We start from the raw sequence: 230,686 nt of genomic DNA on the forward strand, positions 1-230,686 counted from the left end.
CTTTTAATCGATCAGGCGGATTCGGACCTGGATCTGGACCGGGATCTGGCCCTGGACGCGGCGGAGCTGTGCCGATCGTACGCGCTAAGAATCAAGCGGGAACACTCAAACGCATCTGGATGTATTTGAACCGCCAGCGGTTCGGGTTAATCATTGTGTATGTATTTACAGTGTTGAATGCAATCCTTTCGTTGATCGGGCCTTATCTAATCGGTAAAGCGATTGATACTGCCGTAATTCCTCACGATTATCAGGGTCTTATTCGCTTTTGTCTACTCCTAATAGGTATTTATGGTCTAAGCAGTGTGGTTGCTTGGGTGCAAGCCTATGTTATGACATCCGTCTCACAGAATACCGTGTTTGAGCTGCGTCGTGATCTGTTCAGCAAATATCAACAGCTACCGATTAAGTTTTTTGACACGCAAGCTAACGGAGAACTAATGAGCCGGGCAACCAACGACATAGAGAGCGTATCCAGTACACTTAATCAGAGTGTGACCCAGTTATTAAACAGTTTGATCACCCTAAGCGGTTCACTAGTGATCATGTTAATGATGAACGTTCCGTTGACCGTAGTTTCACTGATAACGATCCCTCTTGTGTTATTGTCCAGCCGTAAAATCATAGGTTTAAGTCGAACTTATTTTAAAAATCAGCAACGCCATCTAGGTGAGTTGGGTGGATTTATCGAAGAAACCATCAGCGGACAAAAAGTAGTCAAACAATACAGCAGGGAAGAGACAGAAGTGAAACGGTTCCGCAAAATCAGCGGAGAGTTGAATAAAGTCGGCATTAAGGCACAAATTGTTTCCGGATTAGTGGGACCGGTTATGAACATGATTAATAACCTTGGATTTGCGATCATTGCCGGGGTGGGTGGCTGGATGGCTTTTCATAATATGGCTACGGTTGGCGTAATCGTTAGCTTCCTTACGTATTCCAAACAGTTCGGACGACCGATCTCCGATCTTGCTAACCAGTACAATCTAATTCAGTCGGCAATTGCTGGTGCGGAGCGTGTGTTTGAAGTTATGGATATGCCATCTGAATACGGTGACGGTGATGAACAAAGTGACGATCTGCCAAGGTTAAAAGGGAACGTTATTTTCAAAGACGTTTCATTTGCTTACAAGCCGGATTCACCGATTCTGAGCGGGGTTACGTTTGAAGCAAAACCCGGAGAGAAAATTGCGCTTGTTGGCCCAACGGGAGCTGGAAAAACGACCATTGTCAACTTGCTGATCAGATTCTATGATTTGAGCGGCGGCTCCATATTCATTGATGGCCGCGATATTGGAGAGCTGGATAAAAATGCACTTCGTAGTCAATTGGGAATGGTATTGCAAGACGCGCATGTATTCTCGGGAACGATTCGGGAAAATATTCGCTTTGGACGTCTTGATGCGACAGACCAAGAGGTAGAGGAAGCGGCAAGATTGGCCAATGCAGATGCCTTTATCAATAGACTGCCGCATGGATATGAGACTATTCTCCATGCGGAAGGCAGTAATTTGAGCCACGGCCAGCGTCAGCTTTTAACGATTGCCCGCGCCATTCTAGCTGATCCAGCTATTTTGATCCTAGATGAGGCAACCAGCAGTGTGGATACACGTACGGAAATGCATATTCAACAGGCGATGGAAAAGCTAATGAAGGGACGAACAAGCTTTGTGATCGCCCATAGGCTTAGTACCATCCAGGATGCTGATCGTATACTCGTTATTCAGGGTGGCGGAATTGCCGAGCAAGGCAGTCATAAAGAGCTTCTTGCGCTGCAAGGTGTTTATTACGAGCTGTACAATACCCAGTTCAAACGAGCGATTTAAAAGAATCTTTACTTGAACCGATAACATTTGTAAGTAGATGCTTTTATCGGACTCCTCTGACCTTAAAGGCGAGATTTTCTGATTTTCAGAATGTTAAAGGACCCCACTGCAGCTATTGGCGTGAAAAACACCAAATATAAGTCACTTTCTAAGGAATAACATCCTTGAGGTCCGAAGCCCTGCTTCAAGAGCTGAAAACTACCAAATAACGTCATCTGGGACCGAAGTCCTTAAAAAGATGTGTAATCTATCGGCGTAATTAATGCCCGATAAAAAAGAGCGGCGATTCACCTATTATAGGAGAATCGCCGCTTTTTTTTTATAAATTCCTCTCTAATAACGTTCCGAGTTGTTCAGCCAAGACTTGATAGGTCACAGGTCTTTCATTCTTGAACCACCATTCCACTACCCCTGCATAAGCCGATGCAACAAAACTAATAATAACCTCTTCATGTAACCCTTCGTTTATGCCTTCGGTGGTAGTTACTTCATGTCTAAACTCATCGAGAAGAAAGCTTAAGAAACGATTTCGGAAATAAGGAGCACCTTTACTCGCTAGCATCATAGAGAAGAAAGAATAATTTTTATCGAAGTATTCCGTCCAGGTCAACGTTGCCTCGATAAAATCCAATTCAGACGCCGATTCACAAAGTGTTCTTAGGACCTCTATATGTTCTTCGATAAGTTTATCTAACAAATCATATTTATCCAGATAATGAAGGTAGATCGTTCCCCGGCTTACATTTGCTGTGTCGGAGAGATCCTGTATGGTAATGTCGTCAAAATTTTTCTCAGACATTAGTTCAATAACAGCCTTTTTAAGCGCATCTTGAGTTTTGAATTTCAGAAGGAAGTCACAATAGAACAGAGGATCATATTATTGAAGTACTCAATTATTCTCAATCGATGAATTGATGCTGGAGGGTGGGGGCATTTTAAACGGGTCTTTCCTGAATGAAGATTTAATTGATGAGTTGAGCCTGGTTATAGTTCCCATCGCAGATGGTGCCTCTAATTCTGTGACCTTATTTGAAATGGATGCATCTATGAAACAACAGCCCCCAGCAAATTTTAGCTTGAAGAGTGTAGAAAAACTTGCGGATGATGGGCTATGGTTGAAGTATGTAACACGGCGTGATTAAATCTATGTTTCTTAAAAAGCGCAAAGCAAAATATGCTTTGCGCTTTTTGAATTCGAGAAAGTAGTAAGCAATCTTCTCATTCCAAGCCTGCCAGATGCATCGTTTGTTTCAGACGATCTACGTTCACATAGATGTCCTCCAGTCCTGGAAAACGAATCGCAGGATCGGGAACACCTTGCCCGTACACCATATAATATTCGAGATTATTATGGTTGCTGATCATCCAATAGGTTGGAACAACGTGCTGGGCATGGAAAATTTCAATGACCTGTGTTCCAGGCTGGCAAAAAGCCAGATTAGCGAGTCCAGCACCATGTGGACCTACGATTACTTTCGCTGAGGCGAATAATTGGATTTGCTGGGCAACCGTCCAGTCCTCTAGACAAATCGGTACGATATTAAAATTCTCAAGGCAGCGGATGACATCATCTTCATTAACCAACCGTCTTGAGCTTGCTTTTTTTCGTGAGATATAAAAACGTTCTGGAGTGACTAGTGTTGTTTCTCTATGCGGCAACAAAAATCTTCGCAGTGTATCCGTGGTCCAAGGAGGATAATGTGAATTCATCATTAAGGAAGGGACAAGTAGCCGGTCAGCCTGAACATATACTTCTGAATTCGTCCGGATCACCAATGACTCGGATATCCCAAGCATGGTCCACGTTTGTTCCACAAAGGGTCCATACGGATTTGGATTCATGATAATAGTGGAATAAGTGATTCCGCTCGATTGAAGCATCGCTAATCTAGGAAGCACATCATACATCCAATGAAAATAGTTATGGGCTCCGCAAAAGGTTAACACCGCCGCGGTCCCGGCAAAATATTGAAGCTGCGGACCGTTCCACCGGTGAAACACTGGGTGCTCATCTGCTTCAAGCATCCTATATTGCTTGGCATCATATTCTTGGGAAAGATCAAAGATCAATTTCCCTTCTGGTGTTAGAACGGCACCAGATTCTCCCCATACCTTCCCTCTGGAAATGGTGGCAACGTATCCGCCAAAGGGCTTTAAACAATAAGGTGTTAGTGCTAGAGCAATACTCGTTTCAATGCTTTTAGGCGCTCTGAACTCAGCCGCCCGTCCGAAGTCAAAAGGAACGACATTCCCAGCTTCCTTTGTACTGTTTTCGTTGTGGGAAGTAAAGTCCCAGATGCTTTGGTAATATCCTTGGGGTGGTACCCCTTGTGCAGAAAATAACATCATGTCACCTCATATTCCCAAGTAGAAGCGCAGAAACCTTATTAAGCTATTTTATGAAATGAAGAATCTTCGGACACAGACTTACACGGAAAGAGGCGGATGAACAAGATTTGATTCAAATGCTGTTATTACTTGATTAATAGGCTTGACATGGACCAGGATTGAATATAAATTCAGTTTATTCAAACGCCGTTTAAATCATCGATTAGGTGCAATGTACTGCCGGAAGTGTTAACTATTCCCCAGTTCCTTTTCATCGGTATGCGTTGGAGCTGTTTTATGAATTAATATGTACCCCTTTAAGATAGGGCATTAAGATATTACAATTTAATTGGAAAGTGTGGATTCGAGATAAATGAAATATACAAAACTTGGAAAAACGGGGCTGGACGTATCCCAACTGTGTTTAGGTTGTATGAGCTTTGGCGTTGCCGAACGTTGGATCCATCAATGGGTGCTTGATGAGAAGCAGAGCCGTGTTATCATAAAAAAAGCGCTTGACCTGGGTATTAATTTTTTTGATACAGCGAATGTATACTCCGATGGAACAAGTGAAGAAATCGTTGGACGAGCGCTTAAGGATTATGCCAATCGAGACGAGATTGTTTTAGCAACTAAGGTCTTTAACCGTATGCATGAAGGTCCGAACGGAGCAGGATTATCCCGGAAAGCAATTATGAGTGAGATTGATAAGAGTCTCAAGAGATTGGGAACAGATTATGTAGATCTATATCAGATTCATCGCTGGGATTATCACACACCTATAGAAGAAACGATGGAAGCTCTTCATGATGTAGTGAAGGCTGGTAAGGCAAGATACATAGGTGCCTCAGCAATGTATGCTTGGCAGTTTCAAAAAGCGTTATATGTAGCGGAGAAAAACGGTTGGACCCGATTTGTATCTATGCAAAATCATCTCAATCTTATCTATCGTGAGGAAGAACGAGAGATGTTGCCGCTTTGTAAGGAAGAGAATATTGGTGTTATTCCCTATAGTCCCCTTGCATCAGGAAGACTTACGCGAGACTGGGCGGTATCAACTCATCGTTCAGAAACTGATCAGATTCAAAAATCTAAATATGATGGAACTGCCGATACCGATCAATTAGTCGTGGAGCGAGTTGCGACAATCGCCGACAAACACGGTGTTCAACGGATTCATATCGCTCTTGCTTGGTTGCTTCAAAAAGAACCAGTTACAGCACCTATCATCGGGGCTACAAAAACATCGCATCTCGAAGATGCAGTAAGTGCGTTATCCATTACTTTAACCTCTGAAGAAATTGCGTTTTTAGAGGAGCCTTATGTACCACATTCCATCGTTGGTTTTAATTAATAAATAATCAATGGGGGAGGATAATCCCGTAGAGCCGAAGTCAGCGTTGTTTACCAACGTTTAACTGTATTTCGTACAGCTATATTCCTTCAAATCACTCAGCTCGGGGATATAAGTGTACTTCGTACATCTATTTCCTTGATTTTCTACCCATTAGGTAGGTTTGGTTGTTTTTAGTTGTATAAAGTGCAGTTAAAGTATGAAGGTTCTTTCTGCGTACGGAATAAGTGTATAGAATGCAGTTATTTTCCAGATTCGATTAAGACGTAGAGCTAGAAGAATGCGGAGAGGAACTTCCGATCGCTTCAAGTCCAAGGTTTGCTATAAGCGATTAGCGACCATTAGTCTGTTTATATTCACTTGCCCATAATCTGATCAGGTAATGCGTATTAATTCAAAAACACCAGGGAGTAATTTTCCAATAATAGGAGAATCGCTGCCTGGTGTTCTTTTTTTACCCTCAAAGCTTGTTCCTATAGACCTTGGGTGACATCCCATAGATTTTAGTGAATTGGCGAGTAAAATAATTACTATCACTAAACCCGCATTCATGTGAGATTTGGGTGATACTGAGATTAGAATGCTTTAATAACCCGCAAGCCCGTTCCAGACGTAAACGATGAAGATAAGCGATCGGGGTTGTCTGATAGTAGGAGCGAAAGATCCGGTTTAAGTGTCTGACTGATATGTCCGAATGTTTGGCGATCTGATCCAGTGTTAACGGCTCAAGATAACGATCTTCCATATATGAGAGTGCATTCGCCAAATGCATCAGATGGTTCCCCTGAATCCCTTTTTCCTGTGGGTCATAATGTCTGGACAAATAGACGACCAGTTCCATAAACTTGGAGCCCAGCATGGTCTGATAACCCTGTAGCTTGTTGTGATATTCTTCAATCATACCCGCAATGAGAAAAGAGACATACTCCAGGTTAGGAATCGGCAAGCTGAGTTTGCTTGTGTAGGAATGTTTATGACGATACAGGGGTTCCAACACAAATAAGGCTTGAAAGCCGTTGGATGTCCGCAAATCCGCTCCGGCCGTCGATAGCAATTCAGGCTGAAACATAACATTGCAGATCTTGAAATCCTGAGGATCTTTAAAAGCATGCGGGGTCGAACCATTAATTACAAACACATTTCCCTTTTTGATAAAAGACTCCTCAGTATTAACAATATGTGTAGCTGTGCCACTCAATACAATTACGAGCTCTGAAAAGTCCGCATGTCTATGTAGATCGGTGTCTTCGTCGTGATAGCCGTATTGAATGAAAAATGGAAATTGACGATCAGATGTAAACCATTTTAAATAAAATTCACTCAACTCGTTACCCTCCAAAAGCTTGTCTAGATGAATGTCTATATCATGCTATTTTAGGACCGAATAATCAAGGCTTTCTATCCAGTTGAAGCAGTATAATCCTTGACATAGGTTTCAGTGATTAAGATAGAGAAGGAGAATACTACATGAAATATAACAATCCGATTATCCCGGGGTTTTATCCAGATCCAAGCATTTGCAGAGTAGACGAGGATTATTATCTGGTAAACAGTTCATTTGCCTATTCTCCGGGAATACCCATTTGGCACAGCAAGGATTTGGTGCATTGGAAGCAGCTTGGGTACTGTTTGACTCGTGAGAATCAGCTTCAATTTGATGAATCCGTGGTGTCCGGAGGTGTTTGGGCGCCGACTCTTCGTTATTATAACGGTCGTTTTTATATGGTTACGACAAATCAGGATAGCGGAGGTCATTTCTACGTTTGGGCGGATGACCCGGCAGGCGAATGGTCGAATCCACTTTATGTGGATCAAGAAGGCATTGATCCCTCCTTGTTTTTTGACGATGGAAAGGTTTATTTCACAAGCACAGGCTCCGAGCAAGGGATGGGGATCTACCAATGTGAGATTGATATTGAAACGGGTCAAAAGCTTAGCGATACACGCTTGATCTGGACTGGCAGCGGAGGGAAATTCCCTGAGGGTCCACATCTTTACAAAATAAACGATTACTACTATTTGATGTGTGCGGAAGGTGGGACAGAATATGGACATATGGAGACTATTGCAAGAAGTAGATCGCCATATGGGCCTTATGAATCGTCTCCTCACAATCCCATTTTGACACATCGAAGTTCAGATTACCCCATTCAAGCTACAGGGCATGCCGATTTAGTTGAAGCACAGGATGGTAGCTGGTGGGCGGTATTTCTGGGGATTCGACCAGTAGGTTATCCTTACCATCATCATCTTGGCAGAGAGACATATTTGGCTCCTGTTCAGTGGACGGAGGAGGGGTGGCCAATGATTGGTGATAACGGAGTGGTTGGTTTAGAAATGGAAGCTGACCTGCCTTCACCAATGCCGTGGGAAGAAGAGCCTGAAACCGACGATTTTGATCAATCTGACCTAAGAATGAGCTGGAATTTCATACGTAATGCTAATAAGGTGGATTGGTCATTGCAGGAACGGGGAGGGTGGCTAGCTTTACGTGGATCAGATGTGAGATTAAATGAGAAGGGTACGCCTGCTTTTATTGGCTGTAGACAGCGGCATTTGAATTGTGAAATTACCACCAAAATGGAATTTAGCCCTCTTGAGGGTGACGAAGCTGGTCTTGTAGTTTTTATGGATCAGAAGTATCACTACGCAATTGGACTAACGCAGATGGAAGGTGAAAATGTTATTACGCTGCGCAGACAGGTAGGGAGCATTAGTGATGTGGCATATTCTTCGGCTTTCGAAGGAACAGGGGTAGAATTGAGAATCCAGGTATTACCTGAAAAATATATATTTTACTATCGAGGTGTGGATCAAATATGGCATCTGCTTGGCGAAGCCGAGACACACTTGATATCTACTGAAGTCGCAGGCGGATTTACTGGAGTATTCTTCGGCATGTATAACTACTCTCCTTATGGAACAACTGCTTATTATGATTGGTTTAGCTATCAAAAGAAATAAAAGGCGGTCGGCTACGTGATCGTCAGAAAAAGCAGTGTTAGCTTGTGAAAAATACAAAGCAGCGATTCTCCAAGTATGGATGAATCGCTGCTTTGTGGTTTTTGGTTGTTGGATTTAGTTGTTTATTGGTTGTTGTTGATGTTGTTTTTTGGTTGTTGTTGTTGTTGTTGTTGTTGTTTGGATATCGTTGTTTTTTTGTCGTCGTTGGTTGTCTGCCTCAGCTTGTATTTATCAACCTCTTAGGCTTAAGGACTCAGAGGACGTTATTTGCGTATTTATCACTTTTTAAGCATAGTTTCGGACCCCAATGCAGCTATTACTTCGAAATAGATTCTTATTGAGTGTTTTTTGAGCCAATAGCGGCTATGCGGTCCTTTAGCATCCCAAATGTGAGATAATACTGCGTTTAAGGTCCCCTGGGTCCGATAGTGATCAGCAGATAGGATAAACCTGATAGGATAAACCTGATAGGACCAGCCCGATAGAATCAGCGTGTGCGCAAAGGTTACCCATACAAGTTGGTGTTAAGCTGATAGTTCCATATTGTGAATGAAGAACACGTTCGCTTTTATCCAATGAGCATATCTTCCTTCAAACGCTTGATGTCTGCTCTAGGGGGTGAACCAAACATCCGAGAATATTCGCGGCTGAATTGTGATGCACTTTCATAGCCAACACGGAACGCGACATCCGCTGCATCCGCTGATTCAGATAATAAAAGGCGGCGAGCTTCCTGTAAGCGCAGATGCTTTTGAAACTGAATAGGACTCATGGCAGTTACCTCTTTGAAGTGTCTATGGAACGAAGAAATACTCATATTGGCTGTTTCAGCAAGCTCTTCAATCCGCAAAGGTTTATCACAGTTCTCGATAATCTGTTCGATGGCCTCCCGAATGCGGTAGGTGCTGCTACCTTCCATCGCAATTTGAGCGAGTGTAACTCCATAGGGTCCCTGCAGAAGCCGGTATAGAATTTCATCAGTATAAATCGGAGCCAAAAACGGAATGTCCTTGGGATCATCCAGCAAACGTACCAATCTTAGGATCGCATCCAATAGTGATAACTCTATCTGCCCGACATACATAGCTCGCTTAGCATTTTCTTTCGGAGCGAGTTTAAATTCGGAATCATTTAGTACTTTCAAAATCTGACTCTGCGTGAATTCTAGCTTAAAGCTTAAATAGGGTGCGTTGGGAGAAGCTTTTATAATCTGACCGATAACGGGTAAATTCATTGATGATATTAGATAATTTGCGGGACCATACTCAAAACGCTCCTTGGCCAATAAGATCTCCTTTGTTCCCTGCGCAATGAAACATAAAGAAGGTTTGTATACTCTGTATACTGGCTCGGTCACATTGGAGTTACGAATCACAAACAATGAGGGGATAGCGGTCTCATATACTCCATCCTGGCTCGAATGATGTTCAATCAATCTGGCGAGTTCTTCTTTCCGCTCTAGTAATTCTTTAGACATGTGCTCCTCCTAATGTTTTGTTCTTATTCAATTATAAAGTAAAAACATCTTTTGTGTTAGTGATAGTGAGAGGAATAGGCAATCATTTAAGATAATTGAGATAACGGCGTTCACTTCATTTATCGCATAATTAGAACTAAGAAAGGGGTTTTGAAATTGAGCAATGTTTTGATCATAGGAGCTAATGGCGGAATTGCACGACATGCGATTGATTTGTTTTTGAACGAAACCGATGCCCGCTTAACACTTTATCTCCGTAACTCGGACAGATTAAGCCATATAACATCCAGCCGTGCTCGAGTAGTTGAAGGAGATGTGTTGGATAGTGAGCAATTAAAAGAAGCGATGATCGGGCAAGATGTTGTTTATGCTAATCTGGCAGGTAATTTGGAGAAAATGTCTAAGACTATCGTTGAAGCAATGAACACCACTGGTCTTAAACGTTTGATTTTTATCAGCTCAATGGGCATTTACGATGAAGTTCCAGGAGAGAAGTACAGCAGTATATTGGATCCATATCGTAAATCTGCAGAAATTATTGAAGCTTCAAATCTTAACTATACAATTCTGAGACCTGGATGGTTTACCTATAAAGACGAGATAGACTACGAAATAACTCAGAAAGGTGAACCTTTTAAAGGGAGAGAAGTGTCGCGAAAAAGTGTGGCTGCATTAGTTGTTAAATTGGCCGAGTCACCAGATATGGAAATTCGCCGCAGTTTAGGAGTAAACAAACCCAAAATCTAAAGGAGACACAAACTAATGGAATATACAAAACTTGGTCGTACTGGTTTGGATGTATCTAGAATTTGTCTTGGTTGTATGAGTTACGGAGTACCTGAACGTGGAATGGCTCCGTGGTCGCTAAATGAGGAGCAGAGCAGACCCTTTATTAAAAGAGCACTGGAGCTTGGCATCAACTTCTTTGATACGGCTAATGTATACTCTGACGGAACAAGCGAAGAAATTGTCGGACGTGCCTTAAAAGAATTCGCTCGCCGCGATGAGGTAGTCATTGCTACAAAGGTGTTTTTCCGGATGCATCAGGGACCAAATGGAGCAGGACTTTCACGCAAAGCGATTATGACCGAAATAGACAACAGTCTAAAACGGCTGGGCACAGATTATGTGGACCTATACCAGATCCATCGTTGGGATAATGACACTCCTATCGAAGAGACCATGGAGGCCCTTCATGACGTAGTAAAGGCAGGTAAAGTTAGATATATTGGAGCGTCCTCTATGTATGCTTGGCAGTTCTTGCAGGCACAGCATGTTGCTGAGCGTAACGGTTGGACTAAATTTGTCTCTATGCAAAATTACTTGAATCTACTCTACAGGGAAGAAGAACGGGAAATGTTGCCTCTTTGCCGGGAAGAAGGAATCGGTGTGATCCCATGGAGTCCGCTTGCTAAAGGTCGACTAACCCGTGATTGGAATGAACAAACAGCTCGTTCAGAGATAGACGAAGTCGGAAAGGCATTTTATGCAAAAATGGCTGAGGCTGACCGCAAGGTTGTTGAGGTAGTTGCCGAAATTGCGGCAAAGCGCGGGATTCCACGTGCCCAAGTAGCGCTTGCTTGGGTTCTGCAAAAAGAGCAAGTAACATCGCCTATCATTGGTGCAACCAAAGCAAATCATCTGGAGGACGCCGTTGCAGCGGTATCAGTGAAGCTGGAGCCAAGTGAAATAGCGAGTCTGGAAGAGCCTTATGTGCCACACCCAGTTATAGGAAATCTAAGCTAGATAAAAAGCGTGATACCCTTGGGGATCGCGCCTTTTTTTTACCTAAGCTAAACTTTCATCTACCATTTAGTGCCTTTAGAAACTTGTCTTTAGTTTGGCTTAATCGTTGCTCAGCACCATGCGGGTGCAAGGGTTTGCATAAATAGGTGAATAAGAAAACACATTCCAATCGATAAAAATGACATGTTAATTCTTCTTAAGCCAAGGTAATATGTATCCGATATGTGAGAGTGAATATAGAAAAGGAGATGAACTCTTTATTATTAATTCCACATTGAAGCATACGCACATGAATACTGAAATTGGCCAACCAGCCATCCTCAATCCAAGTCAGGTGTACCCGACGGTTTCCTTCACACCGTGTGTTAACGGAAGGGTTGCCTGTGAATTGATTTTTGATAGAACGAAACTGGTGACTGAGTTGCCTGAGACTCCTATGGTTAAAGACTCGTTAATGGAATGGACACCGTTAGGCACGGCTGATCTACTGGGTACTTATGAACTGCGAATGACCCTCAAGCAGGACGGAAAAGCTCCTCAGTATGACTCATATTATTTTACCGTGCTGGATCCAAAGAGCATCCCCGCGGGACAGAGCACAATCGCTTTCCTTGGTAACGATGGAATGATGATGTATATCGGTGATTATCGAGGTAATCGGATCTTGGACTTTTCTAATGCGGGTTATAGGGGTGGTGGTGTTGAGATCCCGAATATTCCCGTTAAGTCGACCGTTCTACCCTTGGACGGAGACGCGACGGACCGTATTCAGGTGGCAATTGACCAGTTGGCTATGCTCCCGCTCGATAAGAACGGATTCCGCGGGGCAGTCCTTTTGAAAAAAGGCAGATATGAAGTCGGAGGCACGTTGTTCATTAAAGCAAGCGGGATCGTCCTTCGCGGTGAAGGTCAGGACAAAGAGGGCACTATTCTCTATGGTACCGGAGCGAAACTGCGAAATCTAATTGAAATTGGTGAAAATGCAGATCTTATGCTGGACAGCAACTCGAAGCAGATGATTTCAGATTTGTATGTGCCCTCAGGCTCGCGTTCTTTCCATGTAGAAGACGGGGGTGCTTACAATGTAGGCGATCAGATCATAGTCCGCAGAATAGGTAATAAAAACTGGATTCACGAAATTGGTATGGATAACATCTATAAGCGCCCGGGTGGAACCGTAACCCAATGGTCACCGTTCAATCTGGATTTTGACCGAGTCATCACTGCTATTGTAGGTAATACGATTACGGTCGATGCCCCATTGGCGAATGCTATCGAACGTCAGTGGGGCGGCGGAGAGATCTATAAATATACAGACCATGCCCGCATTCAGCAGGTGGGGGTAGAGAAAATGAGGGTAGAGTCCGATTTTGACCCAAGCATTATAGATATTAAGATGGATAACGATACAACAGATCCTTATTATGCGGACGAAAAACATGCTGAACGTTTCGTCGTGTTCAACAGTGTGAAGAATGGCTGGGTTCGAGAGGTGAGAGGTTACCATTTGTCCTATTCTCTCGTTCAAATGAAGCGTTATTCCAAATGGGTTACGGTTCAGGACTGTCAAATGTACGATATGATCAGTGTGGTTACTGGGGGTCGCCGTTATGTCATACATCAGATGGGCCAGCTAAATCTCGCTCAACGTATTTATACAGAGACGGCGCGGCATGCGTTCACCGTCGATAGCTGGGTACCGGGGCCGAATGTATTTCTGGATGGAGAAGCTGTTGAAAATTATAACACCAGTGAACCTCATCATCGCTGGTCAGTCGGAGGCCTGTTCGATAATATCAAAGCTCCCATCTCTATTCGGGATAGGGCGTGGTTAGGCAGCGGACATGGCTGGGCAGGTGCGAATTATGTGACTTGGAATACACAAGGAGAGCTCACTTTACAGCGGCCACCAACCGCTCAAAACTACGCCATTGGCCATGTTGGTAGCAAGATACCCGGACTGCTTCCTAACGATTATGATTCCCGGCCCCGTGAAGATGGATATTGGTGCAGTTGCGGTCAACATGTCGTCATTAATAGTCTCTACAAGCAGCAGCTGACGGAACGTTTAGGTCGAAATGCGCTCAATAATATAAAAAAATAATTTACAGTAGGGTGCGGAATTTTCCGCATCCTTTTTAGTTTGGATCATAAAAAAACACAACCCCTAACAATCTATGCCATGGAGAGACATCAGGATCAAGAGTAGCATAGGAAGTGGAGTTACTGACGAATGATATGAACTGAAAATAGGAAAGGCCAGGTGAACAAGAGTTGAGTGAAAGAAGACGAGCGAAACAAGAGGTAGCATTACCGGCAACCAAGCAGGAATCAGAACGTCTTCGATTATGGTATACAAGCCCGGCGTCAAATTGGAATGAGGCTCTTCCCATAGGAAATGGGCGCCTCGGGGCAATGGTGTCCGGTATGATCGGCCAAGATAAAATCCAGCTTAACGAAGATTCAATTTGGTACGGCGGCCCTGGACGTGCAGCTAATCCTGCAGCTCAGCCATATTTAACAGAGATTCGGCAAATGCTGAAAGACGGCAGGCAGGCGGAGGCAGAACATTTGGCACGAATGGCTATGACTGCTTCACCAAAATATGAGCAGCCGTACCAGCCACTTGGAGATTTGATTTTAAAGTTTCTGGATTCCAGTGAGGTTATAGAAAAATACGAGCGGGAGCTCGACTTGGAGCAAGCGGTCGTTACGGTATCGTACCGTTGTGGCGGGGTTCGCTATTACAGGCAATATTTTATAAGTGAACCGGACGGTGTATTGCTAGTCCGATTGACAGCTGACAGACTTGGCAAGATCACGTTGGCTGCGAATCTTATGCGTCGTCCGTTCGATACCGGCTGTAGCACTGGTCCTGCAAACACAGTTTTAATGAATGGGGAATGCGGAGCGGATGGCGTTCGCTTTTGCACAGCACTAAGGGCAGTTCAACAAGGGGGCCGCCAGAGGCTCATCGGGGATTACATCTCTATTGAGGGGGCAGACTCCGTCACCCTTATGCTGGCAGCGCAGAGTACCTTCCGTGTAGATCAACCTGAAAAAGCCTGTCTAGAGCAATTGGATCAAGCTACGGCTCAGTCTTTTGCAACTCTAATAAAGCAGCATAAGGAGGAATACAAGTCCCGGTTTGCTCGATTTTCAATCGATTTAACTAAGGATGGAGACCCGTACGCTGAGCTTCCTACCGATAAGAGATTACAGCGTTTACAGCAAGCAAAAGATGAAAGAAGCAATCCCAATGAGTCTGGTGATCCGGGACTAGTTGCACTATATGTACAGTATGGGCGCTACTTACTGCTTTCCAGTTCTCGACCAGGTACGTTGCCTGCTAATCTGCAAGGCATATGGAATGATAGCTTTACCCCGCCATGGGAATCAAAATATACAATTAATATTAACCTCCAGATGAATTACTGGCCTGCCGAAGTCCTAAATATGGCTGAATGCCATGAACCGCTGTTTGATCTGATCGAACGGATGCAGTTGAACGGTCAAGAAACGGCAAAAGAAATGTATGGCTGTCGCGGTTTTGTTGCTCATCATAACACTAACTTATGGGCGGAAACCCGACCAGAAGGCATCCTAATTACCTGCACGGTCTGGCCAATGGGTGCTGCTTGGTTATGCCTTCATTTGTGGGAACACTACCGGTTTGGACTGAACCTTTCTTTTCTCAAGGAAAGGGCCTATCCAGTGATGAAGGAAGCAGCGATTTTTCTGCTTGATTACATGGTAGAGGAAGGTGGCTTACGAATTACTGGGCCTTCTGTCTCCCCGGAAAACCGCTTCCTACTTTCGGACGGAAGCAACGGCAGCCTCTGTATGGGACCATCCATGGATTTGCAAATCGCATATACATTGCTATCCGCCTGTTCAGAAGCGGCATTAATTATCGGAGAAGAAGATACAATGTTTCTCTCTGAACTACATGAGACGCTTGAACACATTCCACAGCCGAGTGTGGGCAGTCATGGACAGATTAAGGAATGGCTGTTTGACTACGAAGAGCAAGACGCAGGTCACCGGCATATTTCTCAGTTGTTCGCATTACATCCGGGGGAACAGATTGACATGAGGCACACCCCTGAGCTTGCCGCAGCAGCCCGGCGAACGCTTGAACGCCGCCTTGACGGAGGTGGAGGTCATACCGGCTGGAGCAGGGCATGGATCGTCAATTTTTATGCCCGTCTCGGTATGGGTGCGGAAGCCTATGAGCATTTAATTAAACTGTTAACCTCCTCCACGTATTCGAATCTTTTAGACTGCCATCCACCCTTTCAAATAGACGGAAACTTTGGTGGAGCAGCTGGGGTAGCAGAAATGCTGCTGCAATCCCAACGAGGAGAACTTCGACTATTACCTGCCCTTCCTAAGGAGTGGTCTTCAGGCAGCATAAGGGGGATGAGAGCAAGAGGTGGTTTTACCGTTGATCTTTCTTGGAGCCAAGGAAAGCTTGATGAAGCGACGGTTCACTCTACGGTTACCGCTGAATATCGAATTTGGTCTGCCGTTCCGCTCGATCTGCCAGAACAATTTCTTATTAGCAATGGTCAGGGCTTCGAATATACTTTTTCTTCGGTTGCAGGGAAGTCCCGCAAGATTCGTGCACAATAGTCAATCGTAATAAAACACAGGCAAGCCGAAAAATCTCCATTTTGAAGACCTGGATATTGGATTAACATTAGCCATACAACAAAATCCAAACTGCAACCAAAGGAGCGATATTTATGCCACAACAAGTGCCAGCCGCATTGCCAGCGAGCAGGCCAGATCTTTCCCCATTCCAAAGACGAATGACCAATTTGCGCAAATATAAAGCGCTGTATCTCATTTCACTTCCGGGCATTATTTTTTTTATCGTATTTAAATACTTACCCTTGGCGGGATCCATCATGGCCTTTCAAAACTACAACATATTCAAAGGTTTTACAGGCAGTCCGTGGGTTGGCCTTGATCAGTTCCGGCGGATGTTCACCTATCCAGAGTTTTTGAGAATTCTTGAAAATACTATCCTGATCGGCCTATATGATATGGTCTTTGCGTTTCCGGTTCCCATAATATTCGCCCTCCTTCTTAATGAAGTGAGAAAAGCTTTCTATAAACGGATTTTGCAGACCGTCGTTTATTTGCCCCATTTTCTCTCATGGGTCATTATTGGGGGGATTATGATTGGCATTTTGTCCCCAACGACAGGTATCGTGAACCAGATCTTAAATACTTTTGGGCTCGACTCCGTTTATTTTCTGGGCGAGGACTCGTATATTCGTACCATCCTGGTTGGAACAGGCATATGGAAAGACAGTGGATGGGGAACTATTGTTTATTTAGCCGCACTCGCTGCTGTGAATCCTGAGCTGTACGAAGCGGCTCGGATTGACGGAGCAAATCGTTGGAAACAAACCTTATCTATAACGATCCCGACGATCTTGCCCACTATCATGATTATGTTCCTGCTTCATATCGGTAACTTCCTTGATTTTGGCTTTGAGCGAGTGTTTGTATTTATCAATTCGCTTAATGAGACCAATGGAGATATTCTCGATACTTATATATACCGAGTGGGTCTTATTGATCAGCAATACAGCTATACAACAGCTATAGGCCTCTTTAAATCGGTCGTCGGACTGTTGCTAGTCATGATCGGGAATACGCTTAGTAAAAAAGCATCAGGGGATGGACTTTACTAGAAAGGAGTCGAAGAGTAAATGAAAAATAAAGGTCGCCTATTTGACGTTTTCAACTATATATTTCTGATGCTGGTCGGGTGCTTGATGGTCTTCCCTCTGCTGCATGTGCTCGCCAAATCATTTAGCAGCACTCATGCCATTAATGCAGGCGAGGTTAAGCTATTCCCTGTAGATTGGACGCTTATGAATTATCAAGTTATTCTTGGGGATACCTCCATCTGGAGAGCTTTCATGGTAAGTATATTTATTACAGTTGTCGGAACGCTTATTAATCTGATTTTAACTGCATCACTGGCCTATCCTTTATCCAGATCCGAATATTCGATGCGCAAAGGAGTTCTGATTTTAATCCTAATTACGATGATATTTCACGCTCCGCTCATACCGAACTATATGGTCATCAAAAACTTGCACTTGATCGACTCTTTATGGGTATTAATCATCCCATCGGCCATCAGTGCATATAACCTGTTCATCATGCGTTCTTTTTTCTCAGCCCTGCCTACTGAGCTGATAGACAGCGCGCGAATGGATGGAGCGGGAGAGCTGCGCACGATGTGGAGCGTCATCCTTCCTTTGTCCAAACCAGTTATGGCAACTATGGGCTTGTTTTACGCGGTATCCCATTGGAATTCTTATTCATCGGCGTTGTATTTTATCAATACACGAGCGCTTTATCCACTTCAGCTGCGGCTTCGGGAAATCGTACTGAGTAACGACCTTGGGCAAGCGGGCAGCTTATTAGAAAACGTAAATGAAGTATCTCCGGCAGGTGTGCAAATGGCAGTTATTGTCGTCTCCGTCATACCGATTATTATCGTGTATCCGTTTCTGCAAAAGTATTTTATCAAAGGGATGTTAATCGGATCTATTAAGTCTTAAATTAATCAGCTTGCATCATCCTTTAAAAGAAACAGCCATCTGCTTATCAAAATATGGTAAGATATAATCCAAACTCAAAAATGGAAGCGTTGCCAATAATCGCAACTTCAAATCAATTTCATACCACAAGACAACTGATTCTGATTCCATTCCGGAAGGGATTTGATACAAGTGCGAGTATTGATTGTAGAAGATGAGCCTGTCATTCAAAAAGGATTGGTGAAGATGGTCCAGCGTTATCCGGTCTCATTCACCGCGATTTATACAGCCGACGACGGCGAAGCAGCCTTAGAAACTATCCAAAAGCTAGAACCGCATTTAGTGCTGACAGATTTGCGCATGAAGCGGATGGATGGCCTTGATTTATGTGAACGAATTCACCGTGATTACAGTCATGTCCAGGTGGCAGTCATTTCCGGGTACAATGACTTTCAATATGCACAACGAGCAATGGCCTATGGCGTTAAACGGTATTTACTGAAGCCGGTTCTCCAGCAGGATGTGCATGATATCCTGAGAGAACTGATATCCGGCATGACAGGCAGCATTATTCCTGTTCATAAATACGTGGATTGGGCCGAACAGCTGGAACAACACATCTGGCTGCTGCAACGTGATGAGACAAACCGTCTGCTTGATGAAAGAGAAACATCGGGTTTATTTGAAGGATTGAACGTCTTTAGCATGGATGCAGTGCTGAATGATTGTCTGCAAATGATCGTAGATCGCTTGGAACGCCGAGGCTGGAAGCCTCCGTCCCGGTGCTGTGGAGATGTGAAAGCCGCCAATACGAAAAAAGAAACGATGTTAGCATTTGTCGCGATAATAAACGGTATACTTGCGGAGCTGCAGCTTACTCGCAAAGGCAACTATAAGGACCCGGTTGAAGAAGCAAAAGCTTTCATTGATAAACATCTGGCTGAGGATGTATCGTTAGAAGAAGTAGCCAAACGGGTGGGACTTGCCCGCACCTACTTCAGCGCATTATTCAAAAAAATGACGGGGGAAACCTTCGTACACTATCGGATCCGGAGACGAATGGAGGAAGCGCGCAGACTTCTTGCCGTACCCACCATGACAATCAGTGACATCTCGATTCATGTAGGTTACGAGGATTATCCTCATTTTACGAAGACATTTAAAAATCTCGTGGGTGTATCACCTTCGGAATACCGTGCTTCGTTTGGCATTGAATAATGAGAGCAACCCTCAGCCGGAAGCTGCTATTTTATTTTACCATTGTCATCTTACTTTCCCTGTCAGCGCTGGGGATTTCCTTTTACAGCATTTCTGCCAAGCAATTGCAGTCAAGCACTGAAAACCAAATGATTCAGATCGTAAATAATGCAGTTCATCATACCAATCTCTATATTTCATCCTATCAACGGTCGACCGTGGCGCTACTAACGGATTTGAGAGTTAAAAGATATATTGATCTATCAGCAGACCGTGAGGAATATGAAAATTACCGCTACACGACCGATATACGCGATGCTATTGTTGAACCTGTATGGATTCGCAATCCCGAGATTGAAGCCCTATATATTATCGGGTATTCCGGGAATGCGCTTTATTATTATAATGGCGGTTCAGCGCCATCTTTTACACAGGAAGACACCGCTAGACAGATCCGGTATTTCAAAGAACATACAGATGTCAGTGGACAGTTGAATGTAATCAATTACAGTATCCGTGGGGATCAAACGCCGATGTTGACCTTAATCCGCAGCATTCGCGGTCTTCAGTCACCAGAGATGAAAGGATTTGTAGGCATCGAAGTCAAAGCGGAGGAGCTCTCTACGTTATGGAAAGGAATCGATCTTGGTCCCGAAAGCTATTTTTTTATTGTAGATGGCGAAGGCAGGATTCAATATCATAACGATCAAAACAAAGTAGGGACGTTGATTCCCGATAGTCTTGGCAAGCAAATTGAGCAAGCAGGAGAGGCGATGTTCCGCAGCTCGGCAGAGGGCGTGGAAAAATCTTATATCAGCCGTAATGCGGAATATTCCGGTTGGCATCTGGTTGTATCCATCCCAGACACTCAGCTGCAAAAGCCGCTAATTACCATCCGGAATTATATTATTGTTGTCGCGATTTTGACATTTATGATAGCGCTGTTTCTGGCAAGCCGATTTGGTAAGTCCGTTACTACACCCATCCGTATACTGATGAAAGGAATGAGCCAGACCGAAAAAGGAAATTGGGAATTAATCTCCCTTCCGAAAAGCCAGGATGAGGTCACTGGGCTTATCGTTCGTTACAATCTGATGGTAACCCGCCTGTCAGAGCTTGTGGACACCGTGTATCAGTCAGAACTGAAGAACAAGGAAATGGAAGCTGAGCGGCAGAAGGCCGAATTCCAATCCTTACAGCTGCAGATCAACCCTCATTTTTTATACAATACGCTCGAAACGGTGGTCTGCTATGCAGTAATTCAGGATTCAGATGAAATATCAGAAATTGTCGGAGCCCTGTCCTACATGCTGCATTATTCGGTGCGCACCAATCTTGAAGAGATAACCGTAGCAAATGAGCTGAAGCATGTCATCCATTATATGGTCATTATCAATCACCGGATCGGAAGGCCGTTTGAAATCGATGTGCGGATAAAGCCTGAAATGCTTCTGCGCAAAATGGTTCGCTTGACCTTACAGCCACTTGTGGAAAATGTGTTCCAGCACGCCTTTCGTTATGGTGTTGAAGATTATCACACGATTACGATTGATGCTGGAGAGGATGGCGATATCTTCTGGGTCAGCATTACGGATAATGGCAGCGGGATGACCCCGGAGCGGCTTGAAGAACTTCGCCTCAAACTGAGTGAAAATCGACTCGCCGATGTGGAGGAAGGGAAAGGAAGCCCAGGCGGCATCGGTGTGCAAAATGTTCATCGCCGGATTCAGCTTGTCTTCGGAGAAGAATTCGGAGTTGACGTAGAAAGCAGTCCAGAATGCGGAACACGCATGATCATGAAAATGCCGATTTCCGGAAGGAAGGAACAGCAAGTGCTTAACGCATAGGCGCTTCTCGCCGAAGAGAACGAGGATCAAAAAGCTGTCCTGAGGTCCGAGCCGCGGACTTTTGGGATGGCCTTTTTTTATAACGACAACCGATCACAAAAAAACACATCCCACAATAATCCACCCCATGGGAGTGCTGATGATACAGCTTTATGATGGGTACAGGTAAACCAAATACCTTTTTATACTAATAAGGGGGATTATCCAGATGAAAAAATGGGTTAGTCTGATCCTATCCACGGCGCTTGTCTCAAGTCTCGTCGCAGGATGCGGAAGCAATGAAACATCGGACGGTAACGTCGATGCAGCAGGCGAATCAAAACCGCTTAAATTTAGTATTTCGTTAAACACAAGCGGAAACGCTTACACGGAAAGTTCTAAAGACATTAATACCGATAAGTGGGTCAAGGAGTTAGAGAAACGGGCGAATGTCGATTTAGACATTAAGTTAATTCCTTTGAAGGACTTTGATTCCAAAATGGCTGTTATGTTTGCCGGCGGTGATATCCCGGATGTGGTTCAAAATGTCGGAGGGGCTACGGATAAATCGATGGCTGGGTCGGTTCAGGCTGGTGTTTTTATGCCGCTGGATGATCTGCTGAAGGAGAATGCGCCCAACCTGATGAAGGTTGTCCCGCAGGAAGCATGGGATGAAGTCAGCTACGATGGAAAAATATATGGCATTCCGACTTGGCTCAGCAATCCGTCTCGACGTGCCACTTTTATCCGAACTGATTTATTGGAGAAAACAGGCCTTCCGGTACCTGTGACGATTGAGGATTTCTTGAATGTGCTGCGCGCTTTTAAGAAACTCGGTGTGAGCGCTCCTTATCAGATGCGTGAGAACTTCAAGTATGCTGATATCGCATTTGGTGCATATGACGCGCTTGGCTATCAGTTTACAGAGGATAATGGAGAGATCGTACCCAAATTTTATAATTCCGAGAATATGGAAAAAGCACTGAACGTATACAAGACGATGTATGACGAAGGCCTCATTCAGAAGGATTTTGCGACAATTCAAACGGCACAGTATGGTGAAAATATTGCTGCAGGCAATGCAGGGATTTGGACAGCTAATGCGCAGAATCTCCTGGATTTCCGGACCCAGATCGCCGCGTCCAATCCGGGAGTGAAAGTGGATATTATCTCGTCGCCAACCGGTGACCATGGACAAAAAGGATACGGTTTGTATAGTTCGGTCAATACCTCACTGTATATCAACAATAAGGTCAGTAAAGAAAAGGCTGCCCGGATTGTCCAAATGTTTGAATGGATGCAGACCCCGGAAGCCAGTAATTTCTATAGCTTTGGGATTGAAGGCGAGAATTACACGGTAAAAGACGGAAAAGTTGATTATAAGCTGCCAGAGAACAAGGCTGCCCAAGATGAAGAGAAATTCCGCACACAGCTGCGCTGGGTAGGGGACGGAACAATCAACCGCGAACGAACTGAGCTGCTTACGGGTGGTAAAGATGTTTTGAAAGCATTGGATGAAACTCTGAGTAAAGAAGGCTTAGGGGGCATCGGATTTGTACCTGATCTGGAGTCTTTCAGCAAGTTCCCTGATCTTGCCTCCAAACGTCCCGATCAGGCACCAAAACTGATCATAGACCATATGGTCAAAATGATTTATGGCAAAGAACCGATTAGCGATTTCCCAAAAGTCATCGAGGAATATAAGCAAAAGGGCGGCGAAGAAATCTTAAAAGAAGCAACAGAACGCTACAAAAATAATGAGGGAATCCTTAATCAGCAAAGCCGGAAATAGATAGATTCTCAGGAAGCCTCTTCATTCGAAGGGCTTCCTGCCAGTTAGGAGGGAGAACAATGAGTCAAACTGCTCTGTGTGATGAAATCATGCGTCTGCCTGTAATCGATACACATACCCATCTCGTCGGCGATAAGCTAAACGCGGCTGACTTCTGGGAAATAGCCGATTATTTCTGGTTGAACCAAGAGCTTCAGTCAGCAGGATATCCGGCGGATGCGGACCAACTTTCGAAAGAGATGCGGACTGACTCTTTTGTTAGAGCTTACCACGCTTCCCGTAATACGATGATGAATCGTGCTTTTACAGCAATCATGAAAGATTTGTACGGTATCTCCATCACTGATTCAGAGTCGGTGTTCAAAGCGGATATAACGGTTAAACAGAAAAGTAACGATCCCGGCTGGGCGCAAAACGTAGCTGACCGTCTGCATGTGCAGCGGTTTATTGTAAACCGTCCGGAGCATGCCAACTTTGCACACATGAGAGAAAATGCTCTACTGATTCCTCGAATTGACTCCTGGCTGCCTGGGCTGGCAAAGAATATTGCAGATGCCTCTGATCCCAGCCGGGAAGCGGCTTATACTCAAGCGAAAAAGTTTATTAGCGAGCAGTTGCACTCATATCAGACGATGGGCTGTCCGGGAATCATGACTACGTTGCCAGCCTTTGAAGCCAATGCTCATGATGTTTACAATCTTAGCAGCGTAACTGAACCGGATGAAATCATGATGCTGCTCCTTCATCATATCTGTTCGGAACTGCAAGTAAGAGGAATGTTCTTGCAGCTGTTTCTCGGCGTCGAACGCAGATGGTGTAATACATCGGCTGCGCCAGTTAACGATCCGCTACGGATTGTTAAACTGTATGGTTTGTTTGAACGGTATTCCATTCCGTTTGAGCTGGTGGTGGCTTCAGAATTAAATAACCTGGATATTGTGCAGGCTGCATGGAATTTCCCTAACGTTCATGTAGGTGGGATGTGGTGGTATAACTTCAGACCCAGTACCTATTTGCAGAGCATGCAGTATCGGTTGGAGGCACTCGCCCCGCTCAAGTGTTCGCTCATTGTCTCGGATGCGCGCTGTATCGAATGGACATATGGCAAGCTGCTGATCGTTAAAAAAATACTTGCGCGATTTTTAGAAAGTCAAATAGCGGAAGGCTGGATCAGCCGGGAGGAGGCGCTGTACATTGCGGCGGAATGGCTACATGGGAGTGCTGCTAAACGTTATGGACTAACAGATGTAAAGCAATAAGCCGTGGAGGGAGAATATGACTTTTTCATTGATGGACCGAATGTTGCCTGCTCCTTTGAACGGAGGGTTCCGCATGGAGGATTGGTGGGTGTGGTGTGGATCAGCTGTGCATGGCGAGGATGGGCGTTTTCATTTATTTGCATCCCGTTGGCCGAAGTGGCTGCCGATGCATCCGGGATGGTTACTTCGCTCAGAAATTGTCCGCGCATCTGCCGATAACGCGGAAGGACCCTATACGTACCAAGAAACCGTACTACCCGCAAGGGGAGCGGAATACTGGGACGGACGAAGCACCCATAATCCGCATATCCTTCGTTATGGTGATAAGTATCTGTTGTATTATATGGGTTCCACTCATCCATTCGCTGAGCCGCAGCCTAATGAAACAGTGGAATTTGACGACTATCGGGTGATTGCCGCTCGTGCCAACAAACGTGTTGGCTTAGCTATAGCCGACAGTGTATTCGGACCATGGATAAGGATGGACGCACCTATTCTGCCTACACGTCCGGGCAGGTTCGACAGTTTCCTCACATCCAATCCGGCTCCTTGTATCCGCGAAGATGGCTCCTTGCTATTGGTATATAAAGCCCGCAAATATGAGGGCAATTCCTATGGACAGATGACGCTTGGCATTGCCGGTTCACCTAAGGACGAAGGGCCATATAGAGTAATTAACAACGCACCGCTGTTTCCAGCAGAGCGGTCTCATATTGAAGATCCATTTATCTGGCGGTCCGCGAACGGGTACCAAATGATCGCCAAGGATATGGATGGCCGGATATGTGGAGAAAAGCACGGTGGGATATTTGCATCATCTACGGATGGAACCGACTGGCAGCTGGCTGATTCAACGCAATCGTATTCCCGACGGGTACTCTGGGAGGACGGCACAGAGCAGTGGATGGGCAGCTTTGAACGTCCGTTCCTATTATTTCAGGAAGGGGTTCCTACCCATTTATTCGCTGCAGTAGCAGATGGACCGGGAGGGTTCCGAAATGCGAAGCACACTTGGAATATGGTCATTCCACTACGGACAACGTTTTAAAAAATTGAATTTCATAAATATCATCAGTGTTAACAGGAGGAACTGAAATGGGTGAAGTAATACCAACTCAACAAACTCGCGAACTGCTAATTTCGGAGTCTACTCTGGAATGGGCGGATGGCGCATGGCAACAAATTGTAAATAAAGTGGAAAAGACTAGTAAGCGAATTGGTGTTAGTTTTCCGCATGCCTCCGTGAGCGGAGTATACGATAACATGCGTCCATCGTGGTGGACAGCAGGGTTCTGGCCGGGTATTATGTGGCAGATTGCCGCAGAAGGTAATCATCCGGCGCTGCAAGAAATCGCCGAGCAAATTGAAGAGAAATTGGATGAACCTCTTTATTCCCTTACCGTACATCATGATGCTGGTTTTATATGGACACTCTCAGCTTTGGCCAATTACCGAGTGACTGGTAATGAACGCTCCAAGCAGCGCGGGTTGATGGCTGCTGCTCAACTGGCCAGCCGCTTTAACCTGAAAGGGTCATTTATCAGAGCCTGGCATGACACGGAGAAGATAAACCGGGCGGGATGGTCCATCATTGATACTGTAATGAATCTGCCCTTACTATACTGGGCATCGGAAGTTACAGAGGATCCGCGTTTCCGGCATATCGCCGCTGCGCATGCGGAAACGGTAGTTGAGCATTTTTTACGTCCGGATGGATCAAGTTATCATATTCTGGAGTTCAACCCGGAATCAGGCGAAAAAATCGGCGCTATGGCCGGCCAAGGTTATGCGGAAGAATCCGCTTGGGCACGGGGCAGCGCATGGATGATTTACGGTCTTACTTTGTCTTTTCACTATACCGGAGAGAATAAGTTTCTAACGGGAGCTAAAAGAGCTGCGCACTTCTTCTTAGCTAATCTTCCGGAGGATCATGTACCTCACTGGGATTTCAGGGCACCTGATGCAGGCGAAAAGCCGCGTGATACCTCTGCTGGTGCATGTGCGGCATGTGGCTTGATTGAGCTGGCAAAGATCGTACCACAGGCGGAAGCCTCTTTTTACCTGCGAGCCGCAGAACAAATCGTTCGCTCACTTTATGAGAATTATGGGACTTGGGACATTCCGGAAGAGGAGGGTTTGATTCTTTCTGGAACATCCAATCTTCCAGGGGGTGTGCACATTGATACGCCACTGATCTATGGCGATTATTTCTTCGTCGAGGCTGTATCTAAACTCCGCGGAGCCGTTCTTCAGTTATGGTAAGGAACGGAAAAACAACAGAAAACCTTCTCGATGATCCGTATAGTATACAGTCGGTCGAAACTCCGATAGATAACGAGCAGGCTCGGCGTATGGAATGGTGGCAGGAAGCCAGGCTCGGCTTGTTTATTCACTGGGGCCCTTATGCCCTGCCTGCGGGTGAATGGAAGGGAAAAGAAATACAAGCTTCTTACAGTGAGCATATTATGCTACGCGCGAAGATCCCAGTGGCTGAATATGAGGAAATGGCCGCAGCGTTCAATCCATCAGCTTTTGATGCAATGAAGTGGGTACGGACTGCCAAGCGTGCTGGCCTAAAATATATCATCTTTACAGCTAAACATCACGACGGCTTCGCGATGTATGACTCAAGTGTATCCGAATATTCGATCGTCAAGCACACCTCATTGGGCCGTGATCCCCTTCGGGAACTAATGGAGGCATGTCGTGCGGAAAAAATGGTACTCGGAATTTACTACTCTCATGCGATGGATTGGCATGATCCAGACTCTCAAGGGAATACCTGGGATTATCCACTGAATATCGGCGCTTACGATGACGTTCAAACGTGGATAAATGATACCGATAAACGCACACGCTTTGAACGATATTTGCACAGCAAATCAATCCCTCAAGTCCGTGAGCTGCTGACGGACTACGGCAAAGTTGGTTTAATTTGGTTTGATTGCGGAGGCAAACTGACCCGTGAGCAAGGAGAAGCGTTTTTGGCGGCGGTTCATGCAATTCAGCCAGAATGTTTGGTCAATAGCAGAGTATGGAAAGCACCACTTGGAGATTATTCAAATACATCTGATAATCAACTTACGACTCGTAACCTTGGTAAGTACTGGGAGAATATTATTACGTTAAACGACTCATGGGGGTATAAGAGATCCGATCACCATTGGAAATCCCCTGTAACTATCATCCGCCAGATCATCGATGTTGTAAGTAAAAATGGAAATCTGGTAATCAATATCGGCCCAACAGCAACAGGGGAATGGGATCCGGTATCCGAATCCATTTTGCTTGATGTAGGAGATTGGTTAAATACCAATGGGGATAGCATTTACGGTGCTGGAGAATCGCCCACAGCCAAACCGTCATGGGGCAGATGCACTCTGAAAGGAAACACATTATATCTGCATGTTTTCGATCTTAAGAAGAGAAATAAGCTAATCGTCCCCGGTCTGAAGACCGCTGTTCAAAAGGTATTTGCTTTAGATGGAGGGGAGGAGCTGATTTTCACAAAGCTATCTGAGCAGGATCTGGAAGTCGAACTCCCCAGCTTACCGAACTTTGCCGAAAATTCTAACAACATGCCGCTGGTCATCGCAATTGTCTGTGCAGAACCTGTAGAAGGTAATCCAATCCGATTATTGGAATTTGGAGAAGATACCTTACAAGAATTAGGGGTATTTGAAAGTGAGATCGTTGGTCCAACCCTCCGTTACGATACAGGAAAAAAAGACCATGATAATCTGTTGGACTGGAAGGATAGAGAGGATACCGCAATTTGGCATGTCCGGACATTAGGTCCGGTAAGATTTCAGGTTAGTATCGAATATCGCAGCGAAGAAGGAGAGAATGGTGGTGGCGGAGTCTACCTCATCAAGGCAGCGGATCAAATTTTACAAGCTAAAGTTCATTCTACTGATGGGGTGAGTAATTTTCAAAGCTTTCAAGTAGGTGAGCTGTATTTCCCCACGGCAGGAGAATATACGATTCAATTGCAGGCAGAGCGTATTACAGGGGGGTATTTGATGCAGCCTAGATGTTTAAAACTACTGCAACTATGAGATTTTTATATTGAAATAATGCAAAAGAACTCAAATCACTTGGGTTCTTTTTTTTTGTTGATTTAAGGAATGTTGTTGACATATTGCCCTCGGGTAAATATATTGTATATAAGAATAAAAGTTTACCTAGGGAAACAAATTGGATCAAAGGAATCATTGTTTCTATTGGGAAATAAATTAACAGGATGAACAGAACAGTGCTACATATGAACTTAACAGAGATAAGGAGTTTTTTTATGATTGAAATCAGAAACCTAAACGTAGATTATTTCGGTAATTCTGCACTAGAAAATGTAAATATTGATATCCCCTTTGGGTATACAATCGGAATTATCGGACCAAATGGTGCGGGAAAATCTACATTCATCAAGTCATTGTTAGAGGTGATAAAGAAGAGAACAGGATCAGTTATGGTGGAAGGAAAAGATATTTCTGAGTACAAACGGAAGATCGCATATGTGCCGCAAAAGAATGACATTGATCTTTCTTTTCCAATCACGGTAAGGGATACAGTGCTGACTGGAACTTACCCAAATTTGCGAATCTTCCAGCGTCCCGGAAAAACAGAGCGGCAAAGAGTCGAGGAATGTATGGCGATGGTGGATATAAGTGATCTTGCGAATAAACAAATCAGCAATCTGTCCGGGGGACAACTCCAAAGAGTTTTTATCGCCAGGGCGCTTGCACAACAAGCAAATGTATTTTTTTTAGATGAACCTTTTGTAGGCATAGATTTAGTCAGTGAGAAAATCATTGTAAAGCTGCTAAAACAACTTCGCGAAGAAGGAAAAACCATACTCATCGTTCATCACGATTTGCATGAGGTCGAAGAATATTTTGACAAAGTCATCATTCTCAATAAGAAATTAATTGCTTTTGGTGACGTTAAAGACACCTTTACGCCAGAGAATATCCTCAGCGCCTATGGTGCCTCCTTAGGTAATCTGGTGATCAAAGGGATGGGGGTGACAGATCATGATTGATTATTTCTCAGGAGTATTAAACATTCCGATATATGCACTTAACGCGGGATTATCTGCTATCATTCTTGGAATTGTATCAGGGGTTTTAGGAAGCTTTATTGTACTTAGAAAGATGTCATTAATGGGAGATGCGTTATCACATGCGGTGTTACCCGGGGTGGCATTATCTTATATCTTAGGCATCAACATTCTTCTTGGAGCTTCACTATTTGGACTATTAGCAGCGGTTCTCATTCAATTTATTACAAGTCGCAGCAATATTAAAAGTGACACCTCTATCGGCATTATTCTCAGCTCATTTTTTGCGCTAGGTATCGTCCTAATTACTTTTGCCAAAAGCGGGCTTGATCTAACTCACATTCTGTTTGGTAATATTCTGGCCGTCCCACAGTCGGAGTTAATGCAATCCTTTATTATTATGATTGTTGTTATTGCCATCATTTCATTGCTGTATAAAGAGCTTTTAATGAGTTCGTTTGATCCGGTTGTTTCCAAAGCCTATGGGTTAAAAACAGGGTTCTATCATTATTTATTGATGATGCTCCTATCTGTGGTTACCGTATCTTCGTTATCTCAAGTAGGAATTGTGCTTGTGATTGCAATGCTGGTTATTCCGGCTGCTACATCCTATCTCTGGACGAATAAGCTGTTCCACATGATTATCCTGGCTTCTACAATTGGCGCTGTATCAGGGATTATAGGTGTAATTGTAAGCTTTAAATTCAATTTACCTACAAGTGCCACGATTGTTCTGGCCGGCGTAAGCATGTTCGGAATTTCATTTATAATCTCACCCAAAAATAATTTTTTCAGGAAAGGGTTGAAACAAGGATGAAGACCATAAAAATACTCTCTTTGACAATGTTTATCGTACTTCTTACCGCATGCTCAAAGATTAGTGAAGGAGATGCAGACCATGATAAGCTGCAGATTGTTGCAACATACTCCATTATCGCTGATATGACCGAAAACATTGTAGGGGAGAAAGCTGAAGTTTACAGTATGGTACCCATCGGAACAGATCCGCATATGTACGATCCATTACCCAAGGATACAAGTAAGGTTTCTAGCGCAGATTTAGTGTTTTATAACGGTTTGAACCTAGAAACAGGTAAGGGGTGGTTTCAAGATCTTCTAGATGTGACTAATAAAAAGGATGTTACTTTTGCAGTCTCAGATGAAGTATCTCCAATGTACCTAACAGAAAAAGGAAAAGAAACACAGGTAGATCCTCATGCCTGGCTGGATATTCAGAATTCAATAAAATATGTAGATATCATCACAAAACGTGTAATCGAAAAGGATCCCGACAACAAAGAATTTTATCTTAATAATCAATCGGAATATGTTAAGAAACTGAATGAATTGGATCAATATGCAAAAGAAGCAGTCGAAAAAATTCCACAAGAGAAACGTATCCTTGTTACCAGCGAAGGAGCATTCAAATATTTTTCCAAAGCTTACGGATTTGAATCAGCTTTTATCTGGGAGATCAATACGGATAGTCAAGGAACGCCTGAACAAATGAAAAACATAATTAAGATCATTGATGAAAATCAAGTGCCTGCATTATTTCTGGAAACTAGCGTAAATCCAAAAACAATGGAAACCATCGCAAATGAAACGGGAGTACCGATACACTCTAAGATTTTCACCGATTCTTTAGCTAAGAAGGGCGAAGAGGGCGACACATACATTAAGATGATCAAATGGAATATTGATAAAGTTATAGAAGGTTTATCTCAATCCTAAATGCCTGGCTCCAAGCTTATATCAACCGACAGAAGGTTCAGTTTACAGCTGATTCCTATGTCGGTTTTTTATTGAATAAAATCTATATTCGAGCCTCGAAATATTACGTTTACGCCTTGGGATAACCTGCTACAGGAAATATCTTCTTGTCTACTTTTCAAAAAAATCTTGGTAAGGTAGAGGCTAACACTTAATAAGAGGTGAAGAGTTGTCATGATTAAGAAACACTGTTTGTTCTGTGATGAGATTGTTTCCATTGAACCAGAAGGCGATAACGATAGATATATAGGCTGTTCTTGTTCACCAGGCGGGTTTTATAGTCTACGTAGAGACAGCTACGAACCCATTAATTCGCTCCCGCATCAAAAGAAACGCGACATGCTTCATGTAGTATCTGCTTACATACGTGAGCTGACTGATTGTGATGAAAAGATCACTATATCTGCTGATGATTTAGAGTCCATTGTAAATTCACCAAAAATACCTGTCAGCATTGAAGATAAAGGAAACCGTCTACTGCAATATTTATATAGACATTCTGAAGGCCCGGGGGAAGCGGTTGTCATTCAACCCCTCTCTAGCAGCTATAACTTGACGTATTCTCCCAATCTGCAAGAGCTGGTATACATCATAGACAAGTTGATAAGTGATCAGCTTCTGATCAGGGAAGGCATGACCTTTAAGCTTACTGAAACCGGCTGGAATGAAGCTGCGGAAAGCGCTGGAGGTAAAAAACTAAAACCTTGTCTCGTGCTCGTGTCGGATGAAGAAAATTTGTCTACAACATGGTTGGAGAAGTTATTGCCCAAAATAGAGCAGTGTGGTTTCCTGCCGCGCTTATTAACACATACGAAAACTCAAAACGGCGAAAAATACGAGTTGGATCAAATCGCAGAAAGCAAACTGATTATCGCAGATTTAACGGGGCAATCCCCAGAGGTGTATTTTTCAGCGGGATATGCACTTGGTTTAAACATACCCGTATTATGGACCGTAAACAGTATTGAGGCGGATAAACTTTTTGTACAGCTTAAGGATATTCGTCCTATTGTGTGGGATTCAGCGGAAGAGCTAGCAATTATACTGCAGCAGAAGTTGAGTTAACCCGCAAATTTCTTGTCATGACTCGTCAAACGAAGCTGGAATTTAAACAGGTGTCTTCTTAAATGAGGACGCCTGTTTCGTATGTTACTGTAAGAACACTATCAAATTTTCTTAGGAAGTGATATTGTAACCGATATAAAAAAATGAGCAAATGTATGTAAATGTATGCTTCAGTTAATATTAGCTCATATTCATACTCTGGATAAGAAAGAGGGATACAATTGTTTTCAAAACGGCAAAAAGAAATACTTTTATACTTAATTAATTCTAATCAACCTGTCACAGCTGCATGGATTTCTAAGGAACTGAATGTTAGCGATCGAACGATCCGTAATGATTTGAAAGAGTTACAAAATATATCCGCCATAGTAGGACTAAAAATAGAGTTAATTCGTGGGAAGGGCTTCGTTGTAAGAGTCTTCGATAAAGATATATTTTCCCAAAAATTAAATGAGTTAACTAATGATAAAATCAATCCTTCTACAGTAGACTTTTCTGAACAAGATAATAGGGTTCTTTATTTGTTGAGTCGGTTTTTATTAGAAAATAAGTATATCAAGTTAGCCACTATTGAAGATGAGATGTTTGTATCTAAATCGACAATCCAAAACGATCTAAAAGAAGTGCGTAAGATACTGGAAAAATACAACCTGAATTTAGTTAATCGGCCTCATTATGGCCTGTTTATAGAGGGCGATGAATTTAAGAAACGAATATGTTTGTCTAATTTTTTATACAAAAGAGAAGAAAACTCCGATCCAACTTTCGATAACTTTACTTTGTTTGACAAAGAGGTATACACGAAAATCAAAGAAATAATCATCGGCAAAGTAAATAAATACAAAATTGAGATTTCAGATATTTCCTTGGAAAACCTCGCTATTCACTTAATAATAGCTTGTAAACGTATCGAAGAGGGATTTTTAATCGAACAACCGTCGGTAAATCTTATGGAAGAGTATCCTTTTGAAAAAATTGTTGCCCATGAAATTGTTAAAGACATAGAAGATTTCACGGATCTGCTCTTTTCCGATTCAGAGATTAATTATATTATCATCCATTTGGTTGGAACAAAATTGCTGCCGAAAGAAAATCTAACGGAGTACAGTAAGTTCGATGAAGTGGACTCCATTGTCAGCTGTATTTTGAAAAGTTTACAAACTGAGTTGAATTGGGATTTTGGCCATGACCATGAATTTATTCAAGCCCTGACCCTTCACATTAGGCCTGCGATGAATAGATTAAGATACAACATGAATTTTAGAAATCCTCTGTTAAATGATATTAAGACGAGTTTTCCAGCCGCATTCGAAGGAGCACTTATTGCGAGTAAATGTATTAATTACTATTTGGATTTAGAAGTTGGAGAACATGAAGTTGCTTACATTGCTTTGCACATTGGGGTTGCTTTAGAAAGAATGAAAAATAAAAACAAAAAAATAAAACGAGTTATTCTTGTATGTGCGTCTGGTGTTGGAAGTGCCAAATTACTTTATTACCGATTGATCAATTCATTTGAGAATCTATTGCAGATTGTAGACACAATTAGTTTTTACAAATTAGCAGAAACGGACCTATCCTCGATTGATTTTATTATCAGTACAGTTCCGATCAATGAAGATATAGGTATTCCCGTCTATGTTGTAAATACCTTTCTAGAAGCTAAAGACCTCAAAAGAATCAAGGACGTCTTACTGTCTTCAGAACAGGTGGCAGAAACTCATTCTTACCTTGACGCATCTAGAGTATTCGTGAAAAAAGAATTTACCACAAAGGAAAGTGTGATTCATTTTTTAAGCAATGAGCTAACAAAACAAGGACTTGTACCAGAGCATTATGAATCCTTAGTAGTTGAAAGAGAGTCCTATGCACCCACTAGTTTTGGAAATCTTGTCGCTGTTCCACATCCTTCACTTCCTGTTACCTCGGAAACCTTTTGGACAATCTGTACGTTAAAACGTCCTATTCGATGGAATGATAAGCAAATGGTGCAATTAATTTGTTTATTAAACATTAAAGAAGGAAACAATGTCGACCTAGATAAAATGTATAAAAAGCTAGGATCATTGATAGAGGATAAAGAGATTGTTGTGCAGATCCTTGCTAAGGACTCTGTGGAAGAAATTATACAATTACTAAACTAGAGTGAGTGAGAAATTAGGTACTGCCTTACTATTTGCAATGTAACCGTTTCCTGTTGATTTGGAAAAAGGTTAGCTTAAAAAGAAAGCGATTTAAGTTTACACTAAAGGTGTTCAATAAATGATAATTTTAGGGGGAAGTCAATATGAATACAATTATGTTAGTGTGTTCAGCAGGAATGAGTACAAGCCTTTTAGTAACAAAAATGCAGAAGGTTGTTGAAGAAAAAGGGTTGGATGTCGATGTTTTTGCTAAATCAGCATCTGAAATTGATATTACTTTGCAAGAGAAAAAGGTTGATGTCTTATTGTTAGGACCTCAGGTGAAATATATGAAAAAGCAATTAGAAACAAGATTAGCAGATAAAAACATTCCTATAGAAGCTATTGATATGTTGAATTACGGAATGATGAACGGTGAAAAAGTACTTGAACAAGCCTTGCAATTAATTGAAAGTAAATAGAGATAAGAGAGGAGTAGAGAGAAATGGTAGATGAAGTGAAAGAGGAATACTATACTGTGGCTTTTAACATTATCAGTAATGTAGGCGCAGCTAAAAGCTTAGTAATGGAGGCGCTTTACGCAGCCAAAGAGGGAGAATTTAAAGAGGCACAAGAAAAATTAGAAGAATCAAAGCAATTTTTTAGAGAAGGTCATAAAATGCATAAATCATTAATCAAAAGAGAAGCAAATGGCGAACAGCTTCAATTCTCACTGATCCTTATGCATGCTGAAGACCAACTAATGAGTGTAGAGACCATTTCTTTACTTGTTACGGAAATCATTGAACTTTATAAGCTTTCAAAATAGGATCAAAAAGAAGTGGCATCGCAATAAGAAAATACTTCTTCGGGAGCGTGCAAGAAACTATGGATAAAATAACGAAATTTTTAGAAGATAAGGTAATGCCAGTTGCAGGTAAAATCTCTGGTCAGCGGCATTTACAAGCGCTTCGCGATGCAATGGTTTTAACTATCCCGTTTATTATTATCGGTTCCATTTTTTTAATCTTAGCAAACCTGCCAATTCCAGCCTATTTAGATTTCTTGGTCGCCCATCCAAATATCAAAACAGCTTTACTATATCCGTACAATGGTACATTTAACCTTGTCGCATTAGTTGCAACATTTGCCGTGGGATATAGACTAGCAGAGAGCTATAAAGTGGATCCGCTTTCTTCAGGGGCTGTGGCATTATGTTCATATTTTGTAGTCACTCCATCAACTTCTTTCACAGTAGATGATGTTGTCACAAAAGCAATGAACGTGAATTATTTTTCGAGTCAAGGTTTATTTGTAGGATTGTTAACCGCAATCTTCGCAACAGAAATATATCGCAGAATCGTACAAAAAAATATAGTTATTAAAATGCCGGATGGTGTGCCGCCAACAGTTGCTAAATCCTTTACAGCGATTATTCCTGGTTTCTTTGTTATCGTGAGTGTCTGGGGAGTTCGCCTACTTGTTGAGAACTTTACTGGTTTTGATAACGTGCATACCATTGTTGCCAAGCTTCTTCAACAACCATTAACCACTGTTGGAACAAGCTTAGCGGGAACAATTGTTGTGTTCTTGTTAATCAACTTATTATGGGCAATCGGATTACATGGTTCCACCATTGTAGGTTCTGTCATGTTGCCTATCTGGTTGCAATTGACCTCAGAAAATGCTGCAGCCTACGCAGCGGGTTCACCCGTCCATAATATTGTTACAGCAGAATTCAGATATCTTATCTTTATCGGTGGATCTGGTGCAACTCTAGGACTAACGATTGCTATGTTATTCTTTGCGAAGAGCAAACAGCTGAAACAAATGGGTCGACTGACGATTGGACCAGGACTATTTAATATCAATGAGCCGTTAATCTTTGGGATGCCTATCGTATTAAACCCAATGATGTTAATCCCATTTCTTATAACACCGATTGTTACTGTTTTGATAACCTATCTCTCCATGGATTTTGGATTAGTAGCGTTGCCAATAGGTGTACTGCCACCGGGAACAATGCCATTAATTATCGGCGGATATTTGATGACAGGTAGTATCTCGGGAATGATCTTACAAATTGTACTGTTTGCAGTAGCGTTTATTATTTACTATCCGTTCTTTAGAATAATGGATAATCAAAAATATAAAGAAGAACAAGATGCCCTTATCCAACAGGTTTAATCCGTAGCATATGTTTTATTTAACAACAAGGAGGGTTTACACATGTTTGAATTGAAAACGACATTTCCAGAAAACTTTTTATGGGGAGGAGCAGCAGCTGCCAATCAACTAGAAGGAGCAAGTAATGTTGGCGGTAAAGGGCTTTCTCTAGCAGATGTATATATTTTTGACGAAAACACCCCTAAAAAAAACTGGTCTGACCAGTGGCACCTCATGACTCATAAACAAATAGAAGAAGCACAAGATCCCGCAAGTGAAAAGTATTATCCCAAAAGACATGGGGTGGATTTTTATCACCACTATAAAGAAGATATTGCTTTATTGGCCGAAATGGGTTTTAAAGCCTTCCGTATGTCCATTGCTTGGACTCGTATTTTTCCAAATGGGGATGAATTAATCCCTAATGAAGAAGGTCTTGCATTTTATGATCGTGTGTTTGATGAATTGAACAAATATGGAATTGAGCCTATTGTTACTTTATCCCATTATGAAATGCCACTTCATCTAACAACTAAGTATGGAGGTTGGGTGAACCGGAAAGTTATAGATTTCTTTGTTCGCTATGCAACCACTGTAGCTGAAAGATACAAGCATAAAGTGAAATATTGGATGACTTTTAATGAAATTAACTGTGTAGTACACCACCAATATGTAAGTTTAGGGGTTATCGAAGAAAATCACCCGAATATTGAACAAGCAATGTTTCAAGGAGCGCATCATCAATTTGTCGCAAGTGCACTTGCAACCAAAGCGTGTAAAGAAAGTAATCCTCAAGCAATGGTTGGATGTATGGTTAGTTATCAACTTCTTGTTCCTTATAGCTGTGATCCTGACGACGTTCAAGCCACAGTTGATAAACAACGTACCTCTTTATTCTTTACTGATGTTCAAGCGAGAGGTTACTATCCGGCTTATACCGCTCGAATGTTTGCAGAAAAAAATATAGTTTTGAAAACAGAGCCCGAGGATGAACAAATCATGAAAGACTATCCAGTGGATTATGTATCCTTTAGCTACTATATGTCTGGTGCAGTCAGTGCACATCCAGAAAAGATAGAAGGCGCAGAAGGGAATTTGCTTACAGGCGGAGTGAAAAATCCTTATTTACCATCGAGTGATTGGGGTTGGCAGATTGATCCTAAGGGTTTACGAACTGCAATAAACCAATTGTATGACCTCTATCAAAAGCCGGTACTTGTTGCAGAGAATGGCCTAGGTGCCTTAGACGTATTACAAGAAGGCGATGTTATAGAGGATGATTACCGAATTGATTATTTAAAAGAACATATTAAGCAAATAAAAGAAGCCATTGCAGATGGTGTAGATGTAATGGGCTACACAAGCTGGGGTTGCATAGATATGGTGAGTGCAGGAACAAATCAAATGTCCAAACGTTATGGTTACATTTATGTGGACCAAGATGATATGGGCAGAGGTACAAAACGTCGTATAAAGAAAAAATCATTTTATTGGTACAAAAATGTTATCGCTACTAATGGAGAACAATTAGATTAATTATTAAATCGTACAACGAAATGATTTATCTGGAGGCATTATCAAAAGCAGTCCTATGCTGGACTCGCTTTTGGTAATGCTTTTTTTACTGAATTGTTGACATGTGACCATTTGGTGTCTTATAATCAATTAGACACCAAATGGTGTCCTATTAATTAATAATGATGGATACTAGGTGACATTACAGGAAATATTACGGAAAAGGTGGGGGTGGTTGTGAGCGACAATAGTCAAGTGAGAGATGTTTATGACGCTGTTGCGGATCCAACAAGACGAAAACTTCTTCAAATTCTGGCTGATGTTGATGAATTACCTCTGTATGAGATAACGATTCATTTTGAAATGGGTCGTACAGCCGTTTCGAAGCATTTAAATATACTTAAAGATGCTGGTCTCGTAATTGCTCGAAAGGTTGGCAGAGAGACGAGGTATCGGTTGAATGCCAATCCATTGAAAGAAATTCAAGATTGGGTATCTTTTTATGAAGGATTCTGGAAACAAAGAATTGATAAATTAAAACTTATATTGGAGGAATAACTATGAAACCAGATGTATCATTAGATTTTCAATTTACAAGTTCGATCGAGAAGGTATGGAATGCTTTAACGGATTCGGATACGCTTGCGAAATGGATCTGGAGTAATGATTTTAAACCCGTCGTTGGTCATAAATTTCAATTCCGTGCTGAGCCAAATGAATGGTGGGATGGAATTGTAGATAGCGAAGTACTCGTCGTGGATGAGCCGCATACGTTATCTTATACTTGGAATAGTGCGGGAGAAAGTACAACTGTTACTTGGACTTTGAGTCAAGATTCAGAGGGGAAGGTTAATCTCCATTTAGATCAATCAGGATTTAGTGAAGAGACGAAAGCCCGCCAAGGAGCCATCGAAGGTGCTAAATATGCTTGGACAAATATGGGTGGTCAGCTCGAAAAGGTATTAGCAGAATTATAATTTCAAGAATAGGGCGCTTTTCTGGAACAAGGAAAGTGCCCTTTTTAATGGAATAAATCATGGCAATACTAGATGAAGAGAATGGAGATGAGATGAGCTTACTATGAAAATAAATCAATTAATTGCGAACAATATTAACAGATTAGAAACGGTACTGCCAGTTGATGAGTCGTTAGGAATTGCTGGTTTGTCTGGATCTGGTAAAACAACTTTTTGTCAAACGATTGGGGAAGAATCAAAAAAACGTCTCGTTTCCTTACTGCCAAAAGCTGAATACCAGTATTTATTCCCCAATATTATGGAGACTAATTTCAGTGCGATCAAAATGGAAGCAATGCCACTTGTTCTTTTTCTTGGTAGATCATCCATATCTTCAAATCCTCGGTCAACCATTGGAACACATACAGGTGTGTTTACTGAAATCCGTGTCACTCTTGCTGAGCAATATAATCTCTCTCCAGAGGTTTTTTCATTTAATAATGAATTGGGTTGGTGTCCTGATTGTAAGGGTCGTGGAACTACAAAAAATGTCGAGTGTAAAAAGTGTCAGGGGAAACGCTATAATCAAGCAGCTGAACAATATAAAATTGAATTATTGGATCAAGCAAAGAGTATTTCTGATCTAAACGACTTAAGTATAGAGACCATTTTATCACAGGCAGATATTCTAAAAATAAGTGAAGGTAAACAACAAATTCTGAAAAATATAATCAATATGAATATTGGTTATTTAACATTAAATCGTATTATGGGTACATTATCAGGCGGAGAATTAACACGACTTTACTTGGCAGAATTCATGGCAACAAGTGAAAATACCGTGATTATCATTGATGAAATCTCCGTGGGTCTCGATCACCAAACCCTATTGAAGATTTTAGCGGAGATTAAACAGTTGGGATATAAAAATCAAATTTGGCTCATTGACCATTCTGACACCGTGCTGGACACAGCGGATAAACACTTGTTCTTTGGACCTGGCAGTGGCAAATATGGCGGGAAAATTGTTGAAGAATCACCACGTCCTGAGCCCATCAATAGAGAACTAAATCAGGCAGCACCTGCAGAATATTATCAATTTCATGATCTTTATTGTCGTAATATTCAAATGGCCCAAATTCAGATTCCTCAAAATAGACTGGTAACTTTTACAGGTGAGTCCGGATGTGGTAAATCTACACTGGTTAATGAATGTATGGTCAAAGATTTTCTAAAGCGTTATTCCAAAGATAAGCTGGTGATCGTAGGGCAAGATCGAAATCAGTCGATTACCAGTCGCTCGACCGTTGCCACTTTTCTTGATATTAAAAGGAAACTCACAAAGTACAGTGAGGATATTGATGATATTTTTGAGCGCTCGATTGAAGATATTATTGTTGAACTGCCAAATGAGGACATTGCTCATAAAAGACTAAGCTTATTGATCAAGCTTGGACTTGGTTATTTGACGTTGGAGCGAAAAACACAGTCCTTATCCACGGGTGAATTTCAATGTGTCCATTTAGTTTCTGAGCTGTTTGCGGGCTCAAGAAATCCACATACACTTTTTATTTTTGACGAGCCTTCCAAAGGTTTATCACAAAATATTTTAAATCAATTCATTGACAGCATTAGGGACATTCTGCAGGATGAATCTGTCTCCATAATCATGATTGAACATAATTCTTATATGTTAGAGAACTCTGATTTTATCGTTGATTTTGGCAAAAGACAGCTTGCACCTGTGGAGCATCTTGATGTTCTCAGTCATGATGATTATTATCGTCAACAAAATCCTGCTGATAGTTTGGCACCTGCGCACATTTCTTCAACACTCCAGCTACAAAATGGAATTGACTATTTAAAAGAAAGTCAGATCCCCTATTTTAAAAATGCAGAGAACATCTATAAAGGTGGCATCTTAAAAAGCTTATCCTCCATGGCTCGCCTGATTTATGGTGAATATGAATCGGATACGATTGCGCCTGTCATCGCCATTGATCTGGAACGACACTTGTATAGTCAGTTTACTTTCCTTTATGAAATGGGTGGCTTGATCAACCATATTGTGGCAGCGCATCCCACTAATAAAGATACAAAAAGCTTTGATTTCTATCAATCAGACAATCATTGTCCAAGCTGTAAGGGCCGCCGTGTGATTGAAGAATTTGACTTTGATATTGTTCTTCAGGACAAGAACGTACCCTTTTGGGACGGTTCATTACATCCAGATGCGATGGAGATTCTGAAATTCTATCAATTACCAAAAATAAAATTCATCTTTGATGAGTTAAAGAATGAGCTCGGACAGGATATTAGCAAAAGTTATAATGAGATGACAGAAGCTGAAAAACACACCTTTTTATACGGGTATTGGGAAAAGTCCTTCTATGATAAAGCAGCTAAAGCCTCGAGAACTTGGGATGGCTTTAATACCATTATCGGGAACTATATGGTTATCTCGAAATCGATTATTAAAGAGCATATTAAAGCATCCAAAAAAATGATTACCTGTCCAATTTGTCAAGGAACGGTATTAAATCATCATAAAAAGCTTAAATACGGCGACACTGATATTCGTGAGATTATTGGGATGCCCCTTGATCAAGTTATTAGTACTGTTGGCGAATTACAGGTACTAGAAAAAATGAAAGCCATCGTGGGCGGCGATATGGTTTTGACAGAAGAGGTCTCTCTATTACCTAGGGAAACACAAGTCGCTCTAAAAATGCTTGAACTAGAGTTAGGAAGTTTTGCGCAATATGAAATGGTGTTACAAAATGCCCTGCCATTCTGGGACAGCATTAGCGGCAGTATCGAAACCATCAGCATGAAAAACCGGATTACGATCTGTGATTTTGCCAATATCCACGAAACAAGAGAAAATATCATAGATAAGTATTTCACTAATGGAAAATATAAAAAGCTGACTTATGTCTATGAAGCGTTTGGTTACAAAAAAATCGTCACCTTAATTAATAAGGTTAAAGCAAGCCATCCCTGTCCATTCTGTAAAGGAAAAAAAGTTATCTCGGAAGATGGACTTCATGATGGTGTATATAAATTAACTATTCCCTGTGTGAGTTGTTATGCGAGTGGAATCAATGATGAAGGACGTAAGGAAGTCGTTGAAGGTATAGATGTTCAAACTTGGCTAACGGGTAAAGTAAGTGACGTTATTTCTGAAAGCTTAAATATTGAAGCTGTTGCTGATATTCCAATTTTCAATCGTATTCGTGAGTTGAATAAACAAGAGATGATGGCAGTTTACCAATTTCTTGAGCAATAAAGTTTAGTTTTCTTAAAAAGACGATATAGAAAAGAAACGCATCGAGTCTATAGACTCGATGCGTTTTTTTATAATTGATTATAAAGCTCACCATCAACAGGTTCTAACCATTCTGTTTCTCCGGGTGAAATGGCTAAGTGGACAAACCAACTGTCTTTTGTAGCACCATGCCAATGTTTTACGTTCGCTGGAATATTCACAACATCCCCGCTTTGGAGGAATTGAGCGGGTTTGCCTTCTTCTTGATACCAACCCTCACCACCGGTAACTAATAATACTTGTCCGATTTTATGGAAGTGCCAGTTATTGCGAGCTCCCGGGGCAAAGGTTACGTTCCCAATAGGCGCATTCAAAGGTGTCGCATCAGTATAAATCATCTGCAAGTATGCATCACCTATAAAATTAGCTTCAACCTTTTGTCCGAGTGGAAAGATAGTACTGTTGCTTAGTTGCTCATTAGCCATAATAAAAACCTCTTTCGTTTAATTTTTATAAATTTCTTTAGCAATATTAAATGCCGACCATGCTTTAGGCCACCCTACATAAAACGAAAGGTGCGTGATGATTTCCGCTACTTCATCTTTTGTGACTCCGTTTGCCTTTGCTTTATGCAGATGTGGAGTTAATTGTTCAAAGTTTCCTCCTGATATTAATGCTGAAACTGTAATCATGCTGCGGTCACGTGCAGATAATTCTTTCTCTCTTGACCACACTTCACCGAATAAGATATCATCGTTCAGTTCAGCAAATTTCGGAGCGAATTCTCCTAACAAGTCTCGTCCTGCTGTTTGTTTTTCAGCCATATAAGAACATCCCTTTCATCGATTATTAACTGCTTCAAAATGAAGTATAGACCTTAAAGTACACTTTAAGGCAAGCCATAAAAATGGATTCATACTCCGACATTTGGTTTTTTATTAATTTAAGTATATCCTTTGAATAGAAACAAAATTAGAAATGGAGGTGGGGATCATGCCTTATTCCATTGGAGAATTTGCAGAAATCGTCGGTGTTAACAAGAGCACACTCAGATATTATGAATTGGAAGGCTTACTTACTCCACATCGAAGTGACAATAATTTACGTGAATATACAGATCAGGATATAGGTTGGGTTCAATTTTTGCTTCATTTAAAAGATTCAGGAATGACGATGGCAGAATTGAAGCAATATACCGAGTGGCGGGCTATGGGGGACGAGACAATTCCTGAACGGAAAAATTTACTTGAACAGCGTAAGCAACAAGTGGAACAAGAAATTAAGGCATTGCAACAAAACTTGGATATACTGAACCGTAAAATTGTATTTTATAATGATCAACTAACGGGGAATAAATACGAATTCGTCCTTTATCACAATGAAAAGATACCACATCAAGAAGAAAAAGTAGATTCCTAACAAGTTAAGAGGCAGATGAACAACTTTTGATTATCAAAGGTTGTTCATCTGCCTCTTCTAATTTCAAAACTTGAAATCGAAGATGAGAGTCTATTTGTGTAATCATATTGCATGATCCGGTCGAGATATTACATTCTCATTTATCCGTTTATTAATTATATTGAAGCTGTATTCGTTTAAAAAAACCAGAGTAAAGGAGAAATTACTTTTGAGAAGAGAACTGAGGAAGGTTTTGTCTTTTTTGTTGGTTTTAGTGACAGTGGTTGGCACAGGGATTAGCTTTGACGGCAATATTGTAAACGCTTTCGGTCCTAATGTCTTATATGTACCACCAGCAGATTCACCATCCTATGGGGCTTTATCACCTAGGGCAATCCAGCTTAAATATAGTGGCATCAACAATAATAAAATGTATGCTACATTTGAACAAACCTCTAATACCACCCCTGTTTTCCCTATTTATGAAAGCGTTGACAATGGTGTCACTTGGAATCAGGTTGGAGAAGTGGAGGATACTCAAAACGGTTGGGGAATGTTAAATTGCCCTGAATTGTTTGAACTCCCCCAATCTATAGGTAACATGCCTGCAGGTACTATGCTTCTTGCAGGAAATTCTGTGCCAAGCAACAAAGCAGCTACCAAGTTGGAATTATATAAAAGCAATGATTTAGGTAGAATATGGACATATGTAAGCACCATTGCTGAAGGTGGACGAAACGATATTGGTTACGATCCCATTTGGGAGCCTTTCTTTTTGGTTCACAACAACAAACTCATTGTTTATTATTCAGATGAACGTGATCCTGCCCATGCCCAGAAGTTAGTTCATCAGACTACGTTGGAGGGTACGAACTGGGGACCTGTGGTAGTTGATGTGGCATTTGCAGACAGTAAATTACGTCCAGGAATGCCTACAATCGCTAAGCTGGGCAATGGTAATTACGCAATGACCTATGAGATGGTCGGATACCCGGGCGTGCCCAATTATTTGAAAATTTCAGCAGATCCTGAGAGCTGGAATCTAACTGAAGTAGGATCTCTTGTAGGGTACGGAGGAAGTCCCTATATTTCTGCTTTGGGAGATGGGAGACTCGTATTAAACGTTGCAGGAAAAAAAGAAGTGCTGATCAACTCTTCTAGAGTGGATGCATCCGGAAGCTGGGTTCCATATAATCCGCCCGTAGATGCAGGGTATAACCGCCAACTACTGCCGCTTAGCAATGGCCGCTTATTTATCCCTCAAGCCGGATTTTTTAGTGGGAAAAACACGGTGAAATATGGCGATATGTCCGTAGGTTACTACAAATTAATTAATGTGAAGAGTGGGAAGGCTTTAGGTGTATTGGAAGGTGGAACTGCGAATGGCAATCCGCTCGTCCAATGGAGCAGCGGGACTAATTCTTTGGATCAATATTGGCTCATTTCCACAGCGGAAAGTGGTTATGCTCCTAACGGTTACAAATCCATTGTGAATGCAAAGAGTGGAAAGGTCGCCGGAATATTAGAAGGATCAACAACAGAAGGAGCTAAAGCCGTATTATGGACTGAAAACCATTCCGATGACCAGCAGTGGACTTTACAAGCCTCTGGTAACTACTACAAGATTGTTAACCGTAACAGTGGTCAGACGTTAGGTATAGCGCAGGGTTCTACTGAAGAGGGTACCCAAGTTATACAGCAGACTGATGCAGGCAGCACTGATCAGCTGTGGGAGTTAGTTCCAGATGAAGGACATATTATGGTGGACAGTTATCGATTAGTTAATGAGAACAGTGGTAAAGTGTTGGGTATCTATCAAGGTTCGATGGCGGATGGAGGGAAGGCGGTTCAGTGGACCAGCGGAATTTCTTCCCATGACCAAAATTGGTTTGTAGTCAGCACAGCTGATGGCTATACGAAGCTGGTCAATACTAATAGTCGTAAAAACCTGGGCATTTTAGGAGGTTCATTAGCTAACGGTGCTCAAAGTGTACAATGGAATGATAACGGATCGAATGACCAGCAGTGGACTTTGGAGTCCTCAGGTGATTTTTACAATATTATTAATCGTAATAGTGGAAAAGCTCTGGCAGTAGATCAGGGTTCGACGACAGAGGGAGCAAATATTATTCAAACAAATAATACAGGTTCTGCTGGCCAGCACTGGAAACTAGTCTCGAATAGATAATTTATGTAACCAAAAGTCATCGACCTTAAATTAAGGGGGATGACTTTTTGTCGATATAAGCTTTGAATGACTAAATCGTCACCTTCAGTGTCACGGGAATGTCACTTTGGAGAGATATACTATTTCCATCGACATATGGAGGGAATTGTGAAGTTATTATGGGAGTGAAATTACGAAAGATTCTTATTATAGGAACTATTTTGTATACACTGTTGATCTTATATTTTTTGTTTTTTGCTTTCAATAGAGTAGAGCATGCAACAAGCCAGTATGAATATACGTTTATGTTGATTCCAGAAAGTGTTCCGCTTCTTTTTCCTGATCTCTTTGACCTATCCTTTTCTTGGGTTTATGACTTTGGGAACATCGCTGCTTTTATTCCTTTTGGCGTATTATTCCCTTTGCTGTATCGTACACATTTTAAGAAGTTTATTTGTTTGTTTATCTTAACAATTTTTATGCTGGAAAGTCTTCAAGCTTTAACTTTTTTGGGTTCCTTTGATGTAGCCGATGTCATCTCCAATACGTTAGGGGCAATGATCGGATTTTGTGCATATAAGATTGGATTTTCCCCGGAAATCACCAGGAGATCACTTTTTACTTCGGCATTATCTGTTGTTGTGCTATTGGTTGGAATCATGGGAATCTCTGAGATCATTGATTTAACTCTGAAGAAAAGTGAAAGACCTGTGCAGGGATTACAAACGTTGGAAAAGCTTACGGGAAGCATGCCTATCACGCATAATCTTCCCAGTTTCACTATCGCAGGTGAAAATATAATACCAAAAATGAATTTGTACAGCAGTGAAGGTGAAGAAATTAAAAAATACACCTATACTTTGGGTGATAAAAAAGAGGTATGGTTATATTTCAGCTTTGGATTCCCGCAAAATGAAAATTCTAGCAGTGAACTAATGATTATAGCTGATGGTAACATGATCCTTCAATCCAGTGAACAATATAGTTCCCAAGCTGAACTCAACAATACGGCATTAGTTACCGTAAAAGAAATAACCTTTATCCTTAAAGGGAATGTGAAGTTATGGGATGTAGGATTTAGTGAAATGAAGCATTGGTGGGAATGAGAAACTAACCCTTCGTTAATTTTATTAACGGAGGGTTTCTTTTGCTGATCGCCTCATATACATATTCCGATATACAGCCGGGGTGAGGTTCTCGTATTTTTTGAAGGTTTTAATGAAATAGCCCGTGTCGCAAAAGCCCAAATCATCACTGACTTGATTGATCGGGGAATCCGTGGATTCCAGCAGTTGCTTAGCCCATTCAATCTTGAGTCTGGCAATGAAGATGGAGAAATTCTCTCCAGTTTCTTTAGTGAAAATACGGCTGAAATAACTGGGGCTGATATGACAAAGCTTAGCCATCTCTTTGAGGCTGAAATTCTCATTTTTGTGAGCATAAATGTAATTAAAAGCAGGCTGAAGCACAGAATTTACTGAGACGAACTTTTGTACACCATTCTTTAATTTGGTCTCGATCAAGGCCCCGGATAACTCCTGCTGTATGGATTGGATTTTTCGATACGTACGGTCTGACTCGTCCATTGCTTCAGCAGAAGCGGGTTCTTCTATATTGGTGGTCAGAACCTTTTTGTACAAATCCACAGTAGTATGCTTTTGAATGGCTTCCTCCACGATATAGGTACTTAACTGCAGCAGCAGCTCAACACACTTTGTTACTTCATCGTAGGATAAAACAGGCAGTGCCTGGTAATCCTCTTTGAGTGCTTTAAATTTCATGTTCGTCTCCACATTCGGAGGGCGAGAGACAATTTGCTCCAGTTGTGGCACGTCAGGTTCACGAAGCTTGAGCTGTCCGGCCATAATTGCACCTAGATAATGATTATCTATAATGATCGGAATCGCGATATCTATAATATTGAAATGACATAAATAAATAAACGGTTTGTTCTGGCGAACCGCTTCAATCCCAGCGCGGGCATCACATTTTTGACAATATTGAGAGAGATGGGAGTCCTGGCGCACACCTTGACAGAATGGCTGGCAATAGCTGTGCTTGGTCACGGGAACACCCTTGTAATCAACAGTAAGAATAGCCATTTTGGTTACAAGAGATAAGGAATCCTGGAGCTTTTCCCATTTCTTCAAATCAATAATTTCTTCTAGATTGAACCGGGATTTTGACATCACAAAATTCTCCTATGTAAGTTATAGAATCTTAATGAACATTATACAGAATAATTCAACACAATGACATGAAAGTTCGATTTTTCACGATTATGACAAAAAAATACGATAAGAAAACGCTTTAATAAGCTTTTATTGTTTCATGTTTCTTAAATTAGAGCAATCTATAATGATAACTATAAACAACTGAGGAGGAACGAAAAATGAGAAGAGCATTTATCAGTCCGACGAAATATGTACAAGGTGAGAATGAATTATTGAACTTAGGTTACTTCGTAAAAACATTTGGTGATTCTGCTTTGTTAATTGCCCATCCAGATGATGTAACACGTGTGAAAGACAAACTGGAGTCAACTAAACAGAAATTTAATATAACTCTTGTTGAAAGCGGCTTCCACGGGGAATGCTCAAGACAAGAAGTCGCCAGATTACAAGCGCTAGCCAAAGAACATCAATGTTCATGTACGATTGGCTTGGGTGGAGGTAAGGCGATTGATACGGCAAAATGTGTAGCTGAAGGAGAAGCGCTGATTATCGTTCCAACGATAGCAGCAACTGATGCTCCGACAAGCCACTCAGCGGTGCTCTATACTCCGGAAGGTGAATTCGATGATTATGCTTATTTCAAGCAAAGCCCGAGTGTAGTCATGATTGATACAACAGTTATTGCCAATGCACCTACAAGATTTCTTGTGGCAGGTATGGGAGATGCACTTTCAACCTATTTTGAAGCAAGAGCTACTGCAAATTCTTACTCCAATGTGAATGCAGGTTTACCTTGCGGAGTTCGTGAAGGGGTTTGCGGTGAAGCTAAAGGAACAGTAACAGCGTTGGGACTTGCGAAGCTCTGCTATGAGACATTGCTTGAGAATGGATTCAAGGCGAAGCAAGCTTGCGATCTGAATATCGTAACCCCAGCTTTGGAGAATATAATTGAGACGAATATTCTTTTATCGGGTCTTGGGTTTGAAAGTGGTGGTTTGGCAGCGATTCATGCGATTCATAATGGGTTAACTGCTTTGGAAGGAACTCATCATTATTATCATGGTGAAAAGGTTGCCTTCAGCACGATTGCTCAATTGGTTCTTGAAAATGCAGACCGGACTGAATTAAAAGAAGTGTTGGACTTCTGTCTTTCGATTGGCCTCCCAGTATGCTTAGCGGATATTGGTGTTGAGCATGTAACCTATGAGGAACTGCTTGAGGTTGCTAAAAAAGCTTGCATTGCTGAGGAATCTATCCATTCGATGCCGTTCCCAATTACGGAGGATGCGGTTGCATCAGCAATTATGGCAGCCGATCAATTAGGCCGTCAATATAAATCAAGTAAGGAGCTTTAAGATGAAAAAAATAATAAACAAGCCGGAGACTCTGGTTAGGGAAATGTGTAACGGGCTTGTCTTGGCGCATCCCGAGCTGGATTTCGATCCTAAATTCAAAGTGATTTCTAAGAAAGAGATCAATCAAAGTAAAGTTACCCTGATCAGTGGTGGCGGAAGCGGACATGAGCCGGCTCATGCCGGGTTTGTAGGAACCGGGATGCTGGATGCAGCTGTATGCGGTGATGTGTTTGCTTCTCCATCCCAAATTCAGGTTTATCAAGCGATTCGCCGCACAGCAAGCACCAAAGGTTCGCTGCTTATTATCAAGAATTATAGCGGTGACATCATGAACTTTAAAAATGCGGCCCATCTAGCAACTGAAGACGGTATCGAAGTGGATTATGTCAAAGTAGACGACGATATTGCCGTTGAAGACAGCCTTTATACAGTAGGGAGAAGAGGCGTAGCCGGAACAGTGCTTGTTCATAAGGTAGCCGGAGCAGCAGCAGAAGCTGGATTGTCCTTAGCGGAAGTGAAAGAAGCGGCGCAACATGCAATTGATCATGTGCGCAGCATAGGCTTCGCCTATACCTCTTGTACCGTGCCTGCCAAAGGTACTCCGACATTTCATATTGAAGAGAACGAGATGGAATACGGGGTTGGCATCCATGGAGAACCTGGAATACGCAGGGAGAAAATTGTACCCGCAGATGAATTAGCACAGCGAATGGTTACCTCTTTGCTAGACAACTTCCAAATGAATGATCAGAAGCAGGAGGAAGTAGCCGTATTAATTAATGGTTTTGGCGGCACCCCGCTGCAAGAGTTATATTTGCTGAACAATTCTGTCATCCGCGAATTAACCGCTAAGAATAAGCAAGTGTTTAAAGTGTTTGTTGGTAACTACATGACCAGCATTGACATGGCAGGTGCATCGGTGACGATAATGAAGCTGGATGAGACACTGAAGAAATGGTTATCTGCGCCTTGTGATACACCAGCCTTGTCGATTAAAGGCCCTTTTGAGCCTGTGAACTATACTGAAGTAATCCAAGAAGAGAAAGCAGACAGCAATGTATCCTTTAAGAATAATACGGATGCTGCTGCAGCGGTGATTAAGAACAATCGGTTTACTTTGCAAAATATCGTCTATCTGCTCGATCAAATGAGCCAGGTTATTATCGAGAATGAAGTTCCGTTCTGTGAGCTTGACTCCCACGCTGGAGACGGCGATTTCGGGATGAGTGTAGCTAAGGGCTTTAAACAGCTGAAAGTCGAGTGGGAAGATATTTTAGCTCATCATCTCACTAATATCGGTGAGTTCCTTGACGCCTGCTCCATGGTCATTATGGAATATTGCGGCGGAGCATCCGGACCGATCTGGGGATCAGGGTTCCGCGCAGCGAGTAAAAATGTTCAGCAGAAGGAAGAGCTGACCATTCAGGAGTTTGCTGATATGATGCAGGCTGTTGTCAAAGGGATTCAAGATACGGGTGAAAGATCTTTTGGCAGAGGGGCTGTCGTCGGAGACAAGACATTGATTGATGCGCTTGTACCGTTTGCAGATGCCTGGACCCAAAGTGCAGAACAAGGCGACGATATCAAAGTGGCGGCAAATAAAGCAGCGGAAGCAGCTGTCCAAGGTTCTAAAAATACTATAGAAATCGTTGCCCGTATGGGAAGAGCCGGCACAGTGGGGGAACGCAGCATCGGTTATCCAGATGCGGGTGCTCATGCGCTTGGGGTTATTTTCACAGAGCTGGCAAAAGCAATGAAATAAGAACTACACATAAACCTGAATCCGAGGGATATCTACTCATGGGGTCTACTAATGAATTTTTCGGATTCAGGTTATTTTTTTTGCCCATTTTGTGTTACACATTTGATACTTTTTTGGGGGGGAGACCAGATGAAAAAGTTTCTGTCTACGAGATTAGCATTGAAATTTTTATGTGTCGCTTTATCCATGGTTTTGATCAGCTGTGTGGGAGCTTCTTTCTTGCAAACAGATTACGGCAAGGTCCAGATTAGTAAGTTTAAGATTCCGTCCGATAATGGTACTTGGATAGAGGGAAACCTGTTCAGACCTGTCTCAGCAAATGCAGAGCATAAAGTTCCACTCGTCATTACTAGTCACGGTTTTTTAAATAATAAAGAGATGCAGGATAGTACCGCAATCGAACTTTCCCGTCGGGGAATTGCTGTGATTGCAATGGATTTCTTATGGCATGGAGGCTCGAGCTCTCCTGATATGCCATTTTTCCCAACGATAATGTCAGAGAATAATGGTATGATTCCTCTAGTGGAATATGCATCATCCAGTCTTGATTATGTAGACTCTACAAAAATCGGCATAAGTGGTCATTCTATGGGTGGAATGATTACCTGGAGTACACTCCAGTATTATGGCCAACTTTATTTGGCGGAGCTCGAAGCGGCGAAAGATCCCTCTTCGGAAGAGGGCGCAGTTATTACGGTAAGTGAACAAGCCAAGGCTGATGCTTTGAATAAAGTTGCATCCGCTTTCATTGTTTCTCAGGTCGAACAGTCTACCGATGAGACTTTTCAAAACATCCATGCCAATGTAGGCATCAATGTAGGCAAATATGATGAAGGCGGCTCCGGATTTGCGAGAGGGAATGCCGATCTTTCTGGCGATGCCCCAGAATCACTAGCTGCTATAAATTCAGTAATGCCGGAGAATCAAAAGATAAACGCTGTGGAAATCGGCAAATATTACGGTAATGCAGCTGATCAAACCTTGCGCGTCGTGTACAATCCAGCGGAGATCCACCCTTGGCAACACTTTTCGGTGGCGAGCACTGGTTATTTAGCAGACTTTTTTACGAAAGCGTTTCAAATCAATAATCCGTTATCTTCCGGCAACCAATTATGGTTATGGAAAGAGATCTTTAACTTTATCGGCTTGTTAGGATCCTTTTTATTTATTGTCCCCTTTGCGGTATTGCTCCTCAAGCTTCCTTGTTTCAATAGTCTAATTCAACCTACTCCTGCCAAGTTACCGGATCCTAAGACCAGAAAAAGCAAATTTCTTTTTTGGGGTTCTTGGATAATGAGCTGGGTAATTTCGGCAATATCATACCTTCCGATCAGTCGCTGGAGTATTATAGCTGGACAGAATATCCTTCAGCCTCGTAGTTTATTTCCACAAACCGCCATGAACTTTATTTTAATCTGGGCAATCTTTAACGGCCTTGTGGGTCTATTGTTATTCTGGTTAACCACTCGTTTATCAGGAAAAAATTATAATGAGCACTCTGAAAGCTGGGGAATAAAAACAAATTTGAAAGAACTGCTGAAGACTTTTGCACTTGCTGTATGTATATTCACTGGATTCTATGCTTTGGTTGCATTTGCAGATTATTTCTTTCAGACAGACTTCCGCTTATGGGTACTGGCAATTAAAGTATTCACTCCGAATCAATTATTAATTGGCTTACGTTATATGCTTTTCTTCTTTATATTTTATGTTGCACAGTCAATTGCCGTGAACTCTACCACCCCAGTTGAAGGGCAGAAAGAATGGAGGGATCTGCTCATTAGCGGGACAGGCGGTGTGCTTGGAATTCTAGTGCTCATTGGGGTACAATACGGAACGTTATTTTCAACAGGCGTAACTTTTTGGCAAAATCAAGATTGGCTCAGAATACTAGTCCTTTTCCCTCTCGTTTTCCAGCTTTTTATTGCAGCTTATATTTCGCGTTACCTCTTTAAGTGCACAGGAAAAATATGGCTGGGAGCCATGGTGAATTGTATGATTATTGTGATGATGGGCGCAGCCAATACATTTACATTTTGAGAGATGCTTTAATCTATTCTTCTACGAAGAATATGCCTACGGCGTAAGAGGTTTAGATAGAAAAAACGTACTGCATTAGCTGCAGTACGTTTTTAATTTAAATAACAAATTCAACGATGTATTGTTGGCAAATGAGTTCATATCCCAGCGATTGATATAGAGAAATGGCTCCTACATTCTCCTCAAAAACATTCAAATATACGTTAGCTGAAATGGCATGTCCTTGGCGTGTTAGCTCTGCACAGACTTTTTTACCATAACCATTTCTTCTCCAGGCCACATCTGTTCCGATATTTCCTAGTTCAACGTAATCCTCACTATATATATGGTATCCTCCTACAGCAATCAGCTCGTCTTGTGCCATCACACCATAGAACGGATTCTGTAATTCTTCTTTTGAAAAAGCCATGGTTTGCAGCTCGTTCATCTTTGCTTCAATTCGCTGGAAATGAGCAGGCCCTAAGTGCATAACATGTTTGTCTGCTGTTGGTAGAACATCTTCATGAATATGTTTCATTAGAAGTAATTTTTGGGGAGGGCTGTAGAACTCAAGCTGAGAAGCAAAGACCTGCAGCTCTTCTTCGTTAATAATAAAGCTACCCACCGCATGGTTATGTAGATGTAATTCATCTTTCATGAACGCCAACATTGAACTGAGACAAAAGGATTGCTGAACTGGATATACAGAAAAAGCATTAAACGGAAGGCCACTTAAAAAGGCTAATACTCCAAGCAACTCGCCCTGGTCAGAATACTGACCGTAATGCACTGTGTTTTGTCTGCGAAAAGTAAGGTATGAATAATATAAAAAATGCTGTTCCTTATTAATCGAGCTTAATATAACATCTAACTCTGCTGCTGTTAATTTTCTAAACATATACGACCTGCCTCCATTAACAATTGCTGTTGCTATTTCCTCTTGCCGAATTTGCACAACCTTTTCTAATATATCATAAATCAGAACTTTAATTGCTTTATTGCTGGGTTGAGCCAAGTATGATACTATTGTCCCCTTAGAAACATAAAATGAGATATGAAGGTTTTCTTGAAAGGATGATATATATTAAGGCAATCTTAGTTCGGTACTTCGGAAATCCGCAAGATCGAACCGCCATGTTCAACGCTGCTTCCTTAGTCATCGATGCTTTTATTGGTATAGGCAAGTTAATTCTTGGGTTATATCTATTGTCCGGATGGTTCATCACAAATGCACTTTATTATCTGATCCTGTGTATAGCCAAAGGACAGGTGCTTCATAAATATACATTAGCTAAAAAAGTCAGTTCAGCACAGCAAAGGTATTCCATGGAGCTTTATGTTTATAAGCGTGGCGGTGTTTTTCTTTGTCTTCTAGGGGTTTCATATCTGTTGGTCTGCCTGCGGATTTATCTAGTCGGAGACGCTTTGGTTTATGAAGGTTACATTGTATATCTGGTAGCACTGATCGCTTTTACAAAACTTGGTTTTGCCATTCATGGAAATATTGTTAACCGTCATCTCAAAAATCCCATTATATCAACATTAAAAATGATTAGCTTTACTGATGCCTTAGTCTCCATTGTTGTCACTCAAATGGCTGTGCTTACAATGAAAGGCTCACCTCAGGCATTAAACGCCAGCGCGTTGTTTGGCATGGGATGTAGTGTTTTATTTTGTCTGGGGGGGATCTGGATGATGCTCCGTAAGACAAAGGCTCCAATGAAGGAAGTAGAATTAATTAATAATTAGATGATATCATAACTTCCCCTTATCCCTTAGGATGAGGGGTTATTTGTATTTTTATGTCATATTATCAGCGTTGAATGCCGAAGCTTATAGAAAATTATATTTTTATGCAACCTAAACACTTCTTTTCCTACTTTATAAGTGAATGCTTAATCAAATCGAACGGAAGTGATGGAGTGGAAGATAGTGAAATCATACAATTGTATTTTGCACGTAATGAAAGGGCAGTAGAAGAAACATCGAAAAAATATAGAAATTATTGTACTCGGATCGCTCATAACATTTTGTCTAATGCTGAAGATTCGGAAGAATGTGTTAACGATACCTTTCTTGGTGCATGGGAAGCAATACCGCCGAAGTCTCCTGCAAAGCTGTCCTCTTTTCTGGGGAGAATCACACGAAATATTGCTTTGAACAAATACGATTATTACATGGCTAAAAAACGGAATAAAAAATTCGATACGATTCTTAATGAATTAAACGATTGTTTATCCTCTTCAGACAACGTTGAAACCCAATACGAGGAAGCACAAATAGCCGAATCTATAAGCAAATTTCTACACAACATTAAGGAAGATCAGCGGAATGTTTTTTTGAGGCGTTACTGGTATTCTGATTCTTTGGCCGATATTGCCGCACGCTTCTCAATCAGTGAAAGTAAAACCAAATCAATTCTTTTCAGAACACGCAAAAAACTCCAAATATATCTTCAGAAAGAGGGTTATTTCCTTTGAATAATAAAGAGCTCTTCAAAACAATCGGTTACATAGACGAAAATCTGATAGAAAAAGCCAACTCCGCGAGACGCACTAATAAAAAAGCTTATGTAAAGTGGGGCTCACTCGCAGCTTGTGCTGCATTGGTGTTAGGTGTGGCCGTTTATAAATTTCCGCAGACTCCGTTGCCTAATTCACCACAAATATCACAGCAGACACCAGTCTCGTCTCCCACAGGGGTTCGCAAAATTCTGAATTACAATGGATACCGTTATGCATTCGTAGCAGATGGCGCTCAGTTTAAGTTCACAGGTATGGAGCCTGACAAATCGCTTGGTGCATTAGAGTTTGATCTCAACCAAGAGCCCGGAAAGAATGACGGGGATAAGAATGCGGAAAAAGATTATGCCGCTACGTTCGCTATGGGTGGAAAGCTGTATGAAATCCCAACATACCCATCCCATTTTCGTATTGCAGTTAAGGATGAGCAATATTATTATCTAGCTGAAATTGTGGCGAAGGTAGACGATTCTGCAATGAGCGCGAAGGAGTATCTAGATCTGGCTAATCTGAAGGAGCATGCAAAAGATATCTATATTCTGAATCATGTGGGGAATGACGTGCAAAAGACTATCACTGATCATCCTATTGTTGAGTCCATTATCGAAGGTTTGTACAGCGCAAAAAAAACAGAGCTAAGCATTAAGGAATATGAAGCTCTTGCAGCGGCGCAATCCCAAGGAAAATCATATCAATTACAGTTCAACCTCAAAGACGGGACTTATATCGCCATGTATATCATTCCCGAATTAAAGGTGGTGTCTATGGGTGATGCTTATTATTATTTGCCTGATGCCTTTTTTGATCAAACCAGCGACCTCTTTTCAGGGCTGACACAAGAAGTGCTACCGCTTTACTGAGAAGGCGGAGATAAGAGATCCTTAAAAACTGTACATTGCAGGTTATCTAATATCTCGCATATAATGATCTAAATGATAATCGTTATCATTTAATAGAAGAGAAAAGGTGATCTGCTCATGATAAAACATAATATTGGGATTACGGAGTGCAGCTTACCTGCTGAGTGTATAACAGAATGACAAGTTCATCTATTCATAACATCTATAACGGGTATTTCGATGCTTTGTTTGAGGCTCCGTCTATGAGGGGCACTACAGAGAGGAAACATTTTGCACAATCCAGTACCCAAGGATACGTCGATAGAGTGATCACACCCTCCGGGATCGAAATTGTTGATAGTGATTACCGTTTTGCTGATGATCGCCTAGTTCGGGTTCAATCCGAAGCGGCGATGATTGAGTTAAGCTTTTGTCTGCAGGGAAGCGGGGAAGTTCATGTAACAGATACCAGCCATGAGTTAATGCCCGATAGTTGTTCATTGCAGTTCATGCAGGATTTCCAAGCGGAATTTCACTATCGCAGTGCTGAACCTATCCGTTTATTGTCCATAGGTGTACCGGTTACACTATTCGATTCATGGATGGCGGATCAAGGCTCTTCACATGCTCGCAGCTTATCCGGGCTGTTAGATTCACGTGCTTTTCGAATGTTCCGTATGCCTATTCTTCCAGAAACCACCCGATTATTGGTGCAATTGAGAGACTGTCCATATCATACCTCCATGCGCCGGTTGTACGTAGAGGGGAAGGCATTAGAACTCCTATCTGTATATTTTGACGCATTTCTTTTTGAGCAGAAACATACTAAACGGAGTTTGCATTTATCACGTAGTGACCGAGAAAACATTCGGAAAGCCAGGGATATCATCCTTGACCACATGGCAAACCCACCTTCGCTAATCGAATTGTCCAAGCTGGCAGGCATTAACGAATACAAATTAAAAGTTGGATTTAAGGAAGAGTACGGAACAACTGTATTTGCATATTTACGGAACAAACGTTTAGAAAAAGCATGGGAAATCATAAGTACCGGGGAAATTAGTGTCAGCCAAACGGCGACGATGGTAGGTTACAACAACTTTAGTCATTTTGCCGAAGCTTTTCGGAAGCAGTATGGAATTAATCCTTCAGAAGTAATTAAAAAACGATAAAAATTAAATAAATATCCGCCAAACCGTTATTCAATCCCTCTGCCGGTAGTTCTATCCTATTAGCAGAGTGTATGATCGGACTTGCTAGAAGTGAGAATGATTATCAATAGATTGGAGAGGGTTGGAAAAAATGTTCAGTTTAAAACGAATCTCTTTTGTCGGAATCGCCTTAATCATGATGGTGATGCTGTACGGGTGTGGGAATTCAGGTCAGGAGGCTAAGGTAGAAAATTCTCAACCTGTGGTAAATTCAGAACCCGTCGCTACTAATTCGACCGAAACACGTACCCTCAAGGATGCTAAAGGAGATGTTGTAATACCGGTGAATCCGGTTAGAATTGCCGATGTATCCGGCTCAACGGAAGAACTTCTGGTGCTTGGATATAAACCTGTTATTACTGGGAATACGGATATGGCTAATTCATTAGAAATCACTCCTATTCTCAAAAAAGAACTGCCTGATGTAACTCCCGCTGGATGGTTTCAGACGGAAGTCAACTTAGAAGCGATCATTGCAGCAAGCCCTGATTTGATACTGGCAGGACCTACCCAAGAAAAAATCTATGATCAACTAAATATGATTGCTCCAACAGTGAGGGTGCCTTATGGCTTTAACGCTTTTAGAGAGCGATTTGCATTTGTTGCGGAGGTACTTGATAAGAAAGCGGAAATGGAAACGTGGTTGAAGGTCTATGATCAACGTGCTCTACTACTACATGATCAAATCACTGAGATAACCAAGGAAGAGACGTTTGCGGTAATCGAAGCTACAGAGAAAGAAATACGCATCTATTCCCGCACAGGTATTGCGGATATGATTTTTAATGATCTAGGATTACCCCTCGCGCCAGGTACACCGGAGCCAGATCCATGGGGAGGGAAAGTGACAAGTCTAGAAGCACTGTCTACCTTTAATCCAGACCATATCATTTTATTATCCGATAATGACCAGAATGTTCTTGACCAAAGCAAGGTCTGGAGTAATCTGAAAGCTGCAAAATCGAATAATATATATCGCATGACAAGCAGACAAAATTATAATGAGGCTTTCTTTGCTTTAGGAAAAGAAGCATTGTTGGAGCAAATAGCCGAACAAATCAAGGAACATATCAAACAGTAAAGGATAATTTAATCTTTTCTCGAATATTCTCTGAGTTGCAATGAGTATTATTTGAAGGGATGATTAAATTGAAGCAAGGGATATTAGTTTTTCTAAATGGAACTTCAAGTTCCGGAAAGACCTCCATATCGACTGAACTGATAAAACAGAAAGAGATTCCTTTTTATCATTTATCAATTGATGATTTTTTTAATAATTACAATGATTTTATTAATAATAAATTTCCAGATGAACCTCCAAGAGAAATAGATCATCAAGTCGTTTCCCAAATATTAGATGATTCCATATTCTCAGTGTACCGCTCGACAATTAAATTGTTAATAGAAATGGGTTTTAATGTAATAGTAGATACCGTAATCGACAATGATAAGAGGTTTAATGTGTTTCTTGATCAATTTTTCGATCAGCCTACGTTATTTATAGGTGTAATATGCTCGAAAGAAGAACTCATAAGAAGAGAGCAAACAAGAGGAGATAGAAAGATTGGACTAGCAGCTTCACAGTTTAGCAAAGTATATTGCTTTGATGAATATGACCTCGAAGTAAATACGGAAGAGATGAATTCAATAGAATGTGCCGCAAAGATATTAAGTTTTATTAAGTCCAATAAGGAATACTCGGTATTTAAGAAATTAAGTAAAAGAAATGTTAGTGTTTCCTAGATGGCGTATCCAGATAACACCATATTCAAGCGGGTCAAAAAAGAGAGGATCCTTTATAATAATGAGAATTATTCTCAATATTATAAAACTTGAACGGAGAGCGGTAGCAATGACTGGAATAGATTATCATCACAATTTCAATCTTTTTTTCGATGGGCTTGAGCTGCCGCGGCAGAATAGAGATCGTACAGAGCACATGGCACTACATTCGCAAAGGGGAGAAGGGTTCGTTCGTCGATTCGTCCCACGCTTTGATATCAATGTGGTGGTATCCGATTTTACCTTTCGCCAGGATTACAGCATGCCTTTGGTAACCAAAACAGCAATGGTTGAACTTAATTATTGTTTACAAGGGAAAAGAGAAGTCTCTGTAGATGGTGTCCAGTATGAGTTTGTTCCGGGAAGCTGTACGCTACAACTCATGAATGAAGTTGGCTCTCAATTTGAGTTTCAGGGGAATGAATCTTATCTTATGTTAGGCATAGGTATTCCTGTTTCGACTTTTCATCACTTCATGGAAGAAGGCGGGGGTGGGAGATCCGCTGATTTTGACCGCATTCTTGGCCAAGCGTCTTTTCGTGTATTCCAGGAAACGATGCAGCCGTCTACTGCTATCGTGCTTGAGCGAATGCTGGCAGCTCTTCAAAACCGCAGCACCAAAAATCTGGAGATCGAATGTAGTACATTAGAGCTTTTGTCGTTGGGCTTTCAATCGATTCTAACAGAGGGTACTTCTGGGACAACAAAGCTATCGAAAAGCGACATGACAAAAATTAGTGAAGCCCGGGACATCATGTTGCAACGGATGATAGATCCGCCAAGCCTGTTGGAGCTCTCCCGATTGATTGGAATGAATGATAACAAATTAAAATCAGGCTTTAAAGAAATGTTCGGAACAACTGTATTTGGCTATTTGCGGGATATAAGGCTGGAGAAGGCTCTACACCTATTGCAGCAAGGTAATTTGAACGTTAATGAGACATCCTGTGCTGTAGGTTATTCCAACTCAAGTCACTTCTCAGAGGTGTTTCGGGAGAAATACGGGATCAATCCCGGCAAGCTTGTGAAACAGTTTGCTTCTTCTGTACTGTTGACTTCAAAACACGAATCGAACCTTTAAAGAATACGGAGATGACAGTTGCAAATAACCCACCAGTCACGACTGGTGGGTTATTACATTTACATATGAAGAGAAACGCAAAATCCCTCAGAATTTATTCTATCTCTCGACTACTGTTTCTCCTTCAATTAACACAGGTTGATAATAAGTATTGTTGGGAAGATCCTTTTTTCCTTGTAATTTTTTAATGACCCAATCCGCTGCATCACGGCCCATAGTTTCTTGGGGATGTGTTAAAGTGGTCAGTTTGATGTTTGCATTTTGGGCAATATAGGAGTTGTCCTGGCCAATAATTGATAATTCCTCTGGTATAGAAATGTCTAGCTGTCTGCAAGCATTGACCACTTCCAGACCAACCTCGTCGTTGTAGCAGACAATCGCAGAGAGGGTATCTCTATTTTTATTTAGGAAATCCTTCAAGTTCGTAGCTAAGGTTTGTTTGGTCTCGGTGTTGAACGAAAATATTTGCTCTGGATAAAACCGCAATTTAGCTTCTTCGAGGGCTTTGATATAACCCTTCATTCGATATTTGCCTTGTAAATCATCCATTTTTGCGATAAGTCCAATTTGAGAGTGGCCTTTGGAGATCAATTCTTTTGTTGCCAGATAACTGGACTGCACATCGTCAAGACAAAGGAAGGGGAGCTCTATTTCCTCATAAAAAGCATTAATCATAATGAGTGGAATATCTTGCTCCTTAAACGACAGATAATACGCAATATTGGGATTATACAGATTACTTTTCGTAGGTTCAATAATTAAACCATCTACGCCGTAGGACAACATCATTTCGAGAGCTTTTTTTTCTTGCGCAACATCGTTATTGGTACTAGCCAATAGTAGTGAATAGTTATCCTCATTCATTCGGCTTTCAATCCCCCGGATAATAGAAGGGAAGATATAGTCAGAGATATAGGTCGTAATTACACCGATCGTCTTCTTATGGGAACTCCCGCCGGTCTTTGTGCGATATTGGTTGCTGACATACGTGCCAGAACCTTTTTCGCTGCGGAGGAATCCTTCGTTGGATAGCTCTAAAATGGCTTTTCTAACAGTCTGTCTGCTAACCTCGTACAAGGACTGCAAGGCAGACTCCGTAGGAATTTGTTCGCCTACATTGTAATCTCCTGAAAGGATCTTGCTTTTTATATCCTCTATAATCACTTGATACTTTGGTTTCATGTAATTCCTCTTTCCATACTTGTTCGCTTTATAATTCGTACATTTCGTTAAGTTGTATGTACAAATTATAGCATGACTACGAATTAAATATAAAGGGGCTCTTTTTTTATGAAAAATGTAAATATTTCGTACCTTTAGATCATCATAAACAAACTAAGACCGGAGTTAAATTATTATCTTCTCCATATTTGTATGTATATATAACTATTTTATTGACAAATGTACGTACAAAAATTTATACTAAAGCTGTCAATTAAGAAAGCGAATTCTTTTATATTAAAAAAGCGCTGTCAGAGAGGTGACCAACGTGATATCGAATCGATTAAGCATCGAAGAAGCAATCAATAAGGGAGAAACTTCGCTAGGGATTGAATTTGGATCCACGCGTATTAAAGCAGTACTTATTGATCATAGTTTTCAAACGATCGCTTCTGGAAGTTATGAATGGGAAAATCAGTTGAAAGACGGCTTTTGGACGTACAGCCTAGAAGATATTATCAAAGGTCTACAAGATGCTTATCGTGAGATGAAGCAAGAAGTTCAACAAAATTACGGAATCACCCTCCAAACCGTTGGTTCAATCGGGTTTTCTGCAATGATGCATGGATATATGGCTTTTGACGACCAGGATCAATTGCTCGTTCCGTTCCGGACTTGGCGTAATGCAACAACGGGTAAGGCAGCCAAAGAACTGACAGATGTATTTAAATTCAATATTCCTGAACGTTGGAGTATTGCTCATCTTTATCAGGCGATCTTAAACAAAGAAGAACATGTGCCGCAGATTCGGTTTGTTACAACGTTAGCAGGATACATTCATTGGTTATTGACCGGCAACAAAGCACTTGGTGTTGGAGATGCTTCAGGTATGTTCCCGATTGATGAATCCATAGGAAATTATAATGAATCTATGATACAACAGTTTGATGAGCTTATTGCTGGCAAAGGTTATTCGCTGAAGACCAGCAACCTTCTTCCTAAGGTGTATGTTGCCGGTGAGCAAGCGGGTCTATTAACCGAAGCAGGAGCCAAAATTCTGGATCCATCATTGCAATTACAAGCTGGGATTCCGCTTAGTCCTCCAGAAGGGGATGCAGGAACCGGTATGGTTGCTACCAATAGTGTAAGAAAACGTACCGGGAATGTCTCCGTAGGAACCTCTGTTTTTGCCATGATCGTATTGGAAAAAGAGCTTTCCAAGGTTTATCCGGAAATCGATATGGTGACTACGCCAGACGGAAGTCCAGTAGGTATGGTTCATGCTAATAACTGTTCAAGTGACCTTAACGCCTGGCTCGGATTATTCCGTGAGTTCTATGAAGCGATGGGGCAAAAGGTCGAAGCTGACAAATTGTACAGCGTACTGCTGAATAAAGCTTTGGAAGCAGACCCAGATGCCGGTGGATTGCTCAGTTACGGTTATTTCTCGGGTGAGAACATTACGGGGTTAGAAGAAGGTCGTCCGTTATTTGTACGTTCGCCTGAGAGCAAATTTAATCTGGCTAACTTTATGCGTACACATTTGTTCAGCGCCTTTGGTGCTTTGAAAATTGGAATGGACATTTTGACGAAAGAAGAGAATGTAGCTATTGATAGTATTTTAGGACACGGCGGTATATTTAAGACTCCGGTTGTTGGCCAAAGAATGATGGCAGCTTCACTGAATGTTCCTGTTTCCGTAATGTCGACAGCTGGAGAAGGCGGCGCATGGGGAATGGCTATTCTTGCCTCCTACATGATGAACAAAAATCAGGAAGAAAGCTTGGAAGACTTCCTCGATCAAAAAGTGTTCAAAGATGTAAAGGGAGAAGAAATTCATCCCGATGCAACCGATATTAAAGGTTTTGAAACCTTTATCGAACGTTATAAAAAAGGTCTGGCGATTGAGCAATCCGCTGTTGATAATTTAGTCTGAAAATGGAGGGACCAAGATGTTAGAACAACTTAAAGAAGAGGTTTTTCAAGCCAATCTGGAATTGCCGAAACATGGACTAATCAAGTATACATGGGGAAATGTGAGTGCAATTGATCGCGAAAGTGGATTATTCGTAATCAAACCTAGTGGTGTAGATTATGAAACAATGAAAGCCAGCGATATGGTAGTTGTTGATCTGGATGGCAATGTGGTTGAAGGGGAGATGAGACCTTCCTCCGATACACCTACTCACGCAGTACTTTATAAACATTACTCCGAAATTGGCGGAATCGTGCATACACATTCCACTTGGGCGACTATCTGGGCACAAGCAGGACTTGACGTTCCTGTAATGGGAACTACGCACGCTGATACATTCTATGGCTCCATTCCTTGTGCGCGTTTCTTGACGCAAGAGGAAATCGATCGGGGTTACGAAGCGGAAACAGGTAATGTAATCATCGAAACCTTTGAACAACGCGGGATAGATATTATGGCGGTTCCCGGTGTTTTGCTTAAAGGCCACGGACCCTTTACTTGGGGGAAAAATGCAAAATCGGCTGTAATGAACAGCGTAGTGTTGGATGAAGTATCGAAAATGAATTTATTTGCTAGAGAGTTGAACCATTTTGCGGAAGAATTGCCACAACGTATTCTAGATAAACATTACTTGCGCAAACATGGGAAAGACGCTTATTACGGTCAAAAATAATCAAACCACAAAATGATGAAAAGAGGATGAATATGTCAACAGCAGTAGCAAAAGAATTTTGGTTTGTCGTAGGTTCGCAACATCTTTATGGGGAAGAAGCATTGGCTGAAGTTAAAGCGCACGCACAAACGATGACAGATGCTTTGAATAAAAGCGGAGTTTTGCCTTACCCACTAGTATTGCAGGATTTGGCTGTCAGCGCAGATAAAATCACCAACATTATGAAAGAAGTTAACTACCGTGACGAAGTTGCAGGTGTCATCACTTGGATGCATACTTTCTCACCTGCAAAAATGTGGATCCGCGGAACAAAAATGCTGCAAAAACCTTTGCTTCATCTAGCTACGCAATATAATGAAAGTATTCCATGGGCAACAATTGATATGGACTTCATGAACTTAAACCAAGCAGCTCATGGTGACCGTGAATATGGTTTTATTAACGCCCGTTTGAACAAACAAAACAAAGTGGTTGTAGGCTATTGGGAACGCCCTGAAGTTCAAAAGCAAATTGCAGAATGGATGGACGTAGCCGTTGCTTATAACGAAAGCTTCAATATCAAAGTTGCTCGTTTTGGTGACAACATGCGTAACGTGGGTGTAACTGAAGGAGATAAAGTTGAAGCCCAAATTCAATTTGGCTGGACGGTTGACTACTTTGGTATTGGTGACCTGGTTCAAGTCATTAATGAAGTTAAAGAAGAGGAAATCGATGGTTTGTTTGCTGAATATGCAGAGCTGTATGAATTCGACTATGGCACTAACAGCAAAGAAGCTTGGGAAGCTAGCGTAAGAGTTCAAGCAAGCTATGAAATTGCTATCAAACGTTTCCTTGATCAAGGTGGCTACAATGCCTTCACCTCAAACTTCGAAGATTTACATGGAATGAAACAACTTCCAGGACTTGCTGTTCAACGTTTGATGGCACAAGGATATGGTTTTGCTGGAGAAGGAGACTGGAAGACTGCAGCTCTCGACCGCTTGCTTAAAGTGATGAGCCATAACCAATCGACTGGCTTTATGGAAGATTACACTTATGAATTGACAGTTGGACAAGAATCTATTCTTCAATCCCATATGCTTGAAGTAGATCCAACTTTGGCAAGCAACAAACCAAAAATCATCGTGTCTCCACTAGGTATTGGTGGTAAAGACGATCCAGCCCGTTTAGTATTTGACGGCAAAGCAGGAGACGGTGTAGTGGTTTCCATGGCTGACTTCGGTACGCATTACAAACTTTTGATTAATGAAGTGACTGCTTTTGAACCAACTGTTCCAGCTCCAAACCTTCCAGTAGCTCGTGTGCTTTGGAATGTTAAACCAAACTTCCAAGACGGAGTTAAAGCTTGGATCGAAAATGGTGGCGGTCACCACACCGTTGTTTCATTAACTCTTACAACAGACCAAATTATTGCTTACGCAAAACTTGTGAACTTGGAATATGTAGTTATTAAATAATAGCAAAGCTTTATTACGATTAATAGGACTCCATTCCTCGGCTTTTTGAGGAATGGAGTCCTATTGTTTTGTTCGATTTACTTCAATAAATGCGATAGTTTCCACTTAGGGCCAGTAAACTAAAGAAGTACAGACAGTTATCATAATAACGACGTTGTCCAGTTCGCAAAGGTGTATCCCAAAACAAACGGACAAAATGCTCTGCCTCCGGGCCATCAGAAGCAAGCGAAGCCATAGCGTTGGTCGCCAAAAGGCCTACCGGATGCAGCGCCGGTTCGTCGAATGCCTGTCCCTCAATGGTATACCTCCGGTAATTGGAAACTTCGATATTCCTAAAAAAAGCTTGAATCCGGTTACATTGATCGACCTGCCAGCTGTCCTTTTGGAACCATGCCCAGTCCAGACCGATATTAGCCGCAACCCGGTAAGCATCACTGAAAAAATGACTGAAATCACCATGAGGCTGGGGTTCTGCCGGGGTGCCGTTAAAATTAGCATATTCGGGAGCGAGACCAGTTATAGGATTACATGTAGTGTGTAGATATGAGCGGCTGGCTTCCGCCGCTTCTCTCCAAAACATGTGGTCACCTGCATCAGCCCACAAAGCGAACAAATCATAGAAATGGGGGAGATGGTAAGATGGATCACTGAAGGTGGATTCCGGTACGAATTTAATCAGTTTCGTTTCCGCGTCCCACATTGAGTCACCAGCGCCTGTTTCAGTTTTATGTACACAAGCACGCAATATTATTCGAGCCTGCTCGGAATAATTATAAGGTGCCGGACCGTTCCCCCAACGTTTTGAGGCAAAAAACAAAGCCATGGCGAAAAACTCTTCCCCGTCCGGTGCGGGTCCTTGAGAAATTCTTGTACCGTCAGGCTTGCAGTGCCAAGCAAAGTAATCGGCATAACGGCCTTCTTTGTGCTGCATAAACGTCTTAGAGAAGTTCCATAAACGATCAAACTCATCTTTTTTATTCATTTGAACAGCCATCATCATCCCGTAGGACATTCCTTCAGACCTAACATCCAGATTACCTGTATCCAGAATATAGCTTTTATCCTCGTCCAGCGGATAGTAGATTCGTACGTTCGGATCTCCGTAAAACAAATCACTCCAAGTTTCTTCGAGTTTAGCGTTGATTTCATCTTCAGAAAAGCCGAGCTCTTTAAATAAATTGCGATATTTCCCCGTATAAAAAGCACCTTGTTGTGTTATTGGCATGATATTTCCCCTCCTGTGCACTACGCATGCACTCCATTTCAATAAAAACTAAGGATGGATGGTTTGAATGGTGCAATCATCGTTGTATTTCAGCTCCGTATATTTTACAGAACGCTTGTTGTCAGCACCACCAGATAAAGAACTATCATGATAAAATAAATACCATTTCTCTTTAAACTGAACAATAGAATGGTGTGTTGTCCAGCCCAGGACGGGTGTAAGTATTTTTCCTTGATATACAAAAGGCCCAAGCGGATCTTTACTGATAGCGTATACAATATTATGGGTAGTACCCGTGGAATAAGAAAGATAATAATAACCGTTATATTTATGAACCCATGGACCTTCAAAATATCTTCTCTCTTCATCTCCAGCAAGAATCGGATTTCCGTTCGTATCGACGATGGATATTTCTCTAGGCGCACCTTCAAAGCTCAGCATGTCCTCGCTCAGCTCCGCTACGATAGGTCCTAGAGCAGGTGCCGTTTTAGCCGGTCCCTCTGCATCCGCAACAAATGAGCCGGTTTGCCATTTTTCAAGTTGACCGCCCCAAAGACCCCCAAAGTATATATATGATTTGCCATCATCATCAACGAAAACAGCGGGATCAATGCTATAACTGCCGGGAATGTAGTTCGGTTCAGGTGTAAAGGGTCCGGAAGGTGACGCTGAGGTTGCAACCCCAATTCGGAAAATATCGTCATGGTCTCGGGCTGGGAAAAACAAATAGTAGGTATTGTTTTTGTATGCTGCATCCGGAGCCCACATTTGCTGTTTAGCCCATGGGACATCCTTCACATGAAGCACTTCACCGTGGTCGATACAAGGGGAGCCATCTCCATCAATAGACAGAACATGGTAATCCTCCATATTATATTGGTCACCGTTGTCATTAGAGATCATATCGTGATCCAGGTCATGAGAGGGATAAATATAAATCTTGCCTTCAAATACATGAGCAGAAGGGTCCGCAGTATAAATATGAGTTACGAGAGGTTCATTGGGTTGCACTGGCTTTGTCAAGTCATTTCCTCCTATAAAGTTAATCGCTTACAAAGTTAATGGTATAAGAACTTTAGGACTCTGTATATATAGCAACTATAGTTTATACCCCACAAAGTTTAGATGTTGCTTTCTTGACCTTGCAGATCCTTTTCCATTTATGCTGCCTCACAATATTTTCTCTAGATAATCTGGTACAATAGAAATCTCCAAACTTTGACCTTACAAATACGATGAGGTGAGATTAACATAAGGGAATATAAATCATAATTTTACACAAGAATGAATATTAGAGCGAAAGACACCAAGTATTCTACATTATATTTTTAAAAAGATGAGGTCAGCTTAATGCAAAAAATTCAAAATTCCAGAATCTACTTTATAGGTATACATGTGCTTTTATTAATCTTATTGTTCACCTCTTTGTATGCTTATTCCCCCTGGATTCGCATTAAAGTAAAGGAAATTATCATGCCTGCGGATAAAGTATATACCATCGCTCACCGTGGTGCTTCAGGATATGCTCCTGAGAATACAATACCTGCATTCGAGCTAGCCATTGATATGAAGACCGATTATATCGAGTTAGACATTCAGTTAACAAAAGATCATGTTCCTGTTGTTATTCACGATGGGACCGTAAACCGTACCACGAATGCTAAAGGGTATGTAAAGGATTTTACTTTAGAGCAGATCTCAAAATTAGACGCGGGTTCATGGTTTAATGAACAATATCCCATGTTCGCTAGAGATAAATATGTAGATTTACGTATTCCGACACTAAAAGAGGTATTTGAAAGGTTCGGAAAAGAAGTGGACTATATGATTGAGATTAAAGATCCCACGTCGAATTCGAACATCGAGGCATTGTTAAACGAAGAAATCTTAAATTATGATCTGTCGGCTCATGTTGCTATTCATTCATTTAGTGAAGCGAGTTTGCGTAGATTCCATTCCATAAATCCAGCAGTCCCTCTTTATCAAATTGTATGGTATGATTTCCCTGTTTATAAAATATCAGAATCCTATGTGAATAGATTAAAAACTTATGCGGTAGGCATAAGTCCTAACTTTCAAAAAATAAATGCGGCATATGTCGCGCAGGCAAAAAATTCAGGGCTAAAGGTGTTTCCATATACTGTGAATTATCAAGTGAATATGGATAAAGCCGTAATTTGGGGTGTAGATGGTGTACATACAAATTTCCCTGACCGCTTTAGCGAAGTAATTAAGAATAATAAAAAGTAAGGGATGTGAAATCACCCTTTTCTGGACATAAATAAAGCTGTCGAGACTTTCTCGACAGCCTAAGAACCTTTATCCAAAGGTTCTTTTTTTACGGAAAATCAATTATTTTTGTTTCTTCTTTCTAATGAAGTCTTTTCTCGTGAAATTGTAGATGAAGCTCCCGTACTTGTTCTGCAAGATCGGGTACAGGGCCATCTACGAACGTTTCGTAAATAACCTCCTGAATACTTAAATTACGGACGGGTGATGCTGCAATTCCCATATCATTTAACCACGCCGATAATTGCTTCGAGGAACTGGCATATACAATTCGTCCTAAATGAACCCACCCGTGTGCCGCTGCACACATAGGGCAATGTTCTCCGGAGGTATACACTGTTGCCTGCTTACGTTCTTCCAGTGTCATATTCTGAGCTGCCCAGCGGGCTAAAGCGAATTCGGGATGCTGAGTATGGTCACCGCTACCTACATGGTTGCGGTCTTCCGCCAGCACTTCGCCACTTGCTGATACAAGGACGGAACCAAAGGGTTCGTCCCCAGCTTCTAGTGCAATTTGGGCAAGTTCAATACAACGCTTAAGATGTTTGATATCCGTGTCGTTTATCATGATGGTAGAACCTCCTGAATTTTAATTTATAGATAAGTTTCATGAATAGTAGGCCTGAGCTTGTTTGTTCACCACATTCTTCTATGTTAGCATGTAAAGTATTCGATGAAAAATATATCATGCATATCAAGCTAGGGAGGATATATAAAAATGAAGCACCCATTTATATTGAACGCCGTATGGAACGGTGGCCGTAACAGTGACGGAACTATTGAAGCTGGACAGCTTAAGACTCGAATTTCCATTCCGAAGGAAATGGGAGGACCCGGAGTAGGAACGAATCCGGATGAGATGCTTTTGGGAGCAGCAGCAACCTGTTATCTCATTACACTTGCAGCATTGCTGGAGCGGGCAGGGCTTACGACTTCAGAGCTGACGTTAACCTCAGAGGCGACGGTCGATGTAACGAATAACATTTTTACATATGAAGCCATCAAACATTCACCCCTAATCACCCTTACCAAAGATGCGTCACAGGACGATATCGATAAAACCATCCGAATTGCCCATAAAGCAGAAGGCTCCTGCATGATCTCCAGAGCCGTTGCAGGAAATGTAGAAATCACGACAGAGCCAACGGTGCTGACTGCAAGCCTATAAAATTGAGTCCTAGGTAATCAGAGAGGAGATGTTAACTTTGAACGTTGAGTTATATAAGGATTTGATCAAGGATGAGCGCGGAAATTACTACGTGGCTGTACAAAAAGAGGGCAACGAGCTGACTTTGGTAAACGCAATGCTAGAGCGGTCTTACCAAGAGCTGTGGGAATTTAATGAAGCTTTCAAAAAGAAGTACGCAGAATACGAGCATCAGTTCATCGGCAAAATGATTATGGACAAGCTGCGGCACGATGTTGTTTTTGCCTCCAAAGAAGACGGCCATGGCCGAATGTATGATCTGGCCGCGGTTGCAGTTGATTACAAGCTTATTTTTATCGATATGATCGAATTTTACCGAAACCCTCGAGTAGGACTTAACCATGACAACAACATCCATTAAGCTTAGTGTATTAGATCTCGTACCTGTTTTTAATACGGTGGATGCTAGTACCGCATTGGGACAAGCAGTGAAGCTGGCTCAGACAGCAGAAAGACTGGGATATACTCGTTATTGGGTTGCTGAACATCATGATATGCCAGGATTAGCATGTACCTCTACGGAGGTGCTTTTATCGCATATTGGAGCGAAAACAGCACACATTCGCCTTGGCTCAGGCGCTTTATTGCTGCCACATTATAAGCCGCTAAAGGTGGTGGAAGCATTTCATTTGTTGGCCAGTTTGTACCCGGGACGCATCGACCTTGGATTAGGCAGAGCTCCCGGCGGTACTGCTGAAGTAAGTTTAGCACTGAGTGGCAATTTTCTCGAAAATGTTTGGAAAATGCCAGAACTCCTTAAAGGAGTCACTGAATTATTGCAGGGTAACTATTCCTATGAAGGACGTTCAATAACCGCCCGTCCGGTCCCTCCCGTATCTCCAGAGCTATGGCTGCTGGGTACAAACAAGAAAAGCGCGGCATATGCTGCCGAGTTTGGAGCAGGTTATGTGTTCGGCCAGTTCATGAGCGATGTAGCAGGGGAGGAGGTTTTGCAGGCTTACCGTGAAACCTTTACTCCTTCTTCACTTTCTCCTGAACCGCAGGCCATGGTTGCTGTTGGCGTCATTTGCGCCGAGACTGAGGATGAGGCAGAGCGATTGGTCTCATCTGGTACGACATTATTCCAACAAGAAGGTTCTGCCGAAGCGAAGTCTGAGCCCTTGGAACGCAAGCTGCTGGTAGGTACTCCGGAAAGTGTTAAAGGTAAGTTGGAACGGTTATCTCTTTTGTATGGAGTTAATGAATTCATTATCGTTACCATGATTCCAGATTATGAGAAACGGTTACATTCGTTCGAACTGCTTGCCCAAGCGTGCTGGAGTTCTTAATAAAGGAGGTCCATATGTATGAAGTCTCATACCTCTGATCAAATTAAAATCCCACCAGGATTTTGGGCTGGATTAAGTCAATTAGGAATAACTGCACAAGATGTAGCCAGCAAAGCAAATCTTCCACTTAGCCAGATCACAGAGTCAGAAGTCACCACCGCCCAATATTTCACAGTCTGGCAGGCATATTCCGATCTCATTGGGGATACAGCCGAAGGAATCATTAAGCTTGCAACCGTCTTTGAAACTACACAATATCCGCCTACGGTCTTAGCAACATACCATGCTAAGGACTATCGCGATGCTCTTAAGCGAATGGTACGATACAAACAAATGTGCCCTCCTGAAAGCTTGCGTTTTACCGAAGAAGGCGAGCTATGTACAATCGAATTGGAATGGCAGCATCCCGGGCATTTTGGTCCACCGCTGCTACTAGTCCTCACTTTGGCATTTCTTCTAGAGCTTGGGCGGCGAGGCACAGGTCTACCTTTGACAGCACAGCTTGTCGAGTTTTCACAGCCTATAGGAAATGTAAAGATTCTTGAAGCTTATTTCGGCTGCCGAATTCAGATAGGTGCTCAATATAATCGTTTGACGTTGCGTCGAAATGATTTGGATCGGCCTTTTATCTCGTACAACGAAGAGCTGCTGGAGATTCTGACTCCCGTTTTGGACCGGACGCTTGCTGAACAGAAGGGCACTCGCTCTATAACTGAGAGGGTCAAATGGATCATGAAACGCAGCTTCAGCGGAGGACGCCCTGACATTCAAGCTGTTGCGAAGGCATTAAGTATGAGTGACCGTACGTTGCAACGCAGGCTTACTGAAGAAAACACAAGCTTCAAGCAATTGCTGACACAAGCTAGACATGAGCAAGCACGAGAGTATCTGGCAGATCCATCGCTTGATATTAAAGAAGTGGCTTTCTTGATTGGATATGAAGACCAGAACTCGTTCTACCGTGCCTTCCGTCTTTGGGAAGGTGATACTCCTTCAAATTGGCGTACTGAACATTTAGGTTTAAACTCGGTACCCTCTTCATAAAGACAGTATTTTCAGAGATTTATCATTGGCGTGTTAAACAAGAACTTTGGCGCAATCCGCTAGTTACTGAACAACCCCGGTACGATAATATAATCCTAGCCGGCACACAGGACTGTTCTTAAAATGACAACTACTCAGCACGCCGTGATAAAAGGAGAAATGTAATATGGATATGGGATTAAATAATAAAACAGCTTTAATTACAGGATCAACAAAAGGTATTGGCAAAGCAATCGCCTTTGAACTTGCTAAAGAAGGAGTTAATGTACTAATTAATGGACGGAATTATGATCAGGTAGAACAAACTGTAAATGAAATAAAGTCAAATTTCCCGGCTACCTCTCCACAAAATGCTACAGCGGATATTGTGAATATTGAACAAAGAGAAGCCTTATTCAAAAAATACCCTAATATAGATATTTTAGTTAATAATATGGGTATCTATGAAATTATGAAATATGAGGACGTTGACGACGAAATATTCGAAAATTACTTCCGTACTAATGTCCTTGCTGCGAATGGATTAACAAAATTCTATTTACCTAAAATGTTACAAAAAGATTATGGCCGCATTCTCTTTATTGCTAGTGAAGAAGCCATTATGCCTTCAGGCCAAATGCCTCAATATGCAATGACCAAATCAATGTTATTATCATTGTCAAAAAGCTTATCTAAGTTAACGATAGGAACTGAAGTTACAGTCAATACAATCATGCCAGGACCAACACTTTCTGAAAATGTGCATCAAATTATCGATGGGATATACTCCAATGAAGATATGACTTTTTCAGAAAAAGAAAGAAAATTCATGACTACAAATCTTCCTCAATCTGAAATACAACGATTTATTAAACCTTTTGAAATAGGCAGACTAGCAGCATTTGTATGCAGTCCTTATGCCTCTGCATTTAAAGGTTCTCCAATTCGCATGGATGGGGGAATGGTGCCGACTATTTTTTAAGCTTACTCTAAAAGGATATAGATAACGATACAAAAAAGCCACTCCTTATGGAGCGGCTTTTTTGCTTGAAAAGTTATCACTGTCCTCTGGTACAACAAAGGATACCAAGGTGCCTTCTCCAGGCTTACTCTGGATCGAGAGACCTTGACCATATAATTGACTTAACCTCCTATGGGTGTTGGCCAGCCCGATGCCACCTTTGCCTTCCATCATTGGCTTCAGCAGTAAAGAGAGGGTCCCGGAATCCATACCTTGCCCATTATCCTCCACCTCAATCTTTACAGCGTTGTGCAGACGGATAATACGTATTTGAACAGTTCCACCCTGTTGGCGCTTAAGTATACCGTGCTTAACAGCATTTTCTACCAACGGTTGGATGGATAGAGGAGGAATTAGGATGTCAATATTCGGATCTACCTTCCAGACAACAGATATCCTTTCTGCAAATCGAGTCTGTTCAATATACAGATAAGATTCTACCAATTCCAGTTCATGGGAGAGGTTCACGAGCTCTCCGATATTTAAAAAGTCAAAACTGATTCTTAAGAAAGAAGTAAACGCGCCAATGAGCTCCTGCATTTTTTTAGTATCCAAATCACTGAGTGCGGCAATAGAGTTCAACGTATTGAATAAAAAATGCGGTTGTATCTGTGCTTGTAGATAGGCTGCTTCTATCCGCACCCGTTCATTGAAGGATAGCTTCATCGCAGTTAAAGCCCGAATACGGTATTTAAGCTCCACTGCATCTACAGGTTTTGTGACATAATCATTGGCACCGGACAAAAATCCAGTATAAATATCCTCAGGCTGACTACGGGCAGTAAGCAGTAGAATCGGAAGCTCATATAAGGAGTAACGAGTACGAACCTTCTGTGTTAATTCGTATCCCGACATCTGTGGCATCATAACATCGCCAATAAGTAAGTCCCAGTTCCTTTTATCCAACAATTCCAATGCTTCATGGGCTGAGTTCACGGTAGTTATGATATAAGGTTCGGTTTCAAGAATACCCTTTAGTACATTCAGATTGACAGGATCATCATCTACCACCAGAATATTTACCTTAAACTCTGTAAAAAGCGGCGGAATCCTTTCAGAGTGATTACTTGGCTGATGTTCGGAAATTCCCCACTCAGCCATCTGTCTATGAATCTCATCTGCCATATACGAAACTGTAGGTTCCGTCTGTCTTATTATCTGTTCGCTGTAAGAATCGGCAAGAGAGAGTGTGAAACTAAAAGTTGAACCTTTACCAAGCTCTGATTGAATGCTTAGGCTGCTTCCATGCAGTTCTACCAGCTGCCGGCATATGCTTAATCCCAGCCCAATTCCACGCCCGTCATTTATTCCGTGAGGTCCTTGCTCATAGGGTAGAAATATCCGTGCCATAGTCTCTTCAGTCATGCCTACTCCGGTATCTGTCACATAGATAAGAACCTGTCCGTCCTGTTCCTCAGCCTTAACAGTTACAAGTCCTGCTTCGGTGTATTTGAGCGCGTTGTGCACCAGATTTAATAAGACCTGCACCAGTCTTTTCTCGTCCGCAAGAACTGGCGGCATAGCTTCTGGGATATCCATAGATAGCTGGACTGGCTTACCTTCAATCATATATTGAAGCATACTAATCACACCGGGAACTACCGATTGAACCGAAATAGGTTCCTGTTGTAAAATAACACGATGCTCCTGAAGACGGACCACATCCAGTAGATCACCAAGCATATGAGACATACGGCGGCTGATTGTAATCAGCAGTTCCATATCTTGACGGCTACTTTCGTAAAGTCTGTCCTTTTCTTTTGTGACAATATTTTGCGCGATATTCATGATTCCGTGAAGCGGTGTACGCAGCTCATGTGAGGTATTAGCGAGAAACTGGTCCTTAAGTTTGTCTGCTTTTTTCAGCTGCTCATTTAGTTCCATGTTCTCTTTAGCATTTTGAAAATACTTTTTAAACCAATAAGCTGAGAAGCCCACGATGGCTGCGATAATATCCAAAGGATAATAGACAATTGAATAGTGTCCGTTACTATCCCACAAATTCCATAACAAATTAGAAACGATCGCCGCACCTGATAACAGCAGAAAAACAACATCTTTATCATCTTGCTTTTTGAACAATAAGCGCCCTAAGCTATAGAGCAACCAAATAAAGGGAATATACTGGAACACTTGAATGATTCCCAAATGAATGGATGTGCTGACTAAATAAGCAGGGGCAATAAATAAAAACAAGGTATAAAGGAAAAGACACCATGTGTAAGCACGTAACCACTTGTTGACTTTGGCACCTGAGGTGAATTTCCTGAAAACAAGCAGAATAAAAAGGTTTTGCCATAAGAAGGCGATCAAACGGATTTTTAAGGACCAAGTATAATTAATCGGCAGTAATGAAAGCACTAAGTTGTCATTTCGAGCTAAAAGGATTACAGCTACAGATAAGGTCATTAACCCTACAAGAAACAAAGCACGTTCTTTAGGATTAAATAAGTACAGAATACAGGCATAAAGCCCATGCAGTAGTAAGATAATTGCTGTAAGCATTTGAAATCCGACAGTGTAAAAGTATGTCCGGTCAATGAGTTCCTGAGAGCCAAAGAAAATAGGGCCTTTTATACCGCCCTTATAGGGGTGATCAAAGTTAGCTACGTGAATAAATACATCTATCACTGTGGTGTTTTTTGAAAAATAAGCTGCTGTATATGAGGTGGTTTTGGGTACATATGTATCGGCATCAAGAGCTATTACCCCATTATTGAGAATAGGAGTGCCGTTAATCTCCACACGGGAAGCGGAATAAATTTGTTTGATCCAGAAAGAGACAGGTTGCTGAAGCGGGTCTACCAAAATTCGCAAACGATACGTACCATAACCGTACGAAGAAGGGTCATTCGTTCCTATCGCGTGGCTCCAGTCTCCGGGAACTTGAAGCGGGAGGGAAGGTTCTGGTAAAGTTGAAATATCCTTGGACGTTACGAATTGCGAAGGATAGAAGCTCCATTCACCATCCAGCCTGAATAAGTTAGCCTGCTCCAGATCCTGGCCGCGTAAATCCAGTACACCATTGTTAATCACAGGTACAGTGTTGGAAACCTTAAATATACTCAACCAAATGCAGCGTAGGCCAAAGAGAATGCTTATAAAAAGTAGAATGATAGCTAATTTGTTTAGAATAGTTTTATTTTTCATGAGAACATTATAGCAAATAATTCTAATCTAGAATCTAAAATGAAGATTATTTACATAAGAAGGAGAAGTAATGAGCAACGGACACCGCGTTGGGCTAGGAGGAATGATCTCCACATGGAAGAAGCATGATGTAACTCCTTGAACATTTGCGTACTCGAACACATGGATACTTAAATACTTGATTAGTGCTTTGCAGTTGGGCGTCTGTATTACCGAATGTGCGACTATGCTGCTTGTTTGGCGTCTGTGATACCGGATGTGCGACTATGCTGCTTGTTGTGCGTATTGTATTCCCACACGCTATCTTCACCATGAGCGATCGGACTCAGATGCAGCTATTCGGCTGAATTTTGACTTTTAAGAAGTGTTTCGGACCCCAGAGGCGTTATTTGTTCCAAACATGCGTGATATGAGGGCTTTTCGAGCCAATAGCGACTATAGAGTCCGATAGGTTCTCAAATGAGCCGAATTATGGTTAATAGCGACTATAGGGTCCGATAGACTTCACTCCTGCTTCTAATGCCATTTGTTATATGCTTGGCTTCTCGTTTATTATGAATGTGATTTTGAATACCCCGTTAGTACTAACCTTCGGTGTAATGACTGGAGGTTAACGGTGGATTCTCCTTAATCCTAAAGGGTATATTATTAGAAAATTCAATGCAGACAGGAATGTAGATACGATGATTAAAGGTTTCGGAGGAATATTCTGGAGGACTAAGAATCTTGAAGCTACAAAAAAATGGTACAGTGAGGTGTTGAAGCTTGACATTGAGAATTGGAATGGGACTGTGATAAAACCTCAAGTGGGAAATGAGACTATTTTTTCTTTCTTTACCGAGGATGACAGTTATTTTCCAATAGAACAACAAGTGATGTTGAATTTCCAAGTGCATGATCTAAACGAGACGATTAAGCATTTTGAACAGATTGGTGTACCTCTTGCAAAGAAAATAGAGATTAGTGAATTTGGAAAGTTTATTTGGATTGAAGATCCAGAAGGTCGACTGATCGAGCTTTGGGAGAAGTAAGGAGTTGCAGATTATTGCTATTGAGCTAACAGGTGCGTTTTTTTATAAAAGCTCAGTTCAATATCTAATTGTAAATGAATTAGGGAATAAAGTTGAATCAAATCCGTGGGGAATATTTCTTCAAAGCTTTAAGCTCCCAGGAAGAACTTTAACTTCTATCATCTGAGGTGCGGCGCTTGCGCTTCATCCACAGCTAACGAAATACTATTGTCAACCCAAATAGGGAGCATACCGTCGAGGTGTACTCCCTATTTCATTGAAGGAATTGGAAAATTAGTGCAACATTTCACCTATAACTTATGTCAATAAAGAAGTTATGTAATAAAATCATAAGAGCAGGTGGTAAATTGAAACTTCGTTTAATCACGTTAATATGTTTATTCACTTTCGCATTCTTTATTGCAAATGGACAAGATGCTAAAGCTTTATCCTGTGTCGAGTTAGGAAGTCCCCAAGAAGCCCTAGAGGTCTACGGTGGAGCAATTTACGGTGAAGTAAAACAAATAAAGGTCGATTTGAAACAAGAAGGATTTACGGGGCCAAAAGAGAAAATCAGATATATATTAGTGGATGTTGAACGAAGTTGGAAAACTGAAGTTGACTCTCAAATTATTGTGGGAACAGACTACACTTGGGGTTTTGATTTTAAGGAAGGTAATAAATACTTAATATACATTAGTGAAGTGGATGGCGAATCAAGCAGTAGTCCATGCAGTTCAACAATTGAGATGAATAACCTTAACCAAGCAACAGAACTATTCGGTGAAGGACTTCGACCCAAACAGCAAGTACACCTAGAATACAAGATGTGGTTAATGTTTGAGCAGGATATTGATTTGTATTTTGTAATTGCAATAGGACTAGTAGTGATTTCGGTCATTTACCTGAGAGCAAGAAGGAAAAAGGGCTAAGTGTAATTTTATTGCACTAATGGTTAGGATAGTTCAATAAAATTAAGAATAAGATAGCTGAACTAATTACTATTCATTCATAACATGTGAGGTGCGAGTTGAACTTAGTAGAAACAATCATAAAAAGATTTAACCTTAATGTATTAAGTATAGATAATGTTCCTGAGTCCTTTAGTTCACAAGTATACAAGCTGAATCTTACTAATGGAGAAACGCTGTATGCGAAGATCCCTTATAACAGGGATAAACTATATCGCGAATATCGTATGCTTGAACTGTTGAGGGAGGTATTACCGGTTCCAAAGGTGTTAGACTTCTGGAGTGGGGATGACTTAATTTCCGGTGCATTACTTTTATCTGAGATTAAAGGTATACCATGTACAGGTGCTATTGACGATGAATTAGCATTTCAAATTGGAGTACTTCACGCAAAGCTGCATGAAGTTAAAATGCCGGGATATGGTGTGGAAGGATTAGACGGTTTTCAATTTTTTAATCAGAACAATTGGAGACTTTATATAAGAAATAGCTTTGAAAAATTTATAGAACCTTGCAAGGAAGTCCTTGAGAGAGGACTTTTCGAAAAATGTATTAATTACTTTGAGGGTGCTTTCTCAGTTTTACCTCCTCCTGATGGCCCGTGTGTTGTTCATATGGATTTTCGACAAGGTAATATACTAACAAATAATAATATGGTTGTTGGAATTATTGATTTTGAGAGTGCACGGGGTGGATCCTCTGAAATTGATTTCACGAAAATTAACCGATATGTTTGGGAAGTGAATCCTCAAAGTAGAATTTCGTATAAAGAGGGATATTCAACAATTCGTCCTCTAATGGATTTGGAAACAATACTACCCTTTTATGATTTTTACGATGCTTTTGGTGCTGTTGTCTGGTGTAAAAATAGAGGGATTGAAAAGAATAGGGCGTTCCTAAAGGAAAGTATTTCTGTATTGCAGAAATCCGTAGGTTGTTGAACTGACGGGAAACGATATTTAAAGACAGTTTAAGACGAGGAGCTACCTCCATGATGGATAGCTTTATTACGTTAAAGGACATGATAGTGAATAAAGGATAGAATAATGGAAATGGCGAATATTAGATCGGCAGTATACTGTAAAATTATTATGATGCAATCATGAATACAATAGCTTATCGTGATATATGGATCATCAGAACTAATAATGAAAAAATCGAAAACCCAAAAAACGTAATGGAAGTGTGTTTATGGAAAGTATATATAACAATTTACATACCGCGGAGATACTGTGCCGTATCGAGAATTTAAGTCCTAATTCAAACCCACAGTGGGGAAAAATGAATGTTTCTCAAATGTTGGCTCACTGTTCAGCATTTCAAGACATCGCAAATGGAAACTCCTTTCCTCCTAGAAGTTGGCTAGGAATATTAATAGGAGGGTTTGTGAAATCTATTTTTTACAATGACAAGCCAGTACCACATAATATGTCAACAATTCCGACCATACTTATTTTAGATGATAGAGATTTTGGAAAAGAAAAAGAAATACTGAAACAAAAGATTATAACTTTTCAAAGTAACGGTCCGGAGAATTGTTCATCCCATCCACATCCTTTTTTCGGGAAATTCACTCCGGAGCAATGGGGTAAAGGGATTTATAAACATCTAGACCATCATTTAAGACAATTTGGTGTTTAGTATTTTTCCGCAGTGAATAATAATTGTTTAACGTCGCCAACTTACATATTTTTTATTGACATAAAATCCCTATTACTTTATATTGTATCTAATTACATTGCAATCAAATGCGACGAAGAGGACAAGTAAATCCGGATATGTCGATCAGAGAACTGTCGGTTGGTACGAGGCAGAGGACACCCGAATCGAACAATCGCCTCAGAGCTGGCTCCCGAAATCATAGTAGGCGGGCCCGGGATTCTGCCGTTACAAAGAAGCATCGTTGTTGGACGATGGCAGCAGAGAGGGTGTATTCATAAATACACCAATCAGGGTGGTAACGCGGAATCTACTCCGTCCCTAATGGGACGGAGTTTTTTGCGTTCTTATAAATAAATAAGGAGGAGTAACAATGTTTCAAAAAATCAATGTCTCCGATCGAATACTTAGCCAGGATATGTTTATTGCTGATGAGGTTCAATACAACCTGATTCACCTTATTTGCGAGTCGAAGAGTTCTACTTGCTTAAAAGATTCTGATGAAACAATGATTTATGCCCAGTCAACGGGACATAACGCATGGCTTTGGAGTTCTAAGGATATTGTCGAGGATAAGAAGGCCGTTCTCTACGAAGAACTTATAGAATTTCTTAAAGAGACTACATTACCGGGAGTATCTGGAGAACCAAAAACAACAGAACGTTTTGCACAGCTGTATTCTCAGGCAAATCATCTTCAATATGAGTCCACGATGACTATAGAATCTTATTTCTGTACAGATCCAAAGAAACCTTTGAACGTAAAAGGCATAATGCAACAAGGAACGAGAAAAAATGTGGCCATTGTAGCAGAGTTTTTGGCGGGTTTCTCAGAGGGGGCTTATGGGGTTAGGGTGAACCCAGAAGCTAAAATTCTAGATGCCAAGAGGATGATTGAGACAGGGAACTTGTATATATGGTTTGTAGACGATAAACCTGTATCGATGGCGTACATTGCACATAGGTCGGCAAGATATTCCAGAATAAATGCGGTATACACACCACCGTCTTGCCGGAAAAAAGGTTATGCAAGTGCACTAGTAGCAGAGTTATGTTCCGTTCTTTTATCGGAGGATTTAGTGCCCATGCTTTATGCTGATTTAAAGAATCCTGACTCGAATAAGGTTTATCGAAATATTGGTTTTGTGGAAAGCGGGAAGATTGTTGACATCAAGTTCAAATAGGCACAAAAGGGCTACCGCAAGGTAGTCCTTTTTCTATGATCAATATGTTACTCGGCATTACTTTTATACAATTTCACATAGTTTGTAAGTTCAGCTATCGCGAAAAATTGCTTCATTAATTGAGAATTCAATTTTTGTAAGGCAAGCTGAAAGGATATCTCCACTTTTTTGTAGTTATGTGTTTCTATTTCATTCAAAAGCTGTTTCATATTCTCGATATAATAAACAGTTTTCCTTAAACTGCTGATAAGAATAATTTTTCTTAATTCCGTTAAAGTGAAGACTCTGTAGCCATTATCTTTGTTCCTATTCGAAGAGATTAGCCCTTCTTGTTCCCAATGCCGAATAGCTGATGGATTAACTCCTGCCATTTGTGCAACTTCACCAATCGTCATTGAATCTGATACAGTTAAATCTTTGTATTTAGATAAATCAACATCCCGAAACATGCGTAAGACTTCCTCTAACCTTTCTTTTTCCACTTGGGTCTTATGTTGCTCTTGATTGATTGCCCAAAGAGCAGACTCCATCTGCTGGCCTTTTATCTTCCTCATCACATCGTACACAACCGGAATTTCATATCCCTGCAATAATGCCCGAATGGTAATAAAAGCTTGCATATGGATGGAAGTGTAACATCTGCGGTTGCTGGCGGTCCTTGGTACATCTGGAATTAAACCTTGATCTTCGTATCTCCTTAAAGTAGTGGTACTCACATTTAATTGCTTAGCTATCAGTGTAGGTGTATATATCTCTTCCATAAACATCATCACCCCAAAACATTAAAGTTGAACCTTCAAGTGCTACAACAATATTAAATCGAATTTAGGTAGATATATCAAGGGAGGTAGAGGGATAAACCGAAAGATTGCATGAATGTTATATGATACTTTTATAGAACACAAAGGAGTGAGTTCATTGAAAAAGATAATACAATTAGCAAACCAATCAGAAATAGAAGTAGGTATGGCAGGACTTCCAGATTGTCCAACCCTCATGTTACCCATCGCTAAAAAATCTGTGTACAATCAGGAAGCAGAAAACTTAAAGCTATGGAGAGTAGATCCCGAATTAGGCAAACATTTTGTTGAAGGATTAGCGGATACGTTTCAAGTGCTTTATTTCGATTATGAAGGTCATCTATTTCAATATCCAGAGGAAAATCTAACAGCAGATCATATTGTGAAGGATCTTCTCCACATTGCGGATGAAATGAATGTTACAAGCTTTAGTTACTACGGTTATTCCTGGCTTGCGTTGATTGGATTGCAAATGGCTATAAGAACAGATCGCTTGGAGAGTTTGGTAATGGGAGGTTTTCCACCCTATAATGGCCCCTATCAAGAAATGAGGGTTGTGACCCATAAAACACATACACAAGCTTTGAGTAACCAAAATGAATCTGTAGAAAGCCCAACAGGATCGGAGAATCCAAACGAAATGGATTGGGACAATATAAAGGTTACCATAGATACCCGTGTTACAGCACAATTTGTCTCTCTATACCAGAGCCTCACAGCCTTTGATGATCGCAGTATTCAACATTTGCTTAGTCTCCCTAAACTAGCTTTTGCAGGTGGAAATGATACGATTGTTTACGGTGAAAATTTCGGGAGCGTTACCGTTGACATCGTCGGGTTGTTAAAAAAGAATAAGGAGCAGTTGGCGGATTTAGGCTGGGATGTTGAAATCCTTTCGGGAGCCCAGATGGACCATACAAAAGCTATGCAACCAGCAGTAGCCTTACCACTGATTAAGCCTTGGTTTATGAACGTGTTACTAAAAAATACTGGATTGTAATTGTGGCAGATACAAAAATCCAGTGAATAAGGTATCCCAAAAGAACAATACTTTTTAGGGTAAAAGCTTTAATTTGAAGAGATTAAATAGTAAACGATCTATGATAAAATTCCATATGTAATCGCTTACATTAATATATATGGAAGGAAGTGGTGTTGCGAATCTGCCCCAACAAGGAATTGCTTCGACTACTAGAAATACAGACAAGCAGTATGTAGGTATGTAGTGACAAAAAATTTCAGGAGGTAGATTATGTTTAAATTTAACAAGAAAATCGTGACTGTAATTATGGCAGCTTCAATGAGTTTCAGCTTGTTTGCAGCAACCTCAAGTGCAGCGACAGACTATTGGCAAAATTGGACCGATGGTGGCGGGACAGTAAGTGCTACTAATGGATCTGGTGGGAATTACAGTGTTACATGGTCAAATACTGGTAACTTTGTTGTTGGTAAAGGTTGGAATACTGGATCCCCATCTAGAACAATAAACTACAATGCAGGCGTCTGGGCACCATCCGGCAATGGGTATTTAACTCTTTATGGGTGGACGAGAAACTCCCTCATAGAATATTACGTCGTTGATAGCTGGGGCACTTATAGACCTACTGGAACTTATAAAGGTACCGTGACCAGTGATGGAGGCACATATGATATATATACGACTACGAGAACGAACGCCCCTTCTATTGATGGTACGGCAACCTTCACACAGTTTTGGAGTGTAAGACAATCCAAACGAGCAACGGGAAGCAATGTCGCGATCACTTTTGCCAACCACGTTAATGCTTGGAAAAGTTACGGAATGAATCTGGGCAGCAGTTGGTCTTATCAGGTGTTAGCGACAGAAGGATATCAAAGTAGCGGGAGCTCAAACGTAACAGTATGGTAACTTGAGCATCGGACCAGCTCAGGCATCTCCAGATGATTAAAATAACTATTAATCACTGTCATTGCTAAGGTTGTCGGTCCACAGCCGGCAGCCTTAGATCATTCTAGATCATTCAACAAATGATACTTAACTACATACCAGTGGTTGGAAAGGAGATATATCCATGAGAAAACTATTAATTTCTCTTTTAATAGTAGTTGTTATCAGCGCTTGTTCGCAAGAAAAGCCTGAACAGAAGGATACTTATGTATTAGTCAAAGGCGGGGCTTTCATTAACACAAATTCCAACTACAAAAGTACAACTATATCAAATTTTTATATCGGGCAATATGAAGTTACTCAGAAAGAGTGGGTTGAAATAATGGGAAGCAACCCTTCAGCATTCAAAGGCGACAACTTGCCAGTAGAAATGGTTAACTGGTATGACGTAATAGATTACTGTAATAAAAGAAGTATAAAAGAGGGGTTCAAACCCTATTACAATATAGATAAAAATAAAAAAGATCCGAATAATAAGAGTGATAATGATAATTTAAAATGGACAGTAACGCTCAATGCAGGAGCTAATGGTTACCGATTGCCTACTGAAGCAGAGTGGGAATATGCTGCAAGTGGAGGACAGTTAAGCAAAAGTTACACCTACAGTGGAAGCAATAAAGCAGATGAAGTAGCATGGTATTGGCAAAACGCTGGAGACAAATACTTATCAGGAGATTGGAACTGGCCGATCATAGAAAACAACCATAACAAAACAAAATCTATTGGTGGCAAAAAACCTAATGAGCTAGGTCTTTACGATATGTCAGGGAATGTTAGGGAATGGTGTTGGAACTGGTACGGAGATATAGATAGTAAGAGCGGTTCTTTTCGGGTTGTAAAGGGTGGCGGGTGGATCGGCGGCATTAGCAACAACGAGATTTCATTTCGGGGAAAGTTCGAAGCGAATGGTATGGGCCCTGATCAAGGTTTTCGAGTGATTCGTGGTGAGTAAATGGGAACAAGACATACCAAGTATAATCGTAAAAAGCTGAAAAGGGTTTGATTAATAAACAAGCTTTGCGCTCGAATATAATCAATCCCCAATATGTATGTTTGCTATATTTCTTCGATCATTTGGATTAATTTTGACAACGCACTAGAAAAAACCGCGTTCCAGCGATACACAAACAATACCTGCAAATCTCGATATCCTTCAGGCAGACGGTGGGAAGTAATTACTCCCGCCTCTTCGGCCTTGGAAATCGAAGATTGGGGCAGCATTGACACGCCGAGTCCAGCTGAAACCCCACTTAGAATTACATCTAACGTTCCGTATTCCATAATCTTATAAGAGCTCATCCCGCTTTCATTTAGGAAACTCTCAGCTTTGGCACGATGTGTACATCCGACGTCGAAAAACAACATTGGCTTTGTAAGCAATTCGCGCATTTCGCTCTTACCTGGTTGTGAGATAAGCACCAGCTCCTCTTCGAAAGCAACAACATGTTCTATATCAGGCTGGTCAATGGGTCCATAAACAAAGGCTCCATCTAGTTGGTAATCAAGCACCTTTTGTAAGAGGTTATGCGTTTCTCCCGTTATAAGCGATAGATTAACCTCGGGATATCGTAAGTGATATTCGGTTAGCAGAGGTGTCAGATGAGTAGCCGCTGTTGTTTCGATGGAACCTAAACGGAGCGGACCAGCAGGGTGCTCAGAGTATTGTGTGGTTATCACAGCCTCGTCCATTAGTAATAATATTTTGTCTGTATATACCAGTAAGTTCTCACCTGCCGGCGTTAACGTCATCCCTCGATTGGATCGACGAAATAGGGGGATTTTCAGCTGAGCTTCTAGATACTGAATCCGGTTCGTCACATTTGACTGGACATAATTCAAGACTTGAGCAGCCTTCGTTATGCTACCCTCGCGAGCAACCGCTTGAAATATTCTCAAATCTCCACTTTCCATTTCCTTTGCACCTTCTTGGTATGATGATTTATGATAGTCACCTTCAGTTTTGATCATTTTACTGGATTACACCCACTATGTAAAATTTATTATAGATTCATTAATAACAACTTGAGGAAGGGGCTTGGATGATGAAAGCCATTGTACATGCTGGAGAAGGTGGCCTGAAGGGCTTGAACTATAAAGAGATTATGGATAAAAAACCGGGGATTGGAGAAGTGAAGGTTAGGTTAATGGCTGCAGGGCTGAACCACAGGGACTTGTTTATCATGGATGACCGAACAAAACAGGATGTTCCTTTGATTATCGGCTCTGATGGCGCGGGGAGAATTGAAGCAATAGGTGAAGGTGTGCTGGATCATAATGTAGGTGAAGATGTCATCATTAATCCGTGCATCGGATGGGAATATAGTGACAATATTCCAAACGTTCCAGCCATTGTAGGGGGACCTTCAGAAGGCACATTCGCTGAGTCAATCATCATTCCTGCGCAAAATGCCATCAGCAAGCCAGCTTACCTGTCATGGGAAGAAGCCGGCGTGCTGCCCTTATCTGCCTTAACAGCCTATCGGGCGCTATTCACTAGAGGCCGCTTAAAGAAAGGTGAACATGTTCTTATACCTGGCATTGGTGGTGGGGTTGCGACTTATGCCATGATGATGGCTTCAGCGGTGGGTGCACGTATCAGTGTCACTTCACGCAGTGAAACGAAAAGACAAGCTGCACTCGCTCATGGAGCTGATCATGCGTTTGACAGTCATAGCAACTGGAAGGAAAGAATGAAAGGAGACACCGTTCATCTCATCCTCGACAGCATTGGGCCTGCGACGTTCCCACATTACTTTGATATTATTAAACCCAATGGACGTATTGTTACGTTTGGTGCAAGCTCAGGAGATCGAATCGAAATCCCGACGCGAGCCATATTTTTCCCGCAAATTAGTATCATAGGTAGCTCAATGGGAAGTAGTGAAGAGTTTGCGGATATGCTTCAGTTTATGGAACACCATTCGATTCGACCTATCATTGATCGAGTGTATCCTTTACAAGACACAGTTCAAGCCTTTCACCGAATGCAGCAGGGAGAACAATTTGGTAATATCGCGATAAGAATAGAATGAGCGGAGTCCCTTATAACTGGAATTCAAATGCCAAATATATCAATTTCGGAGACAGGAAACCACTTTTTCGAAGCCACATCTTTAAAAAATACTTGAATAGTGTAGGTGCCCTTTGTAGTAAAGGAATATGTATACTCATTGGTTTTGAACCAAAAGTTTTCTTCGCTGTTCTTAATTTGTTGAGCATCAATGGTTTCTGTTTTATCCGCAGGATCGGTGATCACAACCTTAATATCTGAAATTTCTGTTTTTAAATGATCCACCTGTAATAGAGTCGAAAATGCAAAACGTGACGGGCTTTTTACTTTACCAAAAATCTCTCCGTTATTATCGAGCATAACCATGTTTATATTAGGCTTGTAGATTCGAACGGTTTTACCTGATTCATCCAAGGCGAATAGTGCAAATAAATCTTTAGACAACTGTTCAGTCGTCAAGGAAATCGAACCTTCGGAAAATATTGCGGGCTGTTTTTGAAGCACATTATTCAAATATAATGAAACTTCAGATGAGCCAGCTGCAGCATAAATCACGGTTCCCGGTAAAATCATGATGCAAAATCCTAAAAGAATCAGCTTCCTAATTTTTCTCAATGATTTTCCCTCCTATAGAGCTTTATGTTAATTATACCCATAAGATGGAAGATAGTTTCTTTTACACAATTAATAAAATATAAGAAGGTCAGTAGAGGGAAATACCCTTACCTGACCTTCTTGGTGTTAAATGAGAGAGTTATTATTTGAACCGTCTAATGGTAAATTGAAAAGCCGTTCCTTTTCCCGGTTTGCTTGTAACCAATATTTTTTCTCCCAGACCATTTACAATTTCCTCGGCGATAGCAAGCCCAAGACCACTTCCTTTTTCATTATGGGACTGTTCACTTTTGTAAAATCTTTCAAAGATATAAGGGAGGTGCTCTTTTGCAATGCCGGGTCCATTGTCTGATATCTGCACAGTTACAACCCTCGAATGCACAATAGCATCAAAAGTTATTTTCCCATCCTCCTGAACGTATTTCATGGCGTTATCCATCAAAATATTGACTAATTGCAACACTTTATCTTTATTAGAAAAAACATCTGGAAGGTTTCTGGCGTTATCTGTAATCTCAAATACAATGCCCATTTCATCGGACAAGAAAGAGTATTTAGACTCAATAAGCATGACTAATTCCTGAGTATCTATTTTTTCTTTATTCCAAGTTTCTTTTTTATTTTGCATTCTTGATAATTCCAGTACATCATAAATCAATCGTTGCAAGCGCGCACATTCGGATAAAATAATTCCATAGTATTTATTTGTTTTTTCTTCATCTTGAATCATTCCATCTGCCAGCGTCTCCGTTAAAGCTCTGATAGAGGCAATGGGAGATTTCAGCTCATGGCTAATATTCGCTATATAATCCCGACGAGTCTTTTCAAGCTGCTTCATCTCCTTTAGATAGGAGGATATAAAGAAGCTGATTATTAGTGTGCCTAACAGAAGGGTACCTGTAAAAACGTAATAGAAGCCATTCAATACCGCCTGAAATTCACTGCCAGGTTCTAATAAAAAGACGACTCCGACCGCTTGTTTATCCTGAATAATAGGTGCACCTACGACAATGGATTTACTCGGAAACCCATTAATATTTTTAATCGCAGCGAATTTATTGTACTTAATTACTTCGGGAATATAATCTATAAGGGCATCCTTGAATTCTTCCGATGTAACATTGAAAAAAAGATGCTTATTTTCGTCACCAGGTGAAAGGTCATTCCCCTCTAAATCATACACCTTCATAAGATACGGTTTAAAACCTCGAATGCTCATCTCATTTTGTGCCATTTCAGCAGCTATAGCAGAGGCCTGAGGCAGCATATCTTTTAATTTATAATTCAAAAAAAGCTGTTTAATAATCAAGGTTCCTCCAAGTTGTCCTAAAATGAAACAAAAGAGGATGGCCAGATAAATCACTTTTTTGTTGGAAGTTACTTTTTTCATGTGGAAGTCTCCATTTTGTAGCCCATCCCATAAACAGACTTGATTTCAAATCCCAAATTCTTTTCAGGCAGTTTTTTTCTCATTCTTTTTATGAGATTATCAACGGCTCTAGTATCACCGAAATAATCATAACCCCAGACCTTATTTAAGATTTGTTCTCTTGAAAGCACCTTGTTTTTATTAATTGTAAAATAGATAAGCAATTCGATCTCTTTAGGTGTAAATTCCATTCGTGATCCATTAATTTTGATATTAAAAGCATTTCGGTCAATCTTCATTTCTCCCAGCGTCAGGATGGCGTCTTCACTTGGAAAGGTGTAATGAGTGCGTTTTAAAATGGTTTTTACTCTTGTGACGACCTCCCGGGGGGAGAACGGTTTTGTAATATAGTCATCTGCACCAATTTCCAAACCTAATATGCGGTCAGTTTCCTCACCTTTTGCGCTCAGCATTATAATCGGGACGTTACTAGTCAAGCGAATCTTACGGCAGACCTCTGTCCCAAAAAGTCCAGGCAGCATAATATCTAGAATTAAGAGATCAAAATGCTGATCTTCCAATTTGTAAAGAACTTCCTCACCATTGTATACGGATTCATATTCCATATTTTCCGCCTGTAAATAAGCAGATATGCTCTCATGTACAGCTATATTGTCATCACAAATTAGTATGTTCACTTTACCCTGCATAGCTACCACCTTTATTCCGATATCTTGGAACTTATTGTATGTAAATTGTCTAAAAGGAGCAAGGAAGACTGCATGTTCGTGAGGGAAATAATCGCATTCTAAATGGAATGGAAAGAGACCGATTGAAGGATCGGCCTCTTGTAACCAGAATAAGTTACTGTTCTATTATTTATTACTGTCCTTATAGATGTTAGAAGTATCTATACTTATGGTGTGCGTTCCAGCATCCCATTCCAAATTAAAATCAAGTGATTTTGCAATATCCCTCAGCTTAAAATACTCACTACCGCCGATATTATAGCCCGTTACTGAAATCTCTTGTCCGTTCAAAGTTATCTTAGTGGCTGTCATAACACCGGTCTTTGAACTAGTATTTACAGATGCTGAAAGTTCAATGCCCGTCGGAGTGTACGTTTTGTCAGATGTAATGTTTAAAGTATTCGTATTTTCATCCGATGTCACTTCAAACTGTTGTGTAGTGTTGTTTACAATCATAGCAATGTCCCGTAATTTAAAATAGTTGCTGCCGTCGATATTGTACGCGTTAACAGATATCTTGTTACCATTCACCAACAATGATGATTTGGAAGGAATGGCAGCTGCGGATGCTTTTGGCGAAGTAGCACTAACCTTGTCCGCCCAAGCAAAAAGCTCATCCAGATCGTAATCTCCGCTGTGTGGAATATCCCAAGCCATTGCAAAGTCAACGTTTGAACCTTTGTTCTCAAGCTCTGTTGCCAATATAGTAGAAACAGCGAGGGAAGTATCACTATCCTTGGTTCCCATCCGAATCCGCCAATTATTTGTAGTGGTTGTTCCCTCAGTGCTGATATAGTTCATTGGATTCATCATTTTCACTAGATTCTGGTCAGCAAGTGTTCCCCCCGCTGTATCATGCTCCAAACCGAACTGAGTAAAATGCTGGGCAGCGACATTCGCTGTGCCGAATAGATCGTTTTCACCATTGCTCAGGTCTAAACCGTCAAAGGCTCCAGGCAGTTTCATTCTGCCCAAGTATGCGAGATATTGATCATAGTCGATATCCGTAACAGTGCCATTTTCAATGGTGATCCAGGTTTTGTCGGACAGATCTGTACCCGATTTTAACGCTTTTTGCGCTGAAGCGATCACAAAAGCTTTGATGTAATCTTTAAAGGTGCCATTGCCGTCCGCATCCATCTTCAAAGCTGTTCCGTCAGTATTCGTAAGTCCTAGACGATTGACGTATTCAGGGAACATAGCTTCCAGTTCGTTAGATACCTGAATCTGATCCTCCGTCAATGTTCCTTCTACCAACTTTCTTTCCATGTTAAAATCCGTATTTCCGGAGAAATCAAGTTTTTCATAAGTGTTAATTCCGTTGAATTGCCACTCATAAGCGGCATCTGCGTTATCTAGATTCGTAATCGGCGTGTAGGCCGAAACGGCAAAAACGTCGTCACGCTCATCAGCTGCTCCGATCGCTTCCAAATAAGGCTCATATTCCGCATTGTTGCCGGTAGCACCCAGTAATGCGGAGAGCGCGCCGCCAGCACTTGTGCCGTTAGAGATGATCTTCTCGGCGTCACCAGGCATAATGTCGTCGTTAAAGCGAAGGTAGCGGACAGCCGCCTTCAGATCTACGATAGCTGCGGGTGCCTTACCAGTGTAAACACCTTTTTCGTCCTTTGTAGTTCTACCGCGAGCGCCTGGAGATGCGACCACATAACCTTTGGACAGGGCAACTGCGATAGCACTGGGAGATTCAGATGAAGGTGTTCCTGCGTTTTCGTCTTTACCCGCAGCGGGTTTATTCAATTCCGTTCCTGTATCGGCGCCTGGGGCTGCTGCGGATTCCTTGTCTGTTTTCGGAGCGCCGTTCTGTGGACCTGCCCCCATACCCATTCCTTTACCTGTTTCAGTACTACCTGGCTGAGCAGGCATATACCCGCCAACCTGGTTTGGGAAGAAGATAGGTGCGGTATCGGCGGTGTAACTACCGATCGACTTACCCTGGAAGTATTCCTCAGGGACATAGACGTTCATAGTTTCATAATTAATATCTACAGGGTTCTTTACATAAACGATATTCTCATATGCCCGATAAGTGACGGATTGACCATCCACCGTTATGGTCTTTGTAGTATAGTTAGTCGCATTGAATTTCAAGCTATACTCGCTGTTAGTTGCTGCACTTGCAGATCCTGTAGCGAAAGAGAGGCTCATCAGAGAACATGTGAGGATAGGGGCAATCCATTTTTTAAGTTTCATTTCGTATCTCCTTTTTCTAAAAATAGTAGATAATCTCATCAGTCTCTTTTGTACTAATCTGAATTAAACAGTGTCATATACCAACTCCTTCTTTTAAGGCCAACAAACGTTATCAATTAACTCTACTCAGGAGCTCGGATAAGAATGTAACAAAACATTGTGGCATAAAAATAGCATTGGTACTGGATTTCATTTGACAGTAGAGATGAGTTTGGTAAAATTTACATAGGTTATATCAATAGGAGGTTAGCAATGGATATCGCCATTGAGTTAATTGAAAGTATGTTGGTTAAATTTAGATCGGAAAAGAAATGGACGCTCCAAGCAATCGAGCAATGTACCCAAGAGGATATTACATGGTCCCCAACCGTGGAAAGTAACAGTATTGCAAATTTGGTTGCTCATATTAGCGGGGCGGTACACTCACGAATTGAAACCATTCTTTTAGATATTCCTGATACAAGAGATAGAGAGAGGGAGTTTGAAAGAGGTCTAGAAATGACAAAAGAACAAGCTATAACCATGACCAGGGATGCTTTTGATATTATTATCCAATACCTTGAACGGCTCCAATCTAACCCGGAGTTATTGATGTCACAACCCTTTCTTAATTTGCCACCACTTACATATAGCCAAGTAAATAACGAGACCACTGCTCTTAATCTCATGATAGCGATGGTGAGAGAAGTCCATTATCATACAGGCCAAATCATCTATGCAGCAAAAATAAGAAAGGGACAGCTTGTATGGCAATAATAGTTTAACTAGAGGAACGCTGCATACACTAACAAAGGACTGCCAAGAGGCAGTCCTTTGTTCACTCTAACTAGAATCCCCTCACACTGCTAGGGGTTACTTTTTTATGCTTTTTGAAGGTGCGGCTGAAATAGTAGATATCGCTGAAGCCAGTAGTGGTAGCGATTTCAGAAATCGTTAGCTGGGTATGGCGGAGCAAATAATCTGCACGGTCTAAACGGACAGCATTTACATATTCCGATATCGTATGCCCAGTTAGTTCCTTAAAGAGACGGCTGAAATGGAAGCGGCTTAGCCCCGTTAGCGCCGCAAGTTCGTCAACTTGAATCGGTTCTTGGTAATGGGTATCGATATATCGCAAAACAGGTGCGAAGCGTTCAACGGTCTGAATACGCCTCTCTTGCTCAGCTTGTGAGAGTACGGTGACGATATGTCTGCGCAACAACAGCGTTAACAGGCGGTATAGCTCGGACTTGACGGCCAGCTCGTAACCAAATTCGCGACGTTCCAGTTCCCGAATAATCGCCAAAGCACAGTCAGTAATATGCTGATCCCCCCGGATATGGTTACGTAACAGCAGCTGGTTCCGCTGAATCGGGGCGATGAACTTGGTTTCGGCAGCGTCGCTTACCGCACTATGCAGCAAAGAAGTATCTGCAATAATCGCATAATACAATAAATCAGAAGAAGCGCTTACCCCATAATGCAGCTCGTTGCTGTTCACAGCAACTAAATCGCCAGCCCGAACGTTGATCGGTGTTCGTCCGCACTCAAAAACAGCCTCACCACTCTCAATAAATATAAACTCAAGATGCTCATGCCAATGATGTGGGAACAACATAACTCCTTCTTGGTGGAAACGCTGGGTATGTACTTTAATCGGAAACTCGGGATCCGGCATGTCCATGGGTTCCTGTAGATGTTTATCATAGTCCAACATTTATAGACTGCACCTCCTATAGCACAATTGTACAAATGAAACCGCAAGGCTCTGCATGGTGTTTAGGGTTGAAATCATTATAATACGAATCATAACCTATGCAAAATAAAGGAGCGAGTGTTAATGGATAAGATCAAAATTGGCGTAATAGGTACGGGCTCTATCTCCGGCATGCACTTAAGTGCTTATCGGAATAATCCGCAGACAACCATATATGCGGTATGTGATCTGAATGAAGAACGTGCACGCGAAGTTGCTAAAGAATATAACGTCGAGAAGGTATACACGGATTATCGTGAATTACTGGCCAATTCCGAAATAGATGCAGTCAGCATCTGCACATGGAACAACTCTCATGCCGAGATCAGCATCGCGGCGCTTGAGGCAGGCAAGCATGTGCTTGTGGAAAAGCCGCTTTGCCGTACGGTTGAAGAAGCGCTTCAGGTACAGCAAGCAGTGGAAAAGAGCGGCAAGATTTTGCAAGTAGGCTTTGTACGACGTTATGACTCCAATGCCCAGCTCCTTCAGACGTTGGTGGAACAAGGAGAATTCGGCGAAATCTATTATGCAAAAGCAACGACGTTCCGGAGACTAGGCAATCCCGGCGGCTGGTTCAGTGATATTGAACGCTCCGGCGGCGGACCGCTGATCGATATTGGTGTCCATGTGATTGATCTATGCTGGTATTTGATGGGCCGTCCGAATCCAGTATCGGTAAGTGCTAATACCTACCGGAAGCTCGGCAATCGTTTTAATATTAAGAATCTCTCATTCTATAAAGCCGCCGATTACGACGCAGCGAACAATACGGTGGAAGATTTAGCGAATGCACTGATTCGCTTTGAGAATGGAGCTTCGCTAATGGTCGATGTCAGCTTTACACTGCATGCCAAAGAAGACGAGCGTTCGGTACGCCTGTATGGTGACAAGGGGGGGTTTGAAATTGATCCTGAGATAGTCATTGTTAAAGAACAGGCGGATACGATCGTCAATACCTATCCGCAGACCGATAATAAGGGGTTTGAGTTCAACAGTGCATTCCAGAATGAAATTAATCATTTTGCGAGCAACATCAGTACCGGCTCTACACCAATTAGTCCTGTGCAAGACGGCGTTACAATCATGAAGATACTCGGCGCGATCTATGAATCCGCAGCCAAAGGTGAAGAGGTGAAACTATGAAGTTAGGAATCAGCACTTACAGTTTGCATTCGGCTTTTTCAACGGGTGAGCTCACGCTTGAAGGAGTCATTGAGACGATCGCCGATCTGGGCGCAGAACATGCGGAGATTGTACCTTTGGGTATCAATTTGGTTGAAAATCCTGAGCTAATTGATCAGATTGTACGAACAGCAGCGGGTCGTGGACTAGAGTTATCCAATTATGCTATCGGGGCGAACTTTGCCGGGCTGGAGACAGCGGAAATGCAGCGGGAAGTCGAGCGGGTAAAGCGGGAAGTAGACGTGTGCGCGGCATTAGGCATTCAGCGGATGCGGCATGATGTAGCCTCCTCAAACGATCTATCCATCACGCATTTTTTGGAAGAGCTTCCACGTTTGGCTGAAGCCTGCCGAGAAATTGCTGATTATGCCGCAGGTTTAGGCATTACGACCAGTGTGGAGAATCATGGATACTTTATTCAGCACAGCGATCGTGTACAGGCGCTGGTTCATGCGGTGGGTAGAGATAACTTCCGTACAACACTCGACATTGGGAACTTCCTGTGCGCAGATGAGAACCCGCTAATAGCTGTACCTAACAACATCAAGCTTGCTTCAATGGTGCATTTCAAAGATTTCTATATTCGTCCGCAAGACCGCCAGCCTGGCGAAGGTTGGTTCCAATCCTCCGGTGGGAACTGGTTGAGAGGTGCCATCGTTGGTCAAGGAGACATCGATATGCCGAGTGTAATTCGAATCGTTAAGGAAAGCGGTTACGATGGATATATCTCTGTAGAATTTGAGGGAATGGAAGAGTGCCGTAAGGGAACAAGACTGGGGCTGGAATACATCAAGCGGGTTTGGAACCAAATCTAATTCATTATACTGGAGGATTATGCCATGGTTAAACCAATTATCACTAATAAAATCGGTGTTATCGTAGACAGCTTTCAGGTTGGAGTGAAAGAGGGATTGCGCAAGGCAAAAGAAGCTGGGGCAGATGGAGTTCAGATTTATGCGGTACAAGGCGAATTTGATCCCGCTACTCTCTCTCAGTCAGCACGCCGTGAATGGAAGGATTACATTGCTTCGCTAGGTTTAGAAATCTCTGCCCTCGTTGGAGATTTAGGCGGACATGGCTTTCAGGACCCTGCCCAGAACCGTGCCAAAATTGAAAAGTCCAAGCGCATTATGGAGCTGGCCAAGGAGCTAGGTACAGATATCGTAACTACACATATCGGTATTGTTCCTTCTAACCCTGCCAGTAAAATCTATGAAACCATGCACATTGCCTGTGAGGAACTTAGCAGATATGCACATGAGATGAATTCTTATTTTGCGATTGAGACTGGGCCAGAACCCGCTGCACGTCTGAAGACGTTCCTCGACGGTCTGGGTTCCAGAGGGGTTTCCGTTAATTTTGATCCGGCCAATATGGTCATGGTGACTGGTGATGATCCGGTGCAAGGTGTTCATACTCTAAAAGACTACATTGTACACACCCATGCTAAAGATGGTCTCAAGCTTGCCGATATCGATCCACGCGATGTTTACGGTCAATATGGTTATGAAGCACCAGCATTAGACCATGAGAAAATCGCTGAAATGGCCGAGACCGGCTCGGCATTCCGTGAAGTTCCGCTCGGAGCGGGTTCTGTTGATTGGAACAACTATCTGCAAGCACTGAACGACATCGGTTATACAGGATTCCTGACCATAGAACGGGAAGTTGGCACTAATCCGGAGGAAGATATCCGCCAGGCTGTGAATTTTTTAAAGGGTTTTCGGGTCTGAACACGGTAGTGATAAAGAATAAATAGTTCATCCAAACAGTCCCTGTGAAAAAAGATCCTACATCCATTGGGACTGTTTGTGTTATAGATTGTGCGGGAAAGACCTAGGACGGTAATGTTCTGAATTTGGAAAGAAGGTGTGACGATGACAGCAGAACGTTTGCTCCTCCGCCGGGCGAAAGTCCTGAATGGAGCGGAAGTGGACATTGTCATAGCTGATGGCAACGTAGTCCAGATTGTTCCCCGAGGCACCGCCGAAGACCATGGTTTCAAGGTCGTGGAAGCCAATGGGGCGTATGTCTCTAGCGGCTGGATCGACTTGCATGTACATGCGTTTGCAGAATTGAATCCGTATGGAGACGAGATCGATGAAATCGGAATCAAATGTGGCGTGACTACGCTCGTGGACGCAGGTAGCTGCGGAGCGGAGCGTATTGGTGAGCTGGCAGAGGCGGGGAAAAAGTCGGCAACGCAACTGCTTGCTTTTCTTAACATTTCAAAGATTGGCCTGATGCGAATTGACGAGTTGTCCCAACTAGAGTGGATTGATCATGAAAAGGTGCTTCAGGCGGTAGTTGCTTATCCTGAATTTATCGTAGGCTTGAAGGCCAGAATCAGCAAAAGCGTAGTGGGTGACAATGGCATTCAACCGCTTCAACATGCACTGGAGCTTTCGGAAAAGACCGGGCTGCCGCTGATGGTACATATAGGCTCCGCACCGCCGGATATCCGTGAGGTTTTACCGCTACTTCAACGCAACGACGTGATAACCCATTATCTAAATGGTAAAAGCAACAATTTGTTCGATAAGGAGAATCGACCGCTCCAAGTGCTGAGAGATGCTATTGAGCGTGGAGTTCACTTGGATGTGGGACATGGTACGGCTAGCTTCTCGTTCGCTGTGGCCGAGGCGGCCAAACAAAACGGTATTGATCCGGATACGATCAGCACAGACATATACAGAGGCAACCGTATCAATGGTCCCGTCTACTCCATGGCGAATCTGTTGAACAAATTCCTTGCACTGGGATATTCCCTTGAAGATACAATTGCACGGGTGACAAGCAGAGCAGCCCAGTGGCTGGGACGCCCGGAACTTGGGGAGATTCGGATCAATAACAAGGCGAATCTGACCCTTTTTCGTGTGACGGATAAGAAGATTGAACTGGTAGATTCTGAGGGGGAACGCCGGGTAGCACAGCAAACCATTCAAGCAATAGGAGTGATCATAGGTGACAAATACATGGAATGCGAAATACGGCCTGAAAAGAGTTATTAATGCAAGCGGCCGGATGAGCATCCTCGGGGTATCGGCACCGACCGATACGGTGATGGAAGCTATGCGTCAAGGCGGACAGAGTTATGTGGAAATCGCCGATTTGGTGGATAAAGCGGGGGATTATGTTGCACGTCATACAGGTTCTGAAGCAGCGGTGATCGTGAACTCGGCTTCCAGTGGAATTGCTTTATCCGTGGCGGCGCTGGTAACCCGCGGTAATATTCGTACAAGTCTACGGCTCCATCAGGATAGCATTTTTAGAAATGAAATTGTGATGTTAAAAGGTCATAACGTACAATACGGTGCACCAGTGGAAACCATGGTTTATCTCGGCGGCGGTAAAGTGGTGGAAGCAGGTTATGCCAATGAAGGACGGGCGGAGCATTTGGCTGCTGCGATCTCGGATCAGACTGCGGCTATCTTGTATGTCAAATCTCATCATGCCGTTCAGAAGAATATGATCTCTGTAGAGGAAGCTTGGGCTGTGGCTCAAACTCATAACGTCCCGCTTATTGTAGATGCTGCAGCGGAAGAGGATCTGCAGAAATACGTGCAAATATCCGATCTGGTCATTTATAGTGGCTCCAAAGCCATAGAAGGTCCAACATCCGGACTTGTGGCGGGAAAACGTCTTTATATTGAATGGCTAAAAGTGCAGCTTCACGGCATTGGACGCAGCATGAAGGTTGGTAAGGAAACATCCTTCGGCCTGATGCAAGCGTTGGATGAATATGCTCACAAACAGGATACAAGCGAAAAGGAAAAAGCTACGCTCCAATTGCTGATGCCGCTCGATGGGCTTCCCGGAATTCGGGTAACTATCGTGCAGGATGAAGCAGGCCGGGCGATTTACCGTGGACGCATCCATGTGGACCCGAATCAGTGCGCAATAACAGCACTTGAGCTGTCCCAGCAGCTTCAACAAGGTGAAGTGGCTATTTACACTAGAGACTATGGGGTAAGGCAAGGTTATTTTGATATTGACCCGCGTCCGCTAATGGGTGATGACATAGAAATGATTACAGCGAGGATAAGGGAATTGACAGGAGGGGCAAGCAATGTCTGAAATTAACAAGCGGTTCTATAAAGGTCGGGTGGCCTTAAACGTATTGGCTAAGGATATAGAAAATGCCAAAGAGGTGTTTGCTGCTGCCGAAGGTTATGTACTGGTCGGTGTATTGTCCAAAGACTATGCAACGGTAGAAGAAGCCGTGCAGGCGATGGAGGCATATGGGCGGGAAATTGACGGTGCGGTATCAATAGGACTAGGTGCGGGTGATAATCGGCAAGCTGCTGTTGTTGCAGAGATTGTCAAATCCTATGCTGGCAGCCACATTAATCAGGTATTCCCAGCAGTTGGTGCGACCCGTGCTAACCTTGGAGCGAAAGATAGTTGGATTAACAGCATGATCGCACCAACGGGACAACCTGGTTTTGTGAATATCTCCACCGGCCCGGCCAGTGCGGCACAATCTGTACCCGCTGTAATTCCCGTAAATGCGGCGATTGCATTGGTTCGGGATATGGGCGGAAATGCTTTAAAGTATTTTCCGATGCAGGGGCTGAGCCGTAAAGCGGAGCTAATCGCTGTGGCCAAAGCCTGTGCGGAAGAGGGTTTTGCGCTGGAGCCGACCGGCGGTATCGATCTGGACAACTTTGAAGAGATCTTGTCTATTATATTGGAAGCGGGAGTGCCGCAGGTGATTCCCCATGTCTATACATCGATCATCGATCCGCAGAGCGGAAGAACGAGAGTGGCGGACATACAACAGCTGTATCGGACGATGAAAAAGCTGGCAGATCAATATGCCTAAACATATCGCCGCTTTTGGTGAAATAATGATGCGGCTACAGGTACCGGGCTTTGAACTGTTATCTCAGGGTAACCTGCTGAAGTATTCGTTCTCCGGCACCGGAGTCAATGTACTGTCCGCATTGTCCCGATACGGACATCGGGGGACTTTGGTGTCCAGACTGCCTGCGAATCCTATTGGTGACGCAGCAACAGCCTATCTTCGGCGACTGGGCATCCAGCCGGAGCATATCCAACGCGGGGGCTCAAGTATAGGGATGTACTTTCTTGAAAACGGATTCGGGGCTCGCCCCTCCCGAGTGACTTATTCCGGTCGCCCGGAGAGCAGCTTCAATACTGCTCCTCCGGGTACTTATCCATTCGCAGAGCTGGCAGACCTCGCGGATGCTGTTCATTTCTGCGGGATAACACTGGCAATGAACGATGATGTGCGAAAAGCGATGAAAACTTATGCAAAAACGGTTAAGCAACACGGTGGTCTAGTCGTTTTTGACTGCAATTACCGCCCATCGCTCTGGGGGGAGAGAGGCTATGAGCTGGCGCGCTCCCATTACGAAGACATGCTGCATTTGGCCGACATCGTGCTGATGAATGAAAAAGACGCAATGCTAATCCTTGGTATGAAGCCCGAAGGAACTTCAAGAGAAGAACAACTTCAGGAGCTGATTCCCACAGTAGCTTCACGCTACAGTCTAAGTACGGTAGCAGGAACGCATCGGTCCATCCATGATGATAACCGCCATTCATTGCGCGGTTATATCTTCAAATCCGGTCGCTTCGCATATTCCGAGACCTTAAGCTTTCCGGTGCTTGATAGAGTCGGGGCTGGAGATGCATATGCCAGTGGTATAATTCATGGTGAGCTGGAAGGTTTTGATCCTCAGCATTCTGTAGCCTTTGCGGCCACGGCCGGTATGCTAGCCCACACAGTAGAAGGAGATTCTCCGCTGGCCTCCGAGCAAGAAGTTGTTGGTGTACTGACGGGTGCTGTAAGAGATATATTGAGATAAAGAAGAAGCTGCCTTACAGGAGAACAGGCCTGTGCGGTGGCTTTTTTTATCGCTATAAACACTGTACTTTTGTTCAGGCCAAGAATCAGATCCAATGGTTACAGGCTAGATTTGGCTTAATTAGATCTTTTTAAATAGGTGCAAAATCTCATTTTTTGCAACTTTATCCTCTATCCGGCGTCAAAGAAGAGAGAATAAGAAGGGAGAGCCTATATGAAAAAGTTAAATCTACTAGCCCTTTTAGCAGTTATTTCAATAATCTTTGTTGGATGTACCAATACAGGGAATAAAGATAAAGGGAATCAAACGCTAATCGATCTGAGTTCTGTGGACTCCATTACAATCCATAATGATAGCGGCGGATTAATAACCATAACGGACCAAAAGCTAATAGAACGTTTCAATAAAGCTATACATACTGCTGAGTATGACAACGCGAAGCTTGATATTGCAGCACCTGATTATGAGGCTATTGTTGAATTGAAGAATAAAGAAAATGAAAAGTTCTCATTCTGGATTATGGGCAGTAATAATGGTCTTTTCACCAAATCAGGAGTAAATGGGCATTACAAGTTATCTGAAACGGATAAGGCTGCTTTGCTTACCTTATTTCAATCAAATGATCAGCATGTAGAATCCGATAATCTAAAGATAGATGAGACCATCAAGCGAATCACATTAGCAAACGCTCTAGCACATGGTTCAGTGAATGCTAACATAAAGGATGAATATACAGATCATGAAACCATAGATATTTTCGTCCGAGCCATCCGTACCGCTGAACAAATACCAGGAAATTTAAATACCGCAACGCCTAACTACGATATCGTTCTAATTTCAGATAATAATAAATATGCCTTTCATTTATGGATTAACGAGACAAGCGAGCAAGGCATGTTAATGAATGTGAACAAAACGGATACAGGCTACACACTTACTAACGAATCAACTGCCAAGTTAAAAAAGATTCTGTTCTCGGAAGCAAAATTTAATGGTTTGGAGTTTAATACAGAACGGAACTCTATTGGAGATCTGGTGGCCAAACCGATTGGCCTATCCGAAAATAACTATCTATTAAACGGTGGAGAAGTAGTTGAACTGCAAGGAATCGCTTATCATACCATTCATCTTTTCTATGGCGACCATAATGCTGTCAACGCTTTGTTAGCCCATGATCCTGCTTCGGATGAGGTAAAGGTGAAATGGAGCGACGAGCTCAACGATTCCAATAATCGATGGAATAATGCTTTTATGAGCAACTATAATATGCTAATCCCGCTGGATGAGGATCATCTATTATTTCTGGAATCGGATGTGACGAAAAAAGCTGGGCAATATCATTTGTCCTCATATAATGTTCTTACAGGAAAGATTGAACGACTTCGGGAAAACTTCTGGCCGCTTTCTGATGATTATGATTACATTTATAAATTTCAATGGAAAGCTGATGAGCAAAAATTGTTTATGCAGAGTTATCTCGGCAATGTATGGATCTTTGATCTGAAAACAGGAAAGGACGATGTCCATCTTCTGAAATATCGCGTAATCCCACATTCGACGACCGGGGCGCCATCCCTGTTCCTCTCACCAACTTTTAAAAGATTTGTACATGATGATGAGAGCGGCGAATTAACCTTTTACGATAATAAAGGAGTTTCTCTTCGTACTGTTCCGTTACCACTAGAGCAATATGTGCCTTCTGAGAAAATAAAGTGGAACCCCGCGGGTACGATTGCCTGGATGGATTCAGCAGAGATCAACGAAAACCGAATTCTTGACATCGATATCGATTATCTGAAAATAGCTGCACAAAAAATTAATTTTTATAATCAGGATGGTCATTCCATCGGCTCCATTAAGACTGAAGGCAACCATGAAGATACAGCTATTGAAGTTGTGGGGTGGATGGACGCTAATGTAGCCGTGATAAAATCCTATACTGTAGAACTTATACACAAGGATAATGTAGGGCTTAATGTTAAGGATGTTTCTTATTATCTCTATGATGTAAAAAAGAAGCAGAAGGGGGCAAGCTTTTCGTCCATCCCTTCCCGTGCTACCGTTACTACAGATCTTCGAATGGGCGATGCCGATAATACGGGAAAAATCACTGTGAGTTTTAAAGAAATTACTTATAAAAAAGAAAAATAAAGAAGCCTCGGGAGTTCACCGTAACGATCACACAAGATCATTGGGTAAGCTTTCCGAGGCTTCTTTTTATATTTAAAAGACAAATATTTAAGAATTCTCGAATTCTATATTTGTCCCGCTGTAGAACGGACGGAGGAAAGCAGGTCTAGCCGGAAGCCTTGTACTAGAGTGTCACCGTTCATAAGATCGGTCTCATACGCACGATTAAAGCCTAAGCGCTGGTACAGTTTGATGGCTGAAGACATCATTTCCGAGGTGTGCAGGTTCAAGGTGGTGGCACCCAACTGTAGTGTTCTCCGTGCAGCATCGCGAATCAGAAGGGTTGCAACGCCAAGACCACGAGCGGATGGAGATACGGCTAGCAGACGTAGGATAGGGGAGTGAATCCCTAGCTCCGGTTTCCCGTAAGCCGTTTCCGAGGAGCTGAACAAGAGTGCGCTACCAACGATTTTCTTGTCGATTTCAGCGATGATCCGTACGAGCGGAGTATCACCATGAACGGAATCAAGAAGCGATTTTCGATACTCCAGCCACAACGGCTCAGGCATGATCTCCGAATATTGATGGTATGCATCTAACAGCACTTCGGCGATAGCATTACAATCTTTATTCTCAGCTTCACGGATAATGATCTTTTGTGACATGTTTTCGCTATCCCCTTTCAGACAAATGTAATGTTCATTCGAATGAAATTATTATATATGATAATTCCCAGTGGAATAAGAGGGGTTTTATAATTCTGATATAGGAATAGAAAAGTTCTATATGAAATAAACATAACGTTTGATTCAAAATCCGATTGATTTACACGGAATTAATTGTTGACAAAAAATAGGGCGATGACTAAGATATAAACAAAATCTATAGGAAAGCATCACTATAATTCATTGTTTTTTCATCGGAATAGTAAAATTAATAAAAGCATAGGGGGATTAGGGATGAACATTGAAAATATTGAGGCCTTTGTCTACATCAATCATTATGGAAGCTTCAATAAAGCGGCCGAAGTCCTATATATCTCACAGCCGACAGTAACGGCCCGGATCCAATCGCTAGAAAGGGAACTGGATTGCAAAGTGTTTGATCGGTTGGGGAAGCAGATTAACCTGACGGATAAAGGTAAACAGTTTCTACCCTATGCCCAGCAGATTCTCCAGATTTATCAGAACGGAAAATATCAGGTTCAGGCTAAGGGGCACATTCCAAATGAACTGAGAATCGGCAGTACGGTCTCGGTTTCCAATTATTTAATGCCCCATCTGATGCTTCATTTAAAGCGCAGATATCCTCATATCACAATCAAGCTGATGACAGCTTCTACGGAAGTATTGACTGAAAAGTTAAAATCGAAGGAGCTTGATTTGGCTTTTATTCGTAAGGTCGTAAATCCGGCAATTCAAACCTTTCCTTTCTGCGAGGACCCCATCTCACTGTATGTACATGAGGGACACCGCTTTGCTAAAGCACAGCGGGCTTCACTGGAGGATATCCGCCAGGAAACGTTGGTTTTTTTTGAATGCGGATCTTTGGATTGGATGCGGCTGCATCGTGTATTTGAGAGTATGGAACAACCACCGAAGATTGAATATCAGGTAGATAACCTGGAGACAGCCAAAAAGCTGGTATTGAAAAAAGCAGGCATCTGTTTCCTTCCCGCCCTCAGTGTGCAGGAGGAAGTGGCGGTTGGGTCACTGATCCGGGTGGATATTGCGGAGACGGAAGGTATCTCCTTGCGAACCAGCCTGATTTCGCTAAATGGAGAGAACGCAGAATTCATCGAAACCCTGCTTGAACTCGGGATTGGAAAAGTGGGAGATCGACTAATTGTATAGATGTATTAAAAAACTCTATTAGCGCATGGACACATGCAGTGATAAAGTTAATTGCATATAATCACGACTATTTCGATAGGGATTATAAAGTTAATTTTCGAAAGGCTGGAGGGCATATGATGAGTGAGGTATACAGGCTGGCAGAACTGAAGGATGCGGAGCAATTGCTAGATGTTACATATCGTGCCTATCAGCTGATTCGTGAACTCGGGCTGCATTGGCCGGCGGCCACAGCCGACTTGGCGCTTATTGAAGACAATATAGCTACGAATGAGTGTTATGTGCTTGAAGTTGACGGAACGATAGTTGCGACCATAACCCTTTCAAAGGAAGAAGAGATTAAGAAGATTAGCCCATTGCCTTTTATCAAATGGTTTGCTGCCCATCCAGATTATAGTAACAGAGGTTATGGTGGAAAACTTTTGGATTGGGTGGAAGAGAACATTATTGCTGGTCAGTTAGGTTCGGCTGCAGTCACGCTGGCAACGGCGAAGAAACATCCGTGGTTGGTTCAAATGTATGAACGCCGGGGGTACGAACGTTTTTTAGAACTGGATCAGCAGAACGGTGACGGCATTATGTATCTGATGAAAAAAACACTTACAGACAAACCACAGTTCATTTAAAGGGGATAAAACAATGAAAAAGTCCATTTCACTAGTATTTGCATCGGTATTGACACTGGCGATTGCTGGCTGCGGAAACAACAGTAACAGCGCTAGCAGCAATCAGAATGGAAATGCAGCAGAAGCTGCGGCACCGGCAAAGGATTCGGCAAAGGTAACTAAGATCATTGTGGGCACGGGTACTGCTTTTCCGAAAGTCTGCTTCATAGATGAGAATGGTAAACTCACCGGATTTGATGTGGAACTGCTCAAAGAAATCGATAAGCAGCTGCCAGAATATGAATTCGAATTTCAAACCATGGATTTCAGCAATCTGCTGCTGAGCCTGGAAACCAAAAAAATCGATTTGGTCGCCCATGTCATGGAGAAAAATCCGGAACGGGAGCTGAAATACTCTTTTAACAAAGAAGCCTATGCCCACTGGAGAAACCGCATTGTAGTGGCAAAGGATAATAATTCAATCCAATCGCTTGATGATCTCAAAGGGAAAAAGGTGCTTGTAGGTGCAACGAGTGCACAAGCACAAATACTCGAGAACTACAATAAAGAGAATGACAATACGATTGATATCGTGTATCAGAATGGTGCAGCGAATGATACCGTCGCACAGATTAGTACTGGGCGTGTGGACGCTACGCTGGCTGCAGATTTTGTCCTGCCGATCATTGATCCGCAGAGTCAGCTAAAAGCTACGGGCGACGAGCTATCCTCCGCGGACATTCTCTATGTTTTCCGTAAGGATGATGCCGATTCACAAAAGCTGTCAGATGCGATTGACAGTGCGATTAAAGAGCTGAAGACAGACGGCACACTAGGCAAGCTTAGTACGGAATGGTTGGGTGCGGATGTTACAGCGGATTCGGTGAAATGATTGAGCCGGTGAGCACGGGAAGGGGGGGGGATATATGGGCGCACAGTTTGATATCAGCTTTGTATTTTCGTTTTTGCCTAAGTTACTAGGGACTTTAAGCACCACGCTTCTGATTGTCGCCTGTTCTCTACTGACAGGAATTCTTGTCGGCTTTCTCGTAGCTCTGCCAAGACTTTATAAAGTGCCTGTGTTAAAAACCATCTCCGAAATCTATATTTCTTTTTTTCGGGGAACTCCGATTCTTATCCAGCTCTTCTTGTTTTATTATGGTCTGCCCGAAATTATGAAGCTGGTTCATGTCGATATGACCCGGACTCCGGTGCTTGTTTTTGTGATTCTAACTTACGGGCTGCATACGGGGGCATACATGTCCGAAATGATCCGGGCTTCTGTAATGGCGGTGGATAAGGGGCAGGTAGAGGCTGCTTATGCTACAGGGATGACGGGGTTTCAAGCCTTTACGCGAATCGTGCTGCCGCAGGCGCTCGGAATCGCAGTTCCGGTATTCTCCAATCTGGTGATTGCTCTACTGAAAGATACGTCATTGGCCTTTACTCTTGGGGTGATGGAAATGTCAGGTAAAGCACAGACGCTAGGCAGCTTAACTCAGCACTTTATTGAAACGTATATCGCGCTTGCGCTAATCTATCTGGTCATTAGCTTTACAATCGAGAAACTGCTGCTTATAGCAGAACGCCGGCTGCTGCGGCATGAGAAACGGAATACACCGGAGAAACAAACGTTCAAAATCAACAAAAGCTGGTCCTACCGCCGCATCATTGCTGAACTTGGACCGGGTAAAGGAGGTAGCGGATTATGAAGCTGGACCCATCTTTTATCTGGACTGCTCTGGTGCAAATTTTAAGTGCAATTCCTGTGACCTTATCTATTACTGCTGTCTCAGTACTCATTGGATTTGTGATTGGTGTGGCTGTAGCGTTGATCCGGATATACAGAATTCCGCTGCTGTATCCGCTGGCTGTCGGTTATGTTACGTTCATCCGCGGGACACCCATGCTGACGCATCTTTTGCTTATCTATTTTGGACTTCCCGTGTTAATCGATGGTCTGGCAGTGCAGTTCGGCTGGAGCTTCAGGTCGGTAGCCATTCCGATGATCGGTTTTGCCTATATTTCGTTCTCGATTACAGCGGGAGCCTATATGTCCGAGGTTGTCCGTTCCGGTCTGCTTGCTGTGGATCGCGGTCAGCTGGAAGCGGCCCATTCTATCGGAATGACCACGCCCCAGGCACTGCGGCGGATTGTTTTTCCTCAGGCGCTGGCGGCGAGTCTGCCTAATCTGTCAAATTCGGTAATTGGTATGCTGCATGGATCTACCCTTGCTTTTACCGTTTCGGTGGTGGATATCAATGCTAAGGCGCAAATTGTAGCTTCAACGAACTGGAAGTTTTTTGAGGCTTATCTGGCGGCAGCACTGATTTTCTGGGGACTTACGTTCCTAATCGAACGCGTGACGTCGCTGATTGAAAAAAGAATTAATCTGTACAATCGAGGTGGAGTAGCATGATCAAGCTTGCGCAAATTTCGAAGTCATTTGGTCGGAATCAGGTGCTCAATAATATAGATTTAACGGTGACGAAGGGTGAAGTTGTCGTCATTCTCGGTCCCAGCGGCTCAGGAAAAACGACACTTTTACGCTGTGTAAATTATCTGGAGAAGCCAAGCAGCGGAGAGATCGCCATCGGCGATTTCAAAGTGAACTGCAAACATCCCCGCAAAAAGGAGATTCATCTGCTCCGGCAAAAAACGGCAATGGTGTTCCAGCAGTACAATTTATTCCGCCATAAAACCGCGCTGGAAAACGTGATGGAGGGACTGCTGATTGTCAAAAAGCTTCCGAAGGACGAAGCGAAAAATCGGAGTATTGCCCTGCTTGAAAAGGTTGGTCTTGGCAGCAAGCTGGACGCCTATCCAAGTCAGCTGTCCGGAGGCCAGCAGCAGCGGGTTGGCATTGCCCGTGCCTTGGCGCTCGAGCCGGAGGTTATATTGTTCGACGAACCCACATCGGCGTTGGACCCAGAGTTAGTGGGTGAGGTGCTGGCCGTCATCCGTAAAATTGCCAAGGAAGGCATCACAATGATTGTGGTGACTCATGAAATGGGCTTTGCTCGCGATGTGGCGAATCATGTGGTTTTTATGGACGGAGGCGTCATTGTTGAAGAAGGAACTCCGGCAGAGCTGTTTAACCATCCGCGCGAAGAAAGAACGAAGCAGTTCCTGAAGCGGATCACACCTGAATTTAACTATTCCATATAGGAGGAAAAATAATGGCTATTACAATCAGCGTACTTGATCAAAGTCCGATCTATCCGGGAGAAACGCCGGAGGAAGCATTCCAGCATACGATCAAGCTGGCACAATTGTCCGAAGAGCTTGGATTCCACCGGTTCTGGGTTTCGGAGCATCATGACTCCGAGCAGGTAGCCGGCTCTTCCCCGGAAGTACTTATCTCACATCTTCTGGCTAAAACAGAGCGAATCCGCATTGGCTCCGGTGGCATCATGCTCCAGCATTACAGCCCATATAAGGTAGCGGAGAACTTCAATGTGCTGTCCACACTGGCTCCTGGACGAGTGGATCTCGGTGTGGGACGTGCTCCCGGTGGACTCCCACGTAGCACACAGGCACTACAGCAGGGAAAAGCTGAAACCCCAGACCTGACGGATAAAATCATCGAGCTGGAAAAATATGTACATAACCGCCTCGAAGAAAACCATCCGCTGGCAGGGTTGAAGGCAGGTCCCCTTCCTGGTATTCCTCCTGAGTTGTATGTCCTTGGCGCGAGTGTAAGCAGCGCGGAAATTGCCGCTGAACTGGGGTTACCGTACGTATTCTCCCTGTTTATTAACAGCGATAAGGCGGTAGCGCTGGATGCCATTCGTGCTTACCGCAGCGGTTTCGCTTCTTCACAGGGCAGACAACCGCAAGCGATTATCGCTTTAGCGTTAGTGGTGGCTGAGACTGAGGAGGGAGCGAAAGAACTGGCAGGTGCGCATAAGCTGATCCGGATTCAACTGGCGAGCGGGAAGAAGCTGACAGTAGGGACCTTGGAACAGGCGGAGGAATTTGCCCGCCAGAGCAATGAAGCCTACACGATTGAAGAGCTGGAACCGGAGATTACCAAGGGAACAAAATCATCTGTCCGTGAACAGTTGTTGGAACTTTCAGAGGCGTCCGGTGTCGAGGAGTTCATCATAACGACGAATGTACAGCCCTTTGACAAACGGCTCCGATCCTTTGAGCTACTGAGCGAAGCAATCGCTGAAGTGGCTGCAGAGGCATAAAGCGGGCGGGCTCGGTATCACACAGGAAATCGTGTAAAGGAGGGTGACTGTATATGACAAGTAAAGCTAAAGAGTTGAGTGCGGAAGCGCTTGAAGAAGAATTAATCGGGATACGCCGTCATCTGCACCGGCACCCGGAACTGTCCAATGAAGAATATGGCACAACAGAATATATTATTTCCTTGCTGGAGCGGGCAGGAGTCAGGATCGTAGAATACGGTCTGTCTACCGGCGTGATCGCAGAGATTGGCGGCAAAAAGCCCGGTTCGGTCATCGGACTGCGCGCAGATATTGATGCCTTGCCAATCCAGGAGGAAAGCGGAGTATCCTTCGCTTCATTATATCCCGGCAAAATGCATGCCTGCGGGCATGATTTCCATACGGCTGCCTTGATTGGTGCCGCCTATCAATTGAAACAGCGAGAGCAGCAATTACAGGGAACGGTGCGCCTGTTATTCCAACCAGCGGAGGAGAAGGCGCAGGGTGCACAGCGAATCATTGCTAGCGGGGCACTAGAAGACGTCCGGGCAGTGATCGGGCTGCATAACAAGCCAGACCTGCCAGTCGGAACCATCGGTATTAAGGGTGGTCCTTTAATGGCAGCAGCTGACGGGTTTGTGATTGAAGTGCAGGGTGGTAGTTCTCATGCTGCCGTTCCGGAAGCTGGCATAGACCCGATTGTAGCGGCTTCGCATATTGTGACGGCATTCCAGTCCATTGTAAGTCGCAATGTCAGTCCGCTGCAGAGTGCGGTGGTCAGTGTGACGCAGATTCACAGCGGCAATTCATGGAACATTATCCCCGAAAAAGCGGTGCTTGAAGGGACGATCCGCACCTTTGATGAAACGGTGCGCAGCAAAGTGCTGGAGCGGTTTCAAGAAGTGGCGGTCGGTGTAGCAGCGGCTCTTGGAGCAGAAGCTACCGTTCGCTGGATAGAAGGGCCACCTCCGGTTATCAACGATCCCTCCCTAGCAGCGCTTGGAGTTGAATCGGTCGAAGCTCTTGGCTACCGAGCGATTCAGCCAGAGCTTTCTCTGGCTGGAGAGGATTTCGCCTTCTATCAGCGCGTGGTACCCGGACTGTTCGTTTTTGTAGGTACTGAAGGAAGCCAGGAATGGCATCATCCGGCCTTCAATCTGGATGAACGTGCACTCCCTGTGGCAGCACGTTTCCTTGCGGATGTAGCTGTACGATCCCTAGTGCAGTACAGTCCCGAAGGAGGTGCAGAATTATAGCTGAACATAACAGTTACGATGTAATTATCGTCGGCGCAGGCTCGATGGGCATGAGTGCCGGTTACTATCTTGCGAAGCGCGGAGTGAAGACGCTGCTAATTGATGCCTTTGATCCTCCACATACACAGGGAAGCCATCACGGGGAAACGCGGCTGATCCGGCATGCTTACAGTGGTGATCCCGCCTACATTAATTTGGCTCTGCGGGCAGATCATTTATGGCAAGAAGCCGAGCAGTTGAGCGGAATAGAACTGCTTGTCCGCTCGGGCGTTTTGAATCTCGCAGATAGTGCAGTGTATTCCTTCAGCGGTCGTCTCGCGGAAGCAAAGAAACGGAAGGTGCAGGTCCAGCATCTGGATGCCGGAGAGATCCGGCGGCGCTGGCCGGGATTGAACATTCCGGAAACATTCGCAGCAATGTATGAACCAGATGCCGGGTATTTGTACAGCGAGCGCTGTATCTCCGCCTACCGCCAGCTTGCCCTTGGACAGGGTGCGGAACTGTTGACGAACACTTCGGTAGTAAACATCACCGCCCGCGAAAGCAGTGTAACAGTTCATACAACAAACGGCGATTATCACGGAGCGTCAGCTATCCTTAGTGCCGGAGCCTGGTTTGGTGCGTTAGCGCCTTTTGTGCATTTGCCAATCAAGGCGATCCGCAAAGTTGTGGGCTGGTTTGAGAGCTCACCTGCTTTTGCAGCCGGTAACTTCCCTGGCTTCACGCTAGGAGCTGAGGAAGGTGGCTATTATGGCTTTCCCAGCATTGCTGGAGCCGGTCTGAAGATCGGCCGGCACGATACGGGGCTGGAATGGAAACCAGGCACACTACTTGCTCCCTTTGGCAGTGAAACCAGCGATGAGCAAGACCTCCGAAGAGTACTGGAGACTTACATGCCGGGTGCAGCTGGCCGATTACTTAAAGGATCTGTATGCAAATATGAGCATACACCTGATGAAGATTTCATTATTGACCGCCATCCGCTCCACTCCAATGTGCTGGTAGCCGGAGGGTTCTCAGGGCATGGTTTTAAATTTTCTAGTGTTGTAGGTGAAATACTTGCTGATTTGGCGACAAGTGGAGCTACCAACCACAACATTCAACCTTTTGCGTTATCACGTTTTACACCTGATCATTCGCAAGCAGGCCTAATTTTGGAGGGGATTTAATGAGCAAAGTTCAAATTAGCAATTTTTTAAGTACGCACAACCAACTGGTGCATGCAACCGCAGGGTTATCAGAGGAACAGCTGAAATGGAAGGCAGCACCAACGAGTTGGAGTATTACTGAGGTGTTAGCCCATCTAGCTGATCACAGCATTGTGGTTTCGTTCCGTATCCGTGATATTCTCGCTGCTACAACTGCGCAGCTGCCAGTCTTCAATCAGGACACTTGGGTCAGCGGCCAGTACGCCAATAGTGGTAGTGCTTCCGATAGTCTGGAGTTGTTCCGCAGCCTGCTTTATTATAACAGTCTATTGTTTGAACGACTCAGCGCAGAGGATTGGGAGAAAAGCGGGGTTAACTTCAAGGGGGAAAACGTTAAAATTTCCGATATCGTCCATAGCTTCACCGCACATGTAGAGAGACATCTTGGCCAGATTGAGCGAATCAAGCAGGGCGCAGCCAATGCATCGTTCGTGCAATGAATACTTTCATAGTTAGTTTTGCATGAAGTAAAACCTGGGAATCGTATGCTCACAAAACTTTTAGGAGGAATGAACATGACCAAACCAAAACAACTGAAGCTAGGCGCACTGCTGCATGGAGTAGGAGGCAGTACGTCGATGTGGCGCCATCCTGATGCTAAGCCGGATGCAAGTGTAAACTTTGAATTATACAAAGCGTGGGTACAGAAGGCAGAAGAAGGCAAGCTGGATCTGATCTTCATCGCAGACGGTTTGTACATTAATGAAAAGTCCATTCCGCATTTCCTTAACCGGTTTGAACCGCTGACCATTCTTAGCGCACTCGCCGCCGTCAGCACCAACATCGGTCTGGTTGGTACCCTTTCCACCTCCTACAGTGAACCGTTTACCGTCGCGCGTCAATTCGGCTCACTGGATGTAATCAGCGGTGGCCGGGCCGGCTGGAATGTGGTGACTTCACCGCTGGAAGGCTCTGCCTCGAATTACAGCAAAACAGAGCATCCTGACCATGGCAAGCGTTACCGTATTGCTACCGAATATTTGCAGGTGACACGCGGATTATGGGATTCCTGGGAGGATGATGCGTTTGTTCGAGATAAAGAAACAGGTGTATTCTTTGATCCGCAAAAAATGCATACCCTGGACCATCAAGGAGAGTTCTTCTCCGTGAAAGGACCGCTCAATATTGCTCGTTCGAAGCAGGGGCAGCCAGTCGTGTTTCAGGCAGGTTCCTCAGAAGTTGGTAAAAATTACGCCTCAAAGGAAGCGGATGCTATCTTCACTGGCCACGAAACGCTAGAAGATGCCCAGGCATTCTATAGCGATGTTAAGACACGGGTAGCTTCATTTGGCCGGGATCCGAATGAGGTGCTGATCTTTCCTGGTATTGCACCAATCATTGGCGACACATCAGAGGAAGCAGAGCGTAAATATCAGGAGGTTGCTGGTCTCGTGACGATTGAGAATGCACTGAACTATTTGGGCAGATTCTTCGAGCATCATGATTTCTCGCAATATCCGCTGGATGAACCGTTCCCTGAGCTTGGCGAGTTGGGGCGTAATAGTTTTCAGAGCGGCACGGATAAAATCAAAAAGGACGCGATGGAGAGAGGCTTAACACTAAGACAGGTCGCCTTACAATCCGCTACCCCGCGCAGCAGCTTTATTGGCACACCTGAGCAAGTGGCTGATCAGATTCAAACCTGGTTTGAGGGTGGAGGAGCAGACGGATTTATGATCGCAGCTGCTGTTCCTAATGGACTGGAGGAATTCGTCGATCGGGTAGTGCCGATTCTGCAAGAGCGGGGCCTGTTCCGCACTGAATACAAAAGTAGCACCCTGCGTGGAAATCTCGGTATTCCATTGCCAGAGAACCGCTATTCCAAGGCTTCACAACCGGTAGGGCAAAAAGCCGTACATTAACAATAATAATTTGAATCGAATAATTAGCTTTCGTCATAAAAAATGTAACGCAGCCGTTTAAGGCTGCGTTTATTTGCGTGCGAGCGGAGCTTGTCTAACAACGTAAGCGCTTTAAAGAACCAATCAGAGCAATAGATAACCAATCACTGTTATATAGGCAGGGTTCCCGCTGCACCTTATGATAGAAATATCAAGGAGGGATGTAAATTGTACGCTAAGTTCTACAAGTACCGATGGCAATATTTAATGATTCTTCCGGGAGTGCTGTTGCTATTTTTGTTCAGCTATATTCCGATGGCAGGGATTCAGGTCGCCTTCCGCGACTTTCAGATTGGCACCTCGATCTGGAACAGCACATGGGTGGGATTAGACAACTTTTCTTTCCTGCAAGATCCCCAGTTTTTAACTGTCGTCAAAAATACGTTATATATATCTGTGCTTAAGTTCATCTTCGGATTCCCGGCACCGATTCTACTGGCACTGGTGATTAACGAGGTAACCCGGCCTGTATTTAAGCGATTCGTGCAATCGGTCAGCTATTTGCCTCATTTTTTCTCATGGATTGTAGTCGCTTACATCCTGCAGTCTTTTCTGACTTTGGATGGTGGGCTGGTCAATCAGTTCATCGAGAAAGCAGGCGGTGATCCTGTATTTTTTCTAGGTTCCACGGAGTGGTTCCGGCCCATGGTTATATTAAGCGGCTTGTGGAAAGAGACCGGATGGAACACGATTCTCTATTTGGCTGCGATCACAACGATTGATCCGCAATTGTATGAATCCGCCAAAGTAGAGGGTGCAGGAAAGCTAGCCCAGATTCGGCATATCACCTTCCCGGGTATTCTACCGACAATATCGATTGTGCTAATTCTGAGTATCCCAAGCCTGATTTCAGTAGGGATGGATCAGATTTATCCGCTGATGAATTCTGCTAATCAAGGGGTCGCGGATGTACTGGATACGTATATCATCCGCAACGGATTGCAGCAGGGATATTTTGGAATGGCGACCGCAGTGGGGTTGTTATCCTCAGTGATCAGCTTGATATTGGTTGTTTCGACTAATCAGTTATCTAGAAAAATAAATGGTGAAGGATTATGGTGATGGCATATGAAGCTCAGCAGAGGTGAAAAAATAGCTCAATACGTCATCGTCATAGTACTGGCAGGTCTGTGCTTGTCTGTACTATATCCATTCCTATACATGCTGGCCATCTCACTGAATGACGGTGCAAGTGCGGCCAAAGGTGGCGTGTATCTATGGCCCAAAAATTTCACATTAATTAATTATGAGATTGTATTAGGAAATGAGATTATCCGCCAGTCTTATCTAATTACAATCGCTAGGACAGTCATTGGCACATTCGCAGGACTTATCGTCACACTTCTGGTGGCCTTTGGCTTGTCCTACCGCGGCCTTCCATTAAGAAGCACGATTCTAGGCTATATTCTTTTAACCATGCTATTCAGTGGAGGACTGGTTCCTTTCTATATTCAGCTTAATAATCTTGGGCTTATCAACACGTTCTGGGTGTATATTTTTCCCGGGCTGTTCTCGGTCTGGAACATGTTTGTCATGCTGAAGTTTATACAGGGAATCCCTGAAGCTCTGGTAGAATCCGCTGAACTAGATGGAGCCGGTCCTGTTCGTACTCTGATTCAGATTATTATTCCACTCTCTCAACCTATGCTTGCCGCACTTGGATTGTTTACCGCAGTGGGACACTGGAATGACTGGTTCGCCGGTGCTTTCTTCGTCACGAAGCAGAACCTGATTCCGGTGCAGACCTTCCTGCAGCAATTGCTCGCTGCTCAGGATTTATCCGCTGTCCTTGGCTCGAATACCAACCAGGAAGCTTTGGCGAGAAGCTCACAAATGCAGAATATTACACTGATGTCGATTAAGATGGCAGTCGTTATGGTGAGTGCAATCCCCATCCTGTGCGTGTATCCGTTCCTGCAGAAATATTTTGTGAAAGGAGTTCTTGTAGGGTCAGTAAAAGGCTGATTTTCAATAATAGAACAGGGGGAAAAATCAATGATATTCAAAAAAACGGGTCTAGCCGCTTTGGCTGCAGCAACCTTACTGATGTCTATTGCCGGATGCTCCGGATCAGGTGAGAATACTGCGAACAAGCCTGGAAGCGACAATGAAACGTCAAGTAACCTGCCCGCCAGTGGCTCGACTTCCTTTAATCTCTGGCTTGGATGGACGGCAACCATCAATAATGATAGTTTGGTCCAGAAATATTGGCGTGAACAGGAGCCTGGAGTAAATGTGAAGCTGGAAACCACTCAAGGCGACGCAATGACTGCACTTAATTTGAAGATAAACACAGGCGGCTTTGAAGATGCAGCTATCTTCAGCCGAAACGAAACGGTCAAAAGCGCGATGAACCGGTCGAAACAGCTTATGCCGCTAGAGCAGTATTTCGACATGCCTGACAAATATCCAGGACTGGCGTCTATTCCAAAGCAGTATCTGGAACTTATGAAGGATAATGAGGGTCATATCTGGTCCATTCCTACCTGGTTTGACCAAAACCCGGAAGATCCGTGGCCAGGCTGGGCATCTCAAGCCTGGATTGTCAGAAGTGATGTGCTGGAGAAAACAGGTATGACCAAAGAGGACTTAGCAACGTTAGAAGGAGTTGAGACCTTCCTTCGGAAAGCTGCAGAAGAGAAGGATGCTTCCGGCAAATCGCTTATTCCTCTATCATTCCTAATGGACACTAGTGATAATCTGGGCTGGAGCGATGAAAACGCGATTTTGACCGCATTCGGGGTGACTACAGCAGGTAATGGCGTTGACAAACGCGGCGATGATTTTGTATTCGCTTACGACGATCCCAATTATAAAGCAGCGTATCAATGGATGAACAAGATGTACCAGGAGAAGTTGATCGATCCAGAGGTCGTCACCAGCAAAAAAGAACAGTATACAGAAAAGAACAAATCAGGTCGTATTGCCTTCAATGTCGGCAGCTTCTGGAACATTCCTGCCTCAGCCTGGGAGACATTGGACGGTCCAACAGAGCCAGGGTGGTTTTACGAAGCGATCCCTTTTCCTAAAGTGGATGGTGTAGAGAAAGTCGGAATTAATCAGGTTACCAATCCGAATCCAGGCTATGATGTCTATGTTAGTGAAAAAACTAAAAATCTGGAAGCTATTCTGAAATTCTTCGATTATACCTTGCAACCAAAACCCGAGCAGCAGCAGGTCATTAATGAAGGACCGGCGGGATTATACTGGGATTGGATTGATCAACCGTTGGGCAAATGGAAATTCACAGACGAAACCTACAAGACGAGCCGCAATTCCGGAGACACCGCACAAAAAGCTAAAGTCACCCCTGAGCTTTACATGACTGCCTCTTACAGCAATGAATGGTACCCATGGTGGAACACAGAGGATGCAGGAAAAGCCGGAGCTGCTAAGACCATTAAGTTCACTGAGGCTATCGGCAAAATGGGAACGATCCGCGTGGCAGAGCCTTATGATCTATTCCAGATGAAACAGGGCGGCGCATGGGAGAAATATTCACCGGAGATCGAAAATATCCGCAAGGAATATCGAGCCAAGCTTTTAATGGCCAAAGACGAGGGGCAATTCGAAAAGAATTGGAGCGATTTCCAAGCAGCACTAGAGAAGCGTGGGCACTGGAGTGAAGTCAAGCAGGAGTGGCTGGATACGTACAAGGAGGAAGTAACAGCCTTGCAATAGACAACCGTGATGCTCTTTCAGTCGCGGATCGTAAACGATAAAAAATTAATGGAGCACCTCTCACTTGGAGGGGGCTCCCTTTGCACTTCATGGGGGGAATCTATGATTAAACAACAAATAGAGAAATGGATCATCCGTATGACCCGTTCCATGAACCTGAGGAGTAAAATTGTATTATTCTACGGACTCATTGTATTTCTCCCCACCGTACTGCTGGCTGCAGGTGCAGGGTACATGATGCTTCATACGGTGCGGGCCAATTATATGCTTACGATCAGGGAAGCCGTTCGGCAAAGTGCGCAGAGTATTGAATTCAGGAAGCAAAGCTATGATCTGCTGGCTACCCGGACGGCTACGGATGGTGAGCTGATCTCTAGATTAGCCAGGGACTATGCGGATATCGATGAACAATTGGGTACGGTCAATTATGTGGACCGATCCTTTCTGCTCACCAGCAAATACTTGCCAGGGATTGAGAATTTCCGAATCTATCATACCAACGATACACTAGTGCAAGATGGAGGGCTTCTGTGGAAGCCGGAAGAACGGAGCCTTTCGGGAATTCGAGAGCGGGATTGGTATACGAAAATGCTTCGCACAACAGACAATCTGGTATGGACTAATGCAGCTGACGACAGGACTAAGCTAGTGGTATCCCATAAAATTCTGAACGCGTATGGAGATGTTTACGGGATTGTGTACCTGTTACTGAACTATAACGGTGTCTTCATGGAATCGTTCGAACATCCTTTTGAAGGGGCCGGAGAATTGTATATCGTTGACGACAACGAACGCATTATTGCATCCTCGGAGCCCTCTGAAATTGGCAGCCGGTTATCCTCATCCTCCTTAGGTCAGTACTGGAACAACTCGTTGGAAACCTCAGCAACAAAAAGCGGGATGATGCTGATCACTCAGGAGATTAAGTCTGGCTGGACGGTTGCCGCACTTGTGCATCTTGACCGACTGGAGGAGCAGTCTACGCGGATTATGTACTATATCGGAGCAGGTATTGCATTTTTCCTGCTGCTGTCCATCTTTCTAATCATGATTGTACTTAAAAATGTGATTTGGCGGATCCGCAAGCTGGGCACCAGGATGACAGATATCTCACAGGGCTATTTCGAAGTTACAGTGAGAAACCGTGACAACGATGAGCTGGGGGAGCTTGAGGTATTGTTCAATTCCATGTCTGGCCGTTTGAGAAAACTGGTCGAAGAACATACAGAGGCCATGCTCAAAGAGCGGGAGCAATCATTCAGGGCGTTGCAGGCACAGATTAACCCTCATTTTATTTATAATTCGTTAAGCCTGATCCGTTGGCGGGCATTAGATCAGCAGGACGAATTGCAAATCCGAACCATAGATGCGCTGACGACATTCTATCGGCTGGCACTCAATAACCGGGTTAATGTGACGCTGATCCGTGACGAAATTGAGCATCTGAAAGCGTATATCGAAATTCAGCAGCTGCGTTATCCCGGTCAGGTATCCGTAGAGTGGCTGGTAGAGCCGGACGTTCTTGACCTGTACAGCATTAAGCTGATCCTACAGCCAACGGTCGAGAACTGTTATCTGCACGGGGGCATCACAACTAGAACTCATGCTTTTATACAAATTACGATCAAACGAGTGGAGAATACGGTGCAGTTTCAGATTTTTGATAATGGAAAAGGGATTGGCAGTGAGAAGCTGGAACAGATCCGTGCCGGCAGCTACACGGGTACGCAAAACGGATTCGGGATGAACAATATCCGTGAACGTCTTGCATTGTATTTTGGCACAGAGGGCCGCTTTGAGATTAAAAGTGTAGAAGACGAATGGACTTGTGTAACCATTGATATCCCTGTTTGCAAGGAAAGTCCTGAGATAAAAAAGGGGGATGGAGCTTAATGCGGGCATTAATTGTCGACGACGAGCCTATGCAGATTCAAGGGCTTCTTCGTCATATTGGCTGGAAAGCTCTGGGGTATGAGGAACCGTTAACTGCATTATCTGGTGAAGAAGCACTAACGATTCTAGGAGAAACTCCTGTGGATGTGCTGATCGCTGACGTCTCGATGCCCGGTATGACAGGGATCGAACTGCTCGCCAGATGCAGAGCGGATTATCCGACACTCCAGTCTTTACAGACTGTGATGATCAGTGGATATGACGAGTTTGAATTTGTGCAGGAGGCTATACATCTGGGAGCTAAGGCTTACGTTCTGAAGCCCATCAAGACGGAAGAACTCGAAATGAAACTGGCTGCGTTCAGAGAAGTAGTTGAGAAGAAAAAACAGATTGAACAGGAAACCGCTGTACTTAGGGAGAAAGTTACAGAGAGCTATGAGGTGCTGCAGGAACGTTTCGTCAAAGATATGGTTGAAGGCTGGATCCACAGTGAAGAGCTGCTCGAATCCTGGCGGCGCCTGCTGGATCTGCCTAATGGGGAATGGCAGGCAACATTATTCCTGTTCGGATATGACCGCAGGTTCCTAGATAATCCGCATGATGCCAAGGATCGGATCCTGCTTAGCGAAGGGCTATTGAACTGCGTTAAGACTGGTCTATCTGGTTTCTCCGGTACCTATATAGGGAAGACAGGAGCGGATGAACTGGCCGTCATTGTGCTGAACGCAACGCCATTGGTGCGGGCAAGACTTGAGAAGCAGCTTGCGTTTATCCAAGATATCCTAAGAGAGCAGTATAAAGCCTCCGTCTCGGTCGGAATCAGCAGAGAGTGTTTGTTCTGGACGGAAATACCGTTGCTGTATAAGGAAGTAAGGCATATGATGAGCGGTGCCAGGCTGGCCGGCTACGGACAAATCCTCTATTTCGACCGGAACTTGATGAATGAATATCATGATTTCAGGTTGCGTGAAGAATACATTCCGGAAATCGTTAAGCTACTGGACAGAGGAGAGAGCGATAAAGCTTCCGCTTATTTCAATCATGCTTTCGAAGTGTTACTTGCACGAGAGCCTGTATCCTTTTCCTATGTGCAGGCTTTCGGAATGGGTTTGCTTAGCGAGCTAGCCAGAAAACTGAAGCGTGTACATGAGAAGGAAACAGAGATGAACATCCTCATGTGGCAGCGGCTGATCGACTGTACAGGCGTAGATGAAGTCAGGAAGGTCGTACTGGAATATTTGGCGCAATATGCTAAGCTTAATCAAAGAGAGCAGGTCGCTCAGCAGCATAACCTTATCCAGCGGGTCGCCCGCCAACTGGAGGAGCATCTGCATGAGAACATGACTGTTAAGCAGCTTGCTGAGCAGTTCCACTTGAATCACAGCTATTTAAGTGTTCTCTTCAAGAAAGAAATGGGCCGGACGATTTCCGACTTCGTGCAGGAAGCGCGTATGAACAAAGCCAAGGAACTGCTTCGTGACCCCAATATTAAGGTTTACGAGGTTGCCGAGCAGGTGGGCTTTCAGACCGCGGCTTATTTTGCCTTCCTTTTTAAGAAAACAACCGGCACTACACCTCAGGAGTTCAGAGATTATCATTATTAGGAGTGATATTTTGCAGACAAAGATCAGCCTGGAAGGCGAATGGAAGTTGCAATTGGATGAGGGAAAACAAGGACTGCTGGCATTGCCTTTTACAGATGTTATCACACTGCCCGGAACAACGTCCTACGCACGCAAAGGTCCGAAGAACGAGGATGTTTTAGTAAGCGCATTAACGGATGAGTATTTGTTTGAAGGGCAAGTCTGGTATTCAAAAGAGGTCGTCATTCCGGAAGAACTAGCCGGCAAAGTCTGCTTCCTATTTTTGGAACGCACGAGACTGACGACTCTATGGCTGGACAATCAGGAAATAGGCAGCCGTAACAGTCTAAATACCCCACATATATATGAGTTGCCGCAGCTTCAACCTGGGAATCATACGCTCACCATCCGCGTGGACAATACTGGTTACCCAACCAAAGGTGGACATTTAACGTCGCAGGATACCCAGACCAACTGGAACGGGATTACCGGACGTATGGAGCTTCAGTTCTATGGTGAGTCACGGCTCAGCGGCATCCGGCTCGATCCGGATCTCTCAGCCCGCTCAGTCCGAATCACGGCAACCTTGGACAGCAGGAATGAATCTATACTTACAGTGTCTGCTCAGAGCTTCAACAGCGACAATACACATGCTGTGGACGAGCGGGAGTACCCAGTCTCACCGGGTAGTTTTTCCGTCAACTATGAGCTAGGTCAAGACGCGCTGCTCTGGAGTGAAGGCGCTCCCAATCTTTATAACATAAACCTTGTTTTGAAAGACAGCGATGGATATATAACGGACCGACAGGAGCTCGTTTTTGGATTGAAGGAATTCCGGGCAGAGGGCGATAAGTTTACAATCAACGGAGAAAAAACCTTCCTCCGCGGCAAACATGACGGCCTGATCTTCCCGCTTACCGGTTATGCCCCGACTGACGTCGAGGAATGGGTAAGAATCCTGGGCATCTCCAAGTCTTACGGCATCAATCATTATCGTTTTCATACCTGCTGTCCGCCGGAAGCTGCTTTCACCGCAGCGGATATGCTCGGTATCTACATGCAACCAGAGCTTCCATTCTGGGGAACAATCACGGAAGAAACCGACGAGGGCCATAATCAGGCGGAGCAGGACTATCTGATCAGCGAAGGCTATGCCATTCTCCAGGCTTTTGGCAATCACCCCTCCTTCGTGATGATGTCGCTTGGCAACGAGCTGTGGGGCAGCAAAGCCAAGATTGATTCCTTCCTAAAGGACTATAAAGCATTTGATAACCGGATTCTCTTTACACAGGGGTCCAATAACCACCAATGGGTGCCAGAAATTCTGGAACATGACGATTTCTTCAGCGGCGTGCGCTTCTCCAGAGATCGGCTGTTCAGAGGCTCCTATGCGATGTGTGATGCTCCATTAGGTCATGTCCAGATCGATCTGCCAGGCACGATGAAAGACTATGACGATCAGATCGTCCCTCAGGATCTCTTCAACGGAGAGGGGATGGAAGCTGCCGCTGGCGGAGAGATCCAGATCCAGTATGGTACGGAAGCCAAGACGGTGAAGGCTGGAGACGCTTCCGCAGAATGGATACCGCACATTCCGGTAATCTCGCATGAGATCGGACAGTATGCTACCTATCCTAATTATGAGGAAATCGATAAATACAACGGTCCGCTCAAAGCTGAGAATTTCATAATTTTCCGTGAACGACTGGAAAGTAAAGGGCTGGGTCATTTGGCTGCCAAATATTTCGAATGCTCGGGGCAACTGGCAGTAGCTTGCTACAAAGAGGAACTCGAGGCGGCATTCCGCTCCCGGCGGCTTGCGGGCTTCCAACTGCTTGATTTGCAGGATTTCAGTGGCCAGGGAACGGCGCTGGTGGGTGTCCTCGACGCCTTTATGGATTCCAAAGGAATGATAAGTCCTGAGGACTGGCGAACTTTTTGTAATGATGCCGTTCTGTTGGCAAGATTCCCCAAGTATAACTATGTCTCTGGTGAATCGTTCGATGCCCATGTCGAACTGAGCTGTTTCCGCAGTGGTATGCCGAGTGCATTTGAACTGCATTGGGAGCTTACCGAGGATAACGGTATACTCGCCTCAGGTTCAACCGAGGTGGACGTACCTGCAGGAACGAATTATATCGATATCTGCGATCTGGCAATAAAACTACCTGTAGTTGAACGGATGAGTACTATCGTATTATCCCTCTCCATACAGGGAACAGATATCCGTAAGAGCTACGACCTGTGGATTTATCCAGTGAAGAGTGGCAACATGCTGGAGGGTGTCCATGTCTTCGACAAGCTATCTGATAATGCGCTTGCATTGCTGGAGCAAGGTGAGAATGTGCTGCTTATGCCGAACCCGGAATCTCTCCAAAATGCTGTTGAAGGTTATTACTGCACAGATTTCTGGTGTTATCCAATGTTCCGCTCGATCTCAGAGAGCATGAACCGGCCAGTACCCATTGGTACTATGGGGCTGTTGATTGATAACAAGCACCCGGTGCTTCGTGAGTTCCCGAGCGAGGAATATTCTACCTATCCTTGGTGGAGTATTGTTGAGAATTCGAAATCGCTCATCATGGATGCAGCTGACCGCGATTGGAATCCCGTTGTGCAGACTATCGATAATTTTGAACGCAATCATAAGCTGAGTTTCCTAGTGGAATGCAGTGTAGGAGCAGGCAACCTGCTGATATGCGCATTGGATGCTGTTAAGGTTAGCGATACGCCGGAAGGCAGACAGTTCTTATCCAGCCTTGCGGGTTATATGAAATCAGACGATTTCAAACCACAGTACAAGGCCAATGTTGCGGAGCTTCTAGAGCTGATCCAATAGGCAGAGGCAGGCGATTACTGAGCTGCTTTTCAAGTTTCATAGAGATGCACAGTTCAATGGCGCTATACTAAAAACTACTTTTTTATTGAATAAGACAGAAGGTTTCATCGTAAAAAACTCTAGAGCAGCGTTTCTCATAATAAAGAGAGATTCGCTGCTCTTAGTTTTTTGCTGCTTTTAGTTTATTGGTAGCCGCCAGCTTCAACAGTGTATCGTTATCTGAGTCTCTGAGGGTTTCGGACCCAGATGACACTATTTGCTAATTTTCAGCCTTTTGAACAACATTTCGGACTCCAGTGACGCTATTGCTTAAAAAGAGGTCCATATGAGTTGTATTTCATACAGATAGTGGCTATGGGGACCGTTAGCCCACCAAAAGTACAATAATACTGCTTTTAGCGTCATCTATGTCCGATAGGTGGTGCTACATTGTTGCAATAGTTCTTAAAACTTCTATCGAACAAAAAGTAAAGGAGTTCACCAAGCAGCCTTTCGCGGCTGAAGGGAACTCCTTTTTTCGCGTTCGACGTATTACACGTATTGGTAAAGCACGGGAGTCAGAGGCTCCGAAACAAAACAAGCCTTAAAAAGTCACCTCTATAGATGATTGCTGATAACCCTCACTCCAGCCTAGAGGGGTTGTTTGTGTTTATCAGCAACTGAGCAGTTTTACAAACGATTTCACAGGGTTGGAGACCTTTGAAAACATTAACCCGGTGCTATCATTGGTAATGAAGCTACACACCTAAAGTTGTAAGCGCATTAACGAATGGCGCCAGAGCCGCTCATCGTCAGGAACAGCGCCAAATTTAGCAGGGTTTGGGGGAACGGGAGAAGACATGAATGAAATTCTATTGAACGATTTGAAGTGGGAAGTCAAAGGGTATTGGCCCTGGGTTCCGCTAAAGGGCACCAGTATGGAGCTGGGACAGGAATTGATGGGGGTTACGGACTGGATGCCTGCCACTGTGCCGGGTGGAGTTCACTATGATCTCTTCAGACAGGGCTGGATTACCAACCCTTATCAAGAGTTAAATAGCCTGAGTTGTGAATGGGTGGAGAACCGCTGGTGGGTTTACCGTACGACCTTGAAACAGCCTGAGCTGAGAGCAGCCAGAGTTGAACTGGTCTTTCAGGGACTGGACTATGAAGCCTCGGTATACGCTGATCATTTACTGCTGGGTGAACATAAAGGTATGTTCGAGCCGGCTGTATTTGATGTTACAGACCTGCTCTCCGGGCGGGAAAGCCTTGAAATTTCAGTGCTGTTGAAGCAGGCGCCAGATGAAATGGGGCAAATCGGCAAAACCTCGGCTACCTTCACGCAGAAGAGCCGTTTTAATTATAAATGGGATTTCTCTACCCGGTTGGTCAATGTCGGAATCTGGGATGATGTGGTATTGAGGGTACATCAACAGTGCTCTTGGGATGATGTGTCGATCACTACAGATGCGGAGTTTGGCGAGAACGATAGAAATCAGATCTCGTCTGGTCGAATCACCATTCAAGCAGGAATCAAGCGAATGGCTGGCTCTGAAGATGATGGGACACTGACAGCGAGCATCACCTGTACTGATCCGGAGGGGAATCTGCTGCTGGTTCAATCGCGACCAGTTCGAGCTGGAGAGCTTCTGAACGCGGAGCTGGAAATACCCGAACCTGAGCTATGGTACCCAAACGGTTATGGAAAGCAGCCACTGTACAATCTTGAACTAAAGCTACTGGATGAAGCTGGAACGGAATTGGATACCCAGAGCTTTCAAACGGGCATTCGCAAGCTCGATTATATCCACAATGTAGATAGTCCAGACAACGCCCTACCATATACAGTGGTGATTAACGGAAGCAAGATCTATATGAAAGGGGTAAATATGACCCCTCTGGACCATCTCTACGGGAATGTAACGGTTGAACAATATCAACTGATGATTCGTCTGATGAAAGCAGCTCATATTAATCTCGTTCGGGTATGGGGCGGTGGAATCATTGAGAAAAAGGCTTTTTACGACTTATGTGATGTAAACGGCATTATGGTCTGGCAGGAGTTCATTCAGTCCAGTTCAGGTATTGACAATATCCCTTCGAAGCAGCCGGAGTTTTTGGAGCTGCTTCACAAGACTGCCTGCACAGCGCTCTGTGACAAACGCAATCATGTATCGCTAACGGTATGGAGCGGCGGCAATGAATTAATGAGTGAGCCAAATAAGCCTTCCGACAGCAGCGATTCCAATCTGGCGATGTTGAAAGAACTGGTAGAACAGTATGATCCGCAGCGACTCTTCCTACCGACCTCAGCTTCCGGCCCGGTAGAATATATTACGGATGCAAAAGGTCAGGGGCATGATGTGCACGGTTACTGGAAGTATATGGGAAACCCTTATCACTACGAGTTATATGGCAGCAACGATAATCTGCTGCACAGCGAATTTGGGGTGGACGGTCTGAGTTCTCTCAAAAGTCTGGAGAAATTTCTGAGTGAGACCAACCGGCGACCGGTTTCTATGGAGAACAACGCGATATGGAGACATCACGGGGAGTGGTGGGATACGCTGAGCCGTGAAGAAGAAATGTTCGGCAGCATGACAGATTTGGAGCAGTTCTCTGCCTGCAGCCAGTGGATACAGGCGGAAGGAATCCGGTTCGTGCTGGAGGCTAACCGCCGCCGTAAGTTCCGAAACAGCGGCAGCATTGTCTGGCAATTCAACGAGCCGTGGCCGAATGTGTCCTGCACTAACCTTGTCGATTATTACGGTGAAACGAAGATGGCCTACCATTGGGTGAAATCTGCCTTCCGTCCGCTACATGTTTCGCTGGACTACCGCAGTCTACTGCTTACACCAAGCACCGGATTTCAGGGAGATGTATACGTGCATGGAGGAAATGGACACAGGGTAGAAGTCGACGCGGAAGTCTTCGATGCAGTCGGACGGTGCATCTATCAGCAATCATTTGAGGCAGAGGGAAACAAAGATCAGGCTGTCGGCGCTGGGGTGCTGAATTTCAACGTGCCAGAGCATGACGATGCTTTATATTTCGTCAGATTGTCCTACCAGGACGGCGATGAAGCACCACAGCAGAATTTATATGTATTCTCTACCAATAAAAAGCATCCATATGCTCCCGCGCTTGCACTTATAGGAGGCAATCTTGAGGTGCGTCAGGAGAGTTTATGGCAGCCGACGGGTCCTCAGGAGAAGAGCCAGCAGGCCCGTTTTACAGTCCGAAATACCGGTGGTGAAGTTTTGCTGCATGTACATGCAGAGGAAAGGGGAGACCGCTACTGGATGGAAGCGGATGAGCAGTTCCATACCCTCTTTCCGGGTGAGACCAAAACAGTAACGGTTACTTGCACTCCTAAACTCTCAGGAGGATTCCTGTCTGGGGAAAATTATAGGATCACAGATGGCTTGCCAGAAATTAGATTCATGTCGTTCCTAACAGCACAGAGCAGAATGATACAGGTTGGAGGAGAAAAAAATCGTGAGTAAAACATTGTGTTTTGTACCGGAGGCATATGTTCCGCTAAGTCGGTTTATTCAAGCCGAGGGATCTACACCTGTAGCTATACCTGTTAGCAGAGCAGTGGCTGATTACTTAAGGCTGCACAACGCTCCACTGCTGCTTGCTTGCTTGCGAGGCGGCGAAGTAGCTTATCAGAAAGCGAATTGGTCAACCCTCCATGAAGACATTGTTGAAGCTGAAGCAGCAGAAGAGATCTCCGAGAAAGAGGAGGGGGTATTTGTATTAGTCAGTCCTTTGCTGACCAATATGCTTCCTGTAGTGTCTCACTGGGATAATAGCGTTGCTGAGGGAAAAGGAGGCTTCCGTTATGGCGGAACAGATGGCATAGGGACATTGCGGATGGACGAAGCTGGGGAAAAGGTTGTTTCCGAGCATGCGCGGCTCTACAATAGCGACCCAGATAGCCCTTATGTATACAATACGGAAGATCATCAGCTTTTCGGAGGCAACGAGGGGAATAAGAATCTTAAAACTCCGCAATTCGAGCATTATATCGGTGACCGCTACAGTCTCTATGCTGTAGATGATCTAGTTGCAGTTTCCCTGAGCGACCGCATCCTTAAGACCTTCGGATTTCCGGTGGTTTTCCGCAATGCATCCACAGACAATGCTGCACTTTTAAGCAATGCGCCTGTATTTCAGCTCATCAGCGGCAGTCTGCTAGTTATAGAGAATGACCAGCATAGCCTTGCTTCCTATATTCTGCCGCCCTTCTGGAGTGCGGCAAATGTTAAGGGATATCCACTGTTGTTCAATGGTTATTATGATGCCAATGAGAATACCTTCAGCACGGTAGGTCCCTCATTTCTGGAAATCATCGGCAAGACTCTGGCCAGCACCGGCAAAGGCGTTGTCGGCATTCTGTGGAACGGAGGAGGATATATCGGCAGCCGTTCCTTGCAAGGCTCCATCTATGCTGGCATTGGGGCGGCAATTACCAGAGGTCAAGAAAGTTATGGCGGTGATGCAGAGCAGGTAGTGGCTGTAGGTGGTTCGCGCGGCGGCTTAACTGCGCTGCTGGCTGGAGGCAATCCGCTTTGCTTACCCTATCGGGTGCGCTACACACTGTGTTATGCACCGCCGTTGATTCTGAACGGGCTCACCCGTGAGTTTGCCGAAGGAGCTTGCCCACTGATCTGGCATGTGGCGGAAGTAGACACCGGTTACCGGGAAATCTGGAAGAAAGATTGGCAGCATCCACAGAACGGCAGCACGGGAATCGAGACTCTGCTACAGACTCTGACGGGAACTATTGACTCTGCAAGTCTAAAGGAAACGACCGGACTGGAATCCGAATTTTTTCTGGAGGGTCTTAAAGCGAGTGGCACAAAGCTGCTGATTAACCATGGCACGCATGATGCCTTTACCCTTAGCCGCTTCAGCTTTTCCTTCGCGGCTTTGGTTCGGAGTCGCGGGATACCGCTTCGCCATGAGATCGGATACCGCTTCGGCCATAACAACTGCACGGATCTTTACGAGCAAGCTACTCTATGTCTAATAGCTCTGCTACAGGAACAGGAGCTCGAATTCACGGGCACGGTGCATTATCGCAGACGCAGTCCGGCTGCGGGAGAGTGGGAGCAGACCGAACGTTTTGTCCCAACTCATCAACCCGTTTTTCTGGAAGCACCTAAGTTCGTAGCGGTGGGTAGCCCTGTGGCTTGGACTCTTTATGGAGAGCCGGGAATGGAATACCGCCTGGATCTGGGAATCCTAGATCAGCAGGCTTGGGAACAGAAGCAGCAGGTAGTTCGAAATGAGCGCATCACACTGGCGTCCGGTGTATTGCCGGACAAACAGCATCCGCTTGAACTCTGCTCGTGGCAGGATGGCGTAAGCCAGTTCACTGACGGACAACATGCGGGCTTTTATCTTTATGAGCTGTCATACAGGCTCAAGGGTGAGCAGAAGTGGAGCGTAGTTTCTCCCTCCCGTGTGCCACAGCCCGGCGTAGAGCCTCAGTCGGTGCTTCGTATTTTGGAGGAGCAGCCCAATCCGGCGAGCGAAGCGTTTCGGGCGGAAGCGGCCGTCCTCTGCATCAGCGCAGGGTTAAGTGAGGCCTAAACGATTCACCATAACATGAACATAAGCGGTGTGCGGCCATTCCGGTGCGTGCACTGCTTTTTTTTTGCCAACAAATAAGTAGCTTTACAAACGCTTTCGCAGGGTTACCGGATTTCGGCGCTCAGTAGGAAGCGCTATCATTTAGGTATAACAACTATACAACGCCTGACCGGATTAAAGCTTGATTCCGGGAGGAAGGAAGGACAGGAGCATGATTGGAAAAACCAGTGAACTAAATCCTTTAATGACAGAGAAAAAGAAAGGTTATCCTGTACGGCGTTTATTCAAAGATTGGTCATCCTGGATATTAATTGTACCCACACTGTTTGCCTTTTTCTTTTTTTCCTGGCAGCCGCTCGTGAAGGGCATTGTGCTCTCTTTTTTCAATACTGAGGGTTATAATGCCGTAAGCTTCGCCGGACTGCAGAATTACAAGGACGTTATACAGAACTCGGCGTTTCAACAGACATTGACCAACTCTTTTGTGTATGTGTTCTGGTCACTACTGATCGGTTTTGCCGTACCCATTATTGTCGCTGTCGTGATTAATGAATTGAGACATGGGAAGTCATTTTTTCGCTTTTCGGTCTTTTTTCCGAGTATGGTTCCCGGCATTGCCGCTTCGATGTTATGGATGTTTTTGTTTGAGCCCGGAAAGGGTGGCGTGCTGAATATTATGCTGAGTGCCATGGGATTTCCGGTGCAGCAATGGCTTCAGGATCCGCAAATGACGATAATGCTGATTATCTTCACGATTACCTGGCGAAATTTCGGGGGAACAGTGCTGCTTTATCTGGCAAGTCTACAGAGTATTAATCATGATCTGTACGAAGCAGCCTCGATTGACGGTGCGAATGTATGGCGGAGATTCAAAAGTATCACCATTCCGCAAATCTCTAGCATGATCGGACTGATGATGATTTTGCAGATCAGCGGTGTATTCCAGATCTTCAATGAACCCCTAGTAATGACTGAGGGTGGACCGAACAATGCCTCAATGACCTTGATGCTGCAAAGCTATTATTATGCGTTCCGGAGTTTTGAAGCAGGCCATTCAATGGCGCTCGGGGTTATTACTTTTCTAGTCCTGATGGTGCTTACCATTATTTATTTCCGGCTGGATAAGAAATTGAACAGGGAGTAGAAGCTATGAAAACTAAAGAAGCATATGGCATTATCGGCAATATAGAATACAGATCACCTTGGGTGCGCCTGCTGTATTGGTGCATGTTCATTCTGATGATTGTGCTGGCCGCTGTCTGTATTTTGCCTCCGGTCTGGATTATGGTCTCAAGTCTGAAGGACATCAAAGAGTTTTATGCAATCCCGCCCACCCTGATCCCCCGCTCGTTCAATGTTGGCAAGCTATGGGAGACCTGGCAGGAGTTTAACTTCCTCAGTTATTATCTGAATACGGCTTATCTGGCCGCAGGTTCTGTACTGTTCTGCCTTACTTTTAACGGACTGGCCGGATATTTCTTCTCCAAGCTAAAGCCGCGGGGCAGTGCCCTGCTGTTTGCACTGATCGTGTGGACCATGATGGTGCCGAATACAGTGGGCATGGTGCCGCTGTTTAAGAATCTGATTGATTTTCCGCTGTTGCACTTGAACCTGACCAATACTTACTGGCCGATGTGGTTTATGGCTGCTGTGAATCCGGTGGTAATTCTGATCTTCAAAAACTTTTTCGATACCATCCCACAAGCGCTGCTGGAAGCCGCCAAAATTGACGGAGCGAGCACCATCGGTATTTTTATTCGAGTCATTCTCCCGCTCAGCGGACCAGTTATGGCTACAATTACAATCCTTACGATGAACAGTGTCTGGCAGGACTTCTTCTGGCCCTTTATGGTGCTGAAGGATAAATCGACCTGGTCGGTCATTGTGGCTATTTACAATCTGAAGGCGACATTGCCGCAGGACATACAGTTTATTGCGTTGACTTTTGCGATTCTGCCGCCGATTATCCTGTTTATTTTTTTCCAAAAGTACATTATGAACGGGCAATCCTTCGGCGGCAGTATTAAAGGGTAACATCACCCGATCACAAACCATTTCACAGTTTTGCCCCGTAGGGTGCTGCAGAAGGTGCATGTTAAGATGATTTCAGATTCAAAAAGAAAGCGCTTTACATGTTGCGAAGAATGCTTTAACAATAAGACTAGGGGGAATTACATTGAAAAAAGGACACACCAAGAACCTGACAGCTACACTGGCACTTACGCTGCTTTTTTCTGCCGGACTGGCTGGCTGTGGAGGCGGCTCCAATGAGAAGAATGCCGGAGGAAAGACGGAGACAGCGGGCAATCAACAGGTGACGATCAAGGTCAGTAACTGGCCAAAGCCGAATGAGGAAGCCAAAATCGCCCAGTATGAGCAGGTCATGGCGAAGATGAAAGCCAATTATCCGGAAATTATTGTGGACAAAGATGAATGGGGGTATGATGTCAGCTCATTCCTGCCAAAAGCGGCCAGCGGCCAGCTTCCGACGGTATACGAAACCTTTTTTACAGAAACAAGCAAAATCATCAAGGCAAATTACGCGGCTGACATAACGGATACGATGAAAAAATATGGCTACGACAAGGCGATCAATCCAGATCTGCTGAAAATGGTTACCAAGGACGACAAGTATTATGGGATTCCGAAGGACGGATACGTCATCGGTATGCTCTACAATATGAATCTTTTCAAGGAGGCTGGACTGCTGGACGACAAGGGGATTCCTAAATTTCCTAAAACATATGAAGAGCTAGCAGAAACTGCGCAGATTATTAAACAAAAGACCGGTAAAGCCGGAATGTTCTTGCCTACAAAAAGTGGTCAAGGCGGTTGGATGTTCATGAACATTGCCTGGGCATACGGAGCAGAATTTGAAAAACAAGTGGACGGGAAATGGCAGGCGGTGTTCAATTCGCCGGAAGCAGCAGCGGCCCTGCAATATGTGAAGGACTTAAAATGGAAATATGATGTACTGCCCGACAACAATCTGGTCGATGTTACGAACGATATGTTCCGCTTGTTCGGAACCGATCAGGTCGCTATGAGCTTCGGCACGAATGACTGGTCACCGGTCATCCAGCAACAGACTAAGATGTCCAAGGACAATGTGGCAATGTCCGCGCTTCCAGTAGGACCAATCGGGAAACCTGTAACCCTGCTCGGTGGCGGCCTATATATGTTCTCGCCTAATGTAACACCTGAGCAGATTGATGCCGGATTCAAATGGCTAAAAACCTACGGATTTACACCAGAGTCCTCTGAAGAGGCACTGACCGGTTGGGATATTGAGAAGAAGACACTGAGCGATCAAGGGCTGATCGTAGGGCCTTACGGGCTGCGGATTTGGACTGATGAGAAACGGATTGGAGAAGAACAAAAGATTCTCGACAAATACAACAACGTCAATCTGGATTTGTTCCGTGATTATATGGACAATGGCAGCAAAGGCATGCGGGCGGAAGAACCAGTCAACGCACAGGAATTGTACCAAAAGCTGGATATCGTACTGCAAACCGTACTGACGGACAAGAACGCAGATCCGCAACAGATCTTGGATAGGGCTGCCGAAGAATTCCAACGTGATTATCTCGATAAGGTTAAATAAAACGCAGACCAACGGCGACGTCGTCCTTCTGAAGGGCGGCGATGCCGTTTCTGCGTAGATTGCCTTAACTACTTAAATGAGATAAAGGAGATATGCATAACATGGCAGCAAAAGAATGGGGAGACTGGGGAGCACGCTGGATCTGGCCGCAGGAGGAGCAAGGATCAGCGGATAGGGAACAGCAGCACGAGCGTGCGTACTTTCGCAGAGTGTTCGAACTGCCAGCTGGTATCGGAAAGACCTGCACCCTGGATTTGGCCATTACCGCAGACAGCCGCTACAGGCTGTTCGTCAATGGGCAGCGTTTATGGGCCGGTCCTTGTAAAGGACATGGTCATATACAGTATTATGAAGAATTCAGTCTGGACAATGTTCTACAACCAGGTTTAAATGTGCTTGCTGTTATGGTCGTTCATTATGCAGGGACTACGCCCTTTGAACTGGGCGAAGACGGACCTTTGTCCGTCTGGCGCTCGCAAAAAGGCGGGCTGCTTGTGGAAGCGGCAGTTACACAAGGAGGGCAGCTAGTACAGGAGCTAAATACGGATAGCTCATGGAAAAGTATTAAGGATCGCAGCTATAAGTTCCAGCAGTTTCCGATCATACGCTGGATGGGTGGACTGGAAGAAGTGGAGGGTGACGCAGCGCTGCTGGATTGGACACTGCCCGAATATGATGACAGTGCCTGGCTTGCTAGCGGAATTGTGCAACCGGTGCGGGATGAATATGGCCAATTAACCCCTTGGCAGCTGGCCCGGCGTCCGATTCCGCTGTTGTATGAGCGGGAGCAATTTTTTCTGAAGCTGATGCGTAGCAGTAGCGGGGAAGGGCATGCCTTTTTTGAGGAAGGGCATAGTCTGGAGCTGCGAAATGGAGATGGCGGCGCTTCACCCAACGCAGTACTGCCTTCCGCTGGAATAACAATAGAAGCAGGGCAACATTTTTGGTTGGAGTTGGATGCTGGCGAGCTAACCACAGGGTATTTGCAGCTTAGACTTCTTGGAGGCAAAGGTAGCCGGATTACCCTACTATGCGCTGAGTGTTATGAAGAAGAAACGGGGGATGATGAGATTCGCCGCAAAGCTGTCCGCGATAATACGAAGGAACATGTATTAAGAGGCGGTTACGACAGCTATCACCCGGCAGGTTACGGCATCTCTGCGCGGATGGAAATCTACGAACCGTTCTGGTTCCGTACCTTCCGCTATGTACGGCTGGAAGTGCAGGCTGGTGTCGAGCCTCTAACGATTTCCAGCTTTAGCTATAGGGAGACCGGATATCCACTGCAGCCGGAAGGAAACTTTCACTGCTCCGATGAACAATATAACCAACTATGGGAGCTCAGTGTACGAACACTTCAGCGCTGCATGCATGAGACCTACGAGGATACTCCGTATTATGAACAGCTGCAGTATACCATGGATACCAAACTGATGATGGAGTTTACGTACCTATTATCAGGGGACGACCGGTTAGCGCGGAGAGCTATGGAAGATTATAAGGCCTCTCAGCTACCAAACGGGATGCTGCAAAGTCGCTATCCCTCAGTGCTGCCGCAGGTCATTCCTTCCTTCTCCCTATATTGGATCGGAATGATTCATGACCACTACAGATCCTTCGGGGATATGGCCTTGGTGAATCAGTACCGGTTAGCGCTGTTATCTGTGCTGGACTGGTTCGATCAACATCTGACTCCGGAGGGTCTGGTGGACAGAACGCCCCGCCAATATTGGAATTACTTCGATTGGGTGGAGGAATGGCCGCTCGGCGCACCGGATTGTACGGATGATGCACCCGCAACCGTACTGAGCCTGATGTATGCGGCCGCGCTGGAGCAAGCGGCTGAATTGCTTGCAGCCAGCGGTTGGACACAGATTGCTGGTGAACTGCGTCAACGCAAAGCGGCGGTCAACGCTGCGGTAATGGATTGCTGCCGGCTAACGAACAGTCTGCTGTTCCGCGACAGTCCGGAGGCAACTGCGGGAACGCAGCATAGCCAGCACACGCAGGTCTGGGCGGTTTTAGCGGGCACAGTGGATGTTGTAGAAGGGGCGGCACTGCTGGAGTCAACGTTAACAGACACATCACTGGCTAAGCTTTCGTTGCCGATGAGCTACTATCTATTCCGCGCGCTAGAGAAATGCGGAATGTATGACCGCTCGTTCGGACTATGGACACGGTGGTTGAAGCAGTTGGAGCTTAATCTCACTACACTTCCAGAAATAGATTCAACCGGCACCAGAAGTGACTGCCACGCATGGAGCGCACTGCCGATCACTGAGTTCACCAGAGGGATATTGGGTGTCCAACAAGGAATAGAGGGAATAACTATAAAGCCCCACTATGGAGAACTGCGGCAGGCCAGCGGAACCGTAAATACAAGTATCGGCCCAATAAACATCAAATGGGAGATCCGTTCAGTAACAGGACAGGAGATCTTCCACATGAAAGCTTCCTGGCAAACCAGATCGGCAATTACAATAATTTTGCCTAATCGTGAAGTGCATGAGACAGATGAGGGTTCCTTTTACAAGGAGATCGACATTAGTCACCTTAGCTGTTAGTCTGATTTCAGTTGATTTTGTTTTCATGATTCATACACCGGAGGGGGATGGGGAAGTCATATGTTCAGATCGTTCGGCCGCAATATCCGCCTAGTCCTGGTGTTGTTCATTACTGTCTATATTGTCGCTTCGAGCTTCATTCTGTACCGTACTATGGAGCATAGAAGCCTTGACATGCTGCGGCAGCTATCCGTTCAGTACACTGGCCAGCAGCATAAGAATACACTTCTGTTCATGAACTGGCTGGAGGAGACCTCGAAGCTTATATCCAACAACCAGGTGGTGCAGAATGCGCTGAAAAAACCAACATATGACGGGGCAATCTCTCCGATACTTGAGGGCATACGTTCTTCCAGTAGTGACATTCTCGGCATTTACATTTGGGGAGAAGCAGGGGGAACTTACTCCTCAAGCAATGTTTCCGGGTTGCTGCCCTTTGCAGAGATCAAAAAAGAACCAGGGATGGAACAATTTCTAAATAACCGAGAGCAGGCTTTGCGCTGGACGGTGCTGAACCGGGAGCATCTAATGAATGCACCTTCGGATCTGCGCGACCGTCTGTTGCTTGAAGTAAAAATTAAGGGTTCGATGGGAGACGTCCTCGGTCTGCTCTCGCTCGAAGTGGAGATTGACAAGCTTTACAGCTTCTACCTATCTGGCGAGAATACAATCTACGGGGGAAATGAAGTTTACCTACTGACCGGAAACGGGAAGCTATTGAGTGCTGCCGATGTCCCGAAGGAGCGACTGCAGGAGATCAAAGCAGCACTAGTTACTTCGGAAAAAGCTACCTTGGCTGAGCTTGTGACACAGGGTATCGATCAAAATAGTACAGGCAGAGGTGATGCAGATCTGCTGGAGCGGGAAACGGCTGACGGCCTGATTTTGCTCTATCCACTACCGGAATCGGCAGAGCGGATTGTCACCTATATCTCAGCAGATGGCATGAATGCAGAGCTGCGAACGTTTAAGTATTTAATGCTCGCCCTGAACCTCGTAGTGTTCATAGTGTTCTGGCTGCTGATCTCAGTGCTTAGCGGCAGTATAGTTAATCCACTGAAGCAGTTGTACCTGAAGATTAATTCAACAATGAAAGACTAAGATAAGATGGAGTCTGAATCATGAAAATCGCTAACCGAAGTGTATTTCATACATCTAGCGTGGGCAATAAACGGATGAAGTAAGATATAGTTGTATTCAGTACACTTATTATTCGGAAAGTTAGTTGCTTCCAACAGAATTGGAACGTATAGATGTACCAAATACACTTAAACTTCTGCTCGCTGCAAAAAAAGGGTGCTTTAGCTGTATTAAATACAACTAAAGCACCTATAATTCTCGAAAGTATCTTTAATTTGCCACTACTCAGAATAAAACAAGAAATCGTCTTTTTAAGCAAAGTAGAAGTCCCTTCTACCCACTCAAAAAGGATCGATTTCTTTGTTATGTCCGCATTTATAAACTAAATTCGCTAATTGGGCAGTTCCTTCTTCAAGTTGATCGTAACTGTGGTGCCTTGCCCCGGTGTGCTGGAGATACTTAAACCATATTGAGGACCATATTCCAGTTTAATTCGTTCGTCCACATTTCTTAGTCCATACCCGCTCTGAAACAACACATCTTCCTTGGCTTGGCTAAGCGTCGCACCGTTGGAAAATCCCACCCCGTCATCAGTCACTGTGAAGCGAATCTCATCTGCCACTAATTCGCCTTTAATCCAGATTCGGCCCATCCCGCGTTTCTCGCTGATGCCGTGTTTGATCGCATTCTCTGCAATAGGCTGAAGAATCAGCTTCAGAATGCGAACCTTGCGCAGCGATTCCTCAATCTCGTATTCAATCTCGAACTTATCCGGAAACCTCATTTGCTCAACTGTCACAAAACTCTGCACCAAGCGGATTTCTTCGTCCACGGTCACGAACTTGTCGCCTTTATGCAGGCTGATTCGAAAAAAGGTAGCTAATGAAGAAATCAGCCGTTCGATATCGGGCTGCTTCTTCAGTCGGGCAATCCAGGCAATTGCATCCAGTGTGTTGTAGAGAAAATGGGGATTGATCTGTGATTGAAGTGCGGTCAGCTCAGCTTTCCGTTGCTTTTCTTTCTCCTCATCTTTCTCCAGCATTAATTGGCTGATCCGCTCCACCATCTGATAGTAGCTGTTCTCAAGCTGAAAAATCTCATCAACCTGACCGCGCTGTTCATAAACAGCGGCCAGATCTTTTTTGCCAAACAGGCTCAGCTTCTTCTTCAAGTTCAGCAGTGGACGGGTGATTTTGGCTGCCAGATAGAAGGAAAAAATCAGCAGCACAATAAAGGTAACGCTGGCGAACAAAAGCGCATTTTGATTGCCTTTGGCGATTCCCGAGAGCAGTTTGTGATTGGAAATCACGCTGGTGAATTCCCAGCTGACCCCAAGTGTCTCCAACCGGGGATTCAAAGGATAAGTAGCAATGATGTAGGAATTTCCGTTATCTGACCAGGTACGATAGCCTTCTTTTTTACCAGGGCGAAGAGGGGCGTTTTCCTCCAAAAAATTGCCCAAGAGCCGTTTGTCGGGGTGAGAAATAATCCGATTGTCGGAAGTCAGGAAGGAGTAGCCGATGCCAGTGAAGCTGGAGGAATACAGGTCCGCCAAAGCAGCCTCCCTGACATAAATGATCACGACCCCGATATTTTGTCCAGTATTGAAATTGCGGAACTGCTGGCCGAATGGAATATACGCATTGCCTTCTCCATCCCGTTTGATCTCACCGACAACAGGCATGCTGCTCTCCTGAATGCGTTTGATGAACAGGGCTTCAGGCACTTCCAGCATCTGCTCCTTAGACTGGTAAGAATAAAGCATATTATCGTTGGTGCTGATAATTACATTACCCACCAGGTCGTTCTGGGCCAGCATACCGTCGATGATAGCTCCAATTCGCGATTCCTTGTCAGCTGACGGCAGGGAATCGTTATTGATGATTTGGTAGATATCACTGTTCACCAGAAACCGCAGAAACAACATTTGAATGTCATCGACCATGAGCTCCACGCTAAGCCCAATTTGGCGCTGAGTCTGAACGACATGGCGGTACAGATCCTTTTGCAGGTAGGTATAGGAATAAAAATTGAAAATAACGAGCATCAGCACCAGATGCAGAGACAGTCCTGCTAACAGAACAACAACAATCCGGCTTTTGATCTTGAACCGCCTCATCCAGGAATCCATCCGGTTGGCTAGTCTCCGCTTACCCATAGGTTTTTGCATATTCGCTCGGCGGGATGCCCGTCATTTTTTTGAAGATCTGGCTAAAGTATTTGGAGTCAGTGAAGCCGACCTGATTGCCAACCTCGTACACCCGATACTTCGGATTGCGCAGCATACGTTTGGCCTCCTCGATACGGTATTCCGTCAGACATTCGTAAAAGGTTTTGTTCAGATCTTTACGGAATAGATGCATCAAATGGGTTGGACTGACGAAGACCGCCGCAGCAACCATCTCAACGGTAATGTTTCCGGCATAGTGCTCCCGGATAAAAGCGAGTGCGTCCCTGATTTCACGCCGGCACCGAGCTCCAGCCTCTTCTTCAGCATACAGCACACGTTCTATGCCAGAAAGGGCACGCTGCGCAGCAAGTACAGCCTGCCGGTATGAATCTACGATCCCGTTCCATTCTCCCGCAGGTTTACCTATGCCGACGCTTAAGGCCTGGCCGAAGTGCTGTTGGCTCCATTCAGATAGTTGTTTGCCCAATTTTCGTGCAGAATCTCCGGCCAGCTCTGGTTCCCCGGTCCGAAGGATCATAACCCACTCCAGATGGCTGTCCCGGAATAGACACAGTTGCTCAAAAGAATGCGCTTCCAGAATAGTCGCCGCTGCATCCTCCAGCGCTTTGCCTACAGTATTTCCTTGAAGGCCGTTATCAGGAGGAAAGGTAATGGACAGCGGTAGGATAGCTTTTCCAGGTTCCAATTGCAGTTCCAGTAATTTTATCTTATTTGAAATAAACTCTTCGTCATGCAGTTGGTCATGCAGCAAATCCTGCCAGAACTGCTTGGAGATCGAGGCCAATTCCTCATTAAGCTGTGAATACCGCTTGGAGAGTTGCTTTTTGCCAAGGATTTCATCCCCGACGCTTCGAACTGTATTTGCAAGTTCTTCTATATTAATGGGCTTTAGCAAATAGGTGGAGGCGCCATAACGCAAAGCAGCCTGCGCATATTGAAATTCGTCATAACCGCTGAGCACGACAATCCCTACGAGCATGTCCTGTTCCCGTATTTTTTCGATGAGCTCAAGACCGTTCATATACGGCATACGAATATCGGTAATGATCACATCTGGACGGTGCTGTAGGGCAAGCTCCAATCCTTCCTCGCCATTGCTGGCTTCTCCTATGATCTCGACGTTGTATTCTGCCCAGTCTATGGTCTGGGTGATGCCCATGCGGACCAGATATTCGTCATCCACTACAAGCGCTTTCAACATTGGCTTCACCTCGAAGTAGTTTCTAATATGTCTTACAGCCATTATAAACATGAAACCTCTTAAAGAGGAGGTATAATTTCTGAGGTTGTCAGGATCGCAAACGATTTCGCAGTATGTTCCCCGGTGACTCTGCGCAGTGACTGCCACGTAGCGTAAGGATCAAACATTTCAACAGCTTCGCAAACCGTTTCATAGGATTCCATCCTAACTTTTGCAAAATCCACTGTGATAGACTTTAAGCGTAAAAGAGCAGTAAGCGCTTTTATAAACATAGAGAGATCGAAATTGAACGTTGTAGGAGGAGTACACTAGATGCAAGATTCATTTATTCCATTTGGGTTTCAATATTACCGTTCCCCGACCCCCTTCCGTGATCAATGGGAACAAGACTTAAGCAATATTGCCGGACAGGGCTTCAATTGTGTGAAATATTGGGTACAATGGCGCGCGAGTGTGTCCAAAGAAGGGACCTATCATTTCGATGATATTCAGGAGCTAATGGATATTGCGCAGAGGAATGGTTTGAAGGTCATTTTGAATGTAATTTTCGACGTGGCGCCGGCCTGGTTCTATAAAAAATATCCTGATTCCAAAATGGTTACAGCGGACGGTTCCATTCTGGAACCAAGGGCGATTAACTGCCGCCAGATCGGCGGAGCGCCGGGGCCCTGTTATCATCATGCAGCTGCCGCCGAAGAAAAGGCAAAGTTTCTGGCGGAGACGGTGAAGACTTTTAAGGATCATCCGGCGCTCTGGGTCTGGGATTTATGGAATGAGCCTGAACTAACCACAGGAATCAAGCGCAAGCTGTCTTTTGACAACCAGGTGTGTTATTGCGAGCAATCGCTGTTGGTGTTCCAAGAACGGATAAAAAATAAATATGTTACTTTGGAAGCCCTCAATGAATCATGGCAGCGGACTTACGGGAGCTGGGAGGAAGTAGAGGCACCGCGTGGACAAGGCGTATTTAATGATCTGGTGGACTGGCGCCTGTTCATGTCCGGTACTTTAACGGATGAGCTGCGGAGCCGGGTAGATATAGTGAAGTCACTGGATCTTTTGCATCCTGTTATGGCCCACACTGTGCCCGCCCCTATCTTTAATATGATTACAGCGGGTTCGGACGACTTCAAGCTGGCTGAGCCCTGTGACTTGACAGGCAATAGCCTTGGGTCCTCGGCCTGGTCTGCTGATCTACTGATCTCTGCCGCCAAAGGTAAACCCATTATCAATTCGGAGATTCATGCTTTGCCAGGCAATACTGCAATGAAGCCGCGTCAGCCGGACCTGCGGGAAATGAAACGGCATATTCTGACCCCGCTCGCTCGTGGCATCACGGGATATTTGTTCTGGCAGTACAGACCAGAGATATTGGGACAGGAGGCCCCTGCATGGGGCAGTGTATATTTGGACGGAAGTCCAACCCCATGGTACAAGGATATGGCTCATCTAAATAAGCTGGTGCAAAACAATAAGCAAGAGCTGATACATGCAAAACGGCGCGGAGACGGGATTGCCATTCTGTTCAGTCCGCAGAACCAGGTTGCTAACTTTGCGGCACATGATCATCTGGACACCTACAACGATTCCTTACAAGGCGCCCATAAACTACTGCATGAGCTCAATTATAAAGTTGAATTTCTGCATGAGACGGATGTTAACGAGAAGACACTGGAGCAATACCACTGCTTGTGGATGCCTTATCCTCTATATTTGAACCGCAAACTGTGTGACATCCTACGCCAGTGGGTGGAAAAGGGCGGGATTTTGATTTCAGAATGCTCGTTCGGAGCACTTCAGGGAGAGAATGGCTGCCACAGCTATACGGTGCCCGGTTATGGATTTGACCAGGTGTTCGGGGTCCGTGAGACTTGGATTCATTCCGCTGAGAACCTGGATCACAGCTATCATCAGGTTGCGTTCGAATCACGGACAGCGATTCCGTTGCGGAATGTTATGGAGCACAGCAAGGCGGAGGAATCGGCAGCAGACGATACGGCGCACGGATCCTATTACAAATCGGATATCGAGCTGGAAAGCCATGTGAAGGTACTGGCTGAATTTGCCGAGGACCGCATGCCTGTGTTGACTACCGCCGCTTATGGCAACGGGCGTGCCGTATGGTTTGGTACCTTGCTTGCGGCTGCCTACTGGCAGGATGGACATCCCGGAACGCTTCAGCTGGTGCGGGATCTATTACAGAAGGAACTAAAGCTGCAGCCGTATGTACAAGCAAGCGGCGGTGTCCGCGCGGATCTCTCCGAGTGGGAAGGTGAGCAGGACCGAGGGGCATTTCTTTTTGTTCATAATGAAGGGGATATGGCGGTTAAGGCTGACGTTACGCTGGGTATTGTTTATACTTCTGTCGAACCGTGGTTTGATGATGGCAGCGCTGAAATTCAACCAATGAATCTATTGAAACCCACAACTACAAAACTGACTGTGCGGGTAGAAGCTGGAGATGTTCAAGTATTCCGATTATCTTAACCGGTATCAGTAAAGAACGGAGAATATAGAGCTGGTGAAAACTGGCTAAAGGAGTGTATCTATATGCGTTCGTTAGATTATGTTAATCCATTGCAGGGGACGGAGTCAGATTTCCGGTATTCACATGGCAATACGCTGCCACTTACAGCGCTGCCATTTGGTATGGCGGCTTGGTGCCCGCAAACCTATGAAGCAGGTGGAACCTGGTTCTTCCACCCGCGCCATCGCCACCTAGAGGGTATCCGGCTGACCCATCAGCCCAGCCCGTGGATCGGAGATTATGGGCATCTGACCCTGTTGCCACAGACAGGTCCACTTCTGCTCAGTCCCGGTTCACGTTCTTCTTCCTTCAAAACGGAAGAGATGCAAGTGTCCCCTCACTATTTCGATGTGTTTCTTCAACGTTACCGCACCCGGCTGGAGCTGACTCCAACCGAACGTTGTGCAGCGATAAGAATAACTTTCTCTGAGAGGCAGCAGAACAGGCTTATTATAGCACCTCTGAAAGGTGAGTCACATCTCACCTTCCAGCCGGATAAACGTAGAATCACCGGCTACACAAGAGGCCATACCGCCGGGGTGCCCGATAATTTCGCGATGTATTTCGTGTTCCAGTTCGATAGGGATTTTCACATGGAGGAGTCGGGAATCTTTAACGGAGATTATCAGCCACTGGAGACCCATGAAGGGACTGGCGAACGACTGGGCGCTTACGTAGGAATAGCTGCACCGGAATCTGGCATAGTGGGAGTGAAGTGCGGGACTTCCTTTATTAGCGGAGAGCAGGCGCTGCTTAATCTGAACCGAGAGATTGGGGAAGACAGCTTCGGAGAGATCTTGAATAGAGCAAAGGCAAGCTGGGAAGAACGGTTGGGGCGCATTGTTGCTGAAAGCGCAGATGAAGAGAACCTCCGCACCTTTTACAGCTGCATGTACCGAATCTGCCTGTTCCCAAGAACGTGGCATGAATATAATGAGCAGAACGAGCAGATCCATTACAGCCCCTTTAACGGCAGCATCTGCCAGGGTCCGATGTATTCGGATATCGGGCTGTGGGATGTATACCGAACCAGCCTTCCTTTATACAGTATCCTATTCCCATCTTTATTGGGTGAGATTATGCAGGCGTGGACATTGGCATACAAGGAGAGCGGCTGGCTGCCAAAGTGGCTGTCACCAGGGGAGCGCAGTGCCATGCCCGGCACACTGATTGATGCCGCAGCTGCGGATGCCGTGGTTAAGGGCATCGGCGGATTTGATACAGAGGTACTGTATGAAGGTCTTCTGAAGCATGCAGATCGTCCATCAGTGGACGAGAAGCTGGGCAGAAGGGGCCTTGAATTGTACTTGCAGCATGGTTATCTGCCGCATGACCGTTTCCATGAAAGTGTAAGCAACACGTTGGATTATGTATACGGAGATTTCTGTATTGCGCAGATGGCCAAAACACTTGGCAAAATGGATGATTATGAGCGTTTTATGGCTCGGGCACAGAATTATAAGCTGCTGTTTGATCTGACAGTTGGGTTTATGAGAGGTCGCAATGAGGACGGTACTTGGCAGGAAGCATTTGATCCTCTGGAGTGGGGTAATCCGTTTTGTGAAGGCGGGGCTTGGCAGGGGAGCTGGGCAGTGCCCCACGACTTCCCGGGACTAGCCGGGCTGATGGGTGGTGAAGAGGCTTTTGTCCAGCGTCTGGATCAGTTGATGACCGAGGAACCGGTATTTAAAGTGGGATCCTATGGTTTGGAAATACACGAAATGTCGGAAATGGCCTCCGCCGATCTGGGGCAGTTTGCCATCAGCAATCAGCCGAGCTTCCACATTCCTTATATATTTGCCAGACTGGGTGTGCTGTCCAAAACGCAATATTGGGTCCGCAAAACCATGACCGAACTGTTCAGCAGCCAGATGGATGGTTTACCCGGCGACGAAGATAACGGCAGCATGGGTGCTTGGTTTATTTGGAGCGCCATCGGCCTGTACCCTTTAAGTCCCGGAATTCCTGAATATGTGCTCGGCAGCCCGCTTTTTGATAAGGTAACTATTCAGCTTGAAAATGGGCAGCAATGGATCATTGAAGCAGAGAACAACAGCCCCGCCAATGTGTACAGCAAATCGGTCCACTGGAACGGATCGCTATGGCAGCACCACTCTCTGTCACATGACGAGATTGTCAAAGGTGGAGTCTTGAATTTCTGTATGTTTTCGGGCGCATATCCGTCTTAAGAACAATGCAAGGCAGTCTGGAAAATTCCGGACTGCCTTTGTTTTTATTAGATGATTTTACAATCAAAAAAAATTGAGGAACACACTGAATCAGTGATGAATGCAAATCGACTTTTCTATAAATCACTCCGATCCCGTAATTGCATGGAAATCATGCTTGATATACAACAAGCTGCTGCTCACTCCCGACAAACGCGCTGAATTTTTGCACATTGTACAACATTCCACGTTCGAATACGTAACTTCTCTATTCTCCGACAGCATTTTTTTATAGGGCGAAAACTGGGCTTTACGGTCAAATCGTGAAATGGCAAACCATTTCGCAGCTTTCCCGCCTGTTATTTCAACGTAAACATGTCTAATATCGAAGAGAATGAAAGCGCTTAACATCGAGGATGAGAGAGGAGGAAATAACTTATGACTCTAAAACTTCATTCCAAAAGAAATCAGCTAATCGTTATTCTGACCGCTCTGTTAGCAGGAAGCCTGCTGCTGATTGGTGCGAAGAAGCTGCAAGCTCCCCAAGCAGAAGAAATGCTTCTGACCTATAACGGGCAGGAGGCCACAGCAGCGGAGTTCAATTGGCATCTTCAAATGAATCGGGCACTGATTGTTGATTATTTTAAACAAACTTACAACGCCGACTATTCAATAGACTTCTGGTCTGCCTACTATTCCGGCGAAAATCCAATGCAGAAATGGATCAATACAGCTCAAACTCAGCTTTTGACGAAGCGGATGGAGCTACAGCTTGCTCAAGAAGCAGGAGTCGTAACGGATATCAGTTTTGAAGGTTTTCTCAAGGAGATGGAGCGCGAGAATAATCGGCGGAGTCAGGCAGCAGCGAATAAGGAGGTGGTGTATGGTCCTCTTCATCTGGAGGCGCAGGCCTATTTCAATTATTACATGAGCAACCTTGAGGATGCCACGATTGAGGCAATGCGCAGTAACGGAAGTATCGTGATTTCAGACGAACAGGTGAAATTGGAATATGCAGCAAATCTAATTGCGAAATATTCTCAGCCGGGAACGATTCGTCTGGAATGGGCAACGCTTCCCTTTGGCCCAGAAACAGAGTACAAAGATCAGCAAAAAGCCTTAGAAAGAATGGAAAAGCTCCATGCAATAGCAACAGCGACAGCAGCAACAGATTCTTCAGGCACAGGCTTCCAAGACCAGGCAAAAGAGTTTGGCGTAAACGTTGGCGAGGTGAAAATAACAAGTGCTTCACGGCGAACAGCAGCTCTGGAAAATCCAAAGGTATTGCTTACCGCAGAGCAACTGGCGCCGGGAGAGTTTAGCGGTTTGTTTACTGAAAATGGGGCTATTCACCTACTTTACTGCCTGTCGGCAGATGATGCAGCTATTCAGCCGTTCGATCATGTGAAGGATGCCATCGCACTGAATTTGGCGCAGCAGAAGTATAGATCCATTGTGGACGAAAAGCTGTCCGAAGCTGTCGTGGAATGGAATTACCCGATGGCTGAAGGTCTCGCAAACCAAACCATCCAATAAATGTTCAAGGGGGAATAATACAATAATGTTCAAAAAACTCGCAAAATCACTGCTTATAATGGTGCTGATCTTCACAGCGCTGCTTCCCGTAATGGGCGTTTCTGCCCATTCTGAAGAGACGAATGCCGATGATTTCTCAACCCTACCGGCAGCGGAACACAGGTCCGAGAACTGGCTAATTGACAGTAGTAATCCTCAATTTTTCGGAGGAGATGCAGCCCGGCTGGTCAGAACCTCCACGGAGACTGGCTATGCCATTTACCCTTTGACTGGAGTTCAGTCGTTTACGCTTCAAGCGTATTATTTCTCTGGTTCCACGGCTGTTATCAAGTTCTACGGATCGCCAGATGCAGATATCTGGACGGAGCTTCCAGCCATCAACGACAGTCCCACCGCAACCGGTTCTGGCTGGTACGGAACAGTATATACACCCTCGGGGGCGCTGCCGGATGGTGTCAATTATGTCAAAATTGAAGTCAGTGGTGACCTCGATACCTGGCTGATGCAGCTTGGGCACCTTACGCTCTCCAATGTGTCGCTTGCACCACAAACGATTGTTGATGAGCTTGACGACATTGCACAGCTTTATACACACAGTACAAATTGGTCTTTAGATACAAGCAATCCCGCTTTTTTTGGTGGAGATCATTCTCGTGCGGTGAGAACAGCAGACTCAGCAGAATCACTCGTGTACCATTTGCATAATCTGCAACATTTCACAGCCCGCATGCATTCCTTTGCCGGGTCTAGCGGGACTATCAAGTTCTATGGTTCGGCGGATGCATCCACTTGGACAGAACTTTCTGCTGTTCATGAACCTCCACAGGCCACTGGTGATGCGGCTTGGACCGGGACGAATTATACTCCGGCACAGGGGATTCCTTCCGGACTTCATTACTTAAAAATAGAACTTAGCGGTGATTCCGCACCCTGGCTGATGCAACTAGGATCGGTCACCTTATCCAACCGCTTGCCTGGAGATGGAGGGAGCAGCGGTGGAGACGGAGAATATTATGTGGATTCATTTGCAGGCAGCGACAACAACGATGGAAAAACACCGGAGACTGCCTGGAAGACCTTTTCTATAGTGAATCAGACTACCTTTGAGGCTGGGGATCGGATTTTATTAAAGAAGGGTGGAATCTGGAACGAACAATTATATCCTAAGGGCAGCGGCACAGATGAAGAACCGATTACAATATCTGCCTATGGGAGTGGAAGCAAACCGATTATCAACGGTGGAGGCATGGCCGGAGCAGCTGTATACCTACGTAACGCTTCGAACTGGGTGATTCGGGATCTTGAGGTCACTAATTATGCTTCCGAGAGGGGAAGTGTTTACCGGGAAGGTATTATGGTGGAGAACGCAAATGGAGGAACATTAAGTAATATCCGCATTCAGGATAACTATGTCCATGATGTATCAAGCAGTTTCCGTTATCCAACGGTTTCCGGAGCCGAAGGTGGCCCACATGCGTTTGGAGGTATCTCCGTATATGTGGGCGGAACGACGGGCACGGACAAGTTCGATGGGGTATGGATCGAGGGCAATACAGTGGAACGGATAGGCCGGACCGGTATTGTGGTATGGGATCAGCGTTTTAACGGAGCAGACTATGCTACGGTCAATGTTACGATCCGTGGAAATTATGTCAAACAAGCCGACAGCGACGGTATTCTCACCTTCGGTGCGGATGGAGCGGTGATTGAGCATAACATAGCGGAGGAAGGCGGAAATTATTCCGAAGAAGGCGAGTTTAACGGCTCTGCCGCAATTTGGCCGACTCGCGGCAAGAATAATATCGTCCAGTTCAATGAGTCTTTTAACACGAACAAACCAGAGGGAGATGGTCAAGGCTTCAATCTGGATATCGATACGATGGACAGTGTGGTTCAATATAATTACAGCCATGGCAACAAAGGCGGATTCATGCTTTTTGTCGATGCCCGTTTGACTCCAGGCGTGCTGACAGGCTCCTCTAACAATGTAGTCAGATACAACATCAGCCAGAATGATCTAACGCATACGTTTAATTTTGCAGGCGGGGTTACGCCAGATACACAAATCTATAACAATACTATCTATATCGGAGCTGGGCAAAACACCAAAATTATCGATCATGAATGGGATGACGCAGGAAATATTAACGCTCCATATTCTTTTAGGAACAATCTGGTCTACAACCTTGGTCAAGGAGGTTATAATCTGCCAGGGGTGAACGGTAGCTTCGACCATAATCTATTATATGGCAACCATCCAGTAAGCGAGCCGGAAAATACCAATCCTATCACAGCAAATCCACTCTTAGTTGCTCAGGGCACCGCCGGAATGGGCTGGAATACAGTGGACGGTTACAAGCTGAGAGAGGGGTCTCCTGCACTTGGGGCCGGTGCTGTCATTGCAGACAACGGTGGGCGGGACTACTGGGGCAATCCCGTTTCAGCAGCAACTCCACCGAATATAGGAGCTTATAATGGACCCGGACTTGATCCTGCTACGCTTCCAGAAGCCCCTGTAGATGATCTGCGACTATATTTTCAAGGTTTAAAAATTGCTCCTCATATTACAGATGGTAATAACGGCGGCATGTCGCTACAACTTCAATTTACGAACAGTTCCAGTGTGGATCCTCTGAGAATTAAAAAGATTTCCTGGACCCTAGGGGAAGAGACTGGTCAGATCAGCGGTAGTGAATCGCAATTGTCTGAAATTGCCCCAAATAGTGGATTTACTTATTCAATTCCACTGCCGGGATTCTCTGAAGGGGTTAAATATCCTCTTGAGTTGACAGTTGACCTTGAAGGTTATGAGACAGTTCACCTCAAGCAAAACATAGATATTAACCGGATGCAGCATCAGTCCGATACACGAAGTCCAGCTCTGATTGATCTTGCGGACGGAACCCCTTTGCTCAACGGATATAAGGGTGCGGATGATCTTAGTGGAACAGCGCAACTACGCTGGGATGAAGAACACATTTATTTGACCGCCGATATCCGCGATGATGTATTCAGCCATAATGCCGCCGGGATTAATATTTGGCAAAATGACAGTATTCAGTTCAGTCTTGCTCCCGGTGTACCGGGCGATAGTCAATCCTGGTATGAATACGGAATCTCGCAAACCCCAGAGGGGCCGCAAATATATCGTTGGCTGTCTATGAAAGGTGCAGCTACCGGAGTGTTGACTAAGGGAACTTTAAGTGTGACCAGAGATGAGGCGACCAAGGTTACATCATATGCACTGGCACTACCTTGGAGCGAAATAAGCCCGATCCGTCCAGCGGCGAGCGATATCTTAAGCTTCTCCATGCTGGTTAACGATAATGATGGCGCGGGTCGAAAAGGATATATTGAATGGGGATCAGGCATTGGCGCTGCGAAGGACGCCTCACTTTTCCGCACCTTCCAGTTTATGAACGTAGAAGGTGAAGAAGAGACCCCACTGAGTGATAATGCCGATTTGAGCGTTTTGAGTATGGACGGTACAGACATCCCTGGGTTTGACCGTAAGAAACTGACCTATACAATAAATGTGCCCTTTTCCAAGACAGCGGTGGCTGTAACTGGGACACCTTCTGATGCAGAAGCCAAATTGACGGTAACAGGCGGAAGTGAGCTTAAGGTAGGAGATAACAGAATCGATGTTAAAGTTACCGCTGCGAACGGCATAACAACTAAGACCTACACTTTGAATGTAGTGCGGAGTGAAGAAGGTGGGGGAACAGATACGCCCGGCAATTCGTCCGGCAGCAATAATAGCAACACAAATGAGAGTAGTGGAGGAAAAATAGTTAGTCCAGTGAATATAATTTCAGCGGGCCGTATTCGCATTCAGGGTTCACCCGGTGCTGAAGGAATGAAAATTGCACAGCTTTTCACTGGAGAACTCCAAAAAGTGATGAAGGGAGTGCAAGATGGAGCTTTAGTACTTGAGCTTGCTGAAGAGGATGCGACTGCCAGTGGTGTGGCTTTTCAAGTGCCAGTTCCCGAACTAAAAGATAATGTTACTTCCCTAACTGTAAAAGCAGGTGCAGCCACAATAACACTTCCAATTGACACTTTAGGTGAGAATATTCCAGAGGGTGCCCGGCAGTTGGAGCTATCTATCCATTTTGTTGATGCGTCAACCCTTCCAGTTGCCTTACAAGAGAAATGGAAAACGCATGCTTTGTTCCGGATCTCAATGACGGTAGACGGTAAGTCCAAAGAAACATTAAGCCCTTCTGCGGCAATGAAGGTATCATTTGGATATGAATTAAACCCTGATGAAGTCCCACATCAAGCCATCGTCTACTCTGTTACCGGAGAGGGAGTGGCCAAAGTGGTCAAAAACTCCAAATACGTATCAGGTACTGGAAAAATTACGTTTACATCAAGTGATTTTGGACTCTATGCTGCAGCTAATGCAAATATCCACTTCTCTGATGTTGATTCAGGCTCCACAGTCATCTTGGAAGCTTTGGCTTCCCGTGATCTTATTCATGGCACAGGCGGGGGCAAATTCGAGCCTGCCCGGCAAATTACAAGAGCGGAATTTGTTCAGCTGTTAGTATCAGCGCTAGAACTTCAAGCCGAGAGTAGCAGTACTTTCAAAGATGTGAGTTCAAATGCTTGGTATTACCAAGCTGTCTCAACAGCTCAGGCGCTAAAGCTTGTTAACGGACGTAGCGAAGGCGTATTTGCCGCAAAAGAACCTATTTCCCGCCAAGAAATGGCTGTTATTCTGTTTCGCGCTCTGAGCATATCTGCTCTTCAGTCGGATATCTCCGGCAAGGCAGCAACTCTTGCCGATGAGAAGCAAATCGGTTCTTACGCGATGGATGCGGTTGAGTACCTGCGGGAGACAGGAATTGTCAACGGTTATACCGACGGTACCTTCAGACCACTGAGCCTGACCACACGTGCGGAAGCCGCTGCTTTAATTTACAGAGTAATGGAATTGTAAGCACCAAAGAAGAGCTAGAGCCAAGTTCACTTGGCTCCAGCTCTTTTTGCTTTCGGAAATGATAATTGGGATGGTGACGGCAGTTTCAAAATCACGATGAATCTGGCTGAGCTGGCGAACAGCAGCGGGATCACACGTAGCAAAGAAATGACCGTAGTCGTTAAGGAATAGAACAGGGACAAAAAATCACAAATTCAGGCAACCAGTCGCCGAAAAAACAGGGATGACTGGTTGCCTTTTTTGAGTTATAAACTGCATTATAAGGGAACTGGAATCTTGAATATTCCTTTAATTACTATACTTTTTCAAAGCATCTGCCATATCCAATTTATATTGATCTACTTTTTTTAAATTATCGATAGTTGCTACAACCATTTGGAAAAGATACTCAGATGTTCCTCCTAATTTTAGATTGTTACGTATTAAATTCATTACAATGTCCAAAACGATTGATGACGGAATGAGGACATCTGTAAGTCTAAACGTATGAGAAAAGGATTGTGACCCTAAAGGCCATGGTAAGTCAATCGAAAAAGAAACCGGCACTTTAATATCCAATTTGAAATTTTTCATATTTAAACCTTTTTCAAGTTGATTCTGGATCTCCCCAAAAATATAATCGTTAAAAATCTCAGAAAATTTTGTAAAAGTAAAGTCGGAAACGTCTCGGCAAAGATCCACGAGCTTACGAGGATTGAACTTGATTTCTTTCACTGTCATAACAACAGGAGGGATGATTGCTTCTTGAATTATAGCTTCGACTGCTCCTCTTAACCCTTTGAAAAATTCATCTTTTACTTTACCGGCACCGATTAGAGAAAAAATGTTAAACGTTAATACGTCAGCGGCTTTTTCAGCGATTTCCATTACTGGTTCAATCAGTTCTTTCATTAGTTTTTCTTGCATCAGCTTAGTTATGAAGTCGGTAATAGTATTTAATATCTTGGCTATTTCATTTAGCCAGCGTTCGATTATGGCGAGTAGTTCATCGATCAAGGCTTGAAACAACGCTGGAATCAGTTTTAGAGCGAATTGAATCATATGATCAGTTAAATGATTTATCAATATTTTGGCTATTGCTTCTATTTCAGCCATTTGAGGCATCCACATCGGATCGCTTTGCAAATGGTTGGCGAAGTCCACGGCGTTACCTTTTATTGGAGTAAATATGTTTAGAGCATTTTCAAAAAGCTGTTCTTGTGCTTCAGGTGTCAAAGGCGCTACCATTTCCGCAATAATTTTAACAGCTGCCTCCAACGGTTTCTTTAAAATATCTTGAGCTCCAAGTGGTCCAAGAACATTTGCAGCCTGACCTGCAGCTTCGCGAAGAAGACCCTCGATTTGTTCATTAACTGAAGTCTGAATTCCGTCCATGACATGAATAACGCTTCTTCCAAGCATTGTGAGTAATACGCTGGATAATGCTTCTTGCATAGTTTTTATGTCAAAATTTTGAAATCCATTAACGATCTCTGGAATCAGAACATCAGAAGTCAGTTGTATGCAGGGAATCAGGGCTTGCTCAAACAGTATCTTAATCTCTTCCTCGCCAGCCAAAGTGTTCGAGATTGCAGTTTTTCTAGCACTTATTTCCGTATCCACATAATGATCGAAAGCTTGGTTTATGGCTCCAAGTGTTGATCTAAAAGAGTTTTCCCCTGTAGTCAAAGGAAATGAGGGACTAAATAAGAACTTCATTGCTTCTTGGGCAGTTCCTGAAACGGCAGGTTTCAGAATTGCTGCTATCTCCCGAACGCTATCTACATGTTGAATGGCAATCGTCAAAGGTTTATCAAGTAGAAATGAAAGAAGATCCCCCTGGTTCAAATTTGTGTCAGACGGACGGTTCAAATCTGTATTAATTGCACTTTTGACAGCGGGAGGAGGTTGGTAAGACAATTGTGCCGTAAAAGTAGGCATGGTTGCTTTATCTGCAGCTTGCACTGCAAGGGGGAGCAACAAAGCTGATACCCACAAAGCAGAAATACTTCGGACAAACTCCTTCTTAAGCTGCTCGTTTTGGATTAATGCTGATAATGAATCTAAACGAACAAAGATTTCATGGTTATCCGGCACTAACTGAAAAGAATTAAAACCTTTCAAGGTTTGAATGACTTCTGTGGTTTGTTCAGCTGGTAAAGAAGCAAGGCCAAGTAAACGAAGGATCTCTTCCTTAAAGAACACATTCATAGTCAAGAAGAACAACGATTGGAATTGCCCCCCAATAAATGTAAGAACGGTTTGCGCTAGTTTTTCAGTATTGCTCCCGGTACCTTCATTTAATTGTCTACTGACCTCATAGGCTGATTTCACTCCTATCCTCAGCATAGTACCGAGCATTAATGCTTGTTCCTGCTGTGTGTCAATAGCTTTATTAACAATGCCCTCAATTAAGCCGTTCCCATAACGATTGACCAGTTTTGCAGGATCGGGGAATTTAAAATTGATGCCACCTCTATAGCCACCCCCCGCAATAAATCCCATTCCCGCCTCATAGACAAATTGGAATCCAGATTCCCCTAGAGTAGCTGTCTTATGTAAATTACCAAGCATAACAAAATTGGCATACGCCATAAAACCAACCGCAAATTGGGCATACAAATAACCTTCGAGCTCTGATTCTTCTAACAATAGCTCAATCAATTCACCGGATAAACCATTTCCTGACGGTTTATTCTTCAGGATTTTCAATAACTCTTTAACGGTCATATTCATGCTTAATCCAGCCGCTACCGCCGCTTTAAGAACGGCTTGAAGTCGTCCAGCTAGCCCGGCTTCGTCGAATAGATCCAGGGGCGTTTGTATCTGTACTTGGAGAAGAAGTGAAACTTCGGCACTCCCCAATATTTTTAATTCAGCCCATTTATTTAATAAATTATTGATTTGTGCCATAGCCTGTGCGCCTAACTTATAGTTCATTCCTCTTCTCAAGCTACCCTGGCCCGCAACTAAGGTCTGTCCCTGAATATTTCCCCAGTTTTGAGTTGTTGTACTTTGTTGAAAGATCTGCTGATCTTGATTCAGTGGCAATCTAACACCTCCATATTTACGTTGTTTTAGTATTTAGTAATATGGGCTATGAACTCATTTGATAACTTTTATGGAAAAATTTGCTTGGACAAAAACGAAAACTTCTCATGAAACTTTTCATCCAATAACATTATTTCTGCTTTTCTGCTGATAGCTTGGTTTCCAAACTTAACATCAATGATAAATTCATCACTCAGCATCTGCCGATACCGGGATATAATCTCTTCTTCCATCAATTCTCCCATTGACTTCGTTTCGGTCGGGATTACAGGGATTCCAGCTTGCTCTACTAAGTGAAGATTTTGTTTGATATCTGTAGCTACTTTGCTAAGAATGCTTTCACTTATTGCTGTCTCAATATCTACCATTCCTTCATTAGTATAAAAATGCTTGTTGACTGCAGCGAGTGCAGCATGTGAAACATGAAATGCTTGAATATCTTTTTGTATTTCATAATGCATTTCAGCTGTTTCGAATATCAAAGCAAGCTCCTTAACTCTTTCGGTCGTTTGTCCATTTATTTCACCAAAATAAGTTTTGGAACCAAATTGAGCGTATAAAATATCCTCTTTAATGTCTCCACCTGCACCAGGGAAACCTGGAAGTAACCGATCACCCACGATCTCTAGCCAGGAATTATAACCAATAGTGTTGGTCAGTGTAATTATTGTTTTGCTCTGATTATTTTTGATCGCAGACAGGGCAGATTCTGCCTGATCATATCGTACAGGAACAAAGATAAAATCATAGATGTCATCATCTGCAAGCTTTTCGACCGTCTTAATGGATAGTTGCTTTATCGTTCCGTTGTCGTTGTATCTCAAACCCTTCCGCTTAAGTTCATCCAGCCTTTTTCCCCGAGCCAGTAAAGTGACGTCAAACCCCGATTGTGCAAATCTAAGAGCGTATAAACTGCCAATCACACCCGCCCCAAAAATTAGAAGTCTATTTTGTTTTATGTTCACTATTATCATTCCTTCCGACTAACTAGTCACTGATTGTTTAAGCAACATCTGTTTGATAAGATAATAGTATGGCAAGTTTATGCTTACAACCGTCAGTGTAAGAAAAGAGTTGCATAGACAACAAATTCCGATAATTGATGTTTTAGAAAGGGGATATTCAGATGGTACATCAAGAAGATCCGAGAGTAATACGGACTCGCCTGTTAATAAGAGAAGCTTTCAGAAATCTTTTACAGACTAAAGGATTTGATTCAATGACAATAAAAGATATCTCACAGAAAGCTACGATAAACCGGGCTACTTTTTATGCTCATTATGAAGATAAATATGCTTTACTCGATGAATTTACAGAACAGTCTTTTCATCAAATGATTCCTGAACAAGTAATAAATGCACGGGAGTTTTCAGATGAAATATGTAACCAGCTGATCTTGTTGACTCATCAGTACATCGTTGGTTTTTATCAGAAATGCAGAATGGATTCCAAATCCATTGCTAAGCTGGTGGATGAGAAAGTGAAAAATATGCTGCAGCAAATCATTGAAAACATATTTCTGAGAGGGGATAAATACGATATTGCAGACCGCCAACATACAAAGATCATTTCAGCAATGACAGGTTCAGCGATCTATGGCGCTGCATTTTCTTGGTTAATTGAGGGGGAGGCTGATCAGACCGATTTACTTGTGGACATTGTTCGTCCTTATGTAATGAGTGGCCTGGGACTCTTGATAAGATAGAATAGGAGCGCTTACAAGTATTACTCTCGGGACAAATCCCACGAACATTAAAATTCAATCACTTCGCCAAGATTATTAGAAAGGTGGAACCTATGGTTGATTTTGACTGGTCATTTTGGGAGACGGTATTACTATATTTCATGCTCATTTTTTTCGAATCACCAGTAGGTATAATTATCGTAATTATTTTTGTTATTATTTTTATTATGTTTATAGTTGATAAAATCAAGAGAAAAAGAACAAAGAAAAAACAATGATTAACTTAGCTTTGATATCCATGATTTATATGTGAAAATTTAAATAAAAAGGATCATATTGTACATATCGCACATATTTAATCAGTCATCGAATCCTTAATTGCAAATATCCACGAAAACTAACGCTTCGGACCATTCCGAAGCGTTAATTTTTGTATGCGCAAGTTATGTTTCGTCATCTACCGCATGCCTAAATCCAGAAAATAATAATTTTCAAATTAACTATTTTAAATTTTATGAAAATGATATAAGATAGTGTAACAAATGAAACGATACGTATCGTTCTATAATTACACCCTTTTAATAACTTAAATAACATCTAGGAGGTGAAATGAATATGAACGTGAAAAACAAAGAACCTCGAAGTAAAAAAGAGATTCTTACTGCAACTCTTGAAATGTTAGAATCCAACAGTTATTCATCTTTAACGATTGAGGCGATTGCAGCACAAGCTGGAGTAGGCAAAACAACCATCTATAGATGGTGGGAAAATAAAGCGCGTCTTGTACTGGACGCTTTTCTAATGACCGTAGAATCAGAGTTTGAATTTGATAGTAATAAATCCATTCAGGATAACTTCAAACAACAGCTTGAAGCTTTAGCTCGTATCCTCAATAGCAAAATCGGGAAATCCACTTTAACTATAGTTACAGAGAGCGAAGAAATCGCGAAAGATTTTTACGTATTGTTTTTAATGACAAAAAGAAATGAAGCCAAACAATTACTCCAAGCAGCCATAGATATGGGAGAATTGAAACCAACAATCAACCTGGATATAACTTTAGATCTGCTTTATGGTCCCATATACTTTCAAATTCTCATCTATAAACAAATTCCGGATGCGGATTACATAAACGATTTGTTGATCCATGTCTTGGAAGGCATCACTATTGCAAATTAATAGTAAACCGGGGGATATTTACTTTATGAATCAGACGATAGACGTTCAGAATTACAATAAGAACTATTCATTAATGACGATTATTTTATTTTGGTGTGGATTAGTTATTTTAACTAGCATGTATATTACAATTCCATTATCCGAAGTATTTTCACATGCCTTTCAGATTAGCTCGAGTGAGGCGGCTTGGATTGGGAGTTCATTTTCTCTTTGTTATGCTCTGGGCTGTCTTTTGTATGGACCTTTTTCAGACAGATATGGACGTAAAGTATTTTTAGTAGCCAGCATTATTGGGTTAACCGTAGTTACGCTTGCATTAGGATTTGTGGATAGTTTTTACGGGCTTATTATGCTCAGAGGAGTGCAAGGCCTAGTGGCTGCTGCTTTTGCACCTATTGCGCTAGTGTATGCAGGGGAGATGTTCCCGCCTCATAAAAGACTAACAGCCGTCGGATTTATAAGCTCAGGACTGTTAATGGCAGGTATAGTAGGCCAGGTTTTTAGTGGGATTGTTAACGAAGCTCTTGGCTGGCGTGCTATTTTCTTTATTTTGGGAATTGTGTATGGTATTACTTCAGTGATAGTAATGAGGTTCCTTCCTAAAGATGAAATGCAAAGACCGAAAGAAAATGTTCTGCGGAAGTTTAAACAAATGACAATTCTGCTAAAACAATCACAATTGCTTTTGGCTTTTGCGATAACCTTTATGCTTCTATTAACTTTAGTTGGCATGTACACCGTTTTGGGAAGTTATTTAAGCTCAGCTAAGTTTGGTCTTTCCTCACAGGATATCCTTTATATTCGTGCATTTGGAATCGCGGGGATGCTTTTATCACCCTTTTCCGGAAGAATTGCTCAAAAACTTGGAATGGCCGCTGTTCTAAGGGGAGGCTTAGCTTTAGCTGCAATTGGGTTGCTTGCTCTAGGTTTTAGTACGAACCTGCTACTTCTTGTCCTAATGAGCGTTGTATTTGTGGCTGGTATCGCGCTGGTAACTCCCGTTATCATCTCAATCGTCAGTCAATTAGGGGGAAATGCAAGAGGGTCTGCGATTTCATTCAATGCATTTATTCTATTCCTAGGCGCTAGCACAGGCCCGATATTAGCTTTAAAATTACTAAAAACAGAAAATTATTCGTTATCCTTTACTATATTAGGTTCTATTCTTTTATTAGGTTTTTTAATCTCTCTTTTTCTTAGATTATCGGCTAGGGTTCCAGTAGTGAAAAATGAACGGGCTGCTACTTTACCCACAGAGTGATAGGAATGAATAAAGAAACGGAGATTTGCATTGTTGGTGGTGGACCTTCTGGTCTCTTTCTAGGGCTGCTGTTAGCCAAAAACGGAATTAGAGTTACCGTACTGGAAAGTCAAACAAGCTTTAATCGCAAGTTCAGAGGAGAAGTTCTTCAGCCTCGATTTGTAAGGCTCATGAAAGAGTTGAATCTGGAACAGCGTCTTGAAAAGTATGAGCATATAAAATTATTTAATGCTGAAATATGGAATAATAAGAAATATATCACTCAAATTGATTATGAAAAAGAAATGCCGGAGGGACCTTACGCAATTAAAATAAAACAATCCGTCCTGTTAACTTTTCTTTATGATCTGGCAAAGGATTATAGTAATTTTGAGCTCATTTTTAACGCAAAGGTCACTTCAACTATTAAAAGTGCAAATCGAACAGTCGGAGTAAACGCCTTAGTAGATGGACAAATGACTGCGATCCATGCTTCTTTAGTAGTCGGAGCGGATGGACGGATGTCCACGGTTAGGAAGACAAGCGATTTTTCTTTTAAGTATAAAAAAGAAGATTTTGATTTAATCTGGTGCAAAATATCGACTAATGAGTTCAAGCTAAATCAAAAACTCCTTTTCAGATTGTCTGATTTTAGTAACTTCATCGGGCTTCCTTATTCCTCTGATTGTGTGCAGATAGGTTTTACAATGAAGAAAGACCAATGGAATTCCATAAAAAGCAAAGGCATCGAACCATTAAAGCTTGAATTCATAAAGGCCTTTCCCGAGCTTAAAGAAGACATTGAAAAGATCATTGATTTCAAATCGTTTGTTTCTATCCAATCAGAGACTTTCATGGTGGACAATTGGCATAATAAGGGTTGTATTCTAATCGGTGATTCTGCACATTGTTCCTCACCACTCGGAGCTATCGGATTGTCCTTGGCTTTTGAAACAGCGCTGGTCGCTGCTGAACTTATTGTTGCATCAAAATTAGAGCCAAATCATGAATACAAGTGTTTAGATCGTTTGCAGCCCATTCGTAATCGGGAAATTCGTTTTGTGCATTTTGCTCAACAGTTGATAATCAGCATGACCGTTAAATCCCCTAAAGGGGTTAAAAAATTCTCGCTAGCCTGCATGAAACTGATGGGAAATAGCAGGATCGCAAGATATTTAATGCGGAGATTCTTTTTGGGGAGTCCTAAAATAACGGTTGATAATGCCTTCAAATTTTAACGAAGCCTCATTCCTAAGTAGAGTTCATTGGGAATGAGGTTATTTTAATTTGTTGAAACGCAAAGAATTTGTATAGAAAACGCTTTCTATCCATTGTAAAATACAGGTTGAGGTGTAATTACAAAACAAGGATGGAAATCCCATGCGGATCAAATTTAATATTTTTCAGAAAATGTTATTGTTGTTGCTGATTCTGCTAACTCCGGTCGTGGCGCTGTACTATTATTCTACCTCTAAGAGCATCAACGTCATACAGGAGGAGCTTATCAAAGCCAGCCTGAACCGGATGGAGCTTTTCGTGGCACAACTGGATGCCAGCATTGAGAAGTTCGACTTAGTCTCCGCACCTATGCTCGTTGACACGAACGTGCTGGAGTACCTTTACAACCTCAACATGAGCGATTATTCCCTAATGAAGACAAGGCTGCTGATCCAAGAGAAGCTGTCGCTGGCCAGCGCATCGGGCAACTGGCGCAATGACGTGACCGTCTATTTCCCGCAACGAGACGATAGTATTTCTTCTTCCCCCTCCTATGAATATGACCTTAAAGAGTTTGAAAGCCGATTTTCGCTAGGGTGGAGCTACAGCGAAGATTTGGAGATTGGCTACGGTTTTACTCGAACTTATGTCACTACGGGTTACAAACCAGCCCGTCCGGACGATCTGGATGTTGCCGTTCGCATTAACCTCTACAAGTGGAGCTTCGAAAATTTGCTTGATACCTACAAATCTGGTCACTCTGACAACCCGTTTTTTTACAAAGAAGGACATGCCATCATCGCCAGCCGAACCGCAGATGGCCCCAAGATGGACCAAATTATCACGGAATTAGGCGACAGGATCAATAGCCGGAATTCAAGTTTTTTAATTCATTCCTTCGACGGCAGGCCTTATCTGATTACCTATTATTATTCCAATATTCTTGAGTGGCATCTCGTCGATTCTGTTCCACTTAACCAGATTATCGGACCTATCAAGCAACAGAGGTTATTATTTGGAGCTTCTTCGATTATTTTGCTCCTATCCTGTATTACCGCCGCGTCTGCTTTGTACTGGAACGTACATCGACCTATCTTCCAACTTGTGCGTGCGGTGCAGCGGATTAAGGAAGGCGATTACGCGTACCGGCTACCGAAGAAATCAAACAATGAATTCACGTTCCTGATGCAGAACTTTAACGAGATGGCGACGCAGATCCAAGATCTCATCGAGAATGTCCTACAATCGCGTATCCTTGCGCGTGATGCCACGCTAAAACAGCTACAAGCACAGATCCATCCTCATTTTCTGTACAATTGTTTGGGTTTCATCATTAATATGACCAAGATGGGAAAGAATCGGGCTGTTATAGACATGGCGTATCATTTGGCCGACTATTACCGGTATACGACGCGAATGGATAATCAAGGAGTCAGCCTGGGTGAAGAACTGGCGTTCGTGCGCATTCACCTCGAGATTCTTCGGCTTCGCAATGAGACACTGTCCTACAGCATCGAACTGCCTGAAGAGTTGGCGGAGCTGCGAATTCCCCGGCTTCTTATCCAACCAATCGTGGAGAATGCGATCGTGCATGGACTTGAGAACGTCGAATATCCAGGCCGGGTTGAAATTAGAGTTTACGTCAATGAAGACCTATTGCACTTGGAAGTGGAGGATAACGGAAAAGGATTAAATAAAGAACGGATGGACCAACTGCAAATGGAGCTTCATATTCCGGCCAGCGAATATGCAGGCTGCGGTCTTTGGAACGTATATCAAAGACTGCAAGGCAACTTCGGTTCAGACGCTCAAATTGGGTTTTGCCCGTCCAGACTGGGTGGTCTAAACGTGAGGCTGATTTGGAGACAGGGGATGAAAGAAGAAACGAAGGAGGAAGAGCATTGAATAGCCTGCTTGTAGTTGATGACGAGAAACATTATGCGGACAGTCTGGCAGATACGATTCCATGGGCGACACTTGGTATCTCCCGCGTTTGGAAGGCTTACAGCGCGAGCGAGGCACTTGCTCTGATAGACTCCTTCCCCATTGACATCCTTATGACGGATATCCGTATGCCGCGCATGAACGGCCTGGAACTGATCGAACAGGCCAGGCTTCGTATTCCAGGGCTGAAGTGCCTGCTGCTCACAGGTTATGCGGACTTCGATTACGCCCGAAAAGCGATTGAGCTGCAAGCGCTCGATTACCTGATGAAGCCCGCGAAGGACGAGCAGCTACTTACGGCAATGGGCCGGATCATTAAACAGCTTGAGCAGGAGCGATCAATCGAACAGGGCTTCCGTATCTACCGAGACAATAGTGCAGAACTGAAAGCAGGGTTGTTGCTCAAAGTACTCAGCGGAAATCTAAATGGCAAGGTTCTTGCAGAGAAGTTAAAGCTGTTTGACCTCCCTCTTCCGATACCAGGTCACGTCTCAATGTGCCTTGTCCGGTTGGGTTCCCCTTTCGACGGACAAGATCTCTATTCGCAGTCACTGATCCGGTTCGCGGTAACAAACATGCTGGAAGAATTGCTGATGGACCGCTATGACTGCTGGTCGGCTACGGATGATGAAGGAAACCTGCTCGCTCTGGTATACGACCTATCAGGAGCACCACCCGATCCGGAATGGGTGCTTGAGCGGATAGAGCGATTAAAGCAAGAAGTACAGCGTTTGCTTAAAGGTGAAATTTCTGTAGGAGAAACCGACTGTCTATTCCCGGAAGAACTGCAAGCTAGTTATATGACAGCTAAATCGCGATTGGATAGTGACAGTTTTTCGGGTGGGCAGGTGCCAGAGCGGAATGAAGAGGAAGCGCGTCTTATGCGCAAGCTCTATGAAACGCCTCTGCTGACACATCTTTTGGAAACGGAGCAATGGGAAGCGGCGGAAGCTAAGATCCGAGCGTTCGTGTCACCGCTTATGCATACGGGTTCACCTTACCTCATGCGCGACGTCTTTTTCTTTCTCTCCAATGCCTTCCAGTATATCGCGAATCGCAGTGGCAGGACGCTGGCCCAAATGCTCACTCCTGAGCAATCGGCTTTCGTTAAAGGAAAAGCAATGCTGCACGCGTCGCAGCTGGAAAGCTGGGCGCTCGACTTACTACGCACACTTCGCGATAAGCTAGGGGAGGAGACCGAGGACCACAGCCAGGTGATCGTCCGGAAGACGCAACTCTACATCCAGAAGGAGCTGGACAAGGACTTGTCACTTACTTTGCTGGCCAAACGCGTCTTCGTACATCCTAACCATCTGTCAAAAATCTTTAAGCAGTGCACAGGCACTACCGTATCCCAATATATTTACGAGCAGCGTATGCTCAAAGCCTGCGAGATGCTCAAGCATACAAATAATAAAATCTACCATATTGGTGAAAGCATTGGCTATCCCAATACTAACTGGTTTATTCGGAAATTCCGTGACTATTATCAGGTGACGCCCCAGGAATTCAGGGACAGATACCGATCGGGAATGGAGGGATTGGGCCGGTGAAGAAGCAAAAAAGAAAGGCCATCTTTCTATGGGCAGTTCTGAGCGGAGTGCTGCTAGTTTCCGGCTGTTTAAGTAGCACAGGGAAAACGGCACAGAACAGTACATCCAATGGGGAAAAGAAGCCGGTATGGGACTTTAAATACGATCCGCCTATAACGATCACAACAGGAATCGTAGACGAGAATCGGCCTAACGCATTCAAGCCAGATGAGAGCCTTACTGACAACGTGCATACCCGCTGGATGGAAGATAATCTGGGAATCGTCACGAAGTTTGATTGGATTGTCAGCAAGTTCGAAGATGCAGATACCAAAATTCGGCTCGCGCTGGCTGTGAATGGCAAGCTGCCGGACACCCTTAGCGCAGAAGGAGACATCCTGAAGTATCTGCTCAAAGCCGACAAGTTGCTTCCGCTGGATGATGCCATCGAGAAGTATGCTCATCCTAAGCTAAAAGAAGCGCTGGAGAAGTACGCTTATACCATGGCAGAAGTGACCAAAGACGGCAAGATATATGGACTTCCCCGTTTTAGTGCAGGAGATGAGGGAACGGTCATGTGGATCCGTAAGGATTGGCTTGAGAAACTGTCGCTGAACCCGCCTACGACGATAAGTGAGTTGGAGAATGTGCTGAAGGCATTTTCTGAACAAGATCCTAATGGGAATGGCGAAGATGACGAAGTTGGTCTAGCGGTTCCGCTGAAGGAAGGTCCCTGGAGCTGGATGGGGCAGACAGATGCGATTGCCGGAGCTTTTTCAAGGCAGATGATTAGCACGTCTGACATCAAACTGTTCTGGAATGAAGACGAGAAGGGCAGCTTGATCTTTGGCGCCGTACACCCGGATGCTAAGAAATACCTGGAAACGATGGCATCCTGGATGGCGAAGGGCTATATGGACAGGGATGCAGGCATGCAGGACCCGAGCCAAGCGTCCGAACTGGCGGTTAACGGAATGGCCGGTGTCATGTTCGGCCCGTTTTGGATGGGAGCCTGGCCGCTCGGCGATACAGTGAAGGTCGATCCCGAAGCGGCTTGGCAGGCTTACCCCCTTCCTGCCGGACCAGATGGGTTAAAGGGCAAGGCACAAAAGCCGTTGTACGGTATCTACACGGTGTTCAGCAAGGATTTCACGAATATGGAAGCCTGGTTCGCTTATTATAACAAATTGCTTGCCAAAAATTTCGGCCCGGATGACCCGTACTTCGATCCCCGATTCGCAAAAGGGTTTCACGAAGGTTACGATTATGTGATCATGAACGACAAGGTCATTACTGTCAATTTCGCGACTGAAGGCGTGCCAAATGATAAGTGGCCGCTTGCGGACGGGTCTTCAATGGATATGCGCTGGATGCTCTATCCGCTGACAGGTGGCGCTCCAGCCTTGCCTTATATGAATGCGGATGCAATCAGAAAATTATCTGAAAATTCGGAAGCCATAGTGACGACGCCGATCGAACAAGCCATTAAAGGTTTAAATTCGGCTCAACTTACGGCGGCTGGGGTGGCGATTGCCGAGCAGGGACTCGAAATCCCAAACCGATACCACGGACCTTTAACGGACGGGATGGAGAAACACGGAGTGTTCCTGCAGAAACTCGCAACGGAGAGTTATCTGAGCATCATTTATGGCGAGAAGCCGATCTCCTACTTTGATGAGTTCGTAGCCCAATTTTACAAGAATGGCGGCGACGTAATCACGAGAGAAGTAAATAATTGGTACATGGAAAACAAGCCATAATATTGTGGCTTGTTTTCTTCTATGTTCCGTTATTTCTTCTATATAACAGGATTAACTTCGTGAATTAAAATGATTTTATTAGAAAGCGTTTTCAAAAAAAGAGGTGATGGTATACGAAGTTAATCATAGAGTAACTCTCACTAACTAAGTGTAAACTTTCGAACTGATTTTTGTATGAAGCGGAGCGAAGCAGTTTATGCTCACAAAACTTTTTAGGAGGAGAGGTAATGAGGAAAAAAGTAAGCGTGTTTCTGGCATTAACTATGTTTGTGACTATCTTTTTTTCAAATCCGATCAAGACTAATGCGGCAACCCCAGAAGCGCCTGCAGGGTGGAGAGACTTACTAGATTACCAAATATTCAGTAATATATCCGACGGCTGGGCAGGAGATAGCGGGTTTGGATTGGAGACGGAGAACAGCAAGCTTCCCATTGATTCTACAGCAATGTACAATGGATTGCCTTCATTATTGTTGAATGCGAAGACGCCTACCAGTCCTTCCTGGTACAACGCTTTAATTACGGTTGCCGGCTGGAAAGCATATGACTTTACCTCTTATCATCCAAATGGATTCCTTGAGTTTAATATCAAAGGAAATGCGGGCGGAGAGTCCTTTTTACTGGGCTTCAAAGACCGGGTATTCGAAAGAGCTGCCGGCAATGAAATTACCACTACTGTAAACATTAACAACTACGTCAACATTTCTACAAGTTGGACCCATGTGAAGATCCCGTTAAAGGATCTAATTCAGGTCTCCCAAGGAATTGATGTATCTTCCATAGATGCATTATCCATCAAGAATAATGGTTTTCAACCTTTAAAAGTGTGGCTTAATGACATTAGGGTTACGTCTCCCGATAAGGAGAAAGAGTACGCCCCCATCAAGGTTAATCAATTAGGATATCCCGTAGATGGAGTAAAGCAAGCGCTTGTAACCGGTTTTGAGGATGTGCTCGCGGTCGATGCAGGTACTCCGTTTAACATTATTAACGCCACAAATAATTCGACAGCTTACTCCGGAACGCTTGTACTCACCAAAAATTATGATGCTATCGATAGCGGGGAGCGTATTTTTACCGCCGATTTCACAAATTTAACGATTCCGGGAAAATATTATGTTTCAGTGCAGGGTCTCCAGAATTCGCCCAAGTTCACGATCGGCGAAGCTAACGAAATCTATGAACCCTTTTTAAATGACGTAACAAGATACTTCTATTACCAGAGAACCGGGATTAATATTACCAGCCCATACACTCAAAATTATCAAAGAACAGATTTTACCCCTGACACCGCAGTGCCTTTAATGTCTAACCCTTCCATCAAAAAAGATGTTTCCAAGGGATGGTACGATGCGGGTGATAAAGGCAAGTACGTTAACGCAGGAGCCAAAGCCTTGTCGGATCTCTTCTGGGCCTATGAAATGATGCCGGAGAAATTTACAGACAATCAATTTAATATTCCTGAGAGCGGTAACGGCATTCCCGACATCCTGGATGAGGCAAGGTGGGAACTGGAATGGATGCTCAAAATGCAGGATGCTGCAACTGGCGGTTTCTATGCTCGAGTGACCTTTCAGGATGATGACAATATGGTAGACAGAGAAATTATCGATAAGGATACGGTAAGCTCGCGGACTGATATCAAAACGACCGCCGATACAGCTACCGCAGCCGGTGTATTGGCACATGCCTACTTAATTTATCAGAATATTGATCCGGCTTTTGCCCAAAGTTGCTTGGATGCGGCAATAGACGCATGGGGGTACCTGGAAGCACATCCGGAAAATATTCGGACGCCTAACACGGGCAGATGGCCTTACGATGTGACGGATGACGCTTCGAATCGTCTGTGGGCTGCAGGCTCCCTGTACCGATCGACCGGCGATGCCGAATACAATGATTATTTCCTGGCGAATTACACCGATATGGGAATATTTTTTGAGGATACCCTTGATTTCGCCAGTGGTTGGGCAAACACCTGGAATACAGGCTTCTTCAGTTATCTGAAAGCCGCTAATCCGGACTCCGGAGTCTTAAGCTGGTATTCGGATAAATTCCAGCAATGGTTCAATGACAAAGTGAGCAGATATAACGATAGCCCTTGGAAAAGCATCATAAAAGATGGTAACTACTATTGGGGAATCACTATGCAGGTTGCGGACACACCGATGGAAATGATCATCGGTACGAAGTTACTGGGAACTTTTGAGAGCAACCGCGCTATCATTAATGAGATTAACAATAGTCAGTTAGACTGGATTCTTGGCCAGAACCCGGTAGGCGTATCTTTTGTATCAGGTTACGGCGATAACAGCGTGAAATATCCGTTCAGCATCATGTATAGAACAGATGGATTACCTGGTGTACCTAAGGGATATCTTGTCGGAGGACCGAATAAATACTCCAACGACATAACCGTAGGAAACCAGATATCAAGATTTGCAGCCAAAAACTATACCGATAACTTCCAAGAATGGACTACAAATGAACATACCGTTTATTGGAATTCAGGGTTGGTATTCATTGCCGCATTTGCAACCGGAAATAGCAGCAACTCGACCATTAGTCCAACGACTGCTGCCTTTGATAAGAAAACAGCAAATCAAGCTGATATTCCGGTGACTCTAACGTTGAACGGCAACACGCTCACCGACATTAAGAACGGTACGACATCTCTCGTTGTGGACACGGACTATACCGTTTCGGGCAACACGGTCACTCTACACAAGAGCTATCTCGCGCAGCAGCCAATCGGCAAGGCGAACCTCACTTTCCTGTTTAACGCCGGTTCATCTGCTACGCTATCCGTTGCTGTGAACGATTCGTCGGTTATTAACTCAACGATCAGTCCGACGACCGCTGCCTTTGACAAGCAAACCGCGAATCAGACCGATATTCCGGTGACCTTGACGCTGAACGATAACACACTCATCGGCATTAATAATGGCACGACTGCCCTAGTTGCTGGTACGGACTACACCGTATCAGGTACGACAGTGACGATTCAGAAGGCATATCTGGCTGCCCAACCGGTGGGAACAACGACGCTGACGTTCAACTTTAGCGCAGGAGTAAGTGCGAATCTTGAGGTCTCCGTGGTCGATACCCCCACTGCCGAAAGTGGTTCTATCAAAGTGCAGCAGTATAATTCTCCTGTTACGGCAACGAGCAATTCGTTGAGCCCTCGGATAAAGCTGAAGAACACCGGTACCACTGCCATCAATCTGTCCGACGTGAAGCTTCATTATTATTACACGATCGATGGGGAGAAGGACCAGAATTTCTGGTGCGATTGGTCCACTGTCGGCAGTAGCAACGTAACTGGCGACTTCGTCAAGTTGCCGGCTCCTTTGACAGGAGCTGATCATTATCTGGAAATCGGCTTTAGGAGCGGAGCCGGAAGTTTGGCAGCTGGAGCCAGCATTGAGCTTCAGATCCGCGTGAACAAGACCGATTGGACGAACTACACGCAGACGGGAGATTACTCCTTCGATCCGACCGATTCGACTTACACCGATTGGAGCCATACAACTGGCTATATCGCAGGCGCTCTTCAGTGGGGAACAGAACCTCAATAAGTAACGTCACAATTGACGTTACGGCTCAATAGTGAAAACCTGAACTCCCCATTACCGCCTAAACAACGGTGTGGGGAGTGTGTAAGACAGTGAAAGGAGTGCAACAACTCTATTGAAAGCTATGCCGCTTCCTACAAATAGGAAACCAATACGTACTGTACGTAATTTTTCCATCGTGAAGAATCTTCGTACTTACTGGATGTTCTACGCAATGATGCTGCCGGGAATCGTTCTGCTTGTAATAAATAACTACATCCCTTTGTTCGGGATCGTTATTGCCTTTAAAACAATCAATTACCAGGACGGAATCCTGGGAAGCCCATGGACAGGGATGAAGAATTTCGAATATCTGTTTGCCTCGAAGGATTCGTACATCATCATTCGCAACACATTGCTTTATAATTCGCTGTTTATTGTATTGAACATGGCGCTTCCTCTAGGGTTCGCCTTGATGCTTAATGAGATGAAGAACCGCTTCCTCTCGAAGCTACACCAAACGATCATGTTCCTGCCATACTTCCTGTCGATGATCGTCATCTCGTACTTAGTATATGGGTTCATGAGCGACGAGCGAGGATACTTCAACGGCACGTTGCTGCCGGCTCTTGGTCTTGATTCCGTACGCTGGTACTTCACGAAAGAAGTGTGGCCGATCGTTTTGCCGATCATTAACACGTGGAAGAACATGGGGTACTACACGGTTGTGTATATGGCAGCAATCATTGGTATCGACGAGGAGTACTACGAAGCCGCGACAATTGATGGGGCAAACAAGTGGCAGCAGATCAAGAAAATCACGATTCCCTTGATCATGCCTGTCCTCACGATTATGACTTTGCTGCAGGTTGGCCGGATCTTCAATGCCGACTTTGGCCTATTCTTTCAAGTGCCACGTGAATCGGGGGCATTGTTCCCTGTGACAAACGTTATCGATACCTATGTCTACCGCACCTTCCTGACCGTTGGGGATATCGGACTTTCCTCAGCAGCAGGCCTGTTCCAATCAGTCGTTGGTTTCATCTTGGTTTTTGTATCTAATTGGGTCGTTCGCCGCTTTAACCGCGAGAACGCGCTGTTCTAAGAGAGGAGCCCTTATGACCAATACAATGAGTAAATCCTTATCTGGGTCCAATCCAAAGAATCAGCTGTCAGGATGGGCGTCAACCCTCATCAACATCTTCTTTGTCATCTATTCGGCGCTCTGTATCCTACCGCTTTTGCTGATTCTTTCGGTATCGTTCTCCGATGAGCAGTCCGTTATGACACACGGATATCGATTTATGCCCGAAAATTTCAATCTGGCAGCCTATCGATTCCTAATGAAAGATATCAGTCAAATCGTTCATTCCTATGGAATCTCACTAACCGTCACGGTGATAGGTACGATACTAAGTGTCATCATAATAGCTCTGTATGCGTACCCCATTTCACGGAATAATTTTCCGCAGGCTAAGTATTTTACATTTTTTGTTTTTCTAACGATGCTGATTTCCGGCGGCTTAGTCCCTTGGTACTTGGTATACGTACAGATGCTGGAATTAAAAGATACACTTTGGGCACTGATCATGCCGCTGATCATGTCCGCATTCTGGGTACTGATCATGCGCACTTTCTTTAAGGAGACCGTACCTGAAGCTGTGCTGGAGTCAGCAAAAATAGATGGGGCAGGGGAGCTACGGATATTTATCCGAATTGTATTGCCATTATCTCTGCCGGTTCTGGCAACCGTTGCACTGTTCCAAACACTGACATACTGGAACGACTGGTTCCTAAGCCTAATGTTTATTACAGACAACCACAATATATCCGTGCAGTACTTTCTTTACAAGATGATGGTCAACATCCAGTACTTATCCAGTAACCCGAACGCGATGGCTGAAATTACCCGAGCTGGCGGAATGATCAACTTCCCAAGTGAAACCGTGCGTATGGCGATGGTGGTTGTAGGTGTTGGACCTATCGTATTTGCTTACCCGTTCTTCCAGAAATACTTTATCAGAGGCCTGACAGTAGGCTCCGTTAAAGGCTAAGATTGCCGATCACTTACGTGGGCACGGAAACGGCTAAAACCAGTATATGGTTTAGCATATCATTCTATTTTATGGGGGGATTACTTGAAAATGAAGGATACGAAAAGCAAGGCTTCACTGCTTCTCACACTGATGCTTATTTCAGCATTAGCCACTACGGCTTGCGGCAATTCAAACAACTCGAACAACGCTACACCAGATAATGCCGGAAAAGAAAGCGCCGCACCGAGCTCATCAGCGAACTCAACCACCGATAACACATCCAATGAGCCCTCGAAGCTGGAGCCTTATAAAATAAAGCTGGTCTACGAAGGAGCTCCACAGGCGGACGAGGCTATCGTCGAGGAAGCGCTGAACAAGATCTTGACCGAAAAAATCAACGCGACGGTAGATATCGCACCAATCGATTGGGGAGCATGGGATGATAAGACTAACCTCATCATCGCTTCTCGAGAGCCCGTAGACATTCTATTTACAGCCTCATGGAACGGGTATGCAAAGAACGTTGCCAAAGGTGCTTACTTAGATCTCGGTCCCTTGCTCGATCAGTATGGCCAGGGCATTAAGGATAGCTTAGATCCAGCTTTTCTCGATGGCTCCAAAATCGGCGGCAAAAATTATGCAGTCCCTACGAATAAAGAATTGGCATCGTCAGGGGGCATTGTGTACCGGAAGGATATCGCTGATGAACTCGGCATTGACATGAGTAAAGTGCAAAAGATCGAAGATTTAGATGCCGTTTATAAGATCGTTAAAGAGAAGAAGCCAACCATGTATCCGCTGTATACAACGGGTGGCACATTCGCCTCTCACTCCTTTGTGGAATTGGATTTTTTAGGTGATACGACGATACCTGGCGCTATCGATAAGAATGGCACGGAAGCGACAGTCAAACCGGCCGAAGAGTATCCACAATACTTAAATGCATTAAAAGTAACCCGTGATTTCTTCCAGAAGGGGTATCTTAACAAAGATGCGGCCACTTCCCAAACGTCATCCCTTGATGCTTATAAGACGGGCAATGTATTTTCCACTGTAGAGCCTCTTAAGCCAGGCAAAGCAGAAGAAATCGCATCCGCGACAGGACTTGATGGCAAGCTTGCACAAATTACTTTAACAGGTAAAACGGTCGCCACATCGGAGACTACCGGCGCCATGTTAGCCATCTCATCAACGTCTAAGAACCCGGAACGCGCCATGATGCTGATTAACCTGCTTCATACAGATCAAGAAATTATTAATCTGCTTAACTTCGGTATTGAAGGTACACACTTTACACTTAATGGTAATGTTATGACGCAGACGGAGAAGTCAGGACAGTACGCACCGGGCGTCGCTTGGGAGCTGGGAAATCAATTCCTGAACTATGTCTGGAGTTCGGAAGCTCCAGACAAGTGGGAGCAGTTCAAAAAGTTCAACGAAGGCGCTAAATCATCGCCGGCACTGGGCTTCACCTTTGACAGCGAGCCAGTCAAATCCGAAGTCGGAGCACTAGCAAACGTTCTAAGAGAATATCAAAAGATGCTTGAGACCGGCTCGGTTGATCTGGATAAAGAATTGCCGAAATTTATCGCCGCCCAAAAATCGGCCGGCCTAGATAAAGTCATTGCTGAAAAGCAAAAACAGCTTGATGAATTCCTTGCCAGTAGATGATATGTGTTCATAGCAAATAAAGGACCTACTCATTGTTCTGGATAAGAACAATGAGTAGGTCCTTTTGACTTTCGCTATATAATTCACAGTGTCAACTAGGCTTTAAGAGGCTTGGTCGAATTGGCTATTATAAAGCTCCGCATAAAAACCATTTTTGGCAAGTAGTTCTTCGTGGCTGCCGCTTTCCAGGATATCGCCTTCCTTCAGAACCAAAATCACATCGGCGTTCTTAATGGTTGAGAGTCTATGCGCAATAACAAAAGAGGTTCTTCCCTCCATGAGCTTATCCATTGCCTGCTGAATCAAGAGCTCTGTTCTTGTATCGACTGAGCTTGTAGCTTCATCGAGGATGAGCATTGGGGCATTTTTGAGCATCGCGCGGGCGATCGTAAGCTGTTGCTTTTGGCCCGTGGATAAATTAACTTTGTCATTTAGTATGGTATTGTAACCGGCACTTAAGGTCTGAATGAAATGATGCAAGCCTACCGACTTACAAGCATCTTCAACTTCTTTATCGGTTACACCTGTTTTGTTGTACACTAGATTTTCCCTGATAGTGCCCTCAAAAAGCCAGGTGTCCTGCAAGACCATACAGAATAGATCATGGATGTTTTCTCTTGTTAAGCTGCTGATGGGGGTATCATCAATATATATTTCTCCGCCCTTTAATTCATTAAACCGTATTAGAAGATTTATCAGTGTAGTTTTACCTGCGCCGGTAGGACCGACTATAGCAATTTTTTGCCCAGGCTTAATCTCTGCAGAAAAATCTTTAATCACAAGTTTATCTGAATTTTCATAAGCAAATTGCACATGTTCAAAATCAACTTTGCCCACAGCAGTTTTAAGATGTCTTTCTTTATGACTTTCATTGTCCATTTCGTCAGCATCGAGGAACTCAAAGACACGTTTGCTTGCCGCGGAAGCCGATTGCAGACTTTGTGCGGCTTGAGCAATCTGAGAGAGCGGTTGTGTAAAGTAACGGACATACAGTATAAAGGCTACAATGACCCCAAAGGATATCGTTCCGTTCATAGCAAGTACAGCACCAACTACACAAACGGCCACAAAACCTAGATTGCCTATAAACATCATAATCGGCATCATAAGACCGGAGAGGAACTGCGCTTTAAATGCACTATCTTTAAGATTCATATTCAGGGATTCAAATGTATTGCGCATTTGCGATTCACCATTGTAGGCTTTCACTACAGTATGTCCTGTATATACTTCCTCCACATGGCCATTGATTTTCCCTAAGTATTCTTGCTGACTTTGAAAATACTTTTGGGATTTTTTCATAATTGCCGCTATGAGGCCAAAGCCAATGATAGTTGCAACAACCGCCGTAATAGTCATGATCACATTTGTTTTGAACATCATGATGATGGATCCCGTAAAGAGGGCAAGGGCAGTTACCAGTGTGCCGACGCTTTGGTTTAAAGCTTGCCCGATCGTATCCACATCGTTGGTAACCCGGGACAGGATGTCACCGGTTGTAGAATTATTATAATAAGAGATCGGAAGTTTGTTCATTTTGCGTGAGAGATCGGCTCTTAAGTTTTTGGAGACCTTTTGCGTAACTGCGGACATAATTAATCCTTGTACCAAAGATAACACAGCGCTAAGGATATAGATAAATACAAGGAAAAGGCCGATAGAAGTTACTGCTTCCATATCAATTCCGGTGACGAGGCCGGCCGTGATCAAGTCTGTCATCTCCGAAAGCTTATCCGGTCCAAGCAGAGTCAGAACCGTACCGATTGCAGCACTAATAATAGCTATAAGAACTACAGGGATATATTTTCTGCAATAGTGGAGAAGTTTGCTCCACGTGTTGAGTTGCTCTTTGCTTTTGTTCATTAAGCTAGCTCCTCCTTTGAAAGTTGTGAGTAAGCAATCTCTTGGTAGACATCACAGGTCTGCATCAATTCATCATGTGTTCCCATGCCTGCCATTCGTCCGGCTTCCAGTACAATGATTTTGTCTGCATCTTTGATTGTACCGATCCGTTGGGCAACGATTAGTATCGTTGTACCGCTGGATTTTTTCTTCAATTCACTTCGCAATTTGCGATCCGTCTTATAATCAAGCGCTGAGAAGGAATCGTCGAAGATTAATATTTCAGGACGACGGGCAATGGCTCGGGCAATGGAAAGACGTTGTTTTTGACCGCCAGACAAGTTCGTACCGCCTTGAGAGACATGAGCCTCGTAGCTTCCTTCCATCTTTTCAACAAAATCTGAAGCTTGAGAGGTGTAAATGGCATCAACAACATCAGAGGACAGATCACTGCCATTATCGCCAAAAGCAACATTAGAGCTCACCGTGCCGCCAAACAAAATCGCTTTCTGAGATACATATCCCATTTTATTGCGCAGTGCAGTTTGCTCATATTGGTTAACATTAATACCATCCACCAACACTTCACCTGCTGTAGCATCATAAAAGCGAGGAATCAGGTTCACGACGGTACTTTTTCCGCATCCGGTTGAACCGATGAAGGCTACAGTTTCTCCTTTTTTCACCGTAAAGCTGATATCTTCAATAACGTATTCTTCTGCATCCGGATATTTAAAGCTGACATTTTTGAATTCGACCTCACCCAACCGATTTGCCTTGGAGGAAGTAAGTGATCCGTTCTCTAAGCTTGGCTTAGTATCCAGCACTTCATTGATTCTTTTAGCGGATACATGGGCACGAGGCATCAGGATAAAAATCATGATCAGCATCATGAATGCCATAACCACCTGCATTGCATAGGATGAGAAGACAATCATATCTGAAAATAAGCCCATCTTCGCCGTACCATTGGCATTTTGAATCAAAATAGCACCAATCCAATATATTGCGAGACTTAAACCGCTCATAATCAGAGAAATACTTGGCATCATCATGGACAGTACATTATTGGCGAATAAATTCGTTCGGGTAAGCTCGCTGTTGGCTACGCTAAATTTATCTTCCTGGTAACTTTCCGCATTATACGCACGAATGACACGAAGGCCGGTAAGATTCTCTCTTGCAACACGATTAAGATTATCAGTCAGTTGCTGCAATTTTTGGAATTTCGGAAGCACTAGCACGATCACTATGCCGACAATAAGAATCAATACCCCAATGGCGACACCGGTAGCAAGCGACCACTGCCAACTCTTGCCTGTAATTTTGAGCATTGCCCAAACGGCAAGGATGGGAGCCTTCACCAGCAGTTGCAGACCGATGACAATCAGCATTTGCACTTGTGTAATGTCATTTGTTGAACGGGTAATTAAACTAGCTGTAGAGAAGTTGTTGATTTCTTCCAAAGAGAAAGACTGTACCTTATCGAACAATTTGGAGCGTAATCTTGAAGAGAAGTTAGCGGCAATTTTAGCGGCGATCCCTGCCACTATAATTGATGTGGCTAAGCTGCCAAGGGCACAGAGCAACATCCAGCCTCCGGCTGCAATGATTTCGCTCATTTCACTCCCTGGTATCTGTACAAGACGAGTAATCTCGCTCATATAACCGGGCAATTCCAGATCCAGCCATACCTGTGTGACAATGAATAGGATGCTGATACCGATTAGGGCCCATTCCTTCGGTTTTAAGTACTTAAGTATAGTTACCATACATCTGACTCCTTTATGTGGCGTTGCTTAAATGATAACGAAAGAAGATAAACTGAAAGTTAACTTTTCTGAAAAATAAAAAAAACCTGAAAGAACGATGAGGTTCTCCAGGGCTCGTACTACATTCCAATCGGAATCGTAACTGTAAATGTGGTTCCTTGTAATGGAATGCTTTCGCAAGAAATGGTTCCATGGTGTAGATGAATGATTTTTTTAACAATTGCTAATCCAAGTCCATTGCCTGCAGTCGAGTGGGAAGTATCCTGCTGATAAAATTTATCGAATATCTTGGGAAGAGCCTCAGGATGAATACCGCTTCCGCAGTCATGAACTAGAATCACCAGGTTATCTTCGTTTTTCTTCATCTTAACTTCAATTTCACCATGCTCAGGAGTGAATTTGATCGCGTTATCCAATAAATTTAACCAAACTTGATTTAAAAGCTCTTTATTGCCGGAGAGTTCATAATCCTGAATATTAACATTCAGCTTCAGGTGCTTCTTCTCAAATTTGGCAGCCAGTAAAAGCACAGACTGGCGAATTTGTTCCCCAACATTAAACCGCATTTTGTTTGTCAGAATCTTTTGCGTCTCAACCTGCGTCAGCTCCAGTACATTCGAAGCAAGGGAGGCAAGTCTGGTCGATTCCTCAATGACAATATCTAGATATTCATCACGTTCCTCTTTAGTAAGATCATCATTCTTTAAGACTTCAGCAAACCCTTTAATAGATACAATCGGTGTTTTGAATTCATGGGAAAAATTGTTTACAAAATCAGTTCGCAGAATTTCGATACCCCCAAGCTCTTCAGCCATACGGTTAAAGTTCTCTGATAGAATTTCAAACTCTGGCGGGCTTTTGAGCTGGAGCCGCATGGAGAAGTCACCACTGGCAAGACGCTCTGTGGCCTCTATAAATATCCGGATGGATTTTACCATTTTCCGGCTTGTGATGGCTGATATCGTGGTACCGATAATTGTACAAGCGATTAATACCATTATGGGTAGTACGAATCCATCCTGGGCAAGCTCTTCGTTCAACAAACCAAAAACCTGTGCGAGAAAGAAGAGTAGTCCTGTAATCACAACGGTAATAAGAAAGATGAAAAATATGATAAGAGAAAAATAGATGGGAAGGCTGATTCTGTTGCTGAGCTTGTTACTTATTTTGCTCACTGGCTTCGCACCGCCTTGTATCCAAGACCTCTGACGGAAACCAGTTCAAACTCTGGATAAGCGTCAAACCGTTTCCGCAGGCGATTGATGTGCACATTAACGGTTGTATCCGTACTTTCACTTTCCATGCCCCATATCTCGTCCATAAGCTGGATGCGCGTGAAAATCCGTTCAGGATAGGACAACAACTTATACAACAAATAGAATTCTTTTTGCGGAAGCGTTTGTTTCTCGTCCTCCCGGGTTACTGTCAATGCGTCATAATCAAGGATCACTTTACCCACTACTAATTTACGGGCACTTGCGATTTGCGAACGGCGAAGCAGCGCTTGGATTCTGAGCAGCATTTCTTCGGTATCAATGGGTTTGGTCATATAATCATCAGTTCCAATCCGGAACCCCTTTTTCTTATCTTCAGGCAGCTGTTTTGCTGTAGCCATAAGAATGGGGACCAAGCTATCGGCATCTCTTACTTCCTTAGCGAATTCATAACCATCCATATTAGGCATCATGATATCCAGAATGATTAGATCAATATGCTGTGAATCAAGGACCTCCAAAGCTTTAACTCCGTCTTCAGCAGTTACAACATCATATCCTTCGCGTTTCAGAACAGCTTCAAGAAGTCTTCTTACATGCTTATCATCTTCAACTACGAGTATGTTAATCATTACTGTTCACTCCAATAGTAGGTTTGTATCCATTATTACCTGTTAGGATTTTGTTTTAAAGGGAGCAGAATCAATATTTATCTAATCTTAAGATTTGGTTTGAAATCCTTGTAGTCGATATAAAGTGACTCATACATAGGGAGGATTCAATGAAATGAGAGGAATAGGCAATGATTTAATACTATTATGATATCTGTTTTGTTAAAAATTATTGCATACTAAAATAGTACCCAAACTAATTTAGCTGGATTAACGTGCTGATCAATAATGCAGCTTACTTGAACGTTGAACTTTGACTGAACTTCATGCGAAAGGAAGATCACAGATGCAAATGCGTAAATTAGGAAATAGTGGCTTGGAAGTTTCGGCAATAGGGCTTGGCTGTATGGGAATGGATCATGCCTATGGAAAGCCAGCCGATCGTAATGAAATGGTTAAATTAATTCGCAGAGCAGTTGAACTAGGATGTAATTTCTTTGATACTGCTGCTTTTTATGGAGATTCCAATGAGGAATTAGTAGGCGAAGCCCTTGCACCACTAAGAGATCAAGTTGTGATTGCAACTAAATTTGGAATTTTAGGACAAGAAGCTGTAGACGGTCAACCTCAACTTATTTTGAATAGCACACCAGATTCTATTCGTGAACAAATAGAAGGCTCATTAAAAAGGTTGAAGGTCAATTGCATTGATTTATATTATCAGCACCGAGTGGATCCGAATGTCGAACCTGAAGCTGTCGCAGAAACAATGAAAGATTTAATAGCTGAAGGGAAGATTAAAACATGGGGAGTCTCTAATGCACCGATTGATTATATGAAACGAGCACATGCTGTATGTTCGATTACTGCAACCCAAAATCAGTACTCCATGATGTGGCGTGAACCGGAAAAAGAGTTGTTTGAGCTTTGTGAAGAGTTAGGAATTGCTTTTATCGCTTACAGTCCATTAGGAAATGGTTTCTTAAGTGGTAAATATACCAAGGAAACCAAATATGATGAAGGTGACTATCGAAGTTTCATGGGAAGATTCAAACCTGATGTGATTGATCATAATCAAGTGTTATTAGATTTAATTACTCAAGTTGCAAAAAGTAAAAATGCAACACCAGCTCAAGTCGTACTCGCGTGGGAATTAGCTCAAAAACCATATATCATTCCAATTCCAGGCACTACAAAATTAAACAGATTAGAAGAAAACCTATATGGAGCTGATCTCAAATTAACAAAGGAAGATGTAGATAGTCTAAATGAAGCTTTGTCTAAAATGGATATTGATAGTTCACACTTTTAAATAGAGCTATATCATCAACTAATAGGAGGATTTTTTATGCAAAAAGTTATTTTGAACAATGGTGTTGAAATGCCGATACTTGGTTTTGGGGTTTTTCAAATTCAAAATGAAGCTGAATGTGAACAAGCTGTTTACGATGCGATCATGTCAGGTTATCGACTGATAGATACCGCAGCCTCATACCTAAACGAAGAAGCGGTGGGAAGAGCCCTCAAACGGAGTGGAGTACCAAGAGAGGATCTATTTATTACTACGAAATTATGGGTTCAAGATACAGGATACGAACGTACAAAGGAAGCATTTGAAAAATCCCTTACAAGATTGCATCTTGATTATTTGGATTTGTATTTAATTCATCAGCCATTTGGCGATGTGCATGGTTCTTGGCGGGCGCTGGAGGAATTGTACCGTGAAGGAAAAATCAGAGCGATTGGCGTAAGTAACTTCCAGAACGATCGTCTGATTGATTTGATTATTCATAATGAAGTAACACCTGCCGTTAATCAAGTTGAGACACATCCCTTCTGCCAACAAATTGAAAGTGCTGCATTCATGAAAGAAAACAATGTTCAGATTGAATCATGGGGTCCATTTGCTGAAGGTAAAAACAACATGTTCCAGAACGAAGTTTTAGTATCAATAGCTCAAAAATATAATAAATCTGTTGCCCAAGTGGTTTTACGCTGGTTGACGCAAAGAGGAGTTGTTGTGATTCCAAAGTCTGTCCGGAAAGAAAGAATAATTGAAAACTTTAATATCTTTGATTTTGAATTAAACTCAGAGGATATAGAACAAATTGCGCTGTTAGACACAAAAGAGAGTTTGTTCTTTTCACATAGAGATCCTGTAATGGTAAAAGCGTTAAGTACCAGGAAGCTGGATATCTAATTTTCTTAGGATCTTGTTGGTTTTTATAAAAGATGGGTTAACCATAATTAAGGGGTTAACCCCTCTTTTATTTATATGAACACCCTTAGCCTTGAACAGTTCATTCTAATTTGAAGGTTTAAGAATAAAGGCAGCTAAAGTTTGTGAATATCGCATTATAATCTTGATCTTCTCCAGTGGCGTACAAACCAATAAGCACACCTGTGAATCCTCCGGCTATTTCAGAGGATAGATATTTGGTTTGCGCAGCTCCGAGTAAGATCTCAGTACCGTCTACCTGGATATAAAAGTGATAATGCGTTGGACTGCTTTTGACAACTAATGAAGCATGGTTGCACTGACCTATATTTTTTGTTTTTTCAATGGATTTGATATCTCCGATATTCAGCCGTTCGATAATCTCATAACCCTCTGGATGTTTACGCAAGGCCAAGTCATAATGGTGATTTTCGTCCATGTAAAGTGTAATTCCGGCTTCACCATTCGTAAGGCTGACTTGGCACGAAATAATTGCGTTAAAATCTTTTTGACGAATACCAATAAATGTCGGAGTAGCCGGGATATCTAACGTAACTGCAGTTCCTTTAAGCTTTATTTTATCAGCTTCTAACCGATAATTTTCTGTAACCGGGTGACGCAGGTAACACCAGTCTAAATTCCAATCTGTGTTCTCGAACGTAAAGACTCTTTTCTCCTGCTGAATGACTGTGTCCGCAATACGATCAGTCTCGAAACTTATAAGTGTGGTACCTTCATGACCTGCTGTAAACCATCCATCCTCGCCAAAGGTAATCGGAGTTAGAAAAACCTCGCGCCCCAAATGGTGATAGGTAAGATACTGGCCAGTCTGCCGGAATCCAAGATGTAACAGCCACCAATCCCCCTCATGGTCTTGTACCAAATCTCCATGTCCAACTCCCTGAAGCTCGTAACCGCCTAAATTTCGATTAGTCAATACGGGGTTATGCGGGTAGGCTTCGAATGGGCCAGTAGGAGAATTGCCCCTTGCATAAGTAACCATATGCCCATATTCGGTTCCACCCTCAGCAGCTAGTAGATAGTATTGTCCATTAATTTTGTATAAATGAGGACTCTCCAAATAACGCCCACCGGATCCTTGCCAGATTGAACGGCTTGACGACAGCTTCTGCCCAGTTTCAATTTCAATTTCACATTGGACTATACCATTAACTCCGTAATCGTCTGTCCCATTACTCATGAAATACGTTTTGCCGTCTTCAAAATACAAATCCGGATCAATACCGCCTTGATCTACATTAATCGGATCAGACCATTCGCCGTAAATATTGTCAGTCCAGACATAGAAGTTCTGGCGCAGAGTGTCATTAGTGGTCGTCATGTAGAATCGTCCATTATTGTACCGCAGGGTGGGGGCGAATACACCACCGGAGCTGTCCACAGTATCCAGTTGAATCTGGTTCTTTCGGGTTAAGCAATGACCGATTTGGGTCCAATTAATTAAATCTTTGCTTTCAAAAATCGGAACACCGGGAAAATACTGAAAGGAACTGCAGACCAAATAATAAGTGTCTTCAACTTTACATGCGCTGGGATCAGGATAAAACCCTTTGATGACCGGGTTATTGTATTTCATTTCTCCACCTCATTAATAAATTCATATAAATAAGAATTCAATATATTTAACTACTAAGAAAATTAAACACTATTGCTTATAGGTTTTCAATGAATCGGGGTTGAAGATGTACGTTATATTTATTAAATTAATATATATGTAATTTCAATAAGCACAGGTCAGGTGATTATGATGATGATCAAAGCAAACGGCGAAGCAAAATTCATGGCGTTATATGAAGCGCTGGCAAGCGAAGTCAGATGGAGGATTATGAGCCTCATTGCAGATAATGAAATGAATGTGAAGGAGATCGCGGCTAAGTTAGAGCTTAGTCCTTCCATAGTTACTATGCATATCCGAAAGCTCGAACAAGCTGGACTTACAGGAAGCCACAGGGTACGCCTAAACGGAGGAACGCACAAAATGTGTTTCCTTAAACAAAAAAGAGTTGAAATCGAACTCCCCACTGCCACTCAAACCCCGAGGATCAGAGAGCAGACCATTTCAGTCGGTCATTATACCTCGTTTGATGTCCATCCTACATGTGGTCTTGGGACTCAAGAAAAAGAAATTGGGGTTTGGGACGATCCCCGCTATTTTCTCGATCCCGAGCGGGTCAACGCCGGCATTTTGTGGTTTGGGAGAGGTTACGTAGAGTACAAAACGCCTAACTACTTACTTCCCGGTCAAATGCCCGAGGCCATCGAGATTTCAATGGAAATTGCTTCTGAAGCGCCAGGCTTGAGAGATCATTGGCCTTCGGATATTGAGTTCTTTTTTAACGGTGTGAAGCTTGGAACTTGGACCAGTCCGGCAGACTTTGGAAGAGCGGCACGAGGCATATATACTCCGGATTGGTGGCATCGGAATGTAAATCAATACGGGTTATTGAAGACGATCCGCATTGACACTTCGGGCACATTTATTGATGAAGAAAGGATGTCGGACATTACTGTCGCAGATATTTTGCTACGGGAACAATTCTGGACGCTTCGGTTCGCAGTTGACAAGAAGGCTGTTAATGTTGGTGGTTTGACACTTTATGGGGCTGGATTCGGTAACCATGACCAAGATATTTTAATTCGTGTGTACCTAGGAACGATGACCTAATGAAGCAGGATAGTTCAGTTATAGTTGTTTTCTCCATCCTGTTTATCTGCTGGAACTGGTAAACTATCCATATATTGAAGAAGTTGAGAGGAGAGATATTCTGAATTATAACGAGGTTATTAAAATCGCTGATACACACTTACTTCCATTAGTGATGGAATTGTACGGATTGGAAGGTTATGAAATCAGGCTTATCAATGCACATGACGGAGGACGGAATGTCGCATATAACTGTGATAAAGCTGATTCTGAAGCAAAAATAATCAGAATTGCCTTCTTAAGTGACAGAAGCCGAGAAGATATTTTGGGTGAAGTGGAATATATCAGGTATTTGTACGAGCATGGCGGCAGTGTTTCGAATGTGGTCAACTCCCAGAAGGGGAATCTGCTGGAAACGATAACTCTTGATAATCATACCTTTTTTGTCTGCTTGTTTGAAAAGGCCAAGGGGGGTATGCTCGTGGAAAATAATTATCAGTATCGGGAAGGCGTTCCTATTACGGAATACTATTATAACTGTGGTAAAGTTCTTGGGAAAATGCATCAATTGTCGAAGGGTTATACACCTGTCCATTCCCGGTATTATTTTTTTGATAAATACAATGCCGATTATATAGATAAGCTAATACCTGACTCGTTACCTCTGTTGAAAGAGAAACTGGTAGACCTCCTTACAACCTTAGAAGGGATGGACAGGGATCACGAGTCTTTTGGGATGGTTCATTTTGATTACTGCGATGGGAATTATATGATCGATTTTAATACAGGGCAAATAACTGTTTTTGATTTCGATAACTCCTGCTTTTGTTGGTATATGTATGACCTGGCAAATCTCTGGACACTTGGAGTGGGCTGGATACAATTTGAACAAGAAACTGATAAACGCAAACAGTTTATGGATGATTATTTTAAAACAGTCCTTGATGGCTACAGATCCGAGACCAGGATCGAAGATTCGATGTTAGACACATTGCCATTGTTTATCCAAGTAACCCTCATGGAAAACATCGTTGATGCATTCGAGGTAATGCGGAACAATGGTGAAGACCCGGAATGCGATGAAGAGCTGTCATATCGTATAAAATGTCTAGAAGACGATATCCCATATGTAGGATTTTTCCATGAAATTTACTCATGTGATGAACCCTTTGAGTATGAGAAACGAGATATTTAGGATGAGGGTGTTTTTGATATGCTGCGGATAAATTCATATGTAGACTCAAATAAGCAGGAGTTGGAGTAAATATGGCTTACGAAAAACCGGAATTGACCATGAGTGAAATTGAAAAAGTACTGTGGAATCATCTTGGACAGGGAGCGGCTGAGATTACACCGTTGTCTGGCGGCAATATAAGCAACGTGTTTTCTTTTATTTTAGAAGGAAAAGACTATGTTGTGAAATTCAGCGATTTGGAACGAGCATATGAGACCGAACAATTTGTATCTAATTTGCTACTCGACCAAGGTATCCCTTTCCCAAAATGTTTGGGGTTAGGGAGGACTAATCAGTTAACCTATTTGATCATGGAGCGAATGGAAGGTCGCAATCTATCCGATTGTACAGCAGAGGAACAAACCCGTCTGATGCCGGAAATTATCGGCATTTTAACAAGAATGGCCGAAACGGATATTGGGGGAACTAACGGTTATGGTTGGATCGGACCTGACGGCAATGGTTCCTATTCATCTTGGAAAGACTTCGTCATTGCCGTAAATGCGGAAGATCAGACGGGGACATTCTGGGAAAATTGGCATGAACTCTTCCGCACGTCTTGCTTGGAAAGAGACGTATACGAAGAAATCTATAGTCGTTTGATGACCTATGTACCCTATAATGAATCTAATAGAAGCTTTATACACGGAGATTTTCAACAGTGGAATATGTTGTCCAACGGAACACGGATAACCGGCATTATTGATGGAAATTGCATGTATGGCGATTCTCTCATAGACCTTGCGGTTCTCGACAAGCATATGCCTTGGTGTGATGTTATTAACACATATCAAAATTATCAAAAGAAAGCTAGAATAGTGACCCCGAATTTTGAGGAGCGGCTAATCGGTGCCTATTATTTTAAGGGACTCGATGGACTTCGATTCTATGCTAAGATGGGCTGGACAGAGGCTTATCAGGACACACGGCATTTTCTTTTAAACCTAAAAGCGTAATAACTGAACACTTTACCTTATCCTATACATTTAATAGCCGCATAATTGCGGCTTTTTGTATATAAATATCAAATTTCTAGGAGCAAATTCTCCACTGGGATTATAGCCTAGGCTGACAACCTGTAATAAATGCACCTGAACTTGCCATTAATCCACTATCTATAGCTTTGTCCAACTTGATAAAATGTAAGCGCAATCATTTAATCAATCGATTGGAGGAGTATGGCATGAAAAAGATTGGGGCAGGTTTTATATTCTTACTTGTGATGTGCGCAGCCTTATCCACAACTGCGTTCGCGAAACAGCCTTATTCATCCTATTGGTTTCCGGAGCAATTGCTTCAGTGGAGTCCGGCATCCGACCCGGATGCGGCATTTAACCGGAGCACAGTCCCGCTGCAGGACCGTTTTGTAGCAGATGGAGTCAACGCTCATGCAACCAAAGCGCCAAAAGTCATGGCTTTATCAGCACTGAACCCGGGAACAAGCGGAGTTCCATCGCAGGGTTCAAGCAAATTCGAAGCTAACACATTTACCTATTGGCAATATGTTGACAAGCTGGTCTATTGGGGTGGTTCCGCGGGCGAAGGGATCATCGTACCTCCAAGCGCTGATACGATCGACGCGGCTCATAAAAATGGCGTGCCGATCATCGGAACGGTGTTCTTCCCACCAACCGTATATGGCGGGAAGTATGAATGGGTCAAGCAGATGCTTCAGCAGAATAGTGACGGATCCTTTCCTGCTGCTGACAAGTTGATCCAGGTTGCGAGCCATTACGGATTTGACGGCTGGTTTATTAACCAGGAGACTGAGGGCGGAACGCCGGCTGACGCACAGCAAATGAAAGCTTTCCTAAGTTATCTGGAATCGCACAAGTCAAATTCTATGCACATCGTATGGTATGATTCCATGACCAATGAGGGCAGTATTAGTTGGCAAAATGCACTTAACGACAAGAATGCGATGTTCCTGCAAGACAATAAAAAGCAAATAACAGACAATATGTTCCTGAACTTTTGGTGGAAGGATCTTAAAAGCTCGGCAGAGAAGGCTAGAAGCTTGGGCAGAAGTCCTTATGACTTGTATGCAGGCATCGATGTCGAAGCCAAGGGTTACGATACAAAGGTGAACTGGAATCTGTTGTTTCCGGATAAAGATCCTGCCGTTACTTCCCTTGGTATTTACCGCCCCGATTGGGCTTTTAACAGCGCAGAGAGTATGGAAGATTTCTTCGTACGCGAGAACAAATTTTGGGTGGGTCCAAACGGGAATCCGAGTAACACCTCGAGCGATCAAGCCTGGAAAGGTATCGCTAACGATGTGATCGAATCATCACCAATCAATGAGCTGCCTTTCACCACCAACTTCAACACGGGAAGCGGACAGAAATATTTTGTAAGAGGGAAGCAGGTGCGGGATAAAAGCTGGAACAACCGGAGTCTGCAGGATATTCTTCCCTCCTGGCGTTGGATTGCAGACAGCAAAGGTACCCCGCTTTCACCAGTGCTCGATTGGTCCGATGCCTATTACGGCGGCAGTTCGTTGATGGTATCAGGCGTACTGAACCCTAACAATGCGACACATCTGAAGCTCTACAAGACCAACCTTAAGATCGAAGCAAGCACAAAGCTGTCTATTACGTACAAAACACAAAATAAGCCAAGCCTGAAGGTTGGTCTTTCATTCGCAGATCAGCCCGATCAAAATATCTTCCTTAATGTGAAGGATAAGACATCGCCAGACTGGACAACTGAAACATTGAATTTGACCCCATACAAAGGGAAACGGATCGTAGCGTTGTCACTGTATTTTGATTCTAAGAATGCGATTAATAATTACAACATTCAAATTGGCCAGCTCTCCATTCAAAATGCTAATGACCCGATCAAACCACTACCCGCGGTTCGCGATCTTAAGGTCACTCAAACTGATTTTCGCAATGGTATTTATGGAGATGCCAGATTACAGTGGAAACAGCTTGACCAACAGGTCAAGCAATACGAAATCTATCGAGTGCTTCCAGATGGCAGTGAGATGTTCATAGGTGCAACACCAAATCATGTGTTTTACGTTCCTGAGATGCGTAGAATAGACAAAGAAACTATCACAGTATTGAAGGTTGTTGCCGTCAATGGAAGATACGAGCAAGGTCAATCCTCTAGCGTGAAGATCAGCTGGCCGGATTATCCAAAGCCGACTGCGGAGTTCAAAACTGATCGAACCCTAGTCGCTCCAGGCGAGAGCGTAAACTTCACCGACCTGTCGACTGAAGTGACAGAAGGATGGTCATGGACCTTCGAAAGCGGAAACCCCGCGGTCAGCACATCAAAGAACCCAGTTGTGACGTTCGCTCAGGAAGGCGTTTATAGTGTGACGCTGACTGCAACTAACAGCTCGGGCCAAGACACAATTACGAAAAAAGCGCTTATCACAGTGAGTAAGGAAGCTGGAGCAGTGAAAAATCTGGCACTTGGTAAAACTGCAACAGCCGATCATGCCTGCGGGGAAAAGGAAGGGGCACCTAACGCCGTAGATGGTAAAGTGACGGATAACAGTAAATGGTGCGCAATTGGCAATCTGCCCCATTGGCTTCAGGTCGACCTCGGCGCCGAACATCAACTCAGCGCTTTTGTCATCAAGCATGCTGAGAGCGGAGGAGAATGGTCCGGTTTTAATACCAGTGATTATACGATTCAGGTCAGCAGTGACGGAACGAACTGGACGGATGTCGTCAACGTCCAAGGAAACTCGGCTGCCGAGTCGACTGATTCAATTGCGTTAGTAAAAGCCCGCTATGTAAAATTATTGATTCTCAAACCTACGCAGGGAGCCGATACGGCAGCGCGAATCTATGAGTTTGAAGTGAAGGGATTATAATATACCCTATTACGTCATTCTAATATTAAAACAAATAAACCGTAGGCCACTTGAGGGGCTACGGTTTATTTGTTCTAACACTAATGATAGCTGAAATCAAAAAAAGAACCTGATTTATCTCATCAGATTCTTATATATTGCATATGAAAAGACACGATGATATAATCAATTCACGACTGAAATTCTATAGTTAGGCGTAAAAATTGCATCTTATATATTTAGTTTATCATGCCGTTAAATTCTTGTCAATTTTTTTCTCAATTTAATAGTTAGGAGCGATAATAAATGCGTTCTTTAGTTCTCGGTTTTCAGGAAGTGGACAATACACAGCTTTTGCTCGTTGGCGGAAAAGGGTTAAATTTAGGGAAACTATCACAAATAGAAGGTATACAAGTACCAGAAGGATTCTGTATTACAACAGTAGGATATCACCAAGCCCTCGAACAGAACCAAACGTATCATGCTTTGTTGGATCAACTAACTATGCTGAAAGTAGAAGATCGGGATCAAATCGGTGAAATCAGTAGGAAGATTCGGCAAATCATTGTGGAAGCAGAAATTCCTTCCGATGTTGTGAAGGCAGTTTCTCACTATCTCACCCAGCTGGGTGATGAACATGCTTATGCAGTGCGTTCTAGTGCGACCGCTGAAGATTTACCACATGCCTCTTTTGCAGGTCAACAAGATACCTATTTAAATATCATCGGCATAGAAGCAATCCTTCAGCATATCAGCAAATGTTGGGCTTCTCTATTTACGGATCGTGCCGTAATCTACCGTATGCAAAATGGATTTGACCACAGTCAAGTTTATTTATCCGTTATCGTTCAAAGGATGGTTTTTCCACAGGCTTCAGGGATTTTATTTACCGCTGATCCGATTACTTCTAACCGGAAACTGCTATCCATCGATGCTAGTTTTGGACTTGGCGAAGCTCTGGTCTCTGGCTTGGTATCTGCCGATGGTTATAAAGTAAAGCAAGAGAAAATTGTCGATAAGAGAATAGCAACCAAAAAATTGGCTATTTACGGACTAAAAGAAGGCGGAACAGAGACCCGGCAGATCGAAATCGATCAGCAAGAGACTCAAACACTTACTGAACAACAAATTTTACAATTAGCAAGGATAGGCAGACAGATTGAAGCTTATTTTGGTTGCCCACAAGATATCGAATGGTGTTTGACCGAGGATACATTTTATATCGTCCAGAGTCGGCCAATCACGACTTTATTCCCCATCCCAGAAGCGAATGATCAAGAAAACCACGTTTATGTATCTGTTGGTCATCAACAAATGATGACAGATCCCATGAAACCGCTGGGATTGGCCTTTTACCTGTTAACGACTCCTGCACCTATGCGTACAGCTGGCGGAAGATTGTTTGTTGATGTCACACCAAGTCTTGCTTCATCTGGCAGCAGAGAAATGATCATAGAAGCCTTAGGTAAATCTGATCCCCTCATAAAAGACGCACTCATAACCATCGTAGAGCGAGAAGATTTTATAAAATTCTCGGCAGATAATGAAAAAGCTTCTACTCCGAGTAAAAGCAATACAAGCCTGCCACCTAGTGATTCTCAAGTACAACTCGAAAATGATCCGACAATCGTTTCTGACCTCATTAAGAGCAACCAAGCCTCGATAGAAGAGTTGCAACAAATCATTCAAACCAAATCAGGGGCGGAGTTGTTTGATTTTATTCTGGAAGATATGCAGCAATTAAAGAAGATTCTATTCAACCCACAAAGTATGCGTGTGATTATGGCGGCTATGGATGCTTCAGCGTGGATCAATGAAAAAATAAATGAGTGGTTGGGTGAAAAAAACGCAGCGGATACGCTTTCTCAATCTGTACAAGGCAATATAACTTCAGAAATGGGTCTGGCGCTACTCAATCTCGCTGATGTGATTCGGCCTTATCCGGAAGTCATTGATTACTTACAGCAGGTTAAAGATGAAAATTTCTTAAATGAACTGGTTAGCTTTGAGGGTGGGCAGGAAACCCAAGACGCTTTCTATGACTATCTCAGTAAATACGGAATGCGATGTACCGGAGAAATCGATCTTACAAGAACTCGTTGGAGCGAAAAGCCAACTACACTTGTCCCCATGATTCTCAGTAATATCAAAAACTTTAAACCTAATGCTGGCCATCGGAAATTTGAGCAAGGTCGACAGGAAGCTTTGAAAAAAGAACAAGAGCTATTAGATCGATTGAAGCAATTACCCGATGGTGAACAAAAAGCGAATGAAACAAAACGAATGATTGATCTCATCCGGAATTTCAGCGGGTTTAGAGAATATCCAAAATACGGCATGGTTAATCGCTATTTCGTTTATAAACAAGCTTTACTGAAAGAAGCTGAACAACTAATACAATCGGGAGTTATTCCTGAAAAAGAAGATATATACTATCTCACTTTTGGAGAACTATGCGAAGTTGTAAGCACAAATAAATTGGATTACCAGATCATCAGCAAACGCAAAGAAGAGTACAAATTATTTGAAAAACTAACTCCACCACGTGTTATTACGTCTGAAGGTGAAATCATTGCGGGTAAGTATAAACGAGAAAACCTCCCAACTGAAGCTATTGTAGGTTTAGCGGTTTCTGCCGGTGTTATAGAGGGACGTGCGCGTGTCATCTTAAACATGGAGGATGCTGATCTAGAAAACGGAGATATATTAGTTACCTTATTTACTGACCCTAGCTGGACTCCATTGTTTGTATCTGTAAAAGGCCTAGTTACTGAAGTTGGTGGACTCATGACCCATGGGGCAGTTATTGCGCGTGAATATGGCTTGCCAGCAGTTGTCGGCGTGGAGAATGCTACCAAATTGATAAAAGACGGGCAACGAATTCGTGTGCATGGAACAGAAGGCTATATCGAGATATTGTAATGGCTGATTCACGAATGTGGTTTGACAAATTCAAGCTTTTGAATTATTTTTAATAGTGAATTATCAGTTCATTATTAAAAGTGAGGGGCAATATGCAGTCTAAAAAAGATGAAGTGAAACAGGAAATTGAATCCGCCGCTTTAAAGGTATTTTTCCAAAAAGGCTTCTCTGATGCCAAAATGAATGATATTGCCGATGAAATTCAAATTTCTGTTGGAAATATTTATACTTATTTTAAAAATAAAAAAGAGTTGTTCTATTCGGTTGTTCCGCCGTCTTTAGTGGACTATTTGAAGAATGTGTTAGTGGAAAATATTCGCATCGATAACCAGACTTTTTTTGATGATGTTAATAATGAGAAAAAATCAGCTGTCGTTCAAGAGCAAATAACTATATTAACCCAGTACAGCAGGCAGATTGTTATTATTTTTGAAAAGAATAAAGGGACCGTATATAGCAATGCCAAAAACGAGCTGATCGATCTGATGATCGAAACTAAAAGGCCCTATATTAAGGATCATTATAAAAGATACGAAATCGGAACCGAAGAAAATATGATTCTGCTGAAGATCATCGCGAACAATGTCATCAATATGATTCTGGATTTATTAAAGCACGAGATGAGCGCCGATAGCCGGAAACGGATTTTTGAGGCATTAAGCTTATACTGGCTGCATGGACTAAAAAGCTTAAACGAATAACGTCAATGCGCCGAATTTAGGTGTGGGGTGGAACTGGCGCACAACGCTGCAATGAGGGACAACTAAGTGGATATGCACATTAAGCATCTACGAGGGTCCCTATTTTTTTAATCCAATAATGAATAGTTAATTCATTATTGGGCGGTGTAAGCATGAAACGGGGGAAGCTACGATGAAGATAGGTTATGCGTTTAAGGACTGCAATGTTATATATGGAGATGCAATAAAAGGAACAGATACCCATATGACTATTTTGATTCAGGAAAACGGGTTGATTCAAGAGATCGGGAAAGCAAGCGCTGTAACTGTTCCGACCCATTACCAAACGATCGATTGTTCGGGGAAATATGTGATGCCCGGTCTCATCAACGCGCATGTTCATCTTTTTGCCGATGGGAAGCCATTTACGCTATCTGCCAGTGAAGGGCTGCTGAATTTTGCGTTTCATCATATTTTGGATACGAGACTGGGCAGAAACGTGTTGAAGAAACGGATGAAAAAAAATGCCCTAATCGCACTGCATTCCGGAGTAACAACGATGCGTAGTGTAGGTGAATTTTTTTATACTGATGTTCTTTTGAGGGATGAGATTAAGGCAAATCAATTTATTGGACCTAATCTTTTGGTGTCCGGGTATTTCCTGAGCGTAACGGATGGCCACGGTGCACCTTATTTGGCTTTGGTCGGTGATTCACCATGGGAAGGGAGAAGAAATGTAAGAATCAATGTAAAAAACGGAGTGGACCTAATCAAAATATGTGTAACTGGCGGGGTTACCGATGCCAAAAGGGTCGGAGAAGCAGGCCGCTTGCAAATGACGGAAGAAGAGGTGGCTGCGATTTGCGAGGAAGCTCATAAAATTGGGATGCGTGTGGCGGCACATGCAGAAAGTACCGAAGGTGTAAGAGTTGCGTTAAAGGGTGGGGTGGATACTATTGAACACGGCGCGGAGATGGATGAGGAAATGATCAGGCTGTACAAAAATAATCCCAGAGCCTTAAAGGGCTACACCGCTGTGATCCCTACTTTACAAGCAGCTTATCCCAGTGCGAAATTAGATCCGAGCCTGACAAAGTTGAATACAACCGTTAAGGAAAATGCCCGGCTTGTGTATGGCTCTATGTTAAAAGGGCTACAGCAGGCTATAGAACATGATATCAAAATTGGTGTGGGCACGGATGCCGCTATGTCCTATGTAACCCACTATGATCTTTGGCGTGAGCTTGATCATTTCATGCGACAAACAAAGCTGAACGCAAGTCAGGTTATTGAACTAGTAACCAAATCAAATGCAGATATTTTGGGAATCGATCACCAGACAGGGACAATAGAAGTTGGCAAATATGCGGATTTAATCATGATGGAGCAAAACCCATTGGAGAACATAAAAGCTTTGTCGAATGTAGCTATGGTTATGGTCAGAGGGAATTTAATACAAACACCCTCTGTGAACAGAATTCAAGCAGTGGACGAGCTGCTGGATACGGTTTGGAGTATTTAGGAGTGAGATAAATGATTGTAGAAGCACGTTTGGGTATCCTAGCTATTCTTAAAAGAACAGCGCCCGGTATGAATAACTATAAGCCTGTCAGCCTTTCTGGTCGGGAAGCTTATTTATTATGATTCCTGTAAATAACGGACCCGCCTGAAGGGAATTCTAGAGATGAGAGACATCTCAAATTCTAATCAGGATGAGGACAGAATTCATGAAGCAACCTTCCAGTAAAACTGAAGAAGAAGATAAACTGAAATGGTGGCAACTAAGCTTGTTAGGCATTGCTGGCACTATAGGAACAGGGTACTTTTTGGGTTCAGGTCTAGCAATTTCTATGGGAGGGCCAGCAGTGCTGCTAGCCTACATTTTAGCTGCTATTGGAACATATGTCGTATTTGATGCACTGGCTCAGATGACAGCGGAAGATCCGGAGCAGGGTTCATTTCGATCCTATGCAAAAAAAGCATTTGGAAATTGGGCAGGGTTCGGGAGCGGCTGGGTATATTGGTTTTCGGAACTGTTGATTATGGGAAGTCAGCTCACAGCATTGTCCATATTCTCACGATTTTGGTTCCCGCCCGTACCGATGTGGGTGTTTGCTGCCAGTTACGCTGTTGTGAGCCTGTTGATTGTGTTTTTTGGCAATAAGGGATTTGACAGGGTTGAAAATATACTGGCCATCATTAAAGTGGCGGCTATACTAATGTTCCTTGTTATTGCTGCCGTACTTCTGACGGGTTGGATCGGCGGTTCTAAGTTCTCACCGAAAGTTCCACTTGGGTTTAAAGCGTTGTTTCCATCTGGAGGTATCGGGTTGTGGTCTGCCTTTATTTTTGCTTTTTATGCCTATGGTGGCATTGAGGTGCTGGGAATTATGTCCTACAGGCTAAAGAAACCTGAGGAAGCTCCAAAAGCAGGAAAGGTGATGTTGCTGGGACTGGCTACAGTATACGTTCTCTCAATCGGGCTTGCAGTAATCATGGTGCCGCTTAGTGCTTTTAATCCAAAAGAAAGTCCTTTTGTGCTCGCGCTCAGCAGCGACCATCTGACCTTTGTACCGCATTTGTTTAACGGAGTGTTGATCATAGCTGGGTTCTCCACGATGACAGCTTCGCTTTATGCCATTACCTCGATGATGATCACTCTTTCACAGGAAGGGGATGCACCCAAGGTTTTTTCGAAGAAATGGAAGGATAAATATCCGTTTTTTGCCCTTTGTTTAATAGCTGGAGGTTTAGGGGGTGCCATTATGATGTCATTGTGGTTGCCAGGAAAAGTATACGAATACATTACAACTGCTGCCGGACTGATGATCCTCTATAACTGGTCCTTTATATTGCTCTCCTCCCGCAAGCTGCTTAAGCCCAGTCTTCTAAATGGGGTGAAACGCTGGCTAGGCTTAGTGCTGATCGCTACTGCTGTAGCAGGTACGCTATTTCATGCGCTTAGTCGTCCAGGTTTCTACATCAGTCTGTTAATTGTTTCACTGATTGCGTTGAGTGATTGGATTGTTCAACATATCCATAACAAGAATGGCGGTTCTGTTAAGGATCACAGTACGGACGAACAGTCCAATGAATATCATTCATTACTGGGCGGTCCTGAATTTCGGATTAAGGGCATCAGGATGCGAAAAAACAAGGTTTAATGAAAAAAGAGAAGTCGGGCAGCCTGTACACCAAAATAAAAACCAAAGCCAATCAGCGACAGACCCGACAGAATAGAAATCACCCTTAATACCTGGATGGTCAGAAATCTACGGAAGAGGCTGGAGGCGGCAGCCATGGCTACATCCCAGAGTAAAATCCCGAGGACGATCGCTCCACTGTAGATCAATAACTGCTGCATTGGATACTCGCTAACTACCTTAGCTAATATTGAGCCGTATATACCCAGCCAAAAAAGGATGGAGAGGGGATTAAACAAGGACATCAGAAATCCCGAAAGATAAGATTTGGACAGTGAGACATCGTTTCCCCTCATCTCAATCCCTGAAATTTCTCTTGTATTTTTAATGCTGTCTACACCTGAATAGACGAGGACAAAGAATCCGAACAACCATAAAAACACTTTAACAAACGGAGCATCCAGCAGATGAATGAGGCCAAAATAAACAAGCAGCATATAGATGATATCGGCACTAACCGCCCCTAAACCAACTATCCAGGCAGGCATAAATCCTCCGCGGAGTCCCTTGTCCAGCTGTGCTGCATTAATGGGTCCGAGAGGTGCCGAGAGGGATAATCCTAGAATCATATAACCTATAAATACGTTAATGTTGTCCTCCTCCTTTATATAGATAACATATTCCAATAAAGGTCGTAGTAGGACAAGCAAAAAGAAGGCCCGCGAGTGATTGCAGGCCTTCTTTTATAAGAAGCTGAAGAGTGAAGTAGGATTACGCCTTAACGGATTCAGGTCTTTTGACAAGAAGAGGTGGAGGAATCAACCAGCCCTTTTTCTTAGTCAAATGTAGAATTTTAAGGCCGATGGCTGCTTTGGTAAGGTGATATTTAGCAAACAAAGCCCCTATATCTTCTCTGATCGATTGTCCCATTGCCTGACTACATGCCACAAGTCCAACAGCATTATCAGCTGCAAGTTTGGCAGCAATTTCAGGATCTGTGAAACGTGCCCCTACAGGAATATCTTCAAGCTTGGCATCGGGCCGATTTGGCATTACTGGTGCAGATGCAATACCTTGCTCTGAGAGCAGTGTATCACACTCACTGATTTCAAGCTCCGCTTGATCAATTAAAGCTCCTAATATTTTTTTCAGGTCATTGTCACCAGCGTGATACATATAAGCTCTGTAACAAGAGAGTGCTCCCTTTGCTACCATTGAGGCTTGCCAAACCGTAAAAATCTCTCCATAATGCATCGGTTCTTCTTTGGGGTTACCGCCTAGAATCCCTGTCATAAACAGTCTCCTTTATTGTTGAATTTGAACAAACATTAGCATGCCCACAAAAACACGGAAGTTGCAGCTTTTCGCATAAAATAGGTATGTAAATTTGAGGCGTCGTCATTCGTGCAAGTTTAAGGATAAATGTGAAAATAAGGAACGATAAAATTGAACACGAGTTGTGGAGGAATCAAATGTTTTTCAACGTGATGATTGGAAGTACAAATGCCTTTTGCATTCAATGAAGTTGCTTATCACTGGAGATGGTGGAGTGTATCTCCAACCGAGGCAGGGATTGATGGGGAGTCATTGAGACTTCCAACACCTTTGGTAAGTACTCAGCTAATCAAACAAAGGATAACCTGTATGCAAGGAATATTAATGCAACGGGTAATCATAATTCAACAGCGGTAGAACCGAGCGCAGGCAGTCGGGAATGAGTATCGAGAATAGGAGGTGGTTGGTCTCTTAGAGTTGCTTGGACTTACAAGCTTGCGGAATAGAAGCCGAGAAAAAAAAGCTAAACTTTTTAGAGCTAAAGGGAACTGTAGGGGCCCTTTTTATGATTAGGATCCTGAGCTGGGACTGTATTTACAGACTCGTCAAAAAATTTATACCTTTAATTTGTTTCAAATAAAAAGCCGGTTTCAGGATGAGCCTGAATAACCGGCTTTACATTTTTTTAGCAAATCATCTTAAGGAGAGTTAGAAGAAACAATAAAGGATTACGCCGTGCGGCGCATATCTAGCACCAGCCACAGGTTCCAGAGTCGTCCGTAACCCGCACATGTTGGCATGCTCAGTGAGGAGTTCCGCGTATTCCACCGAAGCAGGACATCGCAATGATAATTTTACTCCGAGTTTACGAAAATTGGCGGAATCGGACAAAAGTGGGAGAACAACTACAGTACTTCAGAAGACAGAAGCTTCTGGACCATGTTTATGATTGAAGAATAATTTTTTTAAAACTAAGGGATTTGAATTCAAAGACCCTTATTAATTAAACTCCAGATGCGTTCAAACCTGTCTTGGTAGTCAGGTAAATTCCAGGATTCTTTGAAGGATGGGAGGCTAAATACTGCAAACGCAGAGAGAATCGCCTCAGCCCGTTCCAAGTGGGGATCGTGATAGTCCATGAGGCCGTCAATGATTTGGTAGGAATCCCAGAGAACATCGCGTAATACCAGTGGATTGCTATCCACGTATTGAGTATTCAAGGCAAACATCTTGGGATTCTCGTTATAAGCGCGTTTTTTTGCGTTAACAAATGCCCATAGCCAATCGTGAAGCAATTCTTGCGGTTTAGTTAAATTAGTCATATCTAATTTAATTTGTTCTGAAATCATCCGGTTGAACCAGCTCTTAGATACGGCTGCCCAGAGCTCTTGCTTATTTTTAAAGTGCTTATAGAGCGCTGCATGGGTGATACTTAATTCATCCGCAATTTGTGAGAGTGTCACTTCGGATTTTTCCGTGCGTTTAATTAATGCCTCCGCTGTTTCAATAATGAGCTCTTGAGTGATTTTAGCCACCGTACTGCTAACCCTTCTTTCTTCAATAAATTCCCTTTTATCGTTAATACACTTGCGAGTATTCTAACATATAAAATATTCAGTAACAATTGTTTATTTTTGTAACTTATTGTTTTATGCTTGTTGTGTAAGTTACAAAACCAAATAAATGTTACTTTTTTTAACGCATAGGAGGTCATTAATTATGAAAGCAGCACAGATCACCAAATATTCAAAAAAGTTCATAGTAAAAGTGAACGATATTCCAATCCCAGAAATAAGTGATAACGAAGTCTTGGTTCAGGTGAAAGCAGCAGCAGTTAATCATTTGGAATTGCTTATTGGTACCGGAAGTGTAAAGCTGATTCAGGATTATGAATTCCCATTAGTACTTGGTAACGAGCTGACGGGTGTTATTGAAAAAGTGGGTAAGAAGGTGCAAGGTTTCAAAGTTGGCGATGCAATTTATTCACGTCTGCCACTACAAAAAATCGGTGCCTTTGCGGAATACGCGACAATTAATGCAGATGCCATCGGGTACCTACCTGCCAATCTGAATTTTGTGACTGGTGCTGCTGCGCCATTAACAGGATTAACAGCTTATCAAGGATTAAATGAAGAATTAAATGCTAAAGCTGGCGAAAGCGTGTTTATCCCTGGAGGGTCTGGTTCGTTTGGCCAAATGGCCATTCCTATCGCCAAAAGCATGGGGCTCAAGGTCATTATCAGTGGAAATCCAGAAGCACGTGAACGGACAATGGCCGCTGGTGCAGACCAATATATTGATTATACGACTACGAACTATTGGGAACAGCTTAGTGATGTTGATTATGTGATAGATACCTTGGGACCCAGCGAATTTGATCATGAACTTTCAATTATTAAAGCAGGAGGCCGCCTTCTTTCTCTGCGGACCGGTCCTAACAAACGTTTTGCAGAAGATCTGGGCTTCTCTGGCTGGAAACAAAAGCTCTTCACCATCGCCGGGGCTAAGTATGATCATAAAGCAAAGAAAAAGAAGATTCAATATCATTTCATTTTTGTTCGCAGTGATGGCGAACAATTAAAGAAAATTACGAAGATTATTGAAGATAATGGGATTGTACCAGCAGTGGACCCTACAGAATTCCACATAGAAGATATTAACGAAGCACTGACTTTTGTTGCTGAAGGTCATCCTAAAGGGAAAGTTATTATCAGATTTTAAGGAGGGCTCAATTGTTGTCAAAAAATTCTTTACTGATCATTCTAGAATTGATATACTGATGCAAATTAGAGTTAATAGTGTAGTTTTTTACCTTAACTAGAATGATCGTTCTTGAATATTTTGAAGAAATTTATTAAGGGAGGGGGGAATGAGTTACAAGTTTAATCGTGAACAAAACTCTATTGAAATGTTGTTAATTGATCAAAAAACTTAAAAGGGAGAGAATAATATGAAATATACAGTGATTACAGGAGCAAGCTCAGGAATTGGGTATGAAACAGCATTGGCGTTTGCTGCACGCGGTAAAAATTTAATTTTGGTAGCTAGAAGATTAGATAAATTAGAAGAACTTAAATCAACAATTCAGAATATTGATCCTAATGTAGATGTTATTGTTCGTTCAAGTGATCTGTCTGTTACAGAGCAGGCTTACACACTGTATAACACTTTGAAGGAATACCAAATAGAAACCTGGATTAATAATGCAGGACTTGGTGAAGCTTCTTTTGTGGTAGAACAGAATTTAGATAAAGCTGAAATTATGTTACGTGTTAACATCGAATCCTTGACGATCCTTTCTACACTATTTGTGCGAGATTATGCTGATGTAGAAGGGACTCAGTTAATAAACGTATCATCCGCACTCGGATATGCCATTGCTGTTGGGAGCGTTGCTTATTCTGCATCTAAATATTATGTTAGTGCCTTCACCGAAGGGCTTGCAAAGGAACTAGAGCTTAAAGGCGCGAAATTAAAAGCAAAGGTTTTAGCACCAGCAATAACTGAAACGGAATTTGTGAAGAAATCAATAGATGCTGAAGAATTTGATTACAAAGCAAACATGCCTAAATACCACACTGCCAAACAAATGGCGAGTTTCATGGTAGAGCTTTATGATAGCAATGATATGATAGGGATTGTTGACCAGAACTATGACTTCAATCTGAGAGATCAAATCTATCCAATTATATCTGAGTTTTAAATCGAATTAGATATTAGTCACTAAAACGATCGTTGTAGAAACTGGAGCAAAAAGAACTGGCTTCCCTATTCTTAAACGTGGGGTACAACTTTTGCATACGCTGGAAAAAGATTGGACTCTGGATTGTTTATAAGCAGACAAAGTAAGAATTCTTCGGTAAGCATCAGTTCAGTTATCATGTTATGAATAAAATCAAGCATCTTGCTTGATTTTATTTACGTTTTATATATTAGTTTGCGGATCGTTTACTTAAATGTATAATGATTGCTTGAGGTGATTACAATGGCAAGAAGCAAAGAATTTGAAATTAATGAAGTACTAGATAAAGCGATAAAACTATTTTGGATGCAAGGTTACGAGAAAACTTCAATGCAAGATTTGGTAGACTGTATGGGAATTCACAGAAGAAGTATCTATGATACATTTGGTGATAAGCACGCCTTATATTTGACGGCACTCCAACGGTACGAATCTACTCAAAACAAAAAAATGAGCTTCTTGGTTGAGAAACAAGAACCCGTAAAGGAGATCATTCGACAATTTCTAGAATCTTCGATGAGGAGCGAAGGAGAACCTCAAGGATGTTTCATAGTTAATTCGGGTGTGGAGTTGGGAGTACTGGATCCGGAGGTTGCATCCTTTGTTGAGAATAGCTATTCAAAAACGGAGAAGTTGTTATATGACCTCGTTCAGACTGGCCAGCAAAGAGGTGAACTTAGAATTTCACTGGAGCCCGAGGCTATTTCCCATTATTTAATGAATGCCTGGTTAGGACTACGTACAATGGTAAAAACGGCAACGGACCATGAGAAATTAACAAGTATTATTCATACCATACTGATCACTCTAGATTAAAACTCCTTTATCTAGCACTTGTATCGAATGCCGAAAATAGACAATCAACTTACTGCTACCCGAGTACGCAAAGAATAGAACCGACTTAATACGCCCAGTTTAACTATATAAATACCGCGTCCGACACCAACTGTAAGGAACTAAGAATGCAGACACTAAAAAAACCCATGTTGACGATGGGCTTCTTAGTCAATGTGGATATTAATCTGTCCAAGATCGATAGATACGGCGCACTTCACGGAAGGATTGTTTAGGTTTGCGGTATTCATTAACCAGACCCTTGTTGTTGAAGCCGCGGGCACGGTCGCGAAAGTTCTTGCTGCTGCTCTTCAGATCGCCGCGGATGTCTGCAAACTGCCAGATGTAAGTCCCGCCAATTTTCGAATCATTTTTGAAGATCGCCAGTGCTTCAGTTACAATATCTGCCTGATAATCCTCGCTGAACAATCTCTGCTCCCAGCCCACATCCCCAAATAGTCCAGCACCACCGAATTCGGTCATGAGCACTACCTTGTCACCGGCTCCCATCTGCTCCGCACGCACATGGAACTGTTCCAGCATGTCTTTAAAGCTGGCTGTATCGCCTTCGTACCAACCAAAATATTTATTAATACCGATAACATCGAATAAAGGAAGTAGAATATCTTCGAGTGGATGCATCGTAGCGTAGGTGACAAGCCTAGTACTGTCGAGTTTCTTCACCAATCCGACTAGAGCTTGTGTGAAAGCATATGCTTCTTGCGTCCGGGTATCAATCTCATTATGAACGGACCAAAAGATCACACTTGGGTGATGCATATGCAAGCTGATCATTTCTTCAATCATAGTCAGTGCACGCTCCTGGAAGAGCGGCTCACTTACTGTTTCGTTCGGCAGAAAGGCTCCCCATATCGGAATTTCGCTCCAGTATACAATCCCTTGCTCATCGAGTAGATCAAGCCAATATGGGCTTTGGGGATAATGAGAACCCCGGACGGAATTGCAACCTAACTCCAAAATGATACTGAGCTCCTTGTGCATCAGCTTCGGAGGGAAGGCGAAACCCCACTCAGGATGCTCTTCATGTCTATTCACCCCCTTAAGATAAACGGGTGAACCGTTAATTAGAATCCGATGATCCTTTGTTTCAATATAGCGAAAACCGATCCGTTCAATCTTGTCGTCTTCCTCTGTCCGCAGTTGAAAGGTATACAGTTCTGGAAGACCTACGTTCCACAAACGTACTTCAGGCATAAGCAACTTGAACGTATGACTGAGGGTCTGGCCAGTCTCAATCTGTACTTCTTCCGAGTGCAATTCATGTCCGCTTTCGGAGAATGTGATCTTTGTAGTGTGCTGCTCCTTAAAGAAGGAATGGAGCCTCACCTGAACAGTGACATCGGCATCTGGTCCATGCAGTTCATAATCAATCTTCAGTTGTTCGATGTAAAGTTCAGGCAAATATTGCAGCTCCACCGACCGTATGATTCCCCCATAATGAAACCAATCCACCTGCTCCGTAGGAATCGTAAGTCGGTCCAAGGTGCTGTCCGTCCGGACGATAATCTCATGTTCTCCTGCTCCTAAGGAAGGAACAATACATTCAAAAGGTGTAAATCCTCCATAGTGATACCCAAGGTGCTGCCCGTCCAAATAGACATCGGCGTGGCCCAGCACGGCATGAAAGATGAGTCTGACATGCTGCGAATTCACAATCTGTATTTTTTTACGATACCAACCGACACCTTCATAATCGTACATTCCCAGTTCATTATTCCAGCACGAGGGCACATAAAGAGACTGCCAAGAATGTGGAAATCGCTCAAACCATTTTTCTTGAACACCCGTATTTAACGGATCCTTCATGAAATCCCAAGGCCCATCCAACAGCACAGTTCTCCGAATTTGATACTCGCTAAAAGTCCTTAACAAGTGTGTTCCTCCTTTTTTTCCTGTAATGTATTGTGAATTTCAGACATCTTGATAATATGGATAGTAACATTTGGAGTTTAAGCATTGAATAGAAAAAAACGTTACCGTCTTGTTTAAATCGCTCTTTTAGCAGCAGGAGGGGATATTAATTGATAGAAAATGATTACAAGCTGAATGACCTCACAGTGCATATCCATTTTGTACTCGACAAAGCTACTTATCCCGGCTGGGAGGACATCCGTAACATGGTAAATGTGCACAGCTTGTACTGGATTCATGAAGGTAAAGGGGTTTTCCTGACCAATGTTGAGCACAAAGTAGAGGCTGGAATGCTAATCTATTTAAAACCAGGCCTTAAACTGTCCATGCGCTCGCAGATGGATGCTCCACTTCGCATAACGATGCTGCTCTTCGATTGTGCAGAGCTTAGTTATGATGCGGTATGGAAGGAAGTCAAGCCAATCGGAAAACTGAGACTTCCCTTCTTAAGCCAATATAACCAACAGCAAGCTGAGGAAATTAGCCAGCTGGTCTGGGGGATTCACCAGGACTGGCTACCCGGACTAACCGATGGTATAGCTGTATCCCGGGCTAAAATGCAGATCCTGCTGCATAAGCTGCACCAGACCGTACAACCGGACTGGAATCTGATGGAGTCTGGAGCTTTTTCCGCCTTCGAACAGATCAAGAAAACACTCGAGAACGACTATAAGGATCATCACCGGATCGAGAAATTAGCGGAGAAATACGGCATTTCGCCATCTTACTTGCGGAAGATGTTTCTGAAATTTACGGGGATGGGGCCGAAGGAATACCATATGCACTTACAGAACCAGCAAGCTTGTCGTTATCTGGTTTTTACCGATTATCCAGTTAAGGAAATCGCCAAATTATGCGGGTACTACGAAGAATATCATTTCAGTAAGATTTTTAAACAGCTTAACGGGATCCCTCCGACAGTATACCGAAACAAACAGAGAATCAAAGATTAATTGTCCGTAGAACCGCTGGTAAAAAAATCTTGAGGTTATGTTTTTTTTACGGGAAGGACTGTACCATGATAATATTGAACTCATTGAAGCATGTTTAAGGAGGGAAAATTGGGCATGATTATATCACTCAAAAATGTATCATGGCAACGTGATACGACAATGATCTTACGCGATATGAATTGGGAAGTGAAGCAAGGACAACACTGGTGTATCGTCGGTTTGAACGGTTCAGGAAAAACGACGATGCTAAACGTCGTGAACGGCTATATCTGGCCGACAACAGGACAAGTCGAGGTGCTGGACCATCGCTTCGGCGATGTGGACTTGAGAGAGCTACGCAAACGAATCGGTTGGGTAAGCACCTCCTTGCAGCAGAAGCTGTACGGCCATCAGACTGCCCTGAACATCGTCCTAAGCGGAAAATTTGCGACCATTGGTCTGTATGATAAGACGAATGAAGAGGATCAAAAACAAGCCGAGGAGTTAATGGAGTTTCTAGACTGCTCTTCTTTGGCTGGTCGTACATATGATACCTTGTCGCAAGGACAGCGTCAGAAAGTCCTCATTGCACGCGCACTAATGGCCAATCCAGATCTACTAATCCTTGATGAGCCGTGCACGGGACTAGATATTTTTGCCCGTGAACAGCTGCTGCAGATGATCGAGAAGATAACAAAGCAACCTGGTGGACCAACCTTGCTGTATGTAACCCATCATATCGAGGAGATAACACCATGCTTCACGCACACGCTGCTGGTAAAGAACGGTGAAATCTACAAAGGTGACGAGACAGTAAACTGCTTACAGTCAGATGTTTTGAGTGATTTCTTTGATACCCCCGTTGAAGTACAGGAACATCATAACCGCAAGTGGCTTACACTTGCCGGTGATAAGTAAGACCCGTTATCTGGGAATTTGCTGTTATGTATCAAGACACATGGCACATACTTATTTCTACTGTTCGCAGGCAGTAGCAGGATTAAAAAAGACGAGTTAACCAATCAACGGTTGCTCGTCTTTTTTATGCTCAATTACTAGCGTTATAGCTGGAAAATAGTTATGCGATTATCATTGCAAATGATAATCGTTATCATATATGATGAAGGAATAAATCTCTCCACATGGAGTGAAAGAGAAGGGGAGAGTAAGTCGGTGAAATTGAATGAGCAAGCTTTGCTATGGAATCAGGCATTCGTCAAAATCATAGATGTCCGGCATACAAGAATGGAACAAGGCGAGGAGCTACATGCGTACAGAATGCCTTCAAGCGCCTTCTTATATGTGACTAAAGGCAGCGCACAGCTCCAGCTGGATGGCATCGCACACCGCGTCAATCAGTATTCCTTGATCCATGGGGGCAAGGGTTTCAACCTTGATATTACGGCAGATGAGCTGCTGGACTATTATATGATTTTGTATAAAGCGGTACTGGCACTACCAGCCTGTCAAGAAACGGTCAAACTGATGGAGCAGCATAATCCGTTTCAAATGCAATATGTGTTTAAGCCCCATTACCCGATCTCCATCTTCCATCATGTCACCTCCATGAGTAAGGAGTGGCATCGCTCGGAGCTACTCGATAAGCTTCAAGTTAAAGCGATATTTTATCAAATGGTCTATGAAATACTAGAGCAGATGGAACGCCAAAATGTCATAGCCGTCAAGCCTGACTTAGTGGCCCAAGCGGTACGTTATATTCATGAGCACTATCGGGAACCGATTACGCTTGAGACGCTGCTTGAACACCTTGGTTGCAGCTCCAGACAGCTGCTCCGCGCCTTTAAGAAACAAGTGAGAACGAGCCCGATCGACTATTTGATTCAATTGCGGATGAGTAATGCGAAGCATTTGCTTCTTTCCACCGATTTCACATTGAAGGAAATAGCAGAGAGCGTAGGTTATACCGACAGCTATTATTTCAGCCGTATCTTCAAGAAATACGAAGGTGTTTCGCCCACCAGCTTTAAAGAAGCTGCATTAGAACAAGAGCAGCGTCGAAATAATCCATCCCTAGTGTTTAGATCTCCCATTGTTGCTAGTGGGCAGCAACGTTATATTGATAATGTATTTGAGAATCATTATCAATATAAGAGAGAAGGGGAAATACCGATGTATCGTAAGTCGAGAACAGCAATGGCAGCAACCTTATTATTTTGTTTCGCCCTTTGGTTAAGCGCATGCACGACAGGGGGGACGAACGTCACACCTGTGAACAGCAGCTCACCGAGTAGTAATGTAGCAGCTTCCGCAAGTCCGGCTGCAAGCCCGTTGTCGGATGCAGCCAATGACACAAGAGTGATTAACCATGCGATGGGGGAAGAAACGCTCACCGGTACCCCTGAGCGTGTTGTCATATTGACTAATGAAGGTACGGAAGCGCTTTTGGCAGTCGGCATCAAACCGGTCGGAGCCGTTCAGTCTTGGATTGGCGACCCTTGGTACGACCATATCAAGCAAGAGATGGAAGGCGTCACCGTTGTCGGAGACGAGCTTCAACCCAATATTGAATTGATCGCGAGCCTCAAGCCGGATCTGATTATTGGCAATAAGGTTAGACAGGAGAAAATTTACGATCAATTAAAGCAGATTGCTCCGACGGTATTCTCCGATGATCTGGCGGGAGATTGGAAAATCAATTTCAAGCTCTATTCCGAAGCCTTAAACAAGCAGAAAGAAGGAGAACAAGCAATGGCGGCCTTCGACAAACGTGTCGAGGAAGTCAAAGCGAAGCTAGGCAGCAAAGCGGATACAAAGGTATCAGTGGTCCGGTTTTCCGCCAATCAAGTTCGCATCTATCAGAAGCAAACATTCTCCGGCGTGCTCTTGAGCCAATTAGGTGTTTCACGCCCGGAATCGCAGGATAAAGACTCCTTTATAGAAGTGATGTCCAAAGAGACGATACCTAGCATGGACGGTGACGTGCTTTTCTACTTTGTATCAGAAGCTCCAGGTAAAAACGATGCAGCGAAGGTCGTGGAAGAATGGAAAAAAGATCCACTATTCCAAAACTTGAGCGTTAATAAGAACAACAAGGTAATTCAAGTCGACGAAGGCATCTGGAACTCGGCAGGCGGATATGAAGCGGCCAATCTGTTGTTGGACGAACTCGTTAAATATTTTGATGTGAAATTATAAAGACGTAACGAATGAACAAGCTGACGCTGTATTCGCGTCAGCTTGTTCACGATTCCGGCAGTTTAGTTGTTTGGGCTGCCTATGAATAGGAGGTTCAGTGCAGGCGTGAATGGTTCTTTCCTAAGCAAACGAAAGCTCGCCGGCCTAGTTGTTGGCGTTATCCTGCTGCTGATTAGTATGTTGTGCAGTGTATTGTACGGTCTTCATCGTTTTGAATTGAAAGACCTGTGGCAGGCTTACAATCATTTTGACGGTTCCAATGAGCATCTTATTCTGACAACAGCTCGTGTTCCCCGAACCTTGATTGCGGCACTGGTAGGGGCAAGCTTAGCCGTAGCCGGGGCGGTCATGCAGGTTCTGACAAGAAATCCATTGGCATCGCCCTCCGTCTTCGGTGTAAATGCGGGTGCTGTGCTATTTATTGTCATCGGGCTGCTGGCGTTCGGATCCTCGTTAACGATGAGTGGCATGGTCTGGCTTGCTTTTGCAGGTGCGGCCGCAACATCGACAGTCGTCTATCTGCTTGGCTTGCAAGGTGGTGGATTCGAACCGGTAAAGCTGACCTTGGCCGGCGCTTGTATGGCAGCTTTCACTTCCTCTATTACATCCGGCATTATTCTTATTAATAAGCAATCGCTGGAATCTGCCCTATTCTGGATGATTGGCTCTGTAGAAGGAAGAAATATTGAGCATTTGTTGATGGTACTGCCTTATATGATAACAGGGTTAGTGATCTCACTGCTACTCTCGGGCTCGTTAAATATTATGGCGATTGGTGACGATAGTGCGAAAAGCTTGGGGCAGAGGCTGACGCTGGTACGGTTGCTGTCGGCTACGGCAATCGTACTACTGGCCGGAAGCTCGGTAGCGGCCGCTGGTCCAATTGCTTTCATCGGACTTATCGTACCTCACTTATGCAGATACATCATTGGGCATGATTTCAGATGGTTGCTTCCTTATACCGCATTAGGTGGAGCGATCCTTTTGGTGACTGCGGATTTAGCATCACGATTTATCCTGGACTCCAAAGAAGTTCCGGTTGGCGTCGCTACGGCGATAATTGGAGTTCCCTTTCTGATCCTTGTAGCCAGGAGGAAACAGCATGCTTAATCCGCGTACAGCGAAACACACGTTCATGTTTATAGCTCTAGCTTTTATTATTGCCGCCTTGTCGCTTTTGAGCTTATCGGTTGGGGGAGTTAGTGTTCCATTAAAAGAGGTACTTGCATCTCTTGCCGGGCGAAACGCAGAAGCCAGCGATCTGATTATTATGCAGTTCCGTCTGCCACGAATAACAGCCGCTATTCTAATTGGTGCAGCATTGGCAGTTGCCGGGGCGCTATTGCAAGGCGTCATTCGCAATCCGCTCGCTTCACCTGATCTGCTGGGCGTAACCGGAGGGGCATCGGTAGCTGTGGTTGCCTTCATGACCTTCGTCACCGGCTACAGCATCCACTGGATACCGTTCATTGCCATCGGTGGCGCGTTGATTGCGGCTATCATCAATTATGTATTTGCTTGGAAAAAAGGGGTGTCACCATTCCGGCTGGTACTGATCGGCATTGGCATTTCTACCGCAATGGGGGCGCTCACCACATTCCTGCTTATTAGCGGTCCAGCGTATTTAGCCGCTCAAGTGTTAAATTGGATGACGGGAAGCATCTACGGTACCAATTGGAGCTATATCAAGGTGCTCTGGCCGTGGGTAGCGATATTTATTCCTTTGTCGCTGGGTCTGGCGAAGGAATTAAATGTGCAATCTTTAGGTGAAGATGTAGCTCGCGGGCTTGGGAGCAGGCTCCAGCTAAGCCGGATGATTCTCTTATTTTATAGCGTTGCACTCGCCGGCGCTGCGGTCGGTGTAGCGGGGACGATATCGTTCATCGGATTGATGGCGCCACATATCTCTAGGAGGCTTATCGGAAATTCTTATAAGATGATCATCCCGGTATCCGCATTAATAGGTGCGATCATTCTACTGTTGGCGGATTTGGCGGGAAGAATGCTTTTTCAGCCGCTGGATATTCCAGCAGGCGTATTCACAGCAGGCATTGGAGCTCCTTTTTTCATGTATTTGCTATTTAAACGAAAAAAGGCTTAAATCTCCTATTAGAGAAGACAGGGGAACGAAGGAGGAAACCGAACTTCTGTTTTAGAAGCAAAATACAATATCGAATTTGCCATTTTGGTTATTGGTTAGAATATTTTTGTGAATCTGATAAAGACCCGCGCCTAGCGCGGTTTTTTATTTTGTTTGCAGGTTTTTAGCCACTTCCGGGAAACAGTCAAACCACATACTAACGGTACCTGTAAAAAACATTTTGACATATCTAACAGGTACCGTTATAATACAAATCAACAGGTACCGTTATAAAGTTCAACAGGTACCGTAAAAACTTAATGGAGGATTCATTATGGACATGAATACTGAATTGTACGAAAAACTCGCGAAACTGCAATGGCTGTTGCAAAGGCAACACTTGAAGTCTCATGCCGCGGTTGGTCCTATGGCCGACGCATCACGTGGGCAAGGGAGGATATTAGCGTTTCTTCGGATAAAAGATGGTATCAGCACCAAAGACTTATCCTATATGTTGGACATCCGTGTATCATCCCTCAATGAATTGCTTGGTAAACTGGAGAAAGCAGAATACATCACCCGTAAACCCTCAGAAACAGACAAACGTATCATGTTGATTTACCTAACGCAAAAAGGACAAGAGGAAGAGAAACAAGAGATAGACAGCGGCAACATATTTTCTCGCTTATCGCCAGAAGAGCAGATAGCTTTCGGGGATTACCTAACTCGCGTCATTACAGCTTTGGAGGAAGAACTTGGATCGGGCGAAGAACGTGATGTGATGGCTATGTGGATGGAAGCTGCCAAGGCGCGCATGGGAACAGAGGAATTTGAAAAAATGATGGCTATGCGCGGACAAATGCACAGAATGTGGGGAAATTCTAGGGACGAACGCTTTAGCGGAAGGTTCCCTGGATATGGCGGAGAAGGGCGTGGTGACATGCGCGGATTCGGCTGGCCTTCCAGCGATGACAGTAATTCGTCACCTGACAAGTCACATGGCCCAGACGATAAGTAATTAAAGTCTTTTAGCAAACAGTAGCTGAGGCGCTGCCTTTCCACCAGAGAAAGATGAACGGCAAAGGCAGCGTAATGTGAAACTAAAGAATAGTCAAATTTCGTACGCCAAATCTGAAAACTCGTCGTTAGGGTACAGGTTTGCTTGTTGCTGCGTCACGGATCATATTGGACCGATAGTTAGAATTCTAAGTAATTTCAAAAAACAAAATAAAGAAAGATAGTGGTGAACCTTATGGATGCAGAAAACCTCCATTACTTTGAAAAAGCACCTGTCGCAAAAGCCGTAGCTCACTTCGCAGTACCGATGATGCTAGGCATGTCGATGAGTGTCATATACTCCATTTTGAATGCCTATTTCCTTGGTACACTGGGCAATACTGCGATGTTAACCGCACTCGCACTAACTTTACCCTTATTCGCCGCCATTATGGCGCTAGGTAACTTGATTGGTATCGGTAGCAGTGCATTCATCTCCCGTTTGCTGGGAGAGAAAAAATATGATGATGTAAAGCATGTGTCTTCATTCGCTTTTTACAGCAGTTTAGCTCTCGGTCTTATTTTGATGGCTGCCGGCATCCCGTTAATCGATTCAATCGTCCATGGCTTGGGAGCGACGCCTGACTCCTTCGGATTCACGAAGGACTATGTCACGATTATGCTTATTGGTTCACCTTTCGTCGTTTTATTCTTCACGCTGGAGAATATCGTGCGCTCGGAGGGGGCAGCAATCACTTCGATGATTGGTATGCTTCTCAGTGTTGTTGTGAATATTATTCTCGATGCGCTAGTCATTTTCGTCTTCCATTGGGACGTGATCGGGGTTGCATCTGCTACAGTCATTTCTAACTTGGTTGCAAGTGCATTCTACGCCTTCCACATGGGATATAAGAGCCAATTCTTAACCATCTCTGTAAAATGGTTCAAAGCTTCCAAAGACATTCTCAGCAATGTATTTAAAATTGGAGTACCCGTTTTTGTTATGAGTCTCTTCATGGGTGCAATGTCACTTATCTTTAACCGTTTTCTGGTCGAATATGGGGAGCAGGCTATTGCGGCCTTCGGAATTTCATCACGATTATTACAATTTCCAGAGGTTATTCTGATGGGCTTATGTGAGGGAGTCGTGCCGCTGATTGCCTTCTCTTTTACAGCCAATAAATTACGCATGAAGCATACCATTACATTCACAATCAAAGTGACTGTGGTATTAGCAGCCGTGTTCGGCATTATTGTATATCTGATTTCCGACCACTTAATCGGTTTATTTACGAATGACCCGCAATTAATTGAACTGGGCAGCTACATTCTTCATGTAACGTTCTTATCCCTGTTCATTTCAGGAACGACCGCATTGTTTACAGGGATCTTCCAAGCGACAGCACAAGGAACCGCCGCCTTTATTATGTCAATTATTCAAGGTGTTACTCTGATTCCAGTATTGTATATCGCTAATCGAATGAACGGTTTCCACGGAGTAGTCTGGTCGCTCGTCATTTCAGATGCTGTTGCGTTCCTTGTGGGTGCCATCATGCTGTATGTTCTGCGGAACAAATTGCAGCCGGATTTAGATACTTTAGTACAGTAGAATCCTAAGCTTTAAGTTGATATTTTTAGTTCATCTAAAAAAACCTTGAATCAGCAAGGTTTTTTTGGTGCATTGGGCTTACAAGTCCACTATAGCTTTTAATTACGGGGCTTATTGTAAAATGATATAATTTGGAACACTAAGGAACATCTCATCAATCTTGTTCAAATTCTGATTAATATACATTTCTAAAGGTGGATCATACAGTATGGTTGATTTCGAATGGTATAGAAGCTTTTGCACAATATATAAGTATAATTCGATTTCCGAAGCTGCAAAAACCCGTATGATGACGCAGCCAGCCATGAGTCAGCACTTAGCCGCCTTGGAAGCGGAGGTGGGAGAAACTTTATTTGTTCGTTCGACTAGAAAAATCACCCCTACAGAGCGGGGGAAGGAGTTATATTCACAGCTCGCTCCGCTCATAGAGTCATTAGAGAATACGACGATGAGCTTTAAAATGGCTTCTTTACCTACGCAAAGTGTAATCAAGCTTGGAGCAGCGCATGAGTTTTTTAGTGAAAAAATACTGCCACAGCTTCCTAAATACAATACTTGTACCCTTTCGCATTTTGGAACCGCCGAGCAATTGCTAGAGCTGCTGAAGGAAGAAAAGTTAGATATCCTCATTATGTCAAAAAGGTTCCCAGCTCCCGGTGTCGAGTATTTGAAATTGATGGATGAGGAGTTTGTTATAGTAGCTCCAATCGATTATGAAATCCATGAATTTGATAATCTGAAGCTTGAAGAGCAATGGCTCTCTGAACAGAAGTGGATCAGCTATGGTCTGGAATTGCCGATAATAAGAAGAATTTGGAGAGAACATTATAAGAAACGTCCTGAAATTAGACCTGTTCACATCATTCCTAATTTACACATGATTCTAAAGGCTATTGAAATCGGTATGGGCTTGAGTGTTATACCTACATACCTCTTGCAAGATTCATTAAAAGCAGGCAAAACAAAAGTTGTGTTTAAGCATTTAAAAGTAGAAAACGAGTTATATATCGCATATCAGTTAAAGAATAAGCATTTGCCTCAATTTCATGAGATCATTTCTGTCATAAGGGAAACGAAGATGGATTAGCTAGTATCATTTATAAAAATATTTATTAATACGTCGTTATTTCGTAATTTGTTTTATTTATACCCTGAAGCTTACAATAATGTAGTAACAAAATTAAAAATAATTGAGGCTGGTGCCATACTTGGTCGAATGAACAAGCGTCAACATCATAGATGAGGAGGAATTGTTATGAAAGTGTTTGTTACAGGAGCTTCAGGATATATTGGCGGATCGGTGGCTAAAGCTTTGTTAGATAACGGGCATACTGTTTTCGGTCTGGTTCGCAATCCCGATAAGGTGGAGGCGTTAAGAGTTATTGGTATAGAGCCTATACTCGGCACGTTGGAAGATACGGGTACTCTAACGAAATATGCTAAGCTCAGCGACGCAGTAATTCACACGGCCGATTCGGATCATTTGTTGGCAGTTGAGACGTTCATAGCTGCTTTGCGCGGAAGTGGAAAACCATTTTTGCATACATCAGGTTCAAGTGTGGTTGGGGATGATGCCCGTGGCGAAACAGCAAGCGAACAAATTTTTGAGGAGGAAACACCATTTGTGCCTATGGATATTAGGGAAAACCGGGTAGCGATCAACAACCTCGTACGCAAGGCTGGAATTGAGGATTGGGTAAGAAGCATCGTGATAGTCCCATCTATGATTTATGGTAATGCACTAGCGTTGCCTGTGGAAAGCGATCAATTGCCACAAATTATTCGCAAATCGAGAGAGTTGCAGGCAGGCGTTCACGTAGGTAAAGGCGTAAACCGCTGGTCCAATGTCCACATCAAGGATTTGGTCCAACTGTATGTATTGGCACTTGAAAAAGCACCATCCGCGTCGTATTTCTTTGCCGAAAATGGAGAGGAATCTTACGGGGACATCGCCAAATCGGTCAGCGAGGCGTTAGGCTTTGGAGGCAAGACCATAAGCTGGCCCGCAGACAAAGCGATAGCAGAGCTTGGAGACTGGGCACGCTTTGCTATCGCCTCTAACAGCCGTGTACGTGCCACCCATGCAAGAAATTTACTTGGTTGGGCTCCGAAGGAAGAGTCGCTGCTTAGCTGGATAAAAAATAATATACAATAATTAAAGTAGAATAATCTTAAGAGGAAAAGTTTTCGCTTATAAACGCAGCGGGAAAACACAAAAAAGTCACCAATTTGGTGGCTTTTTTTGAACAGTTAAATTTTAATGCTAACTTCTCCACTTGAAAGATATTCCTCGTCACCATTCTCATATCTGACTTTCAGATGGCAATCGTCATCGATATCAATGGCTGTTGCTTTACGTTGTTCATTATCCTTTATCACGGTCACAGGTTCGCCAAGTGAAATTAACCTTTTTTTGTATTCGGAAAGAAACAATCTGTCCGTTAAATGTTCATAATATCTCATGAAATGGTTTAGTACTACTGCAACGAGACGGTTGCGCAGATCACCATAAGGATTGTTTTCTGAAATTACAGTTGTTGCAATCTCGGTAAGATCATTGGGAAAGCCTTCGGAAGGGAGGACTACATTGATACCGATGCCGAGGACAGCATAATCAAGCCAGCCGTTTTCCAATGACACGGATGCTTCGGTAAGGATCCCGCATACTTTTTTACCTTCCATAAAAACGTCATTTACCCATTTAATCTGCGTTTCTTTACCGGATACGCTCTCGATAGAAAGGGCTACAGCTACTGCGGCGCAAGTGGTCAATAAAGCTGAGTCTGTTGCGGACAGCTTGGGACGCAGCAGGATGCTCATATAGATACCCGTTCCAGGTGGAGAAAAAAATTTCCGGCCCATTCGCCCGCGACCAGCTGTTTGTTCTTCCGAAAGAATCACTTTACCTTCAGCTTCTCCATTTGAGGCAAGGTTTTTTACGGCTTCATTCGTGGAAGATATGGTCTTAAAGACTTCAACACGTAACTTTTGCCCCTGAGTATCCAGGTACTTTGAAATTGCACTGGCTGATAAGATATCCGTTTGTGGTGACATGGAATATCCTTTATTGGTTACAGCTTGTATGGAATAACCGTCTGTCTGTAAAGATTTTATGGCTTTCCAGACCGCGCTGCGCGTCACGGATAACTGAACGGCTATTTCCTCGCCGGAAAAATATTCACCCTTATTACTGTCGAGCAAGGCAAGAATATGTTCTTTTACTGTCATGAACTTAAACCTCCAAAAGTATAACTCTCCGACCAAAACCCATTGAATAGATTAACATCCAACGATTGCGACTGAATACTCTAATTCTATATAACAATAGGAAAAACTCAAGCATGGTATTTTATTCTATTGTAAACCATATATTAATTTATGGTTTACAATAAAGAATAACTCCATTATAATTCAGCTTACTGGACGTATTTACTAACCAGAATACAATCATTGATATCCAATGGAGGTCATTTTTTTGAAGACAAAAGAACTTATTTATGCTGCATTATTCGCAGCACTTATCGCGGTATTGGGGATGATACCGCCCATCCCCCTCGGCTTCATCCCCGTTCCGATCACTGCCCAGACGCTTGGCGTCATGTTGGCTGGATGTTTTCTGGGGAAACGGATGGGCGCCCTCAGTCTCATTATTTTCATCATACTAGTAGCCATTGGGCTGCCTGTACTGACTGGCGGTCGCGGCGGAATCGCGGTGTTAGTTGGACCTTCTGCAGGATACATATTCAGTTTTCCAATCGCGGCCGGCCTTATTGGCTGGTATTCCGAAAAAATCTGGCCGAAGGTTCGAACTTGGAAGCTGGTAGCTATCAACATAATCTTCGGTGTATTACTAGTGAGTCTGATTGGTGCCCCTGTCATGGCATTGTTAACCAATACTTCGATCTGGGCTGGTCTTGTCGGAGCGTTGGCCTTTCTTCCGGGAGACATCATCAAAGCCGTTATTGCAGCCGTCATAACGATGCAGTTGAAAGCAATTAGCCCTATTGAAGAAAAAACACAAATATAATGTGATTTGAAACTCGGGTAAATAAAACCCGGGTTTTTTTATTGAAAAATAATAGGGTATGGTTGCGAATTTGTTTATACTATAAAAATTAAAACGAAATTGAAGTGGGTGTAGAAAAATGGATAAGGGATTTAATTTAGCTAGTCAACTATTAACGCTGCTTGATACAGAACATAGATGGTTTACCTTAGCGGAAATCGAAAAAAGTTTAGGGATCTCTGATAAGACCATCCGGAAGATGGTGGAGGAAATCAGCAAGCAATTACCATCTACTGTAACCATTGAGGTTTCTAGAGGAAAGGGAATAGTTCTTCAACGTGATGGGCGAAGTACGATTAGTGAAGTGATTTCTTCTATGTTCAGACAAACCATCTTTTATCGGCTGATGGATTTTTTGTTTACGAATGTGGGTCGACTGTCAGTGGAAGAGCTCTCCGAAGCCATGTTTATGAGTACCTCGTCTTTAAAGAAATTGATTGTGCAATTAAATAATGATGATCTAAAAGCTTATAAGCTACGCATTAGTTTTTCTACCCCCATGATTAAAGGGAATGAAATGAATATTCGATATTTTTATTGGAAGTTATATTGTGATGCGTATGAGTTTACAGGCTGGCCCTTTGCGAATGTTGATTTTGCTTATATTAATCAGTTAATCACAAATATAGAAAATGAGAATAACATTGTATATTTTATCAATTCCAAAAGGAGATTATCGTTTTTGTTGGCCATTGTTATAGAAAGAGTGGCTAAAGGAAAATGTGTAAAAATCGACGAAAATGCTTACCCTTGGGAAAAGGGGATGTTTTATTTTCCAGTGAAAACTATTGCAAAACGTCTTGAGGATATGCTGTCCCTTGAATTTCCAAACAGTGAAATATTCTTTATGCAATCCATGGTTAGTCTCAGCCAATATCATTATTATGAAGGGTCAGAGATCACTCCGATGAAAGAAGTCGAATTACACAAGGATAAAGAAGAATATCAAATGGGGAATCTGCTTCTAATGTTATTAGCAAAGGTATACCCGAACTTAGATATGCAAGAACGGTTTATTTTGGAGATTTACGGTTTCTTTGACAAGCTATTAATCGAAAATGCCATTCCTGAATGGATGATGATTTCAACAAGTCATTTAACAACATATGTTCAAAAGGAATGCCAACAGATTTATCAAGAATTGCAAACCTGTATGCAAACGTGGAATAAAACTTACCCTTCCGTTTTGTTTAATCATTTTCATTTAACAAAGCTAACCTTAATTGTCCGCTCGAGTTTACGTTATAAAAGTAAGAGGGCCTTTTTAGTGATCGGGGAAGAATTTTCAATTCGTCATTACATAGCAGATTTGATAAAGAAGGAAATTGGAGATCAGTTGATCCTTAATACTTCCATAATGAAGGGCTTGACCGACGAGATCATGCAGCAAAATAATATCGATCTTGTCATTAGTAATATCCCGGTTGCATTAACGACAGTGCCTGTTGTTATTATTTCCACGATCCCCTCTAAAAGAGATTTAGACAACATTCGTAAAGAACTGCTTTTATAATTTGACCAATTATTTTCCGTAAGCTCCGTAAGTTTTTGGTCTAGTTTGTAATGTTAAAAAACCTTATGCTCAATCTAGTTTCGAAACTGATTTTACTTGAAGGCAAGTGGAAAGCGATTTCGGTAAACCTCAGTTTACTATTAAAAGTTGGAGGAAGAACTATGAGTAGGCATTTAGGTGCAAATAAGGGAGAAATAGCAGAGCTCGTTTTGCTGCCAGGAGATCCTTTACGTGCAAAGTTTGTGGCAGAACACTTTTTAGAGGAGGCTTATTGTTATAACGAAGTAAGAGGGATGTATGGATACACTGGATTATACAAGGGTGTGCCTGTGTCGGTTCAGGGGACAGGGATGGGAAATCCATCGATGAGTATCTATGCAACAGAATTGATCGTCGATTATGAAGTTAAGAAATTGATTCGCATTGGTACATGTGGCGCGATGCAGGAAGATATCAATATCCGCGATATTATATTAGCCCAAGCAGTATCTTCAGACAGTAATATGACGGAAAAGATCTTTCATGGCTGTAATTTTGCACCAACGGCAGATTTCTCATTGCTAATGAAAGCATATCAACAAGCACAAGCTAAAAATGCAAAGGTGTTTGTTGGTAACATCTATAATTCTGATGAATTCTATCGTGAAAATTTAGATCGGCTTCATAAGTTCATGGATTTCGGTGTATTAGCTGTAGAAATGGAAAGTACCGCCCTATACACTTTAGCCGCTAAATATGGTGTAAAAGCGTTATCGATTTTGACCGTTGGCAGTCAATTGTTAAGACAGGAGCATCTAACTCATAAAGAAAGTGAACAATCCTTTTATGAAATGGTCGAAGTAGCTCTTAACACAGTCGTTGAAGGCTGATTTATTGATAAGAGTGCAGTGTTGTTAGAAAAGAGAGTGAGAAAGAAATGAAGGTAATACTGTCAGGATTGCAGTGGATGATTTTTATGATCGCTGGTGCAATTGCTGCACCCATTGCTATCGCAGATTTATATAACTTAACACCCATAGAGACTTCTGGACTCATTCAGAGCACCATGATTACTTTAGCAATAGCTGGATTTTTACAAGGCCTGATGGGTCATAAATTCCCTATTCATGAAGGTCCAGCAGGGTTATGGTGGAGCATTTTTACCATTTACGCGAGTTTAGTGGGGGGACTCTATTCCTCTAACAACGGCGTTTTACAGGCTTTAAGTGGAGCGATGATCATTAGCGGAGTGTTGTTTATCCTAATTTCAGCATTTAAGCTAATGGATAAAATCGCTCGTCTTTTTACTCCAACCATCACCTTTATTTATTTACTTTTATTGATCTTTCAATTAAGCGGATCTTTTATGAAAGGGATGATGGGGATTACTATAGCCCACACCATGTTAGATGTTAAAGTATTCATCCTTAGTGTGATCGTGGTCTGCATTACCTTTTGGTTAGGCAACAGCCGCTTTGTATTACTAAGCCAGTTTTCAATAATTCTCAGTATAGTGATAGGCTGCCTATTATTTATAATCTGCGGTAGTATGCCGGCGGTTTCTCGTGCGGATACTCTATTTAAGCTGCCGGAAATATTCCCATTTGGAACACCCCGATTCGATGCCGGGACAATTACTACTGCATTTTTACTAACCCTATTATTAATAACCAATGCAGTGGCATCCATCCGTTTGATGGAGACCGTTATGAAACCAAAGCAAGGGGATCATCGTCGTTATTTGCGCGCCGGGTTTACTTCTGGAATTACGCATCTTATAAGTGGTGGTTTAGGAGCGGTCGGCTCAGTCCCTATTTCGGGAGCGGCGGGATATGTTGAGCAAACAGGGATGAGGGAGCGCAAATCATTTTTAATAGGCTGCAGCTTAGTGATCTCAATATCCTTGTTTCCGCCTATGATGAATTTCATATCTGCGATTCCAGCTCCCATAGGCTATTCTGTTACCTTCGTCATTTTTGTGAAGATGGTCGGACTAGCGCTAAAGGAATTGAAAAAGGTTATTCATGAAGAGCGAACATTTATTGTCAGTGGGCTTTCCCTTTTAGTGGGTGTAGGTTTAATGTTTATTCCTGCATCAGCTACGGCCCATTTATCTCCGATCGTGATAGCCATTTTAAATAATGGATTAATATGCGGGAGCCTGTTAGCGATTATTTTCGAACAAGGGTTAATGTGGAAAGATGCATTTCGATATGAGGATTCCAAGAAAATTAACCGATAATTTGGAGGGCTAAAAATGCATTATCTAATTTCTATTGCTGGTCTGGTTATTGTTCTATTACTGGCATGGCTAGGAAGTAACAATAAGAAAAAGATTAAATATCGTCCGATCATTGTAATGATTGCTATTCAAATAGGTTTGGGATTAATTATCCTAAAAACGAGCATTGGAGAATTTTTGATTAAAGGGTTTGCTGATAGTTTTGCAAAATTACTTGGATACGCCAATGAAGGTACTGACTTTGTGTTTGGCGGCATTGCAAATGAAGGGGCGCATACATTTTTCCTTTATGTTTTGATGCCCATTGTTTTTATGTCAGCATTGATAGGGATTTTGCAACATTACAAAATACTGCCATTCATTATAAAGTATATTGGACTGGTATTGAGTAAAATAAATGGCATGGGTAAATTGGAATCTTATAATGCAGTTGCAGCCGCAATTGTCGGACAAAATGAAGTATTTATTTCGGTGAAAAACCAGCTTGGACTATTGCCAAAACATCGCTTGTATACATTATGTGCGTCTGCAATGTCTACGGTATCCATGTCAATCGTTGGTTCCTATATGACGATGCTAGAACCTCGGTATGTAGTAGCTGCATTGATATTAAACCTATTTGGCGGATTTATCATTTCATCCATCATTAATCCGTATGAAGTTACACCTGAAGAAGATATTGTTGAAGTTCAGGTAGAAGAAAAACAAACGTTTTTTGAAATGCTGGGCGAATATATTATGGATGGCTTTAAAGTAGCCATAGTAGTTGGGGTAATGTTAGTTGGTTTTGTGGGAATCATTGCTTTAATTAACGGAGTCTTCAGTGGCATATTCGGAATCTCGTTCCAAGGAGTGTTAGGCTACGTCTTTGCACCCATCGCCTTTCTTATCGGTGTGCCATGGCATGAAGCTGTTGAGGCCGGTAGTATTATGGCGACAAAGCTTGTTGCGAATGAATTCGTTGCTATGCTTGACTTTGTTAAGATTCAAGAAGGTTTAAGTGGCCGTACTACAGCCATTGTCTCCGTTTTTCTAATCTCATTTGCTAACTTTGGGTCGATTGGTACCATTGTGGGTGCAGTGAAGGGATTGAATGAAAAGCAAGGGAATATCGTCGCACGATTTGGATTAAAGCTGTTATTTGGCGCCACACTTGTAAGCGTTTTATCAGCTTTGATTATCGGTATCATATTCTAGTTGTAGCAAGGAGTATTAACATGAAACAAACACCCCGGTTTAAGCGGATTTTCGTCATCGTTATGGATTCTGTAGGCATTGGTGAAGCTCCAGATGCTGAAAAGTTTGGGGATGCAGGATCACATACATTACGGCATATTGCAGAAAAAATGAATGGGCTACATGTTCCTGCGTTATCCAAGCTAGGGTTAAGTCATATTGACTCAATACCCGGAGTTCCCAAAGTGGAGCGCCCTTTAGCTTATTGGACCAAAATGCAGGAAGCTTCTAATGGAAAGGATACGATGACAGGTCACTGGGAAATCATGGGCCTACGAATTGATGTTCCTTTCAAAGTGTTTTCTGAAGGGTTTCCTTATGAATTAATTAATGAATTAGAAGAAAGAACAGGACGAAAGGTGATTGGGAATAAACCCGCTAGTGGTACAGCTATTCTCGATGAGCTTGGACAAGAGCATATGAACACAGGCGCACTCATTGTCTATACTTCAGCAGATTCCGTGATTCAGATTGCGGCTCATGAAGAGGTTATTCCTTTGGAAGAACTGTATCAAATCTGCGAGATTGCCAGAGAGATTACTTTACGTGAGGAGTACATGCTAGGCAGAGTGATTGCTAGACCCTTCCTCGGGCAGCCCGGAAATTTCAAAAGAACATCGAACCGTCATGATTATGCCTTGAAGCCTTATGGAAGAACCGTGATGAATGAGCTCAAGGATGCCGGGTTCGATGTACTAGCGATTGGCAAGATTTCAGATATATACGATGGGGAAGGTGTCACCAAGTCTTTCAGAACAGTGTCTAACATGGATGGCATGGATAAACTCATGGAGACCCTTCATACTGATTTTACAGGACTTAGTTTCTTGAATCTTGTCGATTTTGATGCACTTTATGGCCATCGTAGAGATCCGATCGGGTATGGGAAAGCGCTAGAAGAATTTGATGATCGATTACATGAAGTTCTAGCGGAGCTATGTGAAGATGATCTTCTTATAATTACGGCAGACCATGGGAATGATCCCATTCATGCGGGCACGGATCACACCCGTGAATATGTTCCTTTACTCCTCTACAGTAAGAGTTTCAATCGACAAGGGGAGCTGCCTATATCGAGGACTTTTTCGGATATTGGAGCAACAGTTGCTGATAACTTTGTTGTGACCATGCCCCAATTTGGTAAGAGCCTCCTACAGGAGCTTAAATAAACTATAATTTGAATAGACACTTTGAATAGAAACAGGATACCTAACTTGTATTAGTAAAAGGTATCCTGTTTGTTTTTTTGTCTACATATCTTTGTATCTAAAAAGCTGCCGAGAAAGCGGCTTTTTTTGTTATTACGGATCAAATATTAGGGTAATAATCAATTATTAAAGGGGTTAATTTTAGAGCCACCTGTCGTTAACCCTTTTTTCGATGAATCGCATTCTAATACAACGTTATAAATAATCTAGTTTCTACTCATGCCACTCCTTCGATAGTAATAGTATTGACAACCTGTATATACAGGTTTAAACTGTGTGAAGTGTTTGAACTTGTATATACAGGTTTAATGGTTGAAATAAAGGAATTCTTTTTGGAGGTGTTCAACTTGAGTCAGTCCCAGTATTCGGAATGGTGGCGCCGCTCCACGGTGTATCAGGTGTACCCGAAAAGCTTTAAGGACACTACAGGCAACGGAACAGGAGATATTAAAGGACTTATTGAGAAATTAGATTATTTGCAGAAGCTTGGAATCGATATTGTCTGGTTACAGCCGGTTTATGTTTCGCCGCAACATGATAACGGTTACGATGTAGCAGATTATGAAAATATTAACCCGGATTTCGGTACGATGGAGGATTTTGACGAGCTAATACAGGAACTGCATAGACGCGAAATGAAGCTAATGATCGATATCGTGGTTAACCATACCTCGACTGAACATGAGTGGTTCAAACAGTCCATTTCAAGCAGGAACAATCCTTTCCGTGATTACTATATCTGGAAGGACCCGGCTCCGGACGGCGGCTTACCCAACAACTGGCAGTCGAAGTTCGGGGGGCCTGCCTGGCAGTTCGACGAAGCGTCGGGACAATATTATCTTACTCTCTTCGATAAAACCCAAGCGGATCTGAACTGGGAGAATGAGAAGGTACGTAGAGCAGTGAATGATATGATGTTATTCTGGGCTAAAAAGGGTGTCGACGGCTTCCGCATGGATGTAATTAATTTAATCTCCAAAGATCAGCGCTTCCCTAACGATGACGGGAGTGTTCCACCGGGGGATGGACGTAAATTCTATACTGACGGTCCACAGGTCCATGCATACATCAAAGCAATGTATGAAGAGGTGTTTGGTCCGTTTGAGATGGTGACTGTAGGAGAGATGTCCTCAACTACACTGGAGCATTGTATCCGGTACTCAAGTCCCGAAGAGCGGGAATTTTCCATGACCTTCAATTTTCATCATTTAAAAGTCGACTATCCGAATGGACAGAAGTGGGAACTGATGCCTTATGATTTCGAGGCAATGAAACGGTTGTTTGCGCAGTGGCAGACCGGAATGCAGAAAGGTGGAGGCTGGAACGCACTATTTTTTAACAATCATGATCAACCGCGTGCTCTTTCCAGATTCACTGATGATAAGGTCTACCGTGTGGAAAGCGCCAAGCTGCTCGCGACAACTCTGCATGGCCTTCAGGGAACACCTTATGTATATCAAGGGGAAGAAATCGGTATGCCGAATCCGGTATGGAAAAGTATCGATGAGTTCCGCGACATTGAGTCACTAAATATGTACCGCATTCTGTGTGAACAGGGGAAAAGCCCGGAGGTTGCTCTCAGCATTCTCCAAGAACGTTCGCGGGACAATTCACGTACGCCGATGCAGTGGGATGACAGCCGGAATGCCGGATTTACCACTGGTACTCCATGGTTGAAGGTAGATGAGCGGTATCCAGACATCAATGTGCAGAAGGAACTGGAAAACCCCGATTCCATCTTCCACCATTACCGCAAACTGATTGCACTACGCAAGGAGTATGGAGTATTCATAGAAGGTATTTTCAAGAGACTCGATGAAAGACATCCTGAAGTCTTCGCTTACGCCAGAACAGGAGTTGGAGAGACACTTGTTGTGATCTCGAACTTCAGCAGTAAAGAGATCTCTTTCCGCTTTAAAGATAATCACTGGACTGAATTGTCGCAAAGTGGTAAGGACGAGCTTCTGATTGGGAATACAGCAGATGCACCATCATTAACACAAGAGCTTCAGCTTAGTCCTTATGCTTCCTACATGTGGTTAGTCCGCTAACGAGGTGTACTTGAGAAGGAGCACACATCAATTTTGTAAGGAGTGAAGATATGGCTATAGACCGCAAAAATGTTGAAGATATTGTACGGGCGGTTGGGGGCAAGGAGAATATTGAGGTTGCGACGCATTGTGTAACCCGGCTGAGATTCTCGCTGTATGACGAGAGCAAGGTGGATTCGGAAGCCCTGGACCGTAACGAACTCGTAAAAGGACAATTCTCTACGCAAGGGCAGTTCCAGATCGTTATCGGACCAGGAACTGTAGATAAAGTATACGATGAAATGATTCAAATCACTGGTGGTGCCCGCTCTTCCAAGGATGACGTGAAATCAGCGGCAGCACGGAAACAGAATCCATTGCAGCGGGCGATCAAAACACTGGCTGATATTTTTATTCCGATTCTTCCGGCCATCGTAACCGCAGGTTTGCTGCTTGGGATTAATAATATTTTGACCGGACCTGGTATCTTTTTTGATAGTAAGTCATTGGTAGATGTCTATCCTGCATGGAAAGACATTGCTGCGATTATTAACACGATTGCCAGCACAGCATTCACCTTTTTACCAGCCCTTATCGGTTGGGCAGCTGTTACACGTTTCGGGGGCAGTCCTCTGCTCGGAATCGTGCTGGGTCTCATTCTCGTACATCCGGATCTATTAAGTGCCTACAGTTATGCAAGTGCTTCAACTGAGGGAACCGTTCCGACCTGGAATTTGTTCGGCTGGCATTTGGAGAAGATCGGTTATCAGGGGCAAGTATTGCCTGTACTGGTTTCGGCCTATATTCTGGCTAGACTGGAGAAGTTCCTCAACCGCCGGGTGCTTGATTCCATTAAACTACTGGTCGTTGCTCCAGTGACCCTGCTGGTTACAGGTTTTCTGGCCTTCACCATTATCGGACCCGTTACGTTCGCCATTGCCAATGCTATCACCTCGGGTTTGATTTATGTATTTGATCATTTTGCGCTCCTTGGTGGTTTGATCTATGGTGGATTCTATGCACTTCTGGTCATCACTGGGATGCATCATACTTTCTTGGCAGTCGATGTTCAGCTCATCGGCAGTGAGGGAGGCACCTTCCTCTGGCCGATGCTGGCGCTCTCCAATATTGCGCAAGGCGCTGCGGCACTGGCGATGATGTTCGTTGTTAGAGAACAAAAGGCAAAAGGTTTGGCGGCTACGTCTTCCGTCTCTGCGTTCCTCGGTGTGACTGAACCGGCAATCTTTGGGGTGAATATCCGCTATCGCTATCCTTTCATCTTCGGGATGATCGGCTCAGCAATTGCCGGTATGCTCCTTACCGTTAACCAGGTTCGAGCTTCATCCATTGGCGTAGGGGGAATTCCCGGTTTCCTTTCGATTTTCCCGAATCAGTGGGGCGTTTTCTTTATTGGCATGGTTATTGTTCTCGTTGTGCCATTTGCCGCCACAGTATTGTACGGACGTTCTGTAGTGGGTCGTTCCGAAAAGAACACAGCTACAGAGGCTTCTAGTACTACGAGCGAACCAGAGGAATTGAGCAGCCGTCATTCAGTTCAAGGGTCACAGGAATCAGTTAATATTCTGGAGCTTGTCTCACCGCTTAGTGGAACTGCAGTATCGCTGGAACAGGTGCCCGATCCTGCCTTTGCTGAAAAGCAAATGGGTGAGGGAATTGCAATCGAACCTTCTGAGGGGAAAGTATATGCTCCCTTTGATGCTACAGTAGCCCATGTGATTAAGAGCAAACATGCGCTTATACTGGAGCATGCCAGCGGTGTTCAGGTATTAATCCACGTTGGAATTAACACGGTGGCGCTTAAAGGTAGCGGTTTTACCAGCCTGAAGAATATTGGTGATAAGGTGCAAGCAGGAGAGCTTCTACTAGAATTTGATATGGAAGCTATCCGCGCAGCAGGTTACCCGGTGATTACTCCAATCATCATTCCTGCAGGTCAGGAGATGGTCGAGAAGATCGAGGAGAAGACCGGACCAGCTACGGCCAAACAAACAAGTATCTTGACTATTCATCTCAAGGGTTGATAAAGGCTATATTGGCAAAGACTTTATACTTTAGAAAGACAGCCCCTTGGGGGCTGTTTTTCTATAAATATAAGAATTTATATGTTCAACGCTATAAATTCCCCTCCAATTGAATCGATGCTTCCAAAGGCATGACGTGATACAATAAAGGGCGGTGATCAAAATTGAGAGAAAATAAATATTTGCAAATTTATAATGAATACAGCAACCAAATCCATTCTGGACAACTGCTGCCGGGAACCAAGCTGCCTTCCGAAAGTGAACTCGCCGAAGCTTACGCCACTTCACGAGAGACCGTGCGCAAAGCGCTGAATCTACTTTTCCGTGAAGGATATATTCACAAAATTAAGGGCAGAGGCTCCTTTGTGCTTGACATGACCAGAATGGATTTCCCTGTTACCGGTTTGATTTCATTTAAAGAGATGGCCGATACCCTGGGTACTGCCTCACGGACACTGGTAGAGCGGACGATACAAGAGCCGGCAGGCTCCGCAATCGCAAGACCTCTGCAGATTCCACCTGAAACTCTGATTTGGAAGGTTGTTCGCGCCAGGGAAATTGAAGGTGAACGGATCATTTTGGATAAGGATTATTTTCGTGCGGATATTGTTTCCTTTCTGAGTGAGGAAATCGCGGAAGGCTCAATCTATGAATATCTGGAGCTGGAATTGGGTCTTAAGATCAGTTATGCGAAGAAGCTGATATCCGTTGAGCCTTCTACCGAGGAGGATCATAGACTGCTCGATTTGAAGAATTTTACGCATATTGTAGTAGTACGAAACTATGTGTATTTGGAGAACACGGTGCTTTACCAATATACCGAGTCTAGACACCGGCTGGATAAATTCCAGTTCGTGGATTTTGCTCGAAGGGTGAGGCGATAAGCTGATCCGAGGGTGTCCCAGTTATCAGTGTATCCGCTGGTGCCTTGCATAGCATGGCTCTGAAAAGCGATGGAAACGTATGGATATGGGGAGCGAACAATGAGAGCCAGCTCGGCGGTAGCGCTGAATCGGAGCGTTCCCTTGCTTCTAAGCTCACCATTGGAAATCGTATCGTCGCTATTAGTGCAGGTTATATGAGCGGCGGTGCGGTTAGTGAGGAGGGGACCTTGTTGACCTGGGGGTATAATGGGTTAGCCCAGCTTGGTGATGGCACTTATACTAATGTCATAGAACCTGTTGCAATTTCGCTTGTAGAAGAATCTTATTAGATTTGAAGAGTAGGGAATTTCATGCCTAAGTGGCAATGAATTCCCTATTTTTATAGGTGAGTCAAAAAGAGAAAACTCTTTTCATATTCATTCTTTATCATTACAGCTATCCGTCTAGACTGTTAAAATGATGGAAGTATGGTAGACAAAGGAGATAAGCAATGAATAATGGCTTTCGGATCAATACTGAGGAGAACCGACACCGAACTCTGAGGCAAGTAAAACAAGCGGCGTTTCATGCTTTACAGGAATATGAAATAGACTGGAACTCCATTCACTTCATTCAAGTATCCGAACATGTCACCTTCCGCATTGTAAGCGATGTGGGGGAACAGTTCTTGCTCCGCATTCACCCGGATAACAAACAACGCGAAGGAACCATTTCAGAAATTGAGTGGTTGTTCGCTTTGAAGAGCAAGGGCCTCCTCTTGCCCGAAGCTGTAATCAATCGTGAAGGGGCCTTTATTACGGAAACATCGGTGTGTGACGGACAACGGTTTTATTCGAGCTTAATGCGATGGGTCGAGGGAAAGCATGTAGACAAAAGCGAACTAACGGAGGAGGGCATCCGTAAAACAGGATCATTGATGGCAAAGCTTCATGAGGCCAGCTCTGATTTTAGTCCTTCCAGCGGCTTTACTCGTCCTTCTTGGGGTGCACTGAGCTTTAAACGGGACTGGGATCACCTAAGTCTACATCGCAAACATTTCATATCGGATGAGGGTTTTAAGTTGTATTCCGCAGCCGCCACTAAAGTGGCAGCTTGTCTCGAAACGTTCACAAGACATGAACAAAATTATGGGATGATCCACGCGGACTTACATAATAAAAATGTCATTTTTCGGGATAATGAACCTTATCCTATCGATTTTGGCAGGTGTGGCTTCGGCTATCATCTTTACGATATAGCTCAGGCTATTATGGGATTATACCCAACACAAAGAGCTTATTTCGTCGAAGGATATCAGAGAATCAGGAAGCTGGAAGATGAACATATAATGAAGCTAGAGTGCTTCTTAGTCATGGCGATAATCGAAGCCTATAGCTTTCATGCAGAGAATCCGCTTGAGACCGAGGGGTTGATTGAAGAGCAGCCATATGCTCAAGCGATTTTGAGAGCTTATGTGAACGGGACAACCTTTTTATTTAATTCTCTGGATATTTCAATATAAAAGATTAGAAAATGATGTGCGTTATATTTTTCAAATGGTATTATTAGGATGAACTGCTGAAAACTATTTAAATTGTATTTGGAATCTTAGCAATGAAAATGGTTGACAAAACTTTATAAAAAGTGAGGAGTAGAGCAATGAACTTTGATAAAGAACAGCTTTTTTGGATAAATCCAATCAATGATTACTCTATTACAGAAAACAGGATTGAATTTGTAACGATGCCGAATACAGATTTTTGGCAACGAACCTATTATGGTTTTAGAAATGATAATTCACCTGCACTGTTAATGAAAACTGCTGAGAAGTATTTTTCATTTATAGTAAGAACAGATTATGATAGTACACATAGATACGAGCAGTGTGGGATAGTCATCTATCAGGACAGTGATAATTGGTTCAAGGCATCGGTAGAATATGAAAATGAGGAATTCCAAAGACTTGGAAGTGTGGTTACAAATCACGGATATTCAGATTGGGCAACAACTGATATCGATGCAAACATTAAAACTATGTATTATAGACTAAGTCGACGCGAAAGTGATTTCTGTATTGAAAGCTCTTTGGACGGGACTATATTTGAACAGATGCGTATTTTTCATTTGTTTGAAGGGAATGAGGAAATAAATTTTGGCTTATATGCTTGTAGCCCAGAGAATTCTTCATTTAAAGGTGTTTTCACCGAAATGGAAATTACAGAGTGTAAGTGGTTGGAGCATAAATAGTCGTTTACGCAGCTGAAAGTGAATATTACTCAAAAGGGCCTTCCTAAAAGGAAGGTATTTTTTAATGGAGTGGTTATAAAGTTGTCATCAGTTTGCGATTTCTATAGTTATCCATGTGGTAAAATTAGGATAATTGGATCTTGGGAGGCGAGGACATTGAGTCTTGTGATGATCATTTTATTACTGTTCTTAAATATTCCAGTATATAAATTTTTATTTCGCGTGTTCTTCGTGAATAAAGATGATTATAGCGAATCGATTAGGCATACTTTTACACCTAACATCATTTCATTATTCCGGGGAGAGTATTGGAAGGATAGAATGAATACGGCAAGGCTTCAGTTTTTTATACTCATTTGCGGTGGGATTGTTGTTTTGGAATACCTTGTTTTGCATAAAATAATTGATATTTTTCGTTAACTAGAACTTCATTTAGAAACTTCTGCTTATGGTGAGCAGGAGTTTTTTTATCTTGCATAAGCACCGCCCTATTATGGAAAACTTATGTAGTGCGAATAAACAGCATGAATCTATTTTGCGAGGTGATAATGATGACAAATCAAGATCCGCAGGAGCTTCTTAAAAGTAAACACAAGCTGGATGAGCAGAAGAGGCAGTTCACAAATTTTGCCCGAAGTGCTTCCGGTCATGGTGAAGCAGAAGCAGGCCAGGAATTCAGTAATGACCGAGTGCCAGATGATCAAAACCGCATGAAATCTGTTGAGAACAGACAAGATTGATCTTAAAAAGCTATCAAATAAGCCGATCCTTTTCTGGATCGGCTTAGAAAAATAATTTTTACGTTGTAAGGTTGTTCAATAGGTATCGGATGCTAGAGTTTTCTTGCTTTAATTACAAAAGTTACAGGAAGCATCTTTGCTTTTTTTGCAAAATCGCTTTTATCGTCCCGCGACTGCATAAGTTCATCATCAGATTGCTCAATCATTTGCTCAATAACAAATCCAGCTTTAGATAGCGCATTCACATAAGTTGATAATTTACGATCCGATAAAGTTAGCGTACTTTCATCAAGAGATACTGAATACCAGGATTCATCGAAATAACATTTTTTAAAAACAAGCATATCATTTTCTGCAACAACACATTTGTGTATAGGGTGAGACCAGCTGAAAATAAATGATCCATCTTTTTTAAGGTAAGAAGCAATCCGGCTAAAAGTACCCTCAAGGTCAGTTGTCCAGCCTATGGCATAAACCGAATATACAAAGTCAAAATAATCCTCTGGCAGGCCACATTCTTCTTCCATGGGTGAGCAGATCAATTTTGCTGAAAGACCGTGCTCCGTCAAAAGTTGCCTAGTCTTTTCGATTTGGTTCTCTGCTATATCCGTACCCCATAGTTCAGATGCATTGCGTTCCCCCAGATATTGCAAAGATTGACCGCTTCCACAGCCTATCTCCAGCAACTTTTTCCCTGAGACATCACCAAAAAGTTGGCATTGTTCTTCCGATACAAATGCTCCATAAAGAGGAAGTGCAGTAGCTCCTAAAACTTCATTTCCTTTTGTATCCCAAAATAAGCTGTTTGTTTCATGAATAGTGTTCGTATCCATATCGACCGAGATGGCAACGCCAACCTCACCAGCGCCTATAACATTTGTTCTATAACCAGAATTTTTGTCCATGCAGACACCCGCCCCAAATATAGATTATATAAGCCTAAACATATCTCCCGACTTGCGCGTAATCCCAATAACATATATCGAACACGAACAAGCTGAGGGATTAACCATAGAATAATCTATCATTTTTCTATGAACTTAACTATCCATAATTTTCACAAAAACTCCTATTTGTGAAATAAAGCATGATATGACCGTATCAGAAAAGGAAAGTTATGCCCCCCGAATTTGTTACAATATGTAAAACCGCTGCAGGGTACCACTTCAAA

At 43.4% G+C, this 230,686-nt stretch carries 181 protein-coding genes and 1 other annotated feature (1 of these 182 cut by a window edge); of the genes, 144 read left to right on the top strand and 37 right to left on the bottom strand.

All coding sequences use genetic code 11. The annotated features are described in order from the left end of the window. Positions 1–1,826 carry the 3' portion of an ABC transporter ATP-binding protein gene (locus MHH89_RS06010; protein ID WP_341086578.1) on the top strand. It extends 34 nt beyond the left edge of the window, so the window shows 1,826 of its 1,860 coding nt (coding positions 35–1,860); its start codon lies off the left edge, out of view; the stop codon is at positions 1,824–1,826. Positions 1,827–2,145: 319 nt separating this feature from the next. On the opposite strand, the gene MHH89_RS06015 is transcribed toward MHH89_RS06010, so the two are convergent. Continuing rightward, the gene (locus MHH89_RS06015) at positions 2,146–2,625 is read right to left on the bottom strand and encodes a TetR/AcrR family transcriptional regulator (RefSeq protein ID WP_341086580.1); all 480 of its coding nucleotides are present in this window, start codon (positions 2,623–2,625) and stop codon (positions 2,146–2,148) included. Positions 2,626–2,740: 115 nt separating this feature from the next. Here MHH89_RS06015 and MHH89_RS31285 point away from each other — a divergent pair, with 115 nt between their 5' ends. Next, entirely contained in the window at positions 2,741–2,968 is a 228-nt protein-coding gene (locus MHH89_RS31285; protein ID WP_051490997.1) for a dihydrofolate reductase family protein, read from the top strand. Between the two features lie 76 nt (positions 2,969–3,044). On the opposite strand, the gene MHH89_RS06020 is transcribed toward MHH89_RS31285, so the two are convergent. Then, positions 3,045–4,175, bottom strand: coding sequence for a glycosyltransferase family 61 protein (locus MHH89_RS06020; RefSeq protein WP_341086582.1), 1,131 nt, complete (start codon positions 4,173–4,175; stop codon positions 3,045–3,047). 352 nt (positions 4,176–4,527) lie between these two features. Between MHH89_RS06020 and MHH89_RS06025 the strand changes: the two genes are divergently transcribed. Then, positions 4,528–5,508 (top strand): aldo/keto reductase, encoded by a 981-nt coding sequence (locus MHH89_RS06025; RefSeq protein WP_341086584.1) that lies wholly within the window; start codon positions 4,528–4,530, stop codon positions 5,506–5,508. 460 nt (positions 5,509–5,968) lie between these two features. Here the strand turns inward: MHH89_RS06025 and MHH89_RS06030 are convergent, their stop codons facing one another. Further along, the gene (locus tag MHH89_RS06030; RefSeq protein ID WP_076125669.1) at positions 5,969–6,832 is read right to left on the bottom strand and encodes a helix-turn-helix domain-containing protein; all 864 of its coding nucleotides are present in this window, start codon (positions 6,830–6,832) and stop codon (positions 5,969–5,971) included. A 143-nt stretch (positions 6,833–6,975) separates the two neighbouring features. Between MHH89_RS06030 and MHH89_RS06035 the strand changes: the two genes are divergently transcribed. Further along, positions 6,976–8,472, top strand: coding sequence for a glycoside hydrolase family 43 protein (locus MHH89_RS06035; RefSeq protein ID WP_312150646.1), 1,497 nt, complete (start codon positions 6,976–6,978; stop codon positions 8,470–8,472). A 568-nt stretch (positions 8,473–9,040) separates the two neighbouring features. Here MHH89_RS06035 and MHH89_RS06040 read toward each other — a convergent pair. After that, positions 9,041–9,949, bottom strand: coding sequence for an AraC family transcriptional regulator (locus MHH89_RS06040; RefSeq protein ID WP_076278454.1), 909 nt, complete (start codon positions 9,947–9,949; stop codon positions 9,041–9,043). Between the two features lie 156 nt (positions 9,950–10,105). On the opposite strand from MHH89_RS06040, the gene MHH89_RS06045 reads away from it, so the two are divergent. The 25 genes from MHH89_RS06045 (at position 10,106) to MHH89_RS06165 (ending at position 42,284) form a co-directional block, all read left to right on the top strand. Further along, positions 10,106–10,696, top strand: coding sequence for an SDR family oxidoreductase (locus MHH89_RS06045; RefSeq protein WP_076278455.1), 591 nt, complete (start codon positions 10,106–10,108; stop codon positions 10,694–10,696). 15 nt (positions 10,697–10,711) lie between these two features. After that, on the top strand, positions 10,712–11,695 hold the full coding sequence (locus MHH89_RS06050; protein ID WP_076184577.1) for an aldo/keto reductase: 984 nt from the start codon (positions 10,712–10,714) through the stop codon (positions 11,693–11,695). A gap of 289 nt (positions 11,696–11,984) precedes the next feature. Beyond that, positions 11,985–13,799: a hypothetical protein gene (locus MHH89_RS06055; protein ID WP_341086587.1), complete on the top strand. Its 1,815-nt coding sequence runs from the start codon at positions 11,985–11,987 to the stop codon at positions 13,797–13,799. Between the two features lie 170 nt (positions 13,800–13,969). Next, a complete protein-coding gene (locus MHH89_RS06060) occupies positions 13,970–16,330 on the top strand; it encodes a glycoside hydrolase family 95 protein (RefSeq protein ID WP_076280648.1) in 2,361 nt (786 codons plus the stop codon). Positions 16,331–16,509: 179 nt separating this feature from the next. Then, complete coding sequence (locus tag MHH89_RS06065; RefSeq protein WP_076190487.1) at positions 16,510–17,403, top strand: ABC transporter permease; 894 nt, start codon at positions 16,510–16,512, stop codon at positions 17,401–17,403. Between the two features lie 18 nt (positions 17,404–17,421). Beyond that, the gene (locus MHH89_RS06070) at positions 17,422–18,285 is read left to right on the top strand and encodes a carbohydrate ABC transporter permease (protein ID WP_076125649.1); all 864 of its coding nucleotides are present in this window, start codon (positions 17,422–17,424) and stop codon (positions 18,283–18,285) included. Between the two features lie 171 nt (positions 18,286–18,456). After that, complete coding sequence (locus tag MHH89_RS06075; protein ID WP_341086589.1) at positions 18,457–19,482, top strand: response regulator transcription factor; 1,026 nt, start codon at positions 18,457–18,459, stop codon at positions 19,480–19,482. Continuing rightward, entirely contained in the window at positions 19,482–21,308 is a 1,827-nt protein-coding gene (locus tag MHH89_RS06080) for a cache domain-containing sensor histidine kinase (protein WP_076276513.1), read from the top strand. The genes MHH89_RS06075 and MHH89_RS06080 overlap by 1 nt, the downstream gene beginning before the upstream one ends. 208 nt (positions 21,309–21,516) lie before the next feature. Further along, a complete protein-coding gene (locus tag MHH89_RS06085) occupies positions 21,517–23,079 on the top strand; it encodes an extracellular solute-binding protein (protein ID WP_341086591.1) in 1,563 nt (520 codons plus the stop codon). Positions 23,080–23,138: 59 nt separating this feature from the next. After that, positions 23,139–24,338, top strand: coding sequence for a glucuronate isomerase (locus tag MHH89_RS06090; protein WP_341086593.1), 1,200 nt, complete (start codon positions 23,139–23,141; stop codon positions 24,336–24,338). A 16-nt stretch (positions 24,339–24,354) separates the two neighbouring features. Further along, on the top strand, positions 24,355–25,386 hold the full coding sequence (locus MHH89_RS06095) for a glycoside hydrolase family protein (protein ID WP_341086595.1): 1,032 nt from the start codon (positions 24,355–24,357) through the stop codon (positions 25,384–25,386). 47 nt (positions 25,387–25,433) lie between these two features. Then, a complete protein-coding gene (locus MHH89_RS06100; protein WP_076306446.1) occupies positions 25,434–26,600 on the top strand; it encodes a glycoside hydrolase family 88 protein in 1,167 nt (388 codons plus the stop codon). Beyond that, on the top strand, positions 26,594–28,396 hold the full coding sequence (locus tag MHH89_RS06105; protein ID WP_340975979.1) for an alpha-L-fucosidase: 1,803 nt from the start codon (positions 26,594–26,596) through the stop codon (positions 28,394–28,396). The genes MHH89_RS06100 and MHH89_RS06105 overlap by 7 nt, the downstream gene beginning before the upstream one ends. Before the next feature lie 239 nt (positions 28,397–28,635). Continuing rightward, positions 28,636–29,379 (top strand): metal ABC transporter ATP-binding protein, encoded by a 744-nt coding sequence (locus MHH89_RS06110; RefSeq protein WP_305953683.1) that lies wholly within the window; start codon positions 28,636–28,638, stop codon positions 29,377–29,379. Further along, complete coding sequence (locus MHH89_RS06115) at positions 29,372–30,214, top strand: metal ABC transporter permease (RefSeq protein ID WP_341086597.1); 843 nt, start codon at positions 29,372–29,374, stop codon at positions 30,212–30,214. Before MHH89_RS06110 ends, MHH89_RS06115 begins: the two co-directional genes overlap by 8 nt. Further along, positions 30,211–31,131: a metal ABC transporter substrate-binding protein gene (locus MHH89_RS06120; RefSeq protein ID WP_341086599.1), complete on the top strand. Its 921-nt coding sequence runs from the start codon at positions 30,211–30,213 to the stop codon at positions 31,129–31,131. Before MHH89_RS06115 ends, MHH89_RS06120 begins: the two co-directional genes overlap by 4 nt. Before the next feature lie 213 nt (positions 31,132–31,344). Continuing rightward, positions 31,345–32,235, top strand: coding sequence for a hypothetical protein (locus tag MHH89_RS06125; protein WP_036677862.1), 891 nt, complete (start codon positions 31,345–31,347; stop codon positions 32,233–32,235). Positions 32,236–32,456: 221 nt separating this feature from the next. After that, a complete protein-coding gene (locus MHH89_RS06130; RefSeq protein ID WP_341086601.1) occupies positions 32,457–34,379 on the top strand; it encodes a BglG family transcription antiterminator in 1,923 nt (640 codons plus the stop codon). Positions 34,380–34,522: 143 nt separating this feature from the next. Further along, positions 34,523–34,840, top strand: a complete 318-nt coding sequence (locus MHH89_RS06135) for a PTS sugar transporter subunit IIB (protein ID WP_036677859.1) — start codon at positions 34,523–34,525, stop codon at positions 34,838–34,840. A 23-nt stretch (positions 34,841–34,863) separates the two neighbouring features. Beyond that, on the top strand, positions 34,864–35,187 hold the full coding sequence (locus MHH89_RS06140; RefSeq protein WP_051490993.1) for a PTS lactose/cellobiose transporter subunit IIA: 324 nt from the start codon (positions 34,864–34,866) through the stop codon (positions 35,185–35,187). Between the two features lie 59 nt (positions 35,188–35,246). Beyond that, on the top strand, positions 35,247–36,545 hold the full coding sequence (gene celB / locus MHH89_RS06145) for a PTS cellobiose transporter subunit IIC (RefSeq protein ID WP_038571015.1): 1,299 nt from the start codon (positions 35,247–35,249) through the stop codon (positions 36,543–36,545). A gap of 42 nt (positions 36,546–36,587) precedes the next feature. After that, positions 36,588–38,060 carry a glycoside hydrolase family 1 protein gene (locus tag MHH89_RS06150; RefSeq protein WP_076278465.1) on the top strand — a complete coding sequence of 491 codons (1,473 nt, stop codon included), beginning with the start codon at positions 36,588–36,590 and terminating at the stop codon, positions 38,058–38,060. Positions 38,061–38,276: 216 nt separating this feature from the next. Then, positions 38,277–38,597, top strand: a complete 321-nt coding sequence (locus tag MHH89_RS06155) for an ArsR/SmtB family transcription factor (protein ID WP_038571021.1) — start codon at positions 38,277–38,279, stop codon at positions 38,595–38,597. A gap of 2 nt (positions 38,598–38,599) precedes the next feature. Then, positions 38,600–39,016, top strand: coding sequence for an SRPBCC family protein (locus tag MHH89_RS06160; protein ID WP_076125634.1), 417 nt, complete (start codon positions 38,600–38,602; stop codon positions 39,014–39,016). Between the two features lie 103 nt (positions 39,017–39,119). Then, the gene (locus MHH89_RS06165; protein WP_076280640.1) at positions 39,120–42,284 is read left to right on the top strand and encodes an ATP-binding cassette domain-containing protein; all 3,165 of its coding nucleotides are present in this window, start codon (positions 39,120–39,122) and stop codon (positions 42,282–42,284) included. Between the two features lie 68 nt (positions 42,285–42,352). Here MHH89_RS06165 and MHH89_RS06170 read toward each other — a convergent pair whose 3' ends face one another. After that, positions 42,353–42,748, bottom strand: coding sequence for a cupin domain-containing protein (locus MHH89_RS06170; protein ID WP_076217591.1), 396 nt, complete (start codon positions 42,746–42,748; stop codon positions 42,353–42,355). 18 nt (positions 42,749–42,766) lie between these two features. After that, a complete protein-coding gene (locus MHH89_RS06175; RefSeq protein ID WP_076276521.1) occupies positions 42,767–43,087 on the bottom strand; it encodes a carboxymuconolactone decarboxylase family protein in 321 nt (106 codons plus the stop codon). A 169-nt stretch (positions 43,088–43,256) separates the two neighbouring features. On the opposite strand from MHH89_RS06175, the gene MHH89_RS06180 reads away from it, so the two are divergent. The 3 genes from MHH89_RS06180 (at position 43,257) to MHH89_RS06190 (ending at position 46,934) form a co-directional block, all read left to right on the top strand. Continuing rightward, positions 43,257–43,682, top strand: a complete 426-nt coding sequence (locus tag MHH89_RS06180; RefSeq protein ID WP_076276522.1) for a MerR family transcriptional regulator — start codon at positions 43,257–43,259, stop codon at positions 43,680–43,682. Between the two features lie 208 nt (positions 43,683–43,890). After that, positions 43,891–45,849 carry an RICIN domain-containing protein gene (locus MHH89_RS06185; RefSeq protein WP_076280639.1) on the top strand — a complete coding sequence of 653 codons (1,959 nt, stop codon included), beginning with the start codon at positions 43,891–43,893 and terminating at the stop codon, positions 45,847–45,849. A 158-nt stretch (positions 45,850–46,007) separates the two neighbouring features. Further along, positions 46,008–46,934 (top strand): VanZ family protein, encoded by a 927-nt coding sequence (locus MHH89_RS06190; RefSeq protein ID WP_076280638.1) that lies wholly within the window; start codon positions 46,008–46,010, stop codon positions 46,932–46,934. A 24-nt stretch (positions 46,935–46,958) separates the two neighbouring features. Here the strand turns inward: MHH89_RS06190 and MHH89_RS06195 are convergent, their stop codons facing one another. Then, a complete protein-coding gene (locus MHH89_RS06195; RefSeq protein WP_341086605.1) occupies positions 46,959–48,017 on the bottom strand; it encodes a PocR ligand-binding domain-containing protein in 1,059 nt (352 codons plus the stop codon). Between the two features lie 203 nt (positions 48,018–48,220). Here MHH89_RS06195 and MHH89_RS06200 point away from each other — a divergent pair, with 203 nt between their 5' ends. The 3 genes from MHH89_RS06200 to MHH89_RS06210 are packed head-to-tail and all read left to right on the top strand — an operon-like array spanning position 48,221 to position 53,159. Then, positions 48,221–49,357, top strand: a complete 1,137-nt coding sequence (locus MHH89_RS06200) for a glycerol dehydrogenase (protein WP_076280637.1) — start codon at positions 48,221–48,223, stop codon at positions 49,355–49,357. A gap of 1 nt (position 49,358) precedes the next feature. Continuing rightward, positions 49,359–51,119, top strand: a complete 1,761-nt coding sequence (gene dhaK, locus MHH89_RS06205; RefSeq protein ID WP_076278470.1) for a dihydroxyacetone kinase subunit DhaK — start codon at positions 49,359–49,361, stop codon at positions 51,117–51,119. A gap of 51 nt (positions 51,120–51,170) precedes the next feature. After that, positions 51,171–53,159 carry an alpha/beta hydrolase gene (locus MHH89_RS06210; protein WP_340950954.1) on the top strand — a complete coding sequence of 663 codons (1,989 nt, stop codon included), beginning with the start codon at positions 51,171–51,173 and terminating at the stop codon, positions 53,157–53,159. Positions 53,160–53,256: 97 nt separating this feature from the next. Here MHH89_RS06210 and MHH89_RS06215 read toward each other — a convergent pair whose 3' ends face one another. Continuing rightward, entirely contained in the window at positions 53,257–54,153 is an 897-nt protein-coding gene (locus MHH89_RS06215) for a GNAT family N-acetyltransferase (protein WP_254847601.1), read from the bottom strand. A 59-nt stretch (positions 54,154–54,212) separates the two neighbouring features. On the opposite strand from MHH89_RS06215, the gene MHH89_RS06220 reads away from it, so the two are divergent. The 7 genes from MHH89_RS06220 to MHH89_RS06250 all read left to right on the top strand — a co-directional run bounded on the left by MHH89_RS06220 (position 54,213) and on the right by MHH89_RS06250 (position 60,573). Further along, positions 54,213–54,887: a hypothetical protein gene (locus MHH89_RS06220; RefSeq protein ID WP_254847600.1), complete on the top strand. Its 675-nt coding sequence runs from the start codon at positions 54,213–54,215 to the stop codon at positions 54,885–54,887. A gap of 173 nt (positions 54,888–55,060) precedes the next feature. Next, on the top strand, positions 55,061–55,618 hold the full coding sequence (locus MHH89_RS06225) for an RNA polymerase sigma factor (RefSeq protein ID WP_076125863.1): 558 nt from the start codon (positions 55,061–55,063) through the stop codon (positions 55,616–55,618). After that, positions 55,615–56,520: a hypothetical protein gene (locus MHH89_RS06230; protein WP_249267687.1), complete on the top strand. Its 906-nt coding sequence runs from the start codon at positions 55,615–55,617 to the stop codon at positions 56,518–56,520. Before MHH89_RS06225 ends, MHH89_RS06230 begins: the two co-directional genes overlap by 4 nt. A gap of 176 nt (positions 56,521–56,696) precedes the next feature. Further along, positions 56,697–57,671 (top strand): helix-turn-helix transcriptional regulator, encoded by a 975-nt coding sequence (locus tag MHH89_RS06235; protein WP_076125617.1) that lies wholly within the window; start codon positions 56,697–56,699, stop codon positions 57,669–57,671. A gap of 130 nt (positions 57,672–57,801) precedes the next feature. After that, positions 57,802–58,791, top strand: coding sequence for an ABC transporter substrate-binding protein (locus tag MHH89_RS06240; protein WP_341086611.1), 990 nt, complete (start codon positions 57,802–57,804; stop codon positions 58,789–58,791). 68 nt (positions 58,792–58,859) lie between these two features. After that, positions 58,860–59,453: a chloramphenicol phosphotransferase CPT family protein gene (locus MHH89_RS06245; RefSeq protein ID WP_076125614.1), complete on the top strand. Its 594-nt coding sequence runs from the start codon at positions 58,860–58,862 to the stop codon at positions 59,451–59,453. A 109-nt stretch (positions 59,454–59,562) separates the two neighbouring features. Continuing rightward, entirely contained in the window at positions 59,563–60,573 is a 1,011-nt protein-coding gene (locus MHH89_RS06250) for a helix-turn-helix transcriptional regulator (RefSeq protein WP_076280633.1), read from the top strand. Between the two features lie 99 nt (positions 60,574–60,672). Here MHH89_RS06250 and MHH89_RS06255 read toward each other — a convergent pair whose 3' ends face one another. Next, positions 60,673–61,755 (bottom strand): GntR family transcriptional regulator, encoded by a 1,083-nt coding sequence (locus MHH89_RS06255; RefSeq protein WP_076125610.1) that lies wholly within the window; start codon positions 61,753–61,755, stop codon positions 60,673–60,675. Positions 61,756–62,062: 307 nt separating this feature from the next. Here MHH89_RS06255 and MHH89_RS06260 point away from each other — a divergent pair, with 307 nt between their 5' ends. From MHH89_RS06260 to araA, 3 genes are read left to right on the top strand one after another with little or no spacing between them, the layout of a single operon-like run. Next, the gene (locus tag MHH89_RS06260; protein ID WP_076280632.1) at positions 62,063–63,670 is read left to right on the top strand and encodes a xylulokinase; all 1,608 of its coding nucleotides are present in this window, start codon (positions 62,063–62,065) and stop codon (positions 63,668–63,670) included. Positions 63,671–63,686: 16 nt separating this feature from the next. Further along, positions 63,687–64,382, top strand: coding sequence for an L-ribulose-5-phosphate 4-epimerase (locus tag MHH89_RS06265; RefSeq protein ID WP_036677359.1), 696 nt, complete (start codon positions 63,687–63,689; stop codon positions 64,380–64,382). A 32-nt stretch (positions 64,383–64,414) separates the two neighbouring features. Then, positions 64,415–65,839, top strand: a complete 1,425-nt coding sequence (gene araA, locus MHH89_RS06270) for an L-arabinose isomerase (RefSeq protein ID WP_038571054.1) — start codon at positions 64,415–64,417, stop codon at positions 65,837–65,839. A gap of 82 nt (positions 65,840–65,921) precedes the next feature. On the opposite strand, the gene MHH89_RS06275 is transcribed toward araA, so the two are convergent. Next, positions 65,922–67,064, bottom strand: a complete 1,143-nt coding sequence (locus MHH89_RS06275; protein WP_076190363.1) for a glycosyl hydrolase family 8 — start codon at positions 67,062–67,064, stop codon at positions 65,922–65,924. A gap of 48 nt (positions 67,065–67,112) precedes the next feature. Further along, on the bottom strand, positions 67,113–68,087 hold the full coding sequence (locus tag MHH89_RS06280; RefSeq protein WP_076278475.1) for a glycoside hydrolase family 43 protein: 975 nt from the start codon (positions 68,085–68,087) through the stop codon (positions 67,113–67,115). Positions 68,088–68,414: 327 nt separating this feature from the next. On the opposite strand from MHH89_RS06280, the gene MHH89_RS06285 reads away from it, so the two are divergent. Next, positions 68,415–69,314: a glycerophosphodiester phosphodiesterase gene (locus tag MHH89_RS06285; protein ID WP_076125603.1), complete on the top strand. Its 900-nt coding sequence runs from the start codon at positions 68,415–68,417 to the stop codon at positions 69,312–69,314. A 121-nt stretch (positions 69,315–69,435) separates the two neighbouring features. Here the strand turns inward: MHH89_RS06285 and MHH89_RS06290 are convergent, their stop codons facing one another. Continuing rightward, positions 69,436–69,921 carry a nucleoside deaminase gene (locus MHH89_RS06290; RefSeq protein ID WP_076125601.1) on the bottom strand — a complete coding sequence of 162 codons (486 nt, stop codon included), beginning with the start codon at positions 69,919–69,921 and terminating at the stop codon, positions 69,436–69,438. Between the two features lie 150 nt (positions 69,922–70,071). On the opposite strand from MHH89_RS06290, the gene MHH89_RS06295 reads away from it, so the two are divergent. The 5 genes from MHH89_RS06295 to MHH89_RS06315 all read left to right on the top strand — a co-directional run bounded on the left by MHH89_RS06295 (position 70,072) and on the right by MHH89_RS06315 (position 73,854). Beyond that, positions 70,072–70,521: an OsmC family protein gene (locus tag MHH89_RS06295; protein WP_341086617.1), complete on the top strand. Its 450-nt coding sequence runs from the start codon at positions 70,072–70,074 to the stop codon at positions 70,519–70,521. A gap of 37 nt (positions 70,522–70,558) precedes the next feature. Further along, on the top strand, positions 70,559–70,921 hold the full coding sequence (locus tag MHH89_RS06300) for a hypothetical protein (protein WP_076184608.1): 363 nt from the start codon (positions 70,559–70,561) through the stop codon (positions 70,919–70,921). Next, entirely contained in the window at positions 70,902–71,849 is a 948-nt protein-coding gene (locus tag MHH89_RS06305) for an LLM class flavin-dependent oxidoreductase (RefSeq protein WP_340034551.1), read from the top strand. The genes MHH89_RS06300 and MHH89_RS06305 overlap by 20 nt, the downstream gene beginning before the upstream one ends. An 18-nt stretch (positions 71,850–71,867) precedes the next feature. After that, positions 71,868–72,893, top strand: coding sequence for an AraC family transcriptional regulator (locus MHH89_RS06310; RefSeq protein ID WP_341086619.1), 1,026 nt, complete (start codon positions 71,868–71,870; stop codon positions 72,891–72,893). A 166-nt stretch (positions 72,894–73,059) separates the two neighbouring features. Next, complete coding sequence (locus MHH89_RS06315) at positions 73,060–73,854, top strand: SDR family NAD(P)-dependent oxidoreductase (protein WP_341086622.1); 795 nt, start codon at positions 73,060–73,062, stop codon at positions 73,852–73,854. A gap of 45 nt (positions 73,855–73,899) precedes the next feature. On the opposite strand, the gene MHH89_RS06320 is transcribed toward MHH89_RS06315, so the two are convergent. Next, positions 73,900–76,962 carry an ATP-binding response regulator gene (locus MHH89_RS06320; RefSeq protein ID WP_341086623.1) on the bottom strand — a complete coding sequence of 1,021 codons (3,063 nt, stop codon included), beginning with the start codon at positions 76,960–76,962 and terminating at the stop codon, positions 73,900–73,902. Between the two features lie 764 nt (positions 76,963–77,726). On the opposite strand from MHH89_RS06320, the gene MHH89_RS06325 reads away from it, so the two are divergent. The 5 genes from MHH89_RS06325 to MHH89_RS06345 all read left to right on the top strand — a co-directional run bounded on the left by MHH89_RS06325 (position 77,727) and on the right by MHH89_RS06345 (position 81,866). Then, positions 77,727–78,074 (top strand): VOC family protein, encoded by a 348-nt coding sequence (locus tag MHH89_RS06325; protein WP_076125591.1) that lies wholly within the window; start codon positions 77,727–77,729, stop codon positions 78,072–78,074. 347 nt (positions 78,075–78,421) lie between these two features. Further along, complete coding sequence (locus tag MHH89_RS06330; RefSeq protein WP_076280624.1) at positions 78,422–78,985, top strand: hypothetical protein; 564 nt, start codon at positions 78,422–78,424, stop codon at positions 78,983–78,985. Between the two features lie 98 nt (positions 78,986–79,083). After that, complete coding sequence (locus MHH89_RS06335) at positions 79,084–79,965, top strand: phosphotransferase family protein (protein WP_076280623.1); 882 nt, start codon at positions 79,084–79,086, stop codon at positions 79,963–79,965. Positions 79,966–80,215: 250 nt separating this feature from the next. After that, a complete protein-coding gene (locus tag MHH89_RS06340; RefSeq protein WP_076280622.1) occupies positions 80,216–80,665 on the top strand; it encodes a DUF1569 domain-containing protein in 450 nt (149 codons plus the stop codon). 103 nt (positions 80,666–80,768) lie between these two features. Next, positions 80,769–81,009 (top strand) — a binding site (T-box leader). A gap of 47 nt (positions 81,010–81,056) precedes the next feature. Next, positions 81,057–81,866, top strand: coding sequence for a GNAT family N-acetyltransferase (locus tag MHH89_RS06345; protein WP_076280621.1), 810 nt, complete (start codon positions 81,057–81,059; stop codon positions 81,864–81,866). A 47-nt stretch (positions 81,867–81,913) separates the two neighbouring features. Here MHH89_RS06345 and MHH89_RS06350 read toward each other — a convergent pair whose 3' ends face one another. Beyond that, positions 81,914–82,627 carry a MerR family DNA-binding transcriptional regulator gene (locus MHH89_RS06350; protein WP_076280620.1) on the bottom strand — a complete coding sequence of 238 codons (714 nt, stop codon included), beginning with the start codon at positions 82,625–82,627 and terminating at the stop codon, positions 81,914–81,916. Between the two features lie 157 nt (positions 82,628–82,784). On the opposite strand from MHH89_RS06350, the gene MHH89_RS06355 reads away from it, so the two are divergent. From MHH89_RS06355 to MHH89_RS06365, 3 genes are all read left to right on the top strand, one after another. Further along, entirely contained in the window at positions 82,785–83,666 is an 882-nt protein-coding gene (locus tag MHH89_RS06355) for an alpha/beta fold hydrolase (RefSeq protein ID WP_076281125.1), read from the top strand. A gap of 252 nt (positions 83,667–83,918) precedes the next feature. Next, positions 83,919–84,554 (top strand): glycoside hydrolase family 11 protein, encoded by a 636-nt coding sequence (locus tag MHH89_RS06360; protein WP_076280619.1) that lies wholly within the window; start codon positions 83,919–83,921, stop codon positions 84,552–84,554. A gap of 163 nt (positions 84,555–84,717) precedes the next feature. Continuing rightward, positions 84,718–85,545 carry a formylglycine-generating enzyme family protein gene (locus MHH89_RS06365; protein ID WP_076280618.1) on the top strand — a complete coding sequence of 276 codons (828 nt, stop codon included), beginning with the start codon at positions 84,718–84,720 and terminating at the stop codon, positions 85,543–85,545. Between the two features lie 104 nt (positions 85,546–85,649). On the opposite strand, the gene MHH89_RS06370 is transcribed toward MHH89_RS06365, so the two are convergent. Then, positions 85,650–86,504 carry a LysR family transcriptional regulator gene (locus tag MHH89_RS06370; protein WP_341088794.1) on the bottom strand — a complete coding sequence of 285 codons (855 nt, stop codon included), beginning with the start codon at positions 86,502–86,504 and terminating at the stop codon, positions 85,650–85,652. 131 nt (positions 86,505–86,635) lie between these two features. Here MHH89_RS06370 and MHH89_RS06375 point away from each other — a divergent pair, with 131 nt between their 5' ends. Continuing rightward, a complete protein-coding gene (locus MHH89_RS06375; protein ID WP_076281123.1) occupies positions 86,636–87,625 on the top strand; it encodes a quinone oxidoreductase family protein in 990 nt (329 codons plus the stop codon). 23 nt (positions 87,626–87,648) lie between these two features. Here MHH89_RS06375 and MHH89_RS06380 read toward each other — a convergent pair whose 3' ends face one another. From MHH89_RS06380 to MHH89_RS06395, 4 genes are all read right to left on the bottom strand, one after another. Continuing rightward, positions 87,649–88,218: a hypothetical protein gene (locus tag MHH89_RS06380; protein WP_076280617.1), complete on the bottom strand. Its 570-nt coding sequence runs from the start codon at positions 88,216–88,218 to the stop codon at positions 87,649–87,651. A gap of 142 nt (positions 88,219–88,360) precedes the next feature. Then, positions 88,361–89,608 (bottom strand): sensor histidine kinase, encoded by a 1,248-nt coding sequence (locus MHH89_RS06385; RefSeq protein ID WP_076280616.1) that lies wholly within the window; start codon positions 89,606–89,608, stop codon positions 88,361–88,363. Next, positions 89,605–90,297 carry a response regulator transcription factor gene (locus MHH89_RS06390; RefSeq protein ID WP_076278485.1) on the bottom strand — a complete coding sequence of 231 codons (693 nt, stop codon included), beginning with the start codon at positions 90,295–90,297 and terminating at the stop codon, positions 89,605–89,607. The genes MHH89_RS06385 and MHH89_RS06390 overlap by 4 nt, the downstream gene beginning before the upstream one ends. Positions 90,298–90,462: 165 nt before the next feature. Continuing rightward, the gene (locus tag MHH89_RS06395; protein ID WP_341086626.1) at positions 90,463–92,547 is read right to left on the bottom strand and encodes a subtype B tannase; all 2,085 of its coding nucleotides are present in this window, start codon (positions 92,545–92,547) and stop codon (positions 90,463–90,465) included. Between the two features lie 252 nt (positions 92,548–92,799). Between MHH89_RS06395 and MHH89_RS06400 the strand changes: the two genes are divergently transcribed. After that, positions 92,800–93,303, top strand: a complete 504-nt coding sequence (locus MHH89_RS06400) for a DUF1572 family protein (protein WP_036677310.1) — start codon at positions 92,800–92,802, stop codon at positions 93,301–93,303. 70 nt (positions 93,304–93,373) lie between these two features. Here MHH89_RS06400 and MHH89_RS06405 read toward each other — a convergent pair whose 3' ends face one another. Further along, positions 93,374–94,243 carry a helix-turn-helix domain-containing protein gene (locus tag MHH89_RS06405; RefSeq protein WP_076125575.1) on the bottom strand — a complete coding sequence of 290 codons (870 nt, stop codon included), beginning with the start codon at positions 94,241–94,243 and terminating at the stop codon, positions 93,374–93,376. Between the two features lie 123 nt (positions 94,244–94,366). Between MHH89_RS06405 and MHH89_RS06410 the strand changes: the two genes are divergently transcribed. From MHH89_RS06410 to MHH89_RS06445, 8 genes are all read left to right on the top strand, one after another. Then, on the top strand, positions 94,367–95,425 hold the full coding sequence (locus MHH89_RS06410; RefSeq protein ID WP_339174324.1) for a Gfo/Idh/MocA family protein: 1,059 nt from the start codon (positions 94,367–94,369) through the stop codon (positions 95,423–95,425). Then, positions 95,422–96,279, top strand: a complete 858-nt coding sequence (locus tag MHH89_RS06415; RefSeq protein ID WP_076125572.1) for a sugar phosphate isomerase/epimerase family protein — start codon at positions 95,422–95,424, stop codon at positions 96,277–96,279. The genes MHH89_RS06410 and MHH89_RS06415 overlap by 4 nt, the downstream gene beginning before the upstream one ends. A 24-nt stretch (positions 96,280–96,303) precedes the next feature. Next, the gene (locus tag MHH89_RS06420; RefSeq protein ID WP_036677301.1) at positions 96,304–97,197 is read left to right on the top strand and encodes a sugar phosphate isomerase/epimerase family protein; all 894 of its coding nucleotides are present in this window, start codon (positions 96,304–96,306) and stop codon (positions 97,195–97,197) included. A gap of 144 nt (positions 97,198–97,341) precedes the next feature. Further along, on the top strand, positions 97,342–98,475 hold the full coding sequence (locus MHH89_RS06425; RefSeq protein WP_076317046.1) for an amidohydrolase/deacetylase family metallohydrolase: 1,134 nt from the start codon (positions 97,342–97,344) through the stop codon (positions 98,473–98,475). A gap of 13 nt (positions 98,476–98,488) precedes the next feature. Next, entirely contained in the window at positions 98,489–99,541 is a 1,053-nt protein-coding gene (locus tag MHH89_RS06430; RefSeq protein WP_282579774.1) for a DgaE family pyridoxal phosphate-dependent ammonia lyase, read from the top strand. After that, positions 99,534–100,289, top strand: a complete 756-nt coding sequence (gene dagF, locus MHH89_RS06435; protein ID WP_076184626.1) for a 2-dehydro-3-deoxy-phosphogluconate aldolase — start codon at positions 99,534–99,536, stop codon at positions 100,287–100,289. Before MHH89_RS06430 ends, dagF begins: the two co-directional genes overlap by 8 nt. Next, positions 100,282–101,298 (top strand): sugar kinase, encoded by a 1,017-nt coding sequence (locus tag MHH89_RS06440; RefSeq protein WP_341086629.1) that lies wholly within the window; start codon positions 100,282–100,284, stop codon positions 101,296–101,298. Before dagF ends, MHH89_RS06440 begins: the two co-directional genes overlap by 8 nt. A 213-nt stretch (positions 101,299–101,511) precedes the next feature. Next, on the top strand, positions 101,512–103,449 hold the full coding sequence (locus tag MHH89_RS06445; RefSeq protein WP_341086630.1) for a hypothetical protein: 1,938 nt from the start codon (positions 101,512–101,514) through the stop codon (positions 103,447–103,449). 104 nt (positions 103,450–103,553) lie between these two features. On the opposite strand, the gene MHH89_RS06450 is transcribed toward MHH89_RS06445, so the two are convergent. Next, positions 103,554–104,093 carry a GNAT family N-acetyltransferase gene (locus MHH89_RS06450; protein WP_341086632.1) on the bottom strand — a complete coding sequence of 180 codons (540 nt, stop codon included), beginning with the start codon at positions 104,091–104,093 and terminating at the stop codon, positions 103,554–103,556. A 294-nt stretch (positions 104,094–104,387) separates the two neighbouring features. Here MHH89_RS06450 and MHH89_RS06455 point away from each other — a divergent pair, with 294 nt between their 5' ends. From MHH89_RS06455 to MHH89_RS06570, 24 genes are all read left to right on the top strand, one after another. Then, positions 104,388–105,281 (top strand): LysR family transcriptional regulator, encoded by an 894-nt coding sequence (locus MHH89_RS06455; protein ID WP_076278492.1) that lies wholly within the window; start codon positions 104,388–104,390, stop codon positions 105,279–105,281. 119 nt (positions 105,282–105,400) lie between these two features. Further along, on the top strand, positions 105,401–105,907 hold the full coding sequence (locus MHH89_RS06460; protein ID WP_076133225.1) for a GNAT family N-acetyltransferase: 507 nt from the start codon (positions 105,401–105,403) through the stop codon (positions 105,905–105,907). Between the two features lie 13 nt (positions 105,908–105,920). Beyond that, positions 105,921–106,778: a transporter substrate-binding domain-containing protein gene (locus MHH89_RS06465; protein WP_339186998.1), complete on the top strand. Its 858-nt coding sequence runs from the start codon at positions 105,921–105,923 to the stop codon at positions 106,776–106,778. Between the two features lie 34 nt (positions 106,779–106,812). After that, positions 106,813–107,598: an amino acid ABC transporter permease gene (locus tag MHH89_RS06470; RefSeq protein WP_076280611.1), complete on the top strand. Its 786-nt coding sequence runs from the start codon at positions 106,813–106,815 to the stop codon at positions 107,596–107,598. Beyond that, entirely contained in the window at positions 107,595–108,305 is a 711-nt protein-coding gene (locus MHH89_RS06475; protein WP_076125553.1) for an amino acid ABC transporter permease, read from the top strand. Before MHH89_RS06470 ends, MHH89_RS06475 begins: the two co-directional genes overlap by 4 nt. Further along, positions 108,302–109,054, top strand: coding sequence for an amino acid ABC transporter ATP-binding protein (locus tag MHH89_RS06480; protein WP_076125552.1), 753 nt, complete (start codon positions 108,302–108,304; stop codon positions 109,052–109,054). The genes MHH89_RS06475 and MHH89_RS06480 overlap by 4 nt, the downstream gene beginning before the upstream one ends. A gap of 11 nt (positions 109,055–109,065) precedes the next feature. Further along, the gene (locus MHH89_RS06485; protein ID WP_076125550.1) at positions 109,066–110,082 is read left to right on the top strand and encodes an LLM class flavin-dependent oxidoreductase; all 1,017 of its coding nucleotides are present in this window, start codon (positions 109,066–109,068) and stop codon (positions 110,080–110,082) included. Between the two features lie 53 nt (positions 110,083–110,135). After that, on the top strand, positions 110,136–111,317 hold the full coding sequence (locus tag MHH89_RS06490) for an amidohydrolase (RefSeq protein WP_076190342.1): 1,182 nt from the start codon (positions 110,136–110,138) through the stop codon (positions 111,315–111,317). After that, positions 111,314–112,486 (top strand): N-methyl-L-tryptophan oxidase, encoded by a 1,173-nt coding sequence (gene solA / locus MHH89_RS06495; RefSeq protein ID WP_076190341.1) that lies wholly within the window; start codon positions 111,314–111,316, stop codon positions 112,484–112,486. The genes MHH89_RS06490 and solA overlap by 4 nt, the downstream gene beginning before the upstream one ends. Beyond that, a complete protein-coding gene (locus MHH89_RS06500) occupies positions 112,486–112,965 on the top strand; it encodes a DinB family protein (RefSeq protein WP_076190340.1) in 480 nt (159 codons plus the stop codon). The genes solA and MHH89_RS06500 overlap by 1 nt, the downstream gene beginning before the upstream one ends. Positions 112,966–113,040: 75 nt before the next feature. Beyond that, positions 113,041–114,387 carry an LLM class flavin-dependent oxidoreductase gene (locus MHH89_RS06505; protein ID WP_341086634.1) on the top strand — a complete coding sequence of 449 codons (1,347 nt, stop codon included), beginning with the start codon at positions 113,041–113,043 and terminating at the stop codon, positions 114,385–114,387. A gap of 207 nt (positions 114,388–114,594) precedes the next feature. Next, the gene (locus MHH89_RS06510) at positions 114,595–115,488 is read left to right on the top strand and encodes an ABC transporter permease (protein ID WP_081383282.1); all 894 of its coding nucleotides are present in this window, start codon (positions 114,595–114,597) and stop codon (positions 115,486–115,488) included. Positions 115,489–115,494: 6 nt separating this feature from the next. Further along, a complete protein-coding gene (locus MHH89_RS06515) occupies positions 115,495–116,391 on the top strand; it encodes a carbohydrate ABC transporter permease (protein ID WP_036677267.1) in 897 nt (298 codons plus the stop codon). 30 nt (positions 116,392–116,421) lie between these two features. Beyond that, positions 116,422–118,107, top strand: a complete 1,686-nt coding sequence (locus tag MHH89_RS06520) for a hypothetical protein (RefSeq protein ID WP_076276554.1) — start codon at positions 116,422–116,424, stop codon at positions 118,105–118,107. A 102-nt stretch (positions 118,108–118,209) separates the two neighbouring features. Further along, entirely contained in the window at positions 118,210–120,000 is a 1,791-nt protein-coding gene (locus MHH89_RS06525; RefSeq protein WP_076190337.1) for a cache domain-containing sensor histidine kinase, read from the top strand. Next, the gene (locus tag MHH89_RS06530; protein ID WP_341086635.1) at positions 120,000–121,604 is read left to right on the top strand and encodes a response regulator; all 1,605 of its coding nucleotides are present in this window, start codon (positions 120,000–120,002) and stop codon (positions 121,602–121,604) included. The genes MHH89_RS06525 and MHH89_RS06530 overlap by 1 nt, the downstream gene beginning before the upstream one ends. Positions 121,605–121,614: 10 nt before the next feature. After that, positions 121,615–124,422 carry a glycoside hydrolase family 2 TIM barrel-domain containing protein gene (locus MHH89_RS06535; RefSeq protein ID WP_341086637.1) on the top strand — a complete coding sequence of 936 codons (2,808 nt, stop codon included), beginning with the start codon at positions 121,615–121,617 and terminating at the stop codon, positions 124,420–124,422. Between the two features lie 839 nt (positions 124,423–125,261). After that, on the top strand, positions 125,262–127,910 hold the full coding sequence (locus MHH89_RS06540) for a glycoside hydrolase family 2 protein (protein WP_076280603.1): 2,649 nt from the start codon (positions 125,262–125,264) through the stop codon (positions 127,908–127,910). Next, entirely contained in the window at positions 127,903–130,008 is a 2,106-nt protein-coding gene (locus MHH89_RS06545) for a hypothetical protein (protein ID WP_076280602.1), read from the top strand. The genes MHH89_RS06540 and MHH89_RS06545 overlap by 8 nt, the downstream gene beginning before the upstream one ends. A gap of 211 nt (positions 130,009–130,219) precedes the next feature. After that, a complete protein-coding gene (locus tag MHH89_RS06550; protein WP_197740348.1) occupies positions 130,220–131,152 on the top strand; it encodes a carbohydrate ABC transporter permease in 933 nt (310 codons plus the stop codon). A 5-nt stretch (positions 131,153–131,157) separates the two neighbouring features. After that, positions 131,158–132,042 carry a carbohydrate ABC transporter permease gene (locus MHH89_RS06555; RefSeq protein ID WP_051490964.1) on the top strand — a complete coding sequence of 295 codons (885 nt, stop codon included), beginning with the start codon at positions 131,158–131,160 and terminating at the stop codon, positions 132,040–132,042. A 142-nt stretch (positions 132,043–132,184) separates the two neighbouring features. Continuing rightward, positions 132,185–133,615, top strand: a complete 1,431-nt coding sequence (locus tag MHH89_RS06560) for an ABC transporter substrate-binding protein (protein ID WP_081383668.1) — start codon at positions 132,185–132,187, stop codon at positions 133,613–133,615. Between the two features lie 101 nt (positions 133,616–133,716). Next, a complete protein-coding gene (locus tag MHH89_RS06565) occupies positions 133,717–136,179 on the top strand; it encodes an alpha-L-rhamnosidase-related protein (protein ID WP_341086639.1) in 2,463 nt (820 codons plus the stop codon). 60 nt (positions 136,180–136,239) lie between these two features. Next, a complete protein-coding gene (locus MHH89_RS06570; RefSeq protein WP_341086641.1) occupies positions 136,240–137,280 on the top strand; it encodes a cache domain-containing protein in 1,041 nt (346 codons plus the stop codon). Positions 137,281–137,650: 370 nt separating this feature from the next. Here the strand turns inward: MHH89_RS06570 and MHH89_RS06575 are convergent, their stop codons facing one another. Then, complete coding sequence (locus tag MHH89_RS06575) at positions 137,651–139,378, bottom strand: cache domain-containing sensor histidine kinase (RefSeq protein ID WP_162164258.1); 1,728 nt, start codon at positions 139,376–139,378, stop codon at positions 137,651–137,653. Positions 139,379–139,409: 31 nt separating this feature from the next. Beyond that, positions 139,410–140,693 (bottom strand): response regulator, encoded by a 1,284-nt coding sequence (locus tag MHH89_RS06580; RefSeq protein WP_339248742.1) that lies wholly within the window; start codon positions 140,691–140,693, stop codon positions 139,410–139,412. Between the two features lie 270 nt (positions 140,694–140,963). Between MHH89_RS06580 and MHH89_RS06585 the strand changes: the two genes are divergently transcribed. The 5 genes from MHH89_RS06585 (at position 140,964) to MHH89_RS06605 (ending at position 152,001) form a co-directional block, all read left to right on the top strand. Further along, positions 140,964–143,138, top strand: a complete 2,175-nt coding sequence (locus MHH89_RS06585) for a beta-galactosidase (RefSeq protein WP_341086642.1) — start codon at positions 140,964–140,966, stop codon at positions 143,136–143,138. A 63-nt stretch (positions 143,139–143,201) separates the two neighbouring features. Beyond that, entirely contained in the window at positions 143,202–145,367 is a 2,166-nt protein-coding gene (locus tag MHH89_RS06590; protein WP_341086645.1) for a GH92 family glycosyl hydrolase, read from the top strand. Between the two features lie 417 nt (positions 145,368–145,784). Further along, positions 145,785–146,882 (top strand): hypothetical protein, encoded by a 1,098-nt coding sequence (locus tag MHH89_RS06595; protein WP_341086646.1) that lies wholly within the window; start codon positions 145,785–145,787, stop codon positions 146,880–146,882. A gap of 25 nt (positions 146,883–146,907) precedes the next feature. Next, positions 146,908–151,830, top strand: coding sequence for an S-layer homology domain-containing protein (locus MHH89_RS06600; protein ID WP_341086648.1), 4,923 nt, complete (start codon positions 146,908–146,910; stop codon positions 151,828–151,830). Between the two features lie 30 nt (positions 151,831–151,860). After that, entirely contained in the window at positions 151,861–152,001 is a 141-nt protein-coding gene (locus tag MHH89_RS06605; protein WP_179086266.1) for a hypothetical protein, read from the top strand. 117 nt (positions 152,002–152,118) lie between these two features. Here MHH89_RS06605 and MHH89_RS06610 read toward each other — a convergent pair whose 3' ends face one another. Both MHH89_RS06610 and MHH89_RS06615 read right to left on the bottom strand, forming a co-directional pair. Next, positions 152,119–154,860, bottom strand: a complete 2,742-nt coding sequence (locus MHH89_RS06610) for a hypothetical protein (RefSeq protein WP_248548296.1) — start codon at positions 154,858–154,860, stop codon at positions 152,119–152,121. A gap of 68 nt (positions 154,861–154,928) precedes the next feature. Next, positions 154,929–155,825, bottom strand: a complete 897-nt coding sequence (locus MHH89_RS06615) for a ketopantoate reductase family protein (protein ID WP_341086649.1) — start codon at positions 155,823–155,825, stop codon at positions 154,929–154,931. Positions 155,826–155,986: 161 nt separating this feature from the next. On the opposite strand from MHH89_RS06615, the gene MHH89_RS06620 reads away from it, so the two are divergent. The 11 genes from MHH89_RS06620 to MHH89_RS06670 all read left to right on the top strand — a co-directional run bounded on the left by MHH89_RS06620 (position 155,987) and on the right by MHH89_RS06670 (position 172,678). Continuing rightward, complete coding sequence (locus MHH89_RS06620; RefSeq protein WP_341086650.1) at positions 155,987–156,565, top strand: TetR/AcrR family transcriptional regulator; 579 nt, start codon at positions 155,987–155,989, stop codon at positions 156,563–156,565. 594 nt (positions 156,566–157,159) lie between these two features. Beyond that, positions 157,160–157,723, top strand: a complete 564-nt coding sequence (locus tag MHH89_RS06625; RefSeq protein WP_076130598.1) for a TetR/AcrR family transcriptional regulator — start codon at positions 157,160–157,162, stop codon at positions 157,721–157,723. Then, on the top strand, positions 157,713–158,984 hold the full coding sequence (locus MHH89_RS06630; protein ID WP_341086651.1) for an MFS transporter: 1,272 nt from the start codon (positions 157,713–157,715) through the stop codon (positions 158,982–158,984). The genes MHH89_RS06625 and MHH89_RS06630 overlap by 11 nt, the downstream gene beginning before the upstream one ends. A 5-nt stretch (positions 158,985–158,989) precedes the next feature. Further along, complete coding sequence (locus MHH89_RS06635; RefSeq protein WP_076184978.1) at positions 158,990–160,201, top strand: FAD-dependent monooxygenase; 1,212 nt, start codon at positions 158,990–158,992, stop codon at positions 160,199–160,201. Positions 160,202–160,343: 142 nt separating this feature from the next. Beyond that, positions 160,344–162,086 (top strand): sensor histidine kinase, encoded by a 1,743-nt coding sequence (locus MHH89_RS06640; RefSeq protein WP_341086653.1) that lies wholly within the window; start codon positions 160,344–160,346, stop codon positions 162,084–162,086. Next, entirely contained in the window at positions 162,002–163,678 is a 1,677-nt protein-coding gene (locus MHH89_RS06645) for a response regulator (RefSeq protein WP_340396634.1), read from the top strand. Before MHH89_RS06640 ends, MHH89_RS06645 begins: the two co-directional genes overlap by 85 nt. Next, positions 163,675–165,417 carry an extracellular solute-binding protein gene (locus MHH89_RS06650; protein ID WP_076302101.1) on the top strand — a complete coding sequence of 581 codons (1,743 nt, stop codon included), beginning with the start codon at positions 163,675–163,677 and terminating at the stop codon, positions 165,415–165,417. Before MHH89_RS06645 ends, MHH89_RS06650 begins: the two co-directional genes overlap by 4 nt. A 227-nt stretch (positions 165,418–165,644) precedes the next feature. Then, positions 165,645–168,995 carry a glycoside hydrolase family 9 protein gene (locus MHH89_RS06655; protein ID WP_341086654.1) on the top strand — a complete coding sequence of 1,117 codons (3,351 nt, stop codon included), beginning with the start codon at positions 165,645–165,647 and terminating at the stop codon, positions 168,993–168,995. Positions 168,996–169,116: 121 nt separating this feature from the next. After that, positions 169,117–170,076, top strand: a complete 960-nt coding sequence (locus tag MHH89_RS06660; protein ID WP_038574490.1) for an ABC transporter permease — start codon at positions 169,117–169,119, stop codon at positions 170,074–170,076. Between the two features lie 13 nt (positions 170,077–170,089). Then, complete coding sequence (locus MHH89_RS06665; protein WP_081383287.1) at positions 170,090–171,025, top strand: carbohydrate ABC transporter permease; 936 nt, start codon at positions 170,090–170,092, stop codon at positions 171,023–171,025. Between the two features lie 90 nt (positions 171,026–171,115). Then, positions 171,116–172,678 carry an ABC transporter substrate-binding protein gene (locus tag MHH89_RS06670; protein ID WP_076130604.1) on the top strand — a complete coding sequence of 521 codons (1,563 nt, stop codon included), beginning with the start codon at positions 171,116–171,118 and terminating at the stop codon, positions 172,676–172,678. A gap of 102 nt (positions 172,679–172,780) precedes the next feature. On the opposite strand, the gene MHH89_RS06675 is transcribed toward MHH89_RS06670, so the two are convergent. From MHH89_RS06675 to MHH89_RS06690, 4 genes are all read right to left on the bottom strand, one after another. Next, on the bottom strand, positions 172,781–174,541 hold the full coding sequence (locus MHH89_RS06675; RefSeq protein WP_036677200.1) for an ABC transporter ATP-binding protein: 1,761 nt from the start codon (positions 174,539–174,541) through the stop codon (positions 172,781–172,783). Continuing rightward, positions 174,541–176,292, bottom strand: coding sequence for an ABC transporter ATP-binding protein (locus MHH89_RS06680; protein WP_341086655.1), 1,752 nt, complete (start codon positions 176,290–176,292; stop codon positions 174,541–174,543). Before MHH89_RS06680 ends, MHH89_RS06675 begins: the two co-directional genes overlap by 1 nt. Before the next feature lie 119 nt (positions 176,293–176,411). Beyond that, on the bottom strand, positions 176,412–177,467 hold the full coding sequence (locus MHH89_RS06685) for a HAMP domain-containing sensor histidine kinase (protein WP_081383288.1): 1,056 nt from the start codon (positions 177,465–177,467) through the stop codon (positions 176,412–176,414). After that, a complete protein-coding gene (locus MHH89_RS06690) occupies positions 177,464–178,138 on the bottom strand; it encodes a response regulator transcription factor (protein WP_036677195.1) in 675 nt (224 codons plus the stop codon). The genes MHH89_RS06685 and MHH89_RS06690 overlap by 4 nt, the downstream gene beginning before the upstream one ends. Positions 178,139–178,463: 325 nt before the next feature. On the opposite strand from MHH89_RS06690, the gene MHH89_RS06695 reads away from it, so the two are divergent. Both MHH89_RS06695 and MHH89_RS06700 read left to right on the top strand, forming a co-directional pair. Continuing rightward, positions 178,464–179,429 carry an aldo/keto reductase gene (locus MHH89_RS06695; RefSeq protein WP_076281835.1) on the top strand — a complete coding sequence of 322 codons (966 nt, stop codon included), beginning with the start codon at positions 178,464–178,466 and terminating at the stop codon, positions 179,427–179,429. A 36-nt stretch (positions 179,430–179,465) separates the two neighbouring features. Further along, positions 179,466–180,317 carry an aldo/keto reductase gene (locus MHH89_RS06700; protein ID WP_312149071.1) on the top strand — a complete coding sequence of 284 codons (852 nt, stop codon included), beginning with the start codon at positions 179,466–179,468 and terminating at the stop codon, positions 180,315–180,317. A gap of 118 nt (positions 180,318–180,435) precedes the next feature. Here the strand turns inward: MHH89_RS06700 and MHH89_RS06705 are convergent, their stop codons facing one another. Beyond that, the gene (locus tag MHH89_RS06705; RefSeq protein ID WP_341086656.1) at positions 180,436–181,932 is read right to left on the bottom strand and encodes a glycoside hydrolase family 43 protein; all 1,497 of its coding nucleotides are present in this window, start codon (positions 181,930–181,932) and stop codon (positions 180,436–180,438) included. 174 nt (positions 181,933–182,106) lie between these two features. On the opposite strand from MHH89_RS06705, the gene MHH89_RS06710 reads away from it, so the two are divergent. From MHH89_RS06710 to MHH89_RS06745, 8 genes are all read left to right on the top strand, one after another. Further along, a complete protein-coding gene (locus MHH89_RS06710) occupies positions 182,107–183,021 on the top strand; it encodes an ArsR/SmtB family transcription factor (protein ID WP_076278511.1) in 915 nt (304 codons plus the stop codon). Positions 183,022–183,175: 154 nt separating this feature from the next. Next, positions 183,176–184,195 (top strand): phosphotransferase enzyme family protein, encoded by a 1,020-nt coding sequence (locus MHH89_RS06715; RefSeq protein WP_175618964.1) that lies wholly within the window; start codon positions 183,176–183,178, stop codon positions 184,193–184,195. Positions 184,196–184,266: 71 nt separating this feature from the next. Further along, on the top strand, positions 184,267–185,190 hold the full coding sequence (locus MHH89_RS06720) for a phosphotransferase family protein (protein WP_076278090.1): 924 nt from the start codon (positions 184,267–184,269) through the stop codon (positions 185,188–185,190). A gap of 227 nt (positions 185,191–185,417) precedes the next feature. Next, a complete protein-coding gene (locus MHH89_RS06725) occupies positions 185,418–188,069 on the top strand; it encodes an endo-beta-N-acetylglucosaminidase (RefSeq protein WP_076281832.1) in 2,652 nt (883 codons plus the stop codon). Positions 188,070–188,354: 285 nt separating this feature from the next. Further along, the gene (gene ppsA / locus MHH89_RS06730; RefSeq protein WP_076281831.1) at positions 188,355–190,970 is read left to right on the top strand and encodes a phosphoenolpyruvate synthase; all 2,616 of its coding nucleotides are present in this window, start codon (positions 188,355–188,357) and stop codon (positions 190,968–190,970) included. A gap of 92 nt (positions 190,971–191,062) precedes the next feature. Beyond that, positions 191,063–191,671, top strand: a complete 609-nt coding sequence (locus MHH89_RS06735) for a TetR/AcrR family transcriptional regulator (RefSeq protein WP_076307841.1) — start codon at positions 191,063–191,065, stop codon at positions 191,669–191,671. A gap of 172 nt (positions 191,672–191,843) precedes the next feature. Next, positions 191,844–193,172: a metal-dependent hydrolase family protein gene (locus MHH89_RS06740; RefSeq protein ID WP_076307842.1), complete on the top strand. Its 1,329-nt coding sequence runs from the start codon at positions 191,844–191,846 to the stop codon at positions 193,170–193,172. Between the two features lie 205 nt (positions 193,173–193,377). Further along, positions 193,378–194,814 carry an amino acid permease gene (locus MHH89_RS06745; RefSeq protein WP_076220398.1) on the top strand — a complete coding sequence of 479 codons (1,437 nt, stop codon included), beginning with the start codon at positions 193,378–193,380 and terminating at the stop codon, positions 194,812–194,814. Here MHH89_RS06745 and MHH89_RS06750 read toward each other — a convergent pair. From MHH89_RS06750 to MHH89_RS06760, 3 genes are all read right to left on the bottom strand, one after another. Then, complete coding sequence (locus tag MHH89_RS06750) at positions 194,811–195,443, bottom strand: LysE family transporter (protein ID WP_036677434.1); 633 nt, start codon at positions 195,441–195,443, stop codon at positions 194,811–194,813. The genes MHH89_RS06745 and MHH89_RS06750 overlap by 4 nt on opposite strands. Before the next feature lie 121 nt (positions 195,444–195,564). After that, positions 195,565–196,086: a DUF3231 family protein gene (locus MHH89_RS06755; RefSeq protein ID WP_036677170.1), complete on the bottom strand. Its 522-nt coding sequence runs from the start codon at positions 196,084–196,086 to the stop codon at positions 195,565–195,567. A 968-nt stretch (positions 196,087–197,054) separates the two neighbouring features. Beyond that, positions 197,055–197,603, bottom strand: a complete 549-nt coding sequence (locus MHH89_RS06760; protein ID WP_076190311.1) for a TetR/AcrR family transcriptional regulator — start codon at positions 197,601–197,603, stop codon at positions 197,055–197,057. A 184-nt stretch (positions 197,604–197,787) separates the two neighbouring features. On the opposite strand from MHH89_RS06760, the gene MHH89_RS06765 reads away from it, so the two are divergent. The 3 genes from MHH89_RS06765 (at position 197,788) to MHH89_RS06775 (ending at position 200,626) form a co-directional block, all read left to right on the top strand. Then, complete coding sequence (locus MHH89_RS06765) at positions 197,788–198,789, top strand: NADP-dependent oxidoreductase (RefSeq protein ID WP_341086664.1); 1,002 nt, start codon at positions 197,788–197,790, stop codon at positions 198,787–198,789. Positions 198,790–199,018: 229 nt separating this feature from the next. After that, positions 199,019–199,771: an SDR family NAD(P)-dependent oxidoreductase gene (locus MHH89_RS06770; RefSeq protein ID WP_076306568.1), complete on the top strand. Its 753-nt coding sequence runs from the start codon at positions 199,019–199,021 to the stop codon at positions 199,769–199,771. A 282-nt stretch (positions 199,772–200,053) separates the two neighbouring features. Then, positions 200,054–200,626, top strand: coding sequence for a TetR/AcrR family transcriptional regulator (locus MHH89_RS06775; RefSeq protein ID WP_076277331.1), 573 nt, complete (start codon positions 200,054–200,056; stop codon positions 200,624–200,626). Between the two features lie 201 nt (positions 200,627–200,827). Here the strand turns inward: MHH89_RS06775 and MHH89_RS06780 are convergent, their stop codons facing one another. Beyond that, positions 200,828–202,537 carry a glycoside hydrolase family 2 protein gene (locus tag MHH89_RS06780; RefSeq protein WP_341086666.1) on the bottom strand — a complete coding sequence of 570 codons (1,710 nt, stop codon included), beginning with the start codon at positions 202,535–202,537 and terminating at the stop codon, positions 200,828–200,830. Between the two features lie 149 nt (positions 202,538–202,686). Between MHH89_RS06780 and MHH89_RS06785 the strand changes: the two genes are divergently transcribed. The 9 genes from MHH89_RS06785 to MHH89_RS06825 all read left to right on the top strand — a co-directional run bounded on the left by MHH89_RS06785 (position 202,687) and on the right by MHH89_RS06825 (position 213,504). Beyond that, positions 202,687–203,529, top strand: a complete 843-nt coding sequence (locus MHH89_RS06785; protein ID WP_341086669.1) for a helix-turn-helix transcriptional regulator — start codon at positions 202,687–202,689, stop codon at positions 203,527–203,529. A 114-nt stretch (positions 203,530–203,643) separates the two neighbouring features. Continuing rightward, on the top strand, positions 203,644–204,426 hold the full coding sequence (locus tag MHH89_RS06790; RefSeq protein ID WP_076130491.1) for an ABC transporter ATP-binding protein: 783 nt from the start codon (positions 203,644–203,646) through the stop codon (positions 204,424–204,426). Positions 204,427–204,681: 255 nt separating this feature from the next. Then, positions 204,682–206,664 (top strand): AraC family transcriptional regulator, encoded by a 1,983-nt coding sequence (locus tag MHH89_RS06795; protein WP_076281824.1) that lies wholly within the window; start codon positions 204,682–204,684, stop codon positions 206,662–206,664. Positions 206,665–206,769: 105 nt separating this feature from the next. Next, entirely contained in the window at positions 206,770–207,774 is a 1,005-nt protein-coding gene (locus MHH89_RS06800) for a FecCD family ABC transporter permease (protein WP_254847692.1), read from the top strand. Continuing rightward, positions 207,767–208,765, top strand: coding sequence for a FecCD family ABC transporter permease (locus MHH89_RS06805; RefSeq protein ID WP_076217667.1), 999 nt, complete (start codon positions 207,767–207,769; stop codon positions 208,763–208,765). Before MHH89_RS06800 ends, MHH89_RS06805 begins: the two co-directional genes overlap by 8 nt. A 313-nt stretch (positions 208,766–209,078) precedes the next feature. Continuing rightward, on the top strand, positions 209,079–209,762 hold the full coding sequence (locus MHH89_RS06810) for a MarR family winged helix-turn-helix transcriptional regulator (RefSeq protein ID WP_341086671.1): 684 nt from the start codon (positions 209,079–209,081) through the stop codon (positions 209,760–209,762). Between the two features lie 234 nt (positions 209,763–209,996). Beyond that, positions 209,997–211,349, top strand: a complete 1,353-nt coding sequence (locus tag MHH89_RS06815; RefSeq protein ID WP_076306572.1) for an MATE family efflux transporter — start codon at positions 209,997–209,999, stop codon at positions 211,347–211,349. A gap of 208 nt (positions 211,350–211,557) precedes the next feature. After that, positions 211,558–212,436: a LysR family transcriptional regulator gene (locus tag MHH89_RS06820; protein WP_076306573.1), complete on the top strand. Its 879-nt coding sequence runs from the start codon at positions 211,558–211,560 to the stop codon at positions 212,434–212,436. A gap of 168 nt (positions 212,437–212,604) precedes the next feature. After that, entirely contained in the window at positions 212,605–213,504 is a 900-nt protein-coding gene (locus tag MHH89_RS06825) for an NAD-dependent epimerase/dehydratase family protein (RefSeq protein WP_076306574.1), read from the top strand. A 95-nt stretch (positions 213,505–213,599) separates the two neighbouring features. Here the strand turns inward: MHH89_RS06825 and MHH89_RS06830 are convergent, their stop codons facing one another. Beyond that, the gene (locus MHH89_RS06830; RefSeq protein ID WP_341086675.1) at positions 213,600–214,577 is read right to left on the bottom strand and encodes a biotin--[acetyl-CoA-carboxylase] ligase; all 978 of its coding nucleotides are present in this window, start codon (positions 214,575–214,577) and stop codon (positions 213,600–213,602) included. A gap of 247 nt (positions 214,578–214,824) precedes the next feature. Between MHH89_RS06830 and MHH89_RS06835 the strand changes: the two genes are divergently transcribed. The 12 genes from MHH89_RS06835 to MHH89_RS06890 all read left to right on the top strand — a co-directional run bounded on the left by MHH89_RS06835 (position 214,825) and on the right by MHH89_RS06890 (position 228,775). After that, complete coding sequence (locus MHH89_RS06835) at positions 214,825–215,376, top strand: biotin transporter BioY (protein ID WP_076217672.1); 552 nt, start codon at positions 214,825–214,827, stop codon at positions 215,374–215,376. Between the two features lie 118 nt (positions 215,377–215,494). Next, positions 215,495–216,928: a helix-turn-helix domain-containing protein gene (locus MHH89_RS06840; protein WP_076278529.1), complete on the top strand. Its 1,434-nt coding sequence runs from the start codon at positions 215,495–215,497 to the stop codon at positions 216,926–216,928. A gap of 161 nt (positions 216,929–217,089) precedes the next feature. Continuing rightward, positions 217,090–217,797, top strand: coding sequence for a purine-nucleoside phosphorylase (gene deoD / locus MHH89_RS06845; protein ID WP_076130497.1), 708 nt, complete (start codon positions 217,090–217,092; stop codon positions 217,795–217,797). A gap of 47 nt (positions 217,798–217,844) precedes the next feature. Next, complete coding sequence (locus MHH89_RS06850; protein WP_341086678.1) at positions 217,845–219,149, top strand: purine/pyrimidine permease; 1,305 nt, start codon at positions 217,845–217,847, stop codon at positions 219,147–219,149. Between the two features lie 15 nt (positions 219,150–219,164). Further along, complete coding sequence (locus MHH89_RS06855; RefSeq protein ID WP_036677141.1) at positions 219,165–220,346, top strand: NupC/NupG family nucleoside CNT transporter; 1,182 nt, start codon at positions 219,165–219,167, stop codon at positions 220,344–220,346. A gap of 20 nt (positions 220,347–220,366) precedes the next feature. Then, complete coding sequence (deoB, locus tag MHH89_RS06860) at positions 220,367–221,554, top strand: phosphopentomutase (RefSeq protein ID WP_076278532.1); 1,188 nt, start codon at positions 220,367–220,369, stop codon at positions 221,552–221,554. Positions 221,555–221,940: 386 nt separating this feature from the next. Next, the gene (gene treC / locus MHH89_RS06865; RefSeq protein WP_445255183.1) at positions 221,941–223,644 is read left to right on the top strand and encodes an alpha,alpha-phosphotrehalase; all 1,704 of its coding nucleotides are present in this window, start codon (positions 221,941–221,943) and stop codon (positions 223,642–223,644) included. 50 nt (positions 223,645–223,694) lie between these two features. Continuing rightward, on the top strand, positions 223,695–225,665 hold the full coding sequence (treP, locus tag MHH89_RS06870) for a PTS system trehalose-specific EIIBC component (protein WP_076130501.1): 1,971 nt from the start codon (positions 223,695–223,697) through the stop codon (positions 225,663–225,665). Between the two features lie 164 nt (positions 225,666–225,829). Then, entirely contained in the window at positions 225,830–226,549 is a 720-nt protein-coding gene (gene treR, locus MHH89_RS06875; protein WP_341086679.1) for a trehalose operon repressor, read from the top strand. A gap of 23 nt (positions 226,550–226,572) precedes the next feature. Next, positions 226,573–226,878 (top strand): hypothetical protein, encoded by a 306-nt coding sequence (locus tag MHH89_RS06880; protein WP_303047866.1) that lies wholly within the window; start codon positions 226,573–226,575, stop codon positions 226,876–226,878. Positions 226,879–227,039: 161 nt separating this feature from the next. Then, positions 227,040–228,050 carry a phosphotransferase enzyme family protein gene (locus MHH89_RS06885; RefSeq protein ID WP_339243565.1) on the top strand — a complete coding sequence of 337 codons (1,011 nt, stop codon included), beginning with the start codon at positions 227,040–227,042 and terminating at the stop codon, positions 228,048–228,050. Positions 228,051–228,187: 137 nt separating this feature from the next. Next, complete coding sequence (locus tag MHH89_RS06890) at positions 228,188–228,775, top strand: DUF1349 domain-containing protein (RefSeq protein ID WP_076184931.1); 588 nt, start codon at positions 228,188–228,190, stop codon at positions 228,773–228,775. A gap of 352 nt (positions 228,776–229,127) precedes the next feature. Here MHH89_RS06890 and MHH89_RS06895 read toward each other — a convergent pair whose 3' ends face one another. After that, positions 229,128–229,253 (bottom strand): hypothetical protein, encoded by a 126-nt coding sequence (locus MHH89_RS06895; protein ID WP_303047864.1) that lies wholly within the window; start codon positions 229,251–229,253, stop codon positions 229,128–229,130. 70 nt (positions 229,254–229,323) lie between these two features. Here MHH89_RS06895 and MHH89_RS06900 point away from each other — a divergent pair, with 70 nt between their 5' ends. Next, entirely contained in the window at positions 229,324–229,515 is a 192-nt protein-coding gene (locus MHH89_RS06900; RefSeq protein ID WP_076130505.1) for a hypothetical protein, read from the top strand. Between the two features lie 92 nt (positions 229,516–229,607). Here MHH89_RS06900 and MHH89_RS06905 read toward each other — a convergent pair whose 3' ends face one another. Beyond that, positions 229,608–230,420: a class I SAM-dependent methyltransferase gene (locus MHH89_RS06905; RefSeq protein ID WP_076130506.1), complete on the bottom strand. Its 813-nt coding sequence runs from the start codon at positions 230,418–230,420 to the stop codon at positions 229,608–229,610. Positions 230,421–230,686 lie beyond the last annotated feature (266 nt).

Origin of the sequence: Paenibacillus sp. FSL H7-0323 (assembly GCF_038002725.1) — a bacterium.
In the GTDB taxonomy this organism is placed as follows: Bacteria; Bacillota; Bacilli; order Paenibacillales; family Paenibacillaceae; genus Paenibacillus_AQ; species Paenibacillus_AQ odorifer.

Coding starts and splice junctions, on each gene's coding strand:
- MHH89_RS06015 (WP_341086580.1), bottom strand. CDS start 2,625: ATGTCTGAGAAAAATTTTGACGACATTACCATACAGGATCTCTCCGAC.
- MHH89_RS31285 (WP_051490997.1), top strand. CDS start 2,741: ATGCTGGAGGGTGGGGGCATTTTAAACGGGTCTTTCCTGAATGAAGAT.
- MHH89_RS06020 (WP_341086582.1), bottom strand. CDS start 4,175: ATGATGTTATTTTCTGCACAAGGGGTACCACCCCAAGGATATTACCAA.
- MHH89_RS06025 (WP_341086584.1), top strand. CDS start 4,528: ATGAAATATACAAAACTTGGAAAAACGGGGCTGGACGTATCCCAACTG.
- MHH89_RS06035 (WP_312150646.1), top strand. CDS start 6,976: ATGAAATATAACAATCCGATTATCCCGGGGTTTTATCCAGATCCAAGC.
- MHH89_RS06040 (WP_076278454.1), bottom strand. CDS start 9,949: ATGTCTAAAGAATTACTAGAGCGGAAAGAAGAACTCGCCAGATTGATT.
- MHH89_RS06050 (WP_076184577.1), top strand. CDS start 10,712: ATGGAATATACAAAACTTGGTCGTACTGGTTTGGATGTATCTAGAATT.
- MHH89_RS06055 (WP_341086587.1), top strand. CDS start 11,985: ATGAATACTGAAATTGGCCAACCAGCCATCCTCAATCCAAGTCAGGTG.
- MHH89_RS06065 (WP_076190487.1), top strand. CDS start 16,510: ATGACCAATTTGCGCAAATATAAAGCGCTGTATCTCATTTCACTTCCG.
- MHH89_RS06070 (WP_076125649.1), top strand. CDS start 17,422: ATGAAAAATAAAGGTCGCCTATTTGACGTTTTCAACTATATATTTCTG.
- MHH89_RS06080 (WP_076276513.1), top strand. CDS start 19,482: ATGAGAGCAACCCTCAGCCGGAAGCTGCTATTTTATTTTACCATTGTC.
- MHH89_RS06085 (WP_341086591.1), top strand. CDS start 21,517: ATGAAAAAATGGGTTAGTCTGATCCTATCCACGGCGCTTGTCTCAAGT.
- MHH89_RS06090 (WP_341086593.1), top strand. CDS start 23,139: ATGAGTCAAACTGCTCTGTGTGATGAAATCATGCGTCTGCCTGTAATC.
- MHH89_RS06095 (WP_341086595.1), top strand. CDS start 24,355: ATGACTTTTTCATTGATGGACCGAATGTTGCCTGCTCCTTTGAACGGA.
- MHH89_RS06100 (WP_076306446.1), top strand. CDS start 25,434: ATGGGTGAAGTAATACCAACTCAACAAACTCGCGAACTGCTAATTTCG.
- MHH89_RS06105 (WP_340975979.1), top strand. CDS start 26,594: ATGGTAAGGAACGGAAAAACAACAGAAAACCTTCTCGATGATCCGTAT.
- MHH89_RS06115 (WP_341086597.1), top strand. CDS start 29,372: ATGATTGATTATTTCTCAGGAGTATTAAACATTCCGATATATGCACTT.
- MHH89_RS06120 (WP_341086599.1), top strand. CDS start 30,211: ATGAAGACCATAAAAATACTCTCTTTGACAATGTTTATCGTACTTCTT.
- MHH89_RS06125 (WP_036677862.1), top strand. CDS start 31,345: ATGATTAAGAAACACTGTTTGTTCTGTGATGAGATTGTTTCCATTGAA.
- MHH89_RS06135 (WP_036677859.1), top strand. CDS start 34,523: ATGAATACAATTATGTTAGTGTGTTCAGCAGGAATGAGTACAAGCCTT.
- MHH89_RS06140 (WP_051490993.1), top strand. CDS start 34,864: ATGGTAGATGAAGTGAAAGAGGAATACTATACTGTGGCTTTTAACATT.
- celB (WP_038571015.1), top strand. CDS start 35,247: ATGGATAAAATAACGAAATTTTTAGAAGATAAGGTAATGCCAGTTGCA.
- MHH89_RS06150 (WP_076278465.1), top strand. CDS start 36,588: ATGTTTGAATTGAAAACGACATTTCCAGAAAACTTTTTATGGGGAGGA.
- MHH89_RS06160 (WP_076125634.1), top strand. CDS start 38,600: ATGAAACCAGATGTATCATTAGATTTTCAATTTACAAGTTCGATCGAG.
- MHH89_RS06165 (WP_076280640.1), top strand. CDS start 39,120: ATGAAAATAAATCAATTAATTGCGAACAATATTAACAGATTAGAAACG.
- MHH89_RS06170 (WP_076217591.1), bottom strand. CDS start 42,748: ATGGCTAATGAGCAACTAAGCAACAGTACTATCTTTCCACTCGGACAA.
- MHH89_RS06175 (WP_076276521.1), bottom strand. CDS start 43,087: ATGGCTGAAAAACAAACAGCAGGACGAGACTTGTTAGGAGAATTCGCT.
- MHH89_RS06180 (WP_076276522.1), top strand. CDS start 43,257: ATGCCTTATTCCATTGGAGAATTTGCAGAAATCGTCGGTGTTAACAAG.
- MHH89_RS06190 (WP_076280638.1), top strand. CDS start 46,008: ATGGGAGTGAAATTACGAAAGATTCTTATTATAGGAACTATTTTGTAT.
- MHH89_RS06195 (WP_341086605.1), bottom strand. CDS start 48,017: ATGTCAAAATCCCGGTTCAATCTAGAAGAAATTATTGATTTGAAGAAA.
- MHH89_RS06200 (WP_076280637.1), top strand. CDS start 48,221: ATGAGAAGAGCATTTATCAGTCCGACGAAATATGTACAAGGTGAGAAT.
- dhaK (WP_076278470.1), top strand. CDS start 49,359: ATGAAAAAAATAATAAACAAGCCGGAGACTCTGGTTAGGGAAATGTGT.
- MHH89_RS06210 (WP_340950954.1), top strand. CDS start 51,171: ATGAATTTTTCGGATTCAGGTTATTTTTTTTGCCCATTTTGTGTTACA.
- MHH89_RS06220 (WP_254847600.1), top strand. CDS start 54,213: ATGATATATATTAAGGCAATCTTAGTTCGGTACTTCGGAAATCCGCAA.
- MHH89_RS06235 (WP_076125617.1), top strand. CDS start 56,697: ATGACAAGTTCATCTATTCATAACATCTATAACGGGTATTTCGATGCT.
- MHH89_RS06240 (WP_341086611.1), top strand. CDS start 57,802: ATGTTCAGTTTAAAACGAATCTCTTTTGTCGGAATCGCCTTAATCATG.
- MHH89_RS06250 (WP_076280633.1), top strand. CDS start 59,563: ATGACTGGAATAGATTATCATCACAATTTCAATCTTTTTTTCGATGGG.
- MHH89_RS06255 (WP_076125610.1), bottom strand. CDS start 61,755: ATGAAACCAAAGTATCAAGTGATTATAGAGGATATAAAAAGCAAGATC.
- MHH89_RS06265 (WP_036677359.1), top strand. CDS start 63,687: ATGTTAGAACAACTTAAAGAAGAGGTTTTTCAAGCCAATCTGGAATTG.
- araA (WP_038571054.1), top strand. CDS start 64,415: ATGTCAACAGCAGTAGCAAAAGAATTTTGGTTTGTCGTAGGTTCGCAA.
- MHH89_RS06275 (WP_076190363.1), bottom strand. CDS start 67,064: ATGCCAATAACACAACAAGGTGCTTTTTATACGGGGAAATATCGCAAT.
- MHH89_RS06285 (WP_076125603.1), top strand. CDS start 68,415: ATGCAAAAAATTCAAAATTCCAGAATCTACTTTATAGGTATACATGTG.
- MHH89_RS06290 (WP_076125601.1), bottom strand. CDS start 69,921: ATGATAAACGACACGGATATCAAACATCTTAAGCGTTGTATTGAACTT.
- MHH89_RS06295 (WP_341086617.1), top strand. CDS start 70,072: ATGAAGCACCCATTTATATTGAACGCCGTATGGAACGGTGGCCGTAAC.
- MHH89_RS06305 (WP_340034551.1), top strand. CDS start 70,902: ATGACAACAACATCCATTAAGCTTAGTGTATTAGATCTCGTACCTGTT.
- MHH89_RS06310 (WP_341086619.1), top strand. CDS start 71,868: ATGAAGTCTCATACCTCTGATCAAATTAAAATCCCACCAGGATTTTGG.
- MHH89_RS06315 (WP_341086622.1), top strand. CDS start 73,060: ATGGATATGGGATTAAATAATAAAACAGCTTTAATTACAGGATCAACA.
- MHH89_RS06325 (WP_076125591.1), top strand. CDS start 77,727: ATGATTAAAGGTTTCGGAGGAATATTCTGGAGGACTAAGAATCTTGAA.
- MHH89_RS06340 (WP_076280622.1), top strand. CDS start 80,216: ATGGAAAGTATATATAACAATTTACATACCGCGGAGATACTGTGCCGT.
- MHH89_RS06345 (WP_076280621.1), top strand. CDS start 81,057: ATGTTTCAAAAAATCAATGTCTCCGATCGAATACTTAGCCAGGATATG.
- MHH89_RS06350 (WP_076280620.1), bottom strand. CDS start 82,627: ATGGAAGAGATATATACACCTACACTGATAGCTAAGCAATTAAATGTG.
- MHH89_RS06360 (WP_076280619.1), top strand. CDS start 83,919: ATGTTTAAATTTAACAAGAAAATCGTGACTGTAATTATGGCAGCTTCA.
- MHH89_RS06365 (WP_076280618.1), top strand. CDS start 84,718: ATGAGAAAACTATTAATTTCTCTTTTAATAGTAGTTGTTATCAGCGCT.
- MHH89_RS06370 (WP_341088794.1), bottom strand. CDS start 86,504: ATGGAAAGTGGAGATTTGAGAATATTTCAAGCGGTTGCTCGCGAGGGT.
- MHH89_RS06375 (WP_076281123.1), top strand. CDS start 86,636: ATGAAAGCCATTGTACATGCTGGAGAAGGTGGCCTGAAGGGCTTGAAC.
- MHH89_RS06385 (WP_076280616.1), bottom strand. CDS start 89,608: ATGAAAAAAGTAACTTCCAACAAAAAAGTGATTTATCTGGCCATCCTC.
- MHH89_RS06390 (WP_076278485.1), bottom strand. CDS start 90,297: ATGCAGGGTAAAGTGAACATACTAATTTGTGATGACAATATAGCTGTA.
- MHH89_RS06395 (WP_341086626.1), bottom strand. CDS start 92,547: ATGAAACTTAAAAAATGGATTGCCCCTATCCTCACATGTTCTCTGATG.
- MHH89_RS06400 (WP_036677310.1), top strand. CDS start 92,800: ATGGATATCGCCATTGAGTTAATTGAAAGTATGTTGGTTAAATTTAGA.
- MHH89_RS06405 (WP_076125575.1), bottom strand. CDS start 94,243: ATGTTGGACTATGATAAACATCTACAGGAACCCATGGACATGCCGGAT.
- MHH89_RS06410 (WP_339174324.1), top strand. CDS start 94,367: ATGGATAAGATCAAAATTGGCGTAATAGGTACGGGCTCTATCTCCGGC.
- MHH89_RS06415 (WP_076125572.1), top strand. CDS start 95,422: ATGAAGTTAGGAATCAGCACTTACAGTTTGCATTCGGCTTTTTCAACG.
- MHH89_RS06420 (WP_036677301.1), top strand. CDS start 96,304: ATGGTTAAACCAATTATCACTAATAAAATCGGTGTTATCGTAGACAGC.
- MHH89_RS06425 (WP_076317046.1), top strand. CDS start 97,342: ATGACAGCAGAACGTTTGCTCCTCCGCCGGGCGAAAGTCCTGAATGGA.
- MHH89_RS06430 (WP_282579774.1), top strand. CDS start 98,489: ATGAGCATCCTCGGGGTATCGGCACCGACCGATACGGTGATGGAAGCT.
- dagF (WP_076184626.1), top strand. CDS start 99,534: ATGTCTGAAATTAACAAGCGGTTCTATAAAGGTCGGGTGGCCTTAAAC.
- MHH89_RS06440 (WP_341086629.1), top strand. CDS start 100,282: ATGCCTAAACATATCGCCGCTTTTGGTGAAATAATGATGCGGCTACAG.
- MHH89_RS06445 (WP_341086630.1), top strand. CDS start 101,512: ATGAAAAAGTTAAATCTACTAGCCCTTTTAGCAGTTATTTCAATAATC.
- MHH89_RS06450 (WP_341086632.1), bottom strand. CDS start 104,093: ATGTCACAAAAGATCATTATCCGTGAAGCTGAGAATAAAGATTGTAAT.
- MHH89_RS06455 (WP_076278492.1), top strand. CDS start 104,388: ATGAACATTGAAAATATTGAGGCCTTTGTCTACATCAATCATTATGGA.
- MHH89_RS06460 (WP_076133225.1), top strand. CDS start 105,401: ATGAGTGAGGTATACAGGCTGGCAGAACTGAAGGATGCGGAGCAATTG.
- MHH89_RS06465 (WP_339186998.1), top strand. CDS start 105,921: ATGAAAAAGTCCATTTCACTAGTATTTGCATCGGTATTGACACTGGCG.
- MHH89_RS06470 (WP_076280611.1), top strand. CDS start 106,813: ATGGGCGCACAGTTTGATATCAGCTTTGTATTTTCGTTTTTGCCTAAG.
- MHH89_RS06475 (WP_076125553.1), top strand. CDS start 107,595: ATGAAGCTGGACCCATCTTTTATCTGGACTGCTCTGGTGCAAATTTTA.
- MHH89_RS06480 (WP_076125552.1), top strand. CDS start 108,302: ATGATCAAGCTTGCGCAAATTTCGAAGTCATTTGGTCGGAATCAGGTG.
- MHH89_RS06485 (WP_076125550.1), top strand. CDS start 109,066: ATGGCTATTACAATCAGCGTACTTGATCAAAGTCCGATCTATCCGGGA.
- MHH89_RS06490 (WP_076190342.1), top strand. CDS start 110,136: ATGACAAGTAAAGCTAAAGAGTTGAGTGCGGAAGCGCTTGAAGAAGAA.
- MHH89_RS06500 (WP_076190340.1), top strand. CDS start 112,486: ATGAGCAAAGTTCAAATTAGCAATTTTTTAAGTACGCACAACCAACTG.
- MHH89_RS06505 (WP_341086634.1), top strand. CDS start 113,041: ATGACCAAACCAAAACAACTGAAGCTAGGCGCACTGCTGCATGGAGTA.
- MHH89_RS06515 (WP_036677267.1), top strand. CDS start 115,495: ATGAAGCTCAGCAGAGGTGAAAAAATAGCTCAATACGTCATCGTCATA.
- MHH89_RS06520 (WP_076276554.1), top strand. CDS start 116,422: ATGATATTCAAAAAAACGGGTCTAGCCGCTTTGGCTGCAGCAACCTTA.
- MHH89_RS06525 (WP_076190337.1), top strand. CDS start 118,210: ATGATTAAACAACAAATAGAGAAATGGATCATCCGTATGACCCGTTCC.
- MHH89_RS06530 (WP_341086635.1), top strand. CDS start 120,000: ATGCGGGCATTAATTGTCGACGACGAGCCTATGCAGATTCAAGGGCTT.
- MHH89_RS06540 (WP_076280603.1), top strand. CDS start 125,262: ATGAATGAAATTCTATTGAACGATTTGAAGTGGGAAGTCAAAGGGTAT.
- MHH89_RS06550 (WP_197740348.1), top strand. CDS start 130,220: ATGATTGGAAAAACCAGTGAACTAAATCCTTTAATGACAGAGAAAAAG.
- MHH89_RS06555 (WP_051490964.1), top strand. CDS start 131,158: ATGAAAACTAAAGAAGCATATGGCATTATCGGCAATATAGAATACAGA.
- MHH89_RS06565 (WP_341086639.1), top strand. CDS start 133,717: ATGGCAGCAAAAGAATGGGGAGACTGGGGAGCACGCTGGATCTGGCCG.
- MHH89_RS06570 (WP_341086641.1), top strand. CDS start 136,240: ATGTTCAGATCGTTCGGCCGCAATATCCGCCTAGTCCTGGTGTTGTTC.
- MHH89_RS06575 (WP_162164258.1), bottom strand. CDS start 139,378: ATGAGGCGGTTCAAGATCAAAAGCCGGATTGTTGTTGTTCTGTTAGCA.
- MHH89_RS06580 (WP_339248742.1), bottom strand. CDS start 140,693: ATGGCTGTAAGACATATTAGAAACTACTTCGAGGTGAAGCCAATGTTG.
- MHH89_RS06585 (WP_341086642.1), top strand. CDS start 140,964: ATGCAAGATTCATTTATTCCATTTGGGTTTCAATATTACCGTTCCCCG.
- MHH89_RS06590 (WP_341086645.1), top strand. CDS start 143,202: ATGCGTTCGTTAGATTATGTTAATCCATTGCAGGGGACGGAGTCAGAT.
- MHH89_RS06595 (WP_341086646.1), top strand. CDS start 145,785: ATGACTCTAAAACTTCATTCCAAAAGAAATCAGCTAATCGTTATTCTG.
- MHH89_RS06600 (WP_341086648.1), top strand. CDS start 146,908: ATGTTCAAAAAACTCGCAAAATCACTGCTTATAATGGTGCTGATCTTC.
- MHH89_RS06620 (WP_341086650.1), top strand. CDS start 155,987: ATGGTACATCAAGAAGATCCGAGAGTAATACGGACTCGCCTGTTAATA.
- MHH89_RS06625 (WP_076130598.1), top strand. CDS start 157,160: ATGAACGTGAAAAACAAAGAACCTCGAAGTAAAAAAGAGATTCTTACT.
- MHH89_RS06635 (WP_076184978.1), top strand. CDS start 158,990: ATGAATAAAGAAACGGAGATTTGCATTGTTGGTGGTGGACCTTCTGGT.
- MHH89_RS06640 (WP_341086653.1), top strand. CDS start 160,344: ATGCGGATCAAATTTAATATTTTTCAGAAAATGTTATTGTTGTTGCTG.
- MHH89_RS06655 (WP_341086654.1), top strand. CDS start 165,645: ATGAGGAAAAAAGTAAGCGTGTTTCTGGCATTAACTATGTTTGTGACT.
- MHH89_RS06660 (WP_038574490.1), top strand. CDS start 169,117: ATGCCGCTTCCTACAAATAGGAAACCAATACGTACTGTACGTAATTTT.
- MHH89_RS06665 (WP_081383287.1), top strand. CDS start 170,090: ATGACCAATACAATGAGTAAATCCTTATCTGGGTCCAATCCAAAGAAT.
- MHH89_RS06670 (WP_076130604.1), top strand. CDS start 171,116: ATGAAGGATACGAAAAGCAAGGCTTCACTGCTTCTCACACTGATGCTT.
- MHH89_RS06675 (WP_036677200.1), bottom strand. CDS start 174,541: ATGAACAAAAGCAAAGAGCAACTCAACACGTGGAGCAAACTTCTCCAC.
- MHH89_RS06680 (WP_341086655.1), bottom strand. CDS start 176,292: ATGGTAACTATACTTAAGTACTTAAAACCGAAGGAATGGGCCCTAATC.
- MHH89_RS06690 (WP_036677195.1), bottom strand. CDS start 178,138: ATGATTAACATACTCGTAGTTGAAGATGATAAGCATGTAAGAAGACTT.
- MHH89_RS06695 (WP_076281835.1), top strand. CDS start 178,464: ATGCAAATGCGTAAATTAGGAAATAGTGGCTTGGAAGTTTCGGCAATA.
- MHH89_RS06700 (WP_312149071.1), top strand. CDS start 179,466: ATGCAAAAAGTTATTTTGAACAATGGTGTTGAAATGCCGATACTTGGT.
- MHH89_RS06705 (WP_341086656.1), bottom strand. CDS start 181,932: ATGAAATACAATAACCCGGTCATCAAAGGGTTTTATCCTGATCCCAGC.
- MHH89_RS06710 (WP_076278511.1), top strand. CDS start 182,107: ATGATCAAAGCAAACGGCGAAGCAAAATTCATGGCGTTATATGAAGCG.
- MHH89_RS06715 (WP_175618964.1), top strand. CDS start 183,176: ATGGAATTGTACGGATTGGAAGGTTATGAAATCAGGCTTATCAATGCA.
- MHH89_RS06720 (WP_076278090.1), top strand. CDS start 184,267: ATGGCTTACGAAAAACCGGAATTGACCATGAGTGAAATTGAAAAAGTA.
- MHH89_RS06725 (WP_076281832.1), top strand. CDS start 185,418: ATGAAAAAGATTGGGGCAGGTTTTATATTCTTACTTGTGATGTGCGCA.
- ppsA (WP_076281831.1), top strand. CDS start 188,355: ATGCGTTCTTTAGTTCTCGGTTTTCAGGAAGTGGACAATACACAGCTT.
- MHH89_RS06735 (WP_076307841.1), top strand. CDS start 191,063: ATGCAGTCTAAAAAAGATGAAGTGAAACAGGAAATTGAATCCGCCGCT.
- MHH89_RS06740 (WP_076307842.1), top strand. CDS start 191,844: ATGAAGATAGGTTATGCGTTTAAGGACTGCAATGTTATATATGGAGAT.
- MHH89_RS06745 (WP_076220398.1), top strand. CDS start 193,378: ATGAAGCAACCTTCCAGTAAAACTGAAGAAGAAGATAAACTGAAATGG.
- MHH89_RS06755 (WP_036677170.1), bottom strand. CDS start 196,086: ATGACAGGGATTCTAGGCGGTAACCCCAAAGAAGAACCGATGCATTAT.
- MHH89_RS06765 (WP_341086664.1), top strand. CDS start 197,788: ATGAAAGCAGCACAGATCACCAAATATTCAAAAAAGTTCATAGTAAAA.
- MHH89_RS06770 (WP_076306568.1), top strand. CDS start 199,019: ATGAAATATACAGTGATTACAGGAGCAAGCTCAGGAATTGGGTATGAA.
- MHH89_RS06775 (WP_076277331.1), top strand. CDS start 200,054: ATGGCAAGAAGCAAAGAATTTGAAATTAATGAAGTACTAGATAAAGCG.
- MHH89_RS06790 (WP_076130491.1), top strand. CDS start 203,644: ATGATTATATCACTCAAAAATGTATCATGGCAACGTGATACGACAATG.
- MHH89_RS06805 (WP_076217667.1), top strand. CDS start 207,767: ATGCTTAATCCGCGTACAGCGAAACACACGTTCATGTTTATAGCTCTA.
- MHH89_RS06810 (WP_341086671.1), top strand. CDS start 209,079: ATGGACATGAATACTGAATTGTACGAAAAACTCGCGAAACTGCAATGG.
- MHH89_RS06815 (WP_076306572.1), top strand. CDS start 209,997: ATGGATGCAGAAAACCTCCATTACTTTGAAAAAGCACCTGTCGCAAAA.
- MHH89_RS06820 (WP_076306573.1), top strand. CDS start 211,558: ATGGTTGATTTCGAATGGTATAGAAGCTTTTGCACAATATATAAGTAT.
- MHH89_RS06825 (WP_076306574.1), top strand. CDS start 212,605: ATGAAAGTGTTTGTTACAGGAGCTTCAGGATATATTGGCGGATCGGTG.
- MHH89_RS06830 (WP_341086675.1), bottom strand. CDS start 214,577: ATGACAGTAAAAGAACATATTCTTGCCTTGCTCGACAGTAATAAGGGT.
- MHH89_RS06840 (WP_076278529.1), top strand. CDS start 215,495: ATGGATAAGGGATTTAATTTAGCTAGTCAACTATTAACGCTGCTTGAT.
- deoD (WP_076130497.1), top strand. CDS start 217,090: ATGAGTAGGCATTTAGGTGCAAATAAGGGAGAAATAGCAGAGCTCGTT.
- MHH89_RS06850 (WP_341086678.1), top strand. CDS start 217,845: ATGAAGGTAATACTGTCAGGATTGCAGTGGATGATTTTTATGATCGCT.
- MHH89_RS06855 (WP_036677141.1), top strand. CDS start 219,165: ATGCATTATCTAATTTCTATTGCTGGTCTGGTTATTGTTCTATTACTG.
- deoB (WP_076278532.1), top strand. CDS start 220,367: ATGAAACAAACACCCCGGTTTAAGCGGATTTTCGTCATCGTTATGGAT.
- treP (WP_076130501.1), top strand. CDS start 223,695: ATGGCTATAGACCGCAAAAATGTTGAAGATATTGTACGGGCGGTTGGG.
- MHH89_RS06885 (WP_339243565.1), top strand. CDS start 227,040: ATGAATAATGGCTTTCGGATCAATACTGAGGAGAACCGACACCGAACT.
- MHH89_RS06890 (WP_076184931.1), top strand. CDS start 228,188: ATGAACTTTGATAAAGAACAGCTTTTTTGGATAAATCCAATCAATGAT.
- MHH89_RS06895 (WP_303047864.1), bottom strand. CDS start 229,253: ATGCAAGATAAAAAAACTCCTGCTCACCATAAGCAGAAGTTTCTAAAT.
- MHH89_RS06900 (WP_076130505.1), top strand. CDS start 229,324: ATGATGACAAATCAAGATCCGCAGGAGCTTCTTAAAAGTAAACACAAG.
- MHH89_RS06905 (WP_076130506.1), bottom strand. CDS start 230,420: ATGGACAAAAATTCTGGTTATAGAACAAATGTTATAGGCGCTGGTGAG.